The organism is Sulfidibacter corallicola (assembly GCF_017498545.1).
Classification (GTDB): Bacteria; Acidobacteriota; Holophagae; order Acanthopleuribacterales; family Acanthopleuribacteraceae; genus Sulfidibacter; species Sulfidibacter corallicola.
Window position 1 is genome coordinate 6,541,716 of sequence record NZ_CP071793.1, and the last position, 230,686, is coordinate 6,772,401.

129 protein-coding genes and 4 tRNA genes (2 of these 133 only partly in view) are annotated in these 230,686 nt (G+C 60.5%); 60 read left to right on the forward strand and 73 right to left on the reverse strand.

Features of this window, described 5'->3' with window-relative positions:
- From J3U87_RS20370 to J3U87_RS20380, 3 genes are all read left to right on the forward strand, one after another.
- Positions 1–709, forward strand: partial view of a hypothetical protein gene (locus J3U87_RS20370; protein WP_237377618.1) — the final stretch only. 743 nt of this gene lie to the left of the window's left edge; only the last 709 of its 1,452 coding nucleotides appear in the window; its start codon lies beyond the left edge, outside the window; it ends in the stop codon at positions 707–709.
- Positions 706–8,766 (forward strand): ligand-binding sensor domain-containing protein, encoded by an 8,061-nt coding sequence (locus J3U87_RS20375; RefSeq protein WP_237377619.1) that lies wholly within the window; start codon positions 706–708, stop codon positions 8,764–8,766. The genes J3U87_RS20370 and J3U87_RS20375 overlap by 4 nt, the downstream gene beginning before the upstream one ends.
- A 505-nt stretch (positions 8,767–9,271) precedes the next feature.
- Complete coding sequence (locus J3U87_RS20380; protein WP_237377620.1) at positions 9,272–9,463, forward strand: hypothetical protein; 192 nt, start codon at positions 9,272–9,274, stop codon at positions 9,461–9,463.
- A gap of 203 nt (positions 9,464–9,666) precedes the next feature.
- Here the strand turns inward: J3U87_RS20380 and J3U87_RS20385 are convergent, their stop codons facing one another.
- From J3U87_RS20385 to J3U87_RS20405, 5 genes are all read right to left on the reverse strand, one after another.
- On the reverse strand, positions 9,667–10,173 hold the full coding sequence (locus J3U87_RS20385; protein ID WP_237377621.1) for a phage tail protein: 507 nt from the start codon (positions 10,171–10,173) through the stop codon (positions 9,667–9,669).
- 1 nt (position 10,174) lies between these two features.
- A complete protein-coding gene (locus J3U87_RS20390) occupies positions 10,175–10,699 on the reverse strand; it encodes a phage tail protein (RefSeq protein ID WP_237377622.1) in 525 nt (174 codons plus the stop codon).
- Positions 10,696–11,214, reverse strand: a complete 519-nt coding sequence (locus J3U87_RS20395; protein WP_237377623.1) for a phage tail protein — start codon at positions 11,212–11,214, stop codon at positions 10,696–10,698. The genes J3U87_RS20390 and J3U87_RS20395 overlap by 4 nt, the downstream gene beginning before the upstream one ends.
- 412 nt (positions 11,215–11,626) lie before the next feature.
- The gene (locus J3U87_RS20400; protein WP_237377624.1) at positions 11,627–13,819 is read right to left on the reverse strand and encodes an NAD(P)-binding domain-containing protein; all 2,193 of its coding nucleotides are present in this window, start codon (positions 13,817–13,819) and stop codon (positions 11,627–11,629) included.
- A 216-nt stretch (positions 13,820–14,035) separates the two neighbouring features.
- Positions 14,036–14,590 (reverse strand): YqgE/AlgH family protein, encoded by a 555-nt coding sequence (locus tag J3U87_RS20405; protein WP_237377625.1) that lies wholly within the window; start codon positions 14,588–14,590, stop codon positions 14,036–14,038.
- On the opposite strand from J3U87_RS20405, the gene J3U87_RS20410 reads away from it, so the two are divergent.
- Complete coding sequence (locus tag J3U87_RS20410) at positions 14,589–14,795, forward strand: hypothetical protein (protein ID WP_237377626.1); 207 nt, start codon at positions 14,589–14,591, stop codon at positions 14,793–14,795. The two genes, J3U87_RS20405 and J3U87_RS20410, sit on opposite strands and share 2 nt — an antisense overlap.
- 3 nt (positions 14,796–14,798) lie before the next feature.
- Here J3U87_RS20410 and J3U87_RS20415 read toward each other — a convergent pair whose 3' ends face one another.
- Positions 14,799–15,272, reverse strand: a complete 474-nt coding sequence (locus tag J3U87_RS20415) for a hypothetical protein (RefSeq protein ID WP_237377627.1) — start codon at positions 15,270–15,272, stop codon at positions 14,799–14,801.
- Between the two features lie 968 nt (positions 15,273–16,240).
- Between J3U87_RS20415 and J3U87_RS20420 the strand changes: the two genes are divergently transcribed.
- The 3 genes from J3U87_RS20420 (at position 16,241) to J3U87_RS20430 (ending at position 21,115) form a co-directional block, all read left to right on the forward strand.
- The gene (locus J3U87_RS20420; protein WP_237377628.1) at positions 16,241–18,295 is read left to right on the forward strand and encodes a tetratricopeptide repeat protein; all 2,055 of its coding nucleotides are present in this window, start codon (positions 16,241–16,243) and stop codon (positions 18,293–18,295) included.
- On the forward strand, positions 18,282–19,589 hold the full coding sequence (locus tag J3U87_RS20425; RefSeq protein WP_237377629.1) for a sensor histidine kinase: 1,308 nt from the start codon (positions 18,282–18,284) through the stop codon (positions 19,587–19,589). The genes J3U87_RS20420 and J3U87_RS20425 overlap by 14 nt, the downstream gene beginning before the upstream one ends.
- A 101-nt stretch (positions 19,590–19,690) precedes the next feature.
- Entirely contained in the window at positions 19,691–21,115 is a 1,425-nt protein-coding gene (locus tag J3U87_RS20430; protein WP_237377630.1) for a sigma-54-dependent transcriptional regulator, read from the forward strand.
- 1,254 nt (positions 21,116–22,369) lie between these two features.
- Here J3U87_RS20430 and J3U87_RS20435 read toward each other — a convergent pair.
- Complete coding sequence (locus tag J3U87_RS20435) at positions 22,370–25,933, reverse strand: hypothetical protein (protein WP_237377631.1); 3,564 nt, start codon at positions 25,931–25,933, stop codon at positions 22,370–22,372.
- A gap of 1,452 nt (positions 25,934–27,385) precedes the next feature.
- Between J3U87_RS20435 and J3U87_RS20440 the strand changes: the two genes are divergently transcribed.
- The 5 genes from J3U87_RS20440 (at position 27,386) to J3U87_RS20460 (ending at position 35,848) form a co-directional block, all read left to right on the forward strand.
- Positions 27,386–28,111, forward strand: a complete 726-nt coding sequence (locus tag J3U87_RS20440) for a response regulator (protein ID WP_420038216.1) — start codon at positions 27,386–27,388, stop codon at positions 28,109–28,111.
- Positions 28,104–29,405 (forward strand): ATP-binding protein, encoded by a 1,302-nt coding sequence (locus J3U87_RS20445; protein WP_237377633.1) that lies wholly within the window; start codon positions 28,104–28,106, stop codon positions 29,403–29,405. Before J3U87_RS20440 ends, J3U87_RS20445 begins: the two co-directional genes overlap by 8 nt.
- A gap of 477 nt (positions 29,406–29,882) precedes the next feature.
- Positions 29,883–31,292 carry a TolC family protein gene (locus J3U87_RS20450; protein ID WP_237377634.1) on the forward strand — a complete coding sequence of 470 codons (1,410 nt, stop codon included), beginning with the start codon at positions 29,883–29,885 and terminating at the stop codon, positions 31,290–31,292.
- A gap of 130 nt (positions 31,293–31,422) precedes the next feature.
- Positions 31,423–32,670 (forward strand): efflux RND transporter periplasmic adaptor subunit, encoded by a 1,248-nt coding sequence (locus J3U87_RS20455; protein WP_237377635.1) that lies wholly within the window; start codon positions 31,423–31,425, stop codon positions 32,668–32,670.
- A gap of 10 nt (positions 32,671–32,680) precedes the next feature.
- Positions 32,681–35,848 (forward strand): efflux RND transporter permease subunit, encoded by a 3,168-nt coding sequence (locus J3U87_RS20460; protein WP_237377636.1) that lies wholly within the window; start codon positions 32,681–32,683, stop codon positions 35,846–35,848.
- Positions 35,849–35,873: 25 nt separating this feature from the next.
- Here J3U87_RS20460 and J3U87_RS20465 read toward each other — a convergent pair whose 3' ends face one another.
- Both J3U87_RS20465 and J3U87_RS20470 read right to left on the reverse strand, forming a co-directional pair.
- A complete protein-coding gene (locus J3U87_RS20465) occupies positions 35,874–37,340 on the reverse strand; it encodes an SDR family oxidoreductase (protein WP_237377637.1) in 1,467 nt (488 codons plus the stop codon).
- A 136-nt stretch (positions 37,341–37,476) separates the two neighbouring features.
- Positions 37,477–37,800 (reverse strand): ArsR/SmtB family transcription factor, encoded by a 324-nt coding sequence (locus J3U87_RS20470; RefSeq protein WP_237377638.1) that lies wholly within the window; start codon positions 37,798–37,800, stop codon positions 37,477–37,479.
- Positions 37,801–37,851: 51 nt separating this feature from the next.
- Here J3U87_RS20470 and J3U87_RS20475 point away from each other — a divergent pair, with 51 nt between their 5' ends.
- The 3 genes from J3U87_RS20475 (at position 37,852) to J3U87_RS20485 (ending at position 41,799) form a co-directional block, all read left to right on the forward strand.
- Positions 37,852–38,292: an SRPBCC family protein gene (locus J3U87_RS20475; protein WP_237377639.1), complete on the forward strand. Its 441-nt coding sequence runs from the start codon at positions 37,852–37,854 to the stop codon at positions 38,290–38,292.
- Positions 38,293–38,708: 416 nt separating this feature from the next.
- Positions 38,709–41,258 carry an alpha/beta fold hydrolase gene (locus J3U87_RS20480; protein ID WP_237377640.1) on the forward strand — a complete coding sequence of 850 codons (2,550 nt, stop codon included), beginning with the start codon at positions 38,709–38,711 and terminating at the stop codon, positions 41,256–41,258.
- 262 nt (positions 41,259–41,520) lie between these two features.
- A complete protein-coding gene (locus tag J3U87_RS20485; protein ID WP_237377641.1) occupies positions 41,521–41,799 on the forward strand; it encodes an antitoxin of toxin-antitoxin stability system in 279 nt (92 codons plus the stop codon).
- Between the two features lie 85 nt (positions 41,800–41,884).
- Here the strand turns inward: J3U87_RS20485 and J3U87_RS20490 are convergent, their stop codons facing one another.
- The 13 genes from J3U87_RS20490 to J3U87_RS20550 all read right to left on the reverse strand — a co-directional run bounded on the left by J3U87_RS20490 (position 41,885) and on the right by J3U87_RS20550 (position 68,614).
- Positions 41,885–43,546 carry a hypothetical protein gene (locus J3U87_RS20490; protein ID WP_237377642.1) on the reverse strand — a complete coding sequence of 554 codons (1,662 nt, stop codon included), beginning with the start codon at positions 43,544–43,546 and terminating at the stop codon, positions 41,885–41,887.
- The gene (locus tag J3U87_RS20495; protein WP_237377643.1) at positions 43,543–44,430 is read right to left on the reverse strand and encodes an ABC transporter ATP-binding protein; all 888 of its coding nucleotides are present in this window, start codon (positions 44,428–44,430) and stop codon (positions 43,543–43,545) included. The genes J3U87_RS20490 and J3U87_RS20495 overlap by 4 nt, the downstream gene beginning before the upstream one ends.
- The gene (locus tag J3U87_RS20500; protein ID WP_237377644.1) at positions 44,411–44,830 is read right to left on the reverse strand and encodes a GntR family transcriptional regulator; all 420 of its coding nucleotides are present in this window, start codon (positions 44,828–44,830) and stop codon (positions 44,411–44,413) included. Before J3U87_RS20500 ends, J3U87_RS20495 begins: the two co-directional genes overlap by 20 nt.
- Positions 44,831–46,039: 1,209 nt before the next feature.
- Entirely contained in the window at positions 46,040–47,146 is a 1,107-nt protein-coding gene (locus tag J3U87_RS20505; protein ID WP_237377645.1) for a peptidylprolyl isomerase, read from the reverse strand.
- A 168-nt stretch (positions 47,147–47,314) separates the two neighbouring features.
- Entirely contained in the window at positions 47,315–48,088 is a 774-nt protein-coding gene (locus J3U87_RS20510) for a glucose 1-dehydrogenase (RefSeq protein ID WP_237377646.1), read from the reverse strand.
- 79 nt (positions 48,089–48,167) lie between these two features.
- On the reverse strand, positions 48,168–49,349 hold the full coding sequence (locus tag J3U87_RS20515) for a glycosyltransferase (RefSeq protein ID WP_237377647.1): 1,182 nt from the start codon (positions 49,347–49,349) through the stop codon (positions 48,168–48,170).
- Positions 49,346–50,155, reverse strand: coding sequence for an alpha/beta fold hydrolase (locus J3U87_RS20520; RefSeq protein WP_237377648.1), 810 nt, complete (start codon positions 50,153–50,155; stop codon positions 49,346–49,348). Before J3U87_RS20520 ends, J3U87_RS20515 begins: the two co-directional genes overlap by 4 nt.
- Positions 50,100–50,927, reverse strand: coding sequence for an alpha/beta fold hydrolase (locus J3U87_RS20525; protein WP_237377649.1), 828 nt, complete (start codon positions 50,925–50,927; stop codon positions 50,100–50,102). The genes J3U87_RS20520 and J3U87_RS20525 overlap by 56 nt, the downstream gene beginning before the upstream one ends.
- Entirely contained in the window at positions 50,915–51,196 is a 282-nt protein-coding gene (locus J3U87_RS20530; protein ID WP_237377650.1) for an acyl carrier protein, read from the reverse strand. Before J3U87_RS20530 ends, J3U87_RS20525 begins: the two co-directional genes overlap by 13 nt.
- Before the next feature lie 5 nt (positions 51,197–51,201).
- Positions 51,202–55,878 carry a type I polyketide synthase gene (locus tag J3U87_RS20535; RefSeq protein WP_237377651.1) on the reverse strand — a complete coding sequence of 1,559 codons (4,677 nt, stop codon included), beginning with the start codon at positions 55,876–55,878 and terminating at the stop codon, positions 51,202–51,204.
- Positions 55,879–55,972: 94 nt separating this feature from the next.
- Entirely contained in the window at positions 55,973–63,130 is a 7,158-nt protein-coding gene (locus J3U87_RS20540) for a type I polyketide synthase (protein WP_237377652.1), read from the reverse strand.
- A 755-nt stretch (positions 63,131–63,885) separates the two neighbouring features.
- Complete coding sequence (locus J3U87_RS20545) at positions 63,886–66,738, reverse strand: TonB-dependent receptor (RefSeq protein ID WP_237377653.1); 2,853 nt, start codon at positions 66,736–66,738, stop codon at positions 63,886–63,888.
- An 820-nt stretch (positions 66,739–67,558) separates the two neighbouring features.
- Entirely contained in the window at positions 67,559–68,614 is a 1,056-nt protein-coding gene (locus J3U87_RS20550; RefSeq protein ID WP_237377654.1) for a type 1 periplasmic-binding domain-containing protein, read from the reverse strand.
- A 1,297-nt stretch (positions 68,615–69,911) separates the two neighbouring features.
- On the opposite strand from J3U87_RS20550, the gene J3U87_RS20555 reads away from it, so the two are divergent.
- Both J3U87_RS20555 and J3U87_RS20560 read left to right on the forward strand, forming a co-directional pair.
- Positions 69,912–71,846 (forward strand): PAS domain S-box protein, encoded by a 1,935-nt coding sequence (locus J3U87_RS20555; protein WP_272932388.1) that lies wholly within the window; start codon positions 69,912–69,914, stop codon positions 71,844–71,846.
- Positions 71,847–72,044: 198 nt separating this feature from the next.
- Positions 72,045–72,539, forward strand: coding sequence for a CBS domain-containing protein (locus J3U87_RS20560; protein WP_237377655.1), 495 nt, complete (start codon positions 72,045–72,047; stop codon positions 72,537–72,539).
- Between the two features lie 381 nt (positions 72,540–72,920).
- Here the strand turns inward: J3U87_RS20560 and J3U87_RS20565 are convergent, their stop codons facing one another.
- Together J3U87_RS20565 and J3U87_RS20570 are read right to left on the reverse strand one after the other, a co-directional pair.
- Complete coding sequence (locus J3U87_RS20565) at positions 72,921–73,814, reverse strand: universal stress protein (RefSeq protein WP_237377656.1); 894 nt, start codon at positions 73,812–73,814, stop codon at positions 72,921–72,923.
- A gap of 232 nt (positions 73,815–74,046) precedes the next feature.
- Positions 74,047–74,505: a universal stress protein gene (locus J3U87_RS20570; RefSeq protein ID WP_237377657.1), complete on the reverse strand. Its 459-nt coding sequence runs from the start codon at positions 74,503–74,505 to the stop codon at positions 74,047–74,049.
- A gap of 602 nt (positions 74,506–75,107) precedes the next feature.
- Here J3U87_RS20570 and J3U87_RS20575 point away from each other — a divergent pair.
- The 3 genes from J3U87_RS20575 to J3U87_RS20585 all read left to right on the forward strand — a co-directional run bounded on the left by J3U87_RS20575 (position 75,108) and on the right by J3U87_RS20585 (position 75,435).
- Positions 75,108–75,182: transfer RNA gene (locus J3U87_RS20575), tRNA-Gly, on the forward strand.
- A gap of 70 nt (positions 75,183–75,252) precedes the next feature.
- Positions 75,253–75,328: transfer RNA gene (locus J3U87_RS20580), tRNA-Cys, on the forward strand.
- A gap of 23 nt (positions 75,329–75,351) precedes the next feature.
- Positions 75,352–75,435: transfer RNA gene (locus J3U87_RS20585), tRNA-Leu, on the forward strand.
- A 119-nt stretch (positions 75,436–75,554) separates the two neighbouring features.
- Here the strand turns inward: J3U87_RS20585 and J3U87_RS20590 are convergent.
- The 5 genes from J3U87_RS20590 to J3U87_RS20610 form a co-directional block, all read right to left on the reverse strand.
- On the reverse strand, positions 75,555–77,195 hold the full coding sequence (locus J3U87_RS20590; RefSeq protein WP_237377658.1) for a hypothetical protein: 1,641 nt from the start codon (positions 77,193–77,195) through the stop codon (positions 75,555–75,557).
- A 372-nt stretch (positions 77,196–77,567) separates the two neighbouring features.
- The gene (locus tag J3U87_RS20595; RefSeq protein WP_237377659.1) at positions 77,568–78,143 is read right to left on the reverse strand and encodes a DUF4126 domain-containing protein; all 576 of its coding nucleotides are present in this window, start codon (positions 78,141–78,143) and stop codon (positions 77,568–77,570) included.
- A gap of 215 nt (positions 78,144–78,358) precedes the next feature.
- On the reverse strand, positions 78,359–79,420 hold the full coding sequence (rfbB, locus tag J3U87_RS20600) for a dTDP-glucose 4,6-dehydratase (RefSeq protein ID WP_237377660.1): 1,062 nt from the start codon (positions 79,418–79,420) through the stop codon (positions 78,359–78,361).
- Between the two features lie 109 nt (positions 79,421–79,529).
- Positions 79,530–80,159 (reverse strand): L-threonylcarbamoyladenylate synthase, encoded by a 630-nt coding sequence (locus tag J3U87_RS20605; protein ID WP_237377661.1) that lies wholly within the window; start codon positions 80,157–80,159, stop codon positions 79,530–79,532.
- 1,395 nt (positions 80,160–81,554) lie between these two features.
- Positions 81,555–82,595, reverse strand: a complete 1,041-nt coding sequence (locus J3U87_RS20610) for a potassium channel family protein (protein WP_237377662.1) — start codon at positions 82,593–82,595, stop codon at positions 81,555–81,557.
- A gap of 469 nt (positions 82,596–83,064) precedes the next feature.
- Between J3U87_RS20610 and J3U87_RS20615 the strand changes: the two genes are divergently transcribed.
- Positions 83,065–83,141, forward strand: a tRNA-Arg gene (locus tag J3U87_RS20615).
- Between the two features lie 180 nt (positions 83,142–83,321).
- Here the strand turns inward: J3U87_RS20615 and J3U87_RS20620 are convergent.
- Positions 83,322–89,303, reverse strand: a complete 5,982-nt coding sequence (locus tag J3U87_RS20620; RefSeq protein ID WP_237377663.1) for a cupredoxin domain-containing protein — start codon at positions 89,301–89,303, stop codon at positions 83,322–83,324.
- A gap of 732 nt (positions 89,304–90,035) precedes the next feature.
- Between J3U87_RS20620 and J3U87_RS20625 the strand changes: the two genes are divergently transcribed.
- The 5 genes from J3U87_RS20625 to J3U87_RS20645 all read left to right on the forward strand — a co-directional run bounded on the left by J3U87_RS20625 (position 90,036) and on the right by J3U87_RS20645 (position 102,010).
- Positions 90,036–95,996, forward strand: a complete 5,961-nt coding sequence (locus tag J3U87_RS20625; RefSeq protein ID WP_237377664.1) for a cupredoxin domain-containing protein — start codon at positions 90,036–90,038, stop codon at positions 95,994–95,996.
- Positions 95,996–97,978 (forward strand): YncE family protein, encoded by a 1,983-nt coding sequence (locus J3U87_RS20630; protein ID WP_237377665.1) that lies wholly within the window; start codon positions 95,996–95,998, stop codon positions 97,976–97,978. Before J3U87_RS20625 ends, J3U87_RS20630 begins: the two co-directional genes overlap by 1 nt.
- 2 nt (positions 97,979–97,980) lie before the next feature.
- Entirely contained in the window at positions 97,981–99,144 is a 1,164-nt protein-coding gene (locus tag J3U87_RS20635) for an SCO family protein (RefSeq protein ID WP_237377666.1), read from the forward strand.
- Complete coding sequence (locus tag J3U87_RS20640) at positions 99,141–100,178, forward strand: c-type cytochrome (protein ID WP_237377667.1); 1,038 nt, start codon at positions 99,141–99,143, stop codon at positions 100,176–100,178. The genes J3U87_RS20635 and J3U87_RS20640 overlap by 4 nt, the downstream gene beginning before the upstream one ends.
- 242 nt (positions 100,179–100,420) lie before the next feature.
- Complete coding sequence (locus J3U87_RS20645; protein ID WP_237377668.1) at positions 100,421–102,010, forward strand: tail fiber domain-containing protein; 1,590 nt, start codon at positions 100,421–100,423, stop codon at positions 102,008–102,010.
- Positions 102,011–102,033: 23 nt separating this feature from the next.
- Here J3U87_RS20645 and J3U87_RS20650 read toward each other — a convergent pair whose 3' ends face one another.
- Positions 102,034–102,597, reverse strand: a complete 564-nt coding sequence (locus J3U87_RS20650) for a cytochrome P460 family protein (RefSeq protein WP_237377669.1) — start codon at positions 102,595–102,597, stop codon at positions 102,034–102,036.
- Between the two features lie 225 nt (positions 102,598–102,822).
- On the opposite strand from J3U87_RS20650, the gene J3U87_RS20655 reads away from it, so the two are divergent.
- Positions 102,823–104,394: a glycosyltransferase family protein gene (locus tag J3U87_RS20655; protein ID WP_237377670.1), complete on the forward strand. Its 1,572-nt coding sequence runs from the start codon at positions 102,823–102,825 to the stop codon at positions 104,392–104,394.
- 901 nt (positions 104,395–105,295) lie between these two features.
- Here the strand turns inward: J3U87_RS20655 and J3U87_RS20660 are convergent.
- Complete coding sequence (locus J3U87_RS20660; protein WP_237377671.1) at positions 105,296–106,009, reverse strand: RDD family protein; 714 nt, start codon at positions 106,007–106,009, stop codon at positions 105,296–105,298.
- 668 nt (positions 106,010–106,677) lie between these two features.
- Between J3U87_RS20660 and J3U87_RS20665 the strand changes: the two genes are divergently transcribed.
- From J3U87_RS20665 to purU, 4 genes are all read left to right on the forward strand, one after another.
- A complete protein-coding gene (locus J3U87_RS20665; RefSeq protein ID WP_237377672.1) occupies positions 106,678–107,292 on the forward strand; it encodes a carboxymuconolactone decarboxylase family protein in 615 nt (204 codons plus the stop codon).
- Positions 107,293–107,531: 239 nt separating this feature from the next.
- Positions 107,532–108,296 carry a sulfite exporter TauE/SafE family protein gene (locus J3U87_RS20670; RefSeq protein WP_237377673.1) on the forward strand — a complete coding sequence of 255 codons (765 nt, stop codon included), beginning with the start codon at positions 107,532–107,534 and terminating at the stop codon, positions 108,294–108,296.
- A 1,013-nt stretch (positions 108,297–109,309) separates the two neighbouring features.
- Entirely contained in the window at positions 109,310–110,311 is a 1,002-nt protein-coding gene (locus J3U87_RS20675; protein WP_237377674.1) for a hypothetical protein, read from the forward strand.
- Between the two features lie 338 nt (positions 110,312–110,649).
- Positions 110,650–111,483 (forward strand): formyltetrahydrofolate deformylase, encoded by an 834-nt coding sequence (gene purU, locus J3U87_RS20680; RefSeq protein ID WP_237377675.1) that lies wholly within the window; start codon positions 110,650–110,652, stop codon positions 111,481–111,483.
- Between the two features lie 290 nt (positions 111,484–111,773).
- Here purU and J3U87_RS20685 read toward each other — a convergent pair whose 3' ends face one another.
- Entirely contained in the window at positions 111,774–112,988 is a 1,215-nt protein-coding gene (locus J3U87_RS20685) for a pyridoxal-phosphate-dependent aminotransferase family protein (protein WP_237377676.1), read from the reverse strand.
- A gap of 510 nt (positions 112,989–113,498) precedes the next feature.
- Here J3U87_RS20685 and J3U87_RS20690 point away from each other — a divergent pair.
- From J3U87_RS20690 to J3U87_RS20715, 6 genes are all read left to right on the forward strand, one after another.
- Positions 113,499–114,446 (forward strand): spondin domain-containing protein, encoded by a 948-nt coding sequence (locus J3U87_RS20690; RefSeq protein WP_237377677.1) that lies wholly within the window; start codon positions 113,499–113,501, stop codon positions 114,444–114,446.
- A gap of 1,076 nt (positions 114,447–115,522) precedes the next feature.
- Entirely contained in the window at positions 115,523–116,920 is a 1,398-nt protein-coding gene (locus J3U87_RS20695) for a serine hydrolase domain-containing protein (RefSeq protein WP_272932389.1), read from the forward strand.
- Positions 116,921–117,697: 777 nt separating this feature from the next.
- Positions 117,698–117,973, forward strand: a complete 276-nt coding sequence (locus tag J3U87_RS20700) for a hypothetical protein (protein ID WP_237377679.1) — start codon at positions 117,698–117,700, stop codon at positions 117,971–117,973.
- Position 117,974: 1 nt separating this feature from the next.
- Positions 117,975–119,657: an HAD-IIIC family phosphatase gene (locus J3U87_RS20705; RefSeq protein ID WP_237377680.1), complete on the forward strand. Its 1,683-nt coding sequence runs from the start codon at positions 117,975–117,977 to the stop codon at positions 119,655–119,657.
- A gap of 64 nt (positions 119,658–119,721) precedes the next feature.
- Positions 119,722–121,077 (forward strand): phthiocerol/phthiodiolone dimycocerosyl transferase family protein, encoded by a 1,356-nt coding sequence (locus tag J3U87_RS20710; RefSeq protein ID WP_237377681.1) that lies wholly within the window; start codon positions 119,722–119,724, stop codon positions 121,075–121,077.
- Between the two features lie 292 nt (positions 121,078–121,369).
- A complete protein-coding gene (locus J3U87_RS20715) occupies positions 121,370–123,343 on the forward strand; it encodes a TonB-dependent receptor plug domain-containing protein (protein ID WP_237377682.1) in 1,974 nt (657 codons plus the stop codon).
- 354 nt (positions 123,344–123,697) lie between these two features.
- Here J3U87_RS20715 and J3U87_RS20720 read toward each other — a convergent pair whose 3' ends face one another.
- From J3U87_RS20720 to ydiJ, 4 genes are all read right to left on the reverse strand, one after another.
- Positions 123,698–130,891: a type I polyketide synthase gene (locus tag J3U87_RS20720; protein WP_237377683.1), complete on the reverse strand. Its 7,194-nt coding sequence runs from the start codon at positions 130,889–130,891 to the stop codon at positions 123,698–123,700.
- On the reverse strand, positions 130,888–139,581 hold the full coding sequence (locus J3U87_RS20725) for a non-ribosomal peptide synthetase/type I polyketide synthase (RefSeq protein WP_272932390.1): 8,694 nt from the start codon (positions 139,579–139,581) through the stop codon (positions 130,888–130,890). The genes J3U87_RS20720 and J3U87_RS20725 overlap by 4 nt, the downstream gene beginning before the upstream one ends.
- 581 nt (positions 139,582–140,162) lie before the next feature.
- The gene (locus J3U87_RS20730; protein WP_237377685.1) at positions 140,163–140,534 is read right to left on the reverse strand and encodes an HPF/RaiA family ribosome-associated protein; all 372 of its coding nucleotides are present in this window, start codon (positions 140,532–140,534) and stop codon (positions 140,163–140,165) included.
- Between the two features lie 404 nt (positions 140,535–140,938).
- A complete protein-coding gene (gene ydiJ, locus J3U87_RS20735) occupies positions 140,939–144,022 on the reverse strand; it encodes a D-2-hydroxyglutarate dehydrogenase YdiJ (protein ID WP_237377686.1) in 3,084 nt (1,027 codons plus the stop codon).
- A 426-nt stretch (positions 144,023–144,448) separates the two neighbouring features.
- Here ydiJ and J3U87_RS20740 point away from each other — a divergent pair, with 426 nt between their 5' ends.
- From J3U87_RS20740 to J3U87_RS20755, 4 genes are all read left to right on the forward strand, one after another.
- Positions 144,449–145,120, forward strand: coding sequence for an HAD-IB family phosphatase (locus J3U87_RS20740; RefSeq protein WP_237377687.1), 672 nt, complete (start codon positions 144,449–144,451; stop codon positions 145,118–145,120).
- Positions 145,117–146,397: a phosphoglycerate dehydrogenase gene (gene serA / locus J3U87_RS20745; RefSeq protein WP_237377688.1), complete on the forward strand. Its 1,281-nt coding sequence runs from the start codon at positions 145,117–145,119 to the stop codon at positions 146,395–146,397. The genes J3U87_RS20740 and serA overlap by 4 nt, the downstream gene beginning before the upstream one ends.
- A gap of 1,156 nt (positions 146,398–147,553) precedes the next feature.
- The gene (locus J3U87_RS20750) at positions 147,554–149,347 is read left to right on the forward strand and encodes an amidohydrolase (RefSeq protein WP_237377689.1); all 1,794 of its coding nucleotides are present in this window, start codon (positions 147,554–147,556) and stop codon (positions 149,345–149,347) included.
- Positions 149,348–149,519: 172 nt separating this feature from the next.
- Complete coding sequence (locus tag J3U87_RS20755; protein ID WP_237377690.1) at positions 149,520–152,192, forward strand: serine hydrolase domain-containing protein; 2,673 nt, start codon at positions 149,520–149,522, stop codon at positions 152,190–152,192.
- Between the two features lie 633 nt (positions 152,193–152,825).
- Here J3U87_RS20755 and J3U87_RS20760 read toward each other — a convergent pair.
- A complete protein-coding gene (locus tag J3U87_RS20760; protein ID WP_237377691.1) occupies positions 152,826–153,779 on the reverse strand; it encodes a FecR domain-containing protein in 954 nt (317 codons plus the stop codon).
- On the reverse strand, positions 153,772–154,350 hold the full coding sequence (locus J3U87_RS20765; RefSeq protein ID WP_237377692.1) for an RNA polymerase sigma factor: 579 nt from the start codon (positions 154,348–154,350) through the stop codon (positions 153,772–153,774). The genes J3U87_RS20760 and J3U87_RS20765 overlap by 8 nt, the downstream gene beginning before the upstream one ends.
- Before the next feature lie 289 nt (positions 154,351–154,639).
- Here J3U87_RS20765 and J3U87_RS20770 point away from each other — a divergent pair, with 289 nt between their 5' ends.
- A complete protein-coding gene (locus tag J3U87_RS20770) occupies positions 154,640–156,025 on the forward strand; it encodes an MBOAT family O-acyltransferase (protein ID WP_237377693.1) in 1,386 nt (461 codons plus the stop codon).
- 17 nt (positions 156,026–156,042) lie between these two features.
- Positions 156,043–156,990: a hypothetical protein gene (locus tag J3U87_RS20775; RefSeq protein ID WP_237377694.1), complete on the forward strand. Its 948-nt coding sequence runs from the start codon at positions 156,043–156,045 to the stop codon at positions 156,988–156,990.
- Positions 156,991–157,609: 619 nt separating this feature from the next.
- Here J3U87_RS20775 and J3U87_RS20780 read toward each other — a convergent pair.
- The 5 genes from J3U87_RS20780 to J3U87_RS20800 all read right to left on the reverse strand — a co-directional run bounded on the left by J3U87_RS20780 (position 157,610) and on the right by J3U87_RS20800 (position 167,438).
- Positions 157,610–159,745 carry an ATP-binding cassette domain-containing protein gene (locus tag J3U87_RS20780; protein WP_237377695.1) on the reverse strand — a complete coding sequence of 712 codons (2,136 nt, stop codon included), beginning with the start codon at positions 159,743–159,745 and terminating at the stop codon, positions 157,610–157,612.
- Positions 159,742–162,438 (reverse strand): ATP-binding cassette domain-containing protein, encoded by a 2,697-nt coding sequence (locus J3U87_RS20785; protein WP_237384522.1) that lies wholly within the window; start codon positions 162,436–162,438, stop codon positions 159,742–159,744. The genes J3U87_RS20780 and J3U87_RS20785 overlap by 4 nt, the downstream gene beginning before the upstream one ends.
- Positions 162,438–163,616 (reverse strand): HlyD family secretion protein, encoded by a 1,179-nt coding sequence (locus tag J3U87_RS20790; protein WP_237377696.1) that lies wholly within the window; start codon positions 163,614–163,616, stop codon positions 162,438–162,440. Before J3U87_RS20790 ends, J3U87_RS20785 begins: the two co-directional genes overlap by 1 nt.
- A 150-nt stretch (positions 163,617–163,766) precedes the next feature.
- On the reverse strand, positions 163,767–165,629 hold the full coding sequence (locus tag J3U87_RS20795) for an O-antigen ligase family protein (protein ID WP_237377697.1): 1,863 nt from the start codon (positions 165,627–165,629) through the stop codon (positions 163,767–163,769).
- Between the two features lie 141 nt (positions 165,630–165,770).
- On the reverse strand, positions 165,771–167,438 hold the full coding sequence (locus tag J3U87_RS20800; RefSeq protein ID WP_237377698.1) for a hypothetical protein: 1,668 nt from the start codon (positions 167,436–167,438) through the stop codon (positions 165,771–165,773).
- A gap of 559 nt (positions 167,439–167,997) precedes the next feature.
- On the opposite strand from J3U87_RS20800, the gene aat reads away from it, so the two are divergent.
- Positions 167,998–168,702 carry a leucyl/phenylalanyl-tRNA--protein transferase gene (aat, locus tag J3U87_RS20805; RefSeq protein ID WP_237377699.1) on the forward strand — a complete coding sequence of 235 codons (705 nt, stop codon included), beginning with the start codon at positions 167,998–168,000 and terminating at the stop codon, positions 168,700–168,702.
- 74 nt (positions 168,703–168,776) lie between these two features.
- Here aat and ftsZ read toward each other — a convergent pair whose 3' ends face one another.
- From ftsZ to J3U87_RS20875, 14 genes are all read right to left on the reverse strand, one after another.
- Entirely contained in the window at positions 168,777–170,342 is a 1,566-nt protein-coding gene (gene ftsZ, locus J3U87_RS20810; protein ID WP_237377700.1) for a cell division protein FtsZ, read from the reverse strand.
- A gap of 138 nt (positions 170,343–170,480) precedes the next feature.
- Complete coding sequence (ftsA, locus tag J3U87_RS20815) at positions 170,481–171,713, reverse strand: cell division protein FtsA (protein WP_237377701.1); 1,233 nt, start codon at positions 171,711–171,713, stop codon at positions 170,481–170,483.
- A 7-nt stretch (positions 171,714–171,720) separates the two neighbouring features.
- Positions 171,721–172,431 (reverse strand): cell division protein FtsQ/DivIB, encoded by a 711-nt coding sequence (locus tag J3U87_RS20820; RefSeq protein ID WP_237377702.1) that lies wholly within the window; start codon positions 172,429–172,431, stop codon positions 171,721–171,723.
- 256 nt (positions 172,432–172,687) lie between these two features.
- Complete coding sequence (gene murC, locus J3U87_RS20825) at positions 172,688–174,091, reverse strand: UDP-N-acetylmuramate--L-alanine ligase (RefSeq protein WP_237377703.1); 1,404 nt, start codon at positions 174,089–174,091, stop codon at positions 172,688–172,690.
- Positions 174,081–175,190: an undecaprenyldiphospho-muramoylpentapeptide beta-N-acetylglucosaminyltransferase gene (murG, locus tag J3U87_RS20830; RefSeq protein WP_237377704.1), complete on the reverse strand. Its 1,110-nt coding sequence runs from the start codon at positions 175,188–175,190 to the stop codon at positions 174,081–174,083. Before murG ends, murC begins: the two co-directional genes overlap by 11 nt.
- The gene (locus tag J3U87_RS20835) at positions 175,187–176,290 is read right to left on the reverse strand and encodes an FtsW/RodA/SpoVE family cell cycle protein (protein WP_237377705.1); all 1,104 of its coding nucleotides are present in this window, start codon (positions 176,288–176,290) and stop codon (positions 175,187–175,189) included. Before J3U87_RS20835 ends, murG begins: the two co-directional genes overlap by 4 nt.
- Before the next feature lie 61 nt (positions 176,291–176,351).
- A complete protein-coding gene (gene murD / locus J3U87_RS20840; protein WP_237377706.1) occupies positions 176,352–177,650 on the reverse strand; it encodes a UDP-N-acetylmuramoyl-L-alanine--D-glutamate ligase in 1,299 nt (432 codons plus the stop codon).
- A gap of 27 nt (positions 177,651–177,677) precedes the next feature.
- Positions 177,678–178,763 (reverse strand): phospho-N-acetylmuramoyl-pentapeptide-transferase, encoded by a 1,086-nt coding sequence (gene mraY, locus J3U87_RS20845; RefSeq protein WP_237377707.1) that lies wholly within the window; start codon positions 178,761–178,763, stop codon positions 177,678–177,680.
- A gap of 14 nt (positions 178,764–178,777) precedes the next feature.
- The gene (locus tag J3U87_RS20850) at positions 178,778–180,250 is read right to left on the reverse strand and encodes a UDP-N-acetylmuramoyl-tripeptide--D-alanyl-D-alanine ligase (RefSeq protein ID WP_237377708.1); all 1,473 of its coding nucleotides are present in this window, start codon (positions 180,248–180,250) and stop codon (positions 178,778–178,780) included.
- Positions 180,243–181,817 carry a UDP-N-acetylmuramoyl-L-alanyl-D-glutamate--2,6-diaminopimelate ligase gene (locus J3U87_RS20855; protein ID WP_237377709.1) on the reverse strand — a complete coding sequence of 525 codons (1,575 nt, stop codon included), beginning with the start codon at positions 181,815–181,817 and terminating at the stop codon, positions 180,243–180,245. Before J3U87_RS20855 ends, J3U87_RS20850 begins: the two co-directional genes overlap by 8 nt.
- Before the next feature lie 82 nt (positions 181,818–181,899).
- A complete protein-coding gene (locus tag J3U87_RS20860; protein WP_237377710.1) occupies positions 181,900–183,870 on the reverse strand; it encodes a penicillin-binding protein in 1,971 nt (656 codons plus the stop codon).
- 5 nt (positions 183,871–183,875) lie between these two features.
- Positions 183,876–184,289 carry an FtsB/FtsL family cell division protein gene (locus J3U87_RS20865; protein ID WP_237377711.1) on the reverse strand — a complete coding sequence of 138 codons (414 nt, stop codon included), beginning with the start codon at positions 184,287–184,289 and terminating at the stop codon, positions 183,876–183,878.
- Positions 184,286–185,221: a 16S rRNA (cytosine(1402)-N(4))-methyltransferase RsmH gene (gene rsmH, locus J3U87_RS20870; protein WP_237377712.1), complete on the reverse strand. Its 936-nt coding sequence runs from the start codon at positions 185,219–185,221 to the stop codon at positions 184,286–184,288. Before rsmH ends, J3U87_RS20865 begins: the two co-directional genes overlap by 4 nt.
- Before the next feature lie 55 nt (positions 185,222–185,276).
- Entirely contained in the window at positions 185,277–185,717 is a 441-nt protein-coding gene (locus J3U87_RS20875; protein ID WP_237377713.1) for a division/cell wall cluster transcriptional repressor MraZ, read from the reverse strand.
- A gap of 705 nt (positions 185,718–186,422) precedes the next feature.
- On the opposite strand from J3U87_RS20875, the gene J3U87_RS20880 reads away from it, so the two are divergent.
- From J3U87_RS20880 to J3U87_RS20895, 4 genes are all read left to right on the forward strand, one after another.
- Positions 186,423–187,682 carry an arginine deiminase gene (locus J3U87_RS20880; protein WP_237377714.1) on the forward strand — a complete coding sequence of 420 codons (1,260 nt, stop codon included), beginning with the start codon at positions 186,423–186,425 and terminating at the stop codon, positions 187,680–187,682.
- Between the two features lie 215 nt (positions 187,683–187,897).
- Positions 187,898–188,842, forward strand: a complete 945-nt coding sequence (locus J3U87_RS20885) for a carbamate kinase (protein WP_237377715.1) — start codon at positions 187,898–187,900, stop codon at positions 188,840–188,842.
- Between the two features lie 232 nt (positions 188,843–189,074).
- The gene (locus J3U87_RS20890; protein ID WP_237377716.1) at positions 189,075–191,663 is read left to right on the forward strand and encodes an efflux RND transporter permease subunit; all 2,589 of its coding nucleotides are present in this window, start codon (positions 189,075–189,077) and stop codon (positions 191,661–191,663) included.
- A gap of 101 nt (positions 191,664–191,764) precedes the next feature.
- Complete coding sequence (locus J3U87_RS20895) at positions 191,765–192,136, forward strand: Fur family transcriptional regulator (protein WP_237377717.1); 372 nt, start codon at positions 191,765–191,767, stop codon at positions 192,134–192,136.
- Between the two features lie 139 nt (positions 192,137–192,275).
- On the opposite strand, the gene J3U87_RS20900 is transcribed toward J3U87_RS20895, so the two are convergent.
- The 3 genes from J3U87_RS20900 to J3U87_RS20910 all read right to left on the reverse strand — a co-directional run bounded on the left by J3U87_RS20900 (position 192,276) and on the right by J3U87_RS20910 (position 195,091).
- A complete protein-coding gene (locus tag J3U87_RS20900) occupies positions 192,276–192,956 on the reverse strand; it encodes an SDR family oxidoreductase (RefSeq protein WP_237377718.1) in 681 nt (226 codons plus the stop codon).
- 232 nt (positions 192,957–193,188) lie between these two features.
- Positions 193,189–194,046 carry a M50 family metallopeptidase gene (locus J3U87_RS20905; RefSeq protein ID WP_237377719.1) on the reverse strand — a complete coding sequence of 286 codons (858 nt, stop codon included), beginning with the start codon at positions 194,044–194,046 and terminating at the stop codon, positions 193,189–193,191.
- 148 nt (positions 194,047–194,194) lie between these two features.
- Positions 194,195–195,091, reverse strand: a complete 897-nt coding sequence (locus J3U87_RS20910; RefSeq protein ID WP_237377720.1) for a glycoside hydrolase family protein — start codon at positions 195,089–195,091, stop codon at positions 194,195–194,197.
- 500 nt (positions 195,092–195,591) lie between these two features.
- Between J3U87_RS20910 and J3U87_RS20915 the strand changes: the two genes are divergently transcribed.
- On the forward strand, positions 195,592–196,470 hold the full coding sequence (locus tag J3U87_RS20915; protein WP_237377721.1) for an aldo/keto reductase: 879 nt from the start codon (positions 195,592–195,594) through the stop codon (positions 196,468–196,470).
- Between the two features lie 167 nt (positions 196,471–196,637).
- On the opposite strand, the gene J3U87_RS20920 is transcribed toward J3U87_RS20915, so the two are convergent.
- Complete coding sequence (locus tag J3U87_RS20920) at positions 196,638–197,162, reverse strand: hypothetical protein (protein WP_237377722.1); 525 nt, start codon at positions 197,160–197,162, stop codon at positions 196,638–196,640.
- 513 nt (positions 197,163–197,675) lie between these two features.
- Here J3U87_RS20920 and J3U87_RS20925 point away from each other — a divergent pair.
- On the forward strand, positions 197,676–198,743 hold the full coding sequence (locus J3U87_RS20925; protein ID WP_237377723.1) for an NHL repeat-containing protein: 1,068 nt from the start codon (positions 197,676–197,678) through the stop codon (positions 198,741–198,743).
- A 112-nt stretch (positions 198,744–198,855) separates the two neighbouring features.
- On the opposite strand, the gene J3U87_RS20930 is transcribed toward J3U87_RS20925, so the two are convergent.
- Positions 198,856–199,578, reverse strand: a complete 723-nt coding sequence (locus tag J3U87_RS20930) for a response regulator (RefSeq protein ID WP_237377724.1) — start codon at positions 199,576–199,578, stop codon at positions 198,856–198,858.
- A 294-nt stretch (positions 199,579–199,872) separates the two neighbouring features.
- The gene (locus J3U87_RS20935) at positions 199,873–201,093 is read right to left on the reverse strand and encodes an ankyrin repeat domain-containing protein (protein ID WP_237377725.1); all 1,221 of its coding nucleotides are present in this window, start codon (positions 201,091–201,093) and stop codon (positions 199,873–199,875) included.
- 360 nt (positions 201,094–201,453) lie between these two features.
- Here J3U87_RS20935 and J3U87_RS20940 point away from each other — a divergent pair, with 360 nt between their 5' ends.
- Positions 201,454–202,419, forward strand: coding sequence for a Gfo/Idh/MocA family protein (locus J3U87_RS20940; protein ID WP_237377726.1), 966 nt, complete (start codon positions 201,454–201,456; stop codon positions 202,417–202,419).
- 27 nt (positions 202,420–202,446) lie between these two features.
- On the opposite strand, the gene J3U87_RS20945 is transcribed toward J3U87_RS20940, so the two are convergent.
- Positions 202,447–203,319: a hypothetical protein gene (locus J3U87_RS20945; protein WP_237377727.1), complete on the reverse strand. Its 873-nt coding sequence runs from the start codon at positions 203,317–203,319 to the stop codon at positions 202,447–202,449.
- A 459-nt stretch (positions 203,320–203,778) separates the two neighbouring features.
- On the opposite strand from J3U87_RS20945, the gene J3U87_RS20950 reads away from it, so the two are divergent.
- Positions 203,779–204,564, forward strand: a complete 786-nt coding sequence (locus J3U87_RS20950; RefSeq protein ID WP_237377728.1) for an ankyrin repeat domain-containing protein — start codon at positions 203,779–203,781, stop codon at positions 204,562–204,564.
- A gap of 39 nt (positions 204,565–204,603) precedes the next feature.
- Here the strand turns inward: J3U87_RS20950 and J3U87_RS20955 are convergent, their stop codons facing one another.
- Positions 204,604–207,246, reverse strand: coding sequence for a methyl-accepting chemotaxis protein (locus J3U87_RS20955; RefSeq protein ID WP_237377729.1), 2,643 nt, complete (start codon positions 207,244–207,246; stop codon positions 204,604–204,606).
- A 1,463-nt stretch (positions 207,247–208,709) separates the two neighbouring features.
- Between J3U87_RS20955 and J3U87_RS20960 the strand changes: the two genes are divergently transcribed.
- Complete coding sequence (locus tag J3U87_RS20960; RefSeq protein ID WP_237377730.1) at positions 208,710–210,440, forward strand: S8 family peptidase; 1,731 nt, start codon at positions 208,710–208,712, stop codon at positions 210,438–210,440.
- 357 nt (positions 210,441–210,797) lie between these two features.
- On the opposite strand, the gene J3U87_RS20965 is transcribed toward J3U87_RS20960, so the two are convergent.
- The 3 genes from J3U87_RS20965 to J3U87_RS20975 all read right to left on the reverse strand — a co-directional run bounded on the left by J3U87_RS20965 (position 210,798) and on the right by J3U87_RS20975 (position 213,320).
- Positions 210,798–211,601 (reverse strand): CBS domain-containing protein, encoded by an 804-nt coding sequence (locus J3U87_RS20965; RefSeq protein ID WP_237377731.1) that lies wholly within the window; start codon positions 211,599–211,601, stop codon positions 210,798–210,800.
- Between the two features lie 84 nt (positions 211,602–211,685).
- Positions 211,686–212,729 (reverse strand): COX15/CtaA family protein, encoded by a 1,044-nt coding sequence (locus J3U87_RS20970; protein WP_237377732.1) that lies wholly within the window; start codon positions 212,727–212,729, stop codon positions 211,686–211,688.
- 246 nt (positions 212,730–212,975) lie between these two features.
- Positions 212,976–213,320: a hypothetical protein gene (locus J3U87_RS20975; protein WP_237377733.1), complete on the reverse strand. Its 345-nt coding sequence runs from the start codon at positions 213,318–213,320 to the stop codon at positions 212,976–212,978.
- Between the two features lie 352 nt (positions 213,321–213,672).
- Here J3U87_RS20975 and J3U87_RS20980 point away from each other — a divergent pair, with 352 nt between their 5' ends.
- From J3U87_RS20980 to J3U87_RS20995, 4 genes are all read left to right on the forward strand, one after another.
- The gene (locus tag J3U87_RS20980; protein WP_237377734.1) at positions 213,673–214,956 is read left to right on the forward strand and encodes a citrate synthase; all 1,284 of its coding nucleotides are present in this window, start codon (positions 213,673–213,675) and stop codon (positions 214,954–214,956) included.
- A gap of 282 nt (positions 214,957–215,238) precedes the next feature.
- Complete coding sequence (locus J3U87_RS20985) at positions 215,239–215,652, forward strand: CoA-binding protein (RefSeq protein WP_237377735.1); 414 nt, start codon at positions 215,239–215,241, stop codon at positions 215,650–215,652.
- A gap of 132 nt (positions 215,653–215,784) precedes the next feature.
- Entirely contained in the window at positions 215,785–217,785 is a 2,001-nt protein-coding gene (uvrB, locus tag J3U87_RS20990) for an excinuclease ABC subunit UvrB (protein ID WP_237377736.1), read from the forward strand.
- A gap of 375 nt (positions 217,786–218,160) precedes the next feature.
- Positions 218,161–219,219, forward strand: a complete 1,059-nt coding sequence (locus J3U87_RS20995) for a tetratricopeptide repeat protein (protein WP_237377737.1) — start codon at positions 218,161–218,163, stop codon at positions 219,217–219,219.
- 64 nt (positions 219,220–219,283) lie between these two features.
- Here the strand turns inward: J3U87_RS20995 and speA are convergent, their stop codons facing one another.
- Positions 219,284–221,182, reverse strand: coding sequence for a biosynthetic arginine decarboxylase (speA, locus tag J3U87_RS21000; RefSeq protein WP_237377738.1), 1,899 nt, complete (start codon positions 221,180–221,182; stop codon positions 219,284–219,286).
- 362 nt (positions 221,183–221,544) lie between these two features.
- Entirely contained in the window at positions 221,545–222,285 is a 741-nt protein-coding gene (locus tag J3U87_RS21005; protein WP_237377739.1) for an esterase family protein, read from the reverse strand.
- A 492-nt stretch (positions 222,286–222,777) separates the two neighbouring features.
- On the opposite strand from J3U87_RS21005, the gene J3U87_RS21010 reads away from it, so the two are divergent.
- Together J3U87_RS21010 and J3U87_RS21015 are read left to right on the forward strand one after the other, a co-directional pair.
- A complete protein-coding gene (locus tag J3U87_RS21010) occupies positions 222,778–223,968 on the forward strand; it encodes an HD-GYP domain-containing protein (protein ID WP_237377740.1) in 1,191 nt (396 codons plus the stop codon).
- Positions 223,969–224,083: 115 nt separating this feature from the next.
- Complete coding sequence (locus J3U87_RS21015; protein ID WP_237377741.1) at positions 224,084–227,071, forward strand: response regulator; 2,988 nt, start codon at positions 224,084–224,086, stop codon at positions 227,069–227,071.
- An 8-nt stretch (positions 227,072–227,079) separates the two neighbouring features.
- On the opposite strand, the gene J3U87_RS21020 is transcribed toward J3U87_RS21015, so the two are convergent.
- The gene (locus tag J3U87_RS21020) at positions 227,080–229,281 is read right to left on the reverse strand and encodes a xanthine dehydrogenase family protein molybdopterin-binding subunit (RefSeq protein ID WP_237377742.1); all 2,202 of its coding nucleotides are present in this window, start codon (positions 229,279–229,281) and stop codon (positions 227,080–227,082) included.
- Positions 229,282–229,563: 282 nt separating this feature from the next.
- Between J3U87_RS21020 and J3U87_RS21025 the strand changes: the two genes are divergently transcribed.
- Entirely contained in the window at positions 229,564–229,920 is a 357-nt protein-coding gene (locus J3U87_RS21025) for an Hpt domain-containing protein (protein WP_237377743.1), read from the forward strand.
- A 140-nt stretch (positions 229,921–230,060) separates the two neighbouring features.
- Here the strand turns inward: J3U87_RS21025 and J3U87_RS21030 are convergent, their stop codons facing one another.
- A protein-coding gene (locus J3U87_RS21030; RefSeq protein WP_237377744.1) for a class I SAM-dependent methyltransferase crosses the window boundary here: on the reverse strand, positions 230,061–230,686 show its 3' portion. 157 nt of this gene lie beyond the right edge of the window; only the last 626 of its 783 coding nucleotides appear in the window; the start codon falls outside the window, past its right edge — the gene reads right to left on this strand; the stop codon is at positions 230,061–230,063.

The window sequence follows — 230,686 nt, forward strand, 5'->3', positions numbered from 1 at the left end:
AATCCAACCCTGGCTGGCACGAAACCGATCGGACAAGGAGATCGTTCCGGGATTCGCGCCGGCCTCCCTGGCGCACGATGTCCAGGATCTGTTGGCGCTGGAAGACCCGGAGGTTCTAGCCGGTTTGCCGAACCTCGACCGGCTCACGGTGCCGGAGGCCCGCGAGTGGCTGGTCGTAGATTTGGCCGATGCCGTCGTCGAGCGCCAGGATCGTCTGTTGCAGCTCCGCGCACATCTGGCGCGTGCCTGGCTGGAGCCCGAGGAATCGACGCACGTGTTGGAAATGCAGGGGCTGCTTCCCGTCGATCTGGATCCGGAGACGTTGGCGATCCTGTCGGAGATCGCGGTCGATGTCGCATTTTGGCTGGCCTTCCAGGCTCGCGTGCCGGGCATGGCGATGGCCTATCTCGAAGCCATCGAATCGCTGGACTTCGCGCGTGCCGCGGCTCCTGAATCCCTGCTCTCCGACACGGATCGACCGCTTCTCGCCGCGATGGTCGCCGATTTGCCGCGCGATGCCCACTTTCGGCTCGCCGCTCGCCTGGCCACCTGGCGGGCCGATGAGGTGCAGGCGCTCTGGCGCGATTCGGGCCTGGCCGATGCGGATGGGCTTCAGGACCTGGATTTCGAACTGTCGCGGGCCTTTGCCGACGATCTGGCCGCCGCGGTGCCGATCGCCGCCGAGCCGGGTGAGGGAGGCCACCAGTGAAGTCGCATGCGGATCGGAGTGAGCGGGCACGCTTCGAAGCGGAGTTTCACGAAGCGGCCGGAAAGCTGCCCTGGCGCCGGAAGATGGATCCGATCCTGGTGCTCACCCTGGTGTTCGCATTGGTTTTTCTGGGGCTGGCCGCTTCGCTGGTCATCGAATTGGCGCGGATTACCCGGCCCTGGCATCGCGACGCCGTCGCGCCCGTCCCCGACGACCGCATTTTGGTGAACGTGCGTCGCCCTTCGCCCTCCGTTCCCGATCGAACCGTACCCGATCCCGGCGCCGGCTCCCCTTTTCGGGCGACGACCTACCACGCTGCCGATCAAAGCGTCTACGTATCCCGCGACGACGGCCTGGTCCATCGTCTTCACCTGCCCAGTGGGCTGTGGCACACGGAACCGATCCCCATCGGCGGTTCCGACGATCCGCTGCTGGCGTTTCAATCGGGTTGCGGCCGCGACACGCCGCCGGAAGCCTGTCCGGACATCCAGTCCCTGTGGGCCCTCGGCGAACGAGGTGGACTCGCCCGCCGTGCCGAGGGCGATTGGCAGGCCGTGACCTCCCATACCGCCTTTCTCGATGCCACGGGTGCGCCGGTGGAGCACACGTCGCTGTTGAGCGCCGCCATCTCGCCCGACGGCTCCCTGCTCGGTCTCGGCACCGACGAGCACGGGATCGGGGTCTACGAGGTTCACCGGCGCCGCTGGATCGCTCCGGATGCCGCCTTGCTCGCCCGCATGCCCCGCGCGCCCGTGACCCAGCTCGTCTGGTGGCGCGGCCTGCTTTGGGCGGGCGGGGTCAAAGGTGTCTTTGGCTTCGATCCCCGCGGAGATGCCGATTCGTTCCGCGCGGTGGTCGATTTGAGCGGTTCGGTCTGGGCGATGGTCGTCGACGGCCAGGACCGGTTGTGGATGGCGACACGCGGCATGTGTGAAACCGAGGGCGAGAACTGCCTGGCTTTTTTTCGGCTCGACGATCCCGACGGCCTGCCGGAGCGCATCGCGTACGAGCGCAATCGTTTCGCCGCCCTCAACCGCGCCGACCTCCACCAAGCCCATCAGTACCAGGACCGGCTGTATCTCGCCGGCGATGCCGGCCTCTACCAATACGACGTGCGCCATCACGGCTGGCAACGGCACGAATCCAGCCCCGTGGTCGACAGCCTGATGCCTCGCGGTTCCGGCCGGCTCTTTTATTGCGCGGGCGGCGCGTTGGGCCTGGTCGACGGCAGCCAGACCCAGCGCTGGGAAATGGTCGGTGAACGCTTTTTCCGGTTGGTCGACGCCGGTCAGGATCGCGCCTATGCCTTGACCCAGCAAGGCAAAGCCTATCTGTTGCGGACCTCCGCCGCGCCGATTTCGGTTTTCGAGGGCAGCCGAACCCAACTCGATCCCAAATCCTTCTTTTCGGCGGTGGCGATCGACGATCACCTGCTCTTCGTCAGCCGCGAAGGCGCCATGCTGCACGATGTGGTGGGGCGAACCTATCGCGACATCCCCAAGAGTTCGCGGGTGTCCTGGTTACTGGATCGCACGACCGAGCTGTACAGTTCCGGCGGCCATCTCTTCGCGTTGTCCGAGACCGGTGGCGAGGTATTCACCCGCACCGTTCCGCTTCAGCGCGTGATCGATCGCGACCTGCGCCTGCCCCAGACGCTCAAGCCGGTGCCGGCGCCGATTCGGGCCGTACGTGACTGGGACGGCGAGGGGCTGGCCGTTCTGGCCGGCGACCACCAGGCCTATCTGCTCACGCCGATGGATTCGCGCCCCCTGATGGGTGGCGGCAATGCGCCCGCCGGGTTGGGCGGGGCCGGGGTGCTCGACGCGCTGGTGGTGGAAAACGGGCTCGTGGTCTCCAATCGGGACGGCTTGTACGAATACGACAACGGCAGCCGAACTTGGCGTGCCTGGGGCCCGCCTCCGGTAGATCGACACGCGCTGGATCTGGCCCATTATCGCGGTGAATACCTGCTGCGGACCAATGGCGAGCGGTTGGCGCGCATGAATCGGTTTCGACCCTACCTGATCGGTGGCGAAGCGGAAATCGACATCCCCGACGACGAATTGCGCGACGTCCTGCTCGAAGGGAACGATCTGTTTCTGGCCGGCATCGGTCGTGTGGTTCAGTACGACATGTCCCTGCGGCGGGTCACGGGATGGTGGACGGTGGCGCGGTCCGAGGACATCCGCTTGTGCGGCGTCGTGGGCAAGGATCCCCTTTTTCTGGTGGCCGGCAAAGCGTATCTGGGCGACAGGGCACTGCATCCCGAGGGCGGTCGCGCCCTGAGCCTTTCCTACGACGGCGAGATGATCTGGACCCTGCTCGAGCGCGACAAAGTGAAGTACCTGGATCGAATGGATCCCACCAAATGGCTGAAACGGTGCCGCTTCCGCAGGGGAGACCCCTATCACGACGCCAAGACCCTGTACGGCGTGCGGGCCTTGCCCAGCGGGAATCTGGCCGTGGCCACCGACCGCGGCCTCCAGTTCTACAGTCCCTTTTCGCGATCCTGGTACCGTACCGGCGCGCCGGTTTCCAGCCAGGGAGGTGGCCTGTACCTGTTCGACGACGACCTGATCTGGGTGTCCCACGAGGGCGAGCGCCAACACATCTCCGTCATTCCCATGGTTTCGATCCGGTTTCCCGACTCGTGTTCCGACGACCCCGTGATCCTGAAACGCCACGAGTATGCCGGAGTGGGTTTGACCGTAGCACCCGAATCCCAGAGCCTGGCCTGGATCGGCAACCAGGGGGAGATTGTGGAGTGGCGCCAAGGGCGACTTCTCGAGGTGGCGGCTCCGCCCAATCGCGGCCCCGCGCTGGATTCGCTGCGCGGGTTCTACAGCGGACCGGCCCAGGATGGCCGACCTCCCGAAGATCTGGCCCAGGAGGGAACGTCCTCGGAGGGAATTTCTTCGATGGGTCGGCCCTTGATTTTCACGACCGATCGGGAGCTCCATCGCTACGACCTCCACAGCCACTCGTGGCAGCGCATCGAACTGGTTTTTACCGAGCCTCCCTCGGGTTCGCTCCATCTCAACCTGGAGGGGACCGACAGCGATTGGTTGCTCACCGTGCAAACGGCGGAGGGTGCCGTCTATTGGGGGGCCTGGAACGGTCTGGACGACCAAATCCACTGCGATCTCCAATACCTGCCCGGTCCGACCTCGCTCGGCATCGATGGTGACGCCCTGCGCGCGGCGTACGGCGGAACGGACGGGGTGTGGACCTTTCTCGGCGAAGACCGGCTCGCCACCTTCGATCCACGGCAGCGCCGCTGGCTGGCTTCCGTGAACGTGGATGGCCTCGCGGCCGACGCCGCCCTCTACCGGTTGGGCGATCGATTGCTGGTGGTGGAAGCCGAAGGCGAGGTGTGGCGGATCGCGACGTCGCCCGAGCCCGCCCCCAGCGGGTTCGCCGTCCACCGGCGAGCGCCGGGTGAGCGAACCGCCATCGACAGCCAGGGACGTCTCTGGCGCATCGAGGCCGATGGCGCCTTGGAACGGGCCGAACCCGATGGGCTTCGCTACCGACGTTTCGAACCCGAGGGCGGCAAACCCTTTTTCCTCGATCCCGATTCCGTGCGCGGTGCCTGGCGTTGGCAAGACCGCATCGTGTTTTCCGACGCCGGCGACCTGCGCCTGTTGGACGGCTACACCCACGACACCATCGAACTCGAGTACGGCAAGGGTTTCGGCGAGGTGCGGGGCGTGCGCGAATACGCCGGCTGGTTTTGGATCCTTTCCCGGCGCGGGGTTCTGTTGCTCGGTGAGTCGATTCAAGAACGGATCGAAGAAACGTTCTTTCCCGATATCGACACCTTGGCGGTCGACGCGCGTGGCCGCATGTGGGGCCGCCGCCAGGGTCGTTGGTTGGCATTCCAAGGCGGAAGCTTCGACGAGCGTCTGCCGGGGCCGCTCGTGTCGCGGGGCACCTACCGTCTGTTCGTCCAGGAGGATCGCGAGGTCACGGCGCTGGATGCCGCCGGGATTCCGGCCCAATTCGATGAGGTGTTCACGCCCGCGTTCGGCTCGCTGCCGGTCGCGGTTTCCGAGGTCGACTTTTTGATTCCCGGCCAGCGCGGTGATTGGTGGGTCCTGCAGGGCAACCGCATCAGCCGCTGGCGAACCCGATCCGGTGACCGCGGCTCGGTGACGTTTGCCTCCGCGGGCACCTTTTCGCTCGCCGTCGCGGAGGATGCCGAAGTCCTCGACTATCGCTTGCTGACGTCCGACCGGCTGGAACTTTCCTTTTCCGATGGTTATCGGTTTCTGGTCGATACGCGGGCCGGTGCCGGCCCGCCCGCGGCGTCCCGTATCGAAGTGGACCGGCCTCGACCCGGCCGCGCGAACGAGTGGCCGGAACTCGCGAAGTTGGTCCGTCAAACCCCCGGGGGTCGCCACGTCTTCAACCCGTTCGAGGGGTTCTCCTTCGGCTTCGACGGGCGTTTGGTCGCCAAACGCGTCGACGGTGACCCGGTGGAACTCGCCGAGGACGGTGCCTTGGAACCCGAACCGCTCGGTTCGCTCGATGTAGGCTGGCTACGTTGGTTCCCGGAGGGACGTCACTTCACGGTGCGTACCGATCGTGGCGAGCGAGCCTTCGCCGCCAGTCAATTCTTGCGCGATGGGCAATTTCTGTTCGAGCCGCTGGGCGCGGTGCTGGCCTATCCCGACGGTACCTGCCTGACCGCCAACCACGCGGGCATTTGGCGATTGGGTTCGGGCCTCGCGCTCAACCAGGCGCAGGTCTCCTTCCGACCCGTGGTTCTCGAAGGGTCGATTCGGGGCGTCCACGGCGGGTTTCAGGCCGGCAATGGTCGCGAGTTGGTTGTCACCCCCAGAGCGCCGGGCGCCGAACGCGATTATCGCGTGCGGTTTGGACCCGTCAGTTTCGTCCATGACTTCGAACGCAATCGCGTCACGTTCCAGAGCCGCGATCCAAAACTGGCCGGTGATGTGTACCGCGATGGCTTTTTCCTGTGGGATCGCGGCCGAAGGGGGTTGGTGTACGATCACGAGGGGCGCCTGCTGATTCACAGCGAGGCGGGATTCCATGCCGCGCGCGACTTCGGCACTTTCGATCCAGGTCCCACGGGTGTCGACCACCGGGGTTTGGTGCTCTATCCCATTTCGCGTGGCGGGTTCACGGCCACCGACGGACGTCGTTGGTTCCGGCGTGACGCGAGCGGTTGGACGGTTCAGGAAGCTCCGCGGGCGGCGGGGCGCGATCAACCCGAGGTTCGCGAATGGCTCGATCGGGGTGACCTGCGCTACACCGTGACGGGCGGACAGCCCGCGTGGCACATCGAACGGAACAGCTTCGCCTCGGACCGTTTGGTCGATGCCGTGGCCGTGACCGGGCGCCTACACCTGCTGACCGCGACCCGTCATGAAATGGAACGGGTCCAGGTCGATCGGCGCGAATTTCAAAGTTTACCTTTCGACACACCGGAAGGCGCCCGTCTTCAACCTTCCCCAAATCGCGATGGCTCGATGTACTTGTGGGTGGCCGGCACGGCGAAACGCTGGGACGACGTGGCACTCGGTTTCACCGACCTGTCATCCGATCTCGATCTCGAATCCACCGAATTGGCCAAGACCGCAAACCTGAGATTCGCACGTGCGGGACGTCGCATTCACAAGTACCTCCGTGCACGCGGCTTCGACGGTGTGAACCGTTGGCGCCTGTTTCATTTCAGCAAACGCCGCTTCCCGTTCGACGTCGTGACCGGCATGGAGACCTTTGCGGATCGCCTGTTCCTCGCCACTGCCGCCGGCTTGCAGGAGTACGCTGGCAATCTGGACTTGGGTTTGGGGAACATGGCCGCCTGGTTTGCCGGGGGCACGGGTACCATCGACGCGCGCACGGCCCTGACTTCGATCGGCCGCGATGCCGACCAGCCGGATCAACTGCTGTTTCGAACGGGTGCGGGTTGTGCCCGTTGGCTTCCCGACGGCTCCATTCAAACCGTCGGAGAGGCTTGCCTCGAGGAGCGTCTGAGAGGTGCCAACCGGTTTTGGCGCTGGACGCGAGATACCGCCGGGCGCGTCGAGGGGCGTTACCTCGATCGGCAGGGACAACTCTCGGATCCCATCGTCGTGCGTCGGGGGCGCATGCCGCACGATCACTTGCTGGATGTGGTGCGGTTCGACGATCGGATTTTCTCACTCTCGCGGTTGGGCTGGGTTTCCCGGTTCACGAAAACCCTGGCGCTTACGCCGGAAGTCGTGAGCGAGGACTTTTCCGACGCCGGACCCCGTGGGCTGATCTGCGTGTCGGAGACCATGCCCTTGGGTGCGGTGACCCTGCAGGCCGGCGTCTACATGCACGGCGAGGGAGAACGGGTCTGGTTTTACGAAAACGAACGGTGGCGGGCCATTCAGACTCCGGCCGTCGCCAAGGCGGTCATGGCGTACGCGCGCAACGAGCCGATCTACGACCGCGGGCGATTTCGCCTGATGGCGCCGCCGAGGGGCCAGGGATTCCGGTTCGAGTACCTGGACGCCGAGGACCGTTGGCGGCCGATCGACTGGGCCGAGGATGGTCGGGTGGCGATCGATGCCTGGCGTCACCTGGCGGTCCGCGGGGATTCCATTTGGGCCGTGACGGCCGCAGGGATGGTGTCTTTTGTACGTTCCGCCGATGAACGGTTGGTGCTGATGCCGGAAACCGCTCGGATCGTGGCGGGCACCTCCGACGGACGGCCGCTGGCCTCGGCCACCGACTTGTCCTGGCGTGACGACGCTCTGCTGCTGCGGCTCGAACAGCGTTCGGAGTGGGTCTATCAGGCGACCGTCGAGATCCCGGGCGAGGGTCGACGCCCCATCCTTTCGCCATTTCTGAGGGTCGAAGCCGACCCCTTCGTGGATCGTCTGCTGGTCTCGCAGGAGGGGGGCGCCCCCTGGGATTGGCGCCGCGTGGGCCACGCCGACGGTCAGCCCGGTGATTTGCAGGTTTCCCGAAACGGGTCTGCCTTGCCCTTCGCCGCCGGAGGTTTCGCCTTCGATCGGATCGAGGCGCTGCTGGTGGATGACGCGGGTGTGCTCAACGTCGCCACCCAGGCCGACGGCTGGTATCGCGTCACCGGCTCGGACCTGGACCTTCACGGTTGGCAACGCCCCCAACCCGGTGATTTCGAGGCGAACCGCGTGACCCATTTGGGTTGGGTGCCGCGCGGCAGCGAACGTGCGCTGGGTGTGCGGCTCGATGACGAGGCCATGTTGCGGCGGAATCCGGACGGGTCTTGGTCCAGTGTGGCGGCTTTACCGGCCATGTTGGGGCGTGCCGCAAACTGGCTCTATACCCGCGAACCCGAGCGCATGGTGATTCGAACCGCCGAGGGAGCCGGATTGGGTCGGAGACGTTTGATCGGCGGGCGATTCAACGACGATCGGATTCGTGGTTTCCCCACGAGCTTTTCGGACGGGGAAACCCCCGATGACATCCGTTACGCGGTGCCGACCGCTGCAGGGGTGGCGATTTGCGATGCTGCGCTGCAACCGCTGCGCATGGTGTCGGGGCCCTTTCCTGGCTTGGCCGAGACGGCATCTCCGGCGATTCTGTGGAATCGATCCGGCGAACTGCTCTACTTGGGGCGCGACGGGTTTTATGTTTTGGAGGGTCAGCGCGAGAAACGCCTCGATCTGGTTGTTCCCACCGAGGGGGATGCTCGGGTCACCATGCTTTCGGCGCTCGATCCGGACCGGGTACGGCTGTTCCAAAAGGGAACCGCCGCGGCGGGCTGGTATTGGTTCGATGTGCGGCGTAGTGAACGGCTCGGCAGGAACACGACCCCGCTGGATTTGAGCGAGGCACCGGTTTTTCTGGCGAATCGACCGCGTTGGGGCGATCCGCCGCCCTGGCACCAGGTCCTTGTGGATTCGGATCGACTTCGGCTTCTGGGAAGCCTGGGCGATCGGGAGGTCGAGGTGGCCTTGCCCCGCATCGGCGTGCCGCTCGAGGTGGTCCATCGGGACAATGCGCTGTGGATCTACGGCACGGACGACATGGTTCGCGTGCGCATCGGCGGCCTGCTCGAGCGCCTGTACCGCTGAGACCCGCCGGATTGACCGCTCGAAGTCAACCGCGCGAGGAGTTCCCGAATGTTGAGAGATTCGTCGGGCATGCCGCGTCGCACCATGCGAACCGCTGAAACGGTTGTTGTTCTCCATTTGCTGCGGATGGTGAAATCCCGCTCGGTCGCCGTCGTGCCGACAAAAAAGTGAAAAAATTATTCCCAAAAGTTGAATTCTCAGCTAAGGCTCATTAGATTTAAGGCTTTAGAAAAAGACTTGTTCTTTAGCCTTTCCCTAGCGCGTCCCCTGAGATTCGTGTATGTGCGAATCCGTTTGGGCGCGCTTTCGCGTTTGAATCCCGTCAACCGTCCGTTTCGATGAGGTACCAAGGGCTCGGGCGGATCGAAGGAAAAATACCATCGCAGGCTTGAGGGATTTTTGAAGAAAACGTGGTCATTCCCAATCTCAAACTTTATGTATTGTTTGGAGACCCTTTTTTCATTCTGGATGAATCAACCAATCGTGAAGCCAAAAGGAGTAGATGATGAGCACCATGCTTTTCCTGGGGGAGCAAAACGGCCGACAGGTCGCCTCCAATGGTGAGGAACCTGTGGAAACCGATTTGCCGACGGTCGAAATCCTTCAGGGGTTGGGCGCTGCCCTCAAATCATGTGAGCACGGGCCTGAAGGATCTGGAAATACGGAACATTGTGGAGAGATGAATCCTTCCGATTGAACGAGGCGACCCATCTGGCACAGGGCGTGGCGCCCAATGAAAAACAGGGGGCAATCGAGCATTGCCCGATTCACCGAGGCATCGCGATTCAAGAGGGGCACGAACGACCCCGCGACCGACGAATCCCGGAATGCGACATGTGACAACCAGGACTCCACGGGCGAGGCCGTGTTTTCTCGACCCTTCTCTCCGTTGGAACGGGGTCAATCCGTCGGTGGATAGAGGCCGGCCAAAGCGATGCAGAAATTTAGGACCAGGGCCGGTTGGCGATTGTCGTAGGGCTGCCCATCGCCGACCTCGGTCACTGCCGTTGGTGCCAACTGCGTGACGGTGCCTTCGTTGCGCAGGTAGATCTTGGCCTTGTCGGGCTCGGCCCAAACCGCGTCGGCCGGATCGTTGGTGCTGGGTCTCGCTTTCGACGCCCGCATGCGGTGGCTGTGCGCCGGCATGTTCTCGATCGTGACCGATTGCTCCGCGACGCCTCCGCGATGGCCGTCCGCTGCCATGCTGTCGGCACCCGCCGCGAAGCGGCCCCGAAAGTCCGGCAGTGCGAAGGTATTCACCCCGTCGCCGCCGTAACGATTGCCCAACAGAGAAAAAAGAGCGGTATTTTGTTGGACCAGATAGAGTTGCCCGTCGCACTCGGCCCAGCCGAGCGGTGGAAAGTGGAAACTGAACAGGCGAATTTCCGAGAGAAAGGGTTCCGACATCCTACAACTCCTCCGCCCGCTCCAGGGGCATGGTGCTCACACAGATGATGAAGTTGGTCGTCAAATAGGGCGCCATGTTGTCCAGGGGTTTGCCGTTCCCGGTTTTGCCGACCGCATCGGTGCTCATGTTCGCGGTCGGCGGGTTCGGGGCGTACACCGGCGTTTTGCTCTGGGCCGGAACTTCGGTGCGACGGGCATTGGCCGCCGCGCTGGTACCTTGGAGGCGGTGGCTGTGGGGTGGGAGGTTGTCGCGCGAGAGCGTCACCGTCGGGCTCCCGCCGCGTTCGCCCAGGGGACGATCGCTCAAATTCGGGCCCTGACCCTGGTGAACCGGTACCCGCCCGCGGAAATCGGGTAGGGCGAAATTGATTTGGCCATCTCCACCATAAGTGGTTCCAATCAGCGAAAAGAGTTCGGGAAACTGTTGAGTGGAAAGGAGTTGGCCTCTGCAAAACCGCCATCCCTCCGGCTCTTTGGCACCGGCGAACATTTTGATGGTGCCCAGATCGGCTTGGTTCGCGTTCATGCCTGGCCTCCTCCCCGGTGTCTACCCGGGTAAACGCCCTGTAGCGCGATGACGAAATTGACCACCAGGTAGGGCTGCATGTTGTTGAAGGGCTTGGCCGATCCCACGTTGCCCAGCCCGTCATCCTGAAAGTCGACCAGCTCTTCGGCCGGACCGTAGAGCGCGGGCCTGGGCTTGGCCGACAGCGCCCCGGTGGGGTTGTTGGTGTTGCCGGTCTTGGCCCCGATGGTCACCGTGTGGCTGTGGGCCGGAAGCTGGCCCTCATGCAATACCACGGTTTCCTGGCCGATCGTTTTTTGACGGCCCAAGGTGATATCGCGGTGAATCGGGGTTCTTCCGCGCAGGTCGGGCAGCCCAAAGCTGGTTTGCCCGTTCCCCCCATAGGTCGTCCCGATCAAGCTGAACAGCGCCTGGTTCATGGCGATCGGCAATACCTGACCATCGCATTTCGCCCAGCCGCTGGGAGCGAAACCGTACCCGGTCATCTTGATTTCGCCGAGAAAAGGTTCGGACAACGGAGGCCTCCTTCAAAAATCCCAGACACTTCGGGAACACGCGCACAGAGGTCCGCACGGTTTCCGGACGGAGTGCCGATGGGGAAACTTCCGAATATTCGAATGTGAATTCGCTTTCGGAAAAAATGTGGGGTTTAATGATTTCTCGTAAAAACCATTTTACAAGTGAGGGTAGATCAGCACAATGGTGCAGTCGCCAATATTTTCAAGAAAACCACCATTGTTTAATGAGACTTTGCCGTTGTGTGGCGATTTGTCGAATCCTGTGGAATTGAGGTTCTTTTAGGTTCGCCCAATCCGGGATATCGCGCTGAAACCATGGTGACCTCTCACTGGGCAAGCTGGAAAGAGAAGCCGATCCGTTCGGCTCGATCGAACCGGTGGCCTTTGATTTCCGATCGCGACTTCGGGTTCAGACTTTCATGCTCTTGCCCGGGCCCAGCCGATGGCCGGTGGGCCCCAGGGTGGCCACATTCGCATCTTGCCCGCGTTCACCGATGGACAACACGTCCATGGGACAGACCTGAATACAGATTCCGCACTGGATGCAGGCCGAGTTGCCGTTGTGGAAGGTTTCGCGGCGTTGGGCGAATCGCTGGACGTCGATGCCCATCTGGCAGTAGCGGGTGCATTCCCCGCAGCCGATGCACTTGCTGTTGGCCTTGATCGCGATTTTGGAGAACCAACGACTCAACAGTTCCATGTAGGCGCGCAGCGGACAGAAGAAGCGGCACCAGACGCGGTTACCCAGGTAGGGGTACAGGGCCACGCCGACGACCGCGGCCAGCCAGAAGTCGACCATCAGGCCGTACCACTGTTGGGCGAAGGCCTTGGTTTCGTAGAGTGCGTTGCTTTGAATGAACTGCCAGGCGTCGTTGAGGATCAGCAAGGTGACCGGCACGGCCATGAACAGGATGATGCGGCCCAACCATTCGGCCTGGTAGGAGGTATTGCCGCGGGGAGCCAGGTGGCGCCATCGATCGCCGAGGGTTTCGGCCAGGCCGCCGCATCCGCACATGTAGCTGCAGAAGCGCTCGCCGTGGTGGCGGATGTAGAGGGGCAAGATGACGAAGGCCACGAGCGCGCCGGCCAGGATCCACAACACCGCGGTCGTCAGATCGCCGCCGGCCCAACTGGGCGCGTCGATCAGGCTCCAGATCGACAGGGGCCAGGGGACCGTGAGCGCGTAGATCTTCCAAGGTCGTTCGATGATCAGGGGCGCCAGCAGCTCGGGAATGCCGAAAAGGAACACGAGCTGAAACACGATCAGGGAAACGTAGCGCTTCTTTTGAACCGGGCTCGGATATTTGCGGTAGGCTTGGATCCCGAAGACCAGGATGAACAGCGAGTAGACCACGGTGCCCCAAAAACCCGCATCCACCTGACGGAAACCCAGGTCTACCTGCAACATGCCCGGCACGAAACCCAGAAGGTGGTCGGGCCCGAACGGGAAAAAGTCCTTCTTGCTCTTCAGCACATAAAACATGTAGGTCATCAGGGCGAACGAAATGACCCAGGTCCAGCGCAGGAAATCGAATTCGCCCGCCATGCGCAGGCCGATCTTGCGCAGGAATCCGAGCGGCAGGCGGGTACCGATGAACACGAGCACGTCGTCGTTGGGCAGGTCCAGGCGCGACCCGCCGCTGCTCAGCACCACCTTGTCCCGAGTGATTTCCAGCGGCGTGGTACCGTATTCGGCGCGAAGGGCGCCCGCTTCGATCATGGCTTCGATCTTTTCGCGGTTGGCGGCCTTGGCTCGCGAGAATTGGTCCTTGCGGTAGCTGATCACCACCTCGGCCCCGGATTCCGCGCAGGCCATCGCGGCCTCGACCGCCGAATCTCCGCCGCCGACCACCAGCACCTTGCGACCTCGGTGATCGTCCGGATCGCGCAGGCTGTAGCGGACCTTGTCCAGATCCTCGCCGGGAATGCCGAGTTTGTTGACCGAACCACGGCGGCCGATGGCCAGGATCACGCGCCGGGCGCGATAGGCGTTTTCGGCGCCCTGGGCTGCGGTCGTATCGGTCAAATGGGTTTCGCAATCCAATCCGCCGTGTCCGATGCGGGTGTGGATCGTAAAGAGGTCTCCCTCTTTTTGAATGTCCAGCACTTCTTCCGGTTGGTGGATCTTCAGCGCGTGGTCGTCCAGGGCTTTGTCCCAGCGGTCGACCAGTTCCTCTTTCTGTGCGTCCTCGAACCAGAAATTGGCGCGGTTTTCCACTTCGCGCGGTTCGGAAAAAATCAACTTCGCTTTCGGAAAATTCTGGATGGTGGAAAAGGGTCTTTCCTTTTCCAAAATCAGGTAGCGTTTGCCGGCATCCTCCAAGGCGAGTCCCGCGCCGATGCCCGCCGGGCCCGCGCCGATGACGGCGACGTCCAGGACATCTTCGTCGCCGCTTGCCTCGGGTAGGTCTTCGACCACCCTTTTGGCCACGTCGTAGCCCTGATTGAGCGCGACCTTGATGATCGGCGCGTCGGCGAGATCGCCGACCACGTAGAGCCCGCGAACGTTCGATTGATGGTTGCCGGCCAATTTCGGAAGGTCGCGAACCCCCAGCTTGGAGGAGAACTCGAAGTGAATTTTCAAGATATCGGGACGGCCCATGAAACGCTCCTTTGATTCATTGGCCAGTCCGGGGCGGTCTTGGGGATGAGCCGAACGAGCCGATATCCGACAAGCCGCAATTCGACCGGACGGCGGGTAGGGGACACCGTCGGCGGTCGCGTGGGGTTGTCGATGTTTAGGACATCCTCATTTACAGCAACGGCTCATTTATTCATTCCATGAAAAAAGAAGCAAATCGCGATCGGGAAGGGGGAATCAGGCCTCGCCCGTCTGAAAAAAGCTGGTGGTTTCGGGGTTGATGCCGATGTTGGCCAGCACGGCTTCCCACCGTCGCGTGTAGGGCATTTTCAGCACCAGGTCGATATCGACCGGCGTCAGCCACCAGGCGCCCTCCTTGATTTCGTTGCTCAGTTGACCGGGCCCCCACCCGGCGTAGCCGCAGCCGAGATGGTAGGTGGTGGGGCCGTGACCTTCGGCCAGGGCGTTGAGCACTTCCAAAATGGAACTCATGTGGATGCGAAAATCCATTTCTGTCGTGGATTTGCCTACGAAATCGGGACTGTGCACCGCCCACAGGAATTCCGGTTGTACCGGTCCGCCCACGAGAATCGGCGTGTTCACGTCCGAGCGCAACACGTGTTGATCCGCGATGATGTCCTTGACCTTGACGGGGGAGGGGCGGTTGATCACCACACCGAACGCGCTTTCCTGGGTGTAGTCGCACAGCAATACCACGGTCTTCTGGAAATAGGGATCGCGGAGATTGGGCATCGCCACCAACAAACTGGGGGTTTGGATTTCCTGAATCATGGCAGACTCCCTCGAGCAGGTGCGCGAAACCCGCCGAAACTGTGAGGCACTTTATTGCGGTGACGTCTTGGTCTCATTCTATACCGGCTCTCTGGTGAATGCCAACGGGACCAGGGTGTTGTCCCTGCAATCGGCTTGGCGTCAACGGGACGACTCGGTGAATGCCGTTTCGGCGCATTTCGAAGGGAAGCTGATCGGGGTTTGACCTTCATGATGACTCGGTACCCGAAGGCGAGGAGGTCGCTTCGGGGTTCAGGTGTTTTTCCGGGACGTGGGCCTGTAGCAAGTCCTCTATTTCTTGAAGGCGTGATTCAGGGATTTTCCATACAATCGTATCGGGCAAGATCAGTCCGCGCTGGGTGTGAAGACGTAGCCGGTTCCCGCGCCATTCCCAATCTTTGACGTGGGCCCAGGGAACCCGGAACAGCGCGTTGGAAATGCCGCCTTCGCGGAATTTGAGGGGACTGAGGATTTCGACGAGAGCCAGGACCGAGACGCAGATGAACAAGATGAGGATCGGGATGTGTTCGGTTCGAAAAGGCTGCGCGATGGCGAGCCAAAAAGTGTACAGGCCGGCGATGAGGTAATTCACCAAGGTATAGCGAACTTGGCACCGGAGCTGACCCGCATGGCGGATGTAGCGCCACTTGAAAAACAGTTCGAGCAGCGTCAGCAGAATCATAAAGGCAGTAAATCCATTCACCGCCCATGTTGCCTGGTGCATAGAGTTGATCCTTTGGGAATTGCACCATTCTAACAGGGCCGCCTCTCGGCCGCACCTGCTTTGTTTTAAATCCGGACGGTGGAGGTGGTTCTTCAACCCGGGTCGATGTTGGCTTCGATTTTTTACCACCGAGTCGCCGCCCAGGCCGGGGGCCCGGGTTTCAGGTGGGTAACTAATCGAAGCGAATCGTTTGGGAGTTCCCGCATTTGTGAGAGGGGCGTCGTTGCAGTAAGTTGGCCCGCCGGGCCGACATTTTTCGACGAACTCCCTGCACATCCGCCTTTTTAGGTTTTTATCTTTATCTTCGAGCTTTACAGGGTTTGTTACATAATACAGAGGTCACAGAGAACGCGGAGAATGAACGAGTGGGGGTACCCGATGGGCGGCCGCCTTCGGTGCGAGTGAGTGCCTATCCAGAATCGGAAGGGTTGCAACTCCCAAGGCGGTTTGGCTGGATGGGCACGAGTCCGCCTGGTCCCCCCTAGGCCTGAAATGAAGATGTTTTTTTAAGCCACTTGTAAAAAACGGTTTGTGTTGATGCGTTTTCTTTTTGAAAGTCACCGGTTGCCGGGAGACTGGCATAGGGGTTTCAAGACCGTCAGAAAGGCGAGAAACACGAAAAAGTCCATTGGATACCCGTTCCTTCCGTTCTTCATGGTCTCTGTTAACTCAATGGTTTTAAATAACTTATGCATTAAATGCCTTGCTTCTACGGAGGGATCCCCTCCGAGAAAACACCCGCTCGATCGACCAACCCCACCTCCACCCACCGGTTTGCGCCTTATGGCCGTCACGTTTAGTGATAAACTTGCCGAAAAGATTCCAAACGGGCGTTCCCCCCTGGCTTTGCCGGCCTTGTACGCGGACTCCGGAACTTTGTCAAAGCCGCGACCTCCTCGCTTGCGGCTCGTTCGAGGTCATCGTCGATGATGTCCCTAACCACGCCTCTCATGCTTTGGGTGCTCCTGCTGTTCCAGGAACCAACGATCGCACCACGCCTGGGCCCCGCCGAGCTGGACCAATTGTTGGCGCTCGGCAAGGAAGCCTATCTCGCCGGCAACTACCGCGAAACCGTGGACATCCTCGAACCGGCCGTGGCCGCCGATCACGGGCTCGCCATGCTGCTCTCGGCCGATGCCTGGTACGCCCTTCAGACCCCGGAGGCCTTCAAGAAATCGCGGTTCCTCTACGAGCGCTGCATCTACGAGGACGATAGCATCCCCTTTGCCGATCACAGTTATGTGCGGCTGGCGCGTATCTACATTCAAGAGAGTGAGTTGGCTGCTTCGGAGAATCGCAATTACGACGCCGTGGCCTATCGCGAGGAGGCGCTGTTCTACCTGAGCCGCATGCTCCACAAGTTTCCCGAATCGTATTTCCGCGACGAGGTGCTGGCCGAAATCTTCGATCTCGCCACCGAGGGTCGCGATTTCGATCAGGTCTCCAAGACCGCCGAGCGGATTTGGGCCGAATCGGTCGACGAACACCTGCTGACCAGGGCCGAGCCGATCATGTTCATTCGGCAGGATCCCTTTCCCGACGATCCCGCCGCGCTCGCGGCCACCTTCGATCGCCACGCCGACTTCATTCGGGGCTTTCCCGAATTGCTGTTCGCCTACGCCGCGCGCTTCGAGGAACTGGGCGACCTGGCCCGCTCGGCGGAACTCTATCTGGACATCATCAACCTCTGGCCGAATCGGGAGGACAGCGCCCAGTCGTTGCTGGCCCTGGCCGATCTCAACCGCAGGCTGGGTCACTACGAAAGTGCGGCCTTCCTCTACGGCCTGGTGATGCTGGATCATCCCCACGGGGAAGCGGGCAGCCAGGCGATTCTCGAGGTCGCCGAAATGATGGCGCGCGGCCAGGTGCGTGAGTTCGAGGTCGATTCGCGGCCCTACACCTACGCCGAGCTGGTCGATACCATTCGCCACTCGCGCCTGGACCCGGTCGTCCGGGCCCGCTACAACTTCCAGGTCGCCCTGCTGGAAGCCGGTTTCGGCAACGTGGAAACGGCGCTCATCATCCTGCGCAACCTGGTCGCCGATTACGACCGCGGCCCCTATGCCGGCCTGTACCGGACCTTTTACGAGCAACTGCTGTACACGACCATCGATTCGCGCTTCGATGCGGGCGACGATTGGGCGCTGGACCGCATTTACACCCAGCATCGCCAAACCCTGGCGTTCACGACCGAGGTCCGCTACCCGCGCAAGGTGGCCGAGGCCTACCTGAGGTTGGATCTGCCCAGTTCCGCCCTCCAGGTCTACGAAAACATGTGGAACTTCAAACAATCGATCACCGGTTTCGAGTTGGCCTTCGAGGAACCCCTGACCGACTACCTGATGCTGTTGAACCAGATGCGTCGCGATGAAAAACTCTCGTTTCGGTTGACCGAATACGCGGGTCTCTATGGGCCGAGCGACCGGTTCCATCCCCAGTACCTCTTCGTGAAGACGATGTACGAAAGCCGCAGTATGGAGCCCGAGGCGTTCCTGGACCAGGTGGAGGAGAACCCGATTCCGGTGCGTAACATCTACGAGGCTAGGAGGGTGCGCCGCGCCGCGGTGATGGCTCAGGAAGCGGAACGCCCCGAATTGGCCGAGTCGCTGTACCAAACCGCGGCCAAGTGGCCGGAACTCGAGACCGCGCTGCCCGTTTTGTGGCGCGAGGGGCGGCTGTTCGAAGCGGACCGCCTGTTTTCGCTGGGCAATTACAACGATTCGCGCAACGCCTACGAAGCCATTTTGGCCGACATGCGTTACGATGGTGCCGATCGCGATTGGGCCTACCTGCAGATCGCCCGGCTGTTCGAGTTGGACGGTTCCATCAAGCAGAGTTTGCGGATCTACGGGCAGATCGTGTATTCCGAAGACAAGGATTCGGTCCCCTACACACTCTTTGCCGAACGCCGTCTCAAGTCGTTGGCCGCCGCCAAGGTGCTCGAAGCCAAAGAGGAGGAACTGTTTGGTGGCACCTTCTGAATTCGATCCGATGCCTGAAAAGACCAAAATCGACCTGACGGAAGAGATGTCCGAAGGGAAGCGGTCCGGACTCGGTGACGATGCCGGTTCCGGCGAGCAGGATCAGGATGCCGAGCTCCTCCTGAAGGCCTTCCAGTCGTTCAGCGAAGCCTCGGTACAACTGGAGCGCTCCTACCAGGAACTCCAGGCCCACACTCGTGAGTTGGACCTGGAACTCAAGGAAACCAACGAAAAGCTGAAGCGGTCGCTCATCGACCAGGAGGCCACCAGCCTGCACCTGCGCGGCATCCTCGGCGCACTTCAGGTGGGCATTCTCGTGATCGACCTGGACGGGACCCTGGTGGAAATCAATCCCTCGGCCGCCAAACTGCTCCAGGTGGACGGCAAGAGCGGTGTGCATTACGCGCGCCTGGATCTCCCGGAGCCCGTCAACGATTTCGTCTACCATTGCCTGGACAGCACCATGCCGCGCCGCCCCCGCCAGGAAGTGTCGATTCCGGGAGAAGACGGCCAAATCGATTTGGAGCTGACTTTTCGGTTGGTGCGACCGGAGGGCGGCGGCATCATGTCCGTACTGATCCTGATCGAGGACAAAACCCTGCTCAATCGCCTGCAGAGCCAGTCGAAGCGTACGGCGCGGCTGGCCGCGATGGGAGAAATGGCCGCCGAGTTGGCTCACGAGATTCGCAATCCCCTGGGCTCGATCAAGCTGTTCTCCGGATTGCTGGAATCCGATTTGGAGGCCATGCCCGACCAGGCCAAGCTGGCCTACCAGATATCTCACGGCGTCACGGTTCTGGAGAATATCGTCTCCAACATCCTGGCCTATTCGGCCAACGTCACGCCCAAACTCGAGTCGATCGACCTGGCGGTGCTGATCGACGAGAGCCTGTCCCTATTCGAATTGGAGCGGGACCGCAAGGAAATCCAGCTCGAGGTCACGCCGCCCCAAAAACCCGCGCGCATCATGGGCGATCCCCACTTGCTCAAGCAGGTGGTGCTCAACCTTTGTAACAATGCCATCAAGGCCATGAAAAAGGGGGGGCGCCTGGAGATCCACATCAAGCGACGCGAGGAATACGCGGATCTGGTGATCACCGATTCGGGGCACGGCATTCCCGCCGGCGAACTGCACAAGATCTTCGATCCCTTTTTCACGACGTTCCGCGGTGGCACGGGGTTGGGCCTCTCGGTGGTGAACCAGATCGTCGAGAAACACCGCGGCGCGATCGACGTGAAATCCGTGGTCGGTGAGGGCACGTCGGTGTACGTGTCCCTGCCGCGGATTACCTGACCGGTGTTGGGTCGATTTCCAGACGATCGAGGGCTGGGCATTTGGCGACGATGTTGAAATTTTTGAAAGTGGCGATAGGGTAATAAAGGGAGGTGGCGTTCATGACTTTTCGACCGGAAGCATATCGAATCCTGGTTGTCGACGACGATTCAGGTATGCGCCTGGCCATGGCCGAGACCCTGAAACGCAAGCGTTATCAGGTGGATCAGGCCGAGGACGGGGAAACCGGCCTGTCGATGGTCGCCAAGCACAGTTACCAGGCCCTGATCACCGACCTACGCATGCCGGGCATGACCGGCTTGGAGTTGCTGAGCGAAGTGAAAAAGGTCTCACCGGCCACGGAAGTCCTGTTGGTGACCGCCTACGGAACCATTCCCACGGCGGTCGAGGCGATGAAATACGGGGCCTACGACTTCATTCAAAAACCGTTCAGTGCCAAGGACCTGGAGAAAATCGTCTACAACGCGCTGGTCAAGAACATGCCGGAAAACGCCTACAAGGCCCGCGATGAAGGCGAAGATCGCTATCGCATCGTGACCCGTTCCGAAAAGATGCTGCAACTGCTGGAAATGGCCAAGCGTGCCGCGAAAAGCAACGCGACCGTGTTGATTCAGGCCGAGAGTGGGACCGGCAAGGAACTGCTCGCCCGCTTCATTTGTCGCCATAGCGAGCGCGGCAAGAAGCCGGTCATCGCCATCAACTGTGCCGCGCTTCCCGACAACCTGCTCGAGAGCGAGTTGTTCGGCTACGAGAAGGGTAGCTTCACCGGCGCGCTGCACGCCAAGCCTGGGAAGTTCGAGTTGGCCGACGGCGGCACCATCCTGCTGGACGAAATCGGCGAGATGCCGCTGAGCCTTCAGGCCAAGCTGCTGCGGGTGCTCCAGGAGCAGGAAGTCGACCGCATCGGTGGCAAGCAGCCGATTCACGTGGATGTGCGGGTGATCGCGATGACCAACCGCGATTTGAAGAAGCGCATCGAAGAGGGTAACTTCCGCGAAGATTTGTACTACCGATTGAACGTGATCCCCATGGAAATCGCCAGTCTGCGCGAGCGCAAGGAGGACCTCGACGAACTGGTGGGGTTCTTCATGAAGAAGTTCGGGCGTACGGAGGCGCGGCTTTCGGTGGCGGCCCGCAACATCCTGATGCGCTACCACTGGCCGGGCAACGTACGCGAGTTGGAGAACATGATTCAACGGGCCCTGATTCTCAGCCCCAACGACGTGTTGGAGATCGGCGACCTCTTTCAATTTCAGGGTGACGACGTGCCGCGGGTCGAGACGTCCGCACCCGCGGTCGACGGGGGAGAGGCTTCCGGAGACGGTTCGGAGCGCGGCGGGTACCGAATCCATGCGGGCATGTCGGTCGCGGAGGCCGAGCGCATCCTGATCGAGCTGACGTTGGGAGAGACGCAGAACAACAAGACCCACGCGGCCAAAATGCTGGGCATTTCGTTGCGAACCCTGCGCAACAAACTCAACGAGTATGCCGCTTCGGGCAATCCCGTCAATATCAGCAAGGGGTGAGCGGATCGGTGAGGCGATTAGCCATGAAGGAGAACCTTCAAGCGATCTTCGCGGCCGCACATTCGGAGGGGCTGGACGCGAGCCTAAAAAGTGTTCCATCCCGATCAGCGGTGGCTGCGAATTTTCACTATGGAGTCGCCCCAGGCCGAGGGCCGGATTGCCAGTGATCGGAATGCCGATGGTCCGGCACACCGGCCACCGGGTTTTCGGGTCAGAAACTAATCGAAGTGGATCTCTTGGGAGTTCCCGCATTTGTGAAAGGGCCGTCGTCGCAGTAGGTTGGGCCGCTGGCCCGACTTTTTGACGAAATTTCCGGCCATTGTATCAACTCGGGATTTTTTCCCTACATTAGAACTTTACATAGTTTAGTTTGTTACATAAGAGCCGCGAACCAGCGGGCAAACCAGTTCGATTTCGAGAAAGAAACACTAAATATGGTTTCTGGCGAAGGGCCATGGGTCATTCATCCGAAAAATTAAGCATGAACCCATGAACATCGGAAAGCAGGAAAGGACCGGAATTGGTATACATCATGGTCCTGTTTTTCCTGGTTTCGTTCATTCCTGGCTTCCTGATCAAGATTTGACGATAGCAAGACCCAGCTCAGGTAGAAAACACCACTTTGGTTCAAGAGAGCCGCAAACCAGCGGGCAAACCAGCTCGATTTCGAGAAAGAAACAACGCGAAGCGAGCCAGCATCGTGGCCCCGGCTGCCTGAGAGGGGCGTCGTGCAGGGCGGTAAGGCAGGGCCGGTATGGCACGGCCGGTAAGGCAGGGCCGGTATGGCAGGGCCGGTATGGCCAGGTAGGTGCGACCGCTGGTCGCACATTCCGAAGCTCCTGTTTTTATTGGAGCTTCGCTCTTTGGCGTTCTGAATTTTCGCAACTCTGATCACTTCAAAGTGTCGGCCGGGCCGGCCAACCTACAGCCGCGCCGACCCTCAAAGCATGCGGGAACTCCTCGCATGGATCACTTCGAAATGTTCATCAGGCGGGCTTACCGCCCCTGATGCCCTACCTGGTATGACGAATCTCTCCGCATTCGGGGACTCCGAGCAGGTTGGTTTCAAGAGAGCTTGCAGAGGACGGGGAGGAATACGGAGTGCCTGCCAGATGAACCTTCCCTGATTTCGTGTCGATCTGCGTGATTCGTGGACAAACTCTTTTTTGCCAAAGGCGAGCCAGAAAAGGATGGTTCGGAAAAACCTTGGTCCGCAGGAGGGAATGCGTGGACACTTTTCGGGCTCGCCTCCGGCTAGCGGCCGATTGCCGATATCCCGGCCAGGAATTTCCGTTGTGGCGTGTTGTGATCGCCCCATAATTGGAAACCCGCCAAAACCGGTCGATCCGCCACGATATTCACCTGGCCGCCCGTCACATCGGCGCCGGGGAACAGGTCACGCACCAACCGCGTGGCTTTTTGGCCCGGATTCAAGGTTCCCAGATCGGCACGTGCGACGACCTGCCCGGAAGCGTCGAGCAATCGGGCTTCCGCCGCCACGGGCGCTTCGTCCGTATTGACCGCGACGATGCCGGTCCAATGGCGCGCATCACTGCGCACGTAGGGATAGATCAGCCGGGCGGCCGATGCGGTATTGCCCTGAAGGCCCGCGAACACTTCGTTGCCACTGGAAGTGGGCGCGCCGAAGAGCTCGTACCCGATCAGCGGCTGATCCGAGCGCACCCGAAGCCAGGCGGTTTCGGCCGAGATCCGCGGGTTGCCGGACTGGATGGTGTCGGCGTCGAACAGCAGGGTTTCCTTGCCGCTTGGCGCAACGCTCAGGGTCTGGCTTGAGATGAGATTGCCGGCCGCATCGAAGGCCTCTTCGGTCACGTTGGCCGTTGCCGCGCCCGTGTTGATGTAGACCAGCCCGGTCCAGAACTGGCTGGTGTCGGTGGCCACGTGCAACAGGCGCAGTTCCTGGCCGCTGCGGTCGTCGAGTCCCAGGGCGGCGCTTTCCCTGCGGCCCGGCAGCCGCGAAAAGCGTTCCATGGCCACCAGCGGTTGGTCGCTGTCGAGGCGTGCCCAGAATACCTGGTCCAAGTCACCGTCGAACAGCCGGTTCAGGTCGTTGGCCGACCTCGTGAATTCGGGGCCAAGGCCGTTCGGCGTCGCGGTTTGATTGGAGGGAAAGGCCTGAAGCGTGCCCGTGCCGCCATCGGCGCCCGGATTGACGGCAACCAGTTCGGTGCTGAACTGAGCCGTGTCCCGAGCCACGTGGGGCAGAAACGGCGAGGTGGAGGCGTTCGGTGCCAAGTAGGCCGAGCGGGTGTCCGTGTCGTTCAGTTCCGCGAACGCGATCAGCTCGGTATCGCTTTCGATGCGGATCCAACGCACCGCACTGGGGAGGTCGGGGAACAGCTCGGCGACGTCCCGCAACGTGCTTTGGTTGGCGGCCAGTTCGGTCACGACGGCACTGGTTCCCAGCCACCCGCCGGCGGCGGTAAAGCCGTCGATGCGCACGGCGGTTGTGCCGTCCGCGGGATTCACCAGTCCGACGCGAGTCGTCGCGTCGCGGCCCTCGTGGATTTCGGGGAGCACCGCCGCGAAGGCCAGCGTCGACGACGCGCCCTTGGGCATCGGGTCCAGCAACGAACGATAGAACAGGCCGTTGCCGTGGCTGCCCAGGTATAGCAACCGTTTCTCGGGATCGATGATCAGATCCCCCACCAGCACCGCTTCGGGCAGGCCGTCCTGCAGCGAAAACCAGGAGTAGCCGCTGTCGAGACTCACGAACACGCCCAGGTCGTTGCCGATGTAGAGGTGGTCCGGGTGTTGGGGATCGATGGTGATCGCGGTGGTCGGCACGTCGGGCAAGCGGCCCCGATCCACGCTCTCCCAGGTGGTGCCGCCGTCGCGGGTGCGGTAGAGATGGTCGCTGCCGTAGCCGGAAAGGACGGCATAGACGGTTTGATCGTCGTTGGGGTCGATGGCCAGGTCGGGTACGTAGCGATCCGGCAGGTTACCCGTGATGTCGATCCAACTCTGGCCGCCGTTGACGGTCTTGAACAGGCGCAGGCGCTCCTTGTTGGGCGCGGTGGCCACGTAGACCAGATTCTCGTCGTGCGGAGAAATCTCCATGGCCAGCAGCGGATCGGCGCCCAGGGGAAGGCCGTCGTTCGTGGCGGTCCAGTTGCGGCCCAGGTTGTCGCTGCGCCACACCACGTCGCGCCCGGCGTAAATGACGTCGGGGTTGCTGGCCGCACCGCGCACCGGCGCGTTCATCGACGAATGGGACGAAGGATCCAATTCGTAGCAGTCGGGTTGGGCGCTGGAACAGTTCGGCGGGCTGGTCACCGTGCCGCCGATACCTTCCGCATTGATGAACCACAGGAAAGGCCCGCTCGCCATGAAGGTGTCGGGCGTGCGGGGATCGATGACCACGTAGCCGGCTTCGTGGCCGTAATACTGTTGGAACAGATACGGCGTATCGCCGTCGAAATCGAGGCGCAGGCTGCCGTTGATATCCTGGGCGGTGCCCATGACCGGGTTGGGTGCGTGGGGCGAAACCGCCATGCCGTTGAAAAACTGGAGGCTGTGATAGCCCAGGTTGGCCGTTTCCCAGCTCTCGCCGCCGTCTTGGCTGGTGGCGATGCCCTGGTCGGCAGCCAGGAACATCAGGCTCGGGTCATGGGGCGAGGCGACCAGGGCGTGGAAGTCCGCCATGGCGTTGAACAGGGCGACGCCAAAGTCGATTTGGGTGCCGCTGTCGTAGGAGACGTGAAGGCTGACGCCACCCAGGATGAGGTGGGTCGGATCGGCGGGATCCACGAACACGAAATGCGAATACCAGCCCTGATGCAGCGAGTAGTCCCGGTCGTTTACCTGCGTCCAAGTACGTCCGCCGTCGGTGGATCGACAGAGCCAGGTGGCGTTGTCCGGTGGGGTGAATCCTTGCTCGTCCTCGTTTCTGGCGAAGACCGTATGACCGTTCCCGATGCTGGCGTACACCAGATCGGGTTGCGTCTTGGAGGCGTGTAGGATGGCCTTGCCACCGAAGGTTTCGGGCAGTCCCCCCGTGATTTTGGTCCAGGTGGCCCCGTCGTCTTCACTGAGATAGAGACCGTGACCGGGTGAGGCGAACCCCCCGCAGGCGGCCAGGACGCGACCTGGATGGTTGGGGAACAGGACCAGGCTGGTCGCCATGGGCACGGAGTGGACCTGATCCCAGGAAGTGCCTCCATCGTCGCTGCGATAGATGCCGTCGGTCGTGGCCGCCCAAACGATGCGTGCGTCGCGTGGATCGTAGGTGAGGGCCTGGACGCCACTGTCCTGACGGGTGCGCCAGTCGAGGCTCATCGACCAGGATTGACCGCCGTCTTCGCTGATGAGGATGCCGATGCCGTAACTGCCGCGTGTTTCCCGGCGCGCGTAGCCGGGGAAGGTCTCTTCGAAGCCGTAGACCTCGCCCGTGCCGATCATCATCTGGTCGGGGTTGTCGGGATTGATCGCGATGGCGGCGACGCCCTGGACGGGGAAGCCGGTAGGGACCCGCGACCATCGAGGGGTGCTGGTGGCGCTATCGGTGCGCCACAGGCCGCCGCTCGCCGAGCCGGCGAACAGCGTGTCGGGTCGCGTTGGATGGAACGCCAATGCGAGGGTGCGTCCGCTGAGGCCGGCGGGCACGGATTGCCAGGGATCAGCATCCTTGTGCAGGGTCGTCGCTTTCCGGAAATCGTTCCGGACCTTGTCGAACGCGTGGGTGAAGCCGCGTTTCGGCAGGGCTTCGTGGGGATAGGCACGCTGTTTGTGCCAGGAAATGAGACCGTTGTAGGAGCCTGGCGTCTTTGGTTTGCCGGGCTTGGTGGTTTCTGTCACTCGAGATGCTGGTGGGGGAGACAGAACCCAAAGAGAAAGGGAAAAACCAGTGAGCAATACGAGAAGCGTTGTTACCCAAAGGATGCGGCGTGGGGAGCGATACATGGACGTCACCTGTCGGTTCATAAGTTTCAAATGCCATTCTCGGACGATTGCAGCGGTGGTGCCAACCCCCCAATTGTCCACGAAATGCTTGAACGGGCTTACTTTTTGTCCACTAAAATCACGAAAAAACACGAAAAACGAACCTTGTGGGTTGGGAGACCTCCGCGTTCATCCTGTGCGGGTTCGTGTTTCCGAAGGATAAGGACGGAGTCGAGGATCCGGGAAAGCATGTCCAACCGCACCGCATGCATCGCATCTCGGATGCCTCGTTGGCGCATCCTGGGGAATTTTGAAATGCGTTTCTGCGGGGTGCGAATCTCAATTCCGCTGCAATGAGCGTCCGATCCCGAAGGGTCGGTTTCTCCCAGCGGTGGATCGCAATCGATCTTTTTTTGTCCGCGAATCACACGGACTGACACGAATAAATAGGACCCATGGGTGTCACCTGACAGGAATAGGACCCATGGGTGTCACCTGACAGGTGTTCTGGGGGAGTCCGGGCTTAAAATAATAGATATTCATTGCTTATGCTGATGTAATTGCCATTTTGAATCATCTGGGCCTGTGTTCAGTTCCCTGAAAAACAACGCAATAGGTTTCGAATGGAATGACTATGTCTGTATTCGTGTGGATTTGAGTGATTCGTGGACAAGTCATCATATGCCGCGCGTGACGCGTCCGATTCGTGTATCCCGTTGGCCGATACAAATCGTTACAAACTGGTACCGAAAGCCCACTGACCGCCAAGCGGGCATTTCTCATAATGAACTCCGGGGAGGCCAATCGGAGATCTTGGCGGACACCGCAAAGCTCATGAACGATTGTGTCGACCCGTGAGAATCGTGGCCAAGGAACCAGAGTCGCGGATCACGCATGGCTGCGGAGGAAGCAACCCGGCCTCGTCGGTGCTCTTTCGTGTTTTTTCGTGTATTTAGTGGACTGGTGGCGAAAGCCCACTGACCGCCAAGCGGGCATTTCTCATAATGAACTCCGGGGAGGCCAATCGGAGATCTTGGCGGACACCGCAAAACTCATGAACGATTGTGTCGACCCGTGAGAATCGTGGCCAAGGAACCAGAGTCGCGGATCAGGCATGGCTGCGGAGGAAGCAACTCGGCCTCGTCGGTGCTTTTTCGTGTCTTTTCGTGTATTTAGTGGACTGGTGCCGAAAGCCCACTGACCGCCAACCGGACAATTCCGATAAGGGACTCCCGGGCAGGCGATCGGAGCCCCCGGCGGGCCAGGCCCCGATGCCCCGTCCGTCCATTTGCTACAATGAACCACTTCCTTCCGAGATGAAATCGGACCCCAAACGTCGAGTTCTCTCGAGTTCGACATGTATTAAGGATGTCATCGATGAGCGAGGCACCCAAACCCTACATCCTGATCGTGGAAGACGACGAAAAGCTGGCGGCCTTGATTCGCGAGTACCTCGAGGCCATGGGTTTCGCGGTCGCCATCGAGAGCCGCGGCGACACGGCGCCCGCCCGCATTTTGGCGGAATCGCCCGATCTCGTGATTCTCGACATCATGTTGCCCGGCCTCGACGGGGTCAACGTCTGCCGCCAAATCCGGCCCAAGTATCACGGCGCCATTCTGATGTTGACGTCGCTCGACGAGGAGGTCGACGAAGTGGTGGGCCTGGAGGTCGGTGCCGACGACTACATGGCCAAGCCGGTGCGGCCTCGCTTGTTGGTCGCCCATATCAACGCGCTGTTGAGACGCGGTGAGCGCGGCCGCGAGACCGAATCACGCACGAATCGGGACAGCCTGTCGGTCGGCAAGCTGGTGCTCAATCCGCAGAGCCGGGAAGTGCGGGTCGATGGCCAACCGCTCGACCTCACCACCGCCGAATTCGAGTTGCTGGCCCTTCTCATGGAAAAGGCCGGCGAAATCGTCAGTCGCGAGTTCATCTACGAAACCCTGCGCGGCATCGAATACGACGGGCTGGATCGTTCGATCGATCTCCGCGTGGCGCGGCTGCGCAAGAAAATCGGCGATACCGGCAAGAGTCCGACCATGATCAAGTCGGTTCGCGGCGTCGGCTACCTATTGGCGGCAGGACATGTTTAAAGTCTTTCTCCGCATTTTTCTCACGACGCTCACTCTCATCCTGGCCACCTTCGTCTTCATCGACCTGTTCGCTTACCTGGTGGTGGGACCACCCCCGATCCTGAAGCACGAGGGTCATTTCGTCCTCGCCGATCTGCTCAGGAGCCAGATGGAAACAACCGATCCCTCGCGTCTGTCGAAGCAGGCGGAAGCGCTTTTCGGTCGCGAGGGCGTGTCCTATCGCATCGTGAATCGCGACGATCCCGATCTTCCCATAGAACTCGGCGAGGAACTGCTCGTTCGCAGCGAGCTCGCCCGCTGGCCCAAGCATTTCGATACCTACCTGTACCTGCCCTTTCACGGCGGTCGTTCGGTCCTGATCGTCGGCCCGGTGCTCACGGATGGAGGGCCGCCCTCGGAAAAGGTTCCGGCCATCTTCATGTTCGTCGTGGTCATCGTCGGGTTTCTGGCAATGGTGTTGTCGCGACCGGCCTGGCAAAATTTGAGGCGCTTCGAAAAGGCCACCCAACGCCTGGCCGAGGGCGACCTGACTGCGCGCGCCGTCAATATCCGCGGCCCTGTCAGCGTGCTGGCCGAGCGCTTCAACGACATGGCCGATGCCCTTCAGGAAATGTTCGAAAGCCAGCGCCACCTTCTGCAGGCCGTCTCCCACGAGCTCCGCACCCCCGTGGCGCGGATCCATTTCGAACTGGAAATGATGGACATCGAAAAGGATGAAGAGAAACGGCATGCACGGGTGGAGGCGATCGTCGAACACCTCCAGGAACTCAACGATCTCTTGGATGAGCTGCTGGTCTTCGTACGGTTGGAGCCGGATACGCCCAACGAGGAACGCCAGGGTTTCCCGATTCAGGCGACGCTCGACAAGCTCTGTGCCGATTTCTCCAGGACGGCTCGGGACAAATCCCTGAATTTGTCCTGCGATGTGGACGGGTCTTTTGAGTTGAAGGCCGACCAACGCCTGTTCGTTCGTGCGGTGGGCAACCTGGTCCAAAACGCCTTGCGCTATGCCGAACACGAGGTTTACCTGAACTGCCGCTTGGAGTCCGAGCGCCTGGTCGTCAGCGTGGAAGACGATGGGCCGGGCATTCCACCCGAATTTCGGGAGAAGGTGTTCCATCCCTTCTCCCGCATCGACGAGAGCCGAAACAAAAAATCGGGCGGTGTCGGCCTCGGATTGGCGATTACGCGGCGGATTCTCACCCGCCATCACGGCGAGATCCACATCGAAGATACAGCGTCGGGACAGGGGATCCGGTTCGTATCCCTGTGGCCCGTGGAGAGCGCCCACTAGCCGGTGCCCATCCAGGAACGAAAAGAGAGCGACTGCCATGTTGGTCTGGCTGGATGGGCACGGACTTGGGGATCAGGTTTCAGCGAGATTCTCGTGCACACGTGATTGGCTGAAACCTGCTGCCTGACTGCGGATACCCGTCTGCACGGGGAGCCCGGCCGATTCCGGGGAATCCTTTCAAATAACCGCCGGTGCCGGATGGACACGCGTTGGTTCGCGACCTCGCCTAGCGGGTTCATGTAAGAGTTTTTTTGTTAACGCTTTTATTTTTAACTGATTGGTTGAAATGTATCGAGCGCCCTCGACCTCGGATACAAACCGATACAATGTGTGACCCAAACCAAACAGAGATCGTGCGAGGTCCTCACCATAATGATAACAGCCGGGGTGAGAAGCGCCTCGGTATCGCGCGAATCGACGCCCACCGCGTCGTGACGGTTGTGGCCGTCGCGTATCCCTCGAAGGAGCGATCCCACCATGAACCTCGCACGTCACAGTCCCATACTCCTGGTGACGACCATGACCTTCCTGTTGGCCGGCTGCGTGACCCATCGCGCCAAAACGGCCCAGATCGGAGAACTCGTCGAAGACGATACCTTCACGGAAAACGGCACCGTCGAAGCCCCCGAGCTTTGGTGGTCCGCGTTCGGACACGACGAGCTCTCCGAACTGGTTTCTCGAAGTCTCGAAGGCAACTTGGACATTCGCCAGGCCTGGGAGCGGTTGAGTCAGGCCCAGGCAAGCTATCTTCGCACCCGCTCGGGCAAGCTTCCCAGTGTGAACCTGACCAACGAGCGGACCTATGTCGACGACCTCTCCAACGACGATCCCACGACGAAATCCTCCTCGATGGGGCTCTCTCTTTCCTATCAAGTGGATCTCTGGGGTCAAATCGCCGCCGATACACGCGCCGATTCGCTGACCTACCAGGCGACACGCAAAGACCTGGAAGCCACGGCCCTGACGCTGACCGGCCAGGTGGGGCTGGCGTGGCTGGATCTGATCGACCAGAGCCAGCGGCTCGCGGTATTGACCGAACAGGTGTCCGTCAATCGCGACTACCTGGAATTGGTCGAGTTACGCTTTGCCCAGGGCCTGGCTTCCGCAACCGAAGTCTATCAGCAGAGCCAGCAATTGGCCGACATCGAGAATCGCATCCCTCAGACGCGAGCCAACATCGAGATCGCCGAACATCAACTGGCCCTGCTGCTCGGGGAGAATCCGCTGAGTTGGTCCTATTCGGGCGATACCCAACTGCCCGACATGCCGGCTCTGCCGCAAACGGGCATACCCGCGGATGTATTGGCCAAACGGCCCGACGTCAAGAATGCCGAGTTGCGCCTCTTCTCAGCGGACGAACGCCTGCGCTCCGCCAAACTCGACCGCTATCCCCGCCTCGATCTGACCGGCTCCGTCGCCAGCGGTGACCGCGACCTGACTCCGTCGCTCGATGCCTGGGTCCTGAATCTCGCCGGGAACCTGATCCAGCCGCTGTTCGACGGTGGTGCGCGCAAGGCGGAAGTCGCGCGGAACCGCGCGGCGGTGGAAGAGCTGTTCTACGCTTGGAAGAAAACGGTCTATGTGGCGATCGCCGAGGTGGAGGATGCCCTGGTTCAGGAGCACGCCTTGCTCGAAAGCCTCGCAGGGACGCGCAAACGCGTCACCCTGGCCGAGCGCACGCTGGACAGCGCCCACAAGAACTACGTCAACGGCGTCGTCGATTACCTGACCGTCCTGACGAGCCTCCAGACCCTGCAAAACCTTCAATTGGAAGAAGTTCAGGCGCAACGGGCAGCTCTGGCCAATCGCATCGAGCTGTACCTCTCACTCGGCGGTCACTGGACCGAAGATCTCGAAAAACCATTCGCCGTCGCGCAGGGGAAATGATCCGGACCCACGACTCCACCAGGGATCGACTCGCCGCTCCCCAGGGGGTTTGCCCGAAGCCTTGTGGCGTTCCGGCTGGGCCTTAGACCTGTCACACATGATCCATTCAAAAGATTCCAAGAGGCGCACCATGAAGAAGTTTGTGTCATTTTTCATCTGTTTCCTTCTCCTCACGGGCGGCATGCTCGCGATGGCCCTGATGATCGTCAACACCCCGGAGCCCTCGAAGGCGCCCGCCACCCAAAACGTTCCGGAGGTGGAGGTTCAGACCGCCCTGCCGGCCGCCCACCAGATCGTGGTGACCGCCCATGGAACCGTGATTCCGGCCCGGGAGATCAGCCTGCGCGGCCAGGTCGGCGGCGAGATCGTCAGCCAGAACGAGAACCTGATCGAAGGCGGCAAGGTGCAGGCGGGTGATGAGTTGCTCCGCATCGACCCGACCGATTACCGGCTGGCCGTCACCCAGCAGCGAGAGGTCGTAGCCAATGCCCAATACCAGTTGGCGCTGGAAGAGGGACGCCAGACCGTGGCCGCCGAAGAGTGGAGCCTGTTCGAGAACCGCATTCCGGCCACCGAGAGCGGCAAGGACTTGGCGCTTCGCAAACCTCATCTGGCCAATGCTCGGGCGTCCCTGGAGGCCGCCGAGAGTCGGCTCGACAAGGCCGAACTGGACCTCACCCGCACCGTGGTGCGCGCGCCGTTCAACGCCGTCGTGCTTTCCGAACAGGTCGACATCGGCCAAGTGGTGAACGCCAACGGCGAGTTGGCCGTGTTGGTGGATACCGACTACTTCTATGTCAAGGCTTCGATTCCCTATACCCAGTTGTCCTGGCTGCGTTTGCCCGACGCCGACGGCCTGGGCGGCTCGCCGGCGGTCGTGCGCATGTCGGGATCCGAGGGGTCCTGGTCGGGCCGGCTGGTTCAGCTTCTGTCCGACGTGGAGGAAGCCGGGCGCATGGTGCGCATTCTCGTTCAGGTGGACAACCCGCTTCGCATCGGTTCCGATGACAAGCCGACCGGATTGCCGTTGCTGTTGCGCTCCTACGTGGAAGTGGAACTGGCGGGCAAGGAGTTGGACCAGGTCTATCCGGTCACCTACGACAGTTTGCGCGACAACGACGCCGAGGCCGCCGGCAGTAGTGATCACTCGGCCACGCTTTGGCTTCTGGCCGATGACGACACCCTGGAATACCGCCAGGTGACCATCGCCCACAAGACCAAGACCCATGTCTACGTGTCCGACGGTCTGCAGCCCGGCGAACGGGTCGTCACCAGTCATCTCGGGGTTCCCCTGGAAGGCATGAAGCTCAAACTCGCGGACGAAGGGCCGACCGGCGCCTTGACCGCGGCGATCCCATCGCGCGAACGCGCGCAATAAGGAGACGGCCATGTCGATGACCAAAGGAGCGATCGCCTGGATGGCGACCCACAAGGTGACCGCCAACCTGCTCATGATTCTGTTGCTGGCGGGAGGCCTGGTTTCCGGGTTGCGTTTGAAACAGGAAGTGTTTCCTGATTTCAAGTTGGACACCGTCACCGTCACCGTCAGTTATCCCGGAGCCAGCCCGGCCGAAGTGGAAAAGGGCGTCATTCTCGCCGTGGAAGAAGCGATTCGCGGCATGGAGGGCATCGAGGAAGTAGAGTCAACCGCCACCGAGGGCAGTGCCGTCGTATCCGGGGAGATCCTCTCCGGCTTCGAACCCAACAAGATCCTCAACGACGTCAAATCCGAAATCGACCGCATCACCACTTTCCCGGTCGAGGTGGAAAAGACCACCGTGAGCCTGGCGAGTCGCGAGCGTTCGGTGCTGTCGCTCGCGGTCAGCGGCCGGCAAACGGAGCAGGACCTGCGCGTCTTGGCCGAATCGATCCGAGCCGAGTTGCTGACGTCGCCGGAGGTCACCGTGGTCAACCTGCGGGGCGTGCGTCAGCCGGAAGTCAGTATCGAAGTCTCCGAGGAGCATCTGCGGGCCTATGGGCTGACGCTCCAGGGCATCGCCGATCGCATCAGTCAGTCCTCCCTCGAAGTTCCGGGCGGCAAGATCAAGACCGACAGCGGCGAGATCCTGCTGCGCACATCCGAACGCAAGTACTACGGCCGTGAATTCGTCAATCTGCCGATCGTCACCCGCCAGGACGGCAGCACCGTCCTGCTCTCCGAGATCGCCACGGTGCGCGAGACCTTCGAAGATTCGGACATCCGCACCTACTACAATGGAAAACCGGCGGCCCTTCTGGAGATCTTCCGGGTCGGCGATCAAAAACCGGCCGATGTGTCCGCCGCAGCCAAAGAGGTGGTGGCCCGCATGCAGGCCGAACTGCCGGAAGGCGTGGAGATCGCGGTCTGGAACGACATGTCCGAAGCGTTGCAGGACCGCATCGATCTGTTGTTCAAGAACACCTTCTTCGGGCTGGTCCTGGTCCTGATGCTGTTGTCCCTGTTCCTGGAACCGCGCCTCGCCTTCTGGGTGACGATGGGGATTCCCATCTCCATATTGGGGGCCCTGCTGTTCATGCCGGCCGTCGATGCCTCGATCAACATGGTCACGCTCTTCGCCTTCCTGATCACCATCGGGGTCGTGGTCGACGACGCGGTCGTCGTCGGGGAACACATCTTTTCGCTGCGCCAAGAGGGCAAGAGCTACGTACAGGCCGCGATTCTCGGCGCTCGGGAAATGGCCGCACCCGTCACCTTCTCCATTCTGACCAACGTGGTGGCCTTCCTGCCGTTGATGTTCGTGCCCGGCATGCTGGGCAAGATGTTCTTCTATATCCCGCTCATCGTGATCACGATCTTCCTGATCTCCCTTTTCGAAGCGCTGTTCATCCTGCCGGCCCACCTGGCGGACGGCGCCGATCGACCCCATACCCCGAGCCGGTTGGAGCGCATGCGGTTGCGGTTCGGTCGGGGTTTGCAGCACTTCATCGACAAGGTGTTTCAACCCTTCCTGGAGCTGTCGCTGCGCTGGCGCTATGTCACCGTGTCATTCGGGTTCATGTGCCTGATGATGATCGCGGGAATGGTCGCTTCCGGGCGTGCGCCGTTCAATTTCTTCAGCGCGGTGGAAGGCGACGTGGTATCGGCCAACCTGGCGTTGCCGATCGGCACGCCGGTGGCCGAGACGGAAGCCTTCCAGAAGCGACTCACCCAGGTGGCTCGGGAGATCCTCGAAGAGCACGGTGGCGAGAGCATCCTGCGTGGGTCCATGGTTCGCGTCGGTGCGGCTTCGGGTAACGACGGTGCATCCTCGGTTCAGGGCGGCCATCTGGCGATCGTCAACCTCCTGTTCGTGCCGGTCGACGAGCGCGACATCACCACCGAGGAGTTCGCCAACTTGTGGCGAGCCCGGTTCGGCACGCCATCCGACATCGAATCGCTGACCTTCAAATACACCGAAGGGCCCAATATCGGCTCACCGATCCACGTGGCGTTGTCGCACAACGACGCCGATGCGCTGGAAGCGGCCGCTTCGGAGTTGGCCGAGGTTCTGGCGACGTTCGACGGTGTCACCGACGTCAACGATGGTTTCTCCGACGGCAAGGTCCAGTGGGACTTCAAGATCAAGCCGGCGGGGCAGGCTGCGGGTTTGACCGCCGCCGATATCGCCGGTCAGGTGCGCAGTGCCTTCTTCGGGGCCGAAGCCCAGCGCAGCCAGCGCGACCGCGACGAGGTCAAGGTCTACGTGCGCTACCCCGAAAGTCAGCGCAAGAGTCCCCAGGATGTGCGGGAGTTGATCCTGCGGACGCCGAACGGCGGCGAGATGCCCATCGGCCAGGCGGTGGAGATCGTCGAGGGACGTGCCTATACCAGCATTCGCCGCAGCGATGGTCGGCGGGTCATCAACGTCACGGCCGATGTGGCGCGCGATCGGGCCAACGGGAACCAGGTCCTGCGCGAGCTTCAGGCTGACCAGCTCGCGCGGTTGATGGCCGACTACCCGGGCCTGAGCTATACGTTGCGCGGGGTCAGCAAGGAGCAGTCGGAATCGCTCTCCAGTCTGGCCGTGGGTTTCGGGTTGGCGCTGTTCGGAATCTACGCCCTGTTGGCGATTCCCTTCAACAGCTACTCGCAACCCCTGATCATCATGATCAGCATCCCGTTCGGCATGGTGGGTGCCGTGATCGGTCACTTGATCATGGGCTACGAGCTGTCCCTGATGAGCATGATGGGGCTGGTCGCCCTCTCCGGCGTCGTCGTCAACGATTCGCTGATCCTGATCGTGGCCGCCAATCGCGGCGTGCAAAACGGCAAGCCCGTCTTCCGGGCGGTGGTCGATGCCGCCCGCAGCCGCTTCCGGCCGATCATCATCACTTCGCTGAGTACTTGCCTAGGGTTGGGCCCCATGATCCTGGAGACGTCGGTTCAGGCGCGGTTCCTGATCCCGATGGCGATCTCCCTGGGTTTCGGGATCCTGTTCGCCACCGTCATCGCGCTGCTGCTGGTTCCCAGTTTCTACATGATCCTGGATGATGCACACCGGCTTTTCGATGCCTGGTTCGGCCGTGACATGCACGTCGAAGCCGTCGCCGGCGAACCGGTCGAAACCTTCGCCTGATCCGACGAACCTGTCGACGGGAAGCTCACCCGGCGACCGGAATCCGTGCCCGCGGTTCCGGTCGTTGGGCCAGATCGCGGCACATGCCTCGAAAAATCACGAAATGAACCGGCACCAGCAGGTACCAGTACAGGCGACCGATCAGGCCCTTGGGTCTGAAGGTCGCCGTTTGGCGTAGATGGGTTCGCCCGTCCCGTTGCAGGAATTCGAATTCGAGCCAGGCTTCTCCGGGCAGCTTCATCTCGGCGAACAGGACCAGGTGATCGCGCTTCTTGTCGGTGAGCGCCACCCGCCAGAAGTCGAGCGCATCGCCGATCACCAGGTGATGGGGATTGCGCCGTCCGCGCCGCAGGCCCACGCCGCCGATGAGTTTGTCGAGAAAGCCGCGAATTTCCCAAGCCCACCTCATGTACCAACCGTTCTGGCCGCCGATCGACCATACCCGGCTCCTGGCCGCTTCCACGTCGCCCGTGACCGGGACCTCGCGAACGTCGCGCAGGATTCCATGGCGCGGCACGCCGACGAAGTCCAGGTAATCGTCGCGGAGGGTGCCGCTGACGACCGCGTCCTTCCAGGAGCTGAGCACCTGGTTGTTTTCGATCTTGACCAGGGCTCGCTCCAGTGCCTCCTCGTAGGAAAGGCAGCGGTGGGGCACGATCGTCTCGATGTGGCGATCGCCGCACACCACTTCCGCCTTCATGCTGTCCACCAGGCTCTTGGCCAGGGAGTAGTTCGTCGACGTAATGAAGTAGAGCCAATACGACGAGAGGCGGGGCGTGAACACGGGCACGTCGAATATGTAGCGCTTCAAGCCGCGCACCTTGGCGTAGCGCAGCAGCATGTCTCGGTAGGTCATCACGTCGGGGCCGCCGATATCCAGGTTCCGATCGAAGCTTTCCTCGTGCAACAGGGCCGCCTGGAGGTAGAAGATCACATCCACGATCGCGATCGGCTGGCACTTGGTCTTGACCCAGCGCGGCGTGATCATGAACGGCAGCTTTTCCACCAGGTCGCGAATGATTTCAAAGGAGGCGCTGCCCGATCCGATGATGATCGCCGCGCGCAACACCGTCAGGGGAACTCGGCTGCGACCCAGGATCTCTTCCACGTTGAGTCGGGATTTCAAGTGGCGGGAAAGCCGTTCGTCGTTGGCGATACCGCCAAGGTAGATGATCTGCCGAGCTCGGGACCGATTGGCCCAGGCCGCGAACCGGTGTGCGCAGCGGGATTCCAATTCCTGGAAGGTTCCGGCCGAACTGCCCATCGAGTGCAGCAGGTAGTAGGCCGCGTCCACATCGCCGGGCACCGCATCCATGCTTTCCGGTTCCAGCAGGTCGGCTTCCACGATGGTCAGGTTGGGGTGGAGCGCTTCCTTGAAGGCGAATCGCCGTTTGTCGCGCATCAACGCGATCACCGAATGGCCGCCGTCCAGCAGCGCCGCCACCAGGCGACGCCCGATGTAGCCGTTGGCGCCCGTTACCAGCACGTTCATCGATCCACTCCTCGTGCACCTGTCCGAGATGCTTCTCACTTCGGTCGAAGCCCGCACGAAGCTTTAAAATGGGGAGCCGCGGCCAACCGGTGGCGGCCACCGGGGATGGTACCGAATTCGGTGACGGATGGCGACGTCAGTCCTCCAGGTCTTTTTTCATGCGGGCGAGCAGGTTGATGGCGCCGACCGCGTAATCGCTGATCCAACGGTCGAAGACTTCCTTGATCGGCAGCGGGTTGAGGTAGTTCCAGCGAAAACGTCCGCGCCGTTTGACGATGATGAGTTCGGCTTTTTCCAATACGCCGAGATGCTGCATCACGGTGCAGCGGTTGAGGTCCTCGAAGTGCTTGCACAGATCGCCCGTGGTCATCGGTTTCTGTTTCAGCAGGTCGAGCATTTTGCGCCTGCGCGCATCTCCCAGGGCCTTGAAAATGGCATCGTGCCTTTTTTCATTCGACATGTTATAACTTTATAACATGTTCTGGTTTTGTCAAAGTAGATTGGAGGTATCATGGAACTCGAATTTGAAGTCTACGCCAAGATCCAAAAGCCCGTTCACGAGGTGTTCGAGGCGGTCTACAATCCGGAAAAACTCAGCGGTTACTTCACCACCGGCGGTGCCAGCGCTCGTTTGGACGAAGGAACCGAGGTGACTTGGGATTTTCACGACTATCCCGGTGCTTTCCCGGTCAAGGTCATCAAGACGGTGCCCAACGAGACGATCGTGTTCGAATGGGCCGACGATCGCTCCGGTGACGAGACCCGCGTCGAAATGACGTTCGAAGAGCTCGATGGCGATGCGACGCTCGTCAAGATCAAAGAATCCGGCTGGAAGAAAACGCAGGAATCGCTGAAATACTCCTATGGCAACTGCATGGGCTGGTCGCAAATGCTCTGTTTTCTCAAGGTGTACGTCGAAGACGGCAAGAACCTGAGGACCTTCTTTTATTGACCGATACCGCGCTGCGTGTCCGGCTCGCCGTGAGGAACGCCTTTCCTCCGGCAGCGATCGATGCAATCGCCCCGCACCCCTTCATTTTCATCGGGGCACAGGGCACGCAGCGCTTGCGAAACACATCGGGCGGAGACGGTACCCTATGTGTGTCCCCGTGGCCGTGCGATGCGGATGTTCCTCGCGACGTTCGGTGTTTTCGGCGGGTGCATGCAGGGGTGTCCGATCGAGGTTTTTCGTGACACTCCTGTATGATTTATCTTACGGGTTGTGACGGAGGTGTAGAGAGAAGGCTATTGTTTTGAATATGTTACGAGTTGGCTCGTGGTCTGCTGCATGCACTGCCGGATGTGGGGCCAGGAACGGCAAGTCGATCCTGCCCTTCACGACGACCGAGACTTTCTCGAGGTGCTGTAATGAGAACCACGATCTTTTGGATTCTGGCGGTATGGATGCTGGCCGCCCCCAGCCTGGCCAATGAACCCGCCACCTTGTATCTTCCCCATTTCACCTTCAAAAACGGCGATTGGCAGACCGACCTGGGGCTTCACAATCCGACCCTCAACCCTCAAACGGTGACCGTCCGAGCCTATGACGGCCAGGGCAACCCTGCCGCACCGACCCAACTCGTCCTGCCTCCGTTTGGCGGCTACAACGGATCGATCACGGCGCTGATGCCGAACTTGGATATCGATGCGGGTTGGCTCGAACTCGTTGCCGACACGGATCGGCTCAACGGGCAGATTCAAGTCACCGCGACGGGCAGCGGTGGCGCGACGACCGTGCCCTTGAATCGCGAGGCGCACGATAACTTGATATTCACGGCGCTGAAACAGGGCGATGGTTGGGCCAGCGGGTTCGCGATCGTCAACACCGAGGACGAGGCCGCGGAAGTGGTCTTCCACCTCATGAATTGGCAGGGCCGCACCCTTGCCACCCGCAAAGAGACGTTGCCGGCCCGGGCCAAGTGGGTGGAAATGCTGTCGTCCTTCTTTGGGGCGGGCGACACTTATCCCGAGCGCATGGTGCTCACCGTGCAGAGTAGCGGTGCGCTCACCGGCCTGGCTCTTTCCTTCAAAGGCAATTCCGATCAAATCGTGGCGGTACCGGCCCAATCCTACGAGCCAGGTGCGGGCAGCGAAACCCTGGCCGCCAAGTTGAACGCGGCCCTGGCCGACACCATCCATCCCGAGTTCCAGGTCCACAACGCCCTCGTCGGCATCGAATCGCCGTCCATGGGTTTGCGCTGGCAGGGCGCGGCCGGACTGGCCGACCCCGCGACCGGTGAAACCATGACCACACGGCACCCCTTCCGCCTGGCCTCGGTCGGCAAGACGATGACCGCCACCCTGATCCTAATGCTAGAGGAAGAGGGCAAGCTGGGGCTGGAAGATCGGGCGATCGACCATCTCGGCGCGGATCTTCTGGCCGGGCTCCACCTGTTCGAGGGTGTCGACTACGGCGGCCACTTCACGATTCGCCAATTGCTCAAACACACCTCCGGCCTAGGCGACCACCTGTTCGATGCAGACCGCAACGGCGACGGTCAGCCCGACCTGCTGGTCCACCTGTTCACCAACCCTGAAGAGCGCTGGGATCCCGCGAAGATCCTGGCCTATGCCCGCGAGAATACCGAATCCGTGGCGCCTCCCGGTGTCGTTCACCACTACTCCGATCTCGGCTACGTGTTGCTGGGCCTGATCGCCGAGCGCGTGAGCGGGCAGGCGTTGCACGTGGCGCTGCGCCAGCGGATATTCGATCCCTTGGGTATGCGCGAGACCTGGCTGGAGTACCGTGAAGAGCCGGTGGGATCGGAGTCGCTTTCTCACTGCTTCTTCGACGACATCGACTACACCGACTTCCTGTCGCCCTCGATCGATTGGGGCGGTGGTGGCGAGGCCTCGACCCTCGACGATGTGATGATCTTTTTCAAGGCGCTGCTCAGTGGCGACGTGTTCCAGAACTCGGCCACCTTTCAGAAAATGCTGGATTTCGTGCCCAGCGACGAAGGTCAATACGGGCTCGGTATCGAGAAAATCGACATGCCCGGGCTTGGAACCATCATCGGCCACAGCGGCTTCTCGGGTTCCTTCATGTACTACTGGGTCGAGGCGGACATCTATCTGGTGGGCACGACCAACCAGACGTTGTTCAGGTTCGAGAGCCAGCTTGCCGGAATCAACTGGGTGCTTCGCGGTGAGTGGATGGCATCCGACGGGGAGCCGGTCCTGCAGGAGGGCATGACCCCGGTGGGCGACGTGTCGCTGCAACACCTCTCCATCGAGGGGGCGGGACCGACGGTCGTCTTCGAGAGCGGACTGGGAGGAACCATGCAGTCCTGGTCGCCGGTGCTGCGCCAAATCGGTGCGTCGGCACCCGTCTTCGCCTACAACCGTGCCGGCTACGGGCAAAGCACCTTTGCGGGGGGCACGCGCGATGCGGCCACGATCGTGGGTGAGCTGCGGGCTCTGTTGCGCGCCAATGGACACCAACCACCCTACATTTTGGTGGGGCACTCGCTCGGTGGACTCTACATGCAGTATTTCGCCAAGGCGTATCCCGAAGAGGTGGCCGGCCTGGTGTTGGTGGATTCCTCGATCGCCCGCCAGCAGGAGCTGGCGTGTGCCGAATTCCCGATCCTTTGCGAAGCCATGGGCGGCGGTGAAGAGGAGGACCTCCCACCGTTCGTGGCTGCGGAGGCTCTGGGCATTCCGGCCACGGGGCTTCAGGTCGAGGCGGCGGGGCCTTTTCCGGCCGTGCCGGGTGCGGTGCTCACTGCCGGCAAAAACGGTATCGAAGCCTTTCCCGAGGTTCACGAATGGTGGTTGCGCCTTCAAACCGAGCTTGCTCGAAGCGGATCCTTCACGCACGTGATCGATCCACAGAGCGGCCACCACCTCCAATTCGACAATCCCCAACTGGTGATCGAGGCGATCCACGGCGTCCTTCGCTCGGTGAATCGATAACCGCAACGGGCCGCGTGGGAACTACCCGCGCGGTACCGTGCCTTCGGCCCTTCAGGGAAACGGCGTCAAGTGGTATCACAGATGGGGCCTTGTTGGCTTGCACTGATGACGGGCCTCTGCATCGGTGGGATCAAGTCATCAGATCGACTAAGCGATTTGACTCGATCGTTTTTGTGGCTGCATGGCATCCGTGTTGAGGACGTTTACTGCTGGGTAATGAAAAAGTATATACTTTGTGTGAACCTTTGTTGAGGAGGTGGGTATGCCGAAGGAATCTGTTTTCACCATGAAACTGGAACCTGAGTTGCGAGCTGAGTTCATGGCCGAGGCGGAGGCTGCCCATAGACCGGCTTCCCAAATTGTCCGAGAATTGATGCGTGATTATATTCAACGCCAGCGTGAGGCACGGGAGTACGACGAATTCTTGCGTCGCAAGGTCGAGGCCGGTCGGCTCTCGATGCGTGCTGGATTGGGAAGATCGAATGAGGAAGTCGAAGCCGAATTCGCCGCAAGACGGGCCGGGGTGGCGAGCAAGCCGTGAACGTTGTTTGGACGCCAGATGCATGGATCGGTCTTTGGGGCATGGGAATGCCAGCCATCATCTCCCGAGCCGCAACCGTGCCCCCCTAAACGGGAGGTCTGGCCCGAGCATAGTAATCTTCGAACTTGACGTAGAGAGCGGCCATGATCAAGATCCAAGCCGCGTAGGTCAATGCGGTGTGTTCCTCCATCAAATAAAAAAACAAAAGGCTTTGGGTGTTGCCGAGCTCGAGGTACAAAACCCCCGCCATTAGAATAGAGCAACCCAAAAACAGGGAGACCCAGGTCATGTGTTTGAAGGGAATCACTTTCCCCGTGATCGTGAGGAGCTTGAGGAACAGGGTCGAGATCACCATCACCGCAAGAAGGGCAGTTAAAACCAGTCCCGTTCGTTGTTTCCAATTCATCCAACCCAGCACCCCGTCGTCCATGTAGCGATTTACCACCTCGAATAAGAACTCGTTCACGGGTTCATTTGGGTGTCGGAGGGTCCATTCGTGAAAAAGATCTTCCATTGCCGCTTCCGAGAGGTGCACTCCGAAAAAGTCCCGGATCTTTCGCCGGGTTTGATGAAAGGCGAATGCCTTCGATGGATCCTGACCGGGATCGTATGGGTTGTAGGCGACGATGTCGCCGATCACGGGCAGTGTCAGTGGCCGATGTCGTTCGTTACCCAACACGATGTCGGGAACGGCATCCTTTTTTTCGCAGGTCATGAAGGCATTTGGCAGATGGCGTCCCAGATTCTCGCTCTGAACTCGTGAGGAACCGTCCAAAAAATGGACTGACCATAGCCGATCTACCTGTGCCAGGGATAAAGCGGTGACTATCAGGACTACCCATGTGGGCAAAAGGGTGAGGCGACAGCTCAGCCGCGGAGAGAACGGCAAGTGGGCGTAGTAGCCACGATAGATGATGCCAAGCAAGGATAATTGAGAAAACAGGAATGCCATCCAGGCGATCCACATACCGTAAATGAAGCCTCTTCCGTCGTTCACGAACCAAAAACCAGTTCCACCAATGGGTACCAGAAAGGTGGCGGTCGGGAACAGCCATCGAGGGTAGATCACCGACACATGGCTATGCCACAAGCCTGTTTCGGTTGAATCGTTCACTGAACGGCGACCGCGCCATCGGGACTTGAGGTCCGCCTTTGATCTGAATCGTTCTCGTGGAACGGCGCCCTTTCGGATGAGCCAGAGGCCTGAAGCAAACGTCAGGGGTCCGATGGGCAGCAGGAGATAGGCCACGACCGGATCAAGCCATATGCCTGCATTGATGCCGAGCGTGAGCATGAGGACGGACCGCTGAACAGCGGGTTCGCACATAATGGTTCCATCCTGCTCCCGGGTCGGCTTCGCGAAGACGGCGAGAGTCGTGATTGCGGCCACCACCGTACTGATTTGTGCCGAAACCTGCCACACGATCGCTCCACCGAAGCGAAACGCCAAGGCGATAGCTACGAGGAATCCCCCTGGGACGAGGTACGCCATTGGGGTCAATAGGTTTGCCATTTCAATCTGACGGCGCGTCAAGGGAAGGGTGCCTTCTAAGAGGCCTCGCCGAGGGAAAGGCAATCCGATGGCGAACAGTAGAAGCGCCACCAGGGACCAGATGACCAAGTCGGGTCGCGACGCGTGCAGATGGGTACCGGAATACACAAGCAACAAAATGGGAAACAGGATGAGGAATGCGATTCCCTTACGAGAGGCTTCGCATTTGACGTTGAAAAACAGGAAGTCACTCATGCGCCTGTCCCCAACAACTTCAGAAAGAATTCCTCGAGAGTCAAGGATTCGAGATGGGCATCGATTTGCGGGCAATGGGTTTCGATCCGGGTCGTCAATTCTTGCCGGGTTTTGGCAAACAGTGCCTGTATTTCTCCTTCGACAGACTCGACCTTCAAACAGCCTTCGAAATGATTCAATACTCCTTGGCCGTGTTCCGCCGAGAAACGGAGCAAAGTGGTGGTTTCGGCCATGTTGGCAAGATCGGCTTCGAAGCGGATGTGGCCCTGGTCGAGAAACGCGACCTGTTGCACCAATCGCTGGACATCGTCCAACTGATGACTCGACACGATCAGGGTCGTTTCGTGTGTGGCGAGGTGTTCCACGATGACCGACAGAAAGGTACGCCTTGCGACGGGATCGAGATTGGCCGTCGGTTCGTCCAAAATCAGAAATTCCGGGTGATGGGCCAAGGCACAGGCCAAGGACAGTTGGGCTTTCCTTCCGGTCGACAGCTCGGCCCAGACCTGTTCCTCCCGTAATTCGAAGGCGTTCGCGAGGCGGTTGAAATACTTCAAATCCCAAGTGGGATAGAGGTTTCGGTGCAGTTCCGCGAGATCGAATCCCGACATGCGCATGGGATAGACTTGGCCTCCGACGACGCTGCCGATCCGCCGCTTGACTTCGACAGGATCTCGAACCGGATCCTTGCCAAAAATACGTACGGACCCTTTCGCTGGGCGAAGAATACCCAACAACAATTGAATCAGGGTGGTTTTCCCGGCCCCGTTTCGGCCCAGGAGACCGACTGCCGATCCGGGTGTCAGGGACAGGTCGAGACCGTTCAGCACCGGTTCGGAATAGCTGTAGCCGAATTCGAGGCGTTCAATTTCCACGATGGCCATCGAGGGGGACCTCCTTTTTCATCCATTGTCCGTCCGCGAGTTCGTCAATCAGATCCAGCAAGGCCTGACGATCCATGCTCAATTCCCGGGTCTGTTCCAACATCTTCCGCACGGTGTCGCGCAGGGCTTCCCGTTTTTCCGAATGAAGTGCCGCGACCGGCTTCTTCGACAGAAAAGTACCCATTCCGCGCTTGGTTTCGGTCCAGCCCTGTCGCTCGAGGTAGTCGTAGGCCTGTTTGACCGTCAGCGGTGCAACCACGAGTTTGACCGCAAGCTCGCGGTGAGACGGCAGTTTGTCGCCTGGCTGAAGTTTCCCGGTCAGCAAGGCCTGCTGAACCTGGTCGGCGATTTGTCGATAAAGCGGCAGACCGCTTTGGGCGCGAATGCGAAAGGGGATCACGACGGAGAAGTCTCCAACCCGAGATGGGGTAAACCGCGAAACAGCCGAACGACACTGTTTTTGCGGTGGTGATATAGAACCCTATATCACTTAGTCGCTGCGCGTCCACTGTTTTTTTCGAGGTTTGACCGGCTCGGTCACAGGCCTCGGAGCAGCGACTCATTAGAAACGAAGTAGTGCTTCCAGCCCGGGATCGGTCTCGCCGTCGTCGAAAAGAAATCAGGAATACAGGAATGACGGAAGCCAGGATAAGCATTGCCATGGCGTGTACCCAATGCATGTTCTTTCCTGGCTTTCGACCTTTCTGGGTTCCTGATTCATTTTCCCGACGAATGACTCATGGCCGTTCGCCAGAAACCAGGTACGGTGTTTCCTTCTCCAAATCGAGCAGGGCATCAGCTTCGCTCGTGCGGAGTTCTTTTGAGGTGGGGTTTGTAAAGTCTGGCTTGGTGATGTGGATGGGAATTCCGTCAAAAAATGTCGGCCCAACATCCTGGGCTGGCCGTGCACCTACAGCGACAAACCCCCCTGGCGAGAATGTGGGAACCCCGAAGCGACTCGCCCTGGTTCGTTTCGTTTCGGAGACCCAATGGTCGGAATGTCGCAGGTCGGCCCGGGCGGCGAATCTGTGCCAAATTCCTGAGATTACCGAATATCGGGATCGAGGTCGAACCCGTCGCGCAATAGCCCTGCTTCCGATCCTCCGGTGGGGATCGCCGCTCGGGGCACGATGCGGTTCCCGCTTCACCGGGCTCACGGGAGGCCGCGCTCTCCGTCTCGACCGCGATGCCTCTAACTCAGCCCCCCGATCGGGGGTGCACATCGGTGAAGGGTGCTCCATATTGAAGAGAGAACGGCCAGCCATCAGCAGTCAGGATAGGCGACCCCGCACCCGCAAAACGTGAGAGAGAGCGTGTCGGGTGATGCTCCGCTTTACGGGGCTGTGGCGGCGTCACCAGCCGATGGCTGGCCGCTCTTAGTGATTCCAAACGAATATCCCCGGCCACCTCCCTCACATCGAAGAAGAAAAGAAAGGACCGAGTGTGAAGGGGATGTGCACGAGGATCGTTCGAATCCGATCCTTGCGAATTCTCGGTGAGAATCCACAACCGCAAAGCCTAGCGAAACCGGACTGAAAAACCAAGTCCTTGATTGGATCGGATTCGACTTTTTGTCGGCATCATGCGTGCCAAAGCCAGCCGAAGCGGGTCAATCCAAGGATTCACGCCGAACGATGAAGAAACCACCCGGCGTCTCCACCGGTTCGGTGGTGAGTGCGCCCACTTGCAGGGTTTCCACGACACGCTCGTACGCGCTGAATTTGGTGTCGCGGAACCAAGGCAACTGGGATCCGCCACGAAACGCGAAAATGCCGTCGCTGTGCTCGCGGGCCAGGGCTTCGAAGGACGCGGGATCGGCCAGGACCTTTTGGTTGATCTCGCGGGCCAGGGCTTCGGCCTCCGCGCGCGATCGGGTCACCTGGGTCGGCGCACCCTGGGCCGAGATGTGGCTGATCAGAATGTCGGACGTGGCGCGTTTGTACACTTTGAGACGTTTGATGATGGCGTAGCCCGCCTGGGTCTCGACCACCCCGCTGACGCCGTCGTAGGGCAACGCGTCCACGGCCTGGGCCATGGTGTTGGCCAGCGCGTTCTTGCCGCGGTGGAAAATGCCGAAGCGACCGTTTACCGCGCGAAAATCGCTGTGCTCGGTGACCAGCGTTTCGAAATTGTCGGCCGTCACCTTGGGGGCCAACGCTTCGGCCAACGCCTTGGCCTCTTCGGGTGAACGGCGCAGGTGCGCCCCGGTGGCCGCCACCGATTTCAAATGAACCGCGATGTCCTTGTGTGTGAACAGGATGATGCGGGCGCAAAAATGCTTGGGCGTCACGCTGTTGCGGCGAACGATGTGGTAGCCGAAGCCGGTCTTGACCGGTTTGTGAAAAATGGCGCCGTCTTCCAACTTGCGGACCGCCTTTTCGAACGCGGGCGCCATGGAGCCTCGATTGAAACCGCCCAAATAGCCGTCGTTGGCCGCGGAGGGGCCGTCGGATTCGGCCGCGGCGATGCGCTCGAAGGACGAGGGGTCGGCCAGCACTTTGGCCAGCAATTCCTCGGCGCGCGCCTTGGCCTCGGCCTTGTTGCGGTGCACGTGCTCCGGGCGTTTGTCCGCGCCGAAGTACGAAATCAAAATATGCGAGGCCGCATAGGTCTTGTGAATGGGGAAGTATTGATCGGATTGGTCCGGCGTCGTCCCCCAAGCGGCGTGGCTCATCGCCAACCATAGGAATGCGACCCAGATGATGCGGGCTTTCATGGTTCCTCCCGAACTGTTGGTGCCGGGAAATCCTAACCCGGACCAGCCGGAAAATTTCAAGAATTTCCCATGCGAACGAATCGGGAGGGAAGCGCGGGTGGTGGCGGGTCCCGGTTTCATACCCCTGCCCAGGCAATCGAGACCCGACACCCTCGGCCGCCCAGCCGACTATGATGCAGATTTGGCCGTGCAGCCGCCGTCCACCACCATGTCGTGGCCGGTTACGAACGAAGCTTCCGCCGAACAGAGCCACAGCACCGCGTTGACCACCTCCTGGGCACTGCCCAGCCGGCCGAGGGCGTGCATGCGTTCGATCTTCTCGCGCATCGCCGGAAAGCTCAGGATGCTGTTGACCATCGGCGTTTCCACGAAACCCGGGCACACGGAGTTGATGCGCACCCCCTTGCGGGCGTATTCGGACGCGGCCGCACGGGTCAGCCCGACCACCGCGTGTTTGCTGGCCACGTAGGACGAGAGGCCGATGGCGGTGCCCGTCAACCCGAGAAAAGACGCGGTGTTGACGATGGCGCCCTGGCCTTGGCGGACCATGATCGGGATTTGGCGCCGCATGCACAGCCAAATGCCCTTGACGTTGATTTCCATGATACGGTCCCATTCGTCCTCGCGAATGTGGGCCAGGGGCATGGCGCGCTTGCCGCTGATGCCGGCGTTGTTGAAGGCGCAGTCGATGCGGTCGCAGAGGGCCAGGGTTTTTTCGATCAAGCGGTCGACCTCGATGGCCTGGGCCACGTCGGTTTGGAAGAAATGGGCCTTCCCTCCGGCGTCGCAAATGTCCCGGATCGTCGCTTCACCGGCCTTGGTCGCGATATCGCCGATGACGACCTGAGCGCCCTCGGCCGCGAAGCTCAGTGCCGCGGCGCGGCCGATGCCGTTGGCACCGCCCGTGATCAACACGGTCTTTCCCTGGTAGCGGGTGGTCATGTGGTGTTTCCTTTCTCATGTCGAATGATGGATGTGCAATGGGCTAGAGCGAGCGTTACGGAAAATGGGCGATTTCCGCTCAGACACCGCCGGCAACGGCGCCGCAACGGGATGCCGTCTCGATCAGGGTTCGGGCGGCCAAAGGGCTTCCGCCCGCCCGTGCGAACGAAGCGCCGATGCGCTGTGCGGCTTCGCGATAGGAGGCATCCGCGAGTACCTTTTTGACCGCGGTGCGCACGTTGGTCTCGGTCAGGCGGCCGAACCGCAGGCCGACGCCTGCGCCGGCCTGCGTCACCTGCCGGGCGATCACCGGCTGATCGTCGCGGATCGGGGCCACGATCAGCGGTAGCCCGTGGGCCAGCGACTCGCAGACCGTGTTGTGACCGGCGTGGCAGAACACGGCGTCCACGTGGGGAAGCAGGGCGAGCTGCGGCACCCGCGGTGCGGTGATGAAATTGGCGGGCGTCCGGTTCCGCCAGGCTTCGGGCGCCACCAGGATCACCTGACAAGGCATCTCCGCCAGCGCCTCGGTGACGACGTGGTAGAAGCGGGGATCGCGATCGCGGTTGACGGTGCCCAAGGTGATCAGCAGCCGCGGACCCGATGGACTCAGGCGGTCCCAGGGGAAGTTCTCCTTTTGTGGCCGCGATGCCAGCGAGGGGCCCACGAAGGTGAACGGCGCCTGGAATTGGTCGAACCGGCCGCTGAATTCCGGCGTGCTGAATACCAGGTTGGCCAGTGGCGAAAGATCGGGTCTCGGCCATACCTCCATGTCGCAAGCCCGTTGCAGGTCGGCCAATACTTTGGTGATCCAGCGGTCGGCGATGTCCCACACCTTGAAGATGGCGGCGGTCGTGGTCACGGTGGCCACCCAGGGGATCTGTTTGCGTCGGGCCGCGAGCGCTCCGGACAACATTTGCTGGTCGGTGACGATCATGTCCGGAGCAAGCACGTCGATCGCCCGTTCCACCTCGGGAAGGGTGGCTTGGGCCAGGGGGCAAACGAACGCTTCGAAGAGGAAGCGCACGCTCTCGAGACCGCGCACCTCGGACGCCCGCTTGGACAACGGTTCCAGCAAGTTACGGGCGCGAACGCGGTCGAAGGCGTGGAAATGGGCGCCCTCGGGAAGGAGCGGCAGGACTGCCTTGACGTGGCCCAACCAATGAATCTCGTGGCCTTGCCGTTCCAGTTCCCCAGCCACCCCGATCAGGGGGTTGATATGACCGGTCAGCGGAGGAACGACGAACAGGAAGCGCGTCATCGCACACCCCCTGGCACCATCGCCGGGCGGGTCGCCAGCCAGGCCAGCAATTCGTCGCGAACCCGCGCGGTCGCCTCCCACATGATCGAGTGGCTACAGCCATCGAACAGTTTCAATCGGGCCTGGGGCAGGGTGGCGACGAGTGCCTCGCCGCGCTCGCGAATGTCGGAATGCTCGCCGTAGAGTGCCAGCACCGGCACCTGGACGGAGGCGATCCGCGTATCGGTGATCGGCGGGGTGCGGCGCAGATCCGCGATCAGGCTGGTCTCCTGAATCAGTTCCCGAGCGTTGCGGGCCAAGCGATTGCGTTTCCTGGCGCTGTGGCGACCCAACCAATCCTGGAAATGAAGCGCGATCTTGTGATTGGCGGCCTCGCCTTCGAGACTCAGCGTCGCCGCCATTTCCTCGCCCCAGCCGGCCACGTGGGCGTGAGCTTCGATCAATACCAGGCTGTCGACCCGTTCGGGATGCGCCATGGCATAGGCGAGCGCCAGCAGGCCGCCGAAACTGTTGCCCACCAACACGACCGGTGCGTCGAAGGCGGCTCGACGAATGACGCCGTCCAATTCCGCCACGAAGCTGCCGAGATCGTAGCCGGAGACCGGCCGATCGCTGCGACCGTGGCCGCGCAGGTCGTACAGCAACACACGCCGCTCACGCGCGGTGGGGTTGGCCATCGTGAAGTACCAGCTACTCAGGTTGTCCATGACCAGGCCGTGCAGAAAAACCACCGCCGGTTGAGCCAGTCCCTCAGCGCCCAGACACTGCACATGCAGGTTCAATCCTTGGATGTTCCATTCCGTCATCGAAAAACTCCGTGATTTCGTCGATCAAGGCCTGCGTGGCTTCCATGTGGAGGTTGTGTCCGCCCGCCAGCTCGCGTAGCCGACACTGGGGCAGCACCCGCGCGAGTCGATCACCGACCCCGCGACAGGGCGAGCGATTGCCGTAGAGGGCGAGGACCGGGCGCCCGAGACAGGCCAATAGGGCGTCGGGAATGTCCCGGGCATTTTTGAAGTCGGCCACACAACTGGTTTTGCGCACCAGGCGCACGAGGTTCGAGAGCAGTCGCAGCGCTTGACGGCCGCCGGAAATCAGGTTGCGCGCGGAGGTGTTCGGCAACTTCTCCATCATTTCCCTGGGAGACAGGCTCATGAACGACTGCATTTCTTCGAAGTTGGAAGGCGGGAGCGGGGCCTCGATCACCACCAGCCGGCGCACCCGGTTCGGATGGTAGAGGGCGTAGGTCATGGCGACCAACGCGCCCCAACTGTGGCCGACCAGATCGACCGGGCGACCGTCCGGCTCGAAGTGATCGATCAAGCCGCCCAGATCGGCGGCCATGGTGTCGAGATCGTAACCCTCCGGCGGCGCCTCCGACTTGCCGTGGCCGCGCAGGTCGTGCATCAGCACGCGGCGGTTTTTGGCCAGGGCCGGCGCGAGGGTGAAGTACCAGCCGACCAGGTTGCCCAGCAACAACCCGTGCAGGAGGAACACAGGTGGCTCGGCGTCGGCGGATCGGTTCGGCCCCATGGATTGCACATGGAGCCGAACGCCGTTGGCGTCTACGAACGACATTTGGCGATGAACTCCGCCACGTCGCCCACGGTCAACGCGATGATTTCCTCCAGATCTTTGCCCGAGAGCCATTCCACGAAGTTGATGTCTTCGCCGAAGTGGGCCTGCAGCTTTTCGGCAAGGGCCACGAATTCAATACTTTCCAGCTCCAATTCACCATTGAATGAGGTGTCTTGGGTGATTTCGATTTCTTCCACCCAATCTTCTCCAATGACATCGCGAATGAATGTCGTGATGGTATCCAGCACTTCAGATTTGGTTTGCAACATTGATTTCACCTCTTAACCGTCCAACTCATCATGAAATCGAGACCGCTTTCCTGATCTTGTCCGGGAACTTGTTCGTCTGTTTGTTCGGCGCCGCCGACATGTGACGGCATGGCGATCCGATCTTGGTGGTGCTTCGTTGACTGGGGTGAAGCGTCCCGCGAGGTCGAGCGGCTGTCCCAAGAGGCGATCCAGCGCGCCCCTCGGTCCCGGTTTTCCACCCGCAGCCGCGCCGGCTCCACAGCGGTGATGGCGCAGTCGTGCGGGTTGGATCCACGCGCCTCGCCCCACAGGTGGGCGAACGCGCATTTGGCGGCCCAGAAGCGGGCCAGGGCGAGAGCGTCGTCTTCGCGGGGCAGGAGGCCCCGTTCCGACTCCGCCAGAAAGGTTTCGGCGGCGGGGAGGTCCACCGGATCGCCATCGGGTGTCAACGGCAGGATGGCCAGACCCAGGTCGTGCTCCGTGAGCCGAGCGATTGCCACATCACCCTGCGCGGCAACCGCCACCTGGTGATTTCCATATGGGCTTTCCACCCGAACCATGCCCTCCGCCGGTCCGGTGACGCGCAGTTCCGCGGGGAACACCGACGTCCGGCCCCCCTGCATCAGGTCATGGCGGACGGCATCCTTGGCGGCGATGCGGCCGTTGAGCCATTGGCGTTTGCCCCGTGGCGGCAGGCGGTCGTAGGCGTCGCGTTCCACTTGGGTCAGGAACCGACGAGCCAGGTAGTCGCGCGAGGGAGCGCTGCGATAACGGTCGAACAGCACCAGGGAACGCTCGGGGTGCGGCACCGCCAGGAGATGCGCCTCCGCTCGCAGGATGACGGGCCACATGCGGCGGTCCGTATCGAACCGGCGGTCGCGCCAATCTTCGATGCGGGCCCAGACGCGGCCGTCCCGGTTCAATTCCATGTCGGCGGCGGCCTCCTTGGCCGTCACCTCGCGTATGTGGACGGTGCAGTCGAGGCGTTGCCCGACGGTCGGATCGGGTCCGTAGAACAGGATGCGGCGCAGACCGATCGGCATCGCCAACCGGTCGACGGTCGCGCGCGCCATGATCCAGTACCCGAACAATTGGCCGGCGTTGTCCAGCAGGCTGCCGGGTCCTTGACGGGCGACCAGCCGGCCGCGAATGCCGCCGTCGCAAATGCCGTGAAAGGTCTCGATGCCCTGATAGGCCGGGCCGTGGAACATCCAGCGTTCGCGGTACAGGGTTTCCGCGTCGATGGAGGTGGGCGTTTCGTCGGGAAGCGTCTTTGTCTCCACCGTGGGTGCTTCCGGGTATCGATCGGCCAGCACCGTTTCCGCCCGGGCATAACCCTCGAGGCTGATGGCCAAACGGTCGTGACCCAGTCGTTTCGTGCGAATCTCCAGGTCCACCGGGTCGGTCACGACCAGCCAACGAAAGGCCTGCAGCTTTTCCAATGCGACGACCACTTTCCCTGGGGCCGCCTGACGGGCCGCCTCCAACAAGATTTGAATCGACATGGTCATCGGCACCACCGGATAACGGTCGGCGATGATCGGCCAATTCGGTGGCTGTGCGAAAAAGCTGTGATCGAGCAGTTCCGGGCAGGCCTGGACCGAGAGCCGTCGGTGGGTAGTGCGCGTCTCCGTAAGGTCGATGACGGGGCCACGCTCGCGCGGGGTCGTGTCGGTCGGAAGTTCCACCGCCTCGTTCGAGCGACCGGAAGGCGCCGATGGGGTTGGCGAATCCGGCGGCGGGGGCGGCGTCGCCTGGCGACTCGCCGGGTTGGTACGCCGCGCGGGAGGCGTGGAACGCCAAGCCTCCAGGATGTCCGCACTCGCCGTCTCCAATTCTCGAAGGATCGTTTGAAATCCTTGCGCCACCGGATGTGTGGCGCGTTCGCCGGTCGGTGGAACGGTTTTCCTTTCGGTCTTGCTCTCGGCAGGATTCAGGTCGAGCCGGGTGTCCAGGCGAACCAGGGGCACGCCGAGCGCCAATTTGCGGGTGGCCGATGTGCGAGCGGGCTTCGCTCGGGATGTTTCTGACGTGGCTTGCGCACTGCCCAGAACCGCGAGATCCACCAGTGCCCCTTCGCACCAGAGCGCCGCGGCGAGGTGACAAAGTTGCACCAATCCACTGCGTTTGGGAAGGTTGGCGGAGATTGCCAGATGCGGGTGGCGTCCCAGGCTGTCGTCCACGAAGCCGGGCAGGCTGCCGGTACCGACCTGGACGAAGACCCGGAAACCGGCGTCGTGCATTTTCTCCACGAGAGGTCGAAAGCGTACCGGCTCGACCAGGTGGCGAACGGCCAGCTCGCGAATGGCGTCGACGTCCGTGGGATACGGCGCGGCAAGGGTGGCCGACCACAGCGGAAGCGATGCGGGTTGGAGCGGAAAGGCTTTGAAGAAGTTCTGGTGGGGGCCGAGGTAATCGGTGAAGAGCGGCGAATGGAAGCCGCTCTGGAAGGGCAGGCGCTGAGCCAGGACCCGCATGGTCCGCAGGCGCCGTTCGGCCGCGGCGATCGAGGCCTCGCAGCCGCAGATGATGACCTGACGGGTGCAGTTCTCGTGGCTGATCACGATGTCCGCCAGGTTCGCGATCGCTTGTTGGGCCTTTTCCAATCCGCACCCGGCGGCCAGGAAGACCACCCCCGGGACCTCCAGGGTTCCCGGCTTCAATTGGTCGATGAAGGCGTCCAGTTGGTCGCGGGGCAGACAGTCGGCGGCGATCATGGCACTCCATTCGCCGATGCTGTGGCCGGCGAGTGCATCGGGGCCTATGTTCAGTCGTTCGAGGACTTCCGTCAGCAGTCGATTGGTTTGGATGATGCCCATGCCCGCGCTTTCCAGTTGTTCGGGACTCAATGCGACCGGGTGGGCTTGGGACGGGACGGCCATGCCGAAAAAGGCGGCCAGGTCGTCCAGGCGCGGTTCGAATGAGCTGTCCACGCCGGGATAGAGGAACGCCAGCTTGCCGCCGCGGGAGAGCAGGCCATCGGGGGAGAAGTAGATGCCCTCGCGCCCACGCCAGGCTCGACCGCGGGAGGCGATGATGCCCGCGCGTTTGCGTCGCTCGGGTGTCGGATCCAAAATGGCGAGCCGGAGCAAGGTTTTGGGATCGGGCTCCGCCTGGCGGTTGGTCTCCAGATCGCGGGCGAGGGCTTCCGGCGTATCCGCGGCGAAGATCGCGATCGCCGGCGGTACGGGCTTCGAGATCGCCTCGACGGTCGTTGTCGCGGATGCCTGAGCGTCCGAGTCGTGGGCGACCTTTCGTGGTGCCGGAATCCCAATCCCTTCCAATACGACGTGGGCGTTGATGCCGCCGAACCCGAAGGCGTTGACGGCCGCGATGCGGGAGCCCCGGGGATCGGTTGGCCAGACGCGCGCCCGATCGATCGGCGCGAAACGCGTCCGGTCGAAGATGTCGTGGGGTTGTTCGCAATGGAGCGTGGGCGGGAGTTCGGCGTGGTGGATCGCCAATGCCGCCTTGATCAGGCCCGCGATACCCGCCGCCGGCATGGTGTGTCCGATCATCGACTTGACCGACCCGATCCCGATGCGGTCTTCTTCGTGGGTCGCCGAGCCGAAGAAGCGGGCCAGGGTCGTCAATTCGGCTTCGTCACCGGCCGGCGTGCCCGTGCCGTGCGCTTCCAGGTAACCCAGCTCCTCCGGATCCAGGCCCGCTTCGGACCAGGCTCGTTCCAGCGCCATGAGCTGCCCGCTCACGGCCGGGTTCATCAAACCCGCCGCCCGTCCGTCGCTGGAAATGCCGCAACCGCGAATGACCGCGTAGATACGGTCGCCGTCGCGCGCCGCGTCTTCGAGGCGTTTCAGGCACACCATGCCCGCGCCCTCGCCGATCAGCAGGCCGTCGGCACGGCGATCGAACGGGCGAATCCGTTGCCGGCGCGAGAGGGCGCCCAGTTGGCAGAAGACACTCCAAAAGGCCACGTCGTGACTGAGATGGATGCCGCCCGCGAGCATGAAGTCGCAACGTCCCGAACGCAACTCGCGCACGGCCTGGTCCACGGCCAGCAGCGAGCTGGCACAGGCGCCGTCCACGGTGTAGGCGGGCCCGAACAGGTTCAGGCGGTTGGCGAGACGCGAGGCCGTCAGGTTGGGAACCAGGCCGATGGCCGTGTCGGGTCCGTAATGGCCCAGTTTGCCCTGGAATTCGGTCTTGATTTGGCGGAGCGCCGAGTCGCTCAAGTTGGGCACCAATTGGCGCAGGGCGCCCACCAACTGCTCCGAGGTACGGACGTGTTGTTCCAGGCGAGTCATGCCCGCCCCGATATAGTTGCCGCGGCCGATGATGACCCCGGCACGGCGCGGATCGAAATCTTTTTCCGTGAGGCCCGCATCGGCCAGGGCCTCCGCGCCGACACGCAGGCTGATCAACTGGTCCGGCTCGGCGCCGTCGGCAGCGACCGGCATGATGCCGTACGCCAGCGGATCGAAGTCGGCCAAATCGTCCACGAAGCCGCCACGGCGGCAGTAAAAGCGATCCGGCGCATCGCTGTCGGGGTCGTAGTAGACCGGGTCCCAGCGATGGGCCGGCACTTCCGTGATCGCATCCACGCCGCCGCGGATGTTCGACCAGTAGGTGGCCAAGTTGGCGGCGCCCGGAAAGAGGCAGGCCATTCCGGTGATGGCGACGGCGCAGCCGTTCGTGCCGATGGCATCGGGAGTGGCCGGTTTGCGGGAGGCGTCGTTGTTCATGGCGATGGTCCTTGGTAGTCGTTCGGCACGGCACAGGCGCGCGGGTTGCGGGGTACGGGCGACCGCGCGGGCCACCCGACCGGAAGGAGGCCGATCAGGTCATGCTCTCGGGAGAAGCACACATCAGGACGACCTGAGTGTCTTCGCGGCTTCCGTGGTGAAGTTCGTTCATGAAGGCGGCGACGCCGGATTCCAGGGGGATCAGGCCGATGCCGCGGCGCGCGTATTCGCGTTCCAGCTCGGGGGAGACCATGCCGCGACCGGCCCAGGGACCCCAGTTGATGGACACCACCCGGCCCTTGAGACGGGTTTGCAGGGAGTGCGCGATTTTGTCGAGCACGTCGTTGGCGGCCGCGTAATCTACCTGGCCGCGGTTGCCGAAGGCGCCCGCTACCGAGCTGAAGAACACCACGAAGCGCGTATCCTCGCGAAGCTGCTTGGCGAGCACCAGGGCGCCGAAGACCTTGGTGTCGAACACGCGCTCGAAGCTCTCGGTCGTCTTGTGGCGCAACAGCTTGTCCTCCACCACGCCGGCGCCGTGGATGACCCCGTCGATGGTGCCGTGCCGTTCGTAGACCCCTTCGATGTAGCTTTCGAAAGCCTGGTGATCGCGCACGTCCAGGGCGGTGTAGGTCACCTCGCTGCCCGCTTGGTGCAAGGCACTCAGGGTGGCCCTGATCTCGCGCCGAGCGAGAATGCGGTTGGCCTCGCTCTCGATCTCCGATGGCGGTCGCTTGCCGCCGCGCTCGATCAGGACCCTGCGCAGGGTGCGCAGGTCGGCAGCCGCCGCGATATCGCCGGGCTCCTCGCCTTCCGGGATCGGCGAGCGTCCCACCAGCTCCATGCGGCAGCCGTAGCGTCGCGCCAGCTCGATCGCGATCTTGGCGGTGATGCCGCGGGCGCCGCCCGTCACCAGGATCACGCTGTCGGACCCCAGTTCCAGGCGATCGACGGTGGACTCCACCTCGGCGGGCAGGGTGGCTTCCACCACGCGTACCGCGCGCCGATTGCCGTCGGCATAGGCCACTTCCGTCAAGGGTTTGTCGGCCAAGAGTTCGGTCTCCAGGTAGCTGGCCAGGTCCTCGACCGCCTCTTCCAGGTTCAGGTCGACCCAGTGCGCGCGAAGTTCCGGCCATTCCTTGGCCACCGATTTCACCAAACCGGCGATGCCGCCGCCGCGCGAGAAGGTCATGTCGTCGTCGGCGAGGCCGTGGCGGTAGTGACCGAACCCGCCGCCCATGCCGCCGGCGGCCAGCAGGTAACGCGCGCCGTTGATGAGCACGGTCTGCATCAGTTCGAAGAATTGCTTGATATCGGTGACGTAGGCGCTGGGGGCCAGGCCGCCCAGATGGATCAACCCGTCCACGTGACCGAAGGTCTCCGAAGCCTTTTCCCCGGTGGCGATGATGCGCACCTGGGCGCCGTGGGCCACCAGGCGGTCTCCCAGGGCCGGGGCCAGACCCATGGTGTCGTCGGTGATCAGGAAGTGCATGCCCTGCAGGCGATGGTCGCCCTTGATGGCGTGGGGCACCTCGTCGACCGCGAGCACGTAACGCGACACCGTGGCGAGCCGGTCCTCATCGCCCCGCGCTGCCCCTATGTCGCCGGTAGGGCGGCGGGTTGCGGCGCCGGATGCCTCGGCCGAGCGATCCCGTTGCCGCTCCAGCCAATCCACGATCGCCCGCAGTGTTTTCATCGCTGCCAGGGCTTCGACCATTTCGTCCTGGTCGCCGCTCTGCATGTCGCTCATGCCCAGGCGGTCCGCCAACTCGCCCACGATTTCGAGGCGTTTGATGGAGTCGATCGAAAGGTCGGCTTCGAGGTCCAGATCCAAATCCAGCACTTCTTCCGGATAGCCGGTCCGCTCACCCACGATGTGCAGCAACAAGGTGCGAAGGTCGGCCGTCGGCTCGTTCGCCGAGTCCATGGCCGCGACCGGGTCATCCGCCGAGGGAGCCATCTGGTCGAGCCAGGTCAACATCGAACGCAGCGTCTTCTGGGACGCCAACTCTTCCATCAGCGCGTCGCTCTCTTCGCCGATCCGATCCTTGAAACCCAGCCGTTCCGCCAGTTCTCCAATGATCTCGATTCGCTTGATGGAGTCGATGGAGAGGTCGGCTTCGAGGTCCAAATCCAGGTCCAGCATGTCTTCCGGATAGCCCGTTCGTTCCGCCACGAGGGCCAGCAGGGTGGTTTTCGTGTCGAAACCCGGATGGGGCCGATTCGTGGCCTCGGCTTCCACGCCATTCGCGATGGTCGCTCCCACCGGCTGCCACTGTTCGCGATCGACGGCCGACTCGGTGGCGAAGTCCAGGGTCGGCTGCATCAGGGATTGCACCGGATCCGCCGGTTGACGACCCAGGTAACCCAGCATCACCTCGCGGCTTGCCTGCACCATTTCCCGAACGCTTTGCAGATAGGTCATGACCGTCTGATCGCGCTCGGCACTCGCCGCGACCTGGGGTGCGGTGCTGGGGAGCTGCACCGGTTCGGACATGATCTTGAGGCCGTGAGCGGGCATGGCGCCGCGTTTGGGTTTTGCCAGCAATCCGTCGACGAACCAGGTGGTGGCGGGCAGTTCCGCCGGACCGCCGGTCATATCCAGAACGCGGGCGCCCCGATCGCGCAAGAGTGGTGAGGGATCGATCGGTTTGCCCAGGATCGCCAGCTCCGCCAGTGCGCGGCACCATTGGCGTAGGCCCGGTTCGCCGACCCGATCGGTGACGATTCGGTGGTGAGGTCGATCTTTCAGGATCCTGTGGGTCAGGTTCGTGAGAACCGAGCCCGCGCCCACTTCCACGAAGATGCGGGCCCCGGCGCGGTACATCGCCTCGATTTGTTCGGTGAAGCGAACCGGGCTGACCAGGTGTTCGGCCAGAAGGGCGCGGATCTGGGTTGGATCTTCGGGATAGCGTGCGGCGGTCGTGTTGGCGAACACCGGCAACTCGGGTTTGCCGATGTCCCCTTCGGCCAGCTTCTCGGCGAAGGTCGTTTCGGCTTTGGCCACGACCGGGCTGTGGAAGGCGCAGGCTACCGGGATCCGTTTTGCGGCGATCGATGCAGCCTCCAGGCGTTCCATCGCGTGTTCGACGGCCGCCGTGGTCCCCGAGATTACGGTTTGCTGCGGATGGTTGAGGTTGGCCGAGACCACCTCGGAATCCTCTCCGAGGATCGCCGCGATGGTGTCGGGTGAAGCGCTGACTGCGGCCATGGTACCGGGATCGTCCCCGGCGGCTTCCAGTAGGCAAATGCCGCGATGTTCACTCAGCGGCAGCAGATCTCGTTCGGCGAGACCGCCGGCGGCGCAGAGTGCCACCAACTCGCCGTAACTGTGGCCCGCCAGCATGTCCGGCACGCAGCCGACCTCGTCGAGCAGGCGTTTCATCGCCAAGCCGGTCATACCCAGCACCGGTTGGGCGACCCGCGTGTCGGTAATCGCTTGGCGTTGCGCCTCGCGCTGGGCGGGGTCGTGGGCGGTGGGCGGGTGGAGCCGGTCGCGCCAGGGGGCGCCCATTTCGAGGATGTCGTTCAATTGGGGAAATGCCACGAATATCTCGGCCAGCATGCCTGGCCGTTGACTTCCCTGGCCGGGAAAGAGGAAGGCGACCTTGGCGTCCGGTTCGATGCTGTCCGGTTTGAGGGTCCACACGTCTTCGACGGTCTCACCGGTGTCGATTGCCTTCAGTTTCGCGAGCAGGTCCGCCTCGTTCTCCGCCAGCAAGGCGAACCAAACCGGATGGTCGACGTCGCGGGCCGCGGTCAGGGCCAGGTCGCGCAGCCGGACGGGGGCGTCGCCGCCCAGGTACTCGTGCATCTCGCGGACGCGTTGCCGCGCCGAGGCCGGGTCGGGCGCGCGGAAGAGGAACAACTCGACCGGCCATTGCTCCAGCCCGGTTTCGGGTCGCTGGGCCTGCGGCGGTGCGCCAAGCACGGCGTGGAAGTTGGTTCCGCCGAAACCGAAGGCGCTGACCCCCGCCACCCTCCGGTTCCCGCTCCAGGGCCGGGCCGTGGCGTTAAGCGTGAAGGGGCTGTGGTCCGGTTGGTGGATGTCGTTGGGGTTCTCGATGTGTAGTGTGGGTGGCAACACCTTGTGATACAGCGCTTTGGCGCACTTGATCAGGCCCGCGATGCCGGCCGCGCATTTGGTGTGGCCGATTTGGCTCTTCACCGAGCCCAGGCCACAGGTGCCGGGCAGGGCCCCGCCCTCCACGAAAACCTCGGTCAGGGTTTGCAGTTCCGTCCGGTCGCCCACCACGGTCCCGGTCCCGTGGGCTTCCACCAGGCCCACTGCCCCGGGCGTCACTCCGGCTCGCAGGTAGGCCCGCCGAAGTGCCCGAACCTGGCCTTCCTTGCGCGGTGCGGTCAGGCCGAGGCTCTTGCCGTCGCTGCTGCCGGCGATGCCCTCCAGAACCGCGTAGATGCGATCGCCGTCCCGTTCGGCGTCGGCCAGCCGCTTCAGCACCACCGCCGCGACACCCTCGCCGAGTACGATGCCGTCGGCCGCCCCGTCGAACGAACGGCAGGCCCCTTTGCGCGAGAGGGCATGCACGCTGGAGAACATCAGGTAATCGTTGATGCTGTTGTGCAGATCGCCGCCGCCTGCCAGGACCATGTCACTGGTGCCGCAGATCAGCTCCTTGGCGGCCAACTCCACCGCGGTCAGCGAACTGGCGCAGGCCGCGTCGACCGTGTAGTTCACCCCGCCGAGGTCCAGCCGGTTCGCGATGCGGCCGGCGATGACGTTGGCCAGTACGCCGGGGAAGGAGTCCTCGGTGAGGCGAGGCAGGGCCGCGTCCAGTTCCGCAGGCATGTTGCCCAGAAAGTGCGGGAACATATTGCGGAACCCGTAGGCGCCGCCAAGATCGGTACCCGACTCGGCACCGAAGATGACCGAGGTTCGTTCGCGATCGAACTCGCGCTGGTCGTATCCCGAATCGGCCAAGGCACGGCGGGCCACTTCCAATGCCAGCAACTGCACCGGTTCGATGGCGGCCAGCGATTGCGGCGGGATCCCGTAACTCAGGGGATCGAAGGCGACCGGGTCGATGAAACCGCCCCATTTGCAGCCGGTCTTGCCGTTGCCGCCGTTGCCTTCGGGATCGTAGTAGTCCTCGATGCGCCAACGTTCGGCGGGCACCTCGCGCACGGCGTCCACCCCGTTGATGATGTTCGACCAGAAGCTGTCCAGATCCGGTGCGCCGGGGTAGACGCACGCCATGCCGACGATGGCCAGCTTCATGCCGCTCGCGGTCGGTTGCACTTCCGAAAGCCGCGTCTCCCATGTCTGTTCGAGCAGTTTCGTGGCATCGGTCGTGACGCGCTGGTGCAACTCGTCGATGCCGATCGGCTCGCGGTGCATGGCCGCGACCTGACCGATCATGACCATGCCTTCCCGAAGCCGGCGCTCGGAGGTGACCTCCACCAATCGGTCTCCCTGGCGCTCGATGCCCTTGCTGGCGATGCGCAGGCGTCCGACGTTCAACTTTTCCAGCGTTTCCCAAATCTCGCGCTGTTCGCGGCCCGCTTCGCGGAGGCGCCGCTTTTCGGTTTCGAAGGCTGCGGCGAACGGCGTGTCCAGGCACCTGGTCGCATGGCCCGGAGCGGTTTCGAGTAGTACGGTCTTGTGATGCCGCAGCATTTGTTCCTGGTATTCGGGAAGTACCGCGCCGCTTTGCACGGCTTCGCGCGTGGCGATGTAGGCGGTGCCCATCAGGACCCCGATCTTGGCACCGCGCGCGGCCAAGGGTCCGGTCATGGCCGCGACCATCGCCGCCGAACGCGCGTCGTGTATCCCGCCGGCGAAGAGCAACTGTAATTTTTCCGGGTGATCGAAGTGGCGCAGGCGTTCGATTTGTTGCTCCCAAAGGGTGAAGCTGGAGCGGGGTCCCACGTGCCCGCCGCATTCCCGGCCCTCGAACACGAAGCGCCGGGCGCCGTCCTTGAGGAACAGATCGAGCAACCCCGGAGCGGGTACGTGGAGATAGGTCTGGATGCCGTCGTTTTCGAGGGCGCGCGCTTGGGAGGGGCGGCCGCCGGCAATCAACACGACCGGAGGTTTGAATTCGCGAATCAACGCGATGTGGGCCTCGCGCAGTTCGGCCGGTGCGAATCCCAAGATGCCCACGCCCCAGGGTTTGTTACCGACGAGTTCGCGGGTTTCCGTCATCAGGCGTCGCACCTGGTCCGGGCGCAGCAGCGAAAGGGCCAGAAAGGGAAGGCCACCGGCTTCGGCCACGGCATCGGCAAAGCCGGCGGTGTCGCTGACCCGTGTCATGGGTCCCTGGGCGATGGGGAACCGGGTGCCGTGCGCCCTTGCCAGCGGGCTGTCGGCGGCGAGGGGCTCGAGGGCTCGTGCCTGGCGGAGGTGTCCGCTCATGGCTTGCAGGAAGTCGTGGATCAAGGCGCCGATATGGTTCAGTCTTTGGGCCAGGGGTTTGGCCAGGGCCGCGTCCTGACCGGCTGGAATCAGTTCCTCGGAGATGTCGGACCAGCCGAAGCGATCGGTGATGTCGTCCTCGTTCGCTTGCTCCAGGTTGGCCGCTGCCGAGCCTGGCAAATTGAGGACTCGATAGCCGTTCACGACGCGCGTTTCACTGCCGTCCAGGTTTTGGAACCAATCCCGCGTTTGTTTGGGTAGGGTCGACTCCCGCATCAACACCAGTTGGCTGTCGAGCACGACAGCGTCCGCGCCCCCCGCGATGGCCGCTGCCGCCGTGTGGCGGCCGATCCCGCCCTGGGCCAGGATCGGCAGGTCCAAGGACTCGGCGATCAATCGTTGCAACAGGATATAGCAGCTCTCCTCGCCGACGCCGCCCCCGCTTTCGTCGCCTTTCGCGATCAAGCCGTATGCACCCGAGCCGGCTGCGCGATGGGCTTCCTCCACGTCGCGAACCTGTACCAGGACGCGATGGGTGTGCACGTAGGCTTCCCAACCGCTGTCGATCTCGCCGACAACCCATTGCCAGAGCGGCTCGTGGTCGGGGAGTTCGTGCACGATGTCGGCACAAAGCCGTACGCCGAAGGGTTTCTGGGCGGTCGACGCCAACTCGCCGAATGCCTGTCGGGCGCGTGAAACGTCGCGGCCGAGGTCCAGTACCGCCAGGGCTTCCGTTTGATTCAAGGCGCGGGCAAGTTGTCCGTCGGGATATTCGAGCGGCGTGATGCCGACGATCTGGAACGGAAACGCACGGGATGATTGAGAGACATGAAGTTTCGGGTCCTTGGGACCGCGTACGGAGTCGGCCGGCATCATTTCATTTCTCCTCTATTGACTTCTATGAACGGCTAGACCAATGCACCAAAGATAGGGAAGGTAGACCTCACATGAATTCACGGAAGGGATGGGGCCACTCGTGGAAAATGAGGCATTGATTCGAATGTGAACGAGTTCGGCGGAGCGGATGGGGCATCGCCATCGGGATGGGCCGGACTCCGGGCGCACGGGACCCCTGCCTCACCTCGAGAGGGGAGGTGCGGTGGAGAGATCGCGGCAGGATCGTCATGTGAAGCGTTCGGAGATGAGCCGGATGGTGGGATCTACCGATTCACATCGATCAGGCGGGACCGGATCCCCGTTGGAGAAAATCTGCTCGCTGAACGTGGCGTCATCTTAGGGCAGGGCATGACCGGGTCGCTCTGAAAAAAAAGCTGAAAACCCGCGTTTTCAGCTTTTTGAAGATCCTTTCAGTTCGTTAACCGCGTTGGTCCGTTGGGTTTGTGGTCTTGACACGGCGCAGCATGAAAGCACGGATAGAATGGTGTTTCACTTGTTGGGATGGGGTTGATCGGGTGGTGACGGGGCGTCACGTTTGGCTGTGGTGCACCCGGAAAATGCGGGGTTCTCGCGTTTCGCGCTTCCCCGATACGATCCCGGCTCGCAACCCTGGGATCGAAACGCGATTGTGTACGGGCTGCGATCGAGCTGCGCTTCCCAACAAAAAAGGGGCCGTCACGAAGACGGCCCCTTTCATTAATAAGTGTATGGTTGCGATTGCGTTCGGATGGCGCTTACCAGCGGTAGGCGGCCTTGAACTGGATGGTACGCGGCGGCTGCCGTGAGAACGAAATCGAGTCGATATCCGCATTGCGGGAGGTGATCGCGTCTTCGTTGAGCAGGTTGAACGCGTCCAAAGACAGGACCAGGCGACCGGCGCTGATGTGCAACAGGTACTCCAGGCGGAAGTCCAGACGAGACCAGTTTTCCAGTTCCTTGTCGCCCCGACGCTGCAGGAACACCGATTGGCCGATGATCTCGGGCGTGATCACGTCGCTGCCGAGTTCGGAACCGTCCTCCGTGATGAAGGCACGGAAGCCGGTGTTGTCGATGCGGTAACTGTCGCTGAAGAAGTCGCCGCTCTCGATGCGGTAGAAGGCGCTCACGCGGAAGTTCCAAGGCAGATCGTAGTTGAACCGCAGCTTGTATTCCCATTCGGGATAGTTGGGCATGCGGCCGGTGGCGTTGATTTGCTCGTTGGGATTGACGAAGGGATCGACGTTGAAGCCGTTGAAGGCTTCTTCGCCGCTCACGCTGTAGAAGTTACCCTCGATCTCGGTGTTGACGATCGATGCGCTCAACGACCAACCGTCGCCGTGGCCTTCCAGGATCAATTGATATTGATCGGTTTCGCGGAAGGCATCGTCGATGGTGGTCAGCACGACGTCGGGATTGTAGCTGTCGCTGGCCACGAACAAGGTGGGCAGGAACACGAACAGGTCGTCGAAGTTGACGCTTCCGTCCGCGTTGCGGTTGTAGATCGAGACGTTGTTCACGGCGTTGTAGTTGGTGTCGATGTTGCGGTCGACCAGGCCCAGAATGTCCTTGTTCTCGCGGTTGATGTAGACCAAGGAGGCCTTCCAGCGCTCGGCGAACTGCTTCTCGATCGTGATCGAAAGCTGGTCCATGTACGGCTGGTTGTAGTCCACCAGCGGAATGTCGCTGCCCAGCGGCGAAGAATTGCCCAGGAAATCGAAGAACTGATCGCGGTTGGCCGCGTTGATGTTTTGGTTCAGGTCCGGCGGCGTGCTGCCGGTCCACTGCCAGAATTGGGTGGCTTGATCGGCGAAGATGGCGCCATCGGCGACGCGGTCGTACTGATCGGCGAACATGCCCTGGTAGAAGCGGCCCCAGTGAGCCCGGGCGACGAGGGTGTTGTTGCCGGACAGGTCGAACGTGAAGCCTACCCGCGGAGCTACGGCCGAATCGTCGGCGGCCATCAGCGTTGCGGCGTTGGTGAATCCCGGCGTCAACTCACCTTCCCATTTGGCGTAGCGCACGCCGACACTGACGTCCAGGCGTTTGCCGACCTTGAAGTCGTCCTGAATGAAAATCGCCGTGTTGGTGGTTTCCGCATCCAGGCGCGAGTTGCCGCCCCACTCGGTGAAGGTATTGTTGAGGTCCCAATCGGCCGGATTCACCAGGTTGCCGTTGGCATCCGCGAGGGAAATCACCCAGGAGTAGTTGCCGTTGCGAATCGACTGGTCCACGAAGGCGCCGAGCGTGTACTCGCCACCGATCTTGATGTGGTGTTCGCTGCCGCCCCAGTTTTGGAAGGTGTTGAAGACCACGCGAGCGGCGTTGTTGTCCAGGTCGCGAGTGGTGTCGAACAATGCGTTCCTGTCGCGACGGGCGAAGCGAGTGAATTCGCGCACACCGGCGACGAAGCCGTTTTTGGAGAGACGGTTGTCTTCCGCGTTGTAGCCCGTCAACTTCAGCTCGAGAAAGTTGCCGCTGTTGAAGGCGTGGTTCCACGACAGGTTGTACAGCAGGGCCGGCGATTCCTGGTTGAACGAGGCGTTGGGGTTGATGGTGTTGTTGAAGCCGCGGTTGTCGGTTTCCAAATCGTCCAGGCCCACCACGAAGTTGACCGTGTCGTCCGGCGTGGCCTGCAGCGTGATCTTGCCGTACAACTTGGTTTCGGTCGTTTCGATCTGGGTATCGAAAAACGAAACTTCGGTGGCCGCGTTGGGCGCGAAGGCGTCGACGACGTTGAGATCCCGCTGTTGCTGTTCCACCGAGAAGAAATAGTAGAGGCGATCCTTGATGAAGGCACCCGCCACATCGGCGTTGAATTCACCGAACGTATCCACTTCGGTACCGGTGAAGCCCGGCTCCAGGGTGCTCGAGTTCCAGGATTCCGACTCGAAGATCGCGTGCACGTTGCCGCTGAAGGTGTTGGAACCCGACTTGGTCACGATGTTGACCAGGCCGCCCTGGAAGTTGCCGTATTCGGCACCGACGCCCAGGCCCTTGACCTGGAATTCCTGAATCCAGTTCACGTTGGGAAGCAGGAAGGAGCCGCCGAAGCCGGTGGACGTGACCGACACACCGTCGAGCGCGTAGTTGTTGGCCGCGTCGCCGGAACCACCGAAAATTCCGTCCGTGCTGGCACCCGGCACGAAGTCGAGCAGGTCGATCGCGGTTCGGGTGATGGGCAGGCGGTTGAGCTCTTCCACGTCGATGTCGAAATTGGTTTCGGTCGTGGCTCGTTGAATGAGCGATTCGGTGGCCGTGACGGTCAGCGTTTCCGTGACGTTGGCCGTGGTCTCCAGTAGGACGTCGACCACTTCCGTTTGGGTCGCGCTGACGCGGATACCCGTGACCTTTTTGGTGGGTTTGTCCGCAGCGGAAACCGTCAGAGTGTACACGCCGGGATTGAGATAGACGATGCGATACGTGCCCATCTCGTTGGTAAAGGAAGCTTTGGGATAAGAACCGTCGGGAAGCGTACACTTGACTGTGACACCGGAAATGGGAAAGCCGTTACTGTCGATCACGACGCCCGTAATGGCACCTGTCTCATTGCTTTGAGCGAAGGCCAGGGACGTGAGGAAGACAGCAAGCGCAATGGCCTGTTTCTTCATGGAAAGCCTCTTTTCGACAAATGAAATGAAGTTTTTTTGAGTTGTATGTTCGGTGTTGTATGGAAATTTTAACACACCGAAATGTTATTTGACCGTGGTTTGAATCTGTCGCTGCGCATTTATCGAGAGTTCACGGGCTTGAAGGGAAAAAGTGATGAATGAATCATGAGGCTTGGTAAAGAAATTTTGAGAGAAGCAAGGAATGAAAAATCAGGTCGTGTATGTGTTGCCGAACCGAGCTGGCATGAAGCGTCGAAATAGATGAAATGTGATTCAGCACACGGAGCCTGTACGAGATGGGCGGCGCAATCCGGTCGAAGGGACTCAGAAAATTTCTGAATCGGGTCCCCAGAAATGGGATTCGCGGCCTCGAGAGGCGCAGCGTTTTGGTTGCCTCACCGAGGGAGGGATTCTAGGGGCAGAGTCGCACCCTGACAAGCAAATCCTTTTTAAATCTTTTTTTACTTGATCCAACTCACGGTAGGTGAGCTTCCCTTTGACAGAGTGCTCGATATAAAAGGCTTGATGCAAATTCGAGAAGGCGGGTCCCGTCGCGGAATATCGAGAAGTCCGACAAAAGTACAAGTTATGGTGACCATTGCTTTTTCGATTCCGGAGTCGTATTGGGTCGTACGGACTGGGCCCTGCCGGACGCACGGGTAGTGGCCGAAACGGCTCCTTTCAAGAGATCTCGACCGTGCGGCAGGCGTTCATGTACGCGCTGTAGCCCGGTTGTGAACCGAAATCGATCTCCCGGAATCGGGCTTTGATCTCGAATCGTCGGGAGCGGGCCCGTTTCCGTCGATCCCAGGTGGGGCGCTCAGGGGTCGTCCTGGGATTCCATGGTGTTCTTTTTGGACGCGTCGATGATCTTGTCCAGTTCGAGCAGGGCCTCGTCGTTGAGCTGAATGCTGGGATCCAATTTGGTGATATTCAGGATCTTCAGGACGCCAAACGGGTAGGAGACCGGAATGTCGCCGGCCTGCCACTCCTGGTCGCGAATCTGGTGGACCAGTTCCGCGGCTTGTTGGCCCAAGGAATAGTGATCCGGTACCACGGCGAAACTGCCCATGACGTTGGTCTTGTTGACGAACGTCTCGATGCCGACCACCACCGGATTGGGGTAGTTTTTCAGGATCGGCGTCCAGGCCTTGCGGCGATAGCGATCGGAGAGGATGAAACTGTCGTTGAGGACCCAGAGGGCGTCGATCTCGTCGTCGCTCGTGAGCGATTTCAACGCGTTGCGGACGCGTTTGAGCATGCGCGAGCCGCGCTGGATCTCGATGCCCACCAGCTCGATTTGCTCCCTGGCGCACAACTCCTTTTGATTCAGGTAAAAACTCTTGAGGTGACTGCGGTAGATGACGCCTACCTTTCTCAGTGGCTTCTTCATCAGGGAGCGCAGGTTGACCAGATAGGTGATGGCCGGAACTTCGTAGTGAATGCCGGTGGCGTTGTCGAGCAGGTCGATCATCGGCTCGGCGAACACCGCCATCATGACCAGGACCGGAATGTGCGGGATCGGGCCGTATTTGTCCGTGTACTTGCGGAAAAATTCGATCGAGTAGTTGTTCATCAAGACCAACAAGCGCGGGTGATTCTTCTCCAGCGATTGATGGAATTTGGCCATTTGGCTCGACATGGAGCGCGATTGGTGCTTGGACACGAAGAAGTCCAAAATCTCGAAATCATCGGATAAATCCAGCCGGAATCCTTCGATGGCGTCTTCGAAATGGGGATTGTCCGGTCGCAGCACGAGAATCGTCTCTTTGGCCAGAAGGCTCTGCCCCAGCCAGCATGCGATCAGGAAAAAAACACCAATATTCCATCGATACAGCCGGTCGAAGGACCGGTCTGGATCAGGACGGGATTTCAATGAAGGCTCCTTTGGCTGAAATGACTCGGATAGATGATGCACACGGGTTGGCCGATCCTACCTGATTTGGGAACCGGAGATTCGGAATGGAAGTGGGGCGGAACCCGCCTCGTGGAACGGGCAAGCGAAAAACCATGTGTCGGCGACCCCTGGTCCGGGACCCTGGTGTGGTACCCGTGGTCGCTGAGACAAATGATTCGAGAAGTGAGAGGGTAGGGGAGGGTGACGCGAAAGGCATGCAGCTCCCAAAATGCTGGGATAAAGCTTTGTTTTAGGTAAATGAGAAATTGACCTGGGGTTGGTATTTTCTGCTGGGATATTGTTTTGGGTTTCTTTTAATGTTTCCTCTTTCATAGTTGAAAAAGAGGAAGCGGGTTTGCTGGGGATTGCAGGGTGGTTGATGTTATGTGACTCGAATAATTTTCTGGAAACTCTCGTCGAGAGAAACCTAGGTTCCTAGACATATTCTACACAGAGTTTGTAGGTTGTTGAACCAGGATAATTCGTAGTTCTTTCACGAATTCAGCGCATTTTTGCCTGACTTGCGTTCCCATGGGACCATCCAACCATCTTTTTTGCTACTTCTTGATATATCTCTTTTTTTGGTAGGGTCGTGGATGTGCTTGTGATCGATGTCATTGTGGTCTCAGGGGCGATGAGGGGTGCTTTGGGATTATTGTACCACTTTTTGTGCCTGATTGGCTTTATGGGGGAGGATTCCCAAGTGCAAATATCATTTTTAGTATGTGATATAGCCTTGCGTTCTCTGTGTCGATTTCTGAATCATCCGAGATGATCGGTAGTGGGCGATCACGTATTTAATATATCTAATGACGCGATGGTATATAGCAATGTTGGCGATTCGTTTCGGGTCGTTCCATAGATTCGATGGCTATCGGCTTTTGGATGGGGTTTTTGGGAAAAAATGGTTCGAGATGGTAGGTGAACGGGGCCGCTTGCACGACCGTGTCGAGAAATTCAAGTTGGGGCTCGTGTTTCCAGGCCCGATTTGATAGCCTTTAGCCGGTTCCCGAGATTTCGATCGCATCGCTTCAGGTGCCCCGTGGGGGCGTGACGGCCCGATTCGAGGCGATTTCGAGACTTGCTGTTCCATGTTGTCCTGGACCCGAGCCGTTTCTCGGGTCGTGTAGAGGGACGCCCGGGGCATCGCCGGCATCGGTCCGCGGCGGTCCTCGAGTCCGATGGTGAGCCGGGGATCGGGGTTGGACGGGGCGACGGATTCCGGGGGCGGCGGTAAGCCGGGTCGCCCGGAAGGACCGAGGCAAGGAGAGACGCAGTGCCGCAATCGAATTCGCGATCTGAGCACTCATTCAGTTTGGCTCGTTTTTGCGAAATCTTCAAAAATATGGGGTTGGTCGGGTTCGTGCTCGACGCAAATGGTCGGGTGATGTACGCCAACCCTTATCTTTGTAGTCTGTTACATGTAGATGAAACGAAGTTGCTGGGATCCGATTGGTTTGCCGAATGGATCCTGGCCGATCAGGCCGACGAGTTGCGCGCCCTGTTTCGCGAGAGTTGGCAATCCGATTCGACCGGATTGGCTCAGGTGGAATACCCCGCATTGCGCAAGGAACGGGAAGTCGTAGTGTTATCCTTGCAACAGTCGATGTTCTTCGACCGCGAAGGGCAACGGCTGGGTTTGGTGTTTGTCGGTGAAGAAGTGACGGGTCGACGTGCTTTGGAAGAAGCGCTCATCGAGAATGAAACCATCAAAAGCATAGTATTTGACAACGCGCTCGATGCGGTGATTACCGTCGACCAGAATGGAACTATCGCTTCTTTCAACAAAGCGGCAGAACACTTGTTTGGTTATACTGTGCGCGAGGTGCTGGAACGAAACGTTTCCATGCTCATGCCCGAGCCTTATCGCTCGCAACACGATTCATACATTCAACGGTATCTCGAATCCGGCAACCCCAAAATCATCGGTAAGGGTCGTGAGGCGCTGGGGCTTCGCAAGGACGGGCAAACCTTTCCCCTGTACCTAAGTGTTAGTCGCGAAGCTCAAATTGGTGGAAAAAAGATTTTTGTGGGAATTGTTCGCGATCTCAGTAAAGAAAAGCAGGTCGAGGCACAATTGCGCCAAGCTCAGAAAATGGAAGCGATTGGCACCCTCGCCGGCGGCATCGCCCACGACTTCAACAACATTCTCGGCGGGATTTTCGGCTACGTGGAGCTGATGCTCGAAGATGCCGAGGACGGCTCCTACCTCAAGGAGGACCTGCAGGAGATGATGAAGGCGTGCGTGCGCGGCAAGGAACTGGTCCAGCAGATTTTGACTTTCAGCCGTCAGGATCAGCCCCGTCGCGAGCCGGTCCACCTTCAGCCGGTCGTCAAGGAGTCGCTCAAATTGCTGCGGGCGACCCTGCCCTCCACCATCGAGATTCATCGCGACATCGACCCCAACCTCGGTACCGTGGCGGTCGACCCGACCCAGATCCACCAGGTCATGATGAACCTGTGCACCAATGCCTATCACGCGATGCGCGAGTCCGGCGGCATTCTGACCGTCAGACTCTCCCACGTCGTGTTCGACGAAACCCATAATTTCGAGGTCCGCAACTTGCCGTTCGGGCACTATGCCCTGCTGTCGGTGGCCGATACCGGCGTGGGGATGTCCGAACAGACCATGGCTCGCATTTTCGATCCCTTTTTCACGACCAAGCGGCTGGGCGAAGGTACCGGCATGGGGCTCTCGGTCGTGCATGGCATCGTCGAAAACCACGAGGGCACCATTCAGGTGGAAAGCGAACTGGGGAGGGGTACCTGCTTCAAGGTCTACCTGCCCATTCGCAACGGGAACGTGGGGGCCGGCGAGTCCCAGGACACCACCTCGAGACGGGGTCGGGAACATATCTACCTGGTGGAGGACGATCCGTTCCTGTTGAAAGTCCAGGGGCGCCTCCTGGATCGTCAGGGCTACCGGGTCACATCCTTCAAAAACGGGAGCGAAGCGCTCGAAGCCTTTTTGGCTCGTCCTGGCGAAGCCGATCTGGTGATTTCCGATCAGACCATGCCCAAGCTGGCCGGCGTCGATCTGGCCAAGTCGCTGCTCAAGCACCGGCCGAACCTGCCGGTCATCCTGACCACGGGTTTCAGCGACGTGCTCTCGCTCGAGGAAACCCAGCGCATGGGGGTTCGCGATTTGCTGATGAAGCCGGTAAAGAAGGAAGCGTTGATGGAGGCGATACGCAAAATTTTTGATGAATGACCGAAAATGGCGGTTTCGAATTGCGGAATTTTTACCAGGATTCGAGGAAAAATTCGCTTTTTTTTCACGCTGCGCCGGCGCTTCGTTCCGGAGCGCCCGTTCCGCCTCCTCCCAAAATGGCACTGCGGTTGCAAACTCATTTTTTGCAAGCCATTAGCAGTTCGAAAGTCGGGTTCGATCACCTGCCAGGAGGTCCCCATGAAAAAGCAGCTCACAGAACCTCATGCCCGCGATTTTATGCAAGCCAATGTGGTCACCATTCGCTCCGATATGGATCTCAACGAGGCCGCACGCGTTCTGTTGAACAAGGGCGTCTCCAACGCGCCCGTGGTCAAGGAGGAGGACGGCAAATCAAAATTGGTCGGATTCCTTTCCGAACGCGATTGCCTGCAGTTCCTCTCCAATGAGATCTACTACAACATTCCTGCGAAAAGTGTCGCCACGATGATGAAGATTCATCCGGTTTGCGTCAAACCCGACACCGACATATTCACCCTGGCTTCGGTATTTCTGCAGCATGGCTTCCGGCATCTTCCCGTCTGCGAGGATGGATATCTCTGCGGCATCGTCAGCCGTCGCGATGTACTCCGCTCGTTGATGGAAGTATGCAACGAATCGGAAACCCTGCAGGAACTCCAGAAAAACCGTCCGGATATGAGCAAACTGGTCAATCATCGCTTTATCGTGATCTAATCTAGCGCCCATCCGGGAACGACCGTCGCCGTCGCGTCGATTCACCTGGATGGGCACGGGATCGCCGCTTCGCCGTTGTCTCGGCAAGACACTTGTCAGGTGAGAATCGGAAGATAGGCGGCTGAGGCCCGGCGGCGTGGTTTGCCGGGCCGGTTCACGTAATTCGCGGTGCCCAACCTCATGCGGAGCCTTCTCCGCGATGTTTCCGGTGTCCAGGGATGGGTATGGACGGCGACGCCGCGCCGAGATCGATGGGAGTCGACCTCGAGCGCGGCGTTCGTGTGTTCGGGCATGGGCCAATTCGGCCCTGATTTCGGCGGGCGCGAACGGGCCCCTGTCGAGCACCCTTTGCAGGGCGTTCCCGGAGCAGGGGCCAAGACGTCAGGGGAGCGGCAGGGTCAACACCGGGCATTCGGCTGAGCGCAGGACGCGCTCGGTGGTGCTGCCGATGAAATGGTCGAAGATGCTGTCGGCACCGCGATGAGGCATCAATATGATGCTGGCCTCGTGTTCCTTGGCGAATGCCACGATCTGGCGATGGGGATTGCCGCGAGTCACGTGGGTCTCGAACTTGATTTGCGGTCCCTCTTCGGCCATCAGGCGATCGAGGTGCTTGTGGCTCTCGGTGGTGGCTTTGTCGTAGTGATTGTCGGTCGGGTTGATCGGCCACCCGTAGAGATCGGGAATGGTGGGTGCGGGAATCACGTGCAGAAGCAGGAGTTCGCCCTCGGATTTGGCCGCCGCGATGCGGGCGTAGCGCACGGTTTCGTCTGCACCGGCCGAGAAGTCGGTGGGCACCAGGATGCGTTCGAAATGAGCCGGGTTGCCTTCGCTGCGGCGATTGCGCACGGTCAGCACCGGGCAGTGCGCGGTTTTCACGGTCTCTTCGGCGGTGCTGCCCAGCATCCAGTGTCTCAGGCCGCGTCGCCCGTGGGTGCCCATGACGATCAGGTCGAAGTCGTGGTCGCGGGCGTATTCCACGATGGCCGAGCCGGCCGCGATCGAACGGATCTCTGCTTGGGTGATGTCGAGATTCCCCGATCCGTGTTTCTCGATGAGCACCTCGAACTTCTTCTCCGTCGCGGGTGAGATGTCCTTGGGAGGATGGGTCGCGTTCGACGGAAATTGGTGCGGATCGTTCTCGAACAGCAAATTGATGTGAAGCAAATGGATTTCGGCGTTTTGAAGGCCCGCTATCGCAAATGCTTCCACGGCGGCGGCTTCGCTGCTTTCGCTGAAGTCGGTTGGAAATAAAATGCGGCCTATGGAGCTCATGGTTCACCTCTTACAGATCTGAAGGACGCGTTGGCGCCGGACCTCTTCGGGAGAGGTGTCGGCTCATGGGGATCGACCCCGCGTGGGTCGATGGACGAGAGGGCTTCGCGGCGTGCAGGGAGCGGACACCGATGGGTGCCGCCGGTGACGAAGGTGTCGGCCGGGGTTTTCGAGTGCTCGACGCGAATCGGGCCGCCTGCTTGAAGCGATGGCGGCCCGGTCGATCAGGTGCTTATGAATCGCCCTGTTTGGGTTTGATCGTCAACACCGAGCAGTGGGCGTGGCGTACCACGTACTCCGCGACGCTTCCCATGATCAGCCGGTTGAAGCCCGTGTGCCCGTGGGTGCCCATCACGATCATGTCGCAATCGGTTTCCAGGGCGTGCTTGCAGATGGATTCTCCGGTCTTTCCTTCCAGGAAGGTACCCGTGCACGGCGCGATCTTTTCGATGAGGTCTTTGAGGGCGGTATCGCCCTTTTCCTTCATGGTCGCGATGTGCTCGTCGAGCCAGGTTTCCACCCCGGGCATGAAATAGTAGGGGGTGGGCATGTTGAACGTGTCCGGATCGAACACGTGAACCACCTCCAGCTCACAGTCGAGATGATCCCTCAGAAAAACGGCGTGCTCTTGGGCCGTGGCAGAGATATCGGAAAAGTCGGTCGCGAACAGGGTTTTTTTAATGTCCTTCACGAAATGCCTCCTTCGGTTCAGTGGCTGCTCTTGTATTGATCGCTAAAGAGTGCAAAAGAAATACCATGGAAAGTGGCTCGGAAAAAACGTCATTTGCCGTGATTGCAGGAGGTTCGATCCGGTCCCAAGCCGATTTTGTGCGTGTTTTTCCGCTGGGATGTGGTTGGGTGCGCAACCCCGTTCGGCTCCCTTGTGGCGTGCCGAGAGGCGAACTCGTTTATGGAGTGAACAGGTTTCGACGCCGGAGGCGGGTTTCTGTCCAGGGCAAACGCGCGCCTCGATCGATCCCGGTCTGGGCCGTCGTGCGAATCCCGATGCCGTTCCCGGATGTCGTCGCCGAGGGCCGAACTCGATCGGTTTTCGCGCTTCGGGATGGCTCGCGAGGTTCCGGCGAGAAAGGGCCCGGATGGTGACGATCTTCCGCGAAGCGTGCCTCGGTAGATGCGGTGTGGTTGTGAGAATGGGAGATAAGCTTAATAAAACGAGATGTTTGTGGGGTGTAGGCTAAAAAATGACATTTTTTTGAATATTGCGGTTGACACCCCGGGAGGAAGCCAGTATCATTCACATCCTGTTGAGGCTAGTGAGCTGATTGAAAACGAGCGGGTGTAACTCAGTGGTAGAGTGCAACCTTGCCAAGGTTGAAGTCGTGGGTTCAAATCCCATCACCCGCTCCATCTTACTTTCCCCAACAGCGTAGGTTAAGAGTATTCTTAACCTTGTTTTGTTTTTGGACCGCTGTTCTAGGGCGGCGTAGCCAAATGGCTAAGGCAGAGCTCTGCAAAAGCTCGATTTACCGGTTCGAATCCGGTCGCCGCCTCCAGCCGCTCGCTTCTGTTGATTTTCGCCTGAGTGGTGAAATTGGTAGACACACAGGACTTAAAATCCTGCGAGGGCAACCTCGTGCCGGTTCGAGTCCGGCCTCAGGCATTACCGGACTCAAAAAAAGCGTGGTTTCATTCAAAAAATGTTTTGAGTGAAACCACGCTTTTTTTGTTTTTATTCACTGGTTCGAAAGGAAAGGGGAGCCCGAGGCTCCCCTTTGCGGTTTATTCGGAAGCGACCCGTTTGAGGATGGTTTCCACGGTTTTGCGCTGGTTTTGCAGCAATTTATGGTTGGGGAACCGCTTCAGGGCCTGCTGTGACTTCTGGTCGGCCAGTTTCCATTTGCGGTCGGCGATGATCTGCTCCACCTCGCGATACACGGCATTGCCGTAATTCTCTTCGAAGGCTTCCTGGTTCTGGCTGGAGAGTTTGAGGTTCTTGTCGCTGAAGACGCGCTTGTAGATGGGAATGGTGGTCTGGTAGTCGCGATCGGTGTATTTCGACAGCCAGGACGTATAGGTGTATTCCCGCAGATCGTTGAGGGCCTGTTTCTCGTCGATGCCGTCCGGAGCCCCGTCCAGGGCGGTCAAGGCCTCCTTGAACCGGTCCTTCTCGCAAAGGCTGGTGACGTAGCGGGTCAGGACGGTGAGGTAGTTCTGGTTACCAACCTTGTCGCCGATGGCTTCCAGGGCGAGGGCCAGGGCCTTCTCGAAATTGCCCGATTCATCCAGCTTCTTGAGTTCCATCTGTTTGAGCATCGTCTTGAACTGTTCGGCCCGTTTGGGAGAAATGCGGTCCAACTCGGCCATCCACTTGGTGGTGCCCTCTTGGTCTTTGGCCTCGTTGGCCTTTTCGATGAGGGTCTGGACCACTCCGATCTGGAAATTCCGCCAAGTGGTCTTGCTGTGCGGGTTCGAGATCTTGCGAACCTGGAAGAGGGCTTCCTCCAATTTTCCCGAATCCCGCAGGTAGACGGCGTGGTTGTACTGGTATTTGGCCAAGGTATCGAGAAACTGGGCCTGGTACTCGCCGGTATGGGTCGCGAGGGTTTCGGCGATCGGCACCATCTGGGCGTACTCTTTACTTTCCTCGGCCTGTTGGAACAGTTTGATGCCGATGTTGTAGGCCAGTGGCGCGAATTCCTTGCGCTCCGGATACCTGGCCGCGGCACCGGAAACCAGGGTCGCCGCATCGAAGAATTTGCCTTCGTTGTAGTAACCGAGGCCCTGGTTGTAGAGGTTGCGATCGGCGATGTCGCGCTGATAGGTGGCCTCTGGATCGAGTACGGAGCTGATCGTGAGGGCGCGACCCGCTTTTTGTCCGTCCGATTCGGCGGAGGCGATCGCTTTGGCGGCAAACAGAACTGCCAGGGTTTCCTCGACCTTGATTTGCTTCTTGGTGGCGTAATAGGGATCGAGGTTCTTGACGACGGCGGTCCGATCCTCGGGGCTCACGCCCTCTTTTTCGGCGAGGTAGGCGAACAGGAAGGCCGCGCCCGCCGGACTGTAATCCTTGGTTTGCAAGGTGGTCACGATGTCGAAAGCCTGAGCGTTCTCCGTTTTGAACACGGTCTTCAGCTTCTTGTAGATCGCTTTGGCTTTTTTGGTACCGCTTTGCTTGGCTTGCTTCTCCGAAAGCGTCAGGTCCTTGGCGGCTGTCTCGAAAGCGGCCTTCGCTTTGTCCAGTGCTTCTCTCGATTCGGCGCCCCCGGCGATCAGGGCCATCTCCAATGGGGAATAGGGTGATCTATTCTGGTTGATGAGTGAATCGAAGAGCTGGTATTCCAATGATTCCGTCGCGTTGATCGGAAGAACGGCAACGGTCAGTCCGGCCCATACGAGCCATATCCATGATCTGCTTTTCATAAAGTCGGTCCTCAATTTTCAGGTGGGGATAGGGGGAACCAAATGTGTGTCGAAAGCGACGAAGGACCAGGAGAAACGACTGGGGATGCCCCGCGTTAGCGAAAAGGGAATCGGCATCCGTAGCCCGGACGATCCTGCACGTCTCCGCCCTCCCGTTTCAATCCGTCGAACGGGTACCCGAGCCCCATTCAGTGCCTGCCCGAAACGGGCGATCTTCGCCTGGTTCGGGCCGAGATGGAAAGAACTCGAAACGTTCCATGGCGGCTATTGTATACGAAAAGGGCGAGAATGCAGGGAATTGACCTCGCAAGGTCAATGCGGGCAATGGGTTCGATCCTGCGATGCCCGCGCTGGATCGACGGCTGCGTGGCTTCAGGCGGTGGCCAGCTTCCTGCGGCGCATCGCGAAGCGGTGGATGGCCCGTGCGGAAAAGAAGAAGAGCGCGAGCACCAGCAGGATCGCCACGATGGGGAAGATGACCGCGATGACGGAAAGGGTGACCGCGCTGACCAGCTCCACCGAGGAGACGACCGGGTTACCCAGGCCACCGGTGCTGAACGAGGACATTTGACGCGTGAAGGCGGTGCCCGCCTGAATGACCCCCGCCGTACCGCCGCCGGCGATGACCGCCAGCGACCAGCTCAGGTAGGGACTCATGTCGGTGGCCATCGAGCCGGTGGTGATGATGCCGGCGATGACGGCACAGGGCGTGGCGATGGTGTCGAGAAGGTTGTCGAGCCAGGGGATGTAATAGGAACCGACTTCCAGCAAGGTGGCCGCGCCGAGCGTGATCAGGGCGGCTTCGGTCGCCAGCCAGGTAAAGGACTCGGCAAGGGAGAGATGGCCCGAATAGGCGGCCAGGCTGAGAACCAAGAGGGGCACGAATACCCGGAATCCGCAGGCCGCGCTCAGCCCGAGACCAACCAATAAACTCAAGACGACTTCCATGACTCACTCCTTCGAAAGCTGGGGATCGCACCGCCGAAATGCGTGCAATCCCTGGCGCCGTTCCTTCGATCCGATCGTGCTGACCTGTTACAACCATAGGTTCCTGCGGGGATGGGGTCAAATGATCAGGCGCAAGGAGGAGATGAAAGGGACGTGCGGGTGCTTTCAAGGGGCCTCGGCGACGTGCGCTGCCGAGGCCCGCGTCGGGCGAGGCGTCACTCCGACTCGAGTCCCAGGCGTTCCAGGCGATAGTCGCCGCTGAGAATGTTCTCGCACCAGGCCATGTTGTCGAGATACCACTGTACGGTCTTGCGCATCCCGGTTTCGAACGTTTCTTTCGGGGACCAATCCAGTTCCCGTTTGATTTTGCCGGCATCGATCGCGTAACGGCGGTCGTGGCCTGGGCGATCCTTCACGAAGGTGATCAATTCGGCATAGGCCTGACCGCTCGGACGAAGCTCGTCCAACAGCGCACAGATGTACTTGACCACTTCCAAATTGGTTTTCTCGTTGTTGCCGCCCACGTTGTAGGTCTCGCCGACGCGGCCCTGTTCCAGAACGGTCATGATGGCTTCGCAGTGATCCACCACGTAGAGCCAGTCGCGAACGTTGCTGCCGTCGCCATACACCGGAATCGACTCGCCGCGCAACGCCTTGAGGATGATGACCGGAATCAGTTTTTCGGGGAATTGGAGCGGGCCGTAGTTGTTGGAACAATTCGTGGTCACACACGGCATGCCGTAGGTGTGGTGGTAGGCTCGCACCAGGTGGTCGGATGCTGCCTTGGAGGCGGAATAGGGCGAGTTGGGTGCGTACGGCGTTTCCTCGGTGAACAGGCCTTCCGGCCCGAGCGAGCCGTAGACCTCGTCGGTGGACACGTGCAGGAAACGGAAGCGGGTGCGGGCGTCTTCGTCCAGGGTACGCCAGTAGTGAAGCGAGCGATCCAGCAGGTTGAAGGTTCCGTTCACATTGGTCTCGATGAAGGCGGCCGGTCCGTCGATGCTGCGGTCCACATGGCTCTCCGCGGCGAAGTTCACGACCGCTCCGACCCGATGTTCGGCGAGCAGGCGGGTGACCAATTCGGCATCACCGATATCTCCCTGAACCAGCAGGTGCTGGTCATTGCCTTCGAGAGACTTGAGATTGTTGGGGTTGCCCGCGTAGGTCAGCTTGTCCAAATTGACGATCCGGTGGCCGCGTCGGACGGCCTCGAGCACGAAGTTGGCGCCGATGAAGCCGGCGCCGCCGGTCACCAGGATGGTACTGGATTGAGTCACGAGATCCTCCTCGAGGGAACGATGTTCCATACTTTAATAAATGGGTTGTCTGAAAGGGAGCCTGGGACTGGGCGTCTCCGGCCCGGGTCCCGCGTTCGTGGGCGGGAGCTTAGAGGGACGAATGGCTGAGAAAGGGTGAAATGTCGCCCTTGCCTTCGCGCAATATTTCGATGTCGTCATTGTGGATGGAAACGACGGTCGAGACCTCGGGGTAGATGTAATCGCCGTCGATGGCCATGTCCAACAGATTGCCGAAACGATCCTTGATGTCGTAAATGTCGCAGCAGGGCATTTCGTCGTCGGCGAGCTGGCAGGTCGTGGAAATGATGGGGTTGCCCAATTGGCGCACGATCTCGAGAATGACGGGGTGATCGGGCACCCGGATGCCGACGTGTTTGCGTTTGCTCTGCAATAACTTGGGAACTTCCTTGGTGGCCGGCAGGACGAAGGTGTAGGGACCCGGAAGCAACTTGCGCATGAGCTTGTAGGCTCGGTTGGAAACTTGGCCGTACTCGCTGATGTGGGTCAGGTCGTTGCAGATGAACGAGAGCTGCTTGTCCGGCTTCATGCGCTTCAGGCGGTAGATGGCGTCGATCGCCTTCTTTTCGTAAATGCTGCAGCCAAGCCCGTAACAGGTATCGGTGGGGTAGGCGAGCAGCCCGCCTTGACGCAGGTGGGCGAGAGCCATGTCGACGAGACGCTGTTGGGGCGTTTCCGGGTGGATGTTCAGTATTCGCATGATGTCACCTGTGAATTTCGCTTGGGACCGGTGGGCGTCGGTTCCCTTGAAGGCCGCCGCATTTGTGTGATTCGAGGGCAGCGCCGAGGACGTCGGAGGATCGGTTTACGAATCGACTGGACTTTGTTCGGCCGTAGGCTGTCGTGGTGAACCCTCGAATGTCGTGGGGGCTCGCGTTGGTTTGCGGGTACGCTCTTTCAGGAAGATCGGTCTTTTCGCGTGGGACTTGACTTGGGAGCCAGGTTTCTCGAGTGGACTTTTTCCGGGAAAAGAGTGCCGGCCGAACGTGGTGCGGGCCATCGTGGCGACGCCGAACGCAAAACGACCTAATATAACGCAACCCGACCGGACCGGGAAGGGGCCTCCCTGTCCACCAACGAATCCTGGTCCCATTTGGGGGTCGGAATTTTGTCCACTAAAAACACGAAAAAACACGAAAACCTCTCGAGCCAGCTTGTGGGCACGGCTCGGGCGTGTTGGTTTAGCGTGCTGGGGAATAAAGAGTTTGTCCACGAATCACACCGATTGACACGAATGGACAGGGCCCATGGGTGCTACACGACCGGCGTTCTGAGCCGAGATCGAGCTTAACGTTAAAAACATCAAATGTTTAGGTTCATGTTGTTGCCGTTTTGAATCACCTGGGTTTGTGTTCGGTACCGGATAAAACAGGGCAAGAGGTTCCGAACGGGATGACTGTGTTCGTATTCGTGTGGATCTGCGTGATTCGTGGACAAGTCATCAAATGCCACGTGTGATGCGTCGCCGCACGGGAACCGAACCCGTCGGGCTTTTGGGCACCATCCTGGTCCGGGATCCAACACGCCGAAAAAAAACGGAATGTGCTCCAGACACCCATCGAAGCAGCGTTCGCATCACTTGGGGCCAGCTTGTGGGCACGGCTCGGGCGTGTTGGTTTAGCGTGCTGGGGAATAAAGAGTTTGTCCACGAATCACACCGATTGACACGAATGGACAGGGCTCATGGGTGCTACACGACCGGGGTTTTGAGCCGAGATCGAGCTTAACGTTAAAAACATCAAACGTTTAGGTTTATGTTGTTGCCGTTTTGAATCACCTGGGTTTGTGTTCGGTACCGGATAAAACAGGGCAAGAGGTCCCGAACGGGATGACAGTGTTCGCATTCGTGTGGATCTGCGTGATTCGTGGACAAGTCATCAAATGCCACGTGTGGTGCGTCGCCTCACGGGAACCGAACCCGTCGGCCTTTTTGGGCACCATCCTTGTCCGGGATCCAACACGCCGAAAAAAAACGGAATGTGCTCCAGACACCCATCGAAGCAGCGTTCGCATCACTGAGCAGGCGATGTTGGGAGCTACTTTTTCGTGTTTTTTCGTGTATTTAGTGGACAGAAAAAGACCGACGTTCGTGGAACTACTCGCCGGCATCGTGCACGAACAATCGCAGCGACTGAATCTGTTCGTCGTCGCCCAGAACCATGAGCTGGGAAACCCGATCGAGCCGATACTCCGGATCCGGATTGAACACCGTTTCGCCGTTGTGTTCCACCAGGCCCACGATCAAGGCCCCCATGGACTGTTCGCGAATCTGCGAATTCTTGAGCTGTCGGCCGATGATCGGCGATTTCTCGGGCACCTTGACCTGCGCGAACTGGATTCGCATGCCTCGCTGGCGGAACGGCTTGTCGATCACTTCCAGCAGGACCGGATTGGCCAGGGCCAGGGCCAGTCGCTGACCGCCCATGCGGTAGGGAGAAATGGCGTGGTTGGCTCCGGCGGTCATCAGCTTCTTTTCCGTATCCTGGTCCTTGAAGCGGCTGACGATTTTCAGGTTCGGGTTCATGTCCCGCGCGGTCAGGACCACGAACACGTTGTCCGCGTCCTCGCTGAGCGTCGTGGCCAGTCCCTTGGCCTTGGTAATGTTCGCGGCTTCCAGGACGTCGTCCTTGCGCGCGTCGCCGTGAAGGAAATAGCATTCCTTGTTGTCGGCGGGATGGGCGCGCTGTTCGTCGAGCTCGATCACCACGACCTTTTCGCCCAGCATCAGCAATTCTTCGGTAATGCTCGAACCCGTGGTGCCCGAACCGCACACGATGTAGTGATCACTGAGATTTTCGATGGCCTTTTCCATGCGTTTTCCCCAAAAGTACTTGATCAGTGTTTCTTCGAAGACCAGGTTGGAAAGAATGCCCAGCGCGATACCCGACGAACTGACACCGAGAAAGATGGTGCTGACGGCAAACAACCTGCCCGTGTGGGAGAGTGGAATGATTTCGCCGTACCCGACCGTCGTGATCGAGATGACGGTCATGTAGAAGGCCTCCCACAAAGTGATACCTTCTATATAAAAGAAGCCCAGGGTACCGTAGCCGGTGACGAAGACCAGCAATCCGACCATGGACAGAACCCGGTTGCGCGCTTTCCGCGTGAAATCTTGGTAGAGTGCTTTTCTCATGCTCTGAGAGACCTTTGATGATGGGTGTTCACACGCGCCCGGGCACGGCATGGTCGTCCATGCCCGCGACGGCCTGACAGGATCGGCACCATATCAAGATTCGGGCCTGGATCCTGGTCGAGGAGGCGGGGTTTTGGTGGCGACCCGAAACCCGATGGCTGATACGATCGGCAATTCATGGGACGTGGGTTCTGGCCAGCGTTCCAAAATGCCAAGGCTCCTGATCGAGCACATGGCGGATACGCGTCTGGTGGTGGCAACGCGGCCGAACTGTGGCGGATTGTAGCATGAGCATCGGGCTTGCGACACGGTCGGCATCGACCTCCTGGATGCGGGTGTTCCGGTGGGCCATGTCGCCTCGATGCAGGCCGTGACGCGGCTTCGGACGGGGAACGAAAAAATGAAAAAAAGCATTTGACATGCCCCGGTAAAACCGATATCCTTGCGCCTGTTCTCAGGGACACCGAGTGCAGGTGTAGCTCAGCTGGATAGAGCATTTGGCTACGAACCAAAAGGTCGGGGGTTCGAATCCTCCCACCTGCACCACTCCTTGAAACCACAATCGAGTGCAAATGACAAAAAGCCCGGTGCGAAAGCAACCGGGCTTTTGTCGTTTTGGTACCTCTCGCACGGTTCGAGTGGGAGACCACCGCGCCCGGTCGCGCGCGATGGCCTCGCATGTTTCGGTAGGGCCGGTTACGGTAGGGCCGGTTTCGGTAGGGCCGGTTACGGGTAAGGCAGGTCTCGGTTTTCGCGATGGCCCCGCCGGACTGTGCCGTCCCTGGGTTCCAGGTGATCCAGCGATCGTCCCAAGCCCGGGGACAGTCGGCTTTCGACGGATGCTCCGTCGCTTGCCGTGACCCGAACCCTGTCGTTCACCCCTACATCCGGTAACCGCTCGTGCAAGGTCCAGAGCCCGTCGCCGTCGCACGGTGCCCGGCGTCGGTAGTCGCCCGCCTCGGTCTCGACGGTGATGTCCACCCATCGAGGCGAGGCGCTTTCACCCCAGACCTGGCCGGCGAGATGGACTCGACCGTCTTCGAACCGGGCGGCGCGATGTAGGGTCAACAACCGAGGTTCGACACGCAACAGGGCCCAAGCACCGTAGTCGTCGTTCACGTAGTTGTGGATTTTGAAATCGCCGGTGAGCAGGTTGGGGCCACCCGCCGTGGTCAGGATATCGAGGGCTTCGTTGGCACCGAACTGGCTGCTGCCCAACCACGCCGAATCCGGATTGAACCCCAGTATGCGGCTTTGTTCGAGGTAGGGTCGGTCCTGCCAGAAGTGGCCCTCGATCATGACGACCTGGGTCATCGATGGCATGTCCAAATCGATACTGCCTGGCGCTGGGTGGCGCACCCGCAGATCGCTTCCAGTCCGCGCGCGGAATATCGGAATGCGGGGGTCGCCGCTCGTTGGATCGTTCAAGTCGCCCAGCATCACGTGGTTGCTGGTGCGTGCCGCTTCCGGGGCCGGACCCACTAGGCGGTAGTACAGCGGCTCGCTGCGGTAGTTGTAGGCGGCGTAGCTTTCGGTCGAGGGAAATCCGCCCCTGCCACCGGGTAGGCCAAGCTGGCTGGGTCCCCACTGGTACAGCGCGATGAATTCCCGAAACGACGGTCGACCCTCCTGGAAGAGGGTCGCACTGGCCAAATCGGGGGTGCCGTCTTGGCGGAGGTCGAGCGCCCAACGGCTTCCCAGGGGTTCCACGATCAGGGTGCCCACCAGGCCGGCTTCGATTTGGTGCAGCATGTCCACCGGCATCAGGTTCACCGTGCCGAATTCCACCGGGGTCGGAACCACGGTTCCCGCGCGGGTTTCCAGGGTGCCGGCGTACCACAGGTAGCTCACCTGTTCGCCAGGCGCGGCGGTCTGCTCGCGGTTGAAGCCGATGTTCATGCCGGCGCTGTGACTCACGTCCAGGGCCAAGCGTTGGGGGACCAGGCCCACCACCGGCGCCTCCGGCAGGCAGCCGTCGTGGTCGTTGGTGAGCACCACCTGGATGAAGTCACCGGCGGCGGCGCGAAGCATCAGGGGACCCTGCCAGTGGCGGAAGTCCCTGGTGCCGCTGTGGTCGGTTTCATCCACCAGGCTGTAGACCAGGCCGACACCTTCCAGGGCCGTGTCGTCGCCCTGCCAGGCGATACCTGCCGCCGGATCGCTGTTTTGCAGTGTTTGGCCGCGGTCGTTGTACACGATGTTACGGCAGTGCGCCCGGATGCGAAAACGGCGGAAGTTGCGTGGCCAGGTGTGGGGTGGCTCCTCGAAGACGCGAGCGACCCGATGGGCCCAGTCGAAGGCCGGCGCGTTGCCTTCGGGATTGTTGGGGAGCCGGGGCAGTTCCGCCGTTTGGGGATCGATGTGCTGACCGTCGAAGGAACGGAGCAGGCCCCAGATGCCGTGCCGGCCGCCTCGTTCACCGCTGTCGGCCTGCCACAGGAAATCCTGGAACGGATGTGGGTTCCCTAGATCGGCCGCGCCCTCGATACCTGGCAATGACACGTCCATGTCGTAGATCTCCGCGGTGCCGATGCTCTGCACGTTGCGATAACCCGAGTTCGCATCGGTGGCCTCGGTGAACCATCTCAGCCCCTGCAGCGCGAAGGCGTGCACGCCCGAATGGGCCGCCACGATCGTGCGGATGTGGACGTCGTCGCCGGCATAGGCCCGCATGAGGGGCGTGTAGGGATCGGTCGGACGTTGATCGCTCACCGCTTCGCCACTGGGGACCAAGGGGTTGCTCGGGAAAGTGAAGCAATCCTGCGACGGGGCTTTCGCCGATGCGCAATCGTCGTCGATCGGGCTGTCGGGGCCATCGGGTTGACGGTCGAATCGGGCGTCGCCACGCGGTGCCGAGGCGAAGGCGTGACCCGGGTCGCGGTTCACCGCATCCGTTCCGGCCGCCAGACGGCCTTCCCCGAAGATGTCGTTGGGCTCGTTGCGGTAATTGACGGTCAGCGTTCCCGAGGTCTCGATCAGGTTGGACAGCATCGGGGAAGGCGCGCTGGCCGGGTTGCCGAGATCGACCGGCGGGTTGACGGCCAGTTGGGGATCGGACCAACCCGGCTCGATGCTCGCGTCGAAAACGAGCAGACCGGTGAGCCGATCTTCCACGAAGTTGGGTGGGAAGCCGCAATCGCCGTGTCTGCACACGATTTCCTGGCGAACCAGGCGGTACCTTTCGAACAGGATCGCCTGACCATGGGCATTCCAGGCGAGCGGTTGTTCCACCAGCCACGCGTCGCCATCGGGATCCATGGTGGACGCCGTCGAATGCACCGTCGCTTCGTCGTCCAGGGACAGTCCGGCACGCGCGAATTGGCGGCGCAGGGGTTCGGGCACGGAAGAGACAGTGCCGGCCAGCGGTAGCGCTGCCATGAGCTCGGCCGTCTCTGTTGGGTTGGGGCACCACACCGCATCCAGACAGGCCACGTCTTCCAACTTGCACCCGTTGGCGTTACAGGTGGGGATGGTGAAGACGGGTGCCGCGGGAATCGTCGGGCTCGTCGTCGAGTTCGGCTGATAGGCGGGCGCCATGTCCTGAAAGGCGAGCACGAATTCACGGAAACTGCCGACACCTTCGCTGCCGTCCTCGATGACGGCCTGCCAGCTTGTCGGCCCGCCGTCCGCGCGACCGCCCATGGGGTGATCGGCCGGATAGCGCACCGGTACCCCTTCCTCGTCGCCACCGTGAACGGGACCGTTGGTGAACCAGTTGGATTCGGGTGGTTCGACCAACAGGCCGCTGTAGAGACCGGCCTGCTGATGGCTCGATGCGGAGAAGTGGTCGTGGGCCAGCACGGTTCGCAGCGTGCGGTCCACGCCCAGGTCGTTCAACAGCGGATCGGCGTACCAGCGTTGCACGGTGGTTTGGGCGCCGTCCCAGTTCTGGCCGCAGGGCGGATCGCCGAAAAAGGCGTAGTGATCCCGGTAGGCCTGGACCTCCAGCTCGGTTTGCCGGTCCATGTCCACGAAGTGCGCTTCGGGATCCCATGCGAACAGGCCACCTTCGCGGTTGATGGCGTGAATGCGGTCGCGCACTTCGTCGGGACTGAAGCTGCCATCCTCGTAGTTGAACCCGTTGGCGGCGCCGTCGGAGGCGGTCACGTCGAACTTGACCAGGTGGATGTGCTGGCCGAGGATGTCGGTCGGCGTGCGAATCTGGAAGTCGTCGAGCTCGTAGTAGCTGGGCACCAGATTGGTGTGCCAGAACTCGACCGTCTCGCCCGAGTTGGCCCGGTAGAACAGCGGTTCGGGCGGGCGTTCTCCCTGGAGGGTGGCGGCGACGTCGTACCACAGGGTCATCAAGCGCTGTTGAGGCATGTGCCAGCCCAGTTTGTTGAGTACCACGTTCATCTGGATGTTGGCCGCCTGGTACCGCCGCGTGGGACCGGTAGCCTGACCGTCGTCGTCCACGGCCGGATCGGCGAAAGGCGCGCCGGTGGCGGGGGGACGTCCGTTGGTGATGAATGCGGCGCCGCTGCCGTCGGGTGTGGTCGTGTCGTGACGGCGCTGCGCGTGAGCGGCCATCGCCGCGATCTCGCTTGGCGTACCCGCTTCGGGCAGGGCGAAGGCACGCAGCCCACCCGCCACGGCCCTGGCTTCAACCGGCTCGCAGTCGTCCTCGTTCTCGGGTGTCTCGTAAAGGACGAAGTCCTTGGTGAAATCCCAGCGCGAATGGCGCTCGCGCACGATGGTGCCGCCGAACACCAGGTGGCGTGGCAGGCCGCCGTTCAGCAAGACCGGCTCTCCCGCTCGCGCTCCGTCCTGGTGTCGCAAGGGATTGCCGGATTCGTCCTCGGCGGTGGCGAAATCCATCGGTGGATGGGGTGCCCGCGCGCCGGCCAGACCCGGAATGAAGAACGGGAATCCCGGGTTTCCGTAGCGCAGGTCGCCGTTTGTGTCGGGCTCCGGTTGCGGAATGACCCGGCGCCCGTCTTGACTTAAGCGAATCCGCGCGGGCAGCGGCGCCATGGCGATCGTAGGTAGCGGGACCACCGCCGGGATCGGGGTGCCGGTGGTGATCTCTCCGTCGGGGAGGGCGCGGTTGTCGATCGGTTCGCCGTTCTCCGACCACAGCGGGCGACCTTCCTCGTCGAGTTGGGTGCCGCGCTCGAACACGTCGTGCACGCGCCAAATGCCCCACATGCCCTGGGCGAAGTGCGGGTAGAAATGGCAGTGGTACAGTGCGTCGCCCACCGTCTGGTTGCGGTTGCCGCTGCCGCCGTACACCATCTCCATCGTGTAGGCCGCACCGCGCGTCAGTAACTGGCTGTCCTTGTAGTGGCTCTCGTCGCTGTTCGGCGAGTGGAGCCACTGATGCGCGTGTTGGTGGTGGGTGTGCGGCGCGCTGTCGCCCGGCGTGCCTACGCGGAATTTGACGTGATCGCCTAGGTAACTGTGCACCACGTTGCTGGGATCGTCGGGATAGAACACCTTGGTCGCCTTGCGGTGATCGCTCCGCCCACCCGTACTCGCTTCCTGTGAAGTAGGTTCGTACGCCGTCGGGTCCGGCGTGTTGGCCGGAACGTCGACGATGAGGCCAGGATCGCCCGCGGCCCAGGAGGACAAAAAGAATTCTTCGAATTTGAGATCGACGGCGTCGGGAGATCCCATGGGCCCCACGTGGAACCGGTTCGCGAGGATCTCCGCGCCGAGCCCGGACATGCCGTAATTGATGGCGAAATTGTCCTGAGCGCCGGTGTAGGCGAAGTTCACCGCGGGATCGAAAAACTTGTCGAAGGCCTGGATGATGAAGGGTTTGTGATAGAGCAGCACGAATTCGCGGTAGGGCTGGTGGCGGTCGGGTGCCGCCGGATTCGGTTTGAACGAGGCGCTCGGATGATCGTCGGGGAAGCGGCCCGCATCGGGACCGGTGACGATGGCGGTCAGGTCGCCGTAACGCAGCCGACCCTCGTCGTCGAGCAGGCGCAGGATCGGCTTGCCGGCGAAGCGGTGGCCGGTGGGGTAGACGGCGTCGTAGTCGATGCGTGGATGACCCGTCCGGGTTGCGCCGCGCGTGGCCAGCGCCAAATCGTCGCGCGTCACCTGGCTGCGGTACCATTCGGCGCCGCGCGGTTGGACGGTCAGCATGCCGAACAGGCCGTCGAAGAGGTGCTCTTCATCGCCCACGTGGCTGTAGAACAGGAAGCTGCCCTCCTTTGCTGCGAACCATGTCAAGGTCTTGGAATCGCCTGGCTTACAGTCGCTTGGCGGGTTGGCGCCGGTCGCGCTGCCGAGGCTGGTCACATCGGTCGGCGTGGCCCCGATGATGGTGATCCCGGCGTTCACCTGCAGGGAAGGGAAGGGTGGAATGGTGCGTGGTTGGTGCATGCTCGGTTCGGGCGACAACAGGTTGGTGAACCTGATTTCCAGGCAGTCGCCCTGGTTGGCGCGCAACACCAGCGGGCGTGCGCGTTTGCCGGCGCGCAATCGCACCTTGCCTGGCTCGAGCGGGTAGTTTTCGGGATGGACGTCGTGGCCGGACGCGTCGATCGGCGTGTCGTTGGAAACCACGTCCTCGCGCAGGGCGAACATGCGTGCGGACGGCACCATGGTCCCCAAGCGGCTGGTCATGTACGGCTGTTCCAGGGCGACCACGTCCACCGTGATCGTGCGTTCGCACGAGGCGGGCTCGCGCGCGAAGGACCAGGGAAAAAGAGACGCAAGAGACAGAAGTGTGAAGGAGATGGTTCGAGTCCAGATCATCTCGACCTCCGTGAAAAAAATCAGGCGAAGAAACCCGGTCGCGAAGGGTAGAGCATGACCAGAGGACGGGGGTTTCGAGTTGGAGGGAGCGAAGATCATGGAGAGCCGGGAACCGGATATCGATGTATCTTGAATGAAATATGAGCATTAAATGAATTATTCGGGGACTATACGCAGGAGAAAAAGCGAAGGTCAAGTTAATTTGGAAAATTTGTACCAGTGATGAATAAATGGATTTAGGTGGTTGGTTTGGAAATGGGAGGTGATGAAAATCACTGTGGCCGGTTGAAAATGGGGTGTTATGGTTATCCCCGCGATCGCCGATGTGGTTCGATCACCTGAAGGCCCACGTGTATAAGCCTAAATATGGAAGAGTGATTCGTGAACCGGAGTCAGGCCATGGGCCTCGTGGTAGGCGACGGAAGCGCAATGGGTTGTGTTTGGTTAGGAAAAACTAACTGTTACGGTGAAATCAGTGCTTACGTGAAGTGGATGGATTTCAAAATGTGACGGCGCGATGCTGTGATAGATTTTTACGTCGCCTGTTTTTTTTGAGGAAATACCGTGAAGATGCTGTTATCATACGTTTGAAATATCTTTTGTATTGACTTTTGCGGCTCTACCTCCGCTCTCTTCCTTCTTGCTCACCTCCATTTTCCCCCGATGTTGTGGCGCCACCATTTTCTGGCGTGACCCGACATCCGTTCCCCCTTTCATGCTTTGGAGGCTGAGATGTTACGGACTTGGACCGCCCTTCTCCTGATCTCCTCGTTTTCTCAACCCTACTTTTCGGCCGAATCTCCCCAATCGGCCGCATGGGCACGAACGATTCACGTCGAGGTGGTCGCGCTCGACCAGCCTTACCTCGCCAATCGACTGGGGGCCATGGTCCCCGCCGCCCGAATGTATGCGCTTCGCGAAGATGTCGTCTCCACCGAGACCCCACTCGATGCGTTTGGCCGGGACCTGCATCCCGAAAACTATCCACTGGAGCCGGGCAGGGTCCGGCTTCGCGCCGGCAAACGACCCCGCCCGCTGGTGTTGCGCGCCAATCAGGGCGACACCCTGGTCGTTCGGTTCACCAACCTGATCTCGCCGGACCCGCCCCCACCCGATCCACGCACCTCGCCACCCTTTCCCTCCAGCGAATTGACCGTGGGCCTGTCGGTCGCCGGGATCGCGCCCTTGGATCGCGAGAGCCTCGGCACCGCGAGTGGGACCAACGCCGCCGGACATTGTCGACCGGGGGAAACCCAGACCCTCCGCTGGCACGCCGCCGAAGAGGGCTGCTTTCTGTTTTACAGCCATGCGGGCGACGAGGGTCACCTGTTGGATGGGCTCTTCGGTATGCTGACGGTCCAGCCGGTCGGCGCCGAATGGTACCGCAGCCAGGTGACGCACGAAGATTTGGCGCTGGCGATGCGCGGCTCGACCCACTCGGGTCATCCGCGCATCGATTACGACGCCACCTACCCCGTCGGTCACCGTTACGCCGGCAGGCCGATCCTGCGCATGCTGGACACCCAGGGTCATTTGCGCCACGGCGACATCACCGCCATCATCACCGGCCCCGGGGCCGGTCGCTTCCCCGCCAACCACACGAGCCCGGCCTTCGCGGCGAATCCCGCATCGCCGGACCGCCATCAACCCTATCGCGAGTTCGTGGTCCTGTACCACTCGCCGTTCATCATTCAGGCCTTCGATCAATTTCTCGATCCAGCCCTCAACTTCGCCTACGTCGCGGGCCAGGATGCCTTTGGCATCAATTACGGCATCACGGGCATCGGTGCCCAAATACTGGCCAACCGGCTTCACGTCGGCCCGATGGGATCGCGCGACTCGGTGGATACCAAGTTCGAAGAGTTTTTCCTGTCCTCCTGGGTCGGCGGTGATCCAAGCATGGTCGTGGACGTTCCCGCCAACACGCCGGAGGTATCCGGAAGCGCGAAGAGCGACCACCGCAAGGCGACCAAGGCCCTCTTTCCCGACGATCCCAGCAACGTCCATCACAGCTATATCGGCGATCACGTCAAGTTTCGAGTGGCCAGTGCCACCACGGCCGTGCCCCATGTCCATCACCAGCACGCACACCAGTGGCTGCACACCCCCAACAGCGATGTGAGCCATTACAAAGACAGCCAGCTCCTGAGCCGTGGGACGGCCTACACCATGGAAATCGTGTACGGCGGCAGCGGCAACCGCAATCAGACGGTGGGCGACGCCCTGTTCCACTGCCACTTCTATCCGCATTTCGTGCGCGGCATGTGGGCGCTCTGGCGCGTGCACGACGTGTTCGAGCGGGGCACGCGACTCGACGACGAGGGTCGCCCGCTTTGGTCGGTGAACGGCGAGGACGTCGACAACCGCGCCCTACCCGACGGGGAAATCATCACCGGTACCCCGATCCCGGCGGTCGTGCCGCTGCCCACGCTGGCGATGGCCCCGTTGCCCGCCCCGGTTCGCCTGAGCGAGGACGGTCGCCGTGCCGTGACGCCGCCCGTGCACGACGGCCACGGATCCCCGATCAACGCCAACCCCGGTTATCCCTTCTTCATTCCCGGAATTGCCGGCACGCGGGCGCCTCATCCGCCCATGGACTTCGCCCAGGCGGAAGATGCCCAGGGCAACCCGCTCCGCCACGAAGAAGGCCCCTGGCAGGGTGAGCCGCTGCTGCTCGACGGCGGGTTGCCCCGACACCTGGTGCTGGGTGGAACCACCGTTCGCGAACGGCACTCGCGCTGGGATTTCTCCAAAGAGTTCGTGGCCTACGCATCGTCCGGCGAAAGGGCCGACGAAGATCCGGACTGCGAACCCGCCCAAGAGAACGCCATTGCCGGCGGTATGCTCGCGTTCCGGCTGCCCGAACTGGGAACGGCCACCGAGAAAGCGGCCATGCAGGCCCATGCGCGCAGATACCACCTCAGTGCGACGCCCGATGGACAGCCCGCCTATTTCGTGCTCAACGGCTTACCGCCCTCGCCCGGGGCGCCCTATGCCGAGCCGGCCGTCGACGACTACGGTCGCCCCAGCGGGACCCTGCGCCGTTACCAGGCGGCCACCGTGCAACGGGATGTGGTGTTCAACAAATTGGGCTGGCATTTCCCGCAACAGCGCCTGATGACGTTGTGGTTGGACGTGGCCGCGACGATGGCGGGCGAACGGCCGCCCGAACCGCTGTTCTACCGGGCCAACTCGGGCGAGACGGTCGAATTTTGGCACACCAACCTGGTGGCGGATCACTACGAACTCGACGACTTCCAGGTGCGGACGCCAACCGACATCCTCGGCCAGCACATTCATCTGGTCAAGTTCGACGTGACCGCCTCGGACGGGTCCGCCAACGGGTTCAACTACGAAGACGGCAGCTTCAGTCCCGACGAGGTGCGCGACCGTATTCACGCCATCAACCGCGAAGGTGGTCTCTTCGCTTGGGACGAGGACCGTCAATTCGCCGATCTCGATCGCCAAATCCTCCTACAAATCCAGTCCTACCAGGCGCTTTACCCCTTTTTCGGCGATCCGCCCTGCGGCCAGAACTGGGATGGCGCCCAAACCACCATCCAGCGCTGGCATGCCGATCCGCTGTTGTCGAACCTGGGGGTGGACCGCACCTTGCGGACCGTGTTCGCCCACGACCACTTCTCCCCGTCGACCCACCAGCAGGCCGGCCTCTACAGCGGGTTGTTGATCGAACCGGCGCGCTCGCACTGGTTCACCAACGGGCCGATCCACGGTGGCGACGAGGACGGCCACACCGTGACCTATCCGGCGCGATATCCCTTGGGCCTGCGCTCCGACGGCGGCCCCACCAGTTGGCAGGCGGTCATCGAGGCGGGCACCTTCGGCGAAGCCAGCTATCGCGAATTCGCCTTCGCCTTTCAGGATATGACGCAGGCCTATCGCCCCGAATCCACGAATGAACCACAGCGGCCGCAGACCCCGGCCTTCACCATTCCCCACTGCAATCCCACCGCGTGTGGTGAGGACGGCCAACCCTGTAGGACCGCGGTTTGGTGTCCCGATTCGGACGAAACCGCGGCCTTGCTGGCCGAACTCCCCCTGAACTTCGGCCCTCAGCCGGTACCCGCCGCATTGAGCGCTCAATTCGATCGCCATGGGTTGCCATTGGCGCAAGAGGCCACCATCGAGCGGATCGAAATGGTGGTCGATCCGGAAGTGGCCACCTGGGATGTGAAGAGCCCCTTGGCCTGGGACCTCGACGGTCAGGCCATCGTGTTCGACAGTTTTCGGCTGGTTCGGCGCGACCTGTCGTGCCGGCACCGCGACTGTGGCGAGCCGCCCGGACTCGCGGAGGCCCATCTCACCGGGCTCGAAGTATTCGATCTGAACATTCCCGGTGGCTGGGCCGACCCGTCCTTCGTGCTCAATCCCCCGATCGATCCGTTTCGACCCCGTGGCGGGCCCACGCCGGTCCAGCTCAACTTCATCGAGAGATCCAGTACCTTCACCGTCAACTACCGCAACGAGCCCATCGACATCTACGATACGGGTCGGTTGGTCGACACGGCGGGCGGTGGGCGTCGCGATCCCGGCGAGGCCTTTGTCTCCATGGTTCGCGATGACCCGCGTCTGGACGATCAACCGGACCGACCGGACCATCCGATCGACGAGAACTGCGGGGACTCGACGGAAGCCGCCAACGATGGGGAAGATTGTTTCCGATTCCCCGAGAATCCACTGAACCCTACCGGCGACGCGGTGGCCGAGGTCCGCCCCGGCGATCCCTATACGCCGTTGGCGCGGGCCTATGCGGGGGACCACGTCCAGATTCGCACGCTGGTGGGTGCCCAGGCCGGTACCCACGCCTTCGCCCTGCACGGTTTGAAGTGGTTGACCGAGCCCGCCGACCCCAATTCGGGGTACCGCAGTGTTCAGAGCATGGGCATTTCGGAGCATTTCGAAATGAACGTGCGTCTGCCGGGCATCGATCCGCTCGATCCCAAGGGCAACGCGCATCCCTTTCAGGACTACCTCTATCAGGCCGACAGCGGTGAAGCCGGCATTCGCCACGGGATCTGGGGGCTGATTCGCGCCTTCGACGGCTCGCGTGTCGCGGCCGGTGAAGCGCGATTGCCGCGGCTTCCCAACAATCCGTCCGGCAACGGGCCCGCGTTCGATTGGGAGAACCAGGTCGTACGCGTGTTCGATCAGCCGCCGGTGTCCTGGCCGCCGCACTATCGCCGCTTCGTGGTGCGCGCCCAGTGCAGCGACATCGTGTTCAACGATCGCGGGCGAACCCTGCGGAACAGCGATCGTGAGCAGGGCCTCACCTGGCAGGGGGACGGCACCGCCTTGGCGGGATCCGGCTTCGTCTATCGCCTGGTCGAGGAAGTGACGGCGCGAGGCACGGTCGACCATCGTTCCTGGGAAGGTCCGTTGATCTTGCGGATCGCGGCGGGAGACTTCGTGCAGGTCGTGCTGGAGAACCACTACGACGGTTGTTTGCCCGAATCGCCCTCGGTGGGCCTGTCACCCCAAAAGCTCGCCTTCGATGTGAGCCACAGCGCCGGCATGAACATCGGCCACAACCGCATTCAGACCGTGGCTCCCGGTGAGGTGGGTACCTACTACTGGTACGGTGGGAACTTGGAGCCCCGGGCCGGCCGGGTGGTGTCCCAACCGGTGGAGTTCGGCACGGTCAACTTGTTGGCGGCCGACCCGATCCGTCAACCGAATGCCGGCCTGGTGGGGACCCTGATCGTGGAACCGACCGGAACCGATTGGGTTTACGATCTGCAGCCCAACGGTGAGGTCGATCTCTCGGCCGCGACGCTGTTTCTCGGGTACGGGCGCGAGGCCCGCGAATTCGTGGTGCTGTTCCAGTGGAGTCCCGACGCCTTGCAGGGTCTGGGCGGTCCTGGTCCGGCTACCGAAGGGCTGGGCGCCGTCAACTTCCGCAGCGAGCCCCAGTTCTATCGACTCGCCGGTGGGGTCAGCGCGGCCAACCGCACCAGCAATGCGGTGATGTTGCCTGACCTGGACGATCCCCGCAGTGGCGATCCGCAGGTGCCGATATTCCGGGCGCGGGTCGGCAGCGAAGTACGCATCCGGTACGCGGCTCCCGGCGGCATGCCGATGAACTTCCCGGTCCAAACCCAGGCCCTGATGGTCGAAGGCCATGCCTGGCGTGAGTACCCCTTCTACAACGAAAGCCGATCGCTGGGACCCAATTACCGTTCCGAAGTCCACGGGGCGACCCAGGTTGGGGCCAACCAGAGTTTCGACATCCTCACCACCGCGGGGGCCGCCGGGGCGCTCAGCGGTGACTTCAAAATCCACCATTTCAAAAACGACGTCTTCGGAGGCTGGTGCCTGCTGCGGGTGGAACCGCAACTGGTGGTCCTCCAGCGCGCCGAGATCGACGCTGACGGCAGGATCGATCTCGCCGGCCAGATCTGGCTGGAACAGGGCCGCTCGCCGACCGAGGTCCATCTCGAGATCGATACCGAGCAGGGCCTGATCACCCGTCGCGTCGCGCCTCGGCAGGATGGTCGCTGGTTCTTCAGCGAGGTGCTGACCGCCTGTCGGGTCGGAAACCCGGTGCGGGTCAGGTTCGGTGATGGAACCCGCACCGAAGGCGTGCTCGCCACGCCCGTCCGCCAGGCCTGGGACGACGTCACGGTGGCGTCTGGCCCGGACTTTTTGAAACGAACCGACAAGGAGACGGAGTGATGAATGGGAATGCTTGCCTTCCGAGCCTGTTGTTTCTGCTGATCGGCTGCTGGTCCTGGGCGGGTTCCGATGGGCCCGTCGTCGATGCCGCGGCGAAGGCCTCGGGCACTTCGCGGCGCGCCTCGGCCGCGTTTGAACGAACCTTTCGCGAGCAGGGCATCGACGTGACCCTGCGCATGATGCGGCTGACCGGCTCGGGAGATGCGGGTCACCTGATCGCGGGTGACCGCGTACGGGTCCAACTCCACCTGCGGGATGCGGGCGGTCAACCGATTCGCAACGCGAATCCCGCCGCCTGGCTGGACAAGTTGGGCCCGGGCGAGCCGCGAAGTGCCGAAACGTGCCGCAAGAAGGTAGAGCTCTTTCTGGCCGGAAGCCTTCTCGCGGCACCGACTTTCGACCTCAACCAATTCCACGTTATCACCCTCAACGCGGACGGGACCCTCAGCGTACTCGATCCGCGCTTCTCCTTTGGCGGGTCGCGCCTGCTGGCCCTGGTGGAGCTGGGCGGCATCGGCGGGGATTGGGTCCTTTCCTCGGATACCCGCACCCTGCTGGTCACCTTGCCCGCCGAGCGGGAGTTGGTGGATGTGGACACCGCCACGTGGACGGTCCGGCGGCGCTACCGTTTGCGTGGGAAACCACGTCAGGTGGCGATCGCACCCGATCGGACCTCGATTTGGGTGGTCGAAGCCGGCGAGCAGGGTCAAGCGGGTGGGGTCTCCGTGATCCGGCCCGTGGGTGGCGCCGTCGTGGGCCGGGTGCCCTGTGGCCCCGGTGCCACACGCATCGCCTTTGGCCTGGATCGCCCCGTCGCCTTCGTGATCGACGCCGAGGGCGGGACCCTGACCCTGATCGATCGCACCGATCTCGAGGTATTGAAAAGGCTCGAGATCGGCGCGGGACCGGTGGCCCTGGCTGTCTCGTCGCTGGCCGGAAGCGCGTTGGTGGTGCATCGCACGGGAAAACTGACCGCGGTTGACGAAAAGAACCCCGATGCGGCCTTCACGCTGCAGGACCAGCCGGGTCTCATGGAGGTTCGTTTCACGCCCGACGGGCGTTTCGCCCTGATCCTGAACACCGAAAAGGACGAGATGTTGGTGTTCGACAGCGTCTCCCGGCGCATCGTCCAACGCTGTGACGTACTGCGCGAACCCGACCAAATCGCTTTTTCCGATACGCTGGCCTATGTGCGCCATAGGGGTAGCGATCACCTGTTGGCCTTCCCCCTGGGCCAGATCGGGGCCGAGGGGGCGACGCCCCAGGCGGTCGACGTGCCCGCCGGAGACCATCCGGTGGGCCGCATGGCCTTTCCCACTCCCGCGCCCGGTATGGTGCAGGCCGTGGGGGCCCAGGCGATGATGATCGCCAACCCGGGTGACGACGCGGTCTATTTCTATAAGGAAGGAATGGCCGCACCGATGGGCCAGGTGCCCAACTACGGCCGCCGGCCGCGTGCCGTCATCGCATTGGATCGCAGCCTGACCGAGCGGCGCGAAGCCGGTGTCTACGAAAGCGACCTGACCCTGGCCGAAGCCGGTCGCTACGATTTCGTCCTGTTCGTGGACAGCATCCCCTCGGCTCGTTGCTTCGCGGTGATCGTGGCGCCGGAGCCGAAACCCGCTTCCGCGACCGGTCCGGTCCCCGTCATCGTGTCCATGCGGCAGCCGGAACGCCGGGTGCTGGCGGGGCAACCCGCCGCAATCGAGTTCCGGGTGACCGATGCCGGCCAGGGACGACCCAACGACCAGGTGCCGGATCTTCAGGTCCTGGTGCAACTGGTGCCAGGCATTTGGCACCGCCGATTCCCGGCCAGGCCCCTGGGGGAGGGGAAATACCGCATCGAGGTCGAGCTGCCCAAAGCCGGGATCTATACCCTGCATCCCGCCAGTCGCGCGCTGGGGTTGCGGTTCCACGGGAATCGCTTCTACCTGCGCGTGGGTGGCGCGGATACCCATCAAACCGAAAAAGAAGTGAGGTAGCGATGATGATCACGATGTGCTTGCTGACACATGTCTTTTGGGGCGTCCCGATCGATCTGGGACCGCGCCTCGTTCGACCGATGCGCAAGGCGCATGTGTCCGAGTCGAGCGAGGCGCGGCCGCGGATTCCGGCCGTGGACCTGCTCGACGAACAGGGGAATTCACTGAATTTGGTTCACGATCTGCTGGAGGATTACACCGTCGTCATCAGCTTTGTCTTCACTCGTTGCACCACGATCTGTCCGCCCTTGGGCGCCACGACCGCGACCGTCGCCCAGCAGTTGAAAGATGCGGGTCTGGAGGGGGTGCGATGTCTCTCGATCACCGTCGATCCCGGGTACGATACACCGGCGCGCCTTCTGATGTGGAAGCGGCGGTTCGGTGATTTGGACAACTGGCGCCTCCTCACGGGACCCAAACGCGACGTGAACGGCGCCATCGAGGCCATGGGCTTCCTGACCGCGGACAAGATCGATCACAGTCCCATGTTGCTGATCGGCAACTACCGAAGCGGACGGTGGCGGCGGGTGGACGGACTGTCTCCGGTTCCCGAGATCATGAAGGTCATCGCCGAGATGAGCGCGGGCCCGAAGCCGGAGGCCGTTCAGAAATCCGGCCGGAATGGGGCGCCTTCCGAGCGCATGCGGAAGGCCGCCCCCCGAGATGCGGGTGACCCGCCCCATCCCTATTTTCCCGACAACGTCCTCACCGATCACCAGGGCCGCGAGTTGCGCTTCTACTCCGATCTCATGAAGGGCAAGACCGTCGTCATTCAGACCTTTTTCACCAGTTGCAGCAGTGTGTGTCCCCAGGTCCTGTCCCGGTTCGCCTATTTGCAGGACCGGCTTGGATCGCGTCTGGGCGAGGAGGTGGTCCTGCTTTCGATCACGGTCGATCCCGAAATCGACACGCCCCGGCACCTGGCCGAGTTCGCCAAGGACTGGAAGTGCCGCGACGGTTGGCACCTACTTTCGGGTTCGCCGGACCGCGTACGCGAGGTGCTGCGGGTGTTGGGGTTGAAGGCCGACCGCAAGGAGGCCCACTCGAACGTCTTTCTCATGGGTAACGCGCGCACGGGGCTTTGGAAAAAGGCGTTCGGACTGGGGCAGCAGGAGGAGTTGCACCGGATTCTCGAAAGCGTGATCGCGGATCGGGGCGCGCCGTGAACTCACATCCGCCCGCGGCCCCTTCGGTGACGTGCCCGGGTGACTCGGCCGCCACCATTCTCGATGGCGGGACACGGGCAGGGTCGGGCCTTCCGATGACCGGGCGGGTGTGGCTGCTGGGGTTTCTGGGGCTGATGATCGGCTTGGCGTCGCCGCTGGCTCATCCGGCCGATGCGCCGGCCGACCCCGTTCGGGGGAAGCGAATCTACGATCGGGGATTGGGTCGCGACCCCGTCCAGGCCGAGCTCCAGGGTCGTGCCTATCCGGGTGAGCTCTTTCCGTGCGTCAATTGCCACGGCGAGGATGGTCGTGGCCGTCCCGAGGCTGGCATGGTGCCCGCCGACATTCGATGGCGGACCTTGTCAGCGCCGGTCGGGCGCCCCTATTTGGGGCGAAGTCGTCATGCCGCGTACGACGAGGTGCGCACGGCCGGGGCCATTCGCGACGGGGTCGACCCCTCGGGATCGGCTCTGTCGCCGGGCATGCCCCGTTACCGAATCAGTGCGCGCGACATGGCCGACCTGATCGCCTGGTTGAAATTCCTGGAAGACCGGCCGACACGCGGTTTCGGGGAAGAAGAAATCCGCGTGGGGTTGCTCCTGTTCGACCGCGACGCCACTTCCGCCTGGTTCCGTTTCATGACAGTCGGATTCGCCGAAAAAGTTCGTGGCGTCAACCGGCGGGGTGGCCTCTACGGGCGAAGACTGCGGTTGACGGTCGTGCAACTGGATCCCGAGCTGCAGCGGCTCGACAGCCTGACACCCTGGCTGCGCGGCGCGGAATCTCCCGCGGTGCTGATCGTGCCCGATCCATCGCCGTTCGCCGATGCGTTGGATCCTTGGTGTGGCGACCACGACCTGCCTTCGCTGGTCGCGCGAGTCCGCGGTCTCTCCACGACCGAGATGATCGACGATGCGGTGCCGTCGGCGTGGACGACGTTGCGGGATGAGCTCTTCGAGCGGCTCTGGCGGGCGCTGGTCGATTGCGGTCGCCATTGCCGTGACGGTGTGTTGCGGGAGGAATTGACCCATTGATGCGTCCCGCGACAATTCGGCTTCGCGCTCGGGTTCATGGCGAGTCATGTCTCCATGGCGCGGATTCATACGCGCCTTCTCATTCGGTGGTACAATAGGCCCGATTTCTCGAAATGACACAATTTACTTGGATTCCGACGCCGTGTCCGATGGGTTGTCGATTCGCGAGCGTTGTCGCGGCCTCGACCGGACCTGTCGTCTCGGTGTGTCGCGGTTTCTACGTCGGATCAGGGGGCGGGCATATGTGGACGACGATGGGTGATTTGGTTTTCCTCGGCGCGACGTGGATGCGTCGCATGGTGCCCGGTATCGTGTTTCTCGCGGGCTTGGTCCCGCTGTGGGGCGCTGAGACCCCACCCGTGGTCGTGCCCCTTTGGCTCTCGTCGGAACACGTCGCGTCGATCGATGACACTGCCGATCGGGACAATTGGTTGGAAGTTCACTATTACGATGCACCCCACGGCGAGCCGGTCTTTCGTGAACCGGCCGAACGCATCTGGTGGATTCAGGGCCGGCCGCTTCTGGTGCTCGGTGCTTCGGGTTACCCGTTCCCCGAGGATCTGCGGGCACGGGCGACGGCCTGGGTTCGGCTTTTTCTCGACGGTCGCGACATTACCGTTCGTCCGTTGGTGGTCTACCCCAGACGCGATCGCGTGGCGCTATCCCGCGACGTGATTGCGCTTCAGGAGGCACTCAAGCAGGGTACCGGCATGCCGGACGCGAGCTACCTCGCGCAGATCGCCAATTTCCTGGCCGGCAACGTGAGTTCGCTGGCGGTGGAGGGCAGCAGCTACAACGTCACGGGATTCGGGGAGGTCATCAACACCAGCGGTGAATGGGTCGGGGCTGACATCGTCGGAGCCGGAACCTGGGACCAGACCAAGGGCGGCATTTTCTACGATGGCGCCACCGCCGCCGAGGACCACGTGGGCATCGCCACGAACGCACCTACTGCCGCCTTGGAAGTGGCCGGGGAGGACGGCGTCCTGTTCACCGGCGCATTCAACCAGGGCAACATACCGGCGGAGGGCGCCGGGACCCGGCTCATGTGGTATCCCCGCAAAGCCGCGTTTCGCGTGGGTCAGGTGAGCAGCACCACCTGGAACGACGTCAACGTGGGCAGCCGCTCCGTGGCTGCCGGTTTCGACACCACCGCTCTCGGTTCGGCCGCCACCGCGTTCGGTGATCGCACGTCCGCCTCCGGTTCGGCTTCCACGGCCCTGGGTCTCAAAGCCAGTGCGACCGGCAGCAACGCGGTGGCCATGGGTAACGAAACAACGGCTCAGGCCTTCGCCTCGCTGGCCATCGGCCAATTCAACCTGTTGACCGGTACGACCGGTTCCTGGGTCGTCACCGATCCGGCGTTCGTGATCGGCAACGGCGTGAACGCATCCAGCAGGGCCAACGCCCTGACGGCGTTCAAGAACGGCGACCTGACCATCGCCGGGACGGGCGCCCAACCCGGCGGCGGAACCTGGGCCGACGCCTCGGATATGCGGCTGAAGCGGGATGTGGCATCTCTCGACGCCGAATCCGCCCTTCGCGAGCTGTTGCGACTGGAAGGCGTGCTGTACCGGTGGCAAAACCCCGAGGCCCATGCGGACGGGGTTCAGGCCGGGCTCATCGCGCAGCAGGTGGCCGAGGTTTTTCCCGATTGGGTGACCCACGTCCATCCCGCCGAAGTGGACCAGGCGCTGGTGGGTGAAGACGCTCGCGTCCTGGCGATTCGGTTCCCACACGCGTTCAACGCCTATCTGATCCAGGCGCTGAAGGCGCTGAAGGCGAGAAACGACGCACTGGAAGCTCGCCTGTCCGCCCTGGAAGCCCGCTAGGAACGTTCTTTTCTTTCAGGCTGTCATGGATTGCGTTTCAAACTGGGATAGTACTGTGTGAACACCTCGTCGTCGGCCGCGCCCACCGTGTGGCAGGATTGACATTTGGCCGGGGCCTGGAGGGGCACCACCTTCTTGCCGGCTTTGAGGTCGCGATCGAAAAACGCGTAGTAGCCCCACCCGGAGCCGCTGAACTGGCGGCGGTCCTTGATGGCGGCCAGCAAATCCATGCCGCCGGTGGTGAAATACCCGTAGCCGCTTTCCGCCTCCTTGACCTCCACGTGGAAGTTCTCCATCAGGATGATGGTGCCGTCGGGAAACACCCCTTTCTCGCGACGCGTTTCCAGGGCACTGGGGTTGATGTAGACCGTATGGATCCCCGGGAAAATCGCTTTGTTGTTGTTCTTGTCGTCGGGGACCAGGCTGGTTCCCATGAAGGGCCATGTTCGGTATTCGGTGACGTCGGGCAGGGTGAGGCTCTTGTCGGCGCTGAGCTCGTAGGGCAATTGGGCGCCGCTTTGCCAGGCGCCGGTCAGCCAGGTGGCCCCGATACACAGAAACATGAACACGCGTCCCCAAAATCTCATCGATCGAATCTCCCCGGCATGGTTTTGAATACGGGATCCCAATGGCCGCCTTCCCAGTGCGTTGGCCCCGCGGCTCATGGCTATTTTTTCGTGGTGCTTACAGGATGGCAAGGCTATAGTTGAATGCAACCTTCGACGAGTCCCATCCCAAGCAGACGACGAGTCCCGCCGCGTTTTGGATCATAACTCTCCCATCGGTATCGTCGCCATCGAGTCAAGCCTTACATGAAGTATTTGGTTGTTCAGGTGTTTTGGTATTTCGACCAGGTCACCGGCGAGTTCAATTACCGCATTCGCAAGCCTGGTGAAATATTGGCGCAACACCCCGACTTTCTGGTGTGCAACATTCACTTGTTTCATCCCCTGTTCAGCCAGCTCGCCCTTGCCGCCGATCTGCTCATCCTCCACTTGCTCGCCGACGAAGAAGTCGGTCACATCATCGCCCTGCGCAAAAAGCTGGGCAAGCCGACGATCTACGAGATTCCGGACAATTTCCTGAGCCTCGGGCCCTGGGTCGGCACCGACGATGCGCTGCGCAATCCCCAGATACGCCAAAACTTTCTCTTCAATGCCTCCCAGTGCGACGCCCTCCAGTTGAGTTCCCCCGAGCTTCAAAAAACCTTCGGTTACCTGAATCCGCGTACCCAGGTCTTTGAAAACCAGACGGATCAGTTCAGTGCACCCTCGCCGGGCGACACCTTCGTGTTCGGCTGGGGCGGCTCCAAGGGCCACGAGGCCGATTTGGCCGAGGTGGCGCCGGCGATCGAGCGGTTCTGTCGCGATCATCCGGATGCTGTTTTTTCCTACATGGGATACGAACCCATCTTTCAGCGCTACTTCGCCCAGATTCCCAACGCACAGTGTCGTCCAGGCGGCCCGATCGAGGATTATTACGCGTTCCTCGAGCATCTCGAGGTGGGCATGGCTCCGCTGCGCGACACCGAATTCAATCGTTGCCGTTCCGACGTCAAGTTCCTCGAGTATGCCGCCCACGGCGTGGTACCGGTGCTTTCCGATGCGGCCTGCTACCGGGTCCATGGCGAGGACGGTCAGAACTGCTTTTTTTTCAAGGATCCGGACCAGCTCTACGCTCGCCTGGCATTTCTCTACCGCAATGCCGAGGAGCGTCGCGCCGCCGCACAACGGGCCTACGATTACGCCAGTGTCAAGCGATCGCTGAGCAATCACCTCGATCGGCGCGCCTCGTTTTACAAGACGCTCCTGTTTTTCGATCCCAACGTCGACGAATTGCCCCTGTTGCCCGATTGCGAAGGATTGATCGGGTACATCCGCAAGGTGACCTACCTATTCGAAGCCTGTCGCCTGGTGGAAGCCATGGAATTGCTGGCAAAGGTGCTGGAAATGCACCCGACTTTTCCCCAGGCCCACATGTGGCGTCTGCGAACCATGGTGAAGGGCGGTCACCTGGAAGAAGCACTGGCGACCTACCGCGATTACGAGGTGTCGCCGATCTACTGGGATATCCTGCACGAGCAATTGGCGATCGCGTCCTTCGCCCTGGGTGATCCCAATTGGCGCGAACACCATCGTCGCATCCTCAGCCCGGTGACGCGACTCCGGTTGGAACCGACCAACCGGTTGGATCGCGAGATGATCTTTCGCCAGATCCTGGATTTCAATCCCTATCACTACGATTCGCTCGTGAGTTTGAGCATCCTGCTTTCCCGTGGCGGCAAGCCCCAGGAAGCCTTGGGCTTTCTAAGACGGGCGGAACGCATCAATCCCGAGGAAATCGATGTGGACGGAGCTCTCGCCAAACTATTGAACCCATCCTGAACGCGTGGTTCGGGCACTGGGTGGGTGAGGGTGCCGAGTCGAAGCGAATCGCTCCAAAGGGCCCGCATGCGAGCAAGAGTCGTAAAGCCTGTAGGTTGGCCCGCCGGGCCGACTCTTCGGAGTAACTAATCTCAAATCCCCGCATCTTGAGAGCCCCGGACGAGCGGGCATACCCACTCGATTTCGAGAAAGAAACAGCACACCTGGTTCTGACGTAGGGCCATGGGTCGTTCATCCGAAAAATAAAGCAAGAACCCATGAACATCAGAAAGCAGGAAAGGATCGGCATTTGGACACATCATGGTGCCGTTTTTCCTGGTTCCGATCATTCCTGCCTTCCTGATCAAGATTTGGCGACGGCAAAACCCTGCTCAGGTTGAATACACCATTTTGTTTCAAGAGAGGGGCGAAAGGCCTGTAGGTGGAACAGCTTGAGGCAGTGTGAAAACGCGGTTCGTGTTTATAGTTTTCAGGTTAGTTAGATTGGTTTTAAGGCACTTATGCGATGCGACCAAGCCGGATTGAGTCCATTTGCGACCTTTTCACACAGCCTCAGCTTGCCTTACCGGCCCTGCTCAACCAATCGAAGCGACCTAACACATATCGAAATCGATCATCGAGAGGTCTATAGGATCGACTTACCTGCTTCGCTCTTTTACCACTCGATCCTGTGACGCTTGGGCCGCTTCGAAATGTCGGCCGGGCCGGCCAACCTACCTGGCACGACGGATCTCTCGGCATTCAGGCACTCCGAGCAGATTCGTTTCCGGAGCGCTCCGGACGAATGCACATTCCCACTTGATTTGATGGTGCGGGTTCGAAAAAACCGGTGCGGCCGTGAGTCGAAAAACCGCCCGTCGAAAAGCGGCGGGACGACCCGAAGGCCGCCCCGGCGGTTGGATCAGTGTTTGGTGTCCCCGTCCCAGGGGGCATCCGGAGCCTTGTAGGGATCTTCCTCCTTGGCTTCGGTCGCGGCCGCGGCTTCAGGTGCCGGCGGGGCTTCCGGTGCGTCGCCACCCGCTGCGGGCGGGGGCGGAGGGGGAGGAGGTGCTGCCGCTTCGGGCGTCGGCGGTGGAGGCACGCTGCCGGCCGGAGGCGGCGGGGGCGCTGCGGCCGCTTGAGCCGCGGTCGTTTCGATGACGCGGGTGCCGACGTAGGTGTCGCCCCAGCGATCGCCGTTGGGATCGGTGAAGACCTTATAGCATTCGATGCAGACCCAGACGAACCCCGCCAGGCCCGTGAGCGGCGTCAGCAATCCGCCGATCACCGTGGCGACCAGCACCGCCGAAGCGGCCGAGCCGGCCCAAAGCGGGATGTTGCGTTTGGCCGAGGTCTCCATGTCGATGGGCGATCCGTCGACCTTGACGACTTTCATGTTGAACAAGCTCTTTCCGATGCTCGCGCCGCCCAGTTGTTCGATGGGCAAGGCGTCTTTGATGGCGATGTATGCCGCGCCCGCCAGGATGGACAATGCCGCGGCAAGCGCCGCCCCGAGAAGGGGAATCCAGCCGAGGACCAACCCCAGGACAAATGAGAGAACAAACGTGATGAGACCGCTGATGATGCTGTCGATAATTGCGGCAATGACGCGCTTTGTAGGGTCCGCCTTAGCCATATAACTTACTCCTCAATGGTGAAACCGAGATGAGTGGATGCAACGACACATATTCAGGGTGTCCGTCGGGGACCTCCGGTTTCGTTTCGGGTGAAAGATCGTTGATGGAATCGTGAACGTGGTGGTTGCTGGAAAATCGCCCCAATCATGGGTAGAAATGGGTGGGAACGAGTTGTTCGCGGGTAGGCTCCGAATGGTTCCTTTGCTCCCGAGATGAGCAAAGACAGTGACGATGAAAAGGGGTCGGGAGTGAAGATATCATCGATTCTAACTGAATCGCAGCCAAGATGTTGAAGATATTCCGCTATTCTTGTCCGAACCGCAAGGTGGTGGTGACGACCCCGTGTGGCCGGAGTGGTTCCCGTCAAACGGGAGCGTGGGGGTTTGGATCGCTGGGTAAGGCGGAAACCCGGTCCCAAAAGGGCCACATCTGGTTGGCCTTCGACGCGCTGCAGGCGTGAGCCGGAAAGTCGATGCGTCACCGCCCGCATACTGTTATGGTTGTCGGAAACGAATGGATGTGTGACCGAGAGGGCACACGCGAAAGTCAGTGTTTATGAAGGGGATGGGCTGAAATCTGATCCCTTGGATCCAACCGGGTGCGAATCCGGGCCCGCGCTCGAGTCGGGCTGCAGGAGTTCGCGCCACGACCGAGGAGCGAACCCGTTATGTGGATTGAAACCGTGGCCCCGGAGCGGGCCCAGGGCAAGTTGAAGAAACTCTATGAACGCGTGAAGGGACCCAACGGGGAAATCGACAACATTTTGCGCGTCCATGCACTGCGGCCGCATACCCTGGAAGGGCACATGGCCCTTTACAAGAATGTGTTGCACCATTCGGCCAATCGCGTCCCCAAGTGGTTACTGGAAGCTTTGGGCGTGTACGTCAGCCATCTCAATGGTTGTGAGTATTGTGTGGCCCACCATTACGAGGGCATGCGGCGCCTGCTGGACGACGGGGCGCGAGCCGAACGCATTCGCGAGGCGATCGAGGCCGATCGCCCGGAGGACGTCTTTCGAGGTGCCGAGCTGGCCGCCTGCCGATACGCCGCCATCCTGACCCGCGATCCGTCCCGCCTCGAAAAAGCCGATGTCGATCGCATGCGAGATGCCGGCCTCGACGACGGCCAAATCCTGGAAATCAATCAGGTCGTCGCCTACTTCGCCTATGCCAACCGCACCGTTTTGGGGCTGGGCATCGACCTCGCCGGCGAAGTGCTGGGTCTTTCGCCCGGGGATAACGACGACCCCGACAACTGGCATCACCAGGAAGCGCGTACCTGAAGGTCCAATGGCCGATCGCGATCGGGCGCATGGCCCACCGGGGCCCCTTCTCACGATCGGCGGAAGTCCTGGTTTGCACTGTCGTGCAGCCGATTTCGTGATGTCGCCGGTTTACGCTCGGCGTCGATCTTCGCAGTCGATTCCCGCGCCATAATCGGGAGTGTCCCTGATCGCGGTGGGGGAATCGACCCGGCAATGGGTGTGGGTCGCCGCCCGTGTTTATTGTGAAGGATGGATTTGTGGATTATTGGATGTACGGGCTCTTTCTCGTGGCCGGTTTCTTCTGCGGGCTGATCAACACCATTGCCGGCAGCGGATCGCTCATTTCGCTGCCGTTGCTCATTTTTGCCGGATTGCCGGCGAACGTCGCCAACGGCACCAACCGCGTCGCGATTCTCATGCAGAGCGTCATCGGCATTGCCGGCTTCGCCAAGCACGGTCGTCTCGACTTCCGCCACGGGGCCTGGCTGGTCCTTCCCAGCGTGGTGGGCGCCGTCGTGGGGGCACAGGTGGCGGTGGATCTGGATGAACGCCTGATGCGACTGTCCCTCGCCGTCATCATGTTTCTCATGCTCGGCCTGATACTGGCCAGGCCCAAACGCTGGCTGCGCGGGTCCGGAGTGGAGACCCCGCCGAAGGTGACCTGGAAGGAAGTGGTCAGCTTTTTCGCGATCGGGTTCTACGGTGGATTCATCCAGGCCGGTGTGGGCATCTTCCTGCTGGCAAGCCTGGTCCTGGTGTCCGGGTACGATCTGGTCAAAGCGAATGGCGTCAAGCTGATGCTTGTACTCGCCTACACGCCGTTCGCCCTCGCCGTCTTCGTGGCGGCCGATCAGGTGGACTGGCTGCTGGGCCTGTGGCTCGGAGTGGGGAACATGGTGGGTGCCTGGGTCGGCGCGCGCATGGCGGTCCAGAAGGGAGCCGGTTTTGTACGGTGGGTTTTGGTGGGGGTGGTGGCGATTTCCGCACTAAAATTGATGTATGACGCCATGGTCACTTTTTGATGGATCAAAAAGTACCAAAGAGACGCGAAATATATTGAAAATATATTGAGGAAGCACCGGTTGCTTTCTGCGCATCGACCTGTCTCGGGTCCTGCGATCCGTATGTTCTAATGACGCCGTGATAATCTGGCCCATTGGGCGATTTTGTAATCGGGTGAAAAATAGAAACAAGTATAATTTGCTTAATTTAAATGGGTTGTCGCTTGTTGCCGATGCTGCGGTTAAGGGCTTCCGAACCGGCACTTTCGGCACGTCAACTCCGGCCAAATGGCGATCGGGATGTTCAAGGATTGCCATTCACCTCGACGCTCCGGGTCTTGCTCGAAAAAAAAGAATATTTTTAAGGAAAAATTTTAGCTTTTTTGATCATCTGCCGTTATAAAGGGTGGAAGCCAAGTTGATGATCAAATTTGAACAATTTTTTTGTGAACAAGACAGCGTGCGCCCTGATAGGGTTTTTTTGAATATGAAGATTGGCTTAGACCACTTTTAAGTGGTCTATGTGGGGAGACTGCCGGCCCGGGAGGGCCGGCTTTTTTTTTCGCCGATCACGGCTGAACCCATGGGTTTCGGATCGATCGAATCGCTCTGCCTGCCACCAGTTTTCCGGTAGCGATCCGCCGCACCAAATGGATATGTCTTCTTGACTTGATCCGCGCATCTGGCTTAGGTTGCCATTAGCTCGACGTGAGCCTGAAAGTTAGTTCTGCATCCCGATCAGCGGTGACTTCGGATTTTCGCCACAGGGGCTACACGGGAAACGGAATCGAGGCGCGTTTGTTGTAAATTCCTTTTCATTGTGTGTTTACAGCCCCGTGTCTCATTCTGGATCCCCGTGTTTGCGGTGGGTTGGATTGGAAAGTCCTTGGTTCGCTGTGCGGAATGAATGGACATCTTTCGGGAGCACCTCTAGCTCAGTGTCCGTTCGGAAGCGGAATCATCGCTTTCCGGCGAGCCGTTTCGACATTCCGGCGATCTTGGATGGGACCTAGTTTTGGCTTTGGAGGGATTGGATGAATCATCGGTTTTGGAAGTTCCTGGCGGTTGCGTCGCTTTTCGCCGTGCTGAACCCGGGATGGGCCTTCTCCCAGTCGGGTTTCCCCGCGACCGTGCTCGCCGCGCAGAACCAATCCAAGGGAATCGCCCTGAAGATGGATAAGCGCGTCCTGAAACTCTTCGAAAAAATGAAGGCCAGATACGCCGGACAGCCGCTTTTTGTCGCCTACGAGGGAAAGTTCATCACGGAAAACAACGGCATGCTGGTCGAAGCGACCTTCGCCTCCAAGATGACGGTCCGCGATGCCAATCACCTCGAGATGACTTCCGACATCCAAATGGCGATTCAGGCCATGAATGTGTCGCCCAAGATTCTCATGAACCTGGTTCACGATGGTCGCGAGATGTGGCTGGATTTGGAATTTCCCCACATCCCCAACCGCCAGGTGGTCAAAATCGACTTGAAGCACATGCGCAAGTTGGCGGAACTCAACGGGCAGCTCTCGTTCATTCCCGGTAAGCCGGGTACGCGCAATCCCATCGAACTGATCGTGGAATACACCGATTTGTTTCCCTTCGATCTGGAGCGGGTCAAGGATGACAAGGCGTTCCTCAAGGCGCAGATCCCCCAATTCCTATGGACCCAGTTCGGCGTGCCCGAACCGGAGGGCTCCGGGATCGACTTTTCCACGGCCACATTGGTTTTGGACCGGAAATCCGGACAGATTCGCGAGATGCACATCGGCAACGGTGAAAAGAAACATTTCGAAATGCGCTTCACGGAGCAACAATTCAAGAAAAAGAGTGATTTGCCGGATGCCCTGTTTCAATACAAGATGCCCGAGGGAGTCGTATTCTCCGATTTGAACGAGATGTTCGCCGGAAAAAGCAAGACGGCGCCCAAGCCCTCCAAACAACGCACGCTGAAGATTCCCTCGGAGCAGAAATCCGAGAAGGCACCGGCGACCAAATCCGAAAAGGGCAGTGACAGCACCCGATCTTCCAGTGAGAAAAAGTGAGGTCGGCAAGCCGGGCGAACCCCATCGGTGGATTTTCCGATCGGGCTTTCGACCCCCCTGGGTTGTGAAGAAAGCCTGATTTTGTTCGTTATTTTTGAGATTTCGCGCGATGTTTTCTTGTCGCCCGAATCGAGCGAATCTGAATGGCGTTTGCGGTAACTTGTTTGTTATCAGGTTATAGTGTCGGGCTTTCAGGGCGCATTGAATGCGGTAGAGTTTGACCCGACGGTTTTCCCATCAAGGACGTGCGCGATTGCATCCACCCGATTCGCACTCTTTAGGTACAATAGCCCCTTCTCGACCTTGAGGTTGGGAGACTTCGAACGAGGAACGGGGCCATGAAACGAATCGTATTTGTGGAAGCGCCGGACGCCGTCGGTCTGGTTCATCGAATCACGGGCGTTTTTGTCGAGCTTGGACTGAATATCGTCACCAACGACGAATACGTGGCACAGAAAAACCGTCGCTTCTTCATGCGCAGCGAGGTGGTCGGTACGGCCGATGATCAAGTCATCCGTGTCGCCCTGCGGGAGCGCCTGCCCCTTGCCGAAACCATTTGGGTCCTGCCCGAGCGGAAAAAAGAGATCGTGGTGCTCGCGACCAAGGAATCTCATTGCCTCGGCGATTTGCTGCTGCGCCAATACGCGGGCGAGTTGAAGGCCAACATCAGGGCGGTCATCGCCAACCACGACACCTTGGGTTCCCTGGTCGAGAAGTTCGGCGTGCCCTTCGTGCACGTACCCCACAAGGGATTGACCCGTGAAGCCCACGAGCGAGCCATGCTCGCCGAAATCCACCGATTCGAACCGGAACTCCTGGTGCTCGCCAAATACATGCGGGTCCTGAGTTCGGATTTCGTCAGTGCCTTTCCCCATCGCATGGTCAACATTCACCACAGCTTTCTGCCGGCCTTCGTGGGTGCCCAACCCTATCGTCAGGCCTGGGAGCGCGGCGTGAAGATCATCGGAGCCACCTCGCATTTCGTCACCGATGATTTGGACGCGGGTCCCATCATCGCCCAGCAAGTGCTGCCCGTGGACCACACCCACAGCGCTCGCGACATGGCGCTCGCCGGGCGCGACGTGGAAAAGAACACCCTGGCCAACGCCCTGAAGCTGGTCTTCGAAGATCGAGTCTTCGTTTTCCAGAACCGAACCATCATCTTCAACTAGTGCTCATCCGGAAACGGAATGGGTGGAATTTTCAAGTTGGTTTGATTGGATGGGCCCGGTATCGGGCCACAGGGGCTCGCTCTCGACAAGTTACTTATGCGTAGATGATTGGCAGAAACCCGGTGGCTGGCTGCCGGCTGTCGTGGGGACTCGGCCGATTCCAAGGGCGGATGGTTTGACCGATTTGGGCGCGCGACGGCGGGTCCGGCGCGCCTTTCGGTACCATTAATATATGTATTGAACCTTTGGGATCGCCTGTCGCCATCCCTTCGACCGATTCGTGGCGGGTGTCAGTCCACGAAGTGGTCCGCATCGCGAACCAGGTTTTCTTCCATTGCGGCCATCCCCTCACTGATTTTCAGGTTCAGGCCTTCGTGTTTGAAACTCATGCCCAGCGCGTAGAGCACCTTGAACAGGTTTTGGGAGCGACACTGTTCGCCCATCTGGCCGATTCGAAGAATGGGCAATCCGAAGGCCCCGGCGATTTCCACGTGAAAGGTGTCGGCCATGTATTGGCGAAGGGCCAGACCGTCGATGCCTTCCGGGATCTTGATCGCGACCACCGAATTGAGCCGGTATTCTTTCGGCACGTACAACTCGAGACCCATGGCTTCGATGCCGGCCTGGAGCGCGGTCGAGCTGAGTTGGTGCCGATCGAAACGCTTTTCGAGGGTTTCCTCGCAAATCAGGCGCAGTGCTTCGTGGATGGCGAGAATGCCAGGGACGGGTGCCGTGTAGTGGTACTGCTGAAATCCCCAGAACCGCCAGGCGCGGCGTGCGTCGAAACACCAGTGGGGGTGATCGCCGGGCCGTTGTTTTAGCGTGTTCCAGGCCTCGTCCGAAAAGGCGATCAACGAGACGCCCGGAATCGAGGAGAGACCTTTCTGACCTCCGGTCACCAGGGCGTCGATCTGCCAGTCGTCCATGTACATCGGCATGGTGGTCAGGGTACACACCGCGTCGACCACCACCAACGCGCCTTGGGCCTTGGCCATTTTCACGATTTCGGGGAGATGGACGTTCTTGATGCCGCAGGACGTTTCGCCCTGAACCATGGTGACCACATCGTAGCGATCGCGGGCGAGCGCCTCGCGAGCCATCTCGATGGTGATCGGTTTGGCGGTTCCGGGGGGTTCGAAGACATCCACTTCGCCGCCGACACCCGCGGCCATGTCGGCGAAACGTCCACTGAAGGTGCCGACCTTGAAGATGAGCGCCTTGCGCCCCGGCCAGAGGAGGTTGGAGACCGCCATTTCCATGGCCGCCGAGGAGGGCCCGGCCACGCCGAAGACCTTCTCGGCGCGGGTTTGAAAGCAATAGCGGGCCATGCGTTTGACGTTGTGAATGATTTTGTCCATCGTCGGTCCCAGGTGATTGATCACCTCGCCGTTTGCGCGGGCCACGGCTTGAGGTATGGGCACGGGACCCGAGCCCATGAGCAGCAGGGGCTCCGAAGGCAGAATGCTTTGCAGGGGGGTCAATTGCTCCGGGATGGGAACGGTCATGGTGCACCTCGAACGACGAAGAGAAGATGGTGGGGCAGACCCGAGGTGCCCGTCCATGGGGACGACGGACGGGTTGGCGGGCTCGAGTCGATTGGAAGTGAATCTTCTCTGAACCTTGTCGGAATTAAAGGGTTTTTGGTTGAGAGGGCTTTTTCTGAAAAACCGGTCGGAGGAGAAGTCGTGGTGAGTGAGAGATGCGAACCCGGAGAGATCGACCAATCGTTTCTTTTGGAGATGGAGATTTTTTTGCGTTATCGATAACCGACATTATTCCGTGTATTGGCTGTTTGGGAATATGTGAATCATATTTCCCCGTTACAGAAGTAAGTCAGTGTTTTTCTTGATAAAAGAAGTGTCTCTGTCGTGATCCAGGGATCATTTGATGGTATAAATACCGAGAAATACCTTTTCATAAAAAGACACATGTTCTCGATGGCACGGAGGTTCCTTTTGAAATCCCTCTTCCTATTGTCCGCGTTTTTATGTCCGCTCGTTTTCGCTGATTACACCTTGTACAAACTCGTCCTTACCGGCGAACAGGAGACCCATTCAGTGGAAACCGATGCGGTTGGCTACGCCACCTTGGTAGCCAGCAAGGATCTCGGGGAGCTGAGTGTTTTTTTGACGCACGACGTCCAGAACGTCACCGCGGCGCACATCCATGAGGGCGCGCCTGGACAAGACGGTGGCGTGGTTTTCGATCTCGGTGACGGCACCAGTCCGATTCAGACCATCATCGACCTCACGGATCGGGAGTACGAAACCCTGGCCGGGGGTAACTACTATATCAACGTACACTCCGAAGCCGTTCCCGCCGGAGAGATACGGGCGCAGATCGTGGGTGGCGTCGCCCCGGACCTGTATGAAGTCACGGTGACGAATGTCACGAAAGGGCAGCCATTTTCGCCGCCCTTGATTGTCGCCCACAATGACGGCGAGCGGCTGTTTCAGGCGGGGGCTCCGGCCTCCGACGGCCTGGCCGCCCTGGCCGAAGACGGTGACAACATGCCGCTCATGACCAGTTTGACCGCCAATCCCAACGTTTTTCACGTGGCCACTTGCGATCCCGTGCCCCCGGGCGGATCGGTGACCATCGAAATTTTTGCCTACGGGGCGATGCGCCAGATCTCGGTGCTGGGCATGTTGGTCAATACCAATGACGCCTTTTTCGCGGCCGACAGTCTGCGGGTCAGAAACCCCACGCTATTCAAGCGCGACCTCTTCGCTGAAGGGACCCAGGTCATGGCGTTTGCCTACGATGCGGGCAGCGAAGCCAACAACGAGGATTGCGGTTTCATCCCGGGTCCGGCCTGTGGGTCCGCGGGTGTTCGGGCCACGGAAGGTGCCGAAGGCTACGTGCATGTTCACAACGGGATCCAGGGAACCGCGGATCTCGGCTCCGCCGCCTACGATTGGCGTGGTCCGGTGGCCGTGATCCACATCGAACGTTCCGAATGATGAACGCGAAGGACCGACAACCGGTGCCCCGCCACGGTGCCGGTTGCGGTTTGTGTCGCCTCGATCCGTCGATCAGGTTTTGGTAACCGCGCTCTGTTACCGGCTGAGATGGCCGGGCCGCGCATCCATCCGGGGGGAGAGGTGTGCAAAATGTTGCGTATCTCACTCAACACCTTGAAACGACCCGAGTTGCTGTAAAAAATTTGTTCCATTGAGTGACTATCTAGGGTATCTTAAATGCGATAAATCTCCGGTAACCCATGATTTTCATATGCGATGCAGGATAACATGTTATTCTCACGTAAATAACACAAATGAAGGGCAGGTGGTTCTTGCTGAGGAAATCTTGTTTGGTGAAAAAGTGATTTAAATGCCTGAGATGTCAAGTTGACTAGTATGAATGTCATTTAGGGATATATCTGGTTGTTGGATTTCATTTCTTTTACTTTATATTAGTCAGGGATGTGATGTCGTGGAAGACGTAGTTTTCGAATCATGGACATTTTGTTGAGAAAAATTTTGGGAATTTTGACCTCTATTAAGGGGTTTTTGGTAAGAGAGATCCAGTTCGAAATACGGAATTTTTTATTTTTTTTCCACGTGAACACCCAATGAGTACTCCGCCAAGGCTGGAAAAGTCTCATTTTTCTCTTAGGTGAGTGTTATTCGCTCGTTTTGGTTTTTTGAGCCTGAAGAGGTTTAGATACAGCCCTTTAGGTGAATTCGTACCTTTTGGCGAGTCAACACGATGCACGAGGATTGTGTGAATATGTTCTTTTTTTGGAAAAAGGTGACAGCCTCTTGTGACCAGAAAGATGACAAAAAACACAAATAAGACTCTAAAGATTCGGTGTGTGGTCGCCGATCGTCAAATCAAGCCCAAACAAAAGACTATTCAGGTAAGGAAAAAGCAGATCATATATGTCTTGATAGTGATGTGTAGACGGATAAAAGAAATAAAAAGGCGGTAAAAAAGATTTCAATCCGTAGGCAAATTCTTTCCCGGAATCTGTCTCAAACAAAAAAACTCCACGAACTTACCTGCCCTAAACATAGGGGTGATTTGGAGGTCTTTCATGAAAGTCACCTGGACCACGAGTATCTTCTGCCTTCTCCTGGCTTTTTCTCCTCACCATGTCTTCGCTCAGGGACTGCCCACCGTAGATCCTGAAGAAGCAGGCCTTTCCGCCGAAGCCTTGGAGGCTTTTACGAGTGATCTTGAGTCCCAGGTAAACTCTGATGGCATGTCTGGCGCCGTTCTCGCCATTATCCGCAACGGTAAGCTCGCGTTTCAAACCACGGTCGGTGTTCGCGATCAGGTGTCCCAGGCACCGATGACCAGTGACACCATCTTCCGGATCGCCTCTGATGGCAAATTGATCGTGAGCTTCGCGGTCCATCTTTTGAGAGAAGATGGCGCCATTCATTTCGATGACCCCGTTTCCTACTATATCCCCAGCCTGGCAAACCGTGAGATCCTGGTGGCCACCGAGTCGGTGAGCGCCGAGGAATTCGTCACGGTTCCGGCCACCGAAGAAATCACCATTCGCCACCTGCTCAACCATTGTTCCGGTATCGACTACGGTTTCAACAATACGCCCATCATGACGGACATCTACCAAGCAGCCGGTGTTCAAGACGGGCTGGCGCCTACCGAGGGCTCCATCGGCGAGATGGTGAACGATTCCCTCTCCCAGGTGCCGCTGTTGTTCGAACCCGGTGAACGGTTCAACTACGGTCTCTCCACCGACGTGCTCGGCTACTTGGTCGAAGTGGTCTCCGGTCAGTCGCTTCAAGGCTTCCTGCAGGATCGGATTTTCGATCCGCTGGAAATGCACGACACCTTCTTCCACGTACCCACGGAAAAGCTGGATCGCGTCGCCACGATCTACCAGCCGGTCGAAGGCGGTCTTCAGGCGTTGCCCGACGAGCCCTTCGAGATCTTTCCGCACCTCTTCATGAGCAATGGACTGGGCACCAACGGTCCCCAGACCTATTTCTCCGCCGGAGCGGGCCTGTGCACGACTCCCGACGATTTCAGCCGTTTCATGGCGATGCTGCTGAAAAAAGGGAAGTTGCTCAAAAAAAGCGGCCAATGCAAGGTGAAGGTTGCCAAAAAGAAGACGGTCAAGCGCTTCCTCAATCGAAAGAAAAACGACGTCGTGGATCTGGATGCGGGAACTATCGCGGCCTTCAATTGGGAAGGTTACCAGTTCATGAACGGCTTCGCGATCAAGACCAACAAGAACGCTTCGAACACGCCTTCGCCCAAGGGAACCATTTCCTGGATCGGCGCATACAACACCCATTATTTCCTGGATCCCAAAAACAAGTTGGGTGGCTTCATCATGACGGGTCTGTTCCCCTATCTGCAGACCGGGTACCCGCAAAACCTGGAGGAGCTGACCTACGCGGCGCTTCTGGATGAAGATGAATACTATGGCGACGACGACGATGACGACGACGATGACTGAGCGGTGCCGCGGCGCCGACAATCGTCGAACATCGAATCGGTGATCGGTCATGGATCTTTGGACCCATGACCGGTAGGAAAAGGCGGGAACCTTCCCGCCTTTTCTGGTTGAAGGCCCGCTCCGATTCGGCGCTCCGCACGGGTCGGTTTCGAGATGGTCTTCGAGCCGAATGGGTTCCCGTCCAGCCAGAAACAGGGTCTCGATGGTGGGTTCCATGTGATCGACCCGGCCCTCGGTGCAAACCGATGTGGGCGGTCAGGGGCGTGTATTTTCCAGTGCCCATCCGGAAAGAGGATTTTTCTGAAAATGCTTCTCTGAATCGGTTGGATTTCCATTGCCATCGGGCATCGGCACTTAGAGATTGTGTGTTAACTAATCGCTTGAAAACAAGGGTTTTGTTGGAGCCTGGGGTTTGAGGGGCCATGACGTGTCCGTCCAGCCGAACCCTCGCGGGAGGGGCAACCATCCGGTTTCTGGATGGGCACTGGTTCAAGGGTTATCGTGTGCATATGCCAGCTCTCGTATTTTTTTGGAGTTAGTAAAGTTTCCGAAAATTTTTTTGGTTCGATAGTGGTTGTACGGGTTCTTCGGGGTGTGATAGTCTGATGGAACAAGTAATTTTCAACCTATCGTCTCGTTTCAGCGACTCAAGCCGGCAGCATTTCGTGAAAAAGGCTCTATGTATCGTTTCGCCTTCCTCACCAAGTGAGGTAAATTCGTTGCTATTTTGCGATAATCACGTGTCACGCCAGGAGTTTAGTTTAAGGAGAAGCTTGTATGTCCAATGTGGAAAAGGCCACAGAGATCGTTTACGCCGCCATCGATGAGGTCAACAACATGCTTGCGGAAAAGCAGCGGATACCGAAGGATCCGAGCATCGTTCTGTATGGCCAAAACGCGGTGATCCCTTCATTGATGTTGATGAACCTGGTCGTCGCGGTGGAGGAAGTGTCGGAAGACGAGCACGAGGCTGAAATTTCCATAACCAAAGTGTTTCATTCGGTGAAGGACCTGATCGATCAGGTCAAGGATCTTTTGGACGAGGAAGGTTGACATGAGCGAGCCCAACGCCAAGTGTTTGATTCTTTCCGACTTTAACGCCGAAAACCTGGGGGCCCTGCTGACCAATTGTTCCGACACGCCGGCATTGGATCTGCTGTTGCCGGATTTCGGTCGGGGCTTGGAGATCCTGTTCGTGGGCAACCATCCCATGTGGGACGAAAAGCCCGATTACGCGTTCGTGTGGACGCGTGCCGAGGGCGCCATCAAGGCTTTCCAAAAGTTGCTGGACGGCCAAGATGTGAAAGAAGAGGACCTGCTCGCCGAGGTGGACGACTATGCCGCCGGCATTTTGAACGCCGCCAAAAAGGCGCGGGCCGTCTTCGTGGCCAGTTGGACCGCCCCCTATTACCGCCGCGGCTTGGGCATGTTGGATTACAAACCGGGCGTGGGCTACACCTATTTCCTCACCAAAATGAATTTGCACCTCGCCGAAAAGCTCGGCGCCGCCACCAACGTGTTTCTGCTGAACGCGGAACGCTGGGTCCAGAAGGTGGGCACCAAGGGTTACAGCCCCAAACTCTGGTACATGGGCAAAGTGCCCTTCAGCAACGGCGTCTTCAACGAAGCGGTGATCGACCTCAAGGCCGGTGTGCGCGGTCTGTTGGGTCAGGCGCGCAAGCTGATCGTGCTCGATCTGGACAACACCACCTGGGGCGGGATCGTCGGTGACGACGGCTGGGAGAACCTGCACGTGGGTGGTCACGATCCCGTCGGCGAGGCCCATGTAGACTTTCAACACCGCGTCAAAGAGGTGACGCGTCGCGGTATCGTGTTGGGTATTTCATCCAAGAACGAGGAATCGGTCGCGATGGAGGCCATCGAGAAACACCCCGAGATGGTGCTTCGCAAGGACGACTTCGCCGGTTGGCGCATCAATTGGATGGACAAGGCTTCGAACATCGCCGATCTGGTCAAGGAGATCAATCTGGGTTTGCAGTCGGTGGTATTCCTCGACGACAATCCCACCGAGCGGGCCCGGGTTCGCGAAGCCCTGCCCGAAGTCTTCGTGCCCGAGTGGCCCAAGAACGCGCTCAACTACGCGGCCGCCTTCCAGGAACTGGCCCTGTTCGACATTCCCGCCATCAATCCCGAGGACCGCAAGCGCGCCGAGATGTACGTGGCCGAGCGGAAGCGCTCCGAATTGCGCGAAGGCGCCGACATGTCCACCTGGCTGTCGAAGCTGGAAATCAAGGCCGAAGTCGAGAACCTCAACGATTCCAACCAACAGCGTACGGTTCAGTTGCTCAACAAGACCAACCAGATGAACCTCACCACGCGTCGTCTGACCCAGGAAGAGTTGATCGACTGGATCGGCGTCGAGGGCCGCTCGTTGTGGACCCTCAAGGTTTCCGACAAGTACGGCGATTACGGCCTGACCGGCATCGTCAGCGTGGATTACTCGGAGGGCGGCGATACGGCTTCCATCGTCGACTTCATTCTCAGTTGCCGCGTGTTCGGCAAGAACATCGAGCAGACCATGCTGCACTTGGCCGTGCAGTACGGGCGCTCCATGGGCGCCAAGCAGGTCCGTGCCCGTTATCTCGAAACCAAGAAGAACAAACCCTGTAGGACGTTTTTCGAGAATTCGGGCATGACTCGCGAGGGAGATATTTTTAGCTGGGACGTGGCGACGCCGCATCCGCCCCCGGAATTCGTCCAGATCATTCAAAACTGATTCGTGGTGATTCGCGCGTCATCTGGCGCGCCCAAGGCCTGATCGCGTGGAAGGAGAGGGTGTCATGTCCAAGGAGTTCAAGGCCGGCTTTTGGCCCACGACCTGTAAAATCTACCAGGATCGATTTCGCGGTGCGGGAAACATCCTGACCGTCTTTCGGGCTTCCGGCCCCTTGACCCTCGACCTCCTGAAGCGGTCCGCCGCGGTGTTGATGCTGCGCCATCCCATGTGCCGCGCCAACTTGGAGGAATTGAACAAGCGGTACTATTTTTTCAACATCGACGAAGCCTTTTCCCAGATGTCCAGTTGGTCCGAACAGCGGGATCTGGTACCCATCCGGGAGGTATCCCGCGAGGACGACGCCCACTTCGAGCGACTGGCCGAACGGGATTTCGCCGAGAATTTTCCCGACGACGCTCGTTTCCTGTGGCGATTGACCTTCATCAGGGATCCGGACGATCGCGATCATCAGTTCCTGCACGTGATGAGTCACGCGGTCTCGGATGCGCTTTCCACGGCCACCTTCTGCAAACAGTTGTTGGAATTGGCGGCGCCTCTGGCGGAACGAGACGGTGGCGACACGCCCATCCAGACTTTGGCCTCGGACCTGGTCGGTGAGGCCTTCGCCTTTCGTCCACCGGTGGAAACCATGATCAAGAAGCCCGAGCTGGATGCATCGAGCACGTCCGCGGCCGTCGCCGAAGAAGCATTGGGCATATGGCGCAGCGAGGGCGACGCGCCGCTCGAAGAGCGCTTTACCTATAATATATATGAAGTCGTCGAAGAGCCTTTGTTGCGCCGTCTGCATCAACAGGCAAAATCACATGGCGCGACCATTCATGCCGGCCTCACGGCAGCCTTTTTGACGGCCAGCGCCGCCAAGTTCGGCCTGAACGGCACGGTTCCCTTTAGTACCCCTGTCAACCTGCGGCGGCATTGTGAGCCCGAAGTCGGACCGGAAGACTTCGGTTGTTATGTTACTGTGGAGCAAACCCATTTCGATGCAAGTGGGAAAATGTCCTTTTGGGAACTCGCCAAAGATTGCAATAAAATACTAAAGGAAAAAATTCAGGTTAGTGCCTCGGCCGGCTTTCTACCGGTTCGCTTCAATAGATCGTTCATTCAAGAAAAAATCACCAACGAACTGGGTGAGTTGAACGAAGATCGGCGCTGTCCCGGAGGACCGGGCTTGTCCAACCTGGGATTGCTGCCCTTCGAGGCGACATTCGGCCCTTTTTCCTTGAACGAGTTGTACTTTACCAATTCACAGGTAAACGGCTACTACCCGGTGTTTCTTTCGGTCTTGACCTTTTCGGGGCGCGCTTTCTGCGTGTTTTCTTGTGCTTATCCTTTACTCTCCAAGGAAACACTTCGTCAGATTGCCGACGAGACTCTGAAATTAGTTGGGAAGCATGCTTGATGTCGATATGTCTGCTTTTTTGAGGCGGTGTTTTACTGAAAGAAGATGTGTTGACCTAGGGAATGTTAACGCATGAAAGAATCGTCGCATTGGCGAATGGTGTACCCTTTGTGGATTAGTACATTTATGATTTGTTTTTCCGATGTTATTTTCGGGTTTGGCAGGACTCGCTGTGTGTTGCAGACAGGGTTTTATTTTCTTGACTTGGAGGATATCCGCTGTAAAATCAGAATATCCTTAACTTCCCAACCTGAAACTTAGGATCGAATCTTCATTGATTGGAGGCCGTACCATGAGTCTGGCTAACGCCATTACCTTTTTGGGACGCTATACTCTTCTTTTCGCCATCGCCCTATCTTTCTCGCCTTTGGTCGCTCAGGATGATCTGGACTTTGCATCCATGAGTTTGGAAGACCTTCTCAATGTCGAGGTTGTAACCGCTTCCAAAAAGGCCGAGTCTCAGTGGGACGCTCCTGGTGTAGTTACGGTTGTTACCAAAGCCGAGCTGGAAAAATTCGGCGGCAACAATCTCTACGAAATACTCGACCGGGTGCCGGGTCTGCGCATGACGCAACTTTCCGTTGCGGGCCAGCCCGCCATCAGTTCTCGTGCCGGCAACAAATTTTCGGGCAGTAACCACACGCTGCTGCTGCTCAATGGGCGGCCCTTCCGCCAATCCCTGAACGGATACGCCTATCAAACCGTCTTGCGCTCCTTCCCGATTCACATGATCGAACGCATCGAGGTCGTGCGCGGTCCGGGTTCGGTACTTTACGGTACCAACGCCTTGGAAGCGGTTGTCAACGTCATCACCAAGTCTCCCGAAGAGACCAGCACCATGTTGCTGGGCGGGGGCGGCACCGACCTTGCCCGCGAAGGTGAATTCGTCGTCGCCACCAAGAGCGGCGACCTTTCGGTCATCGCCGGGGTCAACTACTGGGACGAAGACGGCTATCCCATCGACGGCATCACCTCTCCCTTGATTCCGGGCGCGCCCGTGCAGGGGATCGACATCTACCGCGACGACAAGTCGGGTGCCATGGCACTCAAATTCAAAGGTTTCTCTCTGTCGGCCTACGGTGGTCAGTTCAACAAACACTATCATTATCAGCCGGACTTTTTCACCGTCGAGCACAAGGCCCTTCTCGTGGATGCCGGTTACGAGCACCAGATCAACGACAATTGGAGCTTCACCTTCAACATCACCCACAACCAGTACGGTGAAGACATCATCAACAACCTCGGGGCGGATCCCGTCATCGCCTTCGACTTCAACACCAAGGACACCTTGATGGAAGGTACCGTCTACGGCAAGTTGGGCGAAAAGGTCGATATCCTCGTGGGCGCGGTCGGTTACTACCTGTCGGGATGGGCGAACTTCATCGCTACGACCTGGGACCTCTCCTGGCGCAGTGGTTACGGACAGGTTAGCTACCAGGTCAACGACTCCTTCAAAGTACTCGGCGGTTTCCAGTACAACGAAACCGACAGTGGCGACAACACGGTCCCCCGCGTAGGCGTCATATACAACAACGCGGACAGCGGCTACGGCGTCAAGCTGCTGTACGGCGAGGCGTTCCGTTCGCCGTATCCCAACGAATCGTTGATCGACGTTCCCGATGCAGGCGGCTCCAAGCCTAACCCGAACATCAGTGCCGAGACCATCGAGAGCTTGGATCTCCAGTTCTTCATGGACAAGGAGCGCTACCAGTTCGCCGCCACGATATTCCAGGTAACCCAGGACGATTTCATCACCCTGTTGCCGATCGAAGACCCGATCTACGACTTCCAGTTCCAGAACGCGGGTAGTTTGGATATCGAAGGTCTCGAATTGGAAGTCAAGTACGTGCCTTCCGAGCGCATTTACTTCCTGGGATCGGCCACCTATCAGAGCAACGAAAACGATGCCGGCGTCGACGATGCCACGCTTCACGGCGACCTCGCCGTCAAGCTCGGTTTCGCCTACAACCAGGGCCCCTTCAACCTGGGTATCTTCAACTCGTATTTCGAGGGCTGGAAACCCAATTCGGACCTGCCTGGCGCGCCCGTTACCGCGGCCAACCCGCCTTCCGACGACATCAACTATCTGTCGCTCAACCTGGGCTACGATTTCTCGCTCGCCGGTACCAGGGGCAACATCAGCCTGTACGGCAAGAACATCCTGGACGACGAGCTGTACGAGCCGATCTTCGTCGTACGTACCATCAACACGACCCAGACCGAGGGTGGCGCCCAGTACTACGGGCAGCTCAAGCTGTTCTTCTAAGTATCACGCGCACGGTTGAAAAAAGGAGGGCATGCGCCCTCCTTTTTTTATGCCCAGAACCCGGGGCGTCCCATGTGGGCTGTGTATTCGTGGCCAATCCTGAAGGGTTGGGCGACGTTCGCATCCAACGGATCTTGGGAGGGTGACCGTCGCGGGCCAATCCTGAAGGGATGGCCGACGTTCCCATCCAAGTTTCGGCCGGCCGCGAATAACGCCCATCCGCAGCGAACGATCCGTTCGACGGGTCACGAACGACGGACATGCGAACACGACGGATGACCCGATCCTCCGAACATGGATTGCCGCGGAGGCTTCACCCCACCCGCGGTCGATCGCGGCGCGGGGTTTCGTCGCCTACAGGCCCAGGCCTTTCAGCTCCTTCTTGACGTGGTGCGCGATTTTCTTGCCGTTTTCACCGTAGTTCATCGTGATGTGATTGCCACCCACCTGAACGATCTCGATGCCGCCCTTGACGAAGTCGATCCAGGGCTCGTACATGTTCAGCGGATTGATTTTCAAGGCCTCCGAGGGACGGAAATACATGACCTTGCGCGGGTAGGGTTTGGGACGGTAGGCGTGCATCGCCTGCTCGTGGTAGAGCCACGTCTTGAACATGGGCTTGCCGAGATTGTTGGGCAGCAGATCCACGCGGTTCTGGGCTCGCGCGGCCTCGTAGATGTAGGACATCTGCTCGTCCTCGTTCAACTGCTCCAACCGCTCCATCTCGATGTCCAGCTCGTCGCCCAGCATGTAGTGCAGGATGCCCGCACTGTTGTTGAGCTTGCGCGGCATGGCGCCCGGTGCGGGACTGTCGATGATGATCAATAGGGGCACCTCTTTACCCATGTCCAGTAGCTGCTGGGCCATCTCGTAGGCCAAAACTCCGCCGTAGGACGCGCCGCCCAGGATGTAGAAGTCGCTTTGTCGGAATTTCAACATCTCGTCCACGTAGTCCTTGGCCTGCTTGACCAGGTCGTCGTAAGGATCCACCAGTCCGGTGAGGCTCAGGGAGCGCAACCCGTAGACCGGTCTCTTGGCACCCAGATAGTGGGCGAACTCGCGGTAGAACATGACCTCGCCGCCGACCGGGTGGGCCATGTAGATCGGATTGGTCTTGGTATCGCCCAGTTTGATGGGAACCAGCGGCGTATTGGCGGCTTCGCCGGCAGCCGTGTCGGACATGTACTCGCGAACCACTTCGGCCAGTGCGGCGATGGTTCGTTTCTGCAACATGATGTGGGTGGCGAGGGGGACCGCGAACTCCTTCGAGAGCCGGTTCATGAGGCGTACCGCGATCAGGGAGCTGCCGCCCAATTCGAAGAAGTCGTCGTGGATACCGATTTGCGGTACACCCAAAACTTCCTGGAACTGCTGGGAAATGAACAATTCCACATCGTCGCGCGGGGCGACGAAGGCGTTGTTCACCAGGGAACGGTAATCGAGTTCATCGTCCTCGTCGTCCGTGGTCTCGATCTCGTCGGCATTCAGCTTCATTTCTTGGACCGACTTGAATTGAAGTTTCTGGATCCATTGCTCCTTTCTCTCGAAAGGGTAGGTGGGCAGCGCCAGTCGATAACGGTGGTTGTGTTGGTGGAAGGCATCCCAGTCGATGCAGACCCCGCCCAGCCACAGGCGGCCCAGGGTGCGCAACAGGTGGAACACGTCCGAGCGCTCCTCGTTGGGACCCTTCATCGAGGCCAGCACCAGTGCGTTCTGGGGCGTCAGTTCGTTTTGGGTTTGAATGGCCGGTGCGCTGAGGGTCCGGTCCGGACCCACCTCGAGGAGAATGCGGCCCTCGTCCTTGAACAGGACCTCGATCCCTTGGGCGAAGCGAACCGTGCGTCGTTGCTGGCGGGCCCAATAGTAGGGATCCACCGCTTCGGAACGCGAGATCCAATCGCCGGTGATGCAGGAAATGAAGGGGACCTCCGGTGGGTTCAACGAGACTTCCTTGACGAGGTCCGCGAAGTCGTTGAGGATCCGGTCGACCATCGGCGAATGAAAGGCGTGGGAGGCGAAAATGGTTCGGGCGATGATGCCGTTTTCCGAGAGCTTGCCGTAGAGATCGTGAATGACCTTCTCGGTTCCGGACACTACGCTCAGCGAAGGACCGGCACAACCGGCCAACGCGACCTTGTCGCTCAAGTAGGGTTGAATCTCCTCTTCCGAGAGGTTTACCTCGGCCATCCTGCCGGGTGGAAGCGTTTGCATCAGCTTGCCGCGGCCGACGATCAGGCGCAGCGCGTCGTCCAGGCTGAGCACGCCGGAAAGGCAGGCCGCGGTATATTCGCCGGTAGAGTTGCCGATCATGGCATCCGGGGCGATCCCCCAGGAAATCAGGGTTTTGGCCAAGGCGTATTCCAGTACGAACAGCGAGAGTTGGGTGATGTAGGTCTGGTGGATCTTGGAAGTCTGTAGGTGCCTGTCCTTTTCGGAAAGGGCCTCGTAGAACTCGCTGAACAGTTCCTGAACCCGTGCCCAGCAGTGATCCACGTGGGTGCGGTAGGTGGGTTCGACCTGATACAGCGAGTGACCCATTTTCAGATACTGCGAACCCTGGCCGGGGAACATGAAGGCGATCGGTCGCGTGTTGTTCTCCGCGGCCGATTCCAGAATGCGCTTGGGATCGCGCCGTTCCAGCGCGAAGATGGCCTCGTGCACGTTTTGGCAGACCACCATGCGGCGGTACTTGAAATGGTGGCGGCCGGCCTGAAGGGTGTAGGCCACGTCGCTCATGTTGATCTGGTGGTGGTTCTTGAGGAAGTCGACGAACTGATCGGTCACCGCTTCGAGCCCGGAACGCGTGGGCGCCGAAAGCAGAAGCAGGTGCCAGGGGCGATCGGGGATCGAGGCCGGCATCGCCGGCGGTTCTTCCAGGACCAGATGGGCGTTGGCGCCACCGAGGCCGAAACCTTCCACACAGGCACGGCGCGGGACGCCGCCCGGCGGATCCCATTTGGCCAGCTCCGTCGGAACGTAGAAGGGGCTCTCGAGAAAATTGATTTTGGGGTGGGGTGTTTCGTAATTGATGGTCGGGGGAATGGCGCGGTGCTTCAGCGCCAACGCGGTCTTGATGAAAGCGGCCCCGCCCGCGGCCACGTCGGTCGCGCCGATATTCGGTTTCACGGCGCCGAGCGCACAGTATTGACGCTTCTCGGTGTGCTTGCCGAAGGCCTTGGTGAGGGCTTCCACTTCCATGGGGTCGCCGGACGGGGAAGCCGTGGAACTGGACTCCACGTAGCTGACGCTGTCCGCCTGGACCTCGGCCGAGGCCAGGCCGGCTTCGATCACCTTTTGCTGGCCGATGGGCGAAAATGCCGTGAACCCCACCTTGTCGATGCCGTCGTTGTTGACCGCGGAGCCCTTGATGATGCCGTAGATTTGATCGCCCTGCTGCAGTGCGTCCTCGAGCCGCTTCAAGACCAGCACCGTGCAACCCTGACCATTGACCGAGCCGCGCGCTTTCTCGTCGAAGGGGCGAATGTGGCCGTCGGGCGGGTACAGCAGCCCCTCTTCGTACAGATACCCTTTCTTGTACAACTCGCGTAACGACACGCCGCCCACGATCATCATGTCCGCGTCGTGGCCGCGCAGGGCGCGAACCGCCATGTGGGTCGACACCAGCACCGTGGAGCAGGCGGCCTGAATGGTGGCGCTCGGCCCCTGGAAATCCATCTTGTAGGCGACGCGGGTGCAGAACGTGTCGCGATCGTTGCCGATGAACACCTGCATCTGACCCACGTTTTCCAGCAGATTGTGGTTGGGGAGCAGGTGCTCGTTCAAGTAGAAGCTGACGCCCACGCCGCCGTAGACCCCGATTTTCCCTTTGAATCGCTTGGGATCGTAGCCCGCTTGCTCCAAGGCCTCCCAGACACATTCGAGGAACAACCGCTGTTGCGGATCCGTCAATTGCGCTTCACGCGGCGTGAACTTGAAGAACCCGTAGTCGAAGGATTTGAAATCGTCGAGGATCGCCATGGCGCGAATGTAATCGGGGTCGTCCAACAGCTCCGGGTCGGCGCCCTCCGCCGCCAGCTCCTCCTTGGAGAAGTAGGAGATCGATTCGACGCCTTCGCTCAGGTTTTTCCAGAATTGATCCAGGGTCGTCGCCCCTGGCAGACGCACGGCCATGCCCACGATGGCGACGTTGGCCTGTCCCGATTGACACAGCTCTTCCCCTTTCTTCTGAAGGATTTCCTTCAAGCTGTCGGGGCGACTGAAGAACAGGTCCTCCGACAGTTTGTTTTCGAGGATTTTCTCGAGGCCTTCGATCGTGGGGTTTTGGAACAGATACGAAAGGGTCAGGTCGCTCTTGATATCCGGCGGCAGGGCCTCGTAGACCCGACACATCTGGAGCGAATCGCCGCCCAAGTCGAAGAAGTTGTCGTCTTTGTGGACGTGGTCGATTTCCAGCACATCGCGCCACACCTTGGCGATTTCCTCACCCAGCACGCTGGTCGAGCCGTGGTCGCCCAAGCGCTGGTTGCTGAGGTGGCGACCCTTTTCCAACAGTGCATCGATGTCGACGGTGCCATCCGCCGCTTTGGGCAGCTCGGTCACCGGAATGAACTCTTCGGGGAGCATGAAATCGGGCAGGACCTTCTGGAGCTCCCGCGAAAGAGCCGAGGCATGGGGCGTGTGGGTACCCTTGAAGGTGTAGTACAGCGATAGGGTCTTGGTGGGCGGTTCCTCGCTCAGGTAGGCATAGGCTTCTTCGATGGCGTCGAACTTTTCGGCCAAGGCCTCGATCTCGCCCAGCGCGACCTGAACGCCGTTGATCTCGATCCTGCGGTCCATCGCACCCATCACGCGAATCGCACCTTTGGTGGAAAGCGTGCCTCGGTCCCGGGTACCGATCAGACGGAGTCGCGGTTCCTGCGGGTGGGGGAGGAGTACGTCCTTGTTGGCCGCGATGGACTCCTCGACCGCCACGTGGATTTCACCGGGGATCCCGGGCGGGACGGCCACTTGGTGCTCGTCCAGCACCCACAGGTCCTGACCCTCGAACGGCGTCACGGCCGCGAAGGGCTTGTCGTCGTGGAGATCCCGTTTCAGGTAGGCGACGGCGCCACCCGCCTCCGGAACGCTGTAGAGATGGTAGATCTGGGTGGAGGAGAGTTGGTCGGCGAGGGTGTGAACCGAGGCGTCGTCGGCCATGGTGACGTTGGTGATGATGGTGCGCAGGCTCCGGCATTTCTTGGGTTGGAACTCGCGGATCAGTTCGTGGACCTGATCGTCGTTGAGGTAGACCATCGTAATTTGATGTTTTGCGATACGGTCGGAAAAGCGCGAGCCGTACTGCCGCGAGAGCAGCGAGTCGAAGTAGAGCCGCGACCCGCACAGCAGGGGCAGGATCGATTCCCAGACGAAGGCCTCCAACATGGGCCAGAAATTCTGCAGGACCCGATCCTGTTCACCCAGCCGGAAGGCGTGTTTCATGCCCAGCAATTGGCGGCAAATCGAGGCGTGGGAATGGAAAATGGCGCGGGGCGAGCCCGCTTCGCTGCTGATGAAGCTCACGAACGCCAGATCGGAGCCGTCCACGGAAACGTCCGGCTCGTGGTCGGGATACTGGGCTTCCTCGTTTTCCGATTCGTTACTGATAATGATGGTGGCGTCGAATTCGGTATACAGTTCCTGAAGCCGGGGAGAGGTAATGATACATTTCAGCGGCGTTTTGTCCATATAGTAATTCAGGCGCTCGAGCGGTAGATCCGGATCCAGGATCACGAAGGATCCGCCCACCTTCAACACCGCCAGCATGGCCGCGATGCAATCGGGCTTGGGTCGCATGCCGATCCCGATGTAATCTCCTTTTTCCACACCCTTGGCCATCAACAGGTGGGCCAGGCGATTGGCGCTCCGGTTCAGGTCCGCGAAGGTGAGTTCATCCCTTTCGCCCATGACCACCTGATCGGGGAAGGCCGTCAGGCCCTTGGTGATTTGCTCGTGGAGCAGCATCGACGAGGCGAGCAGGTGGTCCGTGTCCGGCTTGAAATCCTTGATGCGCTGTTCCCATTCCGCGGTGAGAAAGGACAGCGAGGTAATGGAACTTCCTTTTTCGTTACAGAGTTCGGTGAGAATCTTCAAATAAAAATCGGGCAAAAGTGAAATGTGCTGATGGGGATAGATTTCGTCACGATAGAAAAAGTTGGCGATCGTCTGGGCGCTGTGATTGGTGACCTGGAGCTTCAAGTCGAACAGGGAACCTTGGGTTTGGATCGAAAGCTTCTCGATTTCCAGGTCGTTGATGCGATAGACCCTGTCCCGCTTTCGCTGGTATTCGAACAGGAAATTGACCAGCGGGTGAAAGTTCAGGTTGTTGCTGTAGGGGCCTTCCTTGAGAATGGCCTCGAACGGCAGGCAACCGTGCTTGTAGGCGTTCTTGATGTCGCGACTGACCGATTCGAGAAAGGTCCTGTTGTCCTGGCTTCCCAGCGTCACGCTGATGGGCAGAAGGTTCTCGTAGTAACCGAGTTGATCGCCGACCTCGGCGTGCGGGCGCAGGTCGTAGGGCATGCCGATGATGATGCGGTTCGAGGAGGTGCAGTGGTGCAGCAGCCCGAAAAAGGCCGCCGCGAATAGGTCGGAGGTCGCCATGCCCAGGTCTTCCGCGCGCGTCTCCACCTGCCGAGCCAAGGGTTCCGGCACCGCGAACGATAGCCGGCTTTGATGGAATTCCGGCCTTTCCCGAAGATCCTTTTCGAAGCACATGCGCAACCGGCGCTGCTTTTTGGGCAGGTGGGAACCCCAGAACATCAGCGCGTGTTTGTATTCCGGTTGGGTTTGCCACTGTTTGTACCACTTGGTGAAGGAACCGTAATGGCTCCGATCCTCGCCGTTGGTGGCGATGGCTTCGCCCGCTTCCAGTTGACGGTAGTGATCGACCAGCGCGTCGAGGATCAGGTCGGCGGAGTGTTCGTCGCCGCAGATGCGGTGAAAGGTGATGATGAGCAGGTGTTCTTCGTCCGAGAAGATGATCCAGCGGCAGCGGATCAGCGGGCCTTGATCCAGCACGAAATGGCTGTGGTACTCCTCTTCGATTTGGCGGTCGATTTCCACGGTCTTTTCGTCCGGGTTCAAGGACCTTTTCTGGGTGATCTTGAAAAACACGGGGTCCTTGTCGTGCAGGGCGTGGACGGGCAACCCGTTTTGGGAAGGGAAACAGGATTTGAGGATGAGGTTGCGCTGAATGATTTCCTTGATGCTTTGGCTCAGAAAGTCGAAGTTGACGATGCCCTTGAGCAGCACCGCACGAATCACCTTGTTGAAGGCCTGATCCGGGTAGAGCTGCTCCTGAAGCCAGATCCGGGTTTGAAAGGAAGAAAGTTCGTGGCGCTTCGAGCCGGCACTGGCGTCGTTGCGATCGTCGGAATCGGCATGCACCTTCCGCAGAATGCGCATGATCTCTTCCTTGTGCTCGGCGAGTTCCCGTTTGAGGGCCTTGGTTAGGACACCGGGGGCAGCCTTGCATCGCAACTTCTCTTCTTCCACCCAGATCCGAACTTTCAGATCCTTCAGGTGGCTCAGCAACTTCATAGCTTTCATAGTTCGAACTCCTCATCCTCTTCGTCGGAGATATCTGAAGCCATTTCCATGTTCGATGCTGCCCAAATCAAGGTATCCACCCGTTCCGCGAGTTCGCGAATGGTGGAGGCGTCGATGATGACTCCCTTCTGGAGGTCGACCGAGAGAGCCGACTTGATGGCGTCGACGAGTTTCGAAGCCAATTCGCTGTGTCCGCCCAGTTCGAGGAAGTGATCGTCGATGCCGATTTCGGATTTCCCGAACGCGTCTTTCCACAGCGTGACCAGTGCTTTTTCAGTCTCCGTGGAAGGCGGTGTAAAGGTCGGCCGAGCGGGGGGCGCCGGGGCCTGGGGAGCGGGCTCCGGAGAAGGGTTGGCGGCTTGCGGGGCCTTGTCGGGTTGTGCGCCGGCAGCGGGGGGCGTCGCGTTGGGTTGGGGGGCGTGGCCCAAAAGTGCGTTGAGTTGGTCGGCCCAGCCTTTGGGCGTCGGGTGTTCTCCCAGGATATCCGGCGGCACGCGGGTCTTGAGTTTTTTCCGCAGGCGTCCGGCCATGCTGGTGGCCAGCAGTGAATCGCCGCCCAGGTCTTCGAATTGGCTCTCGGGGTGGACCTCTTCCACACCGAGGAACTCCTTCCAAAGCTCGATGACGAGAGCCAGGGTTTGGTCGCCCGTCGCTGCGGGTGCCGGAGCCGGCGAGGGGGTGGGGTTGCGGGCCGGGGCGACCGGGGCGGGCTCGGGATTAGCGGGTTGGGGCGTCGCAGCGGCGGCCGGCGACGCGGCCGGTGCGGTCTCACCGTGGACCAGCGTATCGATTTGTTCGGCCCAGCCCTTGACGGTCGGATTCTCGTTCAGCACGTCGGGCGGAATGCGTTTCTTGAACTGCTTGCGCAGGCGTCCGGCCATGGTCGTCGTCAGCAGGGAATCGCCGCCGAGATCCTCGAAGAGATCGTTGACGCCGATGGTCTCGATACCCAGAAACTCTTTCCAGAGTTCCAGCACCGTTTCCACGGTCTCCGGTCTCGGAAAGGCGCGATTCTGGGGCGCGGCCGCGGGTGCCGGCGCCGGCTTCGCAGGTTCGGGGGTGCGCACCGGTTGGGGCGGTGCGATCGGAGCCCGCGATTCCTGGTTGAGCGTCGTCGACAGAAGCACCGGCTGGCGCGGACCCCAATCCGGAAAGCCTTCGGGCAACAGGCCCTGGAGGTCGGTGACCATTTTGGGGAAGTCGAACGGCGTGGCCACGATCTGGGCGTACGGCGGAGCCGACAGAATGATATCGAGGGCCGCCATCCCCTCCTGGGGTTGGATCAGCGCCTCCATGGCCTTCATGTGGCGTTCCATTTGGTCGGGCGGTAGCTCGACCTTGACGCCCATGCCCACGTCACGCCACCCGTCCCAATTGATGGCGACGTAATGGGTGTCCCGTCCCGACTGATTGCCGTGATGGGCGAAGCTGTCCAGGAAGGCGTTGGAGGCGGCGTAATCGCAATAACCCATGTTGCTCAGGAGCACGCTGGACGAGCTGAACAACACCATGAAATCCAGTTCCGCGTCGCGGAAGATGGAATCGAGGACCAGGGTGCCGAACATCTTGGGCCCCATGGTTTTCTGAATGTCGGCCGCGGTCAGGTCGCGAATCAGTTTTTTGTTGAACATGCCCGCCGCGTGGAACACGCCGTGGATCGCGCCGAAGCGGCGTCGCGCCGTTTGCACCACGCCGCGCATCTGGGTCAAATCGGAGATGTCGGCCGAGGCGGTCATGATTTCGGCTCCCGCCTGTTCCAGGGCCATCAGTTGGCGCACCACCTGGCTGGTGGCGTCGTCGTGGGGATGGTGGGACAGCCAATCGGCCCACTCGTCCCGCGCGGGAAACGGCGAACGGCGCAGGAGCACGAGTTTGGCCTTGTGGCTTTGGAACAGATGGTGGGCCAGCGCCAGACCGATGCCGCCCAGTCCTCCGGTGATGAGGTAGGTACCTCCGTGGCGGACCCGGCTGCGCTCGGGCGCGGCCTGCGGCAGGCCGACCTGTTCGAACCGTCTCTGCCAGCGCGCCGTACCGCGATAGGCCACGAACGGGCAGGTATCCAGGTGCTGGGCTTCGCCGAGCAGTTGATCGATGACCATGTCCTGGCGGTGGGTGCCGGGCGCCGGCAGCGTGATGTCCAGGCTCTTGCACTGGATGAACGGATATTCGCGAGGAATCACGCCCACCGGACCGACCAGCGGCGCCTTCTCGTAGAAGCCGGTTTCTTCGGCCCCGATGGGAAACAGTCCGTTGGAGACCACGGTGAAGTGGACCTCCTCGTCCAGGCCGAGTTCGTCCAACGCGCAGGCCAGGAACAGCGGTGCCATGACGCCGCGCGCCAACATGCGCTCAGCGAAAGCCCGGCGATAGTGGCGATCCGGCGTGGCCGAGGTCAGGTTCCAGAGGAACAGCACCGCGTGGGGCTGGAACCCCTGTTCGCGCAGCGAGACCACCAGGTGCTGGAAATCTTCTTTGTGATCTCCGCGCACCTGGTAGCGATTGGCGGCGAGGGTCTGGAAGTGTTCGCTTTCGTGAACGTGGACCACGCTTTTGCCGGCCCGGGTCAGGCGTTCGGCCACCTGGGTGCCGAAACCCTGGTCGTCGTGGAAAATCAACCAGTTGCCGAAGCTTTCACTGTACTGGCCGGCGGCGATCGGCAGCGAGCGTACCTGTTCCCAGAAGGGAGCGAAGAACCACTTGTTGACGTCGCGCTCGCGGGCCGGTGCCTTGCCCGCGACCGTGGCCGATACCGAGGCGGCGGCCAGGCGCGTACGACCGCGCTCGGGGAACGAAGACTTGACGGGTGCCGCCGTTTTCGGAGGTTCGATCCAGAACCGTTTCTTCTCGAACGGGTAGCCCGGCAGCGGCACGCGGTTTCGCTGCTGGTGGGTGTAGAACGCCTTCCAATCCAGCTCGACACCCTGGCACCAGAGGCTCGCCAGGGTGTGGGTCAGGATCTGGTCGTTGGATTCCTTGCCCTTGGGGTGGCGCAGGCATTGGAAGGCCTTGTGCCCCGAGTTGGGACCGGACTGCTGTTTGGCGAAGGTCATCAAGGCCTTGCCCGGTCCCACTTCCAGGAAAACCTGGCCCGGCTCGAACTCGAAGAGCGTGCGCAGCCCATCGGCGAACCGCACCGCGCCGCGCAAGTGGGACGCATAATAGGACGGATCGCAGGCCTGTTCCTTGGTGATCCAGGTGCCGGTGACATTGGAGATGTAGGGGATCTTGGGCTCGGCCAACTGATGTTTCTGGGCTTCCTTGGTGAAGGGCTCGAGAATGTCGTCCATCATCGCCGAGTGGAAGGCGTGCGACGTGTGGAGAATCGAGGCCTTCATGCCCTCTTCGGAGAGGCGTTCGGCCAGGGCCACGATGGCCTCGTCGGGTCCGGCGACCACACATCGGTTGGGCGCGTTGATCGTCGCTACCTGGATGTCGTCCGGCAGGTAGGGCAGGATTTCCTCTTCGGAGACGGGCACGGCCAGCATGGAGCCCTCCGGCTGCGACTGCATCAACCGGCCGCGAATGGCGACCAGTTCCAGTGCGGCGTCGCGGGTGAGGACCCCGGCGAGCGTGGCGGCCACGTATTCGCCGACGCTGTGGCCGATCATGGCGTGGGGACGAATTCCCCAGCTCATCAACAATTTGGCCAGGGAGTGTTCGATCACGAACAGGGCCGGTTGGGTGATCGAGGTCTGGTTGAGTCGCTTGGCTGTTTCCTTTTGCTCTTCCGGCGTGAGTTGGCGGTCTTCCCGGTAGTGAGGGAACATCAGGTGGCGCAGGTCCTCGCCCAAATGGGGCTTGAGGGCTTCGCAGCAGGAGTCGACCTCTTCTTGGAAGGTGGGTTCGGACTTGTAGAGATCGAGCGCCATGTTGATGTATTGGGCACCCTGGCCGGAGAACATGAAGACCACGTGTTTCTTGTCCACCGAATGGGGGTTCTGGACCAACTGGCGGGGATCGTTGGTGGAGATGACCTGAATCGCTTCGGAGACCGAACGGCAGGCGATCGCCGCGCGGAAGGCCAGCGAGGCCCTGCCCCGCTGGAGGGTGAAGGCGACGTCGCCGAACTCGGCCGGCGAGGCCAGCGCCTCCTCGTGCATCTGTAGATGGCTCAGCAGGTTTTCCAGGCGGCGGGCCAGGGCGGTGGGCGATTTGGCCGAGAGCACCAGGAACTGCCAGGACCGCGCCGGGCCCGACTCGGTCGGTTGAGGCGCCTCTTCCAGCACCACGTGGGCGTTGGTTCCGCCGATGCCGAAGGAGCTGACGCCCGCGCGTCGCTTCTGGTCGGCCGACTCCCAATCGCGTAGCTGGGTGTTCACGTAGAACGGCGAGTTCTCGAAGTCGATCTGCGGATTCGGTTTGTTGAAGTTGATCAGCGGCGGCAGCTTCTTGTGATGAAGCACCTGGACCGTCTTGATGAACCCGGTGATGCCCGCCGCGGCATCCAGGTGACCGATGTTGGCCTTCACCGATCCCAGGGCGCAGTACTGTTTGTCGTCGCACTGGCTTTGGTACACCTGGGTCAGTGCGGCCATTTCCACCGGGTCGCCCATCGGCGTGCCGGTGCCGTGGGTCTCGATGTACTTGATCTTGTCCGGGCGCAGGCCGGCTTCCTGCAAGGCGGCCCCGATGACTTCCGCCTGGCCGTTCACGCTCGGTGCCGCGTAACCCACCTTCTCGAACCCGTCGTTGTTGATGGCCGAACCCTTGACGACCGCGAGAATGTGATCGCCGTCCTTCAGGGCCGCGTCCAACGGTTTGAGCACCGCCACACCGAGACCGGTGCCCGCCAGCATGCCGGCGGCCTGGTGGTCGAAGGGGCGCACGTGGCCGTCGGGCGACATGGTTCCGCCCTCCATGTACAGGTAACCGGTACGCATCGGTGAGAGGATGCAGACGCCGCCGGCGAGCGCCATGTCGCATTCGCCGCGTACCAGGCTTTCACACGCCATGTGCACGGCCACCAGCGAGGTGGAACAGGCCGTCTGGACACAGACGCTGGGGCCCTTGAGGTTCAGCTTGAACGACACGCGCGTGGGCAGGAAATCGCGACCGGAACCGATCAACATGCCGTAGGGGCCGACCAAATCCACCAGTTTCGGGTTGGGGACCAGGTTGTGGATTTGATAGGCGTTTTCGCTACAGCCGGCGAAGACGCCGACCCGGCCGTCGTAGGTGTAGGGGTTGTAACCCGCGTTTTCCAGCGCGTTCCAGGACTCTTCCAGGAACAACCGATGCTGGGGATCGGTGATTTGCGCTTCGCGGGGCGGCATGCCGAAAAAGTCGGCATCGAACATGTCGTATTCGTCGATGACGGCGCGCGAGGGCACGTAGTTGGGATCTTCCAGCAGCTCTGGATCGACGCCGTTGCGGATCAGCTCGTCCTGGGAGAAGACGGTGATGCACTCCACGCCCTGGCAGATCCTTTCCCAGAACTCCGTCAGGTTCTTGGACATCGGGTACCGACCGGCCAGCCCGATGACCGCGATCTCTTTCTTCTCGCTGCTGGCCCGGCGCGTGACCGCCATCTCCACTTTTTTGCGTTCGCTGGGGTTGAGGAAGTTGCACAGCTTCTTGACGGTGGGATATTGGAAGATCGCCGTGTTGGGTATTTTCTTCTCCAGGCGCTTCTCGAGGCGAATGCGGAAGGTGACCGCCGAAAGGCTGTTCATGCCCATCTCGAAGAAGCCACGCTCGGCGTTGACCGAGGGCAGCGCCAGGACCTCGCGCAAGATTTCCGAAACCAGGGTTTCCAGCTCGTCCAGTTCCTGCGGGTTTTCCAGGTCTTCCTGAATGAATTCCGGCTCCGGCAGGCGTTTGCGGTCGATTTTTCCATTGGGGTTCAGCGGCATGGCATCCAGGACCACCACGATCGCCGGAACCATGTACTCCGGCAGATGTTCGCCGATGTAGTTTCGCAGTTCCGAACCCTGGGCGCTGCCTTCCTCGTGAAGGGTCACGTAACCCACGAGGTACTTCTCGCCGTCGCTCTTGTCGCGATCCACGACAATCGATTCGTGGACCTTTTCCTGCTGACCCAGAACCGCCTCGATCTCGCCCAGCTCGATGCGGAACCCGCGAATCTTGACCTGATGGTCGATGCGGCCCAGGCACTCCATTTCCCCGTTGGGGAGCCAGCGCACCAGGTCGCCGGTCTTGTACATCCGATCGCCGGGCACTTCCGCGAACGGGTTGGGGATGTAGCGTTCCACCGTCAGGTCCGGTCGGTTCAGGTATCCGCGCGACAGGCCTTCGCCGGCGAGGTAGAGTTCGCCGGGTATGCCGATGGGCACCAGTTGGAGATTGTGGTCGAGCACGAACGCCTGGGTGTTGGAGAGCGGTTGGCCGATCAACACCCGGTAGTTGGGGTCGCGGCCCATCAGCGCCCAGGTGGAATAGGTGGTGTCCTCGGAGGGCCCGTAGAGGTTGTACACCTTGCGGACCTGGGGCAGCTTGTAGAGGGCCTGAACCACACTTTCCTTGAGCGGCTCACCGGCCAGGTTGACCGTGACGGTGCTTTTGGGAACGCCCTCGTCGAGCAGCAGTTGTTTGATGGCCGAGGGCACGGTGTTGATGAGTTTGACTTTGTTGCGGGCCGGGGTCGTCGGCAGGTAGAGTGCGTTTTCCACCAGAATGATGGTGCCGCCCAGGGCCAGGGTCGCCACGATCTCGTAGACGCTGAGATCGAAATTCAGGGAGGTCGCGGCCAGCATGCCGGAGCGCTCTTCGTCCGTGAACAGGCGGGCGGCCCAATCCACCATCGGGATCACGCAATTGTGGCCGATGGCCACGCCTTTCGGTTTGCCGGTCGATCCCGAAGTGTAGATCACATGAGACAAATGATCGGGTGAAATAGCTACATTGGGATTGTATGCAGACTGTTTTGCGATAGTATCACGTTCGGCATCCACCAATAGTAGCTTTGCCTCACCCTGCCGATACTTTTCCGTCAGCTCGGTAACGGTGATGACCACCGGTGCCTTGGTCTCTTCCAGAATGTATTCAATCCGCTCGGGCGGGTAGTTGGGATCCAGGGGCACGTAGCCGCCTCCGGCCTTGTGGACCGCCATGATGGCGACGATCATGTCGGGCACGCGCGGCATGCCGATGCCTACCAGGCCGTCCGGTCCGACGCCCATTTCGATCAGGCAATGGGCCATCTGGTTGGCTTGGCGGTTCAATTCGCCGTAGCTGATTTCCGTGTCTTCGTGGATCAGCGCGACCTTGTCGGGATTCTTGTAGGCCTGCTCCTCGAACTGGTGGAAGGGACAGCGTTCTTTCGGATAGCTCGTGCGGTTGTCGTTCCAGTCGACGACGATCTTGGCCTTTTCTTCTTCCGAGAGGATGGGCAGGTCCCCGATCTTTTCGTCGGGATTGGCCAGGATTCCGTCGAGCAGAACCTGGAAATGACTGGCCATCAGTTCGATCGAATCCCTATCGAAAAGTTCTTCGCGATATTCGAAATTGATGACGTACTTGTCCACTACCTGGACCGCGCGCAGCCGCATGTCGTAGTTGTCGACCTGAATGGGCAGGTGAATCCGGCTCAACTGCAGGGCCCCCAGATTCCAGGCTTCGTTGCCGTCCTCGTTGAGGGTGACCAGTGGGGCCTCGCCCTGTTTGAAGGCGTTGGGGTCCTCGAACACATACATGTTCTGGAAGATCGGCGAGCGCACCGGGTCGGCTTCCAGGGCCAGGTCGTTGACGATCTGGGGGAAGGGATAGTGCTGGTTTTTCAGGCCGGCAAAGGCCTTGCCCTCGATGACCTTGGCCAGTTCCATGAACGTCGTTTGCGGGCTGATCGGGGTTCGGAAGACGATGGGGTTGAGCAGGCATCCGTAGAGATGGTGAAACTTGGGCATGCGGAAACCGGCCGGTGAACCGGTGATGATTTCGGACTGCCCGGTGTAGCGGTACAGCAGCGTCTGGTACACGGCCAGGAAAAAATTGAAGGCGTTCAGGCCGCTCTTTTCGATGGCCGCCGTTAATTGGCCCTCCTGCGATTCTTTGATGAACATGCGGAGTAACCCGTTTCGAAAGTCCGGGTTGGGTGGATGGGGATTGTCCGTGGGCAGATTCAGCAGGGGAAGGTCGCCCGCCAACTCGCGGGTCCAGTGCTTCTTGTGGCGTTTTCCCTTGTTGCCGCTCAATAGATCTTTTTCCCAGGTGACGAAATCCTCCAGGGTGCAGCCCACCGGAGGGAGTTCGAAATCGCCGCCCGTGACCTCGGCCGTGTACAGTTCGCCGATTTCTCGGATCGACCAGAAAATCGACCATCCGTCGTTGGCCAGGTGCTGCATGCGCAGCGACAGCAACGGGTTCTTGCCCTTGCGCTGCCAGATCTTCCAGCGCAACCCCGGTTCCTTGGATAGGTCGAAGGGCTGGTAGAGCTCGTTGCGGATCATTTCCTGAAATTCGTGGTCGCTCATATGGGAAACGTCGCTGACTTCGAAGGATCCCTCGAGCGCATCGTGGACCACCTGAACCGGGTGGTCCTCGTGGAGTTCGAAGGTGGAGCGCCATATTTCGTGCCTGTCGTGCAGTTTCTTCATGATCTTGGAAAAAATCCCAAGGTCAAAATCGGAGGTCACCTCCCAAATCAAATTGGAGTTGTAAAAGTAACCGGTTGGATCAGTCAGATGCATGACCCACATTCCTTGTTGACCCTGCGAAAGATCATATGTCTTCATAAAAGCTCCTTGACAGACATCGGCACCTGATTAGCATCAACACGAAAGCGTACGGTTGCGGAAAGGAACGCACAAATTCCCCGAAAAAAAGCTGCTACGGCATTAGAATGCTATTCCCCCTGCCGCTTTCTCTTTGATTTACTGTTTAAAAGGGTGAGTTTTGAGTCGAGGATACCACTTGAGCAGGCACGCTTTCAATCCCTTGGCCGAAAAGTTTGAGGCCTTTGGGGGTGTTCAGAGATCGTCTGAAAAAGTGACAATGAAAGATCTGATCATTTAATCGACAATATATTGTCTTATTGATGGAAAACAGGTGGCTGCGCAAATTTCAGTGATACCGATTTTGCTACTGTTTGCTGAATGGAATATGCTTCTGGTAAAAAAATGAGGCTGGTCTTTTCGGTCGGCCCGCCGCGAGATATGCGCCCTCCGCTTTCTCGGCTTCCGTCGAAGTTGTGCGGCCTTGCACCGGTTCTTCTCTGGTATTCGAGGCCGATCGTCGTGAATGCACCCAAACGAAAAAAGCCCCGAGCGAGGTGCTCGAGGCTTTTCGAAGAGATGAACGACCGGGGTCGAGGAGGTTACCGCGTTTCGGCGTAATCCGCCCTTTTGGCCAATTTGGCCTTGTAATCCTTGACCTTGGTCGCCATCTGGCGAACGCACTGCAAATAGGCCGATCGCATCTGAACGTGACGCTCACCCGTGAAAAGGGTGTCGTTGGGCAGTCGCAGCGACAGCTTCAAGTGGAAGTCGTGCTGGTGGGGATGTTCGTGGATGTCGGCGTGCAAGAAGACTACGGGAAAATCGCGCAACAAGGGCGCCAATTTTTGGGTGTCGGCTTCCAATTGCTCGCGGACTGCCGGTGTCAGATCGTAGTTTTGGGTTCGGAACTCCACGCTCAGTGTGGGTGTCACTCGGTCCTGTTTGTTGTCGGTGGTTTCTTGTCGCTTCACGGCGAACCCCTTTCTCGGCAACTCAGTGCGCCTGGCTTAGTCGTTTTGGAACCTGTTCCAGGATGGGTGAAGTGACGACCCGTCGGGTGGCGATCCGTACCGGTTGGGTCCGGTGAACTTGGTACTTGATTGGAATTGGCCTTTCACGGGGAGAAAGTGACTTCACACATGCTGTACCCACCAGTAGAGCAATCGATGTGCCTACTTTCTCGAGGGCGAGAATCTGTTGGGAGACAAGGGTTTCTGCGGTCTTCAGGCGTCGACTTCCGGTATGGGACGGACTTTTGTATTTGTCGCGCTGGGGAAAATGCAACACTTGCGTGAATTCTCTCAGTGAATGGCCCGGTGCTTCGGGGCTTCGATTCGATTTTCGGCGACGCCGCGCCCTGCGGTCGATCGGGGCATCAACCCTTCAGAACCTTCAACAGGGCCTGGCTGGGATGGTTCGGTTTGGTGCCCGTGAACCGCGACGTTTGGGTGCGGCACGAATACCCGGTAACCAGGATGTGGGCACCGGCGCCCTCCGAGCCGTCGAAATAGAGGCCCCAGCTCATGTCGAAGATACCGCGCGAGTGCTCCAGGTTCTTGGTCTCGTGGCCGTAGACACCCGCCATGCCGCAGCACCCCGCCGGCAGGATCTCCAGCTCCAGGCCCAGCGCTTCGAAGACCGCGCGCCACTGGGCTTGCGAGGACATGGCGCCGGTTTTCTCCATGCAGTGACCGAGCAGGGCGAAACGCAGGCGCGCCCCGGTGGGTGCCTTGGTGCGTACCTGGTCGAGGTGGTGCTCGAGAAATTCCTGGAGCAGGAGCACCTCGAAATCGAGCTTGGCCAGACCGAGGATCTTGGGGTACTCGTCGCGGTAGGTCAGGGCGACACTGGGTTCGATGCCCACCAGTGTCACGCCTTCCGCGGCCAGGGCCTTCAGCATGGTCGCGTTTCGCGCCGCCACTTTTTTGAAGCGTGGCAGGAAGCCCTTGATGTGCAGGGCTTTGCCGTTTTCGGCGAAGGGCGCCACGTGCACCCTGAAACCCAAATGGGTCAGCAGGTCGAAAGTCGCCCAGAAGACGGGACAATCGTAGAAGGCCGTGAACGCATCCTGAAGCAGAACCACCGATTTGGCCTTGTCCGCGTCGCTGAGGGCGGCGGCATCGGCAGGCGTCAGGGGGCGAATGCCGCGGCGCCTCATGGACTGGGTCAGGGTCGGTCGGCTGAGGGACGGTGCGTCGACCATGCCCACCACGGACGCGCTGAGTTTCTTGGCGATCCCCGCGCCCATGGCGAAGTTGGTCAGTGCCGGGAAACGCGATTGGATCGGCAGCGACGTCTCCATGTACCCCACCAGGTAGTCGCGGATCGGTCGCAGATAGCGGCCGTGATACAGCTCGAGGAAGTTGGCCTTGAAATCGGGGATGTTGACGTTGATCGGACATTGGGTGGCGCAGGCCTTACACGACAGGCAGCCGCCCATCGCCTGGTAGAGCTCGTGCGAGAAGTCCCGCTCGCCGCTTTTGGCCGCGCGCGTGTTTCGCCATTTGGTCCACCAGCCCGCCGGATGCTTGAGGTGGTCCAGATCGATCGACTCGCGCCGGTGATCGTCTCCGGCCTCGGTATAGGGAATCGTCTCTTCCGGATTGCGCTGGGCGATGCCCAATTCGCGAAGCCACTCGCGCACCAGGGTCGCGCGACCCTTGGGCGAGTGGATGCGGTCGCGGGTGACCTTCGACGAAGGACACATGACGTGGTGATGGTGGACGTTGAAACAGGCGCCGTTTCCGTTGCAGTACACGGCGTTCTGGAAACCGGACTGCAGCGCGGAAGGGATCTGGCGATCGAATTGGCCGCGCAACGGCGCTTCGACCTTGACGGTTTCTTCATCCACCCCCGCCGGAACGACGACCTTACCGGGGTTCATTTTGTGGTGGGGATCGAACGCGGCCTTGATGTGACGAAGGTCTTCGTACAACTCGTCACCGAAGAAGAGCGGCGTGTATTCGGTTCGGAAGCCCTTGCCGTGCTCGGCCCACATGACGCCGCCGTATTTGCGCACCAGTGCGACCACCTTGTCGGAGATCTCGCGAATCAGTTTTTCGTCCAGCCGATCCTGCAGGTCGAGTGCGGGGCGGACGTGTAGACAACCTACGTCCACATGGCCGAACATGCCGAAGGTGAGTTCGTAGTCGGTCAGCAGGGCGCGCAGTTCGCGGATGTAATCGGCCAGATTTTGGGGGGGGACGGCCGTGTCCTCCATGAACGCGATGGGCTTGCGGTTGCCGGGCAGGTTACCGAGCAGGCCGACGCCTTTTTTGCGGAGATCCCAGAGTGCCGCCATTTCGCCCGGATCGCGGGTGATGAAGGCCCCCAGGCGGGTGTCGCCCGTCGCGTCGGCGCGGAAGGCATCGAGTTTGGCGACGACTTCCTCCTCGGTGCTCGCCGAGAACTCGACCAAGTTGATGTTGCGCACACGGGGATCGTCGCCGATGGCATCCTTGACCCGATGGTAGATCTCGTCCTTGCGGGCCAGTTCGAGGATGGTGTCGTCGATGGTCTCGATCGCCGAAGGCTCCGTCGCCAGCAAGTCCATGGCGTCGCCCAGGGCGTGGTCGAACGAGGGGTATTTGACCAGCACCAGACCCTTGTGTTTCGGGATCGGCGTTAATTTGAGCCGGGCCTCGGTGATCATGGCCAGCGAACCCTCGCTGCCGCAGAGGATCTCGGTGAGGTTGAAGCGACCCTGGTCGTCGTGGACGGCCGCCAGGTTGTAGCCGGTCAGGAAGCGTTTGAGCTTGGGAAACTGGTCGCGAATCAGGTCGCGCTTCTCGGTGACGATGCGGTCGATCAGCCGGTGAATATGGCCGACCCCATCCTCTCTTTGTATGATGCGCGCCAGCGCCTCGGGCTCGAGCGGTCGCGAGCGCCAGACGGTGCCGTCCGCCAAGACGGCGCTGACCTCGAGCACGTGGTTGCTGGTGCGTCCGTAAATCCGCGAGCCCTTGCCACAGGCATCGGTATTGATCATGCCGCCGATGGTCGCGCGGTTACTGGGGGACAGATTGGGCGCGAAAAACAGTCCCGTGGGTTTCAGGGTTTCGTTCAATTGGTCGAGCACCACACCCGGTTGGACCCGAACCCAGCCCGCCTCGACATCGATCTCCAGAATGTCCGCCATGTACTTGGAACAATCGACCACGATGCCCGATGCCAGCGACTGGCCGTTGGTACCGGTTCCGCCGCCGCGCGGGCTGAAAGTGATCGCGCGGTAGCGCTCTTGGTCGGCCAGGGTGAAAAGGGCGGCCACGTCTCCCGTCGAACGGGGGAAGATCACGGCTTGCGGAAGGATCTGGTAGATGCTGTTGTCGGTGGCGGCCACCAGGCGTGTCGAAAAATCGGTCCGGATCTCGGCCTGGAAATCGGAGCCCGCCGCGACCTCGCGCAGGAAGTCGGTGTACAGGCCGTCCGTGGTGTCCTGAAAATGCAATCGCGGTATCAAATGCAGACCTCGTGTGGGGTGTCCGGAGGGGTTCGAGGAGATCGCCTTCGTGGCGAATGCCGAGTCGTGTTCCGGTCGTGAACCGGGGCGAATCGTTGATGTCGCGCTGCGGCAAGTGGGGCCTGTTCATTCAGGTCGAAAAATGGAAGGTCCAACTTAACCGGGATGCGCGAATGTGCTAGGCTGTCCCTCGTTACTTGATGAATGAAGTCCTTGGTAGAACTTGATTCAATCGACGGCCAACGCCTTGGAGACGCCGTGATTATACCCGGGAAAGAGATGTCGAGATAGACCAAACTCATCGGAACGACCATGCCGCTTCGCGGTAAAAATCGGTCCTCCAGCCTGGCCTGAGCGGCTTGCGGAAGAGGCCGATGGGCGGTCCATTCGAGGTTCCTCGACACTCAGGAGAACGGTGGAAAGGGGATGACGGTGACCCAAGTCATTTTTGATTTCGATTCGACGATCATCCGGTGCGAGAGCCTGGAAGAGATCCTGCGCCCCCGGTTGGAGGGGGACTCGGCCAAGATGGCCCAGATCGAAGAGATCACGCGACTCGGCATGGAAGGCGCCATCGACTTCAAGGAGTCGTTGTCGCGCCGCTTGGCCCTGGCCCAGCCCAACCTTTCCGACCTGGAACGGTTCGGCCGGGAGGGCACCCCATGGCTCACCTCCGGCATGGAGGCGCTGATCGCCTCGTTGCATCGGCGGGGCCTCGAGGTGTGGATCGTCAGCGGCGGTCTGCGGGAAGCGATCGTGCCGGTCGCCGCCCACCTGGGCATTCCCGCCGAACGGGTTCTGGCGGTGAGACTGCAATGGCGGACGGACGGCAGCTTCGCCGGCATCGATCCCGGCGATCGCTTCAGCGTGTCCAAGGTCGACGGATGCCGCGCCTTTTTCGGACCGACCGACCGGCCGCGTCCGATCCGTATCGGGGTCGGCGACGGCATGACCGACTTCGCCCTGTTCGATGCGGGGCTCGTCGACTGTTTTATCGCCTATACCGAACACGTGCGCCGACCGGCGGTGGTGGCCACCGGCCAACCCGAGGCGAGCGACACGAACGAGCTGGCTCGACTATTGGAGGAATACAGATGACCACGGATCAGAAATTGTCCAAATCCGAATTGAAGATCGTGCTGTTCGAGGGGATTCACCCCGTCGCGGTCGAGGTCTTTCGGGGGGCCGGCTACACCAACGTGGAGCGCCTGCCCAAGGCGGTGGATGCGCAGACCTTGCGGGACAAGTTGCGTGACGCGCACATGGTCGGCATTCGCTCCCGTACCCACCTGACCGACGAGGTGCTCAAGCTGCCCGAAGCCCGCGACCTGATGGCGGTCGGCTGTTTTTGTATCGGCACCAACCAGGTAGCCCTGAAAACGGCTGCCAATCAAGGGGTTCCGGTGTTCAACGCCCCACACAGCAACACCCGTTCGGTGGCCGAACTGGTGATCGGGCACACCATCATGATGATGCGTAAGGTGTTCCCCAACAGCATGGCGGCCCATCGCAACGAGTGGCGCAAATCCGCCGTCGGCTGTTTCGAGGTGCGCGGCAAGTCGATCGGCATCGTGGGCTACGGCCACATCGGTTCCCAGGTGTCGGTTTTGGCGGAAGCCATGGGCATGCGCGTCTACTACCACGACATCGTCTCCAAGCTGCCGCTGGGGAACGCCCAGCGGGTGGACAGCCTGGAAGAATTGCTGAAGGTTTCCGACGTCGTGTCGCTGCACGTGCCGGCGACGCCGCAGACCGAGTACATGATCCGCGCCGAGCATCTGGCCATGATGAAGAAAGGCAGTTACCTGATCAACGCCAGTCGCGGCAACGTGGTGGTCGTGGAAGCCCTGTCCGAGCTCATTCGAAACGAGCATCTCGCCGGTGCGGCCGTCGACGTGTTCCCCAAGGAGCCGGCTTCCAACAAGGACGCCTTCGAAAGCCCGCTGGTCGGCCTGGAGAACGTGATTCTCACGCCGCACATCGGCGGCTCGACCCAGGAAGCACAGCACAACATCGGCATCGAGGTCGCCAACAAGCTGGTGGGTTTCGCCACCCACGGGGCCACCGAGAGTGCCGTCAATTTCCCGCAGGTCAACCTCAGCCACTCGCCCAACACCATCCGCATGTTGCACATCCACAAGAACCAGCCGGGTGTGTTGCAGAAAATCAACGATATCGTGGGTTTCAAGCACATCAACGTCCTGGGTCAGTACCTGAAGACCACCGAGGACATCGGTTACGTCGTGTTGGATATCGATGCGGCCCTGGGCCGCGAGAAGGCCGGCGACATTCAGGTCCAGTTGGCCGAAATCCCGGGGACCATCCGCACGCGCAAACTTCATTCGGACGAGCTGGAGACCGCCATCATCGGTTGATCTCCCGATCCACGCCATCACCGAATCTCGAGGCCCGGTTGCGTTATGCAGCCGGGCCTTTTTGCGTTCGGGGTGGGCGGGGGATTTGGGACAAACCCATGCTCGGATGCACATGGATCGCGGTCAACCGAATGCTAGGATGGTCACCGTTCGCGGCCAATCCTGGAGGGATGGCCAACCGTATGTTGGGATCACAAATAGAGAAAAACGCGCACCGAAGGTGCGCCACCAGCGGGCGTCCTGAAGGGACGACACAGAACAGCGAAGGGTGAGGTGCCGAAGGCGCCGTAACCCTGGTTGTTCGGGGTGCCCGTATCCAGCCCTGGAGGGGCGGCTTTGCGAAGAGCCAGCCGGAGGTGGCGTGAACTCCGCGAAGAGCCAGCCGGAGGTGGTGTGGATTCCGCGAACGGCTTCGTAGTTCCGCCCCTCCAGGGCTGGGGTTCGGGCACCCCGAACAACCAGGGTTGCGGTGCCTCAGCGGCACCTTACCCTTCGCTGTATTGTTTGACCCTTTCAGGGTCCCTGCTGGTGGCACACCTGCGGTGCGCGTTTTAAAAAATTTGTGGTCCAAAGTGACGTCCGCTCGCACTTTCAGCGCGAGCCGGGGCAGGTCCATCCCAGCCTTGCGGTGTGTTGGGATGAGCACCATCGGGGTTAACCGAATGCTCGATTGTTCACCGTTCGCGGCCAATCCTGGAGGGATGGCCAACCGTATGTTGGGATCACAAATAGATAAAAACGCGCACCGGAGGTGCGCCACCAGCGGGCGTCCTGAAGGGACGACACAGAACAGCGAAGGGTGAGGTGCCGAAGGCGCCGTAACCCTGGTTGTTCGGGGTGCCCGTATCCAGCCCTGGAGGGGCGGCTTTGCGAAGAGCCAGCCGGAGGTGGCTTGAACTCCGCGGAGAACCTGCAAGGTGACGTTTTTCCTTATGGGGCGGCTCGATGCCGATTTTGTGGTCTCGGCAGAATCGCTCAATTAGATTTTTAAGGTATTGGATTAATTTCAACCGGGATCTCGTTTTGTGATAGATTGTAAATATTTGAAATTTATTTCGGTGAGATCCTCGCTGCTGAATCGGGCCGAAACCCTTGTTGAAACAACGTCTCCGCCAATCAGTCGACGGCTCGCTCGAAACCTCTGGAGAAGAAAACGATGCTCGAAAAAACGCTTTTCCGACGCACGATCCTGTTGCTGAGCGCCTTCTTTTTGCCGATGTTCGGCGCCTGCACCGCTTCCGATGGGACCGAACGGCCGCAACCGACCGCGACCGAAGTCGCCGCTGCTTCGAACAAGGTTGATTGCGAATGGAAGCCCGCGGTGGCGGACACGATCCTGTGCAACGCCGAAGTGTTCACCATGGACGAGAGCAGGCCCTGGGCCCAGGCGGTTGCCATTCGCGACGGCCGCATCCTGTACGTGGGTGACGACGCCGGTGTGGACGCCTTCCTGGGGAGTGGGACCAAGGTGATCGACCTCGGTGGGCGCATGGTCATGCCCGGCTTTCACGATGTCCACATGCACCCGCTCGAAGCGGGATCGCTGGTGGGAGGGACCTGTCAGTTGGACGGTGAATCCGATCCGCACGATTTCCTCGACACTTTCGCCCAATGTGGCCCCCAACAGATCGGCACGCCCTGGGTGCTGGGCTTTGGGTTTTCGATCATCACTTTGCTGGAGGCGGAAACCGCGCCGCGCCTCATCTTGGACGAAGGCCTCGGTGACACGCCCGCGGCCATGATGGAGGAAACGTCCCATTCGGTGTGGGTCAACACCGCGGCCTTGCGGGCCCTGGGCATCGAACGCGGTACGCCAGATCCACCCGGCGGGATCATCGCCCGCGATCCCCGGACGGGCGAACCCAACGGTCTGTTGATCGACAACGCGGGCGATTTGGCCTTCGAAAAGGCGTTCGCGCCCACGGACGAGCTGATGCAGCTCCATTACGAGGGATTGCTCTTTTCCCTGGATCGTCTCGCACGCAACGGCATTACCTCCTTTTGCGATGCGCGTACCTACTGGACGCGCGGCTTTCACGAGGTCTACCGCAGGGCGGAGCGCGAGGGTACCTTGACGGCGCGGGCCGTGCTCGGTCTTTGGGCCTATCCCCAGAAAGAGGATGCCGAGCAGTTGCGGACCTTGAAGTCCATGTACGACAACAAGCCCAATCGCCTGGTGCGCCTTTCCCAGATCAAGGTCTACAGCGACGGCATCGTGCACAACGGGACCGCCGCCCTGTTGGCGCCCTATCGCAATTCACCGAACTTGGCCGGACCCACCGGCCTGAACTACTTCGACGAGGAGCGGCTGGCCACCTACATCACCGAGCTGGAGCGGGTAGGCTTCGATTTCCACATCCACGCGATCGGGGATCGCGGCGTGCGCGAGGCGTTGAACGCGATCGAGACCGCGCGGGGCCGCAATGGTGACCGATATCGGAGACGGCATCGATTGACCCACGTCGAAATGGTCGATCCCGCCGATCGCCACCGCTTCGCCCAATTGGACGTGATCGCCGATTTCCAGGTCGCCGGTTCGTTCACCGACCCGTCACATCGCGACGAGAGCGCCTGGTTCATCGGCTCCCGGGCGAGGGATTTCGTACCGGTCCGCTCCATTTGGGATACCGGGGCCACCGTCACCCTGAGCAGCGATTGGGACGTGAGCGACCTCAATCCCTTCGTGGGCATTCAGCGCAGCCTGTTTCGCGAGCACCAAAGCCTGCCGGACCTGGCCACGGCACTGCGGTGCTACACGCTCAACGCCGCCTATGCCATGGGCCAGGAGAAGGAGACGGGCTCGCTGGTGGTCGGCAAGTATGCGGACCTGATCGTGTTGGACCGCAACGTGTTCCAGGTCGAGCCCGAAACGATTGGTCGCACCAGGGTCTTGGTGACGATGTTGGGCGGGCGCACAGTGTTTCGCGATCCGTCCGCGACCTTTTTTTAGGATTCCGAGAAGGATTTCCACCGGCGCGTCATCCAACAAGCGACCGTTGGGTAGAGGCTCCCGGGCTTTTGCGTTCCCGCTTCCCTCGTAGGCGCATCGGGTTCCTCTCCGGAGTGCGTGTTGCCGCATACCCGGCGCAACCTGTCCACCTCGAGGTGTTCCGATGCGTTTGATGACGATCCTCCTTCTCTCCCTGAATTGCACGGCTGCAACCCTGCACTATCTTCCCCATTTCACGGTGAAGGACGGGCTTTGGCAAACCCGCCTCAGCATTCACAACCCGTCGTCCCAAAAAACCGAAGTTCGCATTCGGGCCTACGATGACGGAGGCGACTCCGCGGGGCAGGCTTCCCTCGTGCTCCCGCCGAGAGGTGGGTTGGTTCGGGATCTCGAAACCCTGTTGCCGACCCTCGCCAGCGAGACGGGCTGGTTGGAAATCGAGACGGATGATACGGAACTCACCGGCATGATGGTCTTTACCTCGACATCTGGCGGATCCAGCAGCCTGTCCCTGTCCGGCGACAAGGGAACCCACCTGATCCTGCCGTTCCTGCAGGAAAGCGATGGGTGGGCCTCGGGTTTCGCGCTGACCAATCCCAACGATTCGATGGCCACCTTGACCCTGGACCTGCTCACTCCGGAAGGATTGCTGATGGAATCCAAAACCCTGGAAGTCGGTCCTCGCAGTAAGTTTGTGGCGATGCTGGCCCAGACCTTTTCGGGAACCATTCCGGAAACCGCCGTGTTGCGGTTGTCCTCCGATGTGGAGGTCCTGGTGGTGGCGCTTTCGTTCGCCGAGGGCGTGCGCCAAATCGTGGCGGTCCCGGCCGAATCGTTTGCACCCGATGTGGCCGGACCCGAAACGGCCGCCGCGCTGCGGGCCCAACTCCAAGCCGAAATCGAAGCGCCCGCCACCAGGGTCAGTTCCATCCTCCACGTAGAGGCGCCCGAACTGGGCCTGTCCTTTCGCGAAGGTGTGGGCCCGGTCGAAGGAACCCACCGCTTCCGGGCCCGGCTGGTATCGGGGGCGGTGCTGGCGGTGCTCGCGCTGCAATTGGCCGAGACCGGCCAGTTGGACCTGGATGCGCCGATCGCCCGCTACCTGGCTGCGGATTTATACAGCGGATTGGTGGTGGTCGATAGCCGAGATCACTCCGCCGAGATCACGACTCGGCAATTGCTGGCCCATCGCAGTGGACTCCCCAACCTTTTGGAAGAGGAAGACTCGGGAGCAGTTCCGTTCATCAACGAAATACTCGCGGCTCCGGACAGGGATTGGACCCGCACCGACCTGTTGGCTTGGGCCCGCACCCATCTTCAAGCCAAGGTACTGCCGGGTCAGGAGCGGGGTGCCTCCCATTTGAACGACCTTTTGACGGTGGCTGTTTTGGAATCCGTGACCGGTGCCACCTACGACCAAATGCTGGACCAACGTATTTTGAGCCCGCTCGGAATGAACCACACCGCCTTGGAGGGACTGGCGCCGAACATCCCCGCACCCATTGCGTCGGAGTGGTTGGAGGAGATCGATGTCCTCGATATTCCCGGATTCGCGTTTGATCGCGCGGCTGGGGCGCTCGTTACCACGACCGGTGATCTCATCACCTTCTTTCGTGCCCTGTTGAAGGGTGCACTCTTCCAGGATCCCCAGACGCTGGACCTGCTGCTCGAACCCGTAGGCTACGACGAAGGTTTCGCTCATGTGGGGCTCGGATTGATCATGATCAAGGATCGGGATTGTCTGGCTCCGGGTGCTCGCTTGATCGGGGCCACCGGCTTCAACGGCGCCTTCGTGCTGTGTTGGCCCGAACGGAATTTGATGGTCGCGGGCACCTCCAATTTCCTTCCCGACTCCGGCTTCGCACGCGGGTTGGAGGTCATTCAGACGCTCTACGGTCCGGGCGCCTGCCGTGATCCCGGTTCCCTGCCGCGCTACGCCACGCCCGAAGACGCCGGTTTTTCCGCCGACAAGTTGGCACAAGCGCGATTGGCATACGACGCGACCAACAGTGCGGCCTTTCTGGCGCTCTACCGTGGCAAGGTGCTCGTTTCCTGGGGAGACGTGAGCCGCCGTTATCTCTGCCATTCCATCCGCAAAGGGTTTCTCAGCGGGCTCTACGGCATGTTCGCGCAAGAGGGCGTCATCGAATTGGACGCGACTTTGGCGGATTTGGGCATCGACGATGCCACGCCCCTGACGTCGATCGAAAAACAGGCCACGGTCGCCGATCTGCTGAAAGCCAGGTCCGGCATCTACCTTCCCGCGGCATCCACTACGTCCACGGGGCGACCGGCGCGGGGCAGTCACGCGCCGGGTACCCACTTCCATTACAACAATTGGGACTTCAATGCACTGGGCACCATTTTCGAGCAGCAAACGGGCCACGGTGTGCACGAAGCGTTTGCTCAATTTCTGGCGGAACCGCTGGCCATGCAAGATTTCCACGTGGTCGACGGCTTCGACCTGTTCGAGCGATTTCGCTCACAACATCCCGCCTATCACTTCCGCGTGACGGCCAGGGACATGGCCCGGATCGGCCAGCTCTACCTCCAGCATGGGGCTTGGGATGGGCGCCAGGTCATCCCGGCGTCGTGGATTCAAGAAAGCACTTCCTCCCATTCCGAAATCGATGTCGGCGCTGCCAACGGCTTCGGCTATATGTGGTGGATCGAGAAGACCGGTGGATACTCCACGCGCGGCAGCGGGGGCCATATCATTCGCGTGATTCCGGAGGAGGAACTGGTGTACGTGCGGCGCGTCAATACCGATCGGAGAGACCAAGGCGCCGGCCTTTCCGAAGTGGAGCACCTCATTCTCGATGCCAAATTGGACGAAGCGCCGTAGTCCTTTTCTTCGGTTCGGAGGCGGGCGGCGTCGTGTCAGAAAGAAACCACGCGAAGCTAGTCAGCACGGAGGTCCCGGCTTTCGAAGAGAGTCGTCGTGCCAGGTAGGTGCGACCGCTGGTCGCACATTCCGGAGCTCCTGCTTCTATCGGTGGTTCGCTCTTTGGCGTTTCGTATTGACGCGGTCTTGATCCTTTCGAAGAGTACATCCGGCGGACTTACCGCCCCTGCTGAACCTACCTGGCACGACGAATCTCTCTGCATTCGGGGACTCCGAGCAATTTTGTCCACGAACCAGAGTATTTCCACGGAATGGTCTCCGCAATTCCGCCGGTCAATCAAAAAAATAGGGACTACGGGATCCGAGGATGGACTTCAAATTCGTGTCAATCTGCGTGATTCGTGGACAGACTTTCAAGTAAACTGATCGAAGCGATCAGACATAGATCAAAGTCGATCATCGAGAGATCTAGAGACTCGGCTTACCGGCTTCGCTCTTTTATCACTCTATCTTTCGAAGCCTGGGCCGCTTCGACAAGTCGGGCCAGCGGCCCAACCTACCGCCGCGCCGGCCCTCAAAGCATGCGGGAACTCCTGACATGAATCGCTTCGACATGTTCATCCTGCGGGCCGGTCACGGTAGGGGCGGGGGCGCCGGGCCCGAGGACACCTCCAACCTGTCGTCCGACTCGCGAAGGATCAGGTTGGTGGTCTTCTCCACCACGATCCGGGCCTCTCGCGCCGAAAACCGCGAAAAATCCCCCCGCAGTTGATGATTCAACGCGTTTCGCCGCGTTCGGGCATCCGCGTAGGCTAGCCGGAAACCCGTCTCGCGAGCATACCAGGCCAAGAATTCGTGAACCGGTTTTCCGCGCATGTCCGGGACGATCGCCAATTCGCCGATCCAGCTCCAGGTCGGGTCGTTCGCCTGAATCGAGCTCCGCGTGATGCGCCCGTCCGCATGGCGCGTCACCTGTCGACCCGCGCCGATGCGTTCGTCGTGCCACAGAACTTCGCCTTCCCTGACCTGAATTCTGAGCGTCTGCCGTTCGACGTTCACCATGAATTGGGTGCCCAGGTGGCGCACCTCTCCCCAGGCGGTGGCGATCACCAGCGGGTCGGCATCCGACGACGAGGTCTCGCAATAGATCAGGCCGCGATCGAGACTGATTCGGTTGGGGCCGACCAGGGTCACTTCGGTCCATGGGCCGATCCGCAGGGAAGCCGCTTCCATGTCGATCGCCACACCGCTCGAATCTCCGCTGCGAAGAACCTGGCCCGCCCGCAATGCCGCGGCCCCTTCCAGGACGGCGTGATCGAGGGTGACCGCTCCGTGGATTTTCACCACGTGTCCCAGCGATGTCGGCGCCGGCCAGAGTGCTTGTGACCGGATCCAAAGCGCCACCATCAGCGCCGCGGCGATTGCGGCGGCCCACCCGAGGCGGCGCTGGAGACGTCGACGCCTGACCGATGCACGCCAGGCTTTGTGGGTTTCCGCGCGAATGAGCTCGGTCAACTGCGGGGGCGGTTGCTGCGGCATGGTGGCGCGCAGGAGGTGTTCGATGGGGTCGGGCAATGGATCAGTCATGCTGTCCTCCGGAAACCGCGATGAACCCATCGCGAAATGCAGCGCGGGCACGCGTCAACATGGATTCGACCGCTTTGACCGTGGTCTCCATGGACCGCGCGATGTCCCGCATGGACATGTCCTCCAGGTACTTCATCCTCAATGCGGCTGCGTATTGGGAGGGCAGGTTGTCCAGCGCGATCCAGATCCTGCGTTCGATGTCGCGGCGGTGCACGGTGCCTTCCGGGGATTCCGCATCCGCGGCCAGCGAGGCCAGTGCCGCTTGGATTTCCGGGTGATCCTCCTGCAGTGGCACCATTTCCCGACCCTGGCGCCGGTAGTGTCCGGCGATTTCGTTGCGCGCAATGGTGCACAACCAGGTGAACAACGCGGCTTCGCCTCGGTACGTGTGCAGCTTGCGCACGGCCAGAACCATGGTTTGCTGGAGGATGTCCGCGACCCAGTCGTCGGGTGCGCGGGGCAGGACAAAGCGGTACAGCTTGGGGAAATATTCCTCGTAGTACGCCTGAAACGCCTGTTCATCCCCGGCAAGGATGCGTTTCACCAGGTACCGATCAGATAGGTGTCTCATGGTAGGGGGTCTCTCCGATGGGTTGGATGCCGCCATCGAGAGAAATCCTTCGAAAATGAGTGAAAATAACGACAGTGCGATGATCGCGTCGGTAGCCGAACCCCGCTCTCGTGTGCTATGCTGCCAACGCAAAATTCCGCCCAAGCTCCAATAAAAAAGTGACTTAACCACAAAGCGGCATACCCGCGAACCATTGGCTCGTGGGCGGATGCGGCTTCGCGTTGCCAACGAGTCGCGAACCCGTCACCGAATCCGGTTTCCTTGACAACTCACACCACGGATTGAACTCATGTTATTTAATTCATTTGAATTCATTTTCGTTTTTCTGCCCATCGTCCTGCTGTCTTTCTTCACGGTGTCGTTGTCGCGCCGGTACCTTCTTTCGCGTGTCGTCCTGGTGCTCGGCTCGCTCTTTTTCTATGGATACTGGGACTACCGCTATCTGCCGTTGATCCTGTTCAGCATCGTGGTCAACTACGCCTTGGGCATTCTCCTGTCGCGCAAGCAGAGCCGCATGCTGCTGACCCTGGGGCTCACCGTCAACCTGGCCCTGCTCGGGTACTTCAAGTACGTGGGCTTCTTCATCGAAAACATCAATGCGGTTTTGGGATACACCCTGGCCGATCCACACATCGTGCTGCCGCTCGCCATTTCCTTCTTCACCTTCCAGCAGATCGCCTATCTGGTCGATTCCTATCGTCAACTCACCCGCGAATACGATTTCGTCAGCTACTCGCTGTTCGTCTGCTTTTTTCCCCAGTTGATCGCCGGGCCGATCGTGCACCACAAGGAAATCCTGCCCCAATTCAAAGAGGCGGCCTGTTACCTGTTCCTGCACGAGAACTTCGCGAAGGGCATCTTCATTTTTTTCTTCGCGCTGTTCAAGAAGGTGGTAATCGCCGATACGCTCGCGCTGTGGGCCACGCCCGGTTTCGATCAGGCCACCGAGTTGTCCTTCATCGAGGCCTGGGGCACCATTCTCTCCTACACCTTCCAGATCTACTTCGACTTCTCCGCCTATTCCGAAATGGCCCTGGGCCTCGGCCTGATGTGCAACATCAAGATCCCGGTCAATTTCAGGTCGCCGTACAAGGCCAACAACATCGTCGACTTTTGGCGACGCTGGCACATCACCCTGTCCCGCTTCCTGCGCGACTACCTCTACATCCCGCTCGGCGGTAACCGCAAGGGCAAGGGTCGCCGCTACGTGAATCTGATGCTGACCATGCTGCTGGGCGGCCTGTGGCACGGCGCCGGCTGGACCTTCGTCATTTGGGGCGGGCTTCACGGCCTCTATCTGATTCTCAACCACGGGGTTCGGGCCACCAAAATCCAGGTCCACTGGATGATCGGCCGACTCGCCACCTTCCTGGCCGTGTTGCTGTCCTGGGTCTTTTTCCGGGCGACCGACTTCGAAGCGGCGATCAAGGTCTGTCGTGGCCTCGTGGGCCTTTCCGGGTTCAAATTGGGGAGCCTGCACTACTTTCCCGGACGGTACACCGAGTTGGTGGCGCTTCCCCTGTTGTTTCTCATCGTCAATTTCGCGCCCAACACCCTCGAGGTCGCCGAGAAGATGCAACCCGACAGGAAGTGGGCGCTGCTGACCGCGGTGATCATCGTCTGCTGCATCGCCAACATGAACAAAGTCAGCGAATTCATTTACTTCCAGTTTTAGATCGGGAAGGAGGGAACATGCCTTGGCGCCGATACAATCTCTATCTCGCGATCCTGTCGTTCGGCATGCTGTCCGCGCTCGGTGGGTTCAACATCCTGGTCGATCCCTTCCTGTATCGCCGACCACCGGTGTTCGAATTGAATCAGGAACGCTCGAACTTCCGCAAGAATTATCACCTGTGGAACATCCTCGCCTTTCGGGACAAAGCGCCGCAAGTGGTCTATTTCGGCGATTCCCGGACGGAAAACCTCGACGTCGAGGTTCTGGAGGACCTTACGGGCGAAACCCAATTCAACTTCGCCTTTGGCGGGGGCTCCTTTCAGGAGATGTTGACGGCCTTCTGGTTCGGGCTCGAGTATCACCGGCCGCAACGCGTGGTGTTCGGCATGAATTTCGACATGTTCAACGAGAACAACGCGCGAAACCGATTCGCGACACCCCAGAAAATCACCACCAACGCGTTCACCTACTACACCAACCTGTACGTGGCCCGGAGATCGGTCGCCACCCTGGCCAACCACTGGCGCAATACCTACCCGACCGAAGCGCCGCCGATGGATCGAGAGACCTTTTGGCAGTATCAGTTGGATGTTTCCACCGAACGCATATTGATGAATTACCACTATCCCGACCGGCTACTGGCCCAACTGAAGGACGTGGCCGCCTATTGCGGAGAGCACGGGATCGAGTTCATGTTCATCGTTCCCCCGCTGCATCGGGACTATCACGCCAAGATCGCCGAACTCGAGATGGAGGCCACCTACGTCAGGTTCAAGGCCGAATTGGCGGCGATCGCGCCGACGATCGATTTCGATTACGACCATCCGCTCAACCGCGACGCGGAAGCCTACAAGGACCCCTATCACCCCGATCGACCCTTGGCTGAACAGGTGCTGAAGGCCCTGGCCGAGTACGAAAAAGGGGAAACCCTCTCGTTTGGGAAACTGCTCGAACCGGCGTCCTGAACCCGTGTAACCGGACCCTCGATCGAGTTGCTGCTCAGGCTAATCGAAGCGAATTGCTCGGGGAGCCCGTGCGCGCGTAAGAGACGTAAAGCCTGTAGGTGCCGGGCTCGCCCAGGGCGCCGGGCCGACTGTTCGAAGTAATGAAATTCAAAGTCCCCGCATTTTGAGAGAGGCGTAAGGCCTGTAGGTGGAGCAGCTTGCTCCACCAATCGAAGCAACAACCGCTTCGGGTGATAACAGGGCTAAAGAGCGAAGCCCTGAACTCTGATCGAGAGGGAGCACGGAGAAATCGACTATCGAGAGATTCGGAGGCCCGACTTATCCGCTTCGCTCTTTTACCACTCGATCTTGCGAAGCATGGGCTGCTTCGAAAAGTCGGCCGGGCCGGCCAACCTACCTGGCACGACGAATCTCTCGGGATGCGGGAACTCCTCGCCAGGATCGCTTCGAAAGGTACATCCAGCGGATGTACCTACCGGGCAGGACGAATCTCTCGGGATGCGGGAACTCCTCGCATGAATCGCTTCGAAAGGTACATCCAGCGGATGTACCTACCGGGCAGGACGAATCTCTCGGCATTCGGGGACTCCAAACGGATGTGCTTCAAGGCAGGTGGCCTTCACGGATGGGCGATGACGATCAACGTTCTCGCCCGCCGGAAGACGCAGGCCATGGCCTGCTGTAGGCTTTCGGGGTCCAGGGCGCCGAAGCTCTCGTCCAGGATGATCAGTTCCGCGTGTTGCAACAGCGCCCGCGCGATGAATACCCGGCTCGCCTCGCCGTGGGAAAGCTGCCAGCCGTTGTCGCCGACCAACTGCATCAGTCCGGCGGGCATGCGGCTCAACAGCGGGCTGAGACCCAGCTCGTTGCAGATCTCCTCGGCCTCCTCGAGGTCTTCTTGGCAGGGAGGCCAGCCGCGCCCCATCAACAGGTTGAAGGCCAGGCTGCCGCTGAAGATGTGGTTCACGTGGAATTGGGGTGCCCCGGAGATGCAGCGGCGCCACCCTTCCTCGCCCAGCGTGTGGCGATCGAGCCCGTGGATCAGGACCAGGCCCGAATCGGGATTGCGCAAGCCCAGCAACAGGGCCGCGAAGGTGCTCTTGCCGCTGCCCGACCGACCTTCGATCAAAATGCGCTCGCCCTCGCGGATCGTGAAATGGTCGGCGCGCAGAACCGGTTGCCCGCTTCGCTGGTAGCGGTACACCAGGTCGTAGGCCTCCAGCAGCAGGTTGCGGTGCCGAATGCTGGTGTCGAGGTCCATCGGGCTCAGACTTGGTGAGGGAGGACGGGCGATCGGTGCTCGGGTGGCCGACTCGATCAGGGGCAGGGTATTGCGCCACGCCACCAGGGCGCTGATCAGGTTGAGAAAGCCGGAACGCTGCTTGTACAGGGCCCGAAAGGCCAGCAGAATGCCGCCCAGGCTCATGGCCACCGATTCCGGTGTGGGGCCGCCCCAGGCAAACAGCGGGATCAAGCCGATCACGCCCAGGATCAGCCAGCCGCGCGAGCTGAAGTTCATCAGCAGATAGCCGTGCAATTCCATGTTGAGCGACAGTTGAAAATAGCGCGCCAGCGACCAGTCCTCGTTCTTGTGCCAGGTGTCGCGGGGCTCCTGGGCCAGGCGCGTGTCGTGGCCGTACATGGATTCCACCAAATCGTTGGTCATTTGGAGGCGTAGGTCGGTCCACGATTCCCAACGCCGCTGGAAGGTTCGGAAAAACAGGGCGATGGGGATGGTCCAGACGATCAGCAGCCAGGCCAGCCACCACGCCTCGGCCTGAAAGAGCAGCGCCAGCGCGATACCCAGCTCGATCACGCTGAACAGGGCGCTGTAGCCGGCATTCAGGGAGAGCGATTCCAGGGTTCTCGATTCGAGCACCAGGCCCAACAACTGGCCCGAGCCGCGCCCGCGAATCTCTTCCGGATCCAGCCGTTGAATGCCGCGCAGCAGGCGTTCCTTGAAGACGCCGCCGATGCCCAGCGACACCAGGCCTTGAGCCCAAGTAGTCAACATGCGGAACGGCACGATGCTGAGCAGCATCAGGACCCAGGCCAGCAGGGTCGCCTGGTCGATGCGGCCTTCCAACACGCCTTTGATGATGACCCACCAGGAACCCACGAACAACAGGTGGGCCATGATGTAGAAGACGACCAGGGCGGCGAAGTGCAGGGTGACCCGGGCCTGGCCCAAATGCTTGTAGAGGGGCGCTTCGGGCGGCAAGCGCAGTAGCCATGCCTGATCGAAGTGTTTTTGATTTAGGTTGTTGCGAGCCAGTTGGAAGCGGGTTTGGGCGCGTCGATCCAGGGGCACGCCGGCCGTGTCCAGCAGCAGATCCAATTGGAGATCTTCGCTCTCGGGGACGCCGCCCACGATCAGGGCCTCGAGCTCGCCGAAGGGAAGTCGGTAGATGCGCGAGTCGGGCCCCAGCACTCGGGCGTGACCGCGATGGCTGCCGCACAGCGCCACGAAGTGACGGCCGCCGCCGCTCGCAATGGTCAGGAGGGCCGGGCCGCCGCGCCGCAACAGGTCGTGAATCTGCCCGAAGGGGATTTCCACCGGTTCGGCCTCGATCTTCAGCCAGCCGCAGGCTTCCACGATCCATTTGCTCAGCGATTCGTGGTGATAGACGTTGAAATCTTCCGGCAGGTGCGGTGCACGGGCCAGCTTGGGCGAGAGATTGGCTCGTCGCGCCAGGGCCTCGAGGCACTCTCCCAGCTTGTCCTGGGGCCAGCTCCAGAGTTCCAGGCCGTTCATGGCGAATCCTCCGCGCCTTCCGCGCCGAATCTGCCCTTGCTCATATGCACCCGTCGCCAGTTGGGTCCTTGCCAAAGGTCACTGGTGAGTCGCTGTTCCGCCTCCAAGAGCCGGTTGAAGTGGCTGGTGGTCTTGGCCTTGAGGTTTTTCGGGTGGTCGTCCTCGCTGATGGTGCCGTCCTCCACGACGACCACGCGATCGAACAACATCGCTTCTCGCACGTCGTGGGTGATGAAGAGAATCGTCGCTTCCGGCCACCAATGACGCACCGTCTGCAGCAAATCGCGGCGTGCGGCGCGGTCCAGCCCGCGAAACGGCTCGTCGAGAATGATGAGTTGGGCCCCGGGGCGCATCAGGCCGCGGCCCAGCCGGACGCGGGTGCCCTGTCCACCGGAGAGAAAGGTGCCTTCCTCTCCCAATTCGGACTGCAATCCGCGCGGCAGGCTTTCGATGACGTCGTAGAGCATGGCGCTCGAGAAGAGCTCGGCCATCGAGCGCCGCACTTCCGGTTCCGCCCCGTATTGAATGTTGGCCAAGAGACTGCGGTTCCAAAGGTTGACGGCGGGGCTCACCCAGGTGGTCTTGGCGCGCAGCCACTCCAGTTTCTCGAAATCCAGGCGCGAACCGTCGATGCGGATTTCACCCTGGTTGGGTCGATGCGTGCCCAGCAGCAACCCGGCGAGTGTCGACTTGCCCGCGCCCGAGGGCCCCACGATGGCCACGTGTTCGCCGACGCGGATGCGCAGGTCGATATCCTTGAGAATCGTTTGGCCACTGGCTTTGACCGAGACCTGGCGCATGTCGATCTCGATGCCGCGGTTCGGATCGGTGACCGCTTGGCGGCCGAGGCTGTAGAGCGTGTCCTTGCCGGTGGTGATTTGGGAGTCGTCGCTGGCGAAGATGGCTTCCATCAAGCGTAGGGTCCGGTTGCGAATGCCCGGGTAGGATTGGACCCCGGAGATCAGGGTTTCACCGACGATCGGAATGCGCAGGGCCCAGAAGGCGAAAAGCAACACCGAACCGAGCTGTTGGGCGGCCTGGAGGTGGACGATGATCAGGGCCGCGGCCAGGCTGAAACCGGCCAAGGTGGTCAGGCCCTCGATCCAGACCGCGCGAACCTGGAGGGCGCGACCCGAGAGCGTCCACTCCACCAGCAGGCAGTCGTGGGCCCGCGATACGGAGCGCTCGGCTCCGTGGGTACGGCAGGCGACCAGTCCCTTGAGGGAATCCAGGTAATAGGTCGTCAGGCTGCCGCCGTGGGTGCGGTGGCGCATGTCCGGCGACGCCAACAGCGGTGCGAGGAAGAGGGGCAGCGCCAGGAACAGCGTGGTGCCGACGATCGCGAGCACGGCCACGCGTGGGTCGAGCCAGATGAGGCCGGCGGTGGTCAGAATCAGCCCGAAGGTGTTGTTGATGATGCGGCTGACCACGCTGGATATCTGGCGGATGTCGGTCACGCTGTGGCAGCGCTCGCTGATATCGCCCAGGGACAGCGTGCTCAGGTAGGCCCGGCTCAGGCGCGGCAATTTCTGGAGAAAGGCCATGCGCAGGCGGGCTTCGATCTTACCGCCGATGCGCAGGCGGGCCTGGGTGATCAGGAACTGCAGGGCGAGCTGGCTGACGAGAAAAAGCAGAATGATCAGGATCCCGGAAAGCCGTTGGTTGGCGTTGAGGGTGGCGCCCATGTCGAGCAGGGAGCGGAAGAGCAGGGCCTCGATCATGGTGCCGGAGGCCATCACCGCCAGGGCCAGCAGGTAGAACAGCGGCATGACCAAACCGTCCTGGAGCATGAGGTGCAACAGGTAGGTCATCGGATGGGGCAGGCGGGCGCGGCGAATGGGTCTCGGGCTGGAGCCCGTGACCGGATTGGGGCGCCCCAATCCCTCCACGCTGAGCACCAGGACGCCGCGCTGCTCGAGCTGATCGTGGCCTTCCGCGTCGGGATTGGTGGGCACCACGCTCCAATAGCGTTCCGGAATGACCGCATCGACGCGACCCGGCGTCTCGACGACGCGGTGGACCAGGCGTTGCAGCGCGTGTTCGGCTTCGCTGCCGCGATCCAGGCCGCCGCTGTCCACCAGCGCCATGGTGAGACGCGTGGCCGCCTCCAACGCGGCCAGGCCGAACCACGAGGTGTCCGCCAGGGCCGCCGCGATCAGGGTCTCCCGTGTGTCGACGGCAATGCCCAGCCGATCCAGCACTCGGTCCAGGCGATCGAGAAACGAGGTCTCGCCGGCCCATTGGCGCCAGTCCACCTCGTCGATCTTGCGCCGGATTTCCTCCGCCTCCTCCAAGAACCGACGGCGTTTGGGCCAGCAGCGGCCCCTGCGCGTGTCCAGCACCTGGAGACGGCTCCCCAGTTGGTTCCAAACCACACAGAAGTGGTTGCTGCCCCGCATTCGGCTGGTTTTGATGATCGAGGGCCGGGTGCTGTGCCTGTCCTGGAACAGGAGTTCGGCGGGAACGATTTCCTCGCGTACCTGAACCCCGAAACGGCAGGCCAGGTGGCCGATGGCCGAGGCGTCGGTACCGTCGACGGCCGTGCGGCACAACCGGCGCAGTTCATCCAGGCTGGCCTCCACGCCCAAGCCCTCCATCAGGCATTTGAGGGCCGTGGGTCCGCTGTCCATGTCCGAGTTCTGTATGCGCTCGGGAATCAGAAAGCGCGCGGACAGGGCGCCGCCATGGAGCATCAAGTTCCCTCCGCGCGAACGTCCTCGTTCGATTTGCCCATGCGACCGAGCATGCGCCATAAAAGGGCTGCCGGTGAAATGCGTTCGATTTCGACTTCCACCGTGCCCGGCAGACCGTGTTGGAGAGGGACCCGGTATTCGCTGGGGGGCTCGAGTTGAATCTCGATGCGCACTCTGCCGTCGCGGGTCTCGCGTCCGGTGCGGCGAACCGTCGCCGGCAGGTAGCCGAATTGGGTCCATGGAAATCCGTCGAGCTTGATGCGGGCGCGTTGGCCCGGAAATATACGCGCGAGGGACTGGCGTGGCTCGAACCAGGCGACGGCGATCAAATCACCGGTGGGCAGAATGGTGCCGAGCGTTTCTCCCTGGCTCACGAAGCTCCCGCTCGGGTAGGTTCCCACGTCGGCCAGCGTTCCGCTGACTGGGGCGCGAATCTCCAAGTGGCGGAGGCGATGGGTATAGAGGGCGTTCTGGTTGCGCAACCATTCCGAACGCGCCAGTTGCACCTCCCGCTCGCGTTCCAGTTCCGCCAGTTCCGCACGGGCCAGTGCCGCTTCCTGGCCGATGCTGGTTCCCTGGCGCGCGAGGCTGGCGCGCTGCACTTCCGAACGAGCCCGTGACTGGTTCAGCTCCGCGCTGGTCCGTTGCGCTTCCGCCTCCGGCAGGATGCCCCTGCGAAACAGGTCCTCGTTTCGCGCCGATTCCCGTGCGGCCTGTTCCGACCTGCTCTCGGCCTCGCGCAGGCGGGCCTCGTTCTCGGTTCGGGCTTGGTCCGCTTCCTTCCGGATCAGCCCGACCGCTTCCTTCTGGGCCCTGATCTGATCCTCCAAGGCCGCCAATTGACGCTCCAACATGCGCCACTCCGCCTGGACGGAACTCTGTTCCAATCGCAGCTCCTCACCATCCAGGACCAGCAGCACCTCGTCCTTCTGAACCGCCTGTCCCAGGGCCATGTATTGGTTCGCGACCTTGCCCGCCGATTGGGTGGTCAGCGGGTGCGGTGGCGGAAACTGTTCCAGGCGGCATCGATCCGATGACTCGAAAAGCAGCAGTGATGAGAAGAAGAACCAGTATCCCCAGACGAAAATCACCAATAAAATAAGTACCTTACCCGCTATCAAGTATTTCGGGTTGTCTGCGCGGATAGCGCGCATCGTTTGCGAGAACAATACCGACATTGACGCTCCGGTGATATGCGTTCATGGATGCAATATGCAACAGAACGGGGGGTTTACGGGAAAACGGGCGCCAGGGTGGGGAAACGGTATCTCTATCTTTGCAAAATCAAACGAGAAATTGAACCAAAATCAGGAATTTGACTTCATTCGTCACTCTTGATTTCGGAGTCTTTGCAGGGCGTCGCCGGCTGGTCGATAATGAGGCGCCAATGCCAAGGCCAGCTCGTAACAGGCGCGAGCCTGGTCGATGCGACCGGCTCGTTCGGCCAACATGCCCGCCAGAAGTCGGGTTTTTTCGGATACCCCGCCATACCGTTCCGCGCCCGCCAACGCCGTTTGGGCGGCGTCCGCATGGCCCGCGTCCTTCAGTGCGATGGCCAGGCGGAAGAGGCCGTTGCCGCTGTAGGGACGACGTCTGGAAAAGGCCTGGGCGACCGCGACCGCGTGGCCTCGGTCGGGATCCTGGTTGACGGCCAGGGTGACCCATCGATCCAGTGCCTTGATATCCACCGGAAACCGCGTGTGGGCCGCTTCCATAAACGCCGCCGCCTCGGCGATGCGGCCCTGGCGTTCCAGGTCGTTGCCTGCGGCCAGCAGCTTCGAGGCCCAACCCGCCTGGATGTAGAGCCAAATCAGGATCGCTTGAAGCGCGATCAGTGGGATAAGCTGCGCCAAACGTCGCGCGGTCCTTGGTTTCGGATGATGTTCGTTTTCTGCGGCAGCGGGTTCCCGGGAGGATACCCCGCAACCCATCCAGAACCAAAACAGCCAGCCGGATACGGGCATGGCCAGCGGAAAGGAGAAAAGGCTGTCGATCAAAAGGGCGCACAACGCCGCGGCGGCTCCGAGGCATTGTCTCCACGAATCACCGTCACTTCGCGAAATCCCGTTCAGATAGCCGAACATGGCCAGCCCGACGAGCAGGCAGAGGCACAGAAAGCCCGGCAGACCCAGTTCGACCAGGGTTTCCAGCAGATCGTTGTGTAGCCGTTTCGGTGCGACGTGCAGCGCGTAGGTGGCGGTGTCCATGACCGCGTCGTGATAACGGGGGTAGTGGACCGGGAACTGGCCCAGGCCGACACCCGTCAGGGGTTTGTCGACGACCATCTTCATCGAATTCGCGTAAAGGGACGCCCGAACCGAGACGGTATTCACCTGGCCGTCGCGGTTTTCACCCGGATTGGCGAAACTCAGCAGCTTACGCAGCGGCGTGTCGGCGTGGGCGGTTCCTTTGGTCGCCATGATGCCCAGGCCGAACAGGAGCAGGGTCCCGGCCAACAGGATGCCTCGAAGCAGATGCCCGTTATCGGTTCCGCGTCGGGCCCGAAACACGTAAAACGCGAAGGCGATCGCCGATGCCAGGCCGATCGCGATCCAGGCGGCGCGGGTCCCGGTCGCGAACAGGTAGCCGACACCCGGCAGGACCATTGCCAGTCGAAGCGGCATGGTTCTCGTTTCGCCGCACAGCAGGTGGACACAGCCGATCGGGAGGACGCCGGTCAGGAATTGGGCCGCAAGGTTCCGGTTGAGGAAGGTCGATGACGGTGGAAAGAGCTGAACGAAGGGTGGTACGTCCAGGCCGGCGTACTGGGCCAGCCCGATCAGCGAGACCGGTACCGTCGACCATAGGGCCGTTCGAAGTAGGGGTTCGCGGGCGCCGGGGATCGACCAGAGCCAGGCCGCCAGCGGCATCGCCTGTACCAGTGTGACCAGTTTGGCGAGCTTCCAACCGGCGGACAGCCGATCGTGGGCCCAAATCAGGGAGACGCCTGCGAAAACCAGCCACATGGCGAAGGTCGCCCACGGTACGCGGGCCCTTGCCCCCGTACTGCGCGACACGCAGAAACACAGGGTCACCGCCAAGGCCCAAACCTGGACCAACAGGAAGCGCGGGATACCGGCAGGATCCGCCAATCCCGGAAGGTAGCAGAGTGGCAGCAGGATCATCGCCGCACGGGTCAGGATCAGGGCGGTGTGTTCAGGGGTGGATCGTTGTAGGACGGAATTGGACATGAAGCGGCCATCTCGAGAGAGTCGAACGACAAACCGCGTTCCCCTCTGGAAACGCGGTTCGCTTCGTGAATCCGGGCCTTTGGATCCTATGGTTCCAAGGCCCGGGTGATTGGGGTTACGGGTGACTCCGTCGCGCCGGGATCATTGGCACCGGTAGCCTGAATCCACGTAGTGAATGATGTGAAGCACATCCGTCCGCTCCGAGTTGGTGCAGTAGTCCATTCGATCGCGATCACCCCAAAGCGAGACGATCGTGGCATAGGCCGCGATATTCCGGTTGCCTTGCACTTGAACGGCGGAGACGCGGTCCATGATGCGATCACCGGCCCCGTCACCGTTTTTGTACAGCAGGAGATCGGCCGTGTAGCGAGCGCCATGTCCCACCGGCTCCAGCAGGAAAGCCGTCGTGATGCCGGGCTCGACCAAGCTGGACAAGGGGAAGCGGTTGAGTCCCGGCTCCAGTTCCAGGAAGGTTACGTTCATGGCGGTGCCATCCCGATCGAGTGCGGCCAGGGCGAGGCGCAAAGGGGCATTCCGCACGTTGTTGAGAACCAGGGACGATTCGGACCAGGCGCCCTCGTAATCGAGTTCGCCGTCGACGGGCAAGGCACTGCGCGTCAATTGAAAATCCGAGTGGCCGTGCACGTCCAGGATATCGCTTCCTTCGGTCATGGCCATCGAACGCGGTTCGAAGTCGGTCGGGTGGAAACTGGAACGGACGGCCATGGGCGAGTCCCCGACGGTCACCACCTCGGTATCCGCCAGGAGGGCGGCGACACCCGCGGCTTCTTCGACATCGTGGCCGGTCGGGACACCGGGCTCGGCGCTGTTGACCGTGAGTACCTGGCCACTGTTGGGCTGTGCGGCGGAAACCGGGGCAAACGCCAATTTGGTTTCGCTTTGACCCGTGCCGGGATGCAGGAAGGAGAGGTGGTGGCCGACCGAGCCGAGATCCTCGATCGTGAAGTTCACCGTGTGGCTGGCGAATTTGGCCATCGCGGTCTCCTGGTGAATCGAGGACCAACCCGTGATGCGATCGGTGGCGGTCGCGTAGAGCGTGTATTCGCCGTCGTCCAGGGTCAAGAGCTGCGTGACCGGAAAGCTGAAGGTGTACAGGGGAAAGACATCGAATTGGGTCGAGCTCGCGAGGGTCGTGGTCCCCGCGTAATAGGCCTCGAGTTGTACGGTCACCGCTTGGGAATTGATGTTGCGGAGTCCGATGATGGTTTGCTGTGCGGCGCTTCCCTCGGTCGCCCGAACTTTGACGAGGGGGAAAGCGAGTTCGCTGGCGGCGTCATGGTAGTCACTGAACCGAGTCGTCGTCTGGCCGGTGACCGCCCCGTCGTTCGGATCCAGCGTCGTTTCGCGGGTCCAAACGGCCAGGTTCAGGCCTTCCGGGGTCACCATGCTCATCGAGCCGGCTACGGCGCCTGCGCCCGATCGAGAAGTGTGGATCACGGTCGACGCCAACGGTTCCAGGGTTTTTTCGACGGTGTCCGTGGCGTTTTGGTCTTCGTCGACGAGCAGGGGATCCGTCATACCGTCCGCATTCAGTGCGGTCAGGGTGAAGGTGACGCTGTCGTAGGGGCTAGGGTTGAAGACGTGGACGCCCGTCCGGTGGTTTTCCCCATCGGCGAAGCCGTGGTCGTAAATGCGGAAGAGGTCTTCGCCGAGTCGCTGTTCATCGGTGTCGCGCAACGCGGACCAGACTTGGAGGCAGACGGCGAAGGCTGCAAGCAGGAAGAGTGTCGATTTGAGTGCCCGGGATCGAAAAGAACGAGAGAAAGATTTCGACATTGAAGAAGGCATGAACTGTAAAACCTCTGTTTAAACTAAATTGCCAATGCGGTGGATGGGTGGCTGTGAACGATGCCGAAGTACAATGGGACACCGATTGCCGTTAACTTGTCGCAAGGAGAATTTCCGAATGGAACCGATGTTTCACGCTCGCTGCGACGGAGGAAACGAGAACGCACAATGCCCACACTTCATGGAAGTCCCAAATGGCCCGTTCATCCGCCAAAAAAAGATGAAAAAATAAAAAGACCTTGTTTGTGGTCTTTGTTGTGACTTCGAGACGGTTTTTCGAAGTACGTATGTCGGGCACTCTACCACTCCGGTGAACCCCTTGCAAGACTGTTTCGGAAAAATACGAATATCGAAAAAACCGGATGATTGGAAATTGCGTGAAACAAGAGTGCATGCTTGTGTCGTGAAAAGAGCATTGGTTCGGTTTTTCTCGACGGACGTTTTCGGGGCGATCACCACTCCCTGCCGGCAACCGTTCCCTCTCGCGCGGAGAACCCCGTTCGGGTTAAACTCGAAGGTGACTTTCGAGGAGTCGGGCACCTGCGCCTACGAGGAGTGAATGACGATTTTCCAGCTTGACGATGAGCTGTGGTTCCCCAATCCGCGATTGGCGGAGAAACGAGGGATCGTGGCCGTCGGTGGCGATTTGCGTCCCGAGCGTTTGATTTTTGCCTATCGTACCGGCATTTTTCCCTGGTACAGCGAAGAAGAACCCATCATCTGGTGGTCGCCCGATCCGCGGTTCGTCCTGTACCCCAAGCAATTCAAACTACGGCGCAGCCTGCGGAAGACCATCAACAAGGGCGTGTTCGAAATCCGTTACGACACGGCCTTCGACAAGGTGGTGGAGCATTGCGCCCTGGCGGAGCGACCCGATCAGGACGGAACCTGGATCGTGAACGAGATGCAGGAAGCCTACAAGAAGCTGCACGAGCAGGGGTTGGCCCACAGTATCGAGGCCTACCAGGACGGCGAGCTGGTGGGCGGCCTGTACGGCGTGGCCATGGGCCCGTTCTTTTTTGGCGAGAGCATGTTCTATCTGAAGCCCGATGCCAGCAAGGTGGCGTTGGTCGCCTTGGTGAACATGTATCGCGAAGCGGTCTTCATCGACTGTCAGGTCGCCAACGATTTTTTCACGTCGATGGGTGGGACCCATATTCCGCGGGACCGGTACCTGGACGCACTCTGGCGACATCGCGACGAACCCGGCCTGTGGAATCCGTCTTGGTCCGAGGCACACGAAGAACCCACCGGCACCGACTGACCCCGATCGGGTGCGGCGTGCCAAAGAAGCGGCGACCCCGAGGGGCCGCCGTCGGAATGGGTGTTTTTCGAGACTTACTTTTTGAGTTTGCGCATGTTGCGCAGGTAGGTGGGAATGTCGAGATCGTTGTCGTCCTCGAATCCCATGTTGTTGGCACCATACCCCTGCGGCGTCATGAGGATGTTTTTCAAGGTCTCCTCGGGCGTCGCGAACTCGGCCGCGGGTTCGGCGTGCAGCATTTCGGGTTCTTCCATTTTGGGTGCGTTGGCGGTTTGGCCGTAGTAGGTTTGCCGTTCGCGCTCGGACGGGTGACCCACGCTGGCCGCCGGGGCCTGTTTCGTGTGGCTGGTACGCGGTCGGCGTTCGTAGGCGCCGGTCTCGACCTGTTTTCCACCGCCCTGGCGGGTATCGGCCGCCGTGGTCGCCCGCTCGTTGCGGGGTTGCGCGGGGCGCTTGCCACTTTGGCGGGTGCCCTGAGGACCGGCTGCCTGGCGTTGGTTGGTCGGCCGCTGGTTGCCCGGGCGTTGCGCCGCGGGACGTCGGGTCTCGCGCTGGACCGGCGGTTCGGCCGGCGGCTGCACGATCGGTTCCCTTGGCTGGAAGTACTCCACGTTGTCGTTGGTCGGCTCGTGGAGCTCGCGACTGGGCGTCGAGAAGCCGGTGGCGATGACGGTGACCGTCACGCTTCCGGTCATCTTCTCGTCGGTCACGGCGCCGAAGATGATTTCGGCATCGGGGTCGCACGCCTGGTGGATCAGCGAGGCGGCCTCGTTGATCTCGCTCATGGTGAGATCGGGTCCGCCGACGATGTTCAGCAACACGCCGCGGGCACCGTTGATGTTGGCTTCTTCCAACAGCGGCGAGGAAATCGCGCTCTGGGCCGCTTCCACCGCTCGGTTGTCGCCGGCCGCGGTGCCGCTGCCCATCAAGGCCACGCCCATACCCTGCATGATCGTCTTCACGTCCGCGAAGTCCAGGTTGATGACGCCGGGGACGTTGATCAGGTCACTGATGCCCTGCACGGCCTGACGCAGCACGTCGTCGGCGATGCGAAAGGCTTCGGTGAAGGGCGTGTCGTCGGGCACGGTCTTGAGCAGCTTGTCGTTGGAAATGGTGATCACCGTGTCCACGCTGCCCTTCAACTCCTTGAGACCCGATTCGGCGTTGCGACGCCGGCGCGGACCCTCGAAGGAAAAGGGCGAGGTGACCACCGCCACCACCAACGAGCCCAGCTCGCTGGCCAGTGACGCGATGATCGGTGCGGCGCCGGTTCCCGTACCGCCGCCGAGGCCGGCGGTGACGAACACCATGTCGGCCCCTTCCAGGTGCTCCAGGATCGCGTTGGTGTCTTCCAAAGCGGCTTCGCGGCCCACCTCGGGTTTGGCGCCGGCGCCGAGACCCTTGGTGATCTTGCCGCCGATATGGATCTTGATCGGTGCATGCGAGCGGCGCAAGGCCTGGGCATCGGTGTTGGCCACGATGAAGTCGACGCCGCTGACGCCGGCTTCGATCATGCGATCGACGGCGTTTCCGCCACCGCCACCGATCCCGATTACCTTGATGTTGGCACCTGGCTGTGTCTGGGTTTCTTCTTCGAACTGTAGGTTGATTTTGGTCTGATCGTCTCCAAACTCAATCATTCACCCACTCCTGTCATCCATTCATCCTCTTATTCACGCGAATCCATTCCAATCCACCAGGCGGGAACCTGGAAAGATCTACATGCGCCGTTCACGGCCCGATGGTTTGGTGATCGCGGGATCCGCCCATCCACGCGCTCAAATGTAATCCGCCAGGAAAAACTCCTTTATCCGTTTGAAAACTTTGCGAACGCCGGTTTCCGTCGGTCGCAGACCTTGACCGTTTTCAGCTTGACCGAATTTGATGAGACCGATTGCCGTCGAATAGGCCGGCGAGGACACCACGTCTACCAGACCGCCGATTCCGGTAGGTTTGCCCAGGCGCGCCGGCAAGCTGAATTCGAGTTCGGCAATTTCGGTGATCCCGGTCAGCAGCGCACTGCCGCCCGTGATCACCAGACCCGAGTTGATGACCGATTCGTAACCGGCCTTGCGGATCTCTTGATGGACCAGGCCCAAAAGCTCTTCCGCCCGCGGCTGGAGGATGTCCACCAGGGCGCGTTGGGGAATGATGCGCGTTTTAGGCGTACCGACGCCGCTGATCTCGATGACCGCGTCGTCTTCGATATAGCTGCCCAAGACACAGCCGTATTTTTTCTTGATCTTTTCGGCATCGGGAATCGGGGTTCTCAGCCCGATCGCGATGTCGTTGGTGAAGTTGTAGCCGCCCACGGGAATGACCGCCGTATGCCACAGACTGCCACGCTCGAAGATCGCCAGATTGGTCGTGCCCGCGCCGATATCCACCAGCGCCACGCCCATCTCCTTCTCGTCCTCGGTCAACACCGCCTCAGCGTTGGCCTTTTGGACCAGAACCTTGCCGGCCAGATTCAGCCCGGTGCGATGCACACAGGTCAAAATGTTCTGAATGGCCGTGGTCGAACCGGTCACGATGTGGGCGTTGACCTCCAGGCGGCGTCCGCTCATGCCGCTGGGGTCCATGATGCCCTCGTGATCGTCGACTTTGAACTCTTGTGGAAGCACGTGAATGATTTCACTGTCGGCCGGCATCCCCGCCGGATGGGCCGCCTCGATCACGCGATCGATGTCTTCACTGAAAATCTCGTTCTGCTTGGTCGAGATGCCGATGACACCGCGACTGTTGAATCCCTTGATGTGGTTACCCGAAATGCCGATGAACACCCGGCTGATTTCGATCCCGGCCATCAATTCCGCTTCCTCGACCGCACGGCGGATGCCTTCCACCGTTTTCTCCAGCGAGACCACCACGCCCTTGCGCAACCCGGAGGATTCGGCTGTACCGATGCCGATCACGTCCAATTGGTTTTCGGGCTTGATCTCACCGACCACCACGGTGATCTTGCTGGTGCCGACGTCAAGTCCAACGATGTATTTTTCCTGTCTGGCCATGGATGTCCTACTCTTCGGCCCGTTCGGGCAAGATGGCTACCTGGTTGGGAAAGCCCAACTCGATGTAGTGCAATCGAGGGTATTCTTGGCGAACCCGCTGCGCAATGGAAAGGTAATTTTTGATGTTGTCCGGGATCACTTTTTGCCCCAGATAGATCGGAGCGGCTTCGCTGCGAAGGGAAACGGTCATGTTTTCGGCGTTCTTCATGTCGAGCGTTTCGATGTTGTCCCAGAACATCAGACTCGCCTCGCGTATCTTGCCCAGGGTGGAAAGCCCGTTGCGGATCCGCTCGGTCAGGTCTTCGCGTCCCTCCAGCCCAATGATAACCGGAAGGTCCAGCGGCGCGCCGTATTGATCGTAGGCGCCGAGGAAATCGCCCTCGTGGTTGACCACCAGCACGCGGTCGTCCACCTGAACCAGGCCGGCCGGCTCGTGCTCCTGAACGTCGAGGTGCAGGATGCCGGAGACTTCGCCGCGCACCACCGCGGCGGAGACGCGCGGATGGTCGACCACCCGTTGCCTCAGCGAACCGAGGTCCAGCGAAAAGACGTTGTGCCCCATGACGGGCAACAATATTTGGCGAATTTCCTGTTCGGCCGTGGGCGAAGCGCCGCGAATGTCGATCTTCTGGATGGCGAAGCGGGGGTGGCTGCGAAGGGTTCGGTAGCCGTAACCGATCATTGCCGATATACCGATGGCAAGAACCCCGTAAAACATGAAATACCCCGAAAGTCGAAGAAGATGACTAGGCCTCCGTTTCCGCATGCCGCCGCCGCGTGAATCGGACGTTTGGCGCGTGCGTTTGCGTGTCAATTTAGACACCAGCCAGGGACTCGCCCATGCGAGTCGGGGATTGTAATATTGTGGGAATGCTACCATAAGACACTGACCGATTACAGGAAAAAAAGGAAGACTTGAGTGGGCCGAATTTTGGCTTTGGCAAGAAATTCCTCGTTTGGGTAAGTAGGTTTGTTTATTGAGGTTGGGTGGTTTTTCCGGCGGCCTCTTCGGCGTGCCATTGGTTGTAGAGTTTACGGGTCATGAGGCTGATCGAACCGGCGCCCAGACCCAGAATCATGTCGCCCTTGCTGCTGTGTTCCATGAGGTGATCCGCCAGGTTTTCGGGATCGTCGAGAAAGCTCACGGAATGGTGTTTTTGTGCCAATTCCGAGGCGAACCGACCGGCGTCGATGCCGGGGACCGGCGCCTCGCCGGCGGGAAACACCGGCAGGACCGCCACGTGGTCGGCCTCTTGGAAGCAGGCCAGGAAACGGTCCCAGAGATCGCGCAGGCGGCTGTACCGGTGGGGTTGGAAAATGGCCACCACGCGGCCCTCGAACCCGGCGCGGGCCGCGGCCAGGGTGGCGGTGATTTCGGTGGGGTGGTGGGCGTAGTCGTCGAGCATCAGGCGCTCCCGCACTTCACCCAGGCGGTAGAAGCGGCGATCCGCGCCCGTGAATTTTTTGAGCGAGGCCCGAATCGAGTGAATGGGCACGTCCAGTTCCAGCCCGACTGCGATCGCCGCCAGCGAGTTGGCCACGTTGTGCAGGCCCGGAACCGAGAGCTCGATGCGGCCCAGGTTCGCGCCGCGCACCATCAGCTCGTAGGTCATGTTGAAGCCTTCGGCCTTGATGTTGGCGGCGGAAAGATCGGCGTGGCCCTTGAGGCCGTAGGTCAACAGTGGACGCGTTACGCGCTGCAGCAGGCCGGCCAGCCGATCGTCGTCGATGCAGGCGATCACCAGGCCGTAGAACGGTACCTTGTTCATGAAGGCCAGGAAGGTCTCGCTGATCTGGTCGATGCCGCCGGTGTAGTGTTCCAGGTGTTCTTCGTCCAGGTTGGTCACGATGCTGATCGTGGGCGACAACCGCATGAAGCTGCCGTCGGACTCGTCCGCTTCCGCCAGGATTAGCTGGCCCTTGCCCAAGCGGGCATTGGAATCGAATTTGTTCAGGCGGCCGCCGATGACGACCGTCGGGTCCAGCTCGGAATCGCTGAGTACGTGCGCCAGCATGCTGGTGGTGGTCGTCTTCCCGTGGGCGCCGGCCACCGCGATGCCGTACTTCATGCGCATGATTTCCGCCAGCATCTCCGCACGGGGAATGATGGGGATGTTGCGGTACTGGGCCGCGATCAGTTCGGGATTGTCGTTCTTGATGGCGCTCGAGACCACGATCACTTCGCTGCCGATGATGTTCTGGGGATCGTGGCCGATGAAGATTTCCGCACCCAGGTCACGCAGCCGATTGGTGGTTTTGGATTCCCGAATGTCGGAGCCGCTGACGGTATAGCCGGACGTCAACAGGATCTCCGCGATGCCGGACATGCCGCTGCCGCCGATACCTACGAAATGAATGGCCTTGATCTTACGAAACATGAGCCGCGTGCTCCTTGAGAATGTCGTTGAGTGGGCGCTTGTGTTGGAGGTCGTGCACCAACTGGGCGCATACCCGGGCACTGTCGGGCCCGGGACTGGGGTAGGCGGCGGCCATGTTCGCCAATGACTCCGAGGAAGCCAACAATTCGGCGAGGATGGGGCCGGCCTGGGGCAGCTCGGTCTCGGGAATCAGCCGAGCCGCGCCGCAAGCCGCGAGGCTTTTGGCGTTGAAGGTTTGGTGGTCGTGGGTGGCGCGGGGGAAAGGGACCAACACGGCGGGAACGCCCACGAGCTTGAGCTCGGCGATGGTGGAGGCACCGGACCGGCAGACGACCAAGCGCACATCATCCATCAATTTGCTCAGATCTTCAATAAAAGAAACGACTTCGACCTGGAATGCGGCCCCCTCGTAGGCCGCGCGAACGCTTGCCTCGTGGGCCTTGCCGCACTGGTGGACGACCCGCAGATTCATGTCCGGCGTCAGCACCCCGGCCAACAGCTCGGGCAGGATGCGGTTGAGGGCCGCGGCCCCCTGGCTGCCGCCCAGCACCAGCAGGATCGGTCGATCGGCAGACCAGGTCCCGCCCTGTTTGAAGTCTTTGCGCACCGGATTGCCGGTCACGATCGAGGGGCAGCGGAGTCGCGTGCCGGCTTCGCCGAAGCCCAGGCAGGCCAGCTTGGCCACCCGTGACGAAATGCGGTTGGCCAAGCCCGGAAAGGCGTTCTGCTCCTGGATCATGGTGGGAATGCGCAGCAGCGCCGCGGTCCACAGCAGCGGCGCCGAAGCGTAGCCGCCGACACCGATCACCACCTTCGGACGGAACCGAAGCAGGTAGAACAGGCTCAGCAGCAGGCTCGCCGGGACGCGCCAGAGCAGGGCCGCCTTGTGGGCCAGCGATTTGCCCAGCAGTCCGCGCACGGGCAATGTCAACAGGGTGTGTCCCTGTTTGGGGATCAGGTCTTTTTCCATGCCGTAGGCGGTACCGACGAACAGCACGCGGGTGGCCGCGTTGGCCGCGAGAAGCGCCTCGCCAATGGCAATCGCGGGGAAAATGTGTCCCCCCGTGCCGCCGCCCGCGATCATGTAGCAGCCACTCATACCGCCACCCGGTTGCCGACATTCTGGAATCGGCTGATATTCATCAGGATGCCGCACATGCCCAGGGACAGGATCAGCGAGGTGCCGCCCGCGCTCATGAACGGCAAGGTGATCCCCTTGTTGGGAAAGAGCGCCAGGGTGATGGAGATGTTCATCATCGCCTGGGTGCAGATGAGCATCAGCAATCCGGCTCCCAGCACGCGCGAATGGGGCATTTCCACCCGGTTCAGCACGTGCGCGCCGCGCAGCAGGAAGGCCAGGTAGCACAGCAGCACGGAAACCGTGCCCAAAAAGCCGAATTCCTCGCCGAGGGTGGCGTAGATGAAATCGGTGTGGGGTTCGGGCAGGTAATAGAGCTTCTGTTTGCCCTTGCCGAGCCCGAGCCCGGTCAGGCCGCCGGAACCGATCGCGATCTTGGCCTGACGGTTCTGGTAGTGCTCGTGGTAGATGAAGTCCGTGAAACGTTTCAGGCGGTAGCCCCGCGTGAGGACCAGGCCGGCGATGATCGGCAGCATCAACATGGCGCCGATGAACAGGTACTTTTTGGGAATCCCGGAGAGGAACAGCATCAGGCCGACGATGAAGATGATGATCATGGTTGTGCCGAAATCCGGTTGAACCAGGATCAGGGTACAGAAGACCCCGACGACGACCGCGATCGGTAGCAGGCGTTTCTTCCACAGGCCTGGACCGCTGAACTGCGCGGTTCCGAAGGCCGCGACGACCATGATCGATAACAGCTTGGCCAGATCGGATGGCTGGAAGCCGAATCGGCCGATGTAGAACCAGCGGGTGGCGCCGTTGGCGGCCGATTGAAACTTGACGGCGACCAACAGGGCGATGACGATGGCCACGCCCACCATCAGCACCGATTTGCGGCGGTAGAAGGTGTGCGGCGTGGCGAAGCCCACCGCGAACGCCGCCAACCCCATGATCATGGCGACGAGCTGCTTGAAGAAGATGACCCCGGAATCGTTGTAGAGCTCGCGCGATTGGACGCCCGAGGCGGAGTAGACCATGACCATGCCGAATCCCAGCAGGATGACGACGGGAATCAGCAGCAGAAAGTCGGGTTTGCGGGGTTTTAGATTGAGGGTCATGTAGGCTCCGAGATGGGTACGAGAGAGGAATCCGGGAGGAGGCACCTCCGGTCGGTGGGGATCAGGCCCCGGCTGGAGGTGTTCGGGTCAATTCGTGGAAGAGCTCCTTGAAGCGATCGCCGCGGGCGGCAAAATTGGGAAATTGGTCGAAAGAGGCGCAAGCGGGTGCCAGCAAAACGGCCGTTCCGGGTTCGGCGACGGCGTGTGCGCGGAGGCAGGCGGCGTCGAAATCGTGTTCCCGGATTGGAGAATAGACGGCCAGGTCGTCGCAGATCTTGTTGGTCGTCTCACCATAGGCGACAATATATTGTGGTTGATTTTGTGCAAGATTTAAGCCGTCGAAACGGCCTCCCTTGTCGCTTCCACCGAGGATCAACACGTAGGGTTGGCCCATCGAATCGACGGCCGCCTGGGCCGCGTGCACGTTGGTGGCCTTGCTGTCGTTGATCCAGATCCGACCCTCGTGTTCACCGACCCGTTCCATGCGGTGCACCAGGCCTTTGAAGCTCGTCAGCGCCCGGGTGGCGCCGTCTCCGTCGACGCCCAGTTCGCGGGCCACGCGGCAGGCGAACAGCGCGTTGGTCAGGTTGTGGCCGATCAGGGTGGGGTTGGCGCCCGCATCCGCTTGCCAATCATCGGCCAGGTAAAGCTTCCGGTCGCGCATGCAGGCATTTGCATGGGGCAGCGACTCGCGCCGGGCGGCGCCGGGGACCGACACGTCGAGGTCGGCCGAGATCAGGGCCAGATCGTCGGGGAGCTGCCGGGCGAACAGCTTCAGTTTGGTGTCGCGGTAGCGGGCCAGGGTACCGTGGCGATCCAGGTGGTCGGCCGCCACGTTGAGCAACACGCCGATCCGGGGTCGGAAGCGGTCCACGTGTTCCAGTTGGAACGACGAGACCTCCACCACGTACACGGCCTCCGGATCCTCGTCGACCACCCTGGCGAAGGCCACGCCGATATTGCCGCAAAGCCGGCTTTTCAGGCCGTTTTCGCGCAAAAGGTGGTCGATCAGGCTGACGGTCGTCGACTTGCCGTTCGACCCGGTGACGGCCACGACGGTGCCCTTCTGGTGGCGAAAGGCCAATTCCAGTTCGGACAGGATCGGCACCTCGGCGGCCTGGGCCGCCACGATCAGCGGGTGGTGGATCGACAGGCCTGGCGACACCACGACGCGGTCGTAGCGCGACCAGTCGAGGGTCGACACGTCGGTAAAGTGATCCTGTGCGGCCCCGTTCACGGCCGATTGGGCCTGATCCGGACGCATGCGATCGTCAAAAGTATCGAACGGGCGAGATTCGCGGACCAGCAGAGCGGCTGCCGCCGTTCCGCTTTGTCCCAAACCGGCCACCAGTGTGTTCATGGCTTCCTCGCGGGGGGGCGTCGCGTACTAACGCAACTTGAGCGTGCTCAACGCCAGAATGGCGAACAGGATGGAGATCATCCAGAACCGGATGATCACCTGGGATTCGTGCCAACCCTTCAGCTCGAAGTGGTGGTGGATGGGCGACATCAGGAAGATCCGTTTTTTGCGCCACTTGTAGGATGCGACTTGCAGGATGACCGAAAGCGCCTCGATCACGAACAGGCCGCCGACGATGATCAGGAGCAGGGAATGGGTGGTCAACAGCGCCATGGTTCCCAGGGCTCCGCCCAACGAGAGTGCGCCGGTATCGCCCATGAACACGTCGGCCGGGTGGGCGTTGTGCCAGAGAAAACCCATGCAGGCACCGGCCATGGCCGCGCCGTAGACGACCAGCTCGCCGGTGTGGGGCACGTGGGGGATGGCCAGGTAGTTGGCCATGGTGATGTGGCTGGTGAGGTAGGCGATGACCGTGTAGGTGCTGAAGGCGACGCCCGAGGCGCCGATGGCCAGGCCGTCCAGGCCGTCGGTCAGGTTGACCGCGTTGCTGGCGCCCAGCAGGACGATCATGGCGAAGGGGATGAACAGGAACGACATTTCCGGATGGAAGTTCTTGAAAAAGGGCACGTACAGTTCGGTCGTGTATTCACCGGCGCGGGCCAGGAAGAACATCCACACCGCCACGGTGCCGCCGATCAGGGTCAAATACAGGAACTTGCGTTTGGCCGTCAGTCCCAGGTTGCGCCGTTTCAGGATCTTGGAGAGATCGTCGATGAAGCCCACCAGTCCGAATCCCAGGGTGGCGATCATCTGGATCCAAATCATGTTGTTGTCGAGGTCGGCCCACAGCAAGGTGCTGAGCAATACCGCGGTCAGGATCAGCACGCCGCCCATGGTCGGTGTCCCGGCCTTTTTCTTGTGGCTCTGCGGTCCTTCCTCGCGGATCTCCTGACCGATGCTCATGGCCTGCAGTTTGCGGATGACCATCGGGCCGAGCATCAGACACAGCAGGAACGCGGTGGACCCGGACAATGCCGAACGCACGGTGATGTATCGAAAAATATTGAATAGACTGGAGAGTTCGGCATAGGGCGCCAACAAGAAATAGAGCATGCAGGGTTTCCTCTTCAGGCGAGTTTTGCGGTGAGCGCTTGAACAAAGCGTTCGAGGCGGATGCCGCGACTGGCCTTACACCAAATCCGGGAGCCCTCGGGGATGGGGCCGCTCAGCGCGGCGGCCGCCTCGTTGACCGAGGGGAAATGTTCCACTTTGCAATTGGGGCGCTTGTGCGCCATGAGTCCCTCGTAGGTGAATTCGCTGAGGGTGCCGATCAGCGTCACCTGGTCGAAGCCGTACCCGGCGATGGATTCGCCGAGCTTGCGGTGGATGTCGTGTTCTTCGTCGCCCAGTTCCAACATGTCGCCCAGAATCAGCCAGCGGTAGTAGCGCGGCGAGAGGGGCGCGAAGGAGCGCAGCACGTTTTCCACCGCGACGGGGCTGGCGTTGTAGGTGTCGTCCACCACCAGGACGTCGCCGTCGTAGGCGTAGAGTTTCGATCGCTGGGCGCTGGGCTGGATGCAGCGCAGTGCCGAGACCAGGTCGGATCCGGAGACGCCCAGGGCCAGGCCTGCCGCGCAGGCCGCAACCGCGTTGTTCACGTTGAATCGGCCGGGAAGCGGCAGGGACAGCAACTGGTGTTTGCCGTTGCCGAACTCCAGGTGGAAGGGGGTGGCGTCCCAGTCGGAAAACGGCTCCATGCGGGCGCGCACGTCCGTCTGGGGGTCGAAGAAGCCATAGGTGAATTTCTTGCCGCGGAACGGGGCGCTGAAGCGCGAAACCAGCGGGTCGTCGGCGTTGTAGATCAGAATCTTGTCCTTGCCGAGGTAGTCCACGATTTCCGCCTTGGCCTTGGCGATCTCCTCGAGGCTGGCGAAGTTGGCCATGTGTACCGCGTGCACCGTGGTCCACAGCGCCGCGTCCGGTTGCGCGATCTCCATCAGTTGGCGGATTTCGCCGGGATAGGACATGCCCATTTCCGCGACCATCCACTCGTCCTCCGGTTTGAGTTTGAGAATCTCCATGGGCAGCCCGATCGTGCTGTTGTAATTGCCTTCGCTCTTGCGCGTGTGGAAGGTGGTGTTCAGTACGGAAGCCGTGATTTCCTTGGTGGTCGTCTTGCCGACGCTGCCGGTGATGCCGAGAATCTTGGTCTTCATGGCGCGTCGATGGGCGGCGGCCAGAAAACCCAGGGCCCGAATGGTGTCGCCCACGGCGATGCAGTTGCGGTTGGGCTCGGCCTTGTCCAACGAGCGAACCAGGCAGGCGATGGCGCCGCGTTTGGCGGCCTCGGCGGTGAACCGGTGACCGTCGACCCGTTGGCCCTCCACGGCCACGTAGATCTGGCCGGGCGCCACGGCGCGGCTGTCGGTGGTGAAGCCGGTGACGGCCGCGTCTTCGGTGCAGGTGTGTTCGCTGGGCTGAAGGACGCGAATGACGTCGGTCAGCCGTTCGATGGCCAGGGGCGGCGCCTTGTGAAAGCTGTACTGAGAACCGCCGGCCCGGTCGGCCGGTGCCATGAGGACGTAGGGTTTCCTAATCATCGGAGGCCCCCTTTCCAGGTGTGGCGGATTCGGATGCCGGGTTCCGCGGGCTCGTGGCCGGTGGCCGGGTGCGATCTCGGTCGACCCGGTCCTCGCGCAGCGGCTTGGCGCGAATGCGTTGTTGGATGAAGCCCAGGGCCACTTCCCAATCGCTGAACGGATAGTGGCGGCCGTGGATCTCCTGGGTCGTCTCGTGACCCTTGCCGGCGATCAGGATCAGGTCGCCTTCCTCGGCCATGTGGATCGCGGCGTGGATCGCCTGGCGGCGGTCGGTCTGGCGAATGAAACCCGGGCCCAGCGGGCGCTTGATGCCCTTGTGGACCATGTCCATGATGACCTCGGGATCCTCGGTGCGCGGGTTGTCCGTGGTCAGGATGACGATGTCGGAATAACGACCGGCGATGGCGCCCATCTCTGGACGCTTGCTGTGATCGCGATCGCCACCGGCGCCGAAGACGGTGATCATGCGTTTGGGGTTGGTTTCGGCGCAGGCCCGCAGCACGCTTTGAAGCGCGTCGGGCGTGTGGGCGAAGTCGATGGCGACGCCGAAGGTCTGGCCGACGTCGATCAATTCCAGGCGACCGGGTACGGCGCGGATGTCGCCGGTTTCCTGCGCGATTTCCGACAGTTTGCGACCTTCGCAGAGGGCGACCGCCAGGGCCGCGGTGAAATTGTAGACGTTGTGCTCGCCCATCAACGGGATGCGGAAATCGTGGGTGTCGCCCTTGAAGTTCACCCGAAACGAAGCGCCCTTGATGCCCAGCTCGCCGATTTCGAAACGCAGGTCGGCCTCTTCGCTCTGTCCGAAGCGAATCGTATGACGTCCCTCGGGCACCACGATGCGCTTGGCGTAGGGATCGTCCCAGTTCAGGATGGCGGTGCCGCCCCTGCGCAACAGGCTGAATTGGCGGTGCTTGGCTTGAAAATACGATTCCATGTTGCCGTGAAAGTCCAGGTGGTCGCGACTGAGATTGGTGAAGATCCCGTATTGCAGTTCCAGGCCCAGCACGCGGTCGAACATCAGGCCGTGGGAGCTGATTTCCACCGCGGCGTAGGCGCAGCGGTTGGAGACCATTTCACCCAGGCACCGATAGAACTCCGACGATTCGGGCGTGGTGCGGGTGGCGCGCTCTTCCGAATGGCCGTTGAAATAGCTCAGGGTGCCGATGCGCCCGCAGGTACCCAGGCGGCGCAGCAACGAGGACGTCAGGTAGGTGGTGGTGGTCTTGCCGTTGGTTCCGGTGACGCCGATGATCTTGATCTTCTGGTCGGGATGGTCGTAGAGCCGGCGGGCCATCAGGGCCATCGCTTTGCGCGGATCGTCCACCCGGCAGATGGGAATGCTGAACGGCACCTTTTCCGGCTGATTGGTGAGAATGCAGACCGCGCCCAACTGGGTGGCGCAGCCGACGTAGTTGTGACCGTCGCGATGGCGGCCCTCGATCGCGACAAACATCGATCCGTGCTGTACTTTCCGGCTGTCGTGGGTAATCTGTGAAATTTTCAGGTCGCCACTGCTTTCGGCCAGCAATTCGCCAATTCCGTCAACCAGTTCCCGCAATTTCATGTGTTCATCCTCTTCACTGATCGATCCCGCCCCTCTGGGTGGCGCATCGAAGCGTATGCGTGCTTTTTGCGGTCCGTCAAGCTCAATCGGAACCGCCGCCCTGCAGACCGGGACTGAGCCTGAGTTTGCAGGTTCGGTTCTCGGGGATCGGCTCGCCCGGAGCCGGCCACTGACTGATCACGCGACCGCTACCCTGGATGTCGGCGATCAGGTCGAGCAAGCCGCATTGGTAAAGCAGGTTGCGTAATCCCAAACCCTGGAAGTCAGGCATCTGGCCATTCTCGGGTGGCGGTGTGACCTCGCGCGCAAGCCAGTCCGGAGTGCCGGCATACACCGGAATCTTGTTTCGGGAGGATAGCTCTTTGTCATAGATGACGATTTGCGAGCCGATTTCGGAAAAGATTGGTGCCGCCACCTCACCCCCGTGCTTTTTGCGCCCCTTGGGGTCGTGGACCACCACCATCATACCGTAGCGTGGATTCTCCTCGGGGAAAAACCCCACGAATGAACTGTTAAAGCTCTTGCGCGAATAGCGCGAGCCCTGAAGCCGTTGGGCCGTGCCGGTTTTGCCGAAAACACCGACGCCTTCCAGGGCCGCCGCCTTGGCCGTGCCTTCCTCGACGACGCCCCGCAGTGCGTGCACCAATTTGGCCGCCGTTTCGGGGCGGATCACCTGGGGTTGCGGCTCCTGTGGGGCCAGTTCCTCGACCCGGCCGTCCGGGAAAACGATGCGTTGCACGATGTAGGGGGTGACGAGCCGGCCCTCGTTGGCGACCACCGAGGCGGCGCGCAGCATCTGTAGCGGCGTGACCGAGATTTCGTGGCCCAGGGAGAGGAAGGACGACGAGACCTTGGTCCACTCGCCCAGCGGGCGCCGAATGCCGTTGGATTCGGCCGGCAGATCGATACCGGTGCGCTCGCCGAACCCGAAACGCTGGATGTACTCGGCGAAGGTTTCGGGCGAGAAGCGCTGGGACACCTTGATGGCGCCGACGTTGGAGCTGTGCCACAGGATCTCCTTGACCGAGAGCAGGCCGAAGGGTTTGTGGTCGCGGATGAACTTGTCGTAGACCTGGATGCCGCCGCGTCGCTTTTCGCAGTCGAAGACGTCCTCGATCCGGATGGCGCCGGAATCGAGCCCGACCGCGACCGTGACGATCTTGAACGCCGACGCCGGTTCGTAGACGTCGACCACCGCGCGGTTCTTACGCGCGAAGGCCTTGAACTGGCCGTAGCGGTTGGGATCGAAATCGGGAACGTTGGCCATGGCCAGAATCGCTCCGGTGCGGGGGTTCATGACGATCGCGGTGATGTTCTTGGCCTTGGTGCGCTTGAGCGCGCGGCGCAGGGCGCTTTCCGCGAAGAACTGGATGTTGGCGTCCAGGGTCAACTGAACGCTGGCGCCGTTGACCGGTTCCTGGATCACCGTGTCCTCGCCGCCCAGGGTGATGTTCTGTTTGCGGCCGTCGCGCAGGACCTCGCGCTTGCCCGGGGTGCCGCGCATGACCTCGTCGAACTGGGACTCGATGCCTTCCTTGACCTTGCCGTCCACGGAGGTGAAGCCCAGCACGTGCGACCCCAACCAGCCGTTGGGGTAGTTGCGCCACGATTTCTTGCGGATGTGAATGCCGCGCAGGCCCAGTTGGGCGATGTGGCGGGCCTTGGCCTCGCTGGTGCGCTTGGCGATGTAGGTGAAGCGGCGTTTCTTGTTGCTCAGCTCTTCGGCTTTGCGGTTGGCCCAGGCGCGGTTCTTCCCCAGGACGTCGGCCAGGGCCTTGGCCGTGGCTTCCGGGTCCTCGACCACGGCCGGGTCGGCGAAGATGTAGGGCTCCTCTTGGCTGATGGCCAACGTTTTGTGGTTGGTGTCCAGAATTTCGCCGCGCAATGCCGGGATCGACTCTTCGTGATTGTGTAGGTTTGCGGCACGAGCGACCATTTCCTCGTGCCGCATAATTTGCAGGTCTATGAGCCGGTAGACGATGACCGAACCCCACAGAAGTAGGAAAACCAGAAGCAGGTTCATTCTGATCGGGAAGATTCGGTCTTCTTTCATCGGGGTCAGGGTTCCACATTCAACCTTGCGACGAGGTTTTCGTATTGTTCGCGTTCTTCACCTTGGTCGGGCAGCGGGGTTTGGGTGTAGACCACTTCGTAGCGGTCGCCCTTGGGAAGCGGGCGCAGGCCGAGATCGAAGGCCTGGTTGAGAATGCGGCCCGGTCGTTCGAGGCGTGCCTTTTCCGAGCGCAGGCGGATCTGTTCCTGGCGGAGCTGGGCGTTTTGGTGGCGCAGTTCGGTGATGCTGTAACCGAGATCCACCACGGAGCTGCGCTTGTAGACCACGAACAACATGCAGCAAACCAGGACGAGAATGCCGACGACGAACTTGGCGATGTCTCTCCCCATGCGGCGCCCCGGTTTGACCTTGCGGTCGGCGCGGGCGAACATGTGGTCGGAATGGCGTTTGTGATTCATGGTTGAGCTCCTTTCTTGCGATAGGCTTCCCGGCGGCGGCGCCCCTTCGATCGGGGTTCGCTTCCGGGAATGCAGCGCTCCAAGACGCGAAGCTTGGCACTGCGGGACGCCGGGTTGAGTCGTGACTCCTCCTCGGCGGCGACGCGGGGTTTTTTGGTCAGCACGGCGAACTCGCCGGTTTCGGAGAGTTCGCGAAAGGTATGTTTGACGATGCGGTCTTCGAGGCTGTGGAAGCTGATGATGACCGCACGGCCGCCTTCGGCCAGTTTGGCCGCGGCGCGCGGCAACTGGTGGCGAAGCATGTCCAGCTCGTTGTTGATCGCGATGCGAAGCGCCTGGAAGGTGCGGGTCGCGGGGTCGATGCGGTGATAGCGTTTGGGGTAGGCGCGCCGGCAGAGTTCCGCCAAGGCGCCGGTCGTCTCAATCGGGTGTTCTTGCCGGGCCGCCACGATCTGTCGCGCGATGCGCCGCGACAGTCGTTCCTCGCCATACATATATATAAGGTCGGCGAGTTCGCCTTCCGGCAGGTTGTTGACCAGGTCGGCCGCGGTGGTTTCCTGGCGACGATCCATGCGCATGTCCAATGGACCGTCTTCCTTGAAACTGAAGCCGCGGTCGGCTTCTTTCAGTTGCATCATCGAGGTCCCCAGGTCCCACAGAAAGCCGGCCAAACCATTGGGAATCAGATCGATCACATCCTCGATGGCGCCGCGATGGAAGCTGAAACGCGAATCCGAAGCGAAAGCCCCGGCGCGCGCCTCGGCCACGTCGTCGCGATCCGAGCCGTGCAGGCGCCCGTCCGGGCCCAGTTGGGCCAGAACGCGTCCGCTGTGCCCGCCGCCGCCGAAGGTCCCGTCCCAATAGGTCCCGTCGGGACGTACGGCGAGGCCTTCGAGCACCTCTTCCATCAGTACCGGGATGTGTTGTTCCACCTGTGTTTATCCCCATTGCTTCCAGCTTCCCGAAATCCAAGCGTCGGTCAGGCACTTAGATTCCGAGGGTCATGAAGTCCTCGGCGGTGAAGTCGTCTTCACCATCGAGGGCCGTGATTTTCTCGGACGGCCACATCTCGATGTGGTCGGTACAGCCGATCAGCACCACGTCTTGGGCGATGCCGACCTGGCCGCGTTGCGTCGGTTTGATCGAAACCCGTCCCTGTCCGTCCATTTCCACCTCGGCCCCGCAACGGTTCGCTCTGGTCAGGAACTTCCGTTTCAGGGGGTTCATGGTACCCAGTGCGTTGACGCGCGCCTCGATCTCTTCCCAAACCTGGACGGGGTATATCTGCAGGTACTCGTCGGTCAGGGCGGTGACAAACAGGGTACTGCCGTATGTACTTTCCAGATTTTTTTTGAAGACAGAAGGCATTTTGAGGCGGCCCTTCTCGTCGATGCGCGCTTCAGCATGCCCACGCAACCGGGTAGCCATGGGAACCCAACCAAGGTGGTATTACGGAACAGAGAACATCCGAAAATCCCGTATCGTCCATTCTAGTCCACTCTGGTCCACCCGGTCAACAAAGCGACCACCCTTTTGTCCCGTGTATGGACAGATGCGATATGAGTCACATAAATCCTTGTGGTTTCAGCGGTTTGGCGTGTGCGGGGCACGAGGTAGTGACGTGTTTTGATGTGTTAAATTGCTTGATTTATTGGGGTTGTGATCGCGTGGTTTTTCTCGGTTTTTTCGGTGGACATGATTTTGTGAAGTTATGTAGCCGCGCTCAATGTTACTATGGCAATTCAAGTTGAAATCGACATGTGGTAGGGCTTGTGTGGTGAGCTACCCTATGTTGCGGTCTGTATCGCGCTCATTGCGCATTTCATCGGGAGACCTTCGGTGGACGAAAGTGGACCGGGCTCCCGGTCCATTTTGGTCCACCCTACCCGCCAAACGGTGGAGTGGTCCATTTTGGTCCACCCGTTCCTCCTTTTTCGGTTTTCTCTCCGCGATGCCCGCGACATCGGTGGTTCAGGCGGTTTTTGACCTTGCAGCCATACCGGTTCATGCCGCGCACCTCCGCGCGTTGCAATATGGTTGAAACCGAAACTTACTTGAGCCATGATGGTGAAGAGAATTTTTCATCCAAGACTGCGGCCGATGTGGGCCCGTCTTTTTTTCTTCGGAGGATCCATGACTCAGTTGTCCGTGTATTCCGAAATCGGCCGCCTGCGCGCCGTGGCTGTCCATTCTCCCGGTTTGGAAGTCGACCGCATGACCCCGTCTCTGATGCACGAATTGCTGTTCGACGACATCTTGTTCGGAAAGGAAGCACGGGAAGAGCACGACGTCTTTTCGAAGGTCATCGCCAAGGTGGCCGACGACGTGTACGACGTTCAGGAGATGTTGGCGACCTCGTTGGGTCAGGAAGGCGCGCGCCGGCATTTCCTGGATCGCTTTTGCGTGCTCCACCAATTGCAGTCTGCCGATCGCGATCGGCTCGAAGCCCTGGACGATCGGACCCTGGCCGAGCTTTCGGTCGCCGGTTGGTACGAGGACATCGATCAGGGCACCCGCTATCGGTTCCGCTTCCCGCCCGTTCCCAACCTCCTGTTCATGCGCGATCCGGCGGCGGTGATCGGCAACGGGGTGTCGCTCAACCACATGGCCACCAATGCGCGGCGGGCCGAGCCCTTCATCCTGGACACCGTGATGCGGTTCCATCCCAAATACCGCATCGACGACGAGAGCCGCATTTGGTTCGACGCGATTCCGGGTTACCTGAGCGGCCTGCCCGAGCTGAACAACACCATCGAGGGTGGCGATATCCTCGTGCTTTCCCAGGATATCCTCGCCATCGGGGTCAGCATTCGCACCACCCAGAGCGCGGTGACCATGCTCGCCGAAAAGTTGCGCGCCCAGGAAAAGTTCAAGACCCTGTTCGCCGTGTTGATGCCCCACGAGCGGGCGGTCATGCACTTGGACACCATCTTCACCCAGATCGATCGGGAACACTGCCTGGTCTTCCCGCCCTTTTTCTGCAAGGGTATCGACAGTTTGCCGGTGATCAAGATGGACCTGAGCGGGCCCAAGCTCGAAATCACGCTCAAGGACAATTTCCTCTCCGCGCTGGCCGACGAAGGGCATGCGCTGAAGCCGATCCTGTGCGGTGGAAAAAATCGTTTGGACCAGGAACGCGAGCAGTGGACCGATGGTGCCAACGCCTTCTGCCTGGCTCCGGGGGTCATTTTGGGTTACAGCCGCAACCTCAAGACTGCCAACGAGTTGGAAAAGGTGGGCTACAACGTGGTCAGCGGTGAAGAAGTGCTGGCGAAGGATATCGACTTGCTGGATGGGAAACGCTACCTGGTGATGATCTCGGGCAACGAATTGAGTCGTGCCCGCGGTGGTGCCCGCTGTATGACGTTCCCGTTGCGCCGCGACCCGATCTAAAGCGACCCGGTCTGGCGCGACCCGGTCTTGCGCGACCCGGTCAAGCAACCATCGAACGCGGCCCTGTCCGAACGACACGGCCTCGGTCGCGTTCAACCCTGTATCAGTAATGTAAGGAAGGGGCGATGCTTTCGCGGCAGCGTCCCACTGGCTCGGATCTCTCGGGGGGCCCGGCTGTTGATGGAATCAAGTCTATTAAGGTCAGGAAGGGGTTCATGAAGAAAGCACTGATCGCGTTCGGGGGGAACGCATTGGTTAAGGCGGGCGAGATCGGCCTGCAGAAACAACAGTTGGACAACGCCAAGGAGGCCGCCGAGATGGTGGTGCGCTTGTTGGAGCAGGGTTACCTGCCCATCATCGTACACGGCAACGGCCCCCAGGTAGGCAACGTCCTGATTCAACAAGAAGAAGCCGCCAACCGCGTACCGCCCTACACCATGGATATTTGCGTGGCGCAAACGGTCGGCAGCATGGGTTACATGTTGCAGCGCTCCATCGAGAACATGATCAGGTTCAAGGGTTTGAGCCAGAAGGTCAGTACCGTGTTGAGCGAGGTCGTGGTCGATGCCGAGGATCCGGGATTTCACGATCCCACCAAACCCGTGGGGCCCTTCTACGAGAACTTTCGCGCCCACCAACTGGAATCGGAAAAGGGATGGGTCATGAAGGAAGATTCCGGGCGCGGATGGCGCCGCCAGGTTCCTTCGCCGCAACCGTTGCGCATCGCCCAAATCGACGCCATTCGCAGCCTGGTGGATGCCGGTTTCGTGGTTTTGGCCTGCGGCGGCGGTGGCATTCCCGTCTATGAAGATCCCAACGGTTACCTGATCGGCATCGAAGCGGTCGTCGACAAGGATCGAACCTCGGCCATGCTGGGCCACGAACTCGAGGCGGAGGTCTTCATCGTGCTGACTGGGGTGGAAAAGGTCGCCCTCGATTTCGGAAAACCCACCCAGCGCGACCTCGATCGGATGACGGTGAGCGAGGCCGCTCGCTACCTGGAAGAGGGCCAATTCCCGCCAGGTAGCATGGGACCCAAGATCCAATCCTCGATCGAGTACATTCGCGGCGGCGGGCGCGAGGTCCTGATCACCACCGCCGAGTGCCTGTTGCGTGGCCAAGTCGAGAACGTGGGCACGCGCATCGTACCCGACCCGTAACTCGTGTCTCTCTCGAAAAAAACTCGTTTGGCGTCGCCGAACGCCGAAAGGTTCGCTCGGGCATGAGCGATCGCCCTCGGCGCCGTCGATGGGTGCCGAAAGGCCGGAGCCCATGGGGTTGGGGCCTTGTCGAAGCGCGGCAAGGGGAGGCGGGAAGCCTCCGCTTGTGTTATGATCAGGCGCCTTTGAGGCCGGACTCCGTGGAGTCGATTCTGGGTCACGGAGCGTCCCGTTGTCGTTGAAGCAACTGAAAGTCAAGCAAAGCCAGCGGTTTTTGGCAGGGTTGGCGCGGCTACTCCATCGCCGTTTTCGCATCATTCTGCTTTTGTTTTTGCTGCTCACCCTTTTCTTCGCCAATTTTGCGCTCAAATTGGAGCAGAAAACGACCCTGCGCGATTTGCTGCCCGGCGATAATCCCGTGGTGCATCGATTCGAGGACATCGTCACCCATTTCGACCTGATCGATCGGCTCGTGGTGGTGGTTCAGTTCGATCCGATGCACGGCGACGAGGCGCAGACATTCGCTGAAATCCTGGTCGATCAGGTCAACGAGCAACCGGATGCGACCGAGTACTTCCATTGGTTGCGGGCGAACCTGTTCGATGCCGAGCAGAACACCAACTGGCACTCCTTTCTCCAATACCTGACGCGGTTGATACCTGCCGAACATCTGCCCGATCTCGCCGAGCAATTGAGCGATGCGGCGATCGCCGAGCGCATCGCCGAGAACCGGCGGGACCTCCAATCCGGGTTGACATCCAAGACCTTGATCGAAAAGGACCCTTTGAATCTATTGGAGTTTGCCGGCACCTATCGCCAGGAGATCACCGGCAACTACCAGATCAATTTCACCGACGGGTTCCTGATGAGCAAGAGCCGCGATATGCTCTTGATCCTCGGCAAGCCCAAGCGGTCGCCCGAGGACGTCGATTTCAGCACTGCCTTGAACGATTTCCTGCTCGATCAGATCGAAGCGGCAAAAGTAGTGTACCTGGATGAGGAGGGACAGGACCCCGCCCAACTCTTCGAGGTCGGCCTGACGGGGCCGCACCCGATCACCGCCCACGAGAACGCCATCATCAAGGGTGACGTGAACAGCATGTTCATCAGCTCGTTCGCGATGGTCCTGCTTTTGTTCGTGTTGGCCTATCGGCGACCCTTGGCGATCATGTACGTGGGCTTGCCCCTGATCGCGGCCGAGATTTGGACGCTCGGTGCGGGTTACCTGTTGTTCGGGCGCTTGAACCTGATGACCGCCACCTTTTCCGCGGTGATCGTGGGTCTCGGCATCGACTTCGCCATCCACATTTTTTCGCGTTATCTGGACGAGCGCGAGCACGGTCACGACATTGGCCAAGCCATGGAAATCGCGCTTTCCGAAACGGGCCTGGGCACCTTCATCGGAGGCTGTACCACTGCGCTGGCCTTTCTGGCACTAGGGTTCAGTGAGTTCTCCGGGCTGCGCGAATTCGCCATCATCGCCGCCGTGGGGATTTTCTGCTGCCTGTTGCAGATGTTCGTGCTGTTGCCCTGCATGTTGTTCTTCCGCGAGACCTGGCGTCGCGACAAGGCCTTTTCGGCCCGGGCGCAATGGGATTTCCACGTGGAGAAGTTGCTTTCCGTCTCGTTGCGCCACCCCAAGGTGGCGGTCGGGTTGCTGGTCGTCGGTACCCTGTTTCTGATGGTGGAGGCCGTGCAACTCCGCTTCACGACCGATATCCGCTCCGTGCGGGCCCGCTCCAACCCTTCCATCAATCTCCAGAACGAGGTGACCGCCAAGGTCGGCGGCAGCCTTCGTTCCTTGACCTTCGTGCTCGAGGCCGGTACCGAGGAAGAGTTGTATGCGGCGCACGACAAGCTCGTTCCCGTCATGCGCAAGATGAAGGAAGAGGGCAAGTTGGTGCGCTGGGACAGCCTGCTCTCGTTTCTCCAGAGTCCGCGCGAGCAATCGGTGAACATGAAGGCGCTCGGCGAGGCCGGCTTGACCGGAGAAGGCGTCACCCACGCTTTTTACGCGGCCCTGGACAAGCAGCAGTTCCGCGCCACGGAGGATTCCCGCCAGTACATCGAAAACCTGGCCAAGGGCCTCGACGCGGGGCGACCCATCTCGCTGAAGGAAATCCTCGCCACCGACAGTCCCTTTACCCGGCCCTTCCTGAATCATTACGACGACAAGTACAAGGCCCTGATCCACGTCTATCCCAGCCTGGGCCTGTGGCACAAGAACGCCACCCGCGAATTGACCGACACCCTGCTCGCTCAGGTCGATACCGGGGAGGGCGCCGCGATTCACGTCACCGGTATCCAAACCATTTCCGATGAGTTGAAACGCCTGGTCAAGGATTCGTTTCGGTTGTCGACCCTGCTCTCGGTGTTCCTGGTGATCGGGGCCATGTACATGCACTTCCGGCGGCCATCTCTGGTCGTGTTGACCCTGACGCCGCTGTGCATCGCCGTGGTGTGGATGTTGGGGACCATGAAGCTCCTGGGCATCGACATCACCATTCTCAATTTCGTGGCGACCCCTTTGATCATCGGCATCGGGATCGATGACGGTGTGCATATCGTCGAGAAATACCTGCACCGCAAGTCCGATGAAATTCTCAAGCTGATGGCGAACTGCGGCAAGGCCGTCACGCTCACCTCGCTGACCACGATCTTCGGGTTCAGCTCGCTGTTTCTCGCGGATTATTCCGGATTTCGCAGTCTGGGACTGTGCGCCATCCTGGGCGTTTTTTATTGCTGGGTCGGATCGGTGGTGCTGTTGCCCCTGTTGATGCAGGTGTTTAGGGTTCAATTTGTCCGTGGATCACGGGAATAGCGGGCTCGGCCCAAGCGGGGTCGGCATGCTAATATTGTGGCGCCACCGCGCGAACCCTCGGGGTTCGGCGATCCTCAGAAAACTAGGTGGGAGCGGCCCCCATGATACGTAGCACCAAACAACGTGCGCTCATTCGCGAGATTTTCGAGGCGGCGGAGCGACCGCTGAGCCCGCAAGATGTCGTGGACGCGGTTCAGGAGCGGGACGGGACGATCGGCATCGCCACTGTCTACCGCAACCTGAAGCGACTGCGTGAGGAAGGATGGCTGGTGGCGGTCGAATTACCGGGACAGCCGGCCTGTTACGAGCGCGCCGAGCACGACCATCACCATCATTTTCAATGTGATAGCTGTGGCACCATTTACGATGTGCCCGGTTGCGCCAACCTACGAGAGCTGACCCACGGCATGCAGGATTTCGAGGTTTTGCGCCACGAGATCTGGTTGTTCGGCAAGTGTGCCACCTGTAAATGACGATCGGATCGCGGGCCGGAGCGAGGCTGGCTCCGGGCGCCGAAAAACCGAGGATTCGGGAACCCTTCGAAGAGGTGTCGAACCGTTTTCCGTGGTTAGGCCTGGAAGGGGGCGGCCCCTCGGGACCACCCCGCAAGGGTTACCAGGGAATTCGGTCGCCGTTGTAATTGAAAAAGGCGCCCGCTTCGTTCGGGCCGACCTCGGCCAGGGTGGACCGCATGCCGGACACCGAGGTGAGGGTGTCGATCAACGCGTTCGGACCGCCCATGTCGGTCTTGACCCAACCGGGATGCAGCAGCACGCAGGTCAGGCCGCGTGGGGCGAGGTCGATGCTCATCGATTTCACGATCATGTTGAGTGCGGCCTTGCTGGAGCGATACACGTAGGCGCCGCCGCTGGTATTGTCGGTGATCGAACCCATTTTGCTGGTCACGAAGGCCAAGGTGCCGCCATGGTTCATGCGATCGACGAAGGCCAGGGCCACGCGGAAGGGGGCCAGCGTGTTGGTGCGCAGCACCTCTTCCCAGGCCTCGTAGTTCGTGGGGCCGAATCCCGTGCGGGGGCCGTAGACACCGGCATTGTTGATCAACAGGTCGATGCGCTCGTTCTGCCAGCGCTCGGCCAGCGCGTCCACCGATTCTTGGCTGCACACGTCCAGCGCCCCGATTTCCAGTGAGCCGCTCGATGCCAGTGTCTTCAGATCTTCGGCCGCCTCGGGATTCCGGCAGGTCGCCAAAACGCGGTTCCCCTCGCTCAAATACTGTCGGACGAACTCCAAACCTATGCCGCGGTTGGCGCCGGTGATCAGAATGGTCTTCATGGATGCTCCCTTGTATGTCGTTCTGTGGTGCTTTGCCGATGCGCTCGGCCCCTCGGCGTCGGAAGTGCGGTTCGGGAACGAGGCGTGTCACCTCGGCCCTGGATGGGAACCCGCCAAACCGCTCGTTTCGAGGGCGATACCCGACGCTCGGCTCGATGCGTGTTTCGGGTCATGTTCAGGTTCGCGAGTATGCTACCCCTGTGCGAGGCATGCCGCCAAACGCGTCACCCATTTATTCGATCGCGACATCTCGTTTCGCCTTGGGGCGCTTGGATCGAATCGAGACGTAGGCCCCTGTCAGCATCAGGGCGATGTTCAGGATACTGATGACGGTCGCCACCACCACGAATATCGCGAACGGCACCGTCTCGGGGCCGCTCCACAGCATACCGGCCACCATGCGGGCATCGGAGTAACCGCCGTTGGAAAGCACCCGGTAGGTGAAGATGTAGCTGTTGGAGCTGAATCCCGCCAGGCACATGATGACGCCGAGGAATTGAAGGTAGCGTCGTTGGATCCGTTCGGACAGAAAACAGATTTTTACCGTTAGAAGCAGGCCGATCGTGGGGATGATCAAACTGCTCAAGTAGGAAAAGCGCCATTGGTCGATCAACGGAGCCGAAGGTTGAAGGATCGCGATGAACATCGGTTTGATCATGAAAAACATGCCGGCGACTTGCAGAAAACAGAGCACGGCGAGAACGGGGCGCGACCTTTTGACGCGGGTGGAGAGGTACATCAACAGGGCACCGGCCATGGCCGGTCCCAGCAGTCCGCCCAACAGGACGAACAGCGGCCAGCCGCCCGAAGTGATGGCCGCGCCGCCGCGCATCATCTCGATCTGGAGCCAGTGAAAGTGGCCGCCCGTAAAAATGGCGCCGAGTCCGTGGCCCATTTCGTGGACGAAGGTCCCCAGTTGGGAGATCGGCAACATGGCGATGTAGATCCACCGGCTGGAGGGTGGATAGATCAGGGGCATGACGAGCCAGAGGAATGCGAAGACCGAAATGAGGCCGATCAGGAACCTGGCGTCCGAATCGGTTTCCCGCGCGGGTGGGGAAGGGGTTTGGGTTTTCCATTCCATGTCCATGGTCGCGACTCCGTTTTTGATGAGGTGGCGAAAGGTGGCGCGCGAGGGGGCCAGCCGCTCGAATAGGAGATTGAATTTCGGGGTGGCACATTACCGCCGCGATCGCTTGACGTGGGCGGTCGTGGGAACGTTGCGACCGGGCTGCGGTTCAGATGGGGTCCATCAGGGCGATGGCGATGCCGGGTTGGGGTGCGGTGGTGCGGAAAAAGGCCAGCCCCTGTTGGGGTCCTTGCAGGCAGGAGAGCTGGTCAGCACGAAGGTCGGCGGGCGCCCTGACGAAGGAAACGGGATGTTCGTCGCGTTCCCAGCTCGTGCCGTCGCGGGATCGGGCGGCCAGGATCGAGCCGGCGCCGTCGAGGTGCCGTGCGGAAGCCCACATGTGCCAAAAGCCTTGCGTACGGATCACCCACGGCCGGTAGAGGCCCATTTCGCGGTCTTTCCGGGGGCCCAGGCACAGGTGGCCTTGTGCCGGCCAGGACAGACCGTCCTTGCTGGTCATGTGAAAAATCCTGCCGCAGGGTGCTTCGCGGCCCTCGACCTGTTGCCACTGGCCCGCACCCACGTACCACATGTGGAAGGTGCCGTCCCGTTCGGTGACGCAGGCCTGACCGCGCACGAACAGGCTCTGATCGGTTCGATCGCAAATCGGCGTATGGGAAGCGCGCCGGAAATGCACGTCGTCGTGGCTGTGAGCCAGCCCGACGTACTCCACGTAAGGCCGTCCGACGACCTTCTGGCGACCCGAATAGTACAGACGCAGGCTTTCGCTGCACGGTAACGGACTGGCCGGAAGGACCGAGTCGGCGTCGAAGGTGCCGGCCTGACCGTGTTCCAGACAATACACCGCCTGGGTGGTGGCGTGGGTGGGACGGCTTGGATGCACGTCCAGGTAGAAAATGAAATCCCGGCCGCGATCCGGGGCACCGAAAAACAGCCGCATGGAGCCGTTCTCGAGCATGGTCGCGGTAGGGAAGATGGCGTTCTGCAACAATCCACGAGTGCGCGGGTCGTCCGCCGTCAGGAGTCCCTGGTAGATAAAACGCAAACGATCCTCCCGGTGAGTGTCTTTGATGGAGATTGGGGTGGGAAGAGTCGAGGTCAGTCCATTTTAAGGAAACCCCGAGGGGAACGCCAGAGCCGGGACGGTTTGGGGCCGATGTACGCGATCGAACGACGCCATCGTCACCTTTCTCCGGTCCGTCGTTGTCCGGGTCCGGTCGCAGGTGTTAGGCTGGTGCCCATCCAGAAACAGCGATTTCTAGAAAGGTATGTTCCGAAAAGGCCCGAGATCCAATACAGCGTGGTTTCAACCGTCGGGAATCGAAATTCAGCCGTTGCACCGAAAACGAATGTCGAGGCCCGATCCCGCGCCATTGGAGCGGATCGTTCGTTAGCCACCCTGTTTTCGTTTCCGCATGGGCGTTAGACTGACTTCATTCGAACCACATGACGATCCTGAGCACGGAGACGGCGGCGTGTTCAGGACCCATCGAGCGAAAACTACCGTCTAGGTCCTCGATCGCACTTCAATTCCAAGGATGTCACATGGAAAAGCGAGCTTTCGGCAATACGGGTCTCGAAGTATCGGCGCTGGGCTTCGGGGCCGGCCTCATCGGTGGGGCGGATATGGATGAATCCAAGGTGGAGCGCCTGTTACACGCGGTCCTCGATTGCGGGATCAACCTCATCGACACCGCACGTGGTTACGGCAGTTCCGAAGAACGCATCGGTCGATACCTTTCGGGACGGCGCCACGATTTCGTGTTGTCGACGAAGGTCGGATACGGGGTTCCCGGCGTTCCGGACTGGACCTACGACTGCATCGTCGCGGGCGTGGATGCCGCGCTGAAACGGCTGCGGTGCGACACGATCGACATCGTGCACCTGCACACCTGCCCGACCGACGTGTTGCAGCGGGGTGACGTCATCGACGCGCTGGATCGCGTGCAGCGAGCCGGTAAGGTGCGCGTGGTGGCGTATGCCGGGGACAACGAAGCCCTGCGCTACGCGGTGGACAGCGGGCGATTCGGCAGCGTGATCGCCTCGGTCAACATCTGCGACCAGCGCTTCGTCAATCGGGGACTGCACGAAGCGAAGCGGCGCCACATGGGCGTGATCGCCAAGCGGCCGGTCGCCAATGCGCCCTGGCGCTTCGAGGAGCGTCCCGTCGGTCACTATTGCGAACCCTACTGGGAACGGCTGCAAACGATGAATCTGGCGTTCGATCTACCCTGGCAGGAGATCGCCCTGCGGTTTGCTGCCTATACCTTCGGGGTCGACAGTTGCATCGTCGGAACCACCAACGAGCACCATCTTCGCGACAATGCGGAGATCGTTTCCCGCGGCAAGTTGCCCGATGAGGTGGTCGACCGTTTGCGCTCGCGTTTCTTGGAGTGCGGTGCCGATTGGGAAAGTGAAATCTGACGCGGCTTTCCCGCCGGCACGGGGTTGGCCCCGCCAAAAAAAATGGCCCGACTCTCTTCGGGAGAGATTCGGGCCTGAATTAGGAAGGTTTGAGAAGACAGTTCTAGGCGAACGTTGGTGGGCGATCCCGAAGGGAGTCGCGGAGGAATGAGGCCTTGCGGCCGGGGTTAACGCGTGAGCCAGATGCGGCCCTTGATTTCGGGCGAGTCGATGTTGATCAGCTCTTTGCCGACCATGCCTTTCAAGCTTTCCACGACCCGGTCGTAGTCGATGTCACCACCGCCGGCGAGCAATGCTTCGCACAGCTCCAGGGGAATCTTGACGTTGAGGTCGTTGATTTCTTCGTTCTCGACGTGAACCAAAAAGTAGGTTTCGTCGGTTTTGACGGTGACCTTGCCGTCCTTGCTGTCGATTTCCACGAAATTGGTGGGGCCGGCTTCCTTGATGGCTTTCCAGAGGGCCGCGACATCGATGCCGTGGTCACCGTGTTGCACTTCTGCAAGTGCTTCTTCGATCTTGGGCTTGATACTTTCGATGAAATCCAGCGGCAGGCTCATTTGCATCTTTCCGCCGTCCTGGCCGAAGTGGGTGAAATCCACATTGATCATGTAGGGTGCGTCGTCGTTTTGCGCGAAGGCACCCATTGCAAACAGCAACATACCCATAGTCGTTGCGATCAGCTTTTTGCTCATTTGTTCCTCCACTGTGAACTTGTTTCAACTTGCCCGAACAAACGGGAATGTCCTGGTGGGGTTTAGCAAGTTTTCATTTTTTCTTTTTTGACGGACGAAGCCCTCGCAGTAAGGGGCGCGGGACCTCGGGCGAGGACGGTCGCCGAAGGTGTGCCTCCCGTGGTGTGGCGATGCCCGGACGGTGGTCCGCGTGGTGGTGCTGGTGCCGATTCCGCGTGGTGGCGCTGGCGCCGATTCAATGTACGCGCGCGAGTCGTGTCACGACCGTCGCTTTTCCGACGAGGGGCCCAGGCCTGATTTGCGACGACGGAACGGGTCGCGGCGATTTTTTTCTGGATTTTCGATGAGACTCGCGCTATTCCTTTGACGAAGAACCCGGACGAAATCCATGGGAATGTTTCCGATTGGAACCCTTTACCCTAAACTCTTTGGTTACGACCTTTCGTCCTATACCCTAGTGAATTCCAACCTTTCTGCAACCAACGTTTGTGACATTTTGAAAAGGGTGTTTCCATGATTGTTTCGCTGCTTTTGTATAGTCTTTTCGCCAGTCCGAAAAGCGTCGTATTGACCCCCGAAGTTCCGCTGGCCGCGCTTCCCGACGATGCGGCGGAGTTCATTCGGGTGCCCTGGGACGGCACCATCGACGAAAAGGGCAATGTGTATCTGCTGGATCTCGCGGCCCACACCGTCTTCATGTGGGATGCCTCGGGCACCTACAAGGGCAATTTCGGCAAACAGGGCCAGGGCCCGGGCGAGTTGATGCTGGGCGGCCAGAATGGCGGTCCCCAAGCCAGCATCAACGTGGTCGGCGACGAAGTCATCGTTTACGACGGCGGCCTGCGCCTTGTCAATCGCTACAAGAAGGACGGCACCTTCATTCGGGCCGAGAGCTTCAAGTTGCCCAACGGGCGCACCGAAGCTTTTCGCATATTGGACGACGGCAACTTCCTCATTCACCACCGTCTCTTCAACACCGAGCCGCCGCTTTCGGAGATCGGCATTTTCAAGCCCGACGGCAGCCAGCTCAAAAGCCTGTTCAAGGCGCCGGACACTTCCTGGCGCATGCGTTCCGACAACAAGCGCGGTGTGGTCATCATCGGTTACAGCGAGGGATCGGTGCTGCACTACGACCAATCCCGAGATCGCATTCTCCTGGCCGGTGATACCGCCCCCGAGTTCCAGGTTTTCTCCCAGGACGGCAAGGAACTCGAGAAAGTGACGATGAAAATCCCCCGCGTCGATGTGAGTCAGGCCGACAAGGATGCTTTCAACGAACAGGGCTGGATCAAGAACAACGATTTCCTGACCGCCGATTTCCCCGAAAAGCATCCCTACTTTTCCATGTTGTTTCCCGACGGGGACCGGGGATACCTCGTGACGCGGGTGATCGCCTATTACAACGATCTCCACGGGTACTATGTGGATGCCAAGGGTCGAACCCTGGGTCGCCTCAAGTACCGCTTGGGCGAAGGTGGTGCCATCTTCGGTGCCAACGGCCGAATCCTGGTGGTGGAAACCGATGAAGAAGGCGAATACAACCTGTTCATCTCCAAAGTCGAGCTGCAGAATCGAAGCTGAAGCGGCGACTCGAGATCGGGAGGCGGCATGATCGATCATGCCGCCTCGGGTTCGAGGTTGGGCATCGCGGTAGGGGAAGGGCGAGTTGCGCCAGGGTGATTTCGAAGTGGGCTCAGGCACTCGTGAGGCTGGTTCGATAGGCCCGTTCCAGCAGGGCTTTGCGGAATTCCTGGAACTCCTGCTGGGTAATTCGCTTTTCCTCGTAGAGATTGGTCAAGTCGCGCAATTCCCGATAGATATCGTACTGCTGAATATTGGTGACCCGCTTGGCGGCAGCCTTGGCGATCGCCTGGCTGATGTCCTGCGGCATGTCCTCCATATCCGGTTCGTATTGCTTGAGGAGGGTTCTTAGGCGTGCGATTTCGTGGCGTAACGCCAGAACTTCCGCATCGTATTCTTCGAGCTTGGTTTTGTTCAGCACCAATTCCTGTTTCAGGTCGTGCTTTTCGCGCAGGTGAAGAAACCGCTCCGTGCAGTTGTTGAGCATCAGGTTCAGTTCTTCGGGGCGAAAAGGCTTGTGAATGTAGTCGTAGACCCCGTACTTGATCGCATCCATCAGGATTTGCTGGTCGCCGAAACTGGCGACGAGAATCACTTTGGTATCCGGTGATTTGGCCTTTGCCATGCGCAACAGGTCGACGCCGGTGATGCCCGGCATGACCAGATCCGTGAGGATGATGTGGTAGGGAGCGTTGTTCTGGATTTTTTCGCTGGCCTTCGCCGGTTGATCCACGACTTCGGTTTCCAGGTGGCGGTGGTGGCGGGCAATCGCTTTCATGGTTTTGAGGATTGCTGGGTCGTCATCGACGATTAGGAGTCGAAATTTGCCTTCCATGGCGGGACTTCCTTGGTTTTCTTGCCGAACTTATCGTGCTGGTTTCGCCCTTCCTTGAATGGGTTCTTTGAAAAAGAGAGGAAAACGAGGTTCGGCGCGAATTTCAGCGGCTGCGTATGTCGGCGAAATTTAACTTGGTTCGAGCTGATCTTTGCGAACCGAGAAAACCCCGAAGTGTGAGGGGGTGACGTATGATCTTATAAAAGATCGGCTTAGGCTAGGGGAGAGATGTGAATTCCAGAAATCTTTCAGAGCGAAGGCCTCGTGGCGCGAGCCCTGGCGAAGCACCGCGGCTCAGAAAAAGTTTTGTGTGAAATAAACGCCGCCTTCCTGATCGGAGATCGCCAAACCGACCCCGGATTTTCGATAATCGCGGTTGAGAATGTTTTCGCGGTGTCCCTTGCTATTCATCCAACCCTGAATGGCGCGCTCCACCAGTCCGGCCTGGGTGTGCCACCGATGGGTGATGGTCTTCTCCCCTCGATCGTAAACCACACCGCGACCGGCGGAAACGCTGATCATGAAAATGTTCTCACCGAGGCCTTCGACGAAACGCCCGCGACCGACTTTTTTTCGGGTGGGAAAGCCGTGGCGCATAGCCCGTTGGGTAGGGTTCTCGCCGCGCGGATTGACGTGGTTGAAAAAGGTGTGATCCGCCATGTCGCGACTGTGTTCCCGCGCGATTTCGCTCAGTTTCCGCTCCCATTTCAGCAGGGGTAGGCCTCGTTCCTCGCGGATTCGATTCACTTCTTCGTGGATGCGCTTTTCCATGGCGGCCAGGTCGAGGTCCGGGCGCGCCTCCCGATTGAGTTCGACCACCTCGTAGAGCCGCTCCATTTGGTCTTCCAATTGGGGATGGCGGTTCTGGAGGTCGGGTTCGGAAAGCCAATGACGATAACCCTTTTTCAGGGCCAGGCTCAGTGCCGATTCGCCCGCGCTGTTGCGGTGGCTCAGCGAATCGCTGTGCGTGGCGAGGGTCGTGAAGGTCTCGCGAAAGCCGCCCTCGATGGCGAGAATCAGTGCGTTATTGCCGTACTGATCGGAAAGTCGCGGATCGGCGCCCTGTTCGAGTAGGTAGGTCACCATTTCGGTGTTGCCCTTGTGGGCCGCCACCAAAAGCGGCGTGCGGAGCTTTTCGGAAACGGCGTCCACCCGGGCCTTGCCGTGAATCAACAGTTGGGCGACGCCGAGATGGTTGGCGGAAGCGGCCCAGTGGAGCGGCGTTCGGCGATAGCTACCGTACTTGTCGGGGTCGGCACCCGCTTCCAGCAGGGCCTGAACGATATCGGCCTGGCCTTGGGAGGCGGCCCAAATCAGCGCCGTATCGCCGAAACGGTTGACGGCGTTTGGGTCGGCACCCCTGCGCAGGAGTTTGTAGACCTGTGCGTGGGCGTTGGCTTGCAAGGCCTCCAACAGTCGGTCGTCCAAGGCCTCGCCGCTATGGCGCGGGGCACTCGAACGCCGATCGTTGCCGGTCTGGGGTTGGTGGGATTGCTGGCAGGCGAACGTCAACATCACGAGCGCCCAGAACGGGAACCGTGAAAGTTTGTCGATCTGAAAAAGCCTGCGCACCCCTGACTGAACCACGAACCGCCGAACCCCTTTTTCGAATTGATCGCACCGCCCGGTTCGAGCCCTGAACGGCACGGCCCTTCTCTTTAAATGGTTACGCGGGAGAGGCCGTTTTCCCCGTTTCTTTTTTGATTTTACCTCGTTGCGCCCGGTTCCCCTCACGGGCTTGCCTGAAAACTTCCATTCCCCTGGTTTTATGAGAGAATAGCCCAATGATTCAAAGTCACAGCCCCATCCGAAAGCGTTCACCCGAACGCGTGATGGCTTGTCGGCTGGGCGAAATCGATTGTGGAAGGTGAATTCATGGGCGATCGCATCAAGGTAGGCGTCATCGGCGTCGGCGCGTTGGGGCGCCATCACGCGCGGCTTTACAAACAGATCGACGAATGTGAGCTGGTCGGCGTATACGACCTGAACCAGGCCCAGGCGGAGAAGATCGCCGAGGAAGTGGGAACGCGCGTGTACGCGGATCCCTCGGTTCTCGCCGACGAGGTGGAAGGCCTCAGCATCGCCGTGCCCACCAACCACCACTTCGAGGTGGCGATGTCGATGCTCGAAATGGGCAAGCACCTGCTCATCGAAAAGCCGATCACCCAAACGATCGAGGAAGCCGAGTCCCTGCTCAAGGCGGCGGACGAGCGGAAACGAATCATCCAGGTTGGCCATGTGGAACGCTTCAATCCGGTCATCAGTTACCTGGAGGAAAAGATCAACAATCCGCGTTTCATCGAGAGCCATCGCCTTTCGTCCTATCCGCCGCCGCGCCCCGGTTTACCGCCGCGTGGTACCGAAGTCGGTGTGGTCCTCGATCTGATGATTCACGACATCGACATGGTCCTCAACCTGGTGAAAAGCCCCGTCAAGGAGATCGATGCGGTCGGGGTCCCGGTGTTGAGCCCCACGGAGGATATCGCCAACGCCCGCCTCAAATTCGAGAATGGCTGTGTGGCCAACCTGACGGCCAGCCGGGTCACGCCCGAGCCGCTGCGCAAAATTCGCCTGTTTCAGGGTGACTGCTACCTTTCACTGGACTACATGGCAAAAACTGGCGAGATCTATGTCAAACGAGACAAGGGCATCACGCGCGAGGCCGTGCCGGTGAACGACCACAACGCCCTGCTCAAACAACTCGAGGATTTCGTCTCCTGCATCACCACCCTGCGCGATGAAGGCGTGATGCCGAAGCCGCGGGTTTCGGGAGAACACGGGATGCGTGCCCTGGAAATCGCGGTGGAAATCAGCAAATTGTGTCAAAACGGATTCCTCTGAAGAAGCCGGCCCCTCGGATTCGATCGATCAGGGATCGGCGAAGCGAAACCGCGATTTGGAGCGCGATGCGAAGGTGAGGTTTCGCCTGGGGAACAGGGCCTCGGCTTCGCGCGCCACATACCGACCGCCGATACAGGGGCCGAATCGGATCCGCTTGCCGTCGTGGATCACCAGGCGGATGCCGGGAATGTCCTGCGTCTTGTCCAGCAGGCCCAATGGTTGGTCGGCGAAGACCGGTTGGCCTTGCCGAATCATCAATGTTTCCGGCATGATCGGGCCGACGCTGATGCGCAGGGTCTCGGTCTCGTCCACGAGGGTGACGAAACCCCGCTCGTCCACCGCCTGAACCGTGCCGGTCAGGGGTGAGAAGACCGCCTTGCCCTCGTGGGGGTCGCCGTAGAGGGCGGCCGCGCGCATGTTCTCCGATCGGGGTGAGTTCATCAGGTAGTAGACCTCGGGTTTCCACCAGGTGTCGGTCCACAAAACGGCGCGCTCGTAGACGGGCACCTGGAGCGCGGGTCCGGTGTTGGGCAGCAGCAGGCCGCGCGCCCACGGAAGCGACAGCAGAACCGAGAACGCGGCCGACATGATTTGGTGGCGCACGCCGCCTTTGGATTTCAGACCGAAGAAATAGAGGAAATCCAGCACCATGCCCAAAAGGACCAGTGCCTCCACGACCAACACCAAATCCGGGTGGCAGCGCCAGGGAGGCATGCCTTCCTGAAGAAACAACAGCAGGGGAAACCAGAGCCCGTAGGTGTAGAACCAGCGGCGGTCCTCTCGGATGCCGCGTGCCGTTCGAATCAACCGCACCAGGCGCAGGGGGAGGTAGATCGTCAAGGCCGCCAACAGGAACCAAAGCAAGCCGTTGTGGAAGGTCAAGGTCGTGATGGCGATCATGCTGTTCGGTTCTCCTCGGTCGTGGGGAAAATGTGAGGTCGTTGCGCCGGAACCGAGGGCGGAACCCCATTCCGGCGGGAGCGCCATGTCGCTCGCCGCGCGTCAACCATAGCTCGGCTCGACCTAAAGAACAATCGATCTCGTGCTCGGTGGGTCACCGGACGCCGTGTAAATTTTCGACATCGTCGGCGATCGAAGAACCCGGGCGCATCCACCAACGTCGGGATGTTGACGCAAACGACACTAAAGCATGCACTTTTGCGCCTCGATAAGAAAGAAAATGATGTTTGAATCGACACTCTATCAGATGTCGGCGGCGAATTTGAGTTCGGACGAGACGCTTCATCACCTTTTTCGAGTGTGGTCCGGGTCGGTACCCGGCTGGGAGCTTGGCCCGCGGATCACAAGGCACAGTGGAGATCGGGACCTATGGCAATTGGCGATTCTTTTTGGATGCGCTTGTATCGAATTTCGACGTATCTGCTCATTTCATTCAGTGTGTTGGTGCTGGTCACCTCCTCTTATTCACTGACCTTCGTCACATCGATCGGTTTGGCGCTCGTCCTGCTCGCCAGTTTGATCCCGCCCGAACAACGGGTCGTCATCACCACCGCGGGCTTGGAACTGACGAGTTGGCGTTACGCCACCTCGCTCGCCTGGGCCGAATGCGTCGAGGCCGAGGTTCGTTCCGGCTGGACGCTGCACCTGCAGACCGGCAGATGGGTTCGACTGGAACGACGCGCCTTTTCCTGGCACAACTGGCGCAAATTGAACGCCGAGGTGCGCCGCCAATTGGGACGCCACCAGGTGCCGATCAAGGGGAATCCGAAACGCGATGCCCGCCATCAGCTTTGGATCGGCTTGGGCATCGTGGCCGGACTGGCGTTGGGCTCGCTGTTCTTTGTTGGCAAACACGCCTTGTTGAACCACTCCGCCAAGTTCGGAACCCAGGACCGCGTTCGGTTTTGGTTGGCGTTGGGTGCCGATCCCAATCACCCCGTGGGTCAGGCGCGCAAGACGACCGCGCTGGGCGAGGCGATATTTCACGAGCACCTGAACGTGGCGCGCATCCTTCTCGAAGCGGGCGCCGATGTGAAGCGCCCGGCCTACCGCAGTGAAACCCCGATGGAGCTGGCCTGCCGATTGGAGTATGCGGACATGGTCCTCCTGCTCGAAGAGTTCGGTTCCGAAGGAAGTTGTACCGAGCTTTCGCGGGTGGATTCGGACAGTGACGTCAGCCCGTGAGTTGATGCCGATGGGCCGGCGAACGTCGTAACTCGTGGGCTACGGCCTGTTTTGGCGCAAGAGGAATTCCTGGAAGGCCGCCATCATTTCGGGCGAGATCTCCATCATGGTCTCCTGGGCCGTCTCCTTCTTGATTTCGAACTCGGCCAATGCATTGCGGAGTTTGGTGGCTTCACTCGACAGTTCTTGACTGGATGCGGCACTTTGTTCCGCGCTGGCGGTGTTCTGTTGGGTGACTTGATCCAATTGGCCCAGTGAGGCGTTGACCTGTTCGATGCCCTGAGCCTGCTCCTTGCTGGCGTTGGTGATTTCAGTGATCAGGTGCGTCACCTTGGATATGATGACCACCATACCTTGAAGCGCCTCTGCCGTTTCGTCGGCGATACCCGTGCCGAGATCGACTCTGCCGATCGATTCTTCGATGAGAGCGGTCGTGTCCTTGGCGGCGTTGGCGCTGCGAGCGGCCAGGTTGCGAACTTCCTCGGCGACAACGGCGAAACCCTTGCCGTGGACCCCTGCACGTGCGGCCTCGACCGCAGCGTTCAACGCCAGCAAATTGGTTTGAAAGGCAATTTCGTCGATGACCTTGATGATTTTGGAAATGTTCTTGCTGGAATCGTTGATTTCTTTCATGCTCTCGAGCATTTTCTTCATGCGGTCGTTGCAGGATTCAGCGCTGCCCCGAGCCTGTTGGGCCAGTTGGTTGGCCGAGGACGCGTTCTCCGCGTTTTGCCGGGTCTGGGACCCCATCTCGGTCATCGACGCGGTGATTTGCTCGAGAGCCGCTGCCTGTTCGGTGGCGGCCTGGGAAAGGGATTGGCTCGCATCCGCGACTTGGGAGGACCGGAGTTGAACCGTTCCGGAGGTGTCGTCCACCCGACCCAGGGTCTGGTTCAACGCGTCGAGCGACCGGTTCAAGGCGTTTTTCAACTTGGCGTGGTCTCCGAGGTATTCGCCGGTCACGTAGGCGGTCAGGTCACCCTGTGAAATGCTGTCAAGGCAATGGTGCAGTTCTTCGATCGGCGCCACGATCAGGTCGATCATTTCATTGATGCCTTTCATGATGGGTTGGTACTCCGGATGAAGATCTTCCCAATGGCCGCGTTCCGAGAGGTGCCCCGATTTCAGCGCGGTGATGAGTTCGGTGACTTTCTGGTCGTATTGGGTCTGTGCCTGTTTGCGCTCCGTGATGTCGGAGGCGAACTTGACCACCTTGACCGGCTTGCCGTCGATGACGATCGGGTTGTAGGTGGCCTGCAGCCAAACACGATCACCGCGCTTGGTGACGCGTTCGATTTCACCCGCGTGGTATTTACCTTGATTCAGGAGGGCCCAGAACTGGCGGTACTGATCCGATGTGGCCGTCTCGAGGTCCACGAAGATCTTGTGGTGTTTTCCGACGATTTCGGCGGCGGAATAACCCATGGTCGTAAGGAAGTTGTCGTTGGCCTTGATGATGGTGCCGTCCATCTCGAATTCGATCACCGCCTGGGATCGACCGACCGCTTGGATTTGACCCTCGTAATCCGCATTGCGTAACCGTTCTTCGGTGATGTCGGAGGCGAATTTGACGACTTTCTCGACCTTGCCGTCCAAAATGATGGGATTGTAGTCGGCCTTCAACCACACTTCCCGCCCATCTTTGGCAAAGCGTTGAAACATACCCGAGATCGTTTCACCCCTGTTCAGTTGTCTCCAAAATTCCGTATAACCGGAACTCGATGCTTCTTCTGGACTCGCGAACATACGGTGATGTCGCCCCTCGATCTCGCTCAGCTTGTAACCCATGGTGGCACAGAAATTATCGTTGGCCTTGATGATGGTGCCGTCCAGATTGAACTCGATGACCGCCTGTGCGCGATCGATGGCTTTGAGCTGCCCTTCGTAATTGGCGTTGCGCATGCGTTCTTCGGTGATGTCGGAGGCGAACTTGACGACCTTGACCCTCTCGCCGTCGAGGAGGATGGGGTTGTAATCGGCGCGGAGCCAGACTTCGCGGCCGTCTTTGGCCACCCGCTGGAAGATTCCGGATTGTGCTTCGCCGCGGGCAAGGCGTTGCCAGAACTCGGTGTAGGCGGCGCTTCCGGCTTCTTCCGGGGCGACGAAAAGCCGGTGATGCTTGCCGGTGATCTCCTCGAGCGGGTACCCCATCGTTGTGCAGAAATTGTCGTTGGCCTTGATGATGGTACCGTCCAGATTGAACTCGATGACCGCCTGTGCGCGATCGATGGCCTGGAGCTGGCTTGCGAAATCCGCCTGAGTCAACTTTTGTTGGGTGATGTCGAAGGCACATTTGATGACCTTGACGAGTACTCCATTTACGAGGATTGGGTTGTAAGCCGCCTGAAGCCAGATTTGATTGCCCTGTTTTCCGAGGCGCTTGAATTCACCTGAGAGGGGCTTGCCCTTGTTCAGGTTCTCCCAAAACCGTTTGTAGGCCGCGCTCGAGGCTTCCTTCTTGGGGACGAAGATTCGGTGGTGTTTACCGACGATCTCTTTTGCCGAATATCCGACGACCTTACAGAAATTGTCGTTCGCTTTGAGAATGGTTCCATCCGGTGCGAACTCGATGACGGCCTGAACGAGGTTGAGGGCGCCCCAAACGGCCTCCATCTCGGCTATGGCTTCTGGATCCGGGGAAGCGGTGTCTCGTGCTTGGTTCTCATCATATCTGTCGTTCATCTTCCCCTCTCCCTCTGTGTGAGCCTCTTCAATGGGTTCGAAACTGGCTTCGCTGAAATTCGACCCGCATCGTGGCAGGTCGTCGGCGCTGCAGAGTTCCCCATCTCGCTCGAATTTTTCGGCATCGGTTATTGAAGTATTGGGCATTTCGCTAAAAAAACTTTAAAAACCCGAGGGGCCGGCGTGGGTTTTTTGGATTGGGGAACGCCTATTGACAATGAAAAAGGGAGCAATTGTGAGGATTTGGAATGGCCTTGTTTCGTTGGAGGTGTGCCAAATTACACGATTGTAAAACTCATGCAAAACATCTGAAAATTTCTGGTTGACATAGACAAGCCTTCAAGGCTAGATTCTTACACACCGGGCGAGGCCATCGTGATCATTGAGGTTGAGGGATCACGATCCGTCGTTCCGATTGTCTATGACATGTTTTTTGTCGATCTTTAGCTGAGGTATTTTTCGAGGTAGGTTTCCCAGGATGAAACGTCACTGATTAGGGGAATGTGATCGTTTCTGACGGAATCGTTATCTCTCGGTTCGCATATCACCCACCTTTTCGCGATGACCGCGCTGGCAATTCGATCGGTCCGCCCGGGTGTTCAAGGAGTGCATAGAACGAGGCAATTGAATCCACATCGTCCTGGTTCTTCGTATTGTTGGAAATTCATGTCTTGGTGCAGTTCGCTTCAGTTGAGATCCGATTGCCGCCGTCGAGTTCGGGAATCCGTTCCCGGTGCAGGACTCGGCCCTGGTGATTGATTCCCGTGTGATCCAAAAAATAAACCCGATTTCGCCAGGAGGCGTCATCGGCGCCAAAGAGGACAATGATCGAAATATCCCATTGTCACCCTGACATCCCCTTGTGACTGCAGCCGTCCTACAAAGATCGCTCTGTACGGTTTCAGACAATTTCCGGTGTTGAACATGCCGTGAACGTCCATGTTGTCATACTAGATTTGCTCGATCCCAATCATGTGATCGAGGTAACTAGGTTTATATAGACGTATTGCGGATTGTCAAACCCAGTCATGGTCGCGTTACTAACGGAAGGTCCTTGTTCGAATCGGTCGAATACCGTTGAGTCACGGTATTCCCGGGGAACGGTGCACTCAGACAAGCGCATGAGCTGTTCGCTTGCCTGATGGTATCGAACACCCCGGTGTTCCATCATCACCCGCGTCACGTCGGAACGGGTATCTACCTGGTTCGCCGTGCGATCGGTCTTCCCGTGCCTTCGGGAACGCCGATGCCCTTCCTTCACTGAATTTCGATTGCGGGCAATGTGGCCTGTCCACGATCCGCACGATCTCGGTCTGTTCGGCATTCATGGTCGGCGACCGTACTTTCATTCATTTCAAATCATCCTTGGTAACAGCTCTTTTTGGCTACCGGTGTTCGATCCGACACAAGTCGGCAACCGGTCGGCCACGTGAAAATGGAAAATAAACAATGGAGGAGATACCATGCAACGCGTAATGATTCGCGCCATTTTCCTTGTTCTACTGTCAGCCACCTGGCTTACCTCTCTGACCGCTGGTGAAATCGATCCCGCCGTCTTCCAGGCCTTCAAATCCAAAACCCGCGGTCTTGCCGCCAGTGACGACAACGCCGGTGTGCGCATCGTCGTTCACATGAAGAAGTCCGAGGCTCGCCAGGAAGCCGCAGAATCTCCCGAAGCGTTGGCAGATGATGTGTTTCGTGCTCAGTCCGAGTTGCTGCAGACGATGGAAGGGGCGGGTCTGATCGAGGCCAGCGCCCGCGGTGGCGGCTTGACCGCCAACCAGGCCTCTTTCAAAGTTGAATTGCTGTTGGATTACCAATATGCGGTTGCCGGTTATGCCGTCAACGAAGAAGCGGTGAAAAAACTGGCCGCCCTGGACGCGGTCGACCGCGTCGATCTGGACAACCTCAATGAAATGTTCACCGTCGAAGGTCGCGCACTGACCGGTTCCGACACCGCCGCCTCTCAAGGAAAGGCCGGCCAGGGTGTGGGTGTTGCGGTCATCGACAGCAACTTCGACCTGTTGCACTCCGAACTGGGCAGCTCCACCAACCTGCCCAACAGCGTCGTCAAGGGCGGTTACAACTTCTCCAGCGACAACAACTCGATTCACTCCCGCAACCTCAACGATTGCTACCACGGTACCGGTACGGCGTCCATCGTGCGTCGCTATGCGCCTTCCAGCCATATCTACGCCCTGGTCGTCTTCCCCAACGCCTACGATTCCGTCATCGCCAACGCCATCAACTGGTGTGTCACCAACCGCAACGGCGTCGGTGGCGGCAGCCCCATCAAAGTGATCAGCATGTCCTTGGGCGGCGGTCAGTATTCCAGCACCTGTAACTCCGGTTTGATGCACACCGCATCCGGCAACGCGCTGAGCAACGGCATCCTGGTCGTGGCCGCTTCCGGTAACGATGGCTGGGGAAGCTCCACCGCTTCTCCCTCCTGCTCCACCAACGTCATTTCCGTCGGTTCCGTTTGGGACGAAAACAACGCCACCTACTCTCCGTTCCCGCCGGCGTACTGCAACGATTCCAACCGTCAGGTCAACGAGCGGACCTGCTACTCCAACACCTCCTCCGTACTCGACATCTACGCGCCTTCCGAAGAAGTCATCTGCGCCCGCTGCGGCGGCGGCACCGCTCCCTTGGGCGGCACTTCCTCTGCCTGCCCCGCGGCTGCCGGCATGATCGCCCAGTTGCTGTCCCACGACGGCAGCTATGCCGGCAACAAGTCCAGTGTACTGAGCCTCTTCCAAAGCACCGGCACCAACGTCATCGGCGACAGCGGCAAGAAACGCATCGACATCTTGGCCGCGATCGGTGGTGGCACCGGCGGTGACGGTGGTGATGGCGGCGACGGTGGCGACGGTGGCGACGGCGGCACGACTTGCCAGGGCACCACCCACTCCGGTTCCCTGTCCGGCACCGGCGACTACGACTACCAGCCCAACGGCACCTACTACTATTCCGGTTCCGGCACCCACTCCGCCACCCTGAGTGGTCCTTCCAACGCCGATTTCGATCTGTACCTCTGGAAGTGGACCGGTCGTTGGACCGTCGTGGCTCGTTCCGAATCCGCAACCTCCAGTGAGTCCATCACCTACAACGGGTCTTCCGGCTACTACATGTGGCGGGTCTACTCGTACTCGGGCTCCGGCTCCTACGAGGTTTGTCTCCAACGTCCCTAGTTGATCCCATGCTGCAACCTTTGAGGTGAAACCCGCGGGAGAGACTCACACGGCTCTCGTGGTTTTCGCACTCGCTATAGGGCGGTCGTCTCCTTCGCGGAACGGCCGCCATTTTTCGTTTGGCCGGGGGCTTCGATCCAGAGGTGGGTCTTGCGCTCCGGAGAATTAATCGAGAATACGGGAAGCAAGGAAGCCAGAGGAAATGCCACGGAGTTGACGTGGTGCAACGACTTCAGGACCCAAGCGCGATCTGCGAAAGAAAAAGATTGTGACGTTGCAATCTTCAAGGCTTTTCCGGCAGTTGAATCGAAAGGTTTTGGGTCTTCGGGCCGGCATTTCGAAGCGGCTGGTCGCCTCTCATCCGTATTCGCTGACGAAGATCCGGCGCAGCACGACGCGGTGGAAGCATTCCGGTTCCAGCACGCCGACCACCTGATCGGTCTCGTTCCGCAGCACCAGGTGGCGCGTGCCGCCACCCGCGAAAGTGGTGAAGGCGATGGTCCAATCCACGTCGTGCGGGAGTTGCAAGAGGTGCATGTTGAGATAAGCCGCGAGGGGCGTGCTCTCGGGATCCACCCCGTCGCGAATGGCGCGCAGGTGGCGACGCTGGGTGTGGATGCCCAGACCCGCTTCGGTTTCGGCCAGGACGTAGGTTGCATCCTGTTGGGCCAGGTAGTGGGCGACCGCGACGAGCGAGGTGTCGGCGGGGAGGAAGTGAGGCTTACCGGTGATGAGATGAAAGGCCTGTACCTTCTTGGGCAGCGGGTTTTCCAGCAGCGCGTTGGTGGTTTCCACGGGCTGTTCGTCCAGGTAGCGGCGAATGATGGCTTCCATCTCCTCCTTGGGTGCGGGGATTTGAATGAAACAGACCCGCATCTGGGTCAGGAACCGCTGGATCTCGCGTTCGCTCAGGGAGCGGCTCACGAAGAACACCGGCTTGTCGAACCATTCGGGAAGCGCGTGCAGGTGATCCAGCAGGCTGAGCGCGATCAACGGATCGCTGTCGAAATCGATGACCAGGAAGTCCACGCGTTTGGCGTCCTGCTGGCCCAGTGCGTCTTGCCACTTGCTGGGATCGTCGACGATGGCGTCCACGTGGAAACCCATGTCGCGCATTTTGGCTGTGATGACTCGCGTTTGAATCTGAGAACGAGATATCAAGACGCAGTGTCTCTCGGCCAAAGCCGGCTCCTTCGTTGGGATGGCGCTCAGGAATCCGGGGCGATCGGAAGTACCGGTTGGTGGTTAGACGCGTTGCGTCCAGGCCTGTTGGCATATGAACACCAGAACCGCCCACAGGCAAACCGCACCGATTTGGTGAAGCGAGCCCAGGCTGACCGGAACGCGTAAAAGAAGAGTGGAGATTCCCAATGTAACCTGTAAAACAAGGCATGCCAAGAGTAAATTGAAGGCGATTCGCATGTAGGACATGGAAAATTTGTTGGCGAATCGGAAGTATAACGCGATGATCACCACCGTGACGGCCAGGGCCAAATAGCGGTGGACGAACTGGACCATGACCGGGTTTTCGAAAAAGTTGGAGATCCAGGGATCGAAGGACCAGAGCGCCGCCGGAAACCACTGGCCGTTCATGGTGGGAAAGGTGTTGTAGGCGTGTCCCGCGCGCAGGCCGGCCACGAAGCCGCCACTGGCGATCTGACAGGCGACCAAGGCCAGCGCGGCCATGCCGGGCCATTTGAGGGCCTCGAACACGCCGTCGTCCAGTTTGGGTCGCCGGATGATGCGCAGCGTGAACGCCAGATAGAGCGCGTAGGTGAACACCAACATCGCCAGTGAGAGATGCAGGACCAGGCGGTAGTGGCTGACCCGCGGCAAATCCACCAGGCCCGAACGCACCATGAACCAGCCCACCAGGCCTTGAAGACCGCCCAGGGCGAAGACCGCGCAGCAATGGGCCAGCATCTTGGGGCGCAGCCAACCCTTGACCTGGAAATAGACCACGGGAAAGAAGAAGGCCACGCCGATAAGGCGGCCCAACAGTCGGTGGAAGTATTCCATATAGAAGATGAACTTGAACTCATCGAGGCTCATCCCCTGGTTTTGCTTCAGGTATTGCGGGTATTGCTTGTACTGGTCGAACACCTGAATCCAATCGTCGTGACTCAGGGGCGGGATGGCGCCCATGATGACCTTCCACTGCACCATCGAAAGGCCGGAGTCGGTCAGACGGGTGAGTCCACCGAGGGCGATCATGCAGAAGATCATGCCGCAAATCGTGTAGAGCCAGATGATGACGGGTTTGCGACCCGCTTCGACAACTAGATTCATGATGGTTTACCTCGATGAGTGCCGGTGAGGCCGATCCATGGGGCGGAGACCGAAAACGGGAATTCGCCCGGCGACGCTCGCAGAAAATCATAAACGCAAATCGCGGCGTTCGGTGGGCTTTCCCGACCGCCCTTGCCGAAAACCTCGGTGTGGCACCGTCGCGCGGACTCGAGCCACCGGTGTCGGGGACGCCGTGCCGCACTCGGAACCCGACGCCGAACCATGTGCCAGCCCGCCGCGGTTCGGTCAGACTGGCGCCGGTTCGGGAACCAGGCTGTGATCGAGAAGTTCGCGAAAGGCGACGTGGTCGCGCAGCACCGCGTATTCGAAAGGCCTCAAGAAAGCGGCCCAGGTGAAGTTCCACTGGGGCGCGTGAAAGGTGAGGTGGTGGAGTTCGCCTTCCTGCCGTACCTCGACGTCGAGACGATCGCCGCCGTACTGGTCGACGAGGCGATAAATGGCCTGGAGCCGCAAGTGGGCGCGCTTGGCCTGGCGCACGGTCGGATCCTTGTAGGCTTCGAAGTGCCGATTGCGGCTCAATTCGCCGCGCTGAATCATGCGGATCAGGTCCGCCAGTCGTTTCTCGTTCATGGGCGCGATCATAGCAGAAAACGGGCGCTCGGCATAGCGCGGCGAAGGGCGCCGGAACCCTTTGTTTCCAGGGGTCGCGAGCCGTTGCCATCCTGGACAGGAGGAAACCTCGTCGTGCCGCCCGAGACCGCCGACAACCCTTTGCACCAGACCGGTTTCCCTGAACAACTTTTCAGATTTTACTCTTCACAATTCCAAAACCATCTCCTAAAATTGACTGCGGCTTGGTGCGGAGGAGCGGAGAATCCGCCGCTTTCGTAGCGCTTTTTTGAGTTCAAAATGCATCGTTGTTCATCTTTCACCGCACCGCAAGCCCGCAAAAAAATTGGATTCATTTATAAAGGAGTGAGGCGTGGAACAGGCAGAACTTCAGTATGGGAGTTCCAAAATTTCACTCCCGGTTGTAGAGGGCTCTGAGGGTGAGCGTGCGCTCGATATTTCTAAGTTGAGAGCTCAGACCGGAATGATCACTTTGGATCCAGGTTATGTCAACACGGGATCCTGTGAAAGCAACATTACCTTCATCGATGGCGAAAAGGGCATTCTTCGCTATCGCGGTTACCCCATCGAGGACGTTTGCGACAAGACCGACTTCATCGAAACCGCATACCTCGTGATTTACGGTCGCTTGCCGGACCAAAACGAATACGACAAGTTTCGGGACGACATCGCCGAACACTCGCTGCCCCACAAAGGGCTCGCCAAGATGTTCGAAGCCTTCCCCAAAGATGCCCACCCCATGGCCCTGCTGGCTTCCGTCCTGCCCAGCATGTACGCTTACTACCCCTATGACGAGAACGACCCCGAACAGGTGGACAAAGCCATTCTCCGTCTGCTGGGGAAAGTTCCCGTTCTCGCCTCGTGGGTTTACCGCAAACTGCGCGGTTGGCCGCTCAACTATTCCAATCCCGATCTCAGTTATGCAGCCAACTTCCTCAACCTGACCTTCTCCACGCCCTCCAACCGGTTCAAGTTGGACCCCGACATCGTCAAGGCTCTTGACCTGTTGTTGATCCTCCACGCCGATCACGAGCAGAACTGCTCGGCGGCTTCGGTTCGGATGGTGGGCAGCAGCCAGGTCAATCTGTACGCCGCCATTGCCGCCGGCATGTGCTCCCTGTGGGGACCGCTGCACGGTGGGGCCAACCAGAAAGTGCTCGAGATGCTCGACATGATCCAGCGCGACGGTGGTGACATCGACAAATATCTCGAGCTGGCCAAGGACAAGGAGAGCGGGTTCCGGTTGATGGGCTTCGGTCACCGTGTCTACAAGAATTTCGATCCGCGTGCCCACATCATCAAGAAACACGCGGACCGCGTTCTCTCCAAACTGGGCATCAACGATCCGCTGCTGAACCTGGCCAAAAAGCTGGAAGAGGCGGCGCTCAACGATCCCTACTTCGCCGAACGCAAACTCTATCCGAATGTCGACTTCTACAGCGGCATCATCTACAAGGCGATGGGCATTCCCACCGAGATGTTCACGGTCATGTTCGCCATCGGTCGCCTGCCCGGCTGGATCGCCCAATGGCGAGAAATGCAGCGGGATCCCAGTTTGCGCATCGGTCGCCCCCGACAAGTCTACCAGGGTGAGACCGAACGCGAATTGTCTTCGCGGGTTAAAAACCATCACTAATCGTGGATGGGGCTCTGGGGAGCCCCATTTTCGATGTCGGGCCCTGCATCGGCATCCGTGGGTCATGCTTGTTCGTGGCCTCGATTTCTATTATATTGATGGCTTTGCCATTCATTGGTCGCGTTGAATCGATCCGCGCGTGAACCTGGCGAGATCCTTTGGGGCTTTCCGTCCTTCCTGGACCTCGTGCTCTCGTAGGGTTCGAATGGGTAAGCACACTAGATTCGACTTCGCCTCACGGCGAAGTGATCATCGAGAGTCGTTAGGCTGGAGGCTCTGAGTATGTTCGGTCCCGTTTCCGATGGCATGCGTTTGTTTCACAGCAAGTCTTCGGTGGCCGTGGTTGGGTATTCCGAGAACCCAGACCGGGTCGTCGGTAAAATCACGTCCTTTTTGATAGAAGAGGGAAATCGGGTGACCGGTATCAACCCCAAACACAATGGGGCACCGGAAGCCAAGATCCCCGTCAAACAAAAATTGGCCGATTTGGAAGAAGCCGTGGACATCATTCAGGTGTTTCGCAACTCGACGGCCCTTCCCGATCTCGCCAAGGAAATCCTATCTTTGCCCTGGCGCCCCAAAATGGTTTGGTGCCAACAGGGTGTCTTCCATTTTCAGTTCCAGGAATTGTTGGAACGCGAGGGGATTCCGGTCGTCATGGACGCCTGTCCCTACGCGTTGCGAAGCTACCTATAGAGTTGCCCGGTGGAGGGGAGCGCCCGTCGGAAGGCGCTTCGCTTCGACCTCGATCCCGGGCTCCGGCGTCGACCCCTTGTTTCGGACCTCCAGGTCGGAGCGAAGCATGCAACCTCCCCGTGGAGAGGTGTGATGGCCAAGAGCATTCCTTTTCGGATGGTAACCGACTACGAGCCCCGAGGCGATCAGCCCGAAGCCATCGAAAAGATCTGCGCCTCGATACGGGGCGGCGCCAGACACACCACCTTGCTGGGCGTCACCGGATCGGGTAAGACGTTCACCATGGGCAAGGTGATCGAGAGCCTGAATCGACCGACCCTGATCATGGCGCCCAACAAAACCCTGGCGGCCCAGTTGTACCAGGAGTTCAAGCGCTTCTTTCCGGAAAACGCGGTCGAGTATTTCGTCAGTTACTACGATTACTACCAGCCGGAAGCCTACGTCGCCGCCACCGACACCTACATCGAAAAAGAAGCCACGATCAACAAGGACATCGAGAAGTTGCGACTCAGCGCCACGCGTTCCCTGTTGGAGCGCCGCGATGTCATCATCGTCGCCTCGGTATCCTGCATCTACGGCCTGGGCTCTCCCGAATTTTACGCCGATCTGACGGTGCGCGTCGAAGTGGACCAGGAATACGATCGCCAGCAATTGTTGCGCGACCTGGTCCATATCCAGTACCTGCGGAACAACAGCGCTTTCTACCCCGGCACCTTTCGGGTGCGCGGCGACACGGTGGAAGTCTACCTGGCCTATGAGGATGTCGGCATCCGGATCGAGTTTTTCGGCGATGACGTGGAGCTGATCCAGGCCTTCGACCCCTTGACCGGCAAGAGCCTGGACGACATGGACGAAGTGCGCATCTTCCCGACCACGCACTTCGTCACGCCGACGGAGCGCTTGGAACACGCGATTCGCCAGGTCAAGGAAGAGCTGGACCGGCAGGTGGTCGTCCTGCGCGAGGACAACCGGCTGTTGGAGGCCCAGCGCCTCAGTCAACGCACCCAGTTCGATTTGGAAATGCTGGCCGAAACCGGCTTTTGCCATGGCATCGAGAATTATTCGCGCCACCTGGACGGCCGCCCCGAGGGCTCGCCGCCCTCGACGCTGATGGACTATTTTCCCGAAGACTACCTGCTGTTCGCCGACGAAAGCCACATCACCGTGCCCCAGATCGGCGGCATGTACCGCGGCGACCGGGCCCGCAAGGAGAATCTGGTCGGCCACGGATTCCGTTTGCCCTCGGCGCTGGACAACCGGCCGCTCAAAGCTGAGGAATTTCACCAGCGCACCGCCCAGGTCATGTTCGTATCGGCCACGCCCGGGCCTTTCGAGTTGGATGTCTGCAACCAGGAGGTGGTCGAGCAGATCATTCGCCCAACCGGCCTGTGCGATCCCGAAATCGAGGTCCGTCCCATCAAGGGCCAGATCGACGACCTGCTCGAGGAAGTGCGCCTGCGCATCGAGCGCGACGAGCGCACGTTGGTGACCACCCTGACCAAACGCATGGCCGAGGACCTGTCGGACTACATGAAGACGCACGGTTTGAAGGTGGCGTGGCTGCACAGTGAGATCGATACCCTGGAACGACTTGAAATCCTGCACAATCTGCGATTGGGTACCTACGACGTACTGGTGGGTATCAACCTGTTGCGCGAGGGTCTTGACCTTCCCGAAGTGTCGCTGGTCGCCATTCTGGATGCCGACAAGCAGGGGTTCCTGCGCTCTTCGCGGTCCCTGATTCAGACCGTCGGACGCGCCGCGCGCAACGTGGAGGGGCGGGTGATCATGTACGCCGACGGCGTTTCCGACGCGATGCGCGAGACCCTAGACGAAACCAAGCGACGCCGCCTGTTGCAGCAGGCGTTCAACGAGGCCAACGGCATCACCCCGACCACCGTTCGCCGCTCGCTCACCGATCCCTTGAGCGAGCTCTACGAAAACGACTACGGTACACCGCGCCAGGTGAGCCCCGAGAAGGCCGACTTCCATACCAAGGAAGAGGCCTATCAGAAGATCGCCGTGCTGGAAAAGCAGATGTTGGCCCATGCGGAAGCGCTGGAATTCGAGAAGGCGGCCGAAATCCGCGATCAGATCAAGGCTATCAAGGACCAGGCCCTGGAGCTGCGCTAGCCTCCTCGGAAGACGGTCGAAAGCCCGAAATCACGCCCGGTACCGGGAGAGTGGACGCGAAAACCGATTCGCAAACGATCTCGCGACGAATCGACCTCTCGCGGATTTGCTTTCCCGTGCCATGCCCTGTAAGTTTTTGAAGAGAAACCGCCATCGACGGCATCGGTCCTTTCATCAACCTTTACCCAAGTTTTTTTGGGTGCAGCACCGGGTAACATTCTTTTTGGTCTATGCGTTAAAAGCATTGATATCCAATTTTTTTATGAATTGCGCCGCATGGGCGCCCAGGCAAAACACAGGTTCGTCTTTGGGTTTTTGACGATTCTTACGCGGCCACAGATCGAGTTTTGGGTTGTACGGTGCGGGGAGGTTTCTATGGTTTCCGTTTTGCTCTTCTTGTGGGTCATCAATCCCACTCAGTTCGATACGTCGAAGGTTCCGGAAGTCGATATTTTGGAAGTGAGTCCCGACATGGCTCAGTTCCTCGACGTGCACGTGGTGCCCGTGCGCAATCCGGTGCTACGGCTTCAGCGCCTGGTGCAAGTCGTCTTCAACGAATCCTTCCTCAGTTTGAGCTACGAGAATACGGAAACCAAGACATCCGTGGAGACCTTCCGCGACCGTTCCGGCAATTGCCTCTCCTTCACCAACATGTTCGTGGCCATGGCGCGCTACTGCGGTTTCACCGCCCATTTCCAGGAGGTGGAGAACGTGCCCACCTGGGATCGTCACGGCAATGTGGTGGTCCTCAACCGGCATATGAACGCCCTGATCTTTATCGTCGGGAAAAAAATCACGGTCGATTTCAACCCCTACAACCGTCCCGAGGATCGGCGGACCATGGTCGTCAGTGACGCACGGGCCCTGGCTCAGTACTACAACAACATCGGCGCCGAACTGTTCGGGGACGGACAGCGTGAATTGGCGTTGGCCCATTTTCAGAGAGCGCTGCAGATCGAGGACCGTATCAGCTTCACCTGGTCGAATCTGGGGGTGGCCTACCAGTACGTGGATGACGCCGAAATGGCCGAGCGCTGTTATTTGAAGGCGCTCAAGGTCAGTCGCGCCGAGCTGACGGCCATGAACAATCTGGAACGGCTCTATCGTCGCCAGGGTCGCCTGGAAGAAGCCAACAAATACCACCGCCGGGTGGTTCGCTTCCGCAAGCGCAACCCGTTCTACCATTACGAACTGGGCCGCGCCGCACTCGAACGGGCGAACTACGACAAGGCCGTCGGCCACTTCCGCGCCGCGATTCGGCGCAAGCCCAAGACCCACGAATTCCACTGGATGTTGGCCGCCGCCTACCACGGCATGGGCGACGCCGACAAGGCCGCCAAAGCCCTGGTTCGGGCGCGGGAATACGCGCCGAACGTGTTCGACAAGGATCGCTACAGCCAGAAGCTGGAGTTGATGGCTTCGTCAAAGAAATGAGCCACGGCGCCACGGCCGCCCATCGAGGGCCGCCGTGCGGGATCCGGAACGGCGAGTCTCCCGGCTATTCCTCGAAATAGGTGTAGCCGTACAGGCCCTCTTCGTAGAGGTCCATCATCTGGGCCGACTCGTCCAGTTTCAGCTTGCGCTCGTCTACGGCCTGTTCGATCTGCTCCCGCATTTTGTGCAGCAGTTCCTTGCGGTTGAACGACACGTAGGTGAGGACCTGATGGATCGTGTCGCCCTTGATCAGGCTCTCGATCTTGTACTGGTTCTCGCCCTGGATGCGGATCTGCACCGCGTGCGTGTCGCCGAACAGGTTGTGCAGTTCGCCCAGGGTTTCCTGGTAGGCGCCGATCATGAAGATCCCGATGTAGTAGTTGTTGCCGTTGTGGACCGAATGCAGGGGGACGCAGTGCCGAGGACCGTCCTCGCCGATGTAGTCGTCGATGACGCCGTCGGAATCGCACGTGAGGTCGACGACCGTGGCGATGCGGTCGGGTTCCTCGTTCAGCCGGTGGATGGGAATGATCGGGAAAATCTGGTCGATGGCCCAGGAGTCGGGTAGCGATTGGAACAGCGAGAAATTGGCGAAATAGGTATCGGAGAGTTCCTGCTCGAGATCCTCCATCTCCGGTGACAGCAGGCCCTGGATCTGGGCCTGTTCGTACACCTTGCGCATGATGCGCCAGTAGAGCTCCTCCATGTAGGCGCGTTCCGGCAGGGTCAGGTACCCGAGGTTGAACAGGCTGAGCGCTTCCGAGCGGTACTGGACGGCATCGTGGAAGGATTCCTGGGAGTTGGCGGGTGTCAAGCCTTCCAGCAGGTCGTACATCTCCTTGACCGGGCCGTAACCCTTGTCGGGGTGCGGGAATTCCAGCCCGCAGGGGCCAATCGAACTCACGGTCGGCACGTTGGTGATCAGCATCGAGTAGTGGGCGGCCAGAAACCGTCCGGATTCGGAAAAAATGTTGGGAACCGCGATCTGTTTTTCCTGACAGATCTGCTGAATCCGGTAGACGATGTCGCTGGCGTACTCCTGTAGGGTGTAGTTGATGGTCGAGTAGGTTTCCTGTGAAGAGCCGTCGTAGTCCACGCCCAGGCCGCCGCCGATATCGAGGTATTCCAGCTTGGCGCCCAGGCGCACGATTTCGGCGAACACCCGCAGGGTTTCGACGATCGCCTGTTTGACCACCTTGATCTTGGTGATTTGACTGCCGATGTGAAAGTGAAGCAGGTTCAGCGAATCGAGCAGGTTCTCTTCGCGCAGTCGTTCCACCGCCTTGAGCACCTCGGGGATCCGCAGGCCGAACTTCGAGGCGTCGCCCCCGGTTTTGGCCCATTTTCCGACCCCTTTGGTCGACAGCTTGATGCGCATGCCCAGCCGCGGCATGATCCCGGTTTCCTTGTAATGGGCGATGAAGGTTTCCAGCTCGTCGTAGTTCTCGATCACCGGGAATATCTTCTTGCCCATCTTGTGGGCCATGCCGACCAATTGCACGAACTCGCGGTCCTTGTAACCGTTGCAGACGATGGGGGTGTCGGGATCCAGGGTCAGGGCCAGCACGATGAGCAGCTCCGCCTTGGAACCCGCCTCGAGTCCCAATCCGAACTCCTTGCCGTATTCCAGCATCGAGCTGACGACGTCCCGTTCCTGGTTGACCTTGATCGGAAAAAGCGGATAGTACTGGCCCTGGTATTCGTTTTCCACGATGGCGTTCTTGAACGCGGTGGAAATTTGGGCGATACGATCGCGGAGAATGTCCATGAAGCGGATCAGCACCGGCACGTTGATCTTGCGCTGGCGCAACTCGTCCACCAGCTTCTTGAGATCTACCTTGTGTTCCGAATCCGCCGACGGCCGCACACAGACGTTTCCGCTTTCATTGATGGCAAAGTAGCCCAAACCCCACTGGTTTACCTTGTATACCTCGTTCGCTTTTTTCAGAGACCAATTCGTCATGTATCCGCACCTGCAATGCCGCGTCACCCGCGAGAGATAGCCGTCCGTTCGGCAAAAATTCCCTTATATCACAGCTATATCAGAAACCCATAACGGAAAGAAAGTAGGTGTGGACCGCCACGAGTCGGGTAGCTCGAGGTGGTCTTGCAAGTCGTTGAAAAACAGTGGTTCGGTGCCTGTGTGGCGGGTGTCGGTGATCGGTGCCGGATCCGAACTCGAAAGGGGTTGTCGGCCCTTCGCCGCTAACCCTGTCGATAAAGACCCTGGGGGGCACCGAAGAACGCTACGACCCTTTCCACGGTGGTTTCGGACGACCTCGTATCACAACACGCGGATTGAACGAACCTCGGTCAGGCTCGTCTCTAGCCGAAAATGCGTCCGAAGTGCTTGCGAGCCTGTTCGCGCCACCAGGGCCATTCGTGGCTGGATTCGGGGCCCCAGATGTCGATGTAGTTGGGAATCTGCTTGTGGTGCAACCAGCGCCCCAAGTAGATGGTTTCCTCGATACAGCCTTCTTCCCAGGCGCCGCGGCCACAGACCAGGTTGATCATGGTGTGGGTTCGAACCCGTTCCAGCGCATCGCCTTCCAGGTTGGGCACGAAGGCCAGGGGGTTGTTGAAATAGATGTCGCCGTTGGTGAAGCCCCCCGTGAACTCGGTTAGGTCGTAGCGACCGCTCATGCACACCGCCGAGCGGAAGATCTCGGGAAACTTGAGCGCGAACACCGCCGCGTAGAACCCGCCGAGACTGGTGCCGGTGGTGGTGATCGGGATGTTGGCCGTTTGACAGTCGAAACGAATCCAGGGCACCAGGGTGTTGAGAATGAAGGCTTCGTAGATCTTGTGCTGGTGGATGCGTTCGGCCATGTCGCCGTTCTTGTTGGTCCAGCTTTGCGAGACGTTGCTTTCCGGGCAGTAGAGCTTGATCTTGCCCGAATCGATGTACCAGGAAAGCGCGTCCACCATGCCGTGGGAATCCCACTCGTGGGCGAAACCGGCCGCGGAAGGGAAGACCAGCACCGGCATGCCCCAGTGGCCATAGCTCCAGAGGTGGACTTTGCGTCCCATGTGCGGGCTTTCGATCATTTCGTGTCGTTTCTTCATAGGCCGGCTCCCCTCAGTGTTTGTGTGTTCCAATTGGCAGGGACGGAAACGAGGCAGTACCTCGATCCGATCGGAAGAGATCGAGACGCGTCCGCGACGACCGGAGCCGTTCCCGCCCACCACACGACCTCGAGGCCACGAAGATAGGCTTCGCCACCCCGGGCCGTCGCGAACTCGGGTTCGAAAAATCCGGCCACAACGCGGCCATCGAGGACTCGCCGAATCTCATGCGAAAAAACACAGTCGCTCGGCGGTCGATGCGCCCCTTCGAGGCCTTCCGTCCATTCACTGCCAATCGCTAATCTCAAGATTGAATGATACAATACAGTTCCAGCTTTTTGATTTCGGTTTTGCCGTCTTGTTGCCAATTAGACGAGTTCCCCATTCTGAGGGGCCTGTTCATCGGTGATCTACCGCGAGGGATGGGGTGGGCTGCCGCTTCGGCTTGGGTGGGCCGAGTCTGATGTTTTCCTCGAAGGAACCAGCGGGTAGATGCGCAGAAAGATAACCATCGATCAACTTCGCCCCGGGATGTACGTGGTTTCCACCAACCGCAGTTGGATCAGCGTGCCGTTCTTTCGCAAGAATATCCGCGATGAAAAGGTCATCGCCGAGCTGCGCAGCTACAAGGTGACCGATGTGATCATCGATCTCGATCGAGGCCTGGACGTGGGCGGTCACGAGCGGGCTCCGGCGGCACCGCTCGTGCCCGGCAGCCCCGAAGCCGTCCAGCGTCATTTCGGTCAGGCGGTCGAGGTGCACTCGATGGTGCTGGAGCAGACGTGCGAATTGATGGAAGAGGTCAGCGCCGGCAACGCCATCACCGAGGAGCAGGCCAACCAACAGGTGAGCCTGCTGATGGACCAAATCTTCGAGGATCCGCAATCGATGCTCTGCGTCAGCGTGTTGCGGAGTTCGGACCAGGGTATTTTCAATCATTGCGTGAACCTTTCGATTCTGGCCCTGTTCGTGGGCAAATCCATGAACCTCGGCAAGGGCGAGCTGCTGATGCTCGGGAAAGCCGCCCTGCTGCACGATATCGGCAAGTGCATGTTGCCCCGGGAACTGGTCGCCAGATACCATGCCACCGGCCGGGCATCGGATCAGTACCAATTGCACGTCGTGCGCGGCCTCAATTACCTGCAAAAAATGAAGGGGCTGGATCCCATGGTCGCCCAATTCGCCGGCGAACATCACGAGCGGCCCGACGGCAGGGGTTATCCTCATGGCCTGAAAGGGGATGACATCTCCTGGTACGGGAAGTTGGCCGCGGTGTTGAACGCCTACGACGATGGCGTGAACCGCGGTACCGGCGGGGAGGCGATCGATCCGCGCGAAGTTCTCGATCGCATGCGGCAGGAGGTGGGTGCCCGCTTCGATGCCAAGGCCTTTTCCGCCTTGGAGAAGTGCCTCGGTCCCTATCCGCCCGGAACCTCGCTCATGTTGGATTCCGGCGAGATGGCGATCGCCTACGAGCCCAATGCCGCGCAACCCGAACACCCCAAAGTCCTGCTGCTCACCAGACCGGACGGTACCTTTCGCGAACACCCCCTGCCGGTGCCGCTCGGCACTTCCGATTGTGAAGATGGGTTGGCGCGCGGCATCGTCACGTCGATGACGGCCGCGGATACCAACTTCAACCCTATCGATTTCTTGGCGAACTATTCGTCCAAGAGACCATGAGTCCGAAAATTTGAATTTTACGGTTGCGTGACATCTTATGAATCTTCGAATCAAATGCTATCTGGTCATTCTTTTTTTGGGGTTCTGTGCCCTTGCCATTGGGGCTCATCTTTATTTGAGTCAATACCTTGCCACGAAAAGGCTGGAAGAGTGGCAGGCCTTTTCGGAGCAAAGCCACAAGATCCAGTTGTTCGGCGACGAATTTCTCCTGAAGACCCAGTTCTGGGTCATTCACGTGCCTTCCGTCAATTCGGGGGACGACAAACTGCGTTTCGAGCGGGCCCGTCAGGCGCTCAGGCAGTGGAAGGACCAGGCCGTCACCCACGGCAGCGAGGAGACGGGCACGGTCATCAGCCAGTGCGACAACCTGTTCGAAGACCTCGAACGGCTCATGAACGACCCGGAGGGTTCGAGCCGGTATCGCGAGCAATTGGCCGAAACCCTGAACGAGCTGAATTTCGCGGTGTACCGAGCCGGTCAGGTGGAGGGCCAGAGAATCATTTCCGCGCGCGACCGGCTGCGGCCCAACCTGTTGCCGGTCGTGTTGGAAATCGCCTTTCTGGCCCTGGTCTTCACCATCGGCGGCTTTCTGTTGGTGCGCCTGTTCGAGGACAAGATTCTGTACCACTTCTCCAAGATCCGCCAGCTTCTGCCCAAACGCCATTCGCTTCAGGCCTCCCAGTTCCAGGAGATCGAAAAACTGGAAGAACTGCCGCGTATCGTCAAGAGCGTCGAAGATCTCTCCGCCAATATCCACGAGGCCGGAGATGCGCTCAACATTCTTCGCAGCATCGGCGAGGGTCTGATCGTGGTGTCCCCGGACGGCTTCATTCGCCGCGTGAACACCGCGATTTGCGAAATGCTGGACTACACCGAAGGCGAATTGATCGGGCGCGCATTCACCGATATCTACACTAAATTGCGAACGCCGCGCGTCGAGGGCTTTTTCATGCGGGAGGAGGATTACGCCGAGGAAGAGCTGTTCAAGACCAAGGGCGGCAAGATCATTCCGGTACGCTTTTCCAGCTCCTTTCTGATGGACGACCAAATGGAGATTCAGGGGTTCGTCTGCATCGCCAAGGACATCACTCAGGAGAAGCAGGCCGTGGAGGCCCTGCAAAAGCAGTCCGAATGGCTCAAGGTCACCTTGGCCAGCATCGGCGATGCCGTCATCACCACCGACAACACCAGCAAGATCACCTTCATCAACTCGCGCGCCGAGCAGTTGATCGGCACGGCCGGCGACGAGGTGATCGACCGACCCATCGGTCAGATCCTGCGCATCATCGACGAGCAGTCCAAGGAACCGGTGAAGCTGGGTCACGGTGAGCTCCTGGCTCGGGAAAACGGGGCCGGGGTGCATGAGCGTATCTTGTTGCAAACCGATGATACCGGCCTGTTCATCGAAGAGAACGCGTCGCCCATCCGCACGCCGGACGGAGAGGTCTTGGGCGCGATCGTGGTGATTCGCGACATCACCGAGCGGCGCAGCCATGCCGAAGCGCTGATGCGGGAAAAAGAGAAGGCCGAGGCCGCCGCCCGCGCCAAAACCCAATTCCTGGCCAACATGAGCCACGAGATCCGCACGCCGATGAACGGCATCATCGGTATGACCGGGCTGTTGATGGAGACCCGGCTCTCGCGGGAGCAGCGCGAATCGGCCGATATCGTGAGGCGCTCCAGCGAGGCGCTGTTGGGCCTGATCAACGACCTGCTCGACTTTTCCAAGATCGAGTCCGGCAACCTGGAACTGGAAATCATCGAGTTCGACCTGCGCAACTGCGTGGAGGAAGTGGGCGACCTGTTGGCCCGCAACGCCCAGGAAAAGGGCCTCGAAATGGCGATCATGGTCAGCCACAACGTGCCGCAGCGCCTGATGGGCGATCCCGGCCGGCTTCGCCAGATCCTGCTGAACCTCGCCAACAACGCGGTCAAGTTCACCCGCGACGGCGAGGTGTTCATCAAGGTCTACCTGCGCTTCGAGCGGGGTGGTTACTACACGCTGCAATTCGACGTGACCGACACCGGCATCGGCATCCCCGCCGATCGCCGCAACCGGCTCTTCAAGCCCTTTTCCCAAGTGGATACCTCCACGACCCGCAAATTTGGCGGGACCGGTCTGGGTCTCGCGATTTGCAAGCAGCTCTGCGAGGCCATGGGAGGCCAGATCTGGGTGACCAGCGAAGGCGACAAGGGCTCCACCTTTTCCTTCACCGCGGAATTCGGCAAACCCTCCGGCAAACCGGCCCAATTGTTGGTGCCCGACGTCAGCCTCAAAGGCCTTCGGATCCTGGTGGTGGACGCCAACGCCACCAATCGGCTCATCCTGCGCGACCAGTTGGAGCACTGCGGCTGTGTCGTCGACGAAACCGAAGATGCCGGGGAGGCGATCGGCAAGCTGCACCAGGCCGCATCCGGCACGGCCCCCTTCGATCTGGCGATCGTCGATTTTTACCAGCCCGAGCTCAACGGCGGTAAACTGGCCCAAGACATCAAGGCCCAGCCCGAATTGGCCAAATTGCCGATTCTCCTGCTGACCTCGGTGCCGCGGCGGGGTGATGCCGCCAAGATGCTGGAGTTGGGCGTCGACGGGTATTTGACCAAGCCGGTCAAACTCAGTCAGCTCTACGATGCGATCGCGGCGATCATGGGTTTGAAGGAACAGGAAGGACCCGAGGCCGCGACCGAGCTGGTGACCCGCCACACCTTGCGCGAAATGAATCGCAACCGCTACCGGATCCTCGTGGTGGAGGACAACATCGTCAATCAGAAGGTGGCCGCCCGATTGTTGGAAAAGGGAGGCTACCTCTGCGACGTGGCGGCCAACGGCAAGGAGGCGGTCGAAGCCGTGGCGCGCATTCCCTACGACCTGTTGCTCATGGATTGCCAGATGCCGGAAATGGACGGCTTCGAGGCCACGCGGGCCATTCGCCAAAGGGAAGGCGAAGGCCTCGGCAAGCGCTGTACGATCATCGCCATGACGGCCAATTCCATGTTGGGTGACCGCGAACGCTGCCTGGAGGCCGGCATGGATCATTACTTGAGCAAACCGATTCAGAAGTCGGAGTTGTTCGAGGCCCTGGACAAGTACCTGACGCGATAGGAATCGACCTATCCGAGTGTCGACGGTATCGGCAATTCGCGGTGACGGTGCCCCGTGGCCGCGAAAACGGCATTGGCCAGGGCGGGGGCCACGGGCGGTAACCCGGGTTCGCCGATGCCGCCGGGCGCCTCCGCCGACGGGACCAGGTGCACCTCGATGGGCGGGGTTTGCGAGAACCGCAGTGCGGGGTAGCTGTCGAAATTGGCTTGTTCCACCGTGCCGTTGCGAAGCGTGATGCGTTGGAACAGTGCGGCGGACAGACCGTAGACGACACTGCCCTCCAGTTGCGCACGCACCGTATCGGGATGGATCGCGATCCCGCAATCGGCGGCGATCACCACTCTGTCGACCGATAGCCGGCCCTCCTCGTCGGCCCGGACATCGACGACGGCGGCCGTGTAGGTGCGACTGGTGTAGTACCAGCACGCCGCGATGCCGCGACCCGCGCCGGCCGGAAGTTCGGCGCCCCAGCCGGCCTTTTCGGCCGCCAGCCGCAGAACCGCGGCCTGGCGTCCCGGATCCACTACCTGATCGGCTGCATTGGGGTTGGGGGAGAAGGCTTCCCGACTGGCCAACAGGTCGAGCCTGAAAGCCAGCGGGTCCTTGTTCGCGGCGATGGCCAGTTCGTCGATGAAACTCTCGACCGCGAAAATGTTGTAGGAGTAGGCGACGGATCGCCACCAGCCCTGGCGAACCACGGAATGCAGCTCGCTGAAGGCGAAGCGCCGGTTGGCGATGGCGTAGGGCAGATCCATGGTGCTTCCATGCGATTCGGGTTCGTGGGCCGCGGCGTGGCCGACACCGTTGTAGGTGCTGCTGATCGAGCTGGAAAACAAGTGATGATGTAGCGCCTCGGGCTTACCGTCACTATCCAGGACGCCTTGCATGAGGTGAATGTTGGAGGGGCGAAAAAAGCCGTGACGCATGTCGTCCTCGCGCCGCCAGACCACTTGGATCGGTTGGCCCGTTTCACGCGCCAGAATGGCCGCTTCCAGAACGAAGTCCGGGTTGACCCGTCGTCCGAACGCGCCGCCCATGCGGATCACGTTCACGGTAATCGCCTTGAGCGGCAAACCCAGTGCCTCGGAGACCGCCCGGGCGGCCCATCCTGGTGATTGCGTGGGCGCCCAGATTTCGCAATGAGAGGCGCTGGCGATGGCCGTGCAGTTCATGGGTTCCATGGGAGCGTGGGCCAGAAACGGCAAGGTGTAGACCGCCTCCACGGTCTCTCGGCCTTCGCTCAGGGCCTTCTGCGCGTTGCCGGACTCGTGGACCGTGATTCCCGGTTCCCCTCGGCGTTTTTCGAACTGTGTCGCCAGATCGCCGCTGTTCTCTTTTGCTCCGTTCGCGGGTTTCCATGTCACCACGAGCGCTTTGGCCCCCTGCATCGCCGCCCAGGTGGTATCGGCCACCACGGCCACGCCTGGGCTCATGTGATTGGGGGCGGATCGGCCGGACAGCGGCACGACGCTGTGAACCCCGGGCACCCCCTGTGCCGTGGCAGGGTCGTGGCTCTCCAGCTCGCCGTCGAAATAGGGGCAGCGAACGATGACCGCGTAGCGCAGGTTCGGGCGTCGGGTGTCGAGGCCGAATGCCTGGGTGCCCCGCACGATGTCCGTCAAATCGGGATTGGGCACCGAGGTACCGATCAGTTTGAACGCTTTCGGATCCTTGAGCACGGGGCTTTTCGGAATCGGTTGTTCGGCCGCGGCTCGGGCCAGCGCACCCAAGCTCGTCTTGGTTTGGGGATCGTGCGCCACGCGAACCGTGCCTTCGCTGATTTCGATCTCTTTGTCCGAGACGCCCCATTTCTTGGCCGCCGCCCGAACGATCATCTCGCGGGCCGCGGCGCCGGCCTGGCGCATCGGTTGCCAGAGCGCGATCACACTGTAACTTCCGCTGACCTGTTGGTCCCCGAACCGTTCGTCGAAGGGGGCCTGTTTCAGGTCCACGCGGGACCATGCCGCGTCCAATTCTTCGGCGACCAACATCGCCAGGCCGTGGCGGACCCCTTGACCCATCTCGGGTTTGGGCACGACCACCGTGATGCGGTCGTCTTCGCCGATTTCGAGCATGGCGCCCACGATCAAGTTGCCGGATGCCTCGTCGAACCGGGCCTTTTCACCGGGTGAACAGCGCGGCAGCGAGACCGCCAACACCAGCGCGGCACCACCGCCCTGGATCACTTTGAGAAACGATCGACGATCCATGTGCGAATCTCCCTAATTTCTCTTGTGCTGTGACTGCGGCACTATCATTTCCCACTGACGGAAGGAGAGCAAGCAAAAAGCAAACGGGACCTTCTCGCTCGAAATCCGCGTCTTTGGGGAGGGATCGGTTTGGGGCATATGCTAAAATGAATCCATCATCGAAACATACATGGTTTTTTTAGTCATAAGCTTGTTTTTTCGTGCTCCACGGGTAGAGGAAAAACCTTGAATTCTCAATAAGCACGGTGATTTGGCATGCACTGTAACGGAGGAAGTTCGTGTATGGGCGCACAAAAGTATCTTGATCCCCGCCCCATTCAGGCGATTCCCATCGCCACCCTGCGGTTGGTGGTCGATATGTTCGAATCCGAGGTTCCGAGCACACTGGAGCGTCTACAGACGTTCCTCGGCGAGGGAGACGCGGAATCGATGGGGGAAGAGGCTCATCGACTCAAGGGAAGCTGTCTGAGCTTGGGGGCGGTGAGTATGGCGGAAGAATTGAAAATCCTCCAAGATTTTGGATTTTCGAAATCTCTCGAAAAAGTGCCGGTTCACCTCGAGCGGTTGGCGGAATTGTTCCCGCCCACACTGTCTGCCCTGCAGCAAGAATTGCAAGTGCGGATCGATCAGGAGTCCTGAAACGGGAAAACCCGGCAGCCCAATCTTTTGGAAGATGCCGGGTTTTGAGAGTTCAGTGAGTTCATTGTCGTAGTGACGTTTGGCCTAAAGCCATTATTCTTGTCGGTTCGAACCCCAGAAAAACTTGATTTTCGCGGCCTTCACTCCTTGGTGCAGACCAGGACCCAGACCCGATGCGGGATTTCCAACATCTGATCGGCGTATTTGAGTTCCAGTAAACCCTTCAAGGAGAGATCGAAGCGGATGGTCTGGTCTTTGGACATGGTGCCGGTTACGCCGTGTGTGGCCCGGATCCGACCGCGCCATGCCTCGGGTGTGTACGGCACCACCACGTCGAAAGAAAAGGTTTCCAGGTAACCGAATCCGGCCTTGGCTACATCCAGGGTCCAAGTCCCGTAGATGCCCACGCCGCCACCGTACACGATGTGCGGTTTGGGTTGCATCGGGTTGAAGGCTTCGATCAGGTTTTCGGTGGCCTCCACCACCGAGCCGGGTAGGTTCAGCCAGTCGAAATGGGCGATGGCCAGTTGACCGCCGCGCTTGAGGACGCGATTCACTTCGCGGGCGGCGTTGGGCCGGTCGAGCAGGTGCCAGCACTGACCCGCCGTGACCGCATCGAAGTAATTGGAGGGCATGTTGGTCGCGGTCGGATCACCCTGGACCCAGTTGATGCGCAGGCCTTCGAACTCGGCGATATTGCGGGCCGCCGCGATGTGGGCGGCGCTGGGCTCCAGGGCCGTCACCTGGCAGCCACGCTGTGCGAAGC

Excerpts from the sequence above, each read along its gene's own strand:
- J3U87_RS20475 (WP_237377639.1), top strand. The coding sequence starts at position 37,852 with ATGGAACTCGAATTTGAAGTCTACGCCAAGATCCAAAAGCCCGTTCAC.
- J3U87_RS20465 (WP_237377637.1), bottom strand. The coding sequence starts at position 37,340 with ATGAACGTGCTGGTAACGGGCGCCAACGGCTACATCGGGCGTCGCCTG.
- J3U87_RS20410 (WP_237377626.1), top strand. The coding sequence starts at position 14,589 with ATGGCAGACTCCCTCGAGCAGGTGCGCGAAACCCGCCGAAACTGTGAG.
- J3U87_RS20515 (WP_237377647.1), bottom strand. The coding sequence starts at position 49,349 with ATGACGCGCTTCCTGTTCGTCGTTCCTCCGCTGACCGGTCATATCAAC.
- J3U87_RS20445 (WP_237377633.1), top strand. The coding sequence starts at position 28,104 with ATGTTTAAAGTCTTTCTCCGCATTTTTCTCACGACGCTCACTCTCATC.
- J3U87_RS20925 (WP_237377723.1), top strand. The coding sequence starts at position 197,676 with ATGATTGTTTCGCTGCTTTTGTATAGTCTTTTCGCCAGTCCGAAAAGC.
- J3U87_RS21005 (WP_237377739.1), bottom strand. The coding sequence starts at position 222,285 with ATGAAGAAACGACACGAAATGATCGAAAGCCCGCACATGGGACGCAAA.
- J3U87_RS20880 (WP_237377714.1), top strand. The coding sequence starts at position 186,423 with ATGACTCAGTTGTCCGTGTATTCCGAAATCGGCCGCCTGCGCGCCGTG.
- J3U87_RS20975 (WP_237377733.1), bottom strand. The coding sequence starts at position 213,320 with ATGAACGAGAAACGACTGGCGGACCTGATCCGCATGATTCAGCGCGGC.
- J3U87_RS20785 (WP_237384522.1), bottom strand. The coding sequence starts at position 162,438 with ATGCTCCATGGCGGCGCCCTGTCCGCGCGCTTTCTGATTCCCGAGCGC.
- J3U87_RS20865 (WP_237377711.1), bottom strand. The coding sequence starts at position 184,289 with ATGAATCACAAACGCCATTCCGACCACATGTTCGCCCGCGCCGACCGC.
- J3U87_RS20540 (WP_237377652.1), bottom strand. The coding sequence starts at position 63,130 with ATGATGCCGGCCGACTCCGTACGCGGTCCCAAGGACCCGAAACTTCAT.
- J3U87_RS20660 (WP_237377671.1), bottom strand. The coding sequence starts at position 106,009 with ATGGCTAAGGCGGACCCTACAAAGCGCGTCATTGCCGCAATTATCGAC.
- J3U87_RS20820 (WP_237377702.1), bottom strand. The coding sequence starts at position 172,431 with ATGTTTTACGGGGTTCTTGCCATCGGTATATCGGCAATGATCGGTTAC.
- J3U87_RS20565 (WP_237377656.1), bottom strand. The coding sequence starts at position 73,814 with ATGAGCTCCATAGGCCGCATTTTATTTCCAACCGACTTCAGCGAAAGC.
- J3U87_RS20605 (WP_237377661.1), bottom strand. The coding sequence starts at position 80,159 with ATGCGAATACTGAACATCCACCCGGAAACGCCCCAACAGCGTCTCGTC.
- J3U87_RS20535 (WP_237377651.1), bottom strand. The coding sequence starts at position 55,878 with ATGAACAACGACGCCTCCCGCAAACCGGCCACTCCCGATGCCATCGGC.
- J3U87_RS20760 (WP_237377691.1), bottom strand. The coding sequence starts at position 153,779 with ATGACTGATCCATTGCCCGACCCCATCGAACACCTCCTGCGCGCCACC.
- J3U87_RS21010 (WP_237377740.1), top strand. The coding sequence starts at position 222,778 with ATGCGCAGAAAGATAACCATCGATCAACTTCGCCCCGGGATGTACGTG.
- murD (WP_237377706.1), bottom strand. The coding sequence starts at position 177,650 with ATGAACACACTGGTGGCCGGTTTGGGACAAAGCGGAACGGCGGCAGCC.
- J3U87_RS20935 (WP_237377725.1), bottom strand. The coding sequence starts at position 201,093 with ATGTTGACGTTCGCCTGCCAGCAATCCCACCAACCCCAGACCGGCAAC.
- J3U87_RS20765 (WP_237377692.1), bottom strand. The coding sequence starts at position 154,350 with ATGAGACACCTATCTGATCGGTACCTGGTGAAACGCATCCTTGCCGGG.
- uvrB (WP_237377736.1), top strand. The coding sequence starts at position 215,785 with ATGGCCAAGAGCATTCCTTTTCGGATGGTAACCGACTACGAGCCCCGA.
- J3U87_RS20740 (WP_237377687.1), top strand. The coding sequence starts at position 144,449 with ATGACGGTGACCCAAGTCATTTTTGATTTCGATTCGACGATCATCCGG.
- J3U87_RS20780 (WP_237377695.1), bottom strand. The coding sequence starts at position 159,745 with ATGAACGGCCTGGAACTCTGGAGCTGGCCCCAGGACAAGCTGGGAGAG.
- J3U87_RS20705 (WP_237377680.1), top strand. The coding sequence starts at position 117,975 with ATGAGCGAGCCCAACGCCAAGTGTTTGATTCTTTCCGACTTTAACGCC.
- J3U87_RS20545 (WP_237377653.1), bottom strand. The coding sequence starts at position 66,738 with ATGAAGAAACAGGCCATTGCGCTTGCTGTCTTCCTCACGTCCCTGGCC.
- J3U87_RS20630 (WP_237377665.1), top strand. The coding sequence starts at position 95,996 with ATGAATGGGAATGCTTGCCTTCCGAGCCTGTTGTTTCTGCTGATCGGC.
- J3U87_RS20750 (WP_237377689.1), top strand. The coding sequence starts at position 147,554 with ATGCTCGAAAAAACGCTTTTCCGACGCACGATCCTGTTGCTGAGCGCC.
- J3U87_RS20850 (WP_237377708.1), bottom strand. The coding sequence starts at position 180,250 with ATGATTAGGAAACCCTACGTCCTCATGGCACCGGCCGACCGGGCCGGC.
- J3U87_RS20590 (WP_237377658.1), bottom strand. The coding sequence starts at position 77,195 with ATGAAAAGCAGATCATGGATATGGCTCGTATGGGCCGGACTGACCGTT.
- J3U87_RS20405 (WP_237377625.1), bottom strand. The coding sequence starts at position 14,590 with ATGATTCAGGAAATCCAAACCCCCAGTTTGTTGGTGGCGATGCCCAAT.
- J3U87_RS20995 (WP_237377737.1), top strand. The coding sequence starts at position 218,161 with ATGGTTTCCGTTTTGCTCTTCTTGTGGGTCATCAATCCCACTCAGTTC.
- J3U87_RS20595 (WP_237377659.1), bottom strand. The coding sequence starts at position 78,143 with ATGGAAGTCGTCTTGAGTTTATTGGTTGGTCTCGGGCTGAGCGCGGCC.
- J3U87_RS20715 (WP_237377682.1), top strand. The coding sequence starts at position 121,370 with ATGAGTCTGGCTAACGCCATTACCTTTTTGGGACGCTATACTCTTCTT.
- J3U87_RS20940 (WP_237377726.1), top strand. The coding sequence starts at position 201,454 with ATGGGCGATCGCATCAAGGTAGGCGTCATCGGCGTCGGCGCGTTGGGG.
- J3U87_RS20665 (WP_237377672.1), top strand. The coding sequence starts at position 106,678 with ATGTGGATTGAAACCGTGGCCCCGGAGCGGGCCCAGGGCAAGTTGAAG.
- J3U87_RS20790 (WP_237377696.1), bottom strand. The coding sequence starts at position 163,616 with ATGTCGGTATTGTTCTCGCAAACGATGCGCGCTATCCGCGCAGACAAC.
- J3U87_RS20860 (WP_237377710.1), bottom strand. The coding sequence starts at position 183,870 with ATGAAAGAAGACCGAATCTTCCCGATCAGAATGAACCTGCTTCTGGTT.
- J3U87_RS20770 (WP_237377693.1), top strand. The coding sequence starts at position 154,640 with ATGTTATTTAATTCATTTGAATTCATTTTCGTTTTTCTGCCCATCGTC.
- J3U87_RS20430 (WP_237377630.1), top strand. The coding sequence starts at position 19,691 with ATGACTTTTCGACCGGAAGCATATCGAATCCTGGTTGTCGACGACGAT.
- serA (WP_237377688.1), top strand. The coding sequence starts at position 145,117 with ATGACCACGGATCAGAAATTGTCCAAATCCGAATTGAAGATCGTGCTG.
- aat (WP_237377699.1), top strand. The coding sequence starts at position 167,998 with ATGACGATTTTCCAGCTTGACGATGAGCTGTGGTTCCCCAATCCGCGA.
- J3U87_RS20755 (WP_237377690.1), top strand. The coding sequence starts at position 149,520 with ATGACGATCCTCCTTCTCTCCCTGAATTGCACGGCTGCAACCCTGCAC.
- J3U87_RS20390 (WP_237377622.1), bottom strand. The coding sequence starts at position 10,699 with ATGAACGCGAACCAAGCCGATCTGGGCACCATCAAAATGTTCGCCGGT.
- J3U87_RS20920 (WP_237377722.1), bottom strand. The coding sequence starts at position 197,162 with ATGAGCAAAAAGCTGATCGCAACGACTATGGGTATGTTGCTGTTTGCA.
- J3U87_RS20960 (WP_237377730.1), top strand. The coding sequence starts at position 208,710 with ATGCAACGCGTAATGATTCGCGCCATTTTCCTTGTTCTACTGTCAGCC.
- J3U87_RS20895 (WP_237377717.1), top strand. The coding sequence starts at position 191,765 with ATGATACGTAGCACCAAACAACGTGCGCTCATTCGCGAGATTTTCGAG.
- J3U87_RS20930 (WP_237377724.1), bottom strand. The coding sequence starts at position 199,578 with ATGGAAGGCAAATTTCGACTCCTAATCGTCGATGACGACCCAGCAATC.
- purU (WP_237377675.1), top strand. The coding sequence starts at position 110,650 with ATGAAACGAATCGTATTTGTGGAAGCGCCGGACGCCGTCGGTCTGGTT.
- J3U87_RS20885 (WP_237377715.1), top strand. The coding sequence starts at position 187,898 with ATGAAGAAAGCACTGATCGCGTTCGGGGGGAACGCATTGGTTAAGGCG.
- J3U87_RS20985 (WP_237377735.1), top strand. The coding sequence starts at position 215,239 with ATGTTCGGTCCCGTTTCCGATGGCATGCGTTTGTTTCACAGCAAGTCT.
- J3U87_RS20485 (WP_237377641.1), top strand. The coding sequence starts at position 41,521 with ATGCCGAAGGAATCTGTTTTCACCATGAAACTGGAACCTGAGTTGCGA.
- J3U87_RS20560 (WP_237377655.1), top strand. The coding sequence starts at position 72,045 with ATGAAAAAGCAGCTCACAGAACCTCATGCCCGCGATTTTATGCAAGCC.
- J3U87_RS20635 (WP_237377666.1), top strand. The coding sequence starts at position 97,981 with ATGATGATCACGATGTGCTTGCTGACACATGTCTTTTGGGGCGTCCCG.
- J3U87_RS20450 (WP_237377634.1), top strand. The coding sequence starts at position 29,883 with ATGAACCTCGCACGTCACAGTCCCATACTCCTGGTGACGACCATGACC.
- J3U87_RS20505 (WP_237377645.1), bottom strand. The coding sequence starts at position 47,146 with ATGAAAGCCCGCATCATCTGGGTCGCATTCCTATGGTTGGCGATGAGC.
- ftsZ (WP_237377700.1), bottom strand. The coding sequence starts at position 170,342 with ATGATTGAGTTTGGAGACGATCAGACCAAAATCAACCTACAGTTCGAA.
- J3U87_RS20900 (WP_237377718.1), bottom strand. The coding sequence starts at position 192,956 with ATGAAGACCATTCTGATCACCGGCGCCAACCGCGGCATAGGTTTGGAG.
- J3U87_RS20700 (WP_237377679.1), top strand. The coding sequence starts at position 117,698 with ATGTCCAATGTGGAAAAGGCCACAGAGATCGTTTACGCCGCCATCGAT.
- J3U87_RS20650 (WP_237377669.1), bottom strand. The coding sequence starts at position 102,597 with ATGAGATTTTGGGGACGCGTGTTCATGTTTCTGTGTATCGGGGCCACC.
- J3U87_RS20835 (WP_237377705.1), bottom strand. The coding sequence starts at position 176,290 with ATGACCCTCAATCTAAAACCCCGCAAACCCGACTTTCTGCTGCTGATT.
- J3U87_RS20490 (WP_237377642.1), bottom strand. The coding sequence starts at position 43,546 with ATGAGTGACTTCCTGTTTTTCAACGTCAAATGCGAAGCCTCTCGTAAG.
- J3U87_RS20725 (WP_272932390.1), bottom strand. The coding sequence starts at position 139,581 with ATGAAGACATATGATCTTTCGCAGGGTCAACAAGGAATGTGGGTCATG.
- J3U87_RS20970 (WP_237377732.1), bottom strand. The coding sequence starts at position 212,729 with ATGAATCTAGTTGTCGAAGCGGGTCGCAAACCCGTCATCATCTGGCTC.
- J3U87_RS20915 (WP_237377721.1), top strand. The coding sequence starts at position 195,592 with ATGGAAAAGCGAGCTTTCGGCAATACGGGTCTCGAAGTATCGGCGCTG.
- J3U87_RS21020 (WP_237377742.1), bottom strand. The coding sequence starts at position 229,281 with ATGGATCGTCGATCGTTTCTCAAAGTGATCCAGGGCGGTGGTGCCGCG.
- murC (WP_237377703.1), bottom strand. The coding sequence starts at position 174,091 with ATGTTTCGTAAGATCAAGGCCATTCATTTCGTAGGTATCGGCGGCAGC.
- J3U87_RS20525 (WP_237377649.1), bottom strand. The coding sequence starts at position 50,927 with ATGTCGTTCGTAGACGCCAACGGCGTTCGGCTCCATGTGCAATCCATG.
- J3U87_RS20380 (WP_237377620.1), top strand. The coding sequence starts at position 9,272 with ATGAGCACCATGCTTTTCCTGGGGGAGCAAAACGGCCGACAGGTCGCC.
- J3U87_RS20645 (WP_237377668.1), top strand. The coding sequence starts at position 100,421 with ATGTGGACGACGATGGGTGATTTGGTTTTCCTCGGCGCGACGTGGATG.
- J3U87_RS20610 (WP_237377662.1), bottom strand. The coding sequence starts at position 82,595 with ATGAGAAAAGCACTCTACCAAGATTTCACGCGGAAAGCGCGCAACCGG.
- J3U87_RS20455 (WP_237377635.1), top strand. The coding sequence starts at position 31,423 with ATGAAGAAGTTTGTGTCATTTTTCATCTGTTTCCTTCTCCTCACGGGC.
- J3U87_RS20415 (WP_237377627.1), bottom strand. The coding sequence starts at position 15,272 with ATGATTCTGCTGACGCTGCTCGAACTGTTTTTCAAGTGGCGCTACATC.
- J3U87_RS20905 (WP_237377719.1), bottom strand. The coding sequence starts at position 194,046 with ATGGACATGGAATGGAAAACCCAAACCCCTTCCCCACCCGCGCGGGAA.
- J3U87_RS20875 (WP_237377713.1), bottom strand. The coding sequence starts at position 185,717 with ATGGCTACCCGGTTGCGTGGGCATGCTGAAGCGCGCATCGACGAGAAG.
- J3U87_RS20720 (WP_237377683.1), bottom strand. The coding sequence starts at position 130,891 with ATGAAAGCTATGAAGTTGCTGAGCCACCTGAAGGATCTGAAAGTTCGG.
- J3U87_RS20510 (WP_237377646.1), bottom strand. The coding sequence starts at position 48,088 with ATGACCACCCGCTACCAGGGAAAGACCGTGTTGATCACGGGCGGTGCC.
- J3U87_RS20775 (WP_237377694.1), top strand. The coding sequence starts at position 156,043 with ATGCCTTGGCGCCGATACAATCTCTATCTCGCGATCCTGTCGTTCGGC.
- J3U87_RS20855 (WP_237377709.1), bottom strand. The coding sequence starts at position 181,817 with ATGAAATTGCGGGAACTGGTTGACGGAATTGGCGAATTGCTGGCCGAA.
- J3U87_RS20530 (WP_237377650.1), bottom strand. The coding sequence starts at position 51,196 with ATGTTGCAAACCAAATCTGAAGTGCTGGATACCATCACGACATTCATT.
- J3U87_RS20440 (WP_420038216.1), top strand. The coding sequence starts at position 27,386 with ATGTCATCGATGAGCGAGGCACCCAAACCCTACATCCTGATCGTGGAA.
- J3U87_RS20625 (WP_237377664.1), top strand. The coding sequence starts at position 90,036 with ATGTTACGGACTTGGACCGCCCTTCTCCTGATCTCCTCGTTTTCTCAA.
- J3U87_RS20710 (WP_237377681.1), top strand. The coding sequence starts at position 119,722 with ATGTCCAAGGAGTTCAAGGCCGGCTTTTGGCCCACGACCTGTAAAATC.
- J3U87_RS20795 (WP_237377697.1), bottom strand. The coding sequence starts at position 165,629 with ATGTCCAATTCCGTCCTACAACGATCCACCCCTGAACACACCGCCCTG.
- J3U87_RS20695 (WP_272932389.1), top strand. The coding sequence starts at position 115,523 with ATGAAAGTCACCTGGACCACGAGTATCTTCTGCCTTCTCCTGGCTTTT.
- J3U87_RS20520 (WP_237377648.1), bottom strand. The coding sequence starts at position 50,155 with ATGACGGAATGGAACATCCAAGGATTGAACCTGCATGTGCAGTGTCTG.
- speA (WP_237377738.1), bottom strand. The coding sequence starts at position 221,182 with ATGACGAATTGGTCTCTGAAAAAAGCGAACGAGGTATACAAGGTAAAC.
- J3U87_RS20620 (WP_237377663.1), bottom strand. The coding sequence starts at position 89,303 with ATGATCTGGACTCGAACCATCTCCTTCACACTTCTGTCTCTTGCGTCT.
- murG (WP_237377704.1), bottom strand. The coding sequence starts at position 175,190 with ATGAGTGGCTGCTACATGATCGCGGGCGGCGGCACGGGGGGACACATT.
- J3U87_RS20400 (WP_237377624.1), bottom strand. The coding sequence starts at position 13,819 with ATGGGCCGTCCCGATATCTTGAAAATTCACTTCGAGTTCTCCTCCAAG.
- ftsA (WP_237377701.1), bottom strand. The coding sequence starts at position 171,713 with ATGGCCAGACAGGAAAAATACATCGTTGGACTTGACGTCGGCACCAGC.
- J3U87_RS20685 (WP_237377676.1), bottom strand. The coding sequence starts at position 112,988 with ATGACCGTTCCCATCCCGGAGCAATTGACCCCCCTGCAAAGCATTCTG.
- J3U87_RS20675 (WP_237377674.1), top strand. The coding sequence starts at position 109,310 with ATGAATCATCGGTTTTGGAAGTTCCTGGCGGTTGCGTCGCTTTTCGCC.
- J3U87_RS20470 (WP_237377638.1), bottom strand. The coding sequence starts at position 37,800 with ATGTCGAATGAAAAAAGGCACGATGCCATTTTCAAGGCCCTGGGAGAT.
- J3U87_RS20420 (WP_237377628.1), top strand. The coding sequence starts at position 16,241 with ATGATGTCCCTAACCACGCCTCTCATGCTTTGGGTGCTCCTGCTGTTC.
- J3U87_RS20945 (WP_237377727.1), bottom strand. The coding sequence starts at position 203,319 with ATGATCGCCATCACGACCTTGACCTTCCACAACGGCTTGCTTTGGTTC.
- J3U87_RS20480 (WP_237377640.1), top strand. The coding sequence starts at position 38,709 with ATGAGAACCACGATCTTTTGGATTCTGGCGGTATGGATGCTGGCCGCC.
- J3U87_RS20460 (WP_237377636.1), top strand. The coding sequence starts at position 32,681 with ATGTCGATGACCAAAGGAGCGATCGCCTGGATGGCGACCCACAAGGTG.
- mraY (WP_237377707.1), bottom strand. The coding sequence starts at position 178,763 with ATGCTCTATTTCTTGTTGGCGCCCTATGCCGAACTCTCCAGTCTATTC.
- J3U87_RS20385 (WP_237377621.1), bottom strand. The coding sequence starts at position 10,173 with ATGTCGGAACCCTTTCTCTCGGAAATTCGCCTGTTCAGTTTCCACTTT.
- J3U87_RS20655 (WP_237377670.1), top strand. The coding sequence starts at position 102,823 with ATGAAGTATTTGGTTGTTCAGGTGTTTTGGTATTTCGACCAGGTCACC.
- J3U87_RS20800 (WP_237377698.1), bottom strand. The coding sequence starts at position 167,438 with ATGCCTTCTTCAATGTCGAAATCTTTCTCTCGTTCTTTTCGATCCCGG.
- J3U87_RS21025 (WP_237377743.1), top strand. The coding sequence starts at position 229,564 with ATGGGCGCACAAAAGTATCTTGATCCCCGCCCCATTCAGGCGATTCCC.
- J3U87_RS20955 (WP_237377729.1), bottom strand. The coding sequence starts at position 207,246 with ATGAACGACAGATATGATGAGAACCAAGCACGAGACACCGCTTCCCCG.
- J3U87_RS20495 (WP_237377643.1), bottom strand. The coding sequence starts at position 44,430 with ATGGCCATCGTGGAAATTGAACGCCTCGAATTCGGCTACAGCTATTCC.